The sequence below is a fragment of the Planococcus liqunii genome (assembly GCF_030413595.1).
In the GTDB taxonomy this organism is placed as follows: domain Bacteria; phylum Bacillota; class Bacilli; order Bacillales_A; family Planococcaceae; genus Planococcus; species Planococcus liqunii.
Genome location: NZ_CP129238.1, coordinates 1,843,781 through 2,074,466, shown reverse-complemented (window position 1 = coordinate 2,074,466; position 230,686 = coordinate 1,843,781). Strand labels below are relative to the sequence as shown.

Genomic DNA, 230,686 nt, shown 5'->3' with positions numbered 1-230,686 from the left:
TGCTGGTGAATATTCATGTATTCGCTGCAAGCGGCAAAGAAGCGCTATACAATGAATTAGCAGCCCAGGGAACCGCTGGCGTCATCGTTTCTTCCATGTCGATCGAGGAAGGGCTTGCTAAAAAATTGAAACAGTCCGGTATTCCATTCGTTCTGCTGAATGAAGGCTATTCGGAAAACGGCTTTTCGGTTTCTTTGGATTATTCAGAAGCCGGATATTTGGCAGCTAGTCATTTCATTGACAGCGGACATCAAGAGCTTGCTTGGATCGGCGGGCCGCTCGATTCCGAAATGAATAAGGACGGCCTCCTTGGTTTTGTCCATGCCTTGCAGGCGAATAACCATAAAATCCGAAAAAAGCGCTTAGTGGTTACGAAACAGGACAAAGTATCGCTTTATGCGGCTTTTGAAAGTTTGATGGTGCTTAAGAAAAAGCCGACTGCGATTGTAGCAGCATCCGACAGTCTTGCCATTCAATTGGTGGAGTTTTTGCAGATTGCCGGTCTGGATGTACCAAAGGACATCAGCATTATCGGAATCGGAAATTCCGCAGAAGCGAGCCATCTAGATAACAAACTAACTTCCATTGGCACTTCCGCTACTAATAAAGAACTCGGGAAAGATGCGATTTCACTGCTCCTTCAAAGCATAAACGGCAAGAATTCTGAGCTTCGGAATGTGAAGAAAAAAGTAGAGTTAATCGAACGGCAAACAACAAAACCTTTCTTTGTTAAGAAGTAATATAAAAAAGCTGCACCGGTTTTTACACCGCTGCAGCTTTTTTGGCGTCCATTATTTGTAGCAATTGACTAAAGCATCTGCTAAATCATAATCCAGTTGCTTCGTAAGTTGACCCCATAAAGCTTCAGGAAGAGTGATTTCTGCAGCCGAACAGCATTGAACAAACTTGTCTTTCACGGCATTTGGATCGGTATCCGGGCTCAGGCTATAGACGGAATGAAATTCTTCCGATTTTGTGAATATGCGGATATCGCCCGGCGGCAAACCTGGAAGGTTATCTTGGGCCGGTTTTATTTCAATTAAGCTTGCAAGCTGTAAAACGTTGGAATCGTCCAATGCTTTTTCGGTTAAATTGTTTAAATCCACTCGGCCGTGGACGAGTGCACATGCCACCATAAAGGGAATGCTGAATTTTGCATCCTGTAAGGTGCGGGGGCGGCAACGCTCTGCCAAAGGACGGCAAAGCATCGCGGCAGTTTCGTTGGCGCCGATGACAATTCTGCTGATTTCTTGTGCTTCTGTTTTGCCGCGAAGCAGCAGTGCTGCTTGGATAAAAGGATGCGAATAACGGCAGCTGGGAAAAAGTTTGATGGAAGTGTCAGCAAACGCCCATGTTTCTGTATGCAACAGGATGCTTTGCTGGGACTCTGCAAGATTTTGCCCGAAATAGATCCGGAAAAATCCAGTCGGTCCATCCATGCTGCTCGAAGGAGCCGTGACGCCTTGACTTGCCAATAATGCCGCCTGAACACCGCCCATCGAAGCGAACGCCGGATAGATGGAACGCGCCTGCGACCCTGTTCCAACGCCTGCTTCTTTCCCGCCGGCGGCTTGCATATAGGCAAGCCCGATGGCATGTCGAAGTTCCTCGTCAGTCAATCCAAGCACCAGTCCGGCAGTAATCGCTGCCCCAAAATAACCAAACAGCTGGCTCAAGAACCAATTCGCATCCGCTCCGACGCCCTTGGGTTCAATCGCTTTGCCCATCCGGCAAAGAAGTTCATTTCCAAGCGCTACGGCTGTCACCAAATCGATGGCTGGTGGTTTGCCTGCATCGGCGGCAGCTAAAGCCGCCGCTAAAGAAATGGGTGTCGGATGAATTCTGGCCAAATCATTGATGTCGTCAAAATCCAAGGCATGCGCCAGAGCGGTATTGCAAAAAGCCGCATGGCCTGGCGGCAACCGCATAGGGCTGCCGATGACTTTTCCGGTGCCGCTTGCGCCCATCGCCATCGCCAACATGGATTGATGAGCGGTGGGTGCACGTTTTTGAGCAGCTAAAGAAATGGCAACGGTATCTTTTATATGCAGTTTTGTCTTCTCGGCAATCTTTTCAGGCAGCCCTTGCTTTTGGCGAATGCGGATTGCCTGGATCCATTCCGTGCTTAACGTCAATTCCACCACTTCCTTTTCCAAATAATAGTTCCATACTATCCTTCCAAAAAATTTCTCACAATCATTTTTTTCATAAGAAAATCAAAATTGATTCAAATCAGCAAAGAAAACAGCAGCCTTTTTAGATTGCCGAGTTCCGAATTGAGGGCATTGACAAAAGAAACAATTGCCCCTTATAGTTCGACTACAATATCTGAAAATTTTATTTTTTACCGAGACTAAAATATTAGCTTTGAAAATGGAGGAATCGAAATGAAAGAAGAACAGGCGTATAAAACCATCAAAAATATGATTGTCCAAGGGAAGTTCTCGATGCAGGAATCGATCAGCATCAACGGGCTGGCAGAAGAAATGAATATGAGCCGGACGCCGGTCCACAAGGCATTGGCGCAATTAGAAAGAGAAGGCTATATCACAATTACGCCGCAAGTCGGCGTTTTTGTCCGCCGCCCGGAGCCGAAAGAAATCCAGGATCGGCTGCAGCTCTGTGTCGCGATTGACGTTTTCCTGGCCGAGCAGGCATCCCGGTCCATCACCGAATTGCAGTTGGAGGAATTGAAGAAAGTGCTCGAAGCGATGGAGTTTCCGGGGGTAGCCGCTGACGACTACGAAGCGCTGAACGTACAATTCCATACGATCATCTGCAAAGCAGCCAATAACGATTTTGCGTTCCGGACCAATAAAATCAATTGGGATTACTTGAATTACGTCAATATCTCCGATGAATTGTTTCAAGGCGGCAACCGGGAGCAATCGCAAGCGGAACACCGGATGATTTACTACGCTTTAAAAGACCGCGATACCAAACTGACCGAGCTGCTGGTGCGGAAGCATTTGATGCGAGTTGCGCAATTTATTACCGAAAAATACACGCATGTGAATGCATAAATACGAAAAAGACATCCGTTTTCCGTAAGTTTTATACAGAAAACGAAAAGGAATGTAATAACTATTTATTGAGTTTTCAAAATAGATTGAAAACTACAGATCTTGCGCATAGAATCAAAATCAAGAACCAAAGCAAGCTGAAAGGAAAAGCAGGAAGGAGGACCAGAATCTTAAACAGAAAATCTTCATTTTCGAAATGTAAGCGTTTTAATTCTGGAAGCTGAAACGAAATGTTCGGCTGACACCACCAGCTGAATGGCAAAGAATAGCTCAACTAAAATATTAGAATTTTAATTTGGTCATAAAGATAGCGAATTCTATTTTTCAAGCTTATTTCTTCGATATTTGCATTACCTAAAATTTTAGCTAGAAGGAGCAGATGTACATGCCAATCAAGACATATAAAGTCCAGACAGGAACTTACGAAACCCTTATACACGAAGGAGGAGCCGGCAACAGCGAAACGATCATCTTCCTGCACGGCAGCGGCCCAGGAGCCAGTGCAAGTTCAAACTGGCAAGAAGTACTCGCGCAATACGCCAATGACTATCATGTCGTAGCACCGGATCTTGTCGGGTTTGGCGAGACCGACCATCCGACGGAATATCCGTCCAATGGCGTGCAATGGATGAATTTGAGAATCGAACAAATTTTGAATTTGATGGATCGCTTGAATGTCGAGAAAGCGCATTTGGTCGGCAACTCACTCGGTGGGGTCATATCTTTATTCCTGGCAATGGATACACCAGAGCGCTTTGACCGCATCGTATTGATGGGGGCTGGCGGCGGTTTGACTGAACCGACACCTGAACTCAGCAAGCTGGCAAATTTCCATAAAGATCCGACCGCCAAATCATTGCGCAATTTGTTGAGCTGGTTCCTTTACGACACGACGGGCATGGGAGAGAAACTTGATGCCATTGTGGAACAGCGCATGGAATTGTTTAACCGTCCGGAAGTGCTTCGTTCTTACGAAGCGAATTTCAAGAACACCCACTTATCGGATATGCTGGTTCCGCCATCCGCTTTAAAGCGCATGAAGCATGAATTTCTTTTGATCCACGGCCACCAGGACCGCTTTGTTCCATTGGCAAGCAGTCTATATGTCATGGATTATCTGGAAAACGCAGAACTGCATGTTTTCAAACGCTGCGGCCACTGGGCTCAAATCGAACAAAAAGAGCAATTTATAAAATTGACGCATGATTTCTTTGACCGCAATAAAGTGCTCAATCAAGTTTAACCACTGCTAACCAACTGGGATGGTTATTCAAATGAATAAAAAATAAGGGGCGTGGCTATATTGACTCAAATGGCGACTGATATTAAACAAACACTGGTCGAAAACGGTACAGCGTTGATTCCGAAATTGCGTGAACTAAGTTTTGAAATTGACCGCAACAGCGCAATACCGGATGAAGTGGTCCAAGATCTTCAAAGCAATGGCTTATTGAAAGTGCTGCGTCCGGAGATTTTCGGCGGACATCAGACGAATATGCGGACTTATACGGAAGTGGTGACGGAGATTTCCCGCGGCAACGGTTCGGCCGGCTGGTTCGTGTCGCTAAGCAACATCCGCGACTACATGATTTCTTATGCATTCGGCCAGCAAGCGCTCGATGAAATTTTCGGCCCTGGAGAAGACGTCATTTTGGCCGGAAATTTCAAACCAATCAAATGCGAAATCGAAAAAGCGGAAGGCGGCTATTTCATTAAAGAAGCCCAGTGGCCATTCGTTTCAGGCAGCCCGCATGCAGACTGGTTCTACTTCGGATTCCCGGTAGCTGACGAAAACGGCGGCATGGAAATGGCGATCATGGTATTGCCAAGGCACGAAGTGACGGTTCTCGACGACTGGAATGTCATGGGCTTGAAAGGGTCAGGGAGCAACAGCGTCCGCGTTGAAAATGTCTTTCTTCCGGAGCACCGTGTATCGCTCGACCGTTTGGCAAGACAAGGCGAATACATGATTGAACCATTAAAACATGTGCCGCTTTACCAGACGCCTTTTGTCCCTTCGTTGACTTTGTCCATCGTTGCACCGGCATTAGGTTTGGCGCAGGCAGCGCTTGACCTTCATATGGAGCGCGTCGGAAAAGCGGGGATCGGAAATACCTTCTACAACAAAATGAGCGAAGCACCGATTACCCACCTGCAAGTGGCGCAAGCCCAACTGAAAATCGATTCCGCTGAACTTCACCTGTACCGGGCGGTTGATATGCTCGATGACTATTCGGTGAGAGGCAAGCAGCTGACAATGGAAGAAGGCATTCGCATGAAGGCGGATTTCGGCTACGTCAACCAGCTCTGCAAAGAAGCGATCGACTTGATGACCGAAGGCGCCGGGTCCGTCTTCTCCTACAATAACAACTTGTTCCAGCTGGTCTACCGTGATTTCCTGTCGATGCACCTGCACGGATTCATCACACCGAACAGCTTGATCGAAACCTACGGACGCGTCATGTGCGGCCAGGAACCGAATACTTATTTCGTTTAAATAAAGATATTCCGCAAAACAGCTGCGAAGCTAATGGCTGTAGCTTGCAAGGCCATTAGCTTTGCGACGAAGCAGCGCAGCGATGCAGGAGCATGTGTTTTTAGCCGCAGGCGTCTCCGCTGTTTTGCTCCATATCTTAGTTAATGAGGATCAAGAGACTATCTAAATGATTCACTTTTTTATAGAATGCTTATCCAGCGCCGGCGCGCCCAAGGGCTAGGCAAGGAAATGATCCAAAAGCATTTTGGAGCATTTCCTTTGCGACGAAGCTAGCGCAGCGATGCAGGAGCAGAAGGTTTTTAGCTATGAGACGAGTGGTTTTCTCGGCTCATGGCGGGAGCCATGCCCAAAGCGACCGAAACGGAATATCAAAGTTAATTTTTTTAGTACACCTTACTTAATCATATTTATATTATCAACCAACCATAAGGGGGAAACGCAAATGGCAATTCCAGAAATCGCAAAATTAGGGCATTTTGGTTTGGTATCAACAGATCTTGAGAAATCACTTTGGTTTTTTAAAGAAGTTTTAGGCCTTGAAGAAACAGAAGAACGGGACGGCGTCCATTACTTGCGTGCTTGGGGTGATTTTGAACACCACACCTTGACCATTCGCCAAGGAGACGAAGCGAAGCTGGACCATATTGCATGGCGCACGAAGAAGCCGGAAGACGTGGAAGGTTTTGCAAAAATTCTGGAAGAATCGGGCACTCCCATCACTTGGAACGAAGAAGGCATTGAAGCCGGGCAAGGCAAAGCGTTCCGTTTCCAAATGCCAAGCGGGCATACATTGGAAATCTATTACGAAATGGAAAAGACATTGGCGGATCCGAAGAGCCGTTCGGTGCTGAAAAACCAGACGCATAAATCATGGGCACGCGGCATTTCTCCTCGCCGGATCGATCATGTCAACTTGTTGTCATCCTTGCCGGCAAACGAACTGGCAGATTTCCTGATGGACAAATTAGGCTTCCAGATGCGCGAATGCGTACAGGCCCCAGACGGCAGTCTGGTCGGTGCTTGGTTGAGTGTCACCGCATTGGTGCATGATATCGCCATCAGCCACGATCCGAATGCTGCTTCAACAAATGAAGTGCACCACATTTCCTACTGGCTGGACAATGCGCAGGACCTGCTGCGGGCAGCGGATATTCTGAAAGAGAACGGCATTCACTTCAAAGGCCCCGGAAAGCACGGGATTTCACAAGCCATGTATATTTATGCCATCGACCCGGGCAGCGGTGTCCGTGTTGAAATCTTCACGAACGGCTACTTGATTTTTGAACCGGACTGGGAACCGATTGTCTGGACTTTGGATGAAATGGACATTGGCTTCACTTACTGGGGTGACCAGACGGATACCAAAACAGAAAATAATCCAACCATCAAAGCTTAAGGTATAAACCGAAAATAGAGGAGGAGTTATCATGGATGATCGTTTATTCCGAGATGCAATGGGCAAATTCACCACAGGAGTCACGGTACTGACTACAGAGTTTGAAAACGAGCCGGCGGGAATGACAGCCAACGCGTTCATGTCGGTTTCATTGACGCCGAAACTGGTCGTCGTATCCATTGGGCACAAAGCGCGCTTTTTGGAAAAGGTGAAAGTTTCTCAGAAATTCGCAGTCAATATTTTGGCCGCCGATCAGGAAAACTACTCCCGTATGTTCGCCGGCCAATTAAAAGACGACTCGAAAATTGAGTTTGCAGAACTGGCCGGCCTTCCGGTCGTCCCGAACGCTTTGGCGCAAGTCAGCTGCAAAGTGGTTGCGGAACATATTGAAGGTGACCATACCTTATTGATCGGCGAAGTATTGGACATCCGCCTGGAAGAAGGCAATCCATTGATTTTCTTCAGCGGCCAATACCACGCCTTGGCAGAAAAGACAGCGGTTCTATAAAAAAGGAGGAAAAGGATGGATATTCAAAAAGCGGCAAGCCGATTGGCGCAAGCTGAACAGGAAAAGACACCGATCCCTCCTTTGACATCCGGAGCAGAAGCCATTTCTGTTGAGGATGCTTACGGGATCCAGTTGCTGCAGATCCAGAAAAAGCTGCAGCAGGGCGCCCAAGTCAAAGGATTGAAAATCGGATTGACGAGCAAAGTGATGCAGGACATGTTTAATGTCCGGACGCCGGATTATGGCCATGTGTTGGATTCGATGGTTTACACCGAAGACAAAGCGGTCAATATGGATGCGTTTATCCAGCCGAAAGTGGAATTTGAAATTGCTTTTATTTTAAAAGAAGACCTGCAAGGTCCTGGCGTGACGGTGGAAGATGTATTGGCTGCCACCGATTACGTCGTGCCGGCAATCGAAATTATCGACAGCCGCATTGAAAACTGGCAGTTCAAATTCGAAGACACCGTAGCCGATAATGGATCATCTGCAGGTGCGATACTCGGAACGAAAAGAACTTCCCCAGACGCGGTGGATTTGGCAGAGGTTGAAATGACCGTTTACAAGAACGGCGAAGTGTTTGATTCGGCCAAAGGCGAAGCGGTGATGGGCCACCCTGCTAAAGCGGTGGCTTGGCTGGCCAACGCAGTAGCGGAATACGGCATCACCCTTAAAGCCGGTTATTTCGTCCTGGCAGGCGCTTTGTCGAAAGCGGTTCCGTTTGAAGCGGATGATGTGTTTACAGCCGATTTCAGCGAACTGGACGAAGTCGCCATTTCGTTTGCAAGGGAAGGTGAAAAAGTATGAGGAAATTAAAGGTCGGCATCATCGGTTCGGGAAACATCGGGACGGATTTAATGTATAAAATCGAACGCAGTGACGCACTCGAAATGAGCGTCATGGTCGGCATCGATCCGGAATCGGAAGGGCTGAAGCGCGCCAAAGACCGGGGCTATGAAGTGGTCACTGATGGCATCGATGGATTGATGGAGTGTTTGGAGTTAGTGGATATCGTCTTTGATGCCACTTCTGCCAAAGCGCACAAACACCATAGCGAATTACTGGTCGCAGCAGGCAAAAAAGTCATCGACTTGACGCCGGCCGCCATCGGGCCGTTTACGGTTCCAACCGTGAATTTGAACGAGCATTTTGCAGAACCGAACTTGAATATGGTGACGTGCGGCGGCCAGGCGACCATTCCCATTATCAATGCCATCAACCGTGTCGTTCCGGTGGAATATGCCGAAATCGTGGCAACCATTTCAAGCAAAAGTGCGGGACCGGGAACCCGTGCTAACATCGACGAGTTCACGCGGACTACGTCCAAGGCAATCGAGCAAGTGGGCGGGGCCAAAAAAGGCAAAGCAATCATCATATTGAATCCTGCTGAACCGCCGATCCTTATGCGCGATACGGTGCACGCACTGATTGCGGAAGAAGCGAAAGAAGAAGACATTATCGCTTCGATTCATGACATGGTGAAGGACGTGCAAAGCTACGTGCCGGGTTACCGTCTGCGCGGAACACCGCAATTTGACGGACGGAAAGTATCGGTGTTTTTAGAAGTGGAAGGGGCAGGCGATTTCTTCCCGCCTTACTCAGGAAATCTGGATATTATGACAGCCGCCGCGGCCAAAGTAGCAAACGAACTTGCGAAACAGCTGGCAGCCGCTGAAGTGTAGGAGGGGAATACAGATGCCACAGCGATCATTTGAAATTTTAGATGTCACGTTGCGCGATGGAAGCCATGCGATGAAGCATGCGTTTACCGAACAGCAAGTGATCGATACAGCAAGAGGGCTTGACCGGGCCGGCGTGAATTATTTTGAAGTTTCGCACGGAGACGGCCTAGGCGGTTCATCCTTGCAATACGGTTTATCAAAAGTGGATGAACTCAAATTGATTGAAGCGGCTGCCGGCGTCTGCAAGAACTCGAAGGTGTCCGTACTGCTGATTCCGGGCATCGGCATCAAGGAGGATCTGCAGGACGCGGTGAAAGCGGGTGCCAAAATGGTCCGCGTGGCGACGCATGTCACGGAAGCGGACGTGGCAGCCCAGCATATTGCCCTTGGCCGTGAACTTGGCTTAAAAACGGTCGGCTTTTTGATGATGGCGCATATGGCTGACGTCCGGAAAATCGTTGAACAAGCCAAGCTGTTTGAAAGCTACGGCGCCGAAGTGATTTACGTGACGGATTCAGCGGGGTATCTCTTGCCGCATGAAGTCACCGAGCGCATCAGCGCTTTGAAGCAATCGGTGTCCTGCGAAATCGGCTTCCATGGCCACAATAATTTGTCAATGGCCATGGCGAACACAGTTGCAGCAGTCGAAGCAGGAGCTACATATATTGACGGCAGCTTGCGCGCACTCGGCGCAGGCAGCGGCAATACGCAGACCGAAGTCATGGTTGCGGTGCTTGAGCGCCTCGGCTACCAGACCGGCATTGATCTGTATTCAATCATGGACGTGGCGAACGATGTCGTGGCGCCTTTTATGCAGCGCCCGCAGGAAATCACGGGATCGGGATTGATCATGGGCTATTCCGGTGTCTATTCGAGCTTCTTGCTGCACACACAGACGGCGGCCAAGAAATTCGGTGTCGATGAACGCGATATCCTGGTGGAACTCGGCCGCATGAAAGCGGTCGGCGGACAGGAAGATCTGATCTATGATGTCGCTCAAAGTTTTGCGGTTAAGAAAGCTCTTTAAGCAATATTAATGCCAGTAAAATTCCATAGATAAGCAAAAGCGCTGAAAAGAGAAATCTTTTCAGTGTTTTTATTTTCATGAGTCGCATGACTCAAAAATTAAAAACTAACAAAAACTAACGGAAAATCACGTTGTAATCGAATAATTTCTACTCTAGTATGTAAGTTTTTGTTTGTGTAATATTTCAGTATATTCAACAAATTCTTTAAATTAATTGTAAACGCATACAAAAGGCGGGGATGAAATGGGCAATCCGGAAATTGCGAAATTAGGCTATGTGGCATTGGTTACACCAGATTTAGAAAAATCACTGCATTTCTTTAAAGAAGTGATCGGCCTCGAAGAAACAACAGAAATCGACGGCGTCCATTATTTGCGGGCATGGGGTGATTTCCAGCACCATACCTTATCGATCGAAAAAGGCGGCAGCGGCCATGTGAAATACATCGGCTGGCGGACAAAAAACCGGGAAGATGTAGCAGGTTTCAAGGAGCTGTTAGAGCAGGACGGAATTCCAGTTGATTCCTTGGCAGCCGGGACAACCCCAGGCATTGGCGAAGCGATCCGTTTCAAACTGCCGAGCGGCCACACGTTCGAGTTGTATTACGATGTCGAGCGCCCGGCAGTCGAAGAAAGCCGGAAGTCGATTTTGAAAAACCAGACGTATAAATCCTGGTCAAAAGGCGTGTCCCCTCGAAGACTCGACCATGTCAACATCCATACATCCACAGACGCGGGCATCACTTACGAGTTTTTAAAGCAACTGGGCTTTAATATGCGGGAGTATTTGCGGGATGACAATGGCGATGTGATCGCTGGCTGGATGAGCGTTACCCAACTTGTCCACGATATTGCACTGGCACAAAAGCCAGCCTTGCCGACGCCGGCGCGCATTCACCATATCTCGTATTGGTCGGATGATTCCCAGGATATCTTGAGGGCTGCCGATATTCTTCGTGAACACGATATCGATTTTATCGGTCCAGGCAAACACGGCATTTCGCAGGCGCTTTACTTGTATGTCATGGATCCGGGCAGCGGCTTCCGCGTTGAATTGTTCACAGGCGGCTACTTGATATTCGAACCGGACTGGGAACCGGTGGAATGGACGATGAAAGAACGGGCATTCGGCAATACGTATTGGGGAGACACCGTCCAGGACAAGGAATTGAACAATATCACGATCGAAGCAAAATAAGGAAAAGAGGCGAAATCCTATGAAAACAATCGAAATCAATCACGCCAATCTGCAGCATTGCCAAGAGACGCTTCCGCCGCATGTCATCGCTTTGGGATTTTTTGACGGACTCCATAAAGGCCATCGGACCGTTATTGAAACGGCCCGCCGAAAAGCGGATGAACTGGGGCTGCCTTTAGCGGTCATGAGCTTCTTCCCGCATCCGAAAAGCGTGTTGTCAAAAGGGCAAAAACAGGTCGAGTATTTGATGCCTCTGGAGAAAAAGCAGCAGCGGCTTCAGCAACTGGGCGTCGATTGGTTCTTCATTGTAGAATTCAGCCTGGATTTCGCTTCTCTTTCCCCGCAGCAATTCGCAGGCCAGTATTTGGTCGGACTTAATGCGAAACACGTGGTTTGCGGCTATGACTATACGTACGGGTCCAAAGGCGCCGGCAATGTCAATACGCTTTATGCAGACGGCAGCGGCAATTACGGCGTGACCGAAGTGGCAAAAGTGGAACTGTGCGGCGACAAAATCAGTTCAACCCGCATCCGCGAAAGCCTGGCAGTCGGCGATATTGAATTTATCCAAAATTTGCTTGGAGAGCCTTACACGATTGAATGGTGTCCGGAAAACGGCTTGTTGCCGCAATACACCTTGCCGGCACGGGGGGAATACGTGGCCACAGTGAAATGCCATGACCGGGAAATTGTCGGCATTCTGCAAGTGACCGCTGACCAGCAGATCAATTTCAACCGCGTCGGGTTTATCTCGGACCGAATGATGACGATCAAATGGCATAAAGAAGTGGAAGAAACCGCGTTCAGTTTGATGACTTAAAGAGAAAAGGAATGGTTGGATGTCAAAAAACAAACAATTCAAAGCGCTGCTTCAGCAGCCAAATGCATTTATTCTGCCGGGTGCGTATGACGGCATGACGGCGCGTTTAATAGAAGAAACCGGATTTCCCGCGATCTATGCGACGGGTGCGGGAATATCCAATGCCCAGCTCGGATGGGCGGATGTTGGGCTAACGGCTGTCACGGAAATTGCGGATGTGGTCAGCCGGATGTCGGACGTGACGAATGTGCCGATCGTCGTTGACGGGGATACCGGATTCGGCAACGCCATCAATTTGATGCGCACAGTGAAACAGCTGGAACGTGCCGGTGCATCTGCGATCCAGTTTGAAGACCAAGTAGCGCCGAAAAAATGCGGCCATTTTGGCGGCAAGCAGGTCATTTCAAAAGAAGAGATGGTCTACAAAATCAAAGCGGCGGTGGATACGCGGAAAGAAGACGACCTGTCCATCATTGCCCGGACCGACGCACTGGCCGTCTACGGCATGGGCGAAGCGCTGGAACGGGCCAACGCCTATAAAGAAGCGGGGGCGGATGTGATTTTTGTGGAAGCGCCGACAACAATCGCACAGCTGCTTGAAATTACCGCAAACGTGCCGGACATTCCGCATATTATCAATATGGTGGAAGGCGGCAGTACACCGCTCGTCTCGCTGGAAGAAGCGGAAGAGATGGGCTTCCAGATCATGCTTTGCGCCAATACGGTGCTGCGTTCCGCCATCAAAGGGATACAGGAAAGCCTGCGTGTTCTGAAGCAGGAACATTCGCAGCAGAACATCCACGATTTGATCTGTACATGGGAAGAAAGGCAAGAACTTTTCAAACTGAAGCAAATCAAACAATGGGAAAAAGAGTACCTTGAATTTGATAGAGCAGAGGAGGCGCCGAAACGATGACAAGAGAAGTGGATTACGATATCGCCATCATTGGCTGCGGAGCAGCAGGAACAGCAGCGGCTTTGTCAGCGGCGGAAAAAGCGAAAGAACAAAACAAAGATATCCGGATTGCCATTATTGAACGGGCCGATTTTGATAACCGCGGCGGCAATTCACGCTGGACGGCTGCTTATATGCGCATGGAAAACATCGACCAGCCAGCTGCAAACTTTAAAGAAGACATGCTGGCCTTTTCGGATAATTTTTCCGACCGAGCTTACATCGAGACTTTATACGATGAAGCCGGTCCGACATTGCGCTGGGTGGAATCGAAAGGCGTCGAATTCGGCTATTTGCCGACGATGTTCTTGACCGCTTCCAAACCCCGGTTGCTGCCGGTAGGCGGCGGACGGGCATTGATCGATACCTTGTCGCTTCGTGCACGCGCACTGAATGTTGAAATCATTTACGAAGCGACAGCTTGGGATTTGAAACTGGGTGAAGAAGGCGCCGTGGAAAGCTTGAAAATCCGCATCAAAGGCGGGGACTCCATCAATTTACAAGTGAATTCCGTGGTTCTGGCAGCTGGCGGTTTCCAAGGGAGCCAGGAAATGATGGCCCAGTATATCGGCCGCGACGCGCACAAGATTCCGCCGGTTGCGGAAGGCGGCTATTACAACAAAGGTGAAGGCATCCGCATGGCGCAGCAATTAGGCGCGAAAGCGACCGGGCAATGGGACTCATTCCATGCCGAACCGGTGGATCCGCGCAGCAAACGCGAAGAAGCCGGCGTCATGACCTATCCCTACGCCATTCTGGTCAATCAGCACGGAGAACGCTTTACCGATGAAGGGGAAGCGACGATCGATGAGCAGTATGAAGCCGTGGCGCGGAAAATCTTCTACGACCAGCCGGGGCATATCGCGTACATGGTTACGGACCAGAAAATGTACGATATCCCGAATTACGAAGAAGCGCTGCAAACGGAACAACCGCCGATTGTTTCCGACACGATTGAAGGTTTGGCTGAGCAGTTAAACATCAATCCGGAAAACTTGAAAAAGACGGTCGACGACTTTAATGCAGCCGTGCAGCCGGGGCAATTTCTCTGGAATGTAAAAGACGGCAAGCAGGCAGTCGGCATTGAGCCGCCAAAATCCAATTGGGCGATTCCGATTGACCAAGGTCCGTTTATCGCTTATCCGATTGTCTGCTGCAACGTCTTCACGAACGGCGGCATCGCGACGGACATCCATGGCCGCGTCGTCTCCAACGACAATGAGCCGATTCCGGGATTGTACGCAGCCGGCGAAATGACCGGTTTGTACTACGGCAAATACCCGGGCGGTACATCGGTATTGCGCAGCCTCGTATTCGGAAAACGGGCCGGGGAACATGCCGTCGAGTATATCGCTTCAACGGTGAAAACTTATTCATAAATCAAGGAGGTGCAGCCGATGTTAACAGGAAAAGTGGCGTTCGTCACAGGCGGCGGCCGGGGAATTGGGCGGGAAACTTGCCTGCTTTTGGCATCATACGGAGCGAATGTAGCCGTATGCGCCAGAAGCGAAGAAGAATGCAACGAAGTCGTCCAGGCAATTGACCATCAATATGGTTTAGAAGCCATCGCCGTCATTTGCGATGTCGGCGATGAAGCGGCTGTGGACCAGGCAATTGCACAAGTGAAGCAGCGCTTCGGAAAAATTGACATTCTGATCAACAATGCCGGCGTCATGAGCATGAAGCCGATCACCGAATTGTCCGTGGAAGAATGGAAATGGGTCCATGACATCAATGTCCACGCGCCGTTTTATTTGAGCAAAGCGGTCGTGCCGGAAATGATCGAAAGGCGGGACGGCGTCATCATCAATATTTCGTCCATCTGGGGCACAAAAGGCGGCCCGAACCGCTCCGCTTATATTTCATCCAAACATGCCATCATCGGTTTTTCAAAAGCGCTCGGCGAAGAATTGAAGCCGTACGGCGTCCGGGTCAACGCCGTTTGCCCGGGGCCCGTCGATACGCAGATGATGGCGGTGCTTGGCGCAGGCGTCAACAAATCCAGCTGGCTGCAGCCGGTTGATATTGCACACGTCATCGTAGATCTTTGTTTACCGAAAATGAAAGCCGTCACCGCTTCTTCGATTGAAGCGTTCGGATATGGCCAGCCGGTCGCAGTTACACCACAAACAAACTAAAAGGGGTAGATTATCATTAGCGAATTCATCACAGCAATCGAGTCGAAAAACATCAGCCTGGCATTAGCCACTAAATTACTGGAAGCAGCGGCGGAAAAAGGCAAAGAAATGGGCATTCCCTTCAGCATCGCCATCGTCGACCGTGTCGGAAACTTGAAAGCTTTTTCGGCAATGGACAATGCGCCGGTATTAAGCCTGGAAATTGCGCAGAACAAAGCATTTTCTGCAGCAACGTACAACCGTGCCACCCACGAATGGTATGACCGCTTGAAAGACGATCCGCCGTTGTTGCACGGCTTGGTCCATACAGAGCGATTAGTAATCTTTGGCGGCGGCTATCCAATCAAAATCAATGATGAATTGATTGGCGGCATCGGTGTCAGCGGCGGCCATTATTCCCACGATATGCAAGTCTGTGAAGCGGCTTTAGAGGTGTTGAACGAATTAACTTCAAAGGCAGTGTAAAGCCTATGGGAGAAACGTATAATTTGATCATTGTCGGGGCGGGAATGGCGGGCTTGTGTGCGGCGGCGGAAGCGGCTGCACAGGGAGCAGCTGTCCTCGTGCTTGAAAAAGAAGCGGATTTCGGCGGCAGTTCACTGCTCAGCGGGCGCTATATGGCGTTCGCCGGAACCGATCTCCAGCACCAAGAAGGCATCAACGATGAATCTCGTTTCCTGGTTGACGACATGCTCGCAGTCGGTGAAGGCAAGAATGAAACCGAATTGGTGGAAGCATACGGCAAGCGCCAGTTGGAAACATATGAATGGCTTGTTTCTAAGGGAGTGGAGTTTCATAAAGTCCAGGCAGTGAGCGGACATAGCGTTCCGCGGGGCCACACCATCACTCCGCAGCAGGCCATTACGGCTTTGTACCGAGCGGCTGCCGAATCCGGCACTGTGTCATTTAAAACCGGGGCGTCCGTCAAGCGGCTGCGTAAAGATGAAGATGGACGTGTTTCACAAGTGATTTTTGAACATGCCGGCAAAACGGAAACCGCGACGGCTGAGAACGGTGTGCTGCTCACGTCAGGCGGCTTCTCAAGAAGCGAAGACTTGCTCCAAAACTTCGCACCGCATTTATCCGGTGCCATCCGCATCGGCGGCAAGGGAAATGTCGGAGACGGCATCAAGCTGGCCAGTGAACAAGGGGCCTGGCTGCGTGATTTCCCGTATTTAAAAGGGACATATGGCTTTCATCCGAGTGCAGACGGACCAAGGAAATCACAAGCTTTGGCATTTTACAAAGGCGCCATCATCATCAATAAATTCGCGGAGCGTTTTGTCAACGAATCGATTTCTTACAAGCTGATCGGTTCGGAAGCCTTGCTTCAGCCGGAAGGCATCACGTACCAGGTCTGGGACCAGTCCATTATGGATCAGGGCGTTCCAGGCGACGCCCTTTACGACTTTGACAAGCTGCTGGCGCTCGGCTTAATCGAAAAGGCGGATACGCTTGAAGGGCTGGCGGAAATTATGGGAGTTCCCGCTGGATCGTTGAAATCTACTATAAATGAGTATAATCGCGATATCCAAAATGGCGGCGACCAAAAATTCGGCCGCAGCACATTGACGCACCATTTCGGAACGCCGGCGCCGATCGGCAACTCTCCGTTTTACACAATGCGGACAACCGTGGCGATGCTGGCCACCTATGCCGGTGTCAGTGTCGATCCATCCGCGCAAGTGTTGAATGCGTTCAATGAACCGATTGAAGGACTGTATGCGGCCGGCGAAATCGCAGGAGGATTCCACGGCGCAGGATACATGACAGGGAGTTCTCTCGGCAAAGCCGCTATTTTTGGCAGGATAGCCGTTCAAGCCGCATTACAAAAACAAACTGTACTTTAGGGGGATGGATGTGTTGAAAATATGGCATCAAAGTTTGACATCGATCGAACATGTGCCGGCTTACCGGGATGCGGTCATCGGCCATATCCAGAAAGTCGCGCGCCCGGATGTAGAAGTTGTGCTGCACGGCATGGCCAGTGAAACTTATCCGAGCGATTATCCCGGCCATTTTATCACGTATTCCTATTTGCAGAACCTGCACAAAGAACAGTTTATCCGCAACGCCTTGATTGCCGAAAGCGCCGGCTACGATTGCATGTTCATCGGCACGATTCCGGACGTCGGTTTGCTGGAGGCGCGGGCATTGGTTGACATCCCGGTGATTGGCTACGGGCAGGCTTCTTTCCATATTGCGTCGATGCTCGGAGACCGCATCGGCATCGTCAATTTCCTGGAACCGCTGGCGGACCAATTGCGCAGCAACGCCGAACGCTACGGACTTGGCGGGAAACTCGGACCGATTGTCCAGACGTCGATCGGGTTCTACGATGTGCTGGCCGGTTTTGAAAATCCACAGCCGGTCATTGACAGCTTTATTGCCAGTGCGGAGGAAGCCATCGCTCTTGGGGCTGATGTCATTGTACCGGGTGAAGGTCCGCTGAATGTCTTTTTGGCTGCACACGGCATTTCCCGGATCGGCGATGTGCCGGTAGTCGATTCTTTTGCGGCCGGTATCAAAATGTGTGAAAGCTTAACCGATTTAAAAGTGAATTCAGGCGTCACGATGACCCGTAAAGGTTTCTTTAATGCCAAGCCGCCGGAAGAGGCAGTGAAAAAACTGCGCGCGTTCTACAATCAGGAAAGCGAGATCCATGCTGGCTTGGATTACGGTTTATCTGTTAAAGCAGGCATTAATATCTGACTTGGCAGAAACACTTCCGGCTTTGGGCTGGAGGTGTTTTCTCTGTGGAGCTACCATTTGAAAATAAATGAGAAATATTTCTGTTTATTTTGTATAATCCATATAAGCATAAAATTATTATGTTTTACAAAAGAGAATGGGATAAAAGTTATGGAGTATGTATTCTCAGAGACCATAATAGCCACAAGGGGGATTTTCATGAGAAAACTGGAAACGTTCGATCAAATGGAAGATAAAAAAATCTCGACGACTTCTGCCACTTTCGGGTTATTAAGAAAAGAACTGATTGAAAACCTGGGAGTTCAGCGGGCCAAGTCGTTTTTGCTCAAATATGGATGGAATCTCGGGAAAGCCCATGCAATCGATGTTCTGAAAGTTGGAGGCACGACCGAAGAAATGCTGGAAAAAGCCGGAGCGCTGCATTACGAAACCGGGCAAATCTCCGGTCTGATATCCAATCGGGAAGTGATTGTGGATGAGAACGGGGAAGTGACAAGAATTTCAGCAAAAGGAGAATGGCTGGATTCCTTTGAAGTGGCTGAACATGTGAAAAACCACGGCATTTCAAATTGTCCGGTATGCCATACTTTGACCGGATTTGGAAGCGGTTTCACTTCGACGATTACTGGGCGCCGCGTTTTCCTTCGGGAAATCGAATGCAGAGGAAAAGGAGACGCTTCCTGTACATTTGAAATGAGGCCCGAGGAAGATTGGGACGATGCCGACATGCAAAAAGAAATCCAGCTGTATCAGGAAAGCCGCTTTATCGATGAGCTCAATTTTACGTATGAGCAGCTGCTGGAACAGAAAGATTTCATTGAGAAAGCTTCCACCTTCCATAACACACTGACAACAAGGCTGTCGGATGGTGATTCGATAGAGGAAATGATCAGCACCATCTATGACACCTTGAACATTCCAGTTTCCATTGAAGATTTGAATTTCCATCCGCGCGTTTACCGGGGGATTGACGAAATCCAGTACAAGACTTTTAGTGAAGACTTCTATAACTCCATCAATAAAACCAAAAGCGGGAAAATCCTTTATTCGTCCTATGACAAAACTTTTGTCATTCAAGGAAAAGCCCATAAACGCCTCGTGTCACCGATTATTGTCCAGAAAAAGCCGATTGGCTATATCACCTTTTTTTATCTGGACAAAGAGGCAGATGCTGAAAATGAAACCATGTTTATCCAACGTGCCGCGACGTCGGCAGCGCTTTACTTTTTGAATGAGAAAACCAGTTTGGAAGCGGTCGAAAACATCAAGGCGTATTTCTTTGAACAATTGCTGCAAAAGCAATATACTTCAATTCCGAGCATTGTTTACCGGGGCTATTATATGGGCATCGATTTGAAGGAACCTTTTTTCATCGCCAGCTTGAAATGCACTTCCGAACACCTGGATGTCTCCAAAGTGGAGCTGCTGGACCAGATCATCCAATCGATCACACGCTATTTAGAAATGCAAAGCTATAAAATCCTCATCACCGAATACGAAGGATCGATTGTCATGCTGCTGCCGAAAGTGGACCGGCTCAACTATATGCTGGAGAATATCCTTAAGCATTTAAGCCATGAACATCGGCATATCGCGTTCCAAGTCGGCATGAGCAGCCAGCACGGGTCCATCGAGACGATTGATGAAGGGCTGGAAGAATCCAGAGTCGCACTGCGCTTGAATACGGCTGAAAAAATCGCTTCTTTCGAAGAAGTCAGCATCATCGGTTCGCTGATCAATTCCAAAAATATGCTAACCATCCGGCGCATTGCCAGAAAAGAATTGGAACCGATCTTTGAACTGAAAGATCACAAACGGGATGAACTCCTGAAAACTTTGTATGTTTTCCTGATGAACGGCGGCAATCTGCAGCAGTCAATCAGCGATTTGTCGCTGTCGATGAGCGGGTTGATGTACCGCATCACCCGCATCGAGAAATTGCTGAACAAAGAACTGCGCAATCCGGCGGCAGCATATGAGCTCCTGCTGATGCTTGACGCATTGAAGATTCTGGGCGATATTGATGTCTAGAACTTTTTAAATGGCAACTCTATTTAAGGCTAACCCAAAAGTCGAAAAAGACTTTTGGGTTAGCCTTTTTTCAATTTTTATTGGGAACAACGAATGACAGTAAGGGACTTGTGGAATGAGCCATGCCTAGAAGAGGGAAGCAATTTTTCATTGATTTCATTAGGGAACGGCATTTAACAAAAAGAATTAACGGAAAAGAAATGAAAAAGACGATTCTTTCGATAAAAACTAACATTTTTTATTGGAAAAAGGCAGGAAATCGAATGGTTTTTCATCTTTAAATGATTCTGAAATTTCTTTAAATTAAGGGTAGCAAGAAAAAGAATCAGAGGAGTGGACCCAATATGAATCCTGTTATCCAAAAGGAAAGCAAAGTAGACGTCGTAGCAGCAGCAAAATCACTGATACCTTCATTAAGAGAACGCGCAACGGAAACAGACGCGCTTGGCCGTATTCCTGAAGCGACGATGAATGAATTGAAAGAGCTGGGCTTGTTCAAAATGCTGCGCCCTAAGCAGTACGGCGGCCAGGAACAAAATATGCGCACTTACAGCGAAGCGATTGTTGAAATTTCAAAAGGCTGCGGATCAACGGGCTGGATTGTGGCTTTGTGTGCCATCCGTGAATTGATGGTAGCTGAATCCTTCAGCGAGCAGACCCATGAAGAAATCTTCGGGGAAAATGAAGACAATGTGCTGTTTGCCGGAGTTTACGAGCCACGTAAATGCATCGCCAAAAAAGTGGAAGGGGGCTATTTGATCGAAGAAGGATTTTGGATGTTCTGTTCGGGATCCCAGCACGCCACTTGGGGATATTTCGGCATGCCGATCATCAACGAAGAAGGCAAAATGGTCGACCAGGTACTAATGACACTTCCGTTCAGCGAAATGGAAATCATGGACGACTGGAACGTCATGGGACTAAAAGGCACCGGCAGCAATAGCGTGAAAATGCATAATGTCTTTATTCCGGACCACCGCTGTACATCGTTCGTCAAAGCGCTTGACGGCGATTTTGAATCCTCGCATTTAAGAAACATTCCGCTGTACCATACGGCGCTTTTCCCGGCATTGATTCTTTCGCTTGGATTGCCTGGAGTGGGCATGCTTCGGTCAGCAATGGAGTTTTTCAAGCAAGGTTTGCCAAACCGACGCGCGGCGCATATGGGCGTTGAATTTGTCAAAGATGCGGCAAGCACGCATGCCATTATTGCGGAAGCGGAATTGAAAATTGAAACGGCTGAGATTTTCTTCTATAAAGTGGCCGACGCTTTGGATGCCAGTGCCCAAGCAAAAGAATATATGGGGCGCCATGAACGCGTAAAAACTTTAGCGGATATCGGCTATGCCAACCAATTGCTGAAAGAAGCGATGGATTTGCTGATGTCAGCAAGCGGCTCCGGCTTTGCCTATAACGGCCATCCGATGCAGCGCATTCTGCTCGACTTTCTCGTTTTGCATTCCCACCGCTCCCTATCGCCGATCATTACCATTGAAAACTATGGGCGGGTATTGTCGGGGCTCGAATCAAACGCCGTACGCTATTAACGTAAATGTACGCGCTTACAAATTGGGAAGTCAGAAGGAGGTTTTTCAGTGAAACCGGAAATTGCAAAACTGGGCTATATTTCGTTGGTATCAGCAGATTTAGAAAAATCGCTCGTATTTTTTAAAGACGTCATCGGCCTGGAAGAGACCGAAAAAAAAGACGGCGTCCATTATTTGCGGGCCTGGGGAGATTTCCAGCATCATACTTTGTCGATTGAACAAGGCGACCGCGGATATGTAAAGCATATCGGCTGGCGGACCAAGAAGGAAGAAGACGTCCAAGGATTTAAAGAACTTCTCGAAGCTAACGGCGTTCCAGCTAACAATGTAGAAGCCTGGGCGACTCCAGGCATCGGATCTTCCGTTGCATTCCAAGTGCCAAGCGGACATACTTTCCATCTTTACTACGATGTGGAGCGGCCCCCGGTGGATGAACACCGCAGGTCTGTGCTGAAAAACCAGACCTATAAATCCTGGGCAAAAGGCGTATCGCCCCGCCGGTTGGATCATGTCAATCTCCATACTTCGGCGGACTCGTCTGACACCTATACCTTTATGGAGAACATACTCGGATTTAAAATGCGCGAGTTCTTAGCGAACGATGCTGGAGATATACTGGCCGGCTGGATGAGCGTAACGCAATTGGTCCATGACGTGGCACTGGTGTCGCGTCCCGAGACGCCGACAAAAGCGCGGCTGCATCATATCTCGTATTGGCTGGACGACTCACAGGATATTCTGCGCGCAGCGGACATCTTGCGGGAAAACAATTTTGATTTTGTCGGTCCGGGCAAGCATTCCATTTCCCAAGCCCTGTATTTATACGTGACGGATCCAGGCAGCGGCTGCCGCGTGGAATTGTTTACAGGCAGCTATCTGATCTTCGAACCGGACTGGGAGCCGATTCATTGGCATGAAAGTGAACGCGCTTTCGGCAATACGTACTGGGGAGACAGCATTACCAACAAAGAGCTGGTCAAAGAGACGATTGAAGCCTTGTGAAGAAATAGGATGAGCATAGTGATGGTTCAATGTTTGAAATTTACAAAATGATATTAGATGAACTACAAATTTATAACAGTGGAATTACCACAAAATTGTTGGTTTTCTCCACTGTTTTGTGTCATATCAATAGTAGCGGTTATCAAAAAAATTATACAAATGATTCTCTCTTTTTAAGAGAGCTTCTCCAGCTCCGTCTCGCTCAAAGCGTCCGAAGCGGAATATAAAAGAATAATTCTATAGTTTCATTAATCTCGATGATAGAAAGGGGCAAAAATAATGGCTTTATTAACAAATGCAGTAACTCAGGAAATTGTCCAGACAGAAAATTTTGCTACATACTTAAACCGCTCCGGCGAACAGAACGAACAAACGATTCTGTTCCTGCACGGCTCCGGTCCAGGAGTGACCGCTTTCGCCAACTGGCAGCCGGCACTCGAAGAAGTGGGAGAACAGTTTCAATGCCTGGCACCGGATCTGTACGGCTTCGGAAAAAGCAGCCATCCAGACGAGCCGCTGAAAAACCGCCAGGAATGGATGGATCAATGGATCAGCCAGACGATCGAACTGCTGGACCACTTGAAGCTTGAAAAAGTGCATGTGGTCGGCAATTCACTGGGCTGTTCGATTGCGCTGGAATTGCTGCTTGAGTATCCGGAACGTTTTGATCAAATCGTGCTGATGGGGCCTGGAGGCACGCCGAATACGAAACTCAGTTTTGAACTTGCCCGGGCAAAAGGGTTTTATGACAATCCTTCCAAAAAGAAACTAAAGCAGATCATGGGCTGGTTTGTCTACGATGAGAAAGCGATGCAGCCGGTCATCGACAGCATTCTGGATGTCCGCTATCAAACAGCGATGCAGCCCGAAGTCCACCGTTCGAACGATTCGATCTTCTCTACAGCGGCAGTTCCTGTACCGGTTGTGGCGCTGAACCGCATCGAAAACGAAGTGCTGCTTGTCCACGGCCTGAACGATAAAGTATGTTCGGTCGATTCGAGTTATTATTTGGCTCAGCATTTGAAAAAAGCCCAGCTGCATGTCTTTGGCCAGTGCGGACACTGGGCGCAGCTTGAGAAGAAAGACAGTTTCCATGAACTGATCCAAGCCTTCTTTAACAAGAAAATATAAGCAATGGGAAGTGGCGATATGGAGTCAAAAACGGAATACCAATACGAAGCGGATGTTGTGATTGTAGGAGCCGGCAACGCGGCGATGTGTGCAGCTCTTGCGGCACAGGAGCAAGGCGCGCGTGTCATCGTCCTTGAAAAGTCGCCTGAAAAAGAAAGAGGCGGAAATACGACGTATACGCATGGTTCCATTCGTTTCGCGTATAACGGAACCCCGGACATCCAGGCAATCATCCCGGATTTGGCAGAAGAAGACCTCAAGGTGACGGATTTCGGAAGCTATAGCGAAGAACAGTATTACGAAGACCTTTGCCGCATGACCAATTACAAGACCGATCCGGAACTGGCTTCCATTTTAACAGGAGAAAGCTTTGAAACGATGAAATGGCTGACGAAGCACCATATACAATTCATTCCTATTTATGGTCGGCAAGCATTTAAAATCAATGGCATTTTCAAGTTTTGGGGCGGCATGATCCTGGAATCGGTCGGCGGCGGCCACGGGTTAGTCGAAGCGCTGCATAACGAAGCGTCCAGCCAAGGTGTCCGGATTTTATACGGCACGATGGCTATTGAATTGCTGCACGGTGACGAGGGAATCCAAGGCGTCCGGGTGAAAGAGAAAGGCCTCAGCAAGACTATCCGGGCGAAAGCCGTTGTTATGGCTTCAGGCGGGTTTCATGCCAATGTTGAAATGCGTACAAAATACCTCGGGCCGAAATGGGATGTGGTCCATACGCGCGGCAGCCGCTACAACACCGGCGAAGGCATCCAAATGGCATTGGATATCGGCGCGTTGTCTGCCGGCAACTGGTCGATGGCCCATGCGGTGACCGGTGACCGTTACCTCCCGGACTTTCAGGAAGGATTCCAGCGGCTCAGCTATCCGTTCGGCATTTTGGTCAATTCTGACGGACAGCGCTTTCTGGACGAAGGCGCCGATTTCCGCAATTATACGTATGCTAAATACGGCCGTTTGATTCTGGAGCAAAAAGATAATTTTGCTTGGCAAGTTTTTGATGGGAAAGTCTCACACTTGCTGCGCGAAGAGTATAAAGGCAAGCAAGTGACGAAAGTAAAAGCGAACTCTTTGGAGGAACTGGCGGATAAAATGGAAGGCGTCGATAAAGAAAAATTCCTTGAAGAAATGGTTCGTTATAATGAAGCGATTGATGATGTTGTGCCATTCAATCCAAATGAAAAAGATGGACGAGGCACAAAAGGAATTGATGTCCCCAAAACAAATTGGGCGAACCGCATCGATACTGCTCCTTTTGAAGCTTATGCTGTAACTTGCGGCATCACCTTCACGTTTGGCGGATTGAAGATCAACGAACGGGCAGAAGTCCAAAACACGATGTACCAAAAGATCAATGGCCTGTATGCGGCCGGGGAAGCGGCTGGTGGACTGTTCTATGACAACTATCCGGGCGGTGCCGGCTTGATGGCAGGTGCCGTATTTGGAAAAATTGCCGGAGAACAGGCAGCACACTATGTGAAGGCGGAGCTGACCGCAAAAGTTTGAGTTTCTTCTATAATATGTATGTAGGAGTACAAACGTTTTCCGGAATTCACATCTGTGAGATTCCGGAAAACGTTTTGTCTTTTGTGGGAAGGGTATCAGATATACTAACTCCTTTTCAGGCGAGACAGAACTATGGCCTCAAACGACTTATCTCGAAGCCGAGGCATATAAATTGATATCGCTTCACTATGCGCGTAGACTTTTAATCAGTAAGCAGCAAGATCCAATGCTTACAGAGCAAGGTGGAGCCAGCTGGAGAATTCAAAGAAGAAGGTGCATACCTATGATGAATGATCACAAAACGATTTTAAAAAACAGTGACTGGGTGAAAGGCATATCCCGCCACGGTGAACTGATTATCGGGTTCATCGATTCGATGAATATTTTTCAAGAAGCGGTATACGTGGTAGTAGCCGAGAGCGATAACGAGGAATTGATCGGCAAGACCATCCCGATGTCACTTACACAAGTTGAAAGCATACCGGACAACGAAACGAAAGATGCCGGCCAATTGGAGTTTCTGATCGATTTAGCCCTATCAACCGGGGACAAAGAATGGTTTAAAGAGCTTTCAGCAGAATTGAATGGAAAGAAACAATCGGTCAATTAAATAAATAGCAGCATCCATTTTGAAAAAGCAGCGGACTCTAATTGAGCCGCTGCTTTTTTCTTTTGAGCCGATTGGATTTATACGCATTCGAATTCAGGCAAGCAAACAAAAAAGAAGCCGGTTCATTGGCTGAAAAAATGTTCGATTGCTAAAAAAATACTGAAATTTATGCCGCCAATTTTGTATTTCACGAAAACTTAAAAACTCTGCCGAAGGCATCTTAAAGCAATTGGCTAAAAAAAGAAAATGCATAGAGCTTAAAAAATGATCACCTAAATAACATCCTTATCAAACTGTTATTAACTTAAAATAGCAAAAGAATTTTTCCATTAAAAGTATTACAAATTAAGCATTTTACCTTAAACAATTGTTTGAAGCGCAGGCCGGATAAATACCTTACGCTCATCAGATTGAATTTTTTATAGACAACAATGCATATTTATAAAAAATAAATATAAACATTATTTAATGAATCGCCATTCATAGGACTTTTATATGAGTTAAAGTTATACAAGAAAAGCGATTAAAGTATCAGAATTAAAAGAATATTATAAAGCTCTTTACATATTTTGTGGGGTAATATAGTCTTAAGGTATCGAAAAACCTTATTCGATTATTAAATAACAGTTAATTTTAAGCAATAAGTTTATGAATTTAGGTTAAATGTCAAAAAATATTGATTATTTTTTCGAAATTATCATTTATTTATTGAATCATTTAGCCTGTGGTTAATTATACATTCATTCATGCATCTATTTAAAAGCGGAAGCAAAATAAATTGTAGAATTAAGAATGGAAGGGTTGATCTGGATGTTAAAAATGAATTCTTTGGTCGAAATTGCCGAGAAAGTCGGAGAATTGCTCGAGGCAGAAGCAGAACTTCGCCCTGAGGGGTTAATTTTTAAAAAGAAGCGGATTGTGAAGGAACAGAAAAGTTCTAACGTGCATGTCTGCTGGTCGTTGGATTTAAGTGTCAATGTCCAATCAACAGGATGTGAAGAAGCAACCAATAAAGCGGAAGTGTTTCTTCTTCCGGAAGAATTGCCATTATTTACAGCGTCGCTCATCGGAAATCCGATTTTAATGCCGACTAACTTTTCGCAGAAAATCTCATTGGAACGCGGCATGTATTGTGTGCGCTTAATGTCTCAGGAAGCCCCGGAAATCTTTGCTGCACGGCTTTCAGAGACCCTGCGTACCTTAGCCGATAAGGAATAGTAATTTTCAGTGTACACGAATGGATTGTGGCAAGGAGGAAAAACTAAATGGAACAGATGAAGCGAAGGCCTCATAAGTCGGTTAACTATTTTTTTCTTAGATCCAAAGATGTGCATATTGAAAACGATTCAGCCGTCATTACTTTTTTTGCCCGCCTGACGAGGGAAGTTTTACTTAACAAAGAAGAAGAGCCAAAAGTTGAGACGGTCTGGGTGAAGATCGACGAAGTTCCGCTGGATCGCGCATCCCCAAAAGCAAAAGCCATGCCAAACTGCGTGCGGCGGTATGAACTGCCGCAAAACGTCTTTTATCATCTCTATCAAATGTCGAAAAGCTGTCCTAAAGAACTTTTTTATGTGACCCCTTACTCGCGGCATTTCACTCGGGAAGATTTCATTACTTAAGTTCTGGAAGCAGATTTTCCAGAACAGCATTTTGCAGCGGCAGCCGGTTTTTCATTTAAGGCTCAAGCACTTATCATTTTTTTCCGGTACTAAGGTTACTCATTATATTGAACAAACCCAAGGAGGATGAATCAGATGAATACAATGCTAAAAGAAGCAACAAGAATGGAAAACACGAAAAAGACGTACTTGGAAATGTACAAGGAGTTTATCAACGGCTACCTGCAATATAAATTGGGAAAAGCCGATGGGCAGACACCTACCCACCCGGCTGAAAGTCATGAAAAATGACCTTTACATAAAAGGCATTAAAAAAGAACCAACCTGCTTTTCTGCCGCAGCGCAGCAAGCACTCATGGCTGAGGTTGAAGAGGAGACAGGCGCTCAAGAAAAATCGGGTAGCAGTGCAGGAAATCCGGTTTGGTATGATGACTTGATCGATATTGAAAAATTTGTAGAAAGCAAGAAGCTTTAATTTTCAATCCGGATTTACAACTAGCTAAGCATTAAGGAGAGGCTGCTCGAACTTTGAGCGCCTCTTCTTATTATATTTGTTGAAAAAGCGGCCTTCGGTCATTTTGCTTGAATGCTTGGCTTTTGACAGTTCGCCTTATAAAGCAGCTGGGAAGTATTTGCTGGACGACGTAATCGATCTAAATGATGCCCGGAAGTTTATGTGCCGCCCATTAGAACTTCCCTGTGCATCGAACGAGGGAAAGCTAGCGCCGCTTGGCACCCTGGCCTACCGGTTTTCCAATGGAGAACTGCAACTAATAATAGGACCTTCACGGAAAATAATAATTTTTTATGAAGGATTTTTTGGTAGGTAAAATCGATTGGAATCAGCTTTTCATGGCCTGCGGAAAATATTATTCCGAGTATAATAAAAACAAAGTGTACAAATTAGTACCTAATGCTAATAGTTGATGTTAAAATGAAGCGAGTACCAGCAAAGGGGCGAACTTCATGAATTTATCAAAAGCAAGAATTACAGCCATCGGTTCCTATGTGCCAGAAAAGCGGCTGACGAATCACGACCTGGAAGAACTAGTGGAAACAAACGACGAATGGATTGTCCAACGGACTGGCATAAAAGAACGCCGCATTGCAGCGGATACGGAATTCACAAGCGATATCAGCATTAAAGCTGTAGAAAACCTGCAGGAGCGCTACGGAAAATCTGTAGATGATGTCGACATGATCATCGTCTGCACCATGACGCCGGATTTTAAAACGCCAAGTGTCTCTGCACTTGTGCAAGCCAAGCTTGGCATCAAAAACACGGGAGCGATCGATTTGAATGCTGCCTGCTCAGGATTCGCATACGGGCTGCATATGGCGAATGGATTGATCACTTCCGGCTTGAACCGCAAGATTCTGGTGATCGGCGCGGAAACTTTTTCGAAGATACTGGATTACAGCGATCGTTCCACATGCATCCTGTTCGGAGATGGCGGCGGAGCCGTGCTGGTTGAATATGACGAGGAAAAACCAAGTTTTATCGAGTCCCATATGGGAACTGACGGGGCGCTGGCCAATAATTTGTATTGCACAGATTTGTCAGGCCGGATGTTCGGCAACGAACTGGCGGTTAATGGATTTGTGACACAAAACGGCCGTGAAGTTTATAAATGGGCGGTTAACACCGTTCCAAAAGGCATGAAGGCATTGATGGAAAAAGCGGGATACGACAATGATCAAGTGGATTGGTTCGTGCCGCATAGCGCCAATCTTCGCATTATCGAGTCGATCTGCAGCCGAAACGGGCTGCCGCTCGAGCGTACCATTTACAGCTTGGAGTATTACGGCAATACATCAGCTGCCTCAATTCCATTGTCGCTCTCACAAGGCGTTCAGGAAGGCAAAATTAAAGCAGGAGACAGGCTGCTTCTATACGGATTCGGCGGCGGATTGACCCATGCCGGCATGTTGGTGGATTGGTCAATTTAATGCGGTTTCTGTACATTTCCATAGTTTGGGCAAAAAGTTTTCTTCATATACTGAAGAAAACTTTTTTTAATTGGCAGCCGATTGAAATTTCATTCAACCTTCATCATCGCCGTATACGATAAGGAAATCGAAAAGCAATTTAAGCAGGGAAGAGGCGGTTCTGATGAAAAAAGTATTGATACTCGGTTGATATACGAATTTGATTGATAAGGTGCAAACGACAAACGAATGGGCTTGTATACAATTGTTGCTGCAGGCTTGGAACCGGATTCGCCAGCGAAATGGCATGCAGACAAATCCTGTACCATCAGCACCGACGATACAGGGCGTTTAGCCGAAATGGCAAAAGAAGAAGGGGTTTCCGGCGTTCTCAACGCCTTCGATAATTTCAATACATGGCAAGCGCAGGCGCTATGTGAACAGCTCGGCTAGCGGTATTATGTGACTTCAATTATTGAAGAGTATCGCACCGGAAACTTTCAGAGAAGTGCGTCCAACGGTCTTCAGTATCCAGTTAACGGCAAGCTGGTGGACAGTTATGCGAGCCAGGCGATTGCCGTCAGCCACAGCGCGGAACAATTGGGGAAAGCCTATGCCACAACAGTTGGATAGCCCAAAAGCGGCACTGCCTCATCGAACGCTTTATCGACAATTTGCAAAGTGTGGAAATGTATTATACGGTCGCGGATGGAATTGTTATGTTAACGGCAATGGCCGACCGCTACGTGCAAAAACAGTCTGAAGAACATCGGCCGCTGCCGACAGCCGCCGTTTTTCCTTCCGGCCACTTGGACCGGATTTAAACGAGCTGAACTGGCCACAGCTTCTTTTAAATTTCAGAAAAACTTGCACCAACAGAATATTTTAATCTCTTTTTAACCTTTCTATGAAATACTGAGTCTAAAGGCAAGGCGCTGCTGGAGAGGGTGTTCATTGTGAAGATATTGTTGGCAGAAGATGATGAGATGCTTGGCGAATTGGTAGTGCATTTATTGAAGAAAAAAGGGGCGAAAACCGTCGATTGGGTGACCGAAGGAGAAGATGCCTATGACTATGCGGCCGCGTCATTTTATGATGTCGTCATTTTGGACTGGATGATGCCAGGTGGAGATGGCATTTTCGTCTGCAAAAAACTCAGAGACAGCGGCTACGGCGGTGCGGTATTGATGCTTACGGCGAAAGATGCGCTGATGGACCGGGTGGAAGGGCTTGATGCGGGGGCGGATGATTATTTGGCAAAGCCGTTCGAAATTGAAGAACTGTGGGCGCGGCTCCGGGCGCTGGCACGTCGCACGTATTCCCCGATTCAAGAAGAAGTCATGGAAGTCAATGGCTTGAATATTAACCGCACTGCACATTCTGTAAGCCGCGGAGACCGAAAAATCAATTTGACGCCGCGCGAGTTTCAACTGCTGGACATGCTGATCCAAAACCGGGGGACGGTGCTGACACGCGAGCTGATTTTTGACCGTATTTGGGGGTTTGATACAGATGTTTCAATGAAAACGATAGATGCGACGGTGAAACTGCTGCGCAAGAAAATTGACCACGACGAAAGCAGCAGCATGATCGAGACTGTCAGAGGAGTGGGGTATAAAGTTGAAAAGGGCTGACTTTTTCAAAAAACACGAAAATGATGTTTTCGCGCAAACCCGGAATCGCCTGACGCTTTTTTACAGCACTATTCTCACTTTATTCCTGGCTGTCTTTGTCGCATTGGCGTTGTTGATTTTTTACATTGTCGTCAACAATGACCAGGAACAGACGCTCCGCCTGCTTTCCGATAGAGAAGTCGGCATGGCGGAACGGGCGCTTGACGGCAGCGGCGGAGCCTGGAGAGAACAAGAACGCCGCGATTTATCCGGCAACCAAGTATTTTATTACGTAACCGGCAATGAGGACGAGTTGATCATCAACAATGACAATTACGAAGAGTTGCGGGAACTGTATATGGATGTCGTCGAAGAATGGGAAACGGATGGAATTGAAGTCAAGAAAGTTGAAATCGACATTCCGGAAAATGATCCGTTATTCGAAGATTTTAAGGAATTGGAATTGAATTTGATGGTGTTGGCCCGGCCGGTCATGCACGAAGGAGACCGGATTGCCATGCTGTACTTGGCTGTCGATAACACCTTTTATACCAGTGTCATCAAATGGACCGTTGTTATCTTTGCCGGAATGACGATCTTGTTCTCAGCGATCGGGCTGCTGGTAAGCCGCTGGATGTCCAAACGGGCGCTCGAACCAGTTGAAATCGCTTATAATTTGCAAAGGGAATTTGTTTCCAATGCGTCTCATGAACTCCGGACACCGCTCAGCGTCATTTTGTCTGCTGCGGAAGCGCTTGGAATGGAAAACGACAAATCCAATCCATTCCGGGAAAAAATGCTCGGCACCCTCAAACACGAAGTGAAACGGATGTCGGGGCTGATTACGGAACTGCTGGCGCTCGCGAAATCCGATTCTGAACAAAAGTCTTTGAAGCTTCGCAAAGAGCAGTTTGATATCCGCCCAGCTGCTGAACAGATGGTCGAATCCTTCACAAACGCCATACGGACAAAAGGGCTCAGCTTGAAACTGGATGCCCCTGTTCCGATTGAAGTAGTCGGCGACCGGGACAAGCTGATCCAGCTGATGTATATATTGACGGACAACGCCATCAAATATACATCAGCAGGCGGGCACGTAGAAATCAAGTTGAAAAAACAGAACCACAAGAAACACGACGATTTCATTTTCTCAGTGTCCGACACCGGCATCGGCATTTCACTTGAAGATCAGAAAAAGGTTTTTGAACGTTTTTACCGAGCCGATAAAACGCGTTCTCGCAAAGAAGGTGGCTACGGGCTGGGCTTGTCGATTGCGCAATCAATTGCCGAAGCGCATGGCGGAGTGATCGAAGTGGAAAGTGTTCCTGACCGCGGATCGGTATTCAGCGTAAAAATTTCTTTCGAGCCTGAAGCGGTACAGCAGGCAAGGACCACGGAGGCTTCGGTGAAGCAGACATTGATTTAATAATTTGATGTGCTAATCGGAGAACGAAAGCCAGCTTGCAGAAGCTGGCTTTTTTGTGGGAATTAATAGAAAAGCAGAGACTATTTTAGCTGCAAAATCGTATTTATTTAACTACTGGTCGTATTCTCACCGTAATGGATCGTATTTTTTCATTTACGGGTCGTAATTTCGCAACTTCTGGTCGTATTTGAATCCATTGTTTAGCAAAAAGCAATCAGGGAACATCTAAAAGTGACGGATAAATTTCTGTAGAAAGGAAATGAGGACATGCAGCCATTAAAAGCAGTGTTTTTAAATTGTTCGCTGAAAAGCTCTGATGAAATTTCTAATACGGAAGGCATGATGAAAGACGTACAGACCCACTACAATCAATTAGGTGTTGAATCAGAGATTATTCGTTTGGCGGATTACCGGGTAGCTTTAGGCGTCCAGGAAGATATGGGCGGCGGCGACCAATGGCCGGAAATACTGGAGAAAGTGAAAGCCGCGGATATCCTGATTATCGGAACACCGCTCTGGCTGGGAGAGAAAAGTTCACTTGCCACGCTCGCCATTGAACGGCTGTATGGCAGCAGCAGTGTAACCAATGATAAAGGACAAGCTATTTTTTATAATAAAGTCGGAGGAGCGCTGGTGACCGGCAACGAAGATGGCGCTAAGCACGCATCGGCCTCTCTCCTTTACGGGTTGTCCCATATCGGTTTTTTGATCCCGCCGAATGTGGATGCGTATTGGGTAGGGGAAGCGGGGCCGGGACCATCTTATAACGAAGCGGGCCGGGACAACGATTTTACCAAAACGGCGATTGAACGCTTGGCCTACAACACCTACCATTTGGCAGGGCTTCTCAAAAACAATCCCATTCCCGCCGAAGGCAATACACTCGATTCATAATCGCCAAATGATTAAACAATCGCAAAAGAAGCCCACTTCAATAAAGGGGGCTTCTTTTGCAAGTTGAAGTTTACATTTTAATTTTCATTTGAGGAGGGACTTCAATCGGCACTGGCACCGGAATCATGTATTTAAAGTATGCCGCTTTTTGGACCGTTTGCTGTTTTAAGGTGAAATGCTTGATGGCATTCCCAATTTCCTGGGCGTGACTGCGCATTCTGGCATCATCCAGCGTAATGGAATCGATGGAGATAAAAGAATCGGTGATTTCAATTACCCGCACCGCTTGTTCATCGAGCACGGCTGCGAGCTGCAAAAAGTTCCATTGTCCTCGGCCGGCAAGGGAGTTGGAATGGTTGTGGCCGTTGATATACAGCCCGATGCCTTGTTTTTGCTTCAAGACATTCCAAATCGGCACATCGGGATGGATGCAGCGTTTTTCTTTCTCCGAATCTTTTGTGGTCGAGAAAACCGGATGGTGTGCAAACAGGATGAGCGGCCGTTCTTCGGACTCTTCAATGACGGATTCCAGCCAGTACTGTTGAACCGCATCCATCGTTCCGCCCCAATCTTCGTAATCCTGCTCCCGGGCTGTATCGAGGAATCCGAGAACGGCCTCGTCCGTAGACAATCGATGGAACCGTTCCTGGCCGGTAACCGATAATACCGCTTCGCGGGGCATGGCATAAAGGTCGTGGTTCCCGAGTACATGCTTGAACGGTTTGTTGTGTTTCCGGATCAACGCATAAACCTCTTCCAATTCATCCATTCGCCCGAAATTCGTCAAATCGCCTATGGATACATACAAATCAGCTGGGACTGAGAAAAACCGTTCCAAAAACGTTTCATAAAACGCCTGGCGGTCCTCTTCGATATACGCGCAACCATCTTTTAAACTTGGATAATGCAAATCACCGATTACTGCGATTTTCATCAACTGTCCAACTCCCCTCAGTTATCTGACAATTCAAGTATCCCACACGATTGTTTAGCTGGCTTAAAGGGATTGTAAAATTGTGTAAAGCTTTAAATCGGCATTCGTTACACAAATGCATCCCAGTTTATTTATCTGCCGCAAGCTTAATACTTTTATGTTTTCTGCAGGAAAGCAGTATAATTATAGCTATAAACCATGTAGGCAATGAGAGGAAAGCGGCAGCCAAATTGCCGTGCGTTTCGGGATAAAGGAGGCGTTCTAGTTGGAACATGACCATGGACATTCCCATACTCACGGGGGGAATAAAAAAACCTTATTTATAGCCTTTTTAATAACGACGTCTTATATGGTAGCAGAAGCGATCGGTGGACTTCTTACCAATAGTTTGGCACTTATTGCAGACGCCGGGCATATGCTGAGCGATTCCATTTCTTTACTTGTGGGATTTCTGGCATTCACGGTGGGCGAAAAAGCGGCAAGCCGTGCGAAGACCTACGGCTACAAGCGTTTTGAAATACTGGCAGCTGTTTTTAATGGCGTTTCGCTGGTCGCCATTGCCGCTTATATTTTTTACGAAGCTTACCACCGTTTTGCTGATCCGCCAGAAGTCGCGTCCGGCGGCATGTTGGCCATTGCGGTAGTTGGCCTTTTAGTGAATGTGCTGGTCGCCTGGATTCTGATGCGAGGCGGAGACACAAAAGAAAACTTGAACTTGCGGGCAGCTTTCCTTCATGTACTGGGCGACTTGCTTGGTTCTGTCGGCGCCATTGCGGCAGCATTACTCATTTTGTTTTTCGGCTGGGCATGGGCCGATCCGCTCGCAAGCGTCATCGTTGCGGTACTTGTCCTATTCAGCGGCTGGCGAGTAACGAAAGAGGGAATCCATGTTTTAATGGAAGGAACTCCTCGAAATGTGGATATCGATGAAGTGGCTGCAGCCATCAATAATGTACCGGGAATCTGCAACATCCATGATTTGCATGTCTGGAGCATCACCAGCGGGCGAAACGCATTGTCTGGCCACGTTGTCGTTGAAGACAACGTTTCGTTTGAAGAAACGCAGAAACTGCTAAGAAAAATTGAACACCTATTAAAGGATATGAAAATTGGCCACGTAACCATTCAAATTGAAAACAAAGAACATCCGCACGGCGAATCGGTTCTGTGCCAAGAGGTTCAACATGAACTTGAACACGAGCATCATCACCAGCATTAGATGAATAAATAAATCAAATCCTGGCCAACCGTAAATCACGGTTGTTCAGGATTTTTTAAATTGACAGTCTTTCTATCCATTTAAAGGAGATAAAAATCTATTTCTATTTCCGAATGAATTCCCAAATTAAGAGTTTTCCCTGTTCGTTTTCTAAAAAGAGATGTAAAATAATAGGTAAAAGCTTACAGGAATGAAAATAGTATGGAAACTACAAAAATTAACTGGAATGGAAATTGAAGTTCCATGTCCTTGATTGGAGAACAACCGGATGTTAAAGGAGCAGACTCGCTATTCCCGCCTGGCCAATTTGACAAAAGTCATCAATACGAAGCTGGAGCTTAAAGAAGTGTTGGAGCATGTTACAACAGCGATTTCTGAGGAAATTGTCCAATGCAATTCCGTGGGGATTTTCTTGCCCTACGAGGATGGCAGCTTCCGTGCATTCGCCGGAAAACCGGAATTTATTAACGGCAATGCATTTGAAACTCAGATTCTTGATTTGGAAAGGGATTTGCTGGCACAGGAAGTAATTGATACAAGGAAGACCATTTACATCCCGGACACTTCCAAAGACCACCGGCCAGATCCAAGATCGGTTGCCGCCTTCGATATCAAATCACTGTTGGCTTTGCCAATTTCATATGAACAGGAATTGTTCGGCTTAGTGTTTTTGTTTGACTACGGAACGCCGATGAATTTGACGGAATCAGAAATTCAAAGTGTGGAGGCTTATGTGAATATGGCAGCTGTCGCAATACAGAATGCAAAAAACTTAGCCCAAAAAGAAAACCTGATTTCTGAAAATCAATTGCTGCTCACTATCACGCGCGAACTGTCAATGTGCTCATCCATCCATGAAAGCATCGATAAATGCTTTTTTTACTTAGAAAAAGTTTTAGGCAGCAAAGTGATGGCTGCCCACCTTTTGGATCCGAATAGCAATAAAACCGTATCGTTGACTAAATATAGCAACGAGTACGATGCTGAAGAAGTTGGGTGCAATGAAAACTTTCGCGATGTACAGACGGATTTAAACTACAGGCAAATCATTCGGCAAGTGATTGAAGCTAAAACGGCCAGAACCGTGTCGTTTCCGGCATTCCGGAATTTATTGATCATTCCGCTCATATCCATGAACGAAGTGCTTGGGGTGATTTCCGTGTTGAAATGCGATAACGAAAACAGCCATTTTGATGATTTGCAGATTCAAATGGCCCAGTCAATCGTCGATACAACCGCGCCGACTTTTTCACATATGCTTTATATGGATCAATTGGAACATATGGTGGAAAAGCGAACAAGTGAGCTTGCAGCGGCGAATGAAAAAGTGACCAGCGTTATTGAAAGCATCACCGATGGGTTTTTCGCGTTGAACAAAGAATGGGAATTCATCTATATTAATAAACATCAGCAATTGCCGGAAAACAAAAAGGCGAAAGATGTGATGGGCAAGAATATTTGGGACGTAATCCATCCGGATTCGGCGTCCGTCATGTACAAGGAACTCCACCGCGCTATGTTTGAACGCATCCCCGTGCAATTTGAAATGCCGTCGCTTACGGAAGAATCCTGGTACGAAGTGGTCGCATATCCATTTGATGACGGCATTTGTTGCTTGTTTAAAGATGTGGCCGAGAAAAAGAAATACGAAAAAGAATTGAGAAGGCTGTCTAAGTTGGATTTGATCGGCCAAATGGCAGCCGGAATCAGCCATGAAATCCGAAACCCGATGACGACGGTCCGAGGATTCCTGCAGTTGTTGAAACAAGAAGAAGAACTGAACCAGCATTTCGGCTATTTTGATTTGATGATTGAAGAACTCGACCGAGCCAACTCCATCATCACGGAATTTTTGTCCATGGGAAATACAAGGACATCAGATTTGCAGATGATGGATTTGAATGCATTGATTTGCGAAATTGCCCCACTCATCAAAATCGATACGTTCAATCAAAACAAACTGATTGAGTTCAATACGCAGGAAATTCCGGAATTGCTGCTGAACCGGAATGAAATCCGGCAGCTGGTTATCAATTTATGCCGGAACGGCTTGGAGGCGATGAGTGAAGGGGAAGTGCTGACCATCAGCACTTATCAAAACCTGGATGGCTGTGTCGTTTTGGCGATTCAAGATGAAGGCGAAGGCATATTGCCGGAAGTGCTGGAGAAAGTAGGGACCCCGTTCTATACCACCAAAGACAATGGAACGGGCCTTGGCCTTGGCATCAGCTATGCCATTGCAGCCCGGCACAACGCGACAATTGATATTGAAACGGGACCTGAAGGCACAACGTTCTTTACGACGTTCTGCTATAAAGACAAAGAAAAAGAATTGAATAAGTAAATGCAAAAAAGGAGAAATTTTGGTTAGCCAAAACTTCTCCTTTTTCTATGGGTTTATTTGAAAAACGGAACTTTTTTAAGTGCAATCACTGCCGGAATCGCGACAAGCAAGCCGACAACGTTTTGCACAATATTGCCTGGAATCGAAGCGGCAGGCACGATGAAGCTGCTGAAAATGATGGCTTCACCGACATAATAGATGGCAATCATGACCGGAATCGAGACAATGGCAGCCAGAATATTGAAGCCTTTACTGTTTCCTGAACGACCGGCTGACCAGGCGATTTTACCAACAAGGTAACCTTGCAATCCACGGGCGATGATGGAAATGGGTGCCCAGAGTGTCCAACCTGAAACCAGATCGAACAGTCCCATTCCGACAGCGCCGGCAATGGCGCCTTTTTTCGGTCCGAATAACATCGAAATGATAAAGAGCATCGCTGTGCCAAGATGAACCAAACCGCCATTGGCGGTAATCGGCAATTTGATATTGAGCAAAAGCGTCGCAACAAACACAAGGGCGATGGCCATCGCCGTCAGTATTAAATCGAATGTTTTGGCACGGGAGTATGATGGAGCAGCAGTTGTTTTTTGCATAATCGTAACCATCCTTATCGTCAGTATTTTTTGATAAGGTTAACATTAGCAAATCTGTGGCCTACTTGAAAGTATCAATATGCGAAAAAACTTAGGGGTCAGTTTTGGGAAGAGCAATAGTGCTTAAGCAAAAAAGACGGCTTCCTTTTGGACGGCGCAGCTTTCGGGTGAAAGTGTGTAGAAATCAATGTCATTGTCGGTGCCCAAGTGAAAAACTGGACGATTTTTCTTCTGCGGAAATAATCGGATGCAGCGTTTCGCGCGATTTTTAGCAGCTAAGTGGAGATAGCTGCTTGCTGATTGAAAGTATATAAATTCTTATGAACCCGATAAAAAGGTTCCTGCGTGAAATCTTCCGCGTTTTCTTTGTTGCGTAAGGGCAAATAGATAGAGCGGTAAACACGGTCGCTGTGTCCCTTACAAAACCGCTTCAATTCTTCCATATTCTTCAACCTCCCCCTATCAATCATAGACAAAGCATCTTCCGAAAAGTATCGTTTCAATAGAAAGTTATATCGAAAAAAGAAGCCATGTATCTCGGCTTCTTTAAAAGGAATTTATCGTGTACGGCTTGAGCGAAAGTGAAACACTTTGTTATCGAATTAAACGAGTGAGCAAAATTCTCTCGAAAAAGACGCCTGCAGCAATGCCTGCTGCATAACGGAATAAATCAACCCAAAAAAAACCATGGCCCAAAACTAAAGAGCCGAGCACTGTGCTGCGAAGTGCATTGAGCCAATCCGCTTGATACAACTGGCTAAGTTCTATGCCGAAGCTGAAAAGTACAGCGCATCCAATAGCGGGATAAAACGGCTTTTCAACGAGCAAAAAACGGAAGCCGAAATAAATCATCATCGCCCATAAAGCATCCCCGGCATGCAGTGACACAAACAAAGGAAGGCTTTCAGCAAAGCGTCTGGAAGCCAAGCCAAAAGCGATGCACAGAACAAAAGCAACAATAAAAGATATTCGTAAATAGAAATATTTTGTACGCAGCAGATCCAAAAAGCGCCTGTTTTTTCTATTCATAGGCATTCTCCATTCTTAATTAATTTAACGGCGTGAAACAAAGAAAGTTCCAGGCAGAGCTCACAGAAAAAGCCAGAAAACCAGGAATCGACATTTTCAAAAAGACCCGCACAAAAAGCGGATTAAGCCGGAACGAAATTCCAAGCTCCGGGCGATAACCATGTCGCTTATAATACCACCAAAGGGGATGTCCATTTGCTTGTTAATTGATCTATCGTGTGCAAGAATTCTTTTATATACAAGCATCCAACTGCCGGATCCCTGGGTCCGGCAGTTTTTCTTTGGTTTTTCTGCAAATACTGGCAATTCATATGAGCTATTGGTAATTTGATAGTAAGGAGTGTGAAAAAGATGCCACTTGAAATTGTACGCAACGACATCACGAAAATGCAGACAGGGGCAATCGTCAATGCCGCAAATTCATCGCTGCAAATGGGCGGCGGGGTATGCGGAGCAATTTTCCGTGCAGCGGGAGCCAAAGAATTGCAGACGGCCTGTGACCGGATTGGCCATTGCCCGACTGGAGGAGCCGTCGAGACGCCTGCATTTCGTTTGCAGGCCGATTACATCATCCATGCGGTCGGTCCGGTTTGGCGGGGCGGGAAAGAAAGGGAAGAAGAATTGCTGAGGTCCTGCTATCAACAATCCTTGAAGCTCGCCGCTTCCCTCGGGTGCGAAACGATTGCGTTTCCGCTGATTTCTGCCGGCATTTACGGGTACCCGAAAGAACAGGCGCTGCAGGTCGCCATTTCGGAAATCCATCATTTTTTGCTGGACCATGAAATGCTCGTGTATCTTGTCGTATTTGACAAGCAAGCGTTTGGCATCAGTGAAAAACTGTATCGATCGGTTAAGCAGTTTGTCGATGAAAATTACATCGATGAACAGGAAATCCGCTATTCCCGGAACCGCAAGATGATGGAGCAGGACATTATGGCGGATGCGGCATTTGGGCAATTAGAACAGTCCATCTCACAGAGCGGGCTGGAAGAAGCGTTAAAGCGGATGGATGAACCGTTTTCCGTGCGTTTGCTGCGGTTTATCGACGAAAAAAACATGAGCGATGTAGACACTTATAAAAAAGCGAATATCGACCGCAAACTGTTTTCGAAAATCCGCAATTCCAAGAATTACACGCCGATGAAAAAAACAGTCATTGCCTTTGCGGTCGCCTTGCAGCTCGATTTGGGTGAGACCGAAGAATTATTGGAATCGGCAGGTTATACCCTGACACGCAGCAATAAATTTGATGTGATCATCGAATATTTTATCAAACAGGAAAACTACCGTATCCATGAAATCAATGAAGCCCTGTTCGCTTTTGACCAGCCGCTCCTCGGAGCTTAAAGTGTCGCTTTTCAAGCGACCTTTCGGACGAGAAAAAAGCATATTCTTTAGTTGTAGCACACAACTAAAGGAGGAATTTCAAATGAACAACAGCACAGAATTGGTATTTATTCTCGACAAGAGCGGTTCAATGGGTGGATTGGAAAGCGACACGATCGGCGGATTCAATGCACTGCTCAACAAACAGAAAAAAGAACCGGGTGAAGTGAAAGTCACCACGGTGCTGTTTAACCACAACTACGAACTTCTTCACGACCGGTTGCCAATCCATGGGATTTCACCGTTGACGGATAGGGACTATGAAGTCGGCGGCACCACGGCGCTGCTTGACGCTATTGGTTCAACGATCAATAAAATCGGCAATGTGCAAAAACGGATAAGCGAAGACCAGCGTGCGGGGAAAGTGCTTTTTGTCGTCACGACGGACGGTTTGGAAAATGCCAGCTGTGAATATACCCATAAAAAAATCCAGTCGATGATTAACCGGCAAAAAGAAACCTACGGTTGGGAATTCATTTTTATCGGGGCGAATATTGACGCAGTCAAAACCGCAAAAGAATTTGGCATCGCGGAAGAGTTTGCGGTCAATTATCATGCCGATGAAGAAGGGACAGAACTGAACTACCGAGTGATGAGCGAAACCATCAGTTCGTACCGCCAAGGAAAGAAATTGGACCGTTCCTGGAAAAAAGACATTGAAGCGGATTTTGAATCCCGCAAATGACCCGCTGCTTTGAAAAGAGGCAATTTTGTTTAAGTTAAACTAAGAAGGCCATCAACAATCATTCTGTTGATGGTTTTTTATTTGCAATAAAGCCCATTAAAAAGGTTCATTCTAGAAATATTCCGATTCCAATTGGAGCTTTTCCTGTCAATAGCGGGTATGTCTTTATATAGAAGAAATGAAAAGAGGCGATAGGAGTGAAAAAGCAAATCTTGTTCGTTCACAGTGCCGGTCCGCAAAACGAAACGCAAGGAAGCAGTGGCCTGATTCGATATCTGGAAAAGGAGCTGGGCGGAGAAGTTGAGTTGCGCCATCCCGCTATGCCTGACCCGGAAAATCCGGTGTATGCAGACTGGGAACGGCAAATAATAGAGGGTTTTACCGATTTAAGAGAGGACGCTATTTTGATTGGCCATTCATTGGGAGGGTCGGCGCTGCTGAAACTTCTGTCGGAAGAAAAAATGGAACCTCGTATTTCTGCTCTCCTATTAATTGCTTCACCGGTATGGGGGATGAACACCGATTGGGACAAAGAAGATTTTCTGCTTGCTCCCGGCTTTTCATCAAAACTGCCGGAAAACTTGGATATTTTTCTTTTTTATAGTGCCCACGACAATGTAGTGGCATTTAAACATGGTGCCAAGTATGCCGAACTGCTGCCATCAGCTCGCCTTAAACAAATCCCCGGCAATAGCCATTTGTTTGAAAACGGCTTGCCGGAACTAGTAGAAGAAATCAAGCGCATCAAGCTGAAATGAAATACAGATTTGCAAAAAATGAAAAAAGGGTATAGGAGCGTATAAATTTTCCGGTTTTCTTGCCACGGACAATGTACTGGCAGTTGGATGATTCAGGTTCAATCGAAGTTCACTACAATACCTAACAGAAAGAGTGGGATAAGTATGGAAAAAAGAAAACTTGGCAAACAAGGGCTGGAAGTTTCGGCAATCGGCTTAGGATGCATGGGAATGTCGGAATTCTACAGCGGCCGGGATGATCAGGAGTCCTTCAAAACCATCCATCACGCCATAGAAAAAGGCATTACGCTGTTGGACACCGCAGATATGTATGGGGTGGGGGCCAATGAAGAATTGGTAGGGCGTGCAATTAGAGGAAAGCGGGAGCAAGTGATTGTTGCGACCAAATTCGGCAATGTCCGAGGAGAAGACGGCTCTTTCCAAGGCATCAACGGGCATCCGGACTATGTGAAAAAAGCGTGTGATGCCAGCCTCATCCGCTTAGGGCTTGATACAATCGATTTGTATTACCAGCACCGGGTTGACCCGAACGTGCCCATCGAAGAAACGGTCGGCGCAATGAGTGATTTGGTCCAACAAGGAAAAGTCCGTTATCTCGGGATGTCGGAAGCGGCTCCTGCAACGATTCGGAAAGCGGCCGCGGTGCATCCGATCAGCGCGCTGCAAACCGAATACTCGCTGTGGAGCCGGGATGTGGAAGATGAAATTTTGCCGCTCTGCAGGGAATTCGGCATCGGTTTTGTGCCTTACAGCCCGCTTGGCAGAGGATTTTTAACAGGCCAGATCAAAACTTTCGAAGATTTGGCGGAAGACGATTACCGCCGATTTTCACCCCGTTTTCAAGGAGCGAACTTTCAGAAAAACTTGGATCTTGTTACTAAAATTGAAGAAATGGCCCGTGAAAAAGGATGCCGTCCGGCTCAGCTTGCCCTTGCCTGGCTGCTTGCCCAAGGCGAGGATATCGTCCCGATTCCGGGGACCAAACGCATCAAATACCTGGATGAAAATATCGGTGCGCTGAACGTGGAATTAACAGAACAGGATTTGGCGCACATCGACGAATTGGCGCCAAAAGGTGCAGCAGCCGGCGATCGGTATCCCGATATGAGAAGCGTAAATTTGTGATAAAACTTTCGTGAAAACACTAAAAGCCTCTTTCCTTCAAGGGAAGAGGCTTTTGATTTTTATAAGTAAAGCATTTATTTTCCGGGGTGCGGGAGCACGTCTATTTCCTCTGTAAATTCCATGACGGCATCGATATAGAGCTTGGGTTTAAAAGCATGGATTACGTGGTTGGCATGGATTTTCCGGTATTTCATACCGGGCACCAACTCTTTTATCCGGGCGGCATCCCGGTCATCCATCGCTCCAATCAGGCCATGTTCGGGGTAGCGCTGCCAATCCGCATGAAGCACCAGAAGCGGACACTGCACCTTTTTTAGCGCCTCAGCGTGGTCGATGCCTTCGTAAAAACGCCCATCCACAAATGCCCGTGCAAAATCCGGATCGAACATTGACAGCGATTTTAACAGAAGGCGCAGTGTGGACGGGAACCCCGTTTCAATGGGCTGGCCGGGATGTGCTTGTTCGAACTTGCGGATTTTTTTGGACAAGTAGCGGACAAATTGCGGGGGCATCCGTTTTGTCCGTGTTTCCGACACCGGCATCTCCATTTCGTTAAAATAATTGGCCAAGTCCCGGTTCGCGGGATCTCCGATATTTTCGACCAGTTTTTTTAGCCCGTTATAGACAAAGCGGTCTTCTTCTTTGAAGCGAGGCATTTCGACGGAAAATACCGGTGCATCTTCAAGGACGACGGCTAAAACCAGATGCGGCAGATTGGCCGCACACCACAAAGCGATGATGCCGCCGGAAGAATTGCCGGCAAGAATCGCTGGGCGTTTGACTATTATCTCTAAAAAGGATTGCATATCGCCTCCGATAATGCGCCAGGAATAATGCCCCGGCGTCCAGCTCGATTTGCCATGGCCCCTTATATCCAGCGCGAAAACTTGGAAATCATGTGACAACGGAACCAATACTTTCTGGTAGCTTTCCCACATGCCCATCTGTGCCGGAATCAGCACCAAAGGCGGCCCGTTGTCCGGTCCAACCACGTAATTGAGCTTGATGCCACCGGTGTCGAATTGGAATTCCTGAAATCCAGCTTTTTTCAACTTGGAAGAATGGATGGAACCCGACAAATGCTCAAAAGGATTGGAGTACATAAAGCCCCTTCTTTCTTGGTTTCCGTTGTAACCATTATACTCAAATGGCAGATAACTTAGGACGGATTTTAAAAAAGTCCTTACGAAATAGAAAGACCAAAAGGGGAAGGCGTTTTTTAAGAACCTTTTCGGGTAAGCAGTAATTAGGGACAAAATTGGAAATGAAAAATAGAAAGAGGCGAAGCAAGTGGCTCAACAACAAATGAAAGCATTCGGATTTTATAAAAAAGGAGATGTAGCAAAAGCGCCCCTATTTGAAATGGTTCATCTGGACAGGCCTGTACCGAAAGGACGAAACTTGCTGGTCGAAGTGCGCGCCATTTCGGTCAACCCGACGGATTTGCGGACGCGCGATGCCAAAAAAGAAGATGATGAATCGTTGACGATTGTCGGGCGGGACGCTGCGGGTGTGGTAGTGGAAACCGGAGATGATTGTTCATTATTTAAACCCGGTGATGAAGTGTTTTATGCCGGTACAAGTGTTGCGCCCGGCGGCCAAAGCGAATTCCATTTGGTCGATGAACGCCTTGTCGGCAGAAAACCGAAAAGCGTTGATTTTGCCCAAGCGGCTGCCTTGCCCTTGACGAGTGTGACCGTGTTTGAAGCGCTATTTGATCGTTTGAACATTTCCCGAAACGCCGCAGACAATGCAGGGAAGTCGATTCTAATTATTGGCGCTGCAGGTGGCGTCGGTTCTGTTGCAATCCAGATCGCTAAATTAGTGGGGCTGACGGTCGTTGGAACAGCATCACGGCCGGAAACGATTGACTGGGCGCAAGCGCACGGCGCTGACCATGTTCTCAATCACCGCGAATCGCTGCCAGATCAAGTAAAAGGACTTGGACTGGAAGGAGTCCACTATATTTTCTGTCTGACTCATATTGATGACCATATGGAGGCGATGGGGGGAATCATATTGCCGCAAGGAAAAATATGCTCGATTTTGCCCGCCCAAAAACCGATCAACATGGCCTTTTTCTCAAAAAGCGTGACGTTTGCCTATGAACTGATGTATACCCGTTCTGTTTTCCAAACGGAAGATATGATTCAGCAGCACCATTATCTCAATGACTTGGCCGATTGGGTGGACGAGGGTAAAATCCAATCCACGCTGAACGAAAAGTATCAGCCCATTTCCATTGAAAACCTGAAGAAAGCGTATGAGCAGTTGCTGACAGGCCGGACCATCGGGAAAATTGTGCTTGAAGGGCCTTTCGAATAAGCAAATTAAGGCAGAAGGAAACCACCGTTAATTCATATGAGAAATGAGGGGAAGCAATGTTTGAAAATACAGCAGGGAGTTATGTAATCGAAGGACTGAAAGAATGGGGCGTTGACCATATTTACGGGATGCCCGGCGATTCCATCAACGAATTTATGGAAGAATTGAGAAAAGAAGATGCCATTCGTTATATTCAAGTGCGGCATGAAGAAACCGGTGCCCTGGCGGCTGCCGCCTATTCGAAACTGACCGGCCAAATCGGTGTCTGCATGTCGATTGCCGGGCCAGGCGCAGTCCACCTTCAAAACGGCTTATACGACGCCCAAAAAGACAAAACGCCGGTGCTGGCGATCGTCGGCCAAGTGAGCAGTTCAACGCTCGGAACGGATACATTTCAGGAATTGAAACTGGAATCGATGTTTGAAGACGTGGCGGTCTACAATCGGCAAGTGCATGCAGCGGAACAATTGCCGGATATGCTGAATCAGGCCATTCGAACTGCGTATGCCGAAAAAGGGCCGGCTGTGTTGATCGTTTCGGATGATTTGTTTGCCGAAAAGATTAAACGCGACAAGCCGTTTACGTCTGCCGCTTACTCGGTTCCGAAAATATGCGCAGCTGAAGAAGATCTTCAGTCAGCCTTAGAGTTGATTCAGTCGGCGAAAAAACCGGTCATATTAGCTGGAAAAGGCGCCAAAGGAACGGCCGTGGTACTCACAGCTTTTGCTGAGAAAATCAAAGCGCCGATCATTCTTTCGCTTCCTGCAAAAGGGGTCGTACCGGACACCCATCCATATAATTTGGGCCAGCTTGGGCAACTAGGCACTAAGCCATCCGAAGATGCGATGAAGGAATCCGACCTTGTCATTTTGGCAGGCACTGCATTCCCGTACCGTTCGTATTTGCCCGACAAAGCGCCGGCCATTCAAATCGATATCGAACCGAAAGTGATCGGCAAATACTATCCGGCAACAGTGGGCATAGTGGGCGATCTTGCCCCGGCCTTGTCCTGGTTCACCGAAAGAGCGGATGAAAAAGAAGGGGATTTCTTAACGAAGTATACCCAAAAGCGGGAAGCGTGGCAGGCGGATCTGCAAAAAGACAAGGACAAAGAAACAAATAAGCTGCAGCCGCAGCATGTGCTGGCTGAAGTCCAGCAAATAATGGACGGCAATGCTGTTATTTCGCTCGATGTGGGAAGTGTCACCATCTGGACGGCCAAGTACTTGCAGCTTTCCGGCCAATCGCTCGTCGTATCAGCATGGCTTGCAACAATGGGCTGTGCACTGCCTGGTGCCATTGCGGCGAAACTGGCATACCCCGACCGCCAAGTGATCGGACTGATCGGCGACGGCGGTTTTTCGATCGGCATGCAGGATTTTGTTACAGCCGTTAAATACAATCTGCCGATGACGCTGGTCGTATTCAATAACCAAAAAATCCAGCTCATTGAAGATGAACAAGAACAAAAAGGCAACCCGGCCGATAATGTAGACCTTGCCAACATCGATTTTGCGGCTTTTGCCAAAGCCTGCGGCGGAATCGGCTATACAGCGAAGAACCGTGCAGAACTAAAAGAAGCATTGGCTAACGCTAAAGCGAGCGGCAAACCGGCTGTCATTGATGCCTATGTAGAAGATATCTCGGCGATATAAGAAATGTCGGAACCCCTAAGGCTGCCTCGCCTTAGGGGTTCTTTTTGCGTTCAATGAAGTAAGGGCCGAGATTCTTCTCGTGAGTATTCATAAACGTCCACTGGCCACTCCAGTCCATGACGTATACATCTTCGCCTGAAGCCAGAAGCAAATCTGCCGCTTGCAGGTTAACCGCGTTTTCGATCAGATACGCATCATCGTGAAGTTCGAAGAAAATGGTGCATTTTTCTTTCGGCTGCTTTTCAAAAGCAGCCACTGCAGCCTCTCCAGAAAGAAATGCCGTTTCTTCATAGCTGCAAAGATGCCAAAGGTAACTTTGCAAATAGATTTCTTTTTTCTTCTTGGGCGATAAATGGGCCGCAAATTGCTCTTCCCATTGACCGCGTAAATACTTGCCCCATTTCGGGAGCTCTATGTACTTCAGTTCCGCTTGAAAGCGCAAAATTTGTTCCTCTTTTCTTCGTAAATTTTAAACTGCAGCTTCTTTTATTATACGGCTTCCTTTGCATAGAAGTCTTTAGCGATCATTCGTGCTTCCGGTCCAGTAGGCTAATTTTGAAACCAAAGCAGCTTTTTTTCGTAAAATAGGTGAAGAGGGGAGGGGACTTTATGGAAAAGCAGCCTAAACTTGATTTGCCGAAACCGCGCCTGGCCGTTTTTCTCGATGCTGTTGCGCTGCTGGTTTTTGCAGCAATGCTCATTTACTTGTTTAGCCAGTTTGCATCTTTGCCGGATAAAGTGCCTGGACATTATAATGGCGCCGGAGAAGTGGACCGCTCGGGCAGCAAAATGGAATTGTTCATCTTGCCGATCATCGGAGCAGCCATGTGGGTTTTCATGTCGATCACAGAAAAGTACCCGCATACATTCAATTACTTAAATTTTTCCTACGAGAAAGCTGAAGGCCATTATAAAAATGGAGTATTGATGATGAATGTCTTAAAAAATGAAATCGTCCTGTTGTTCAGTTTCCTGACGTACCAAAACATTCAGGTAGCCATCGGAAAAGCAGAAGGATTAGGGGCAGGGTTCATGCCAATCTTCTTGGCGGTCATCTTTGGTACCATTCTATTTTTTATGGTCCGGATGGTCCGGATATAAGAGGCAAGCACATTACCGTGCTTGCCCTTTTTTTTTTGAAAATCCAACGGTAGGGGAGGGGAGCCAGCAAGCATTATTTCGCTATTTCTTCAAGATGCCCATATCCAATTGGTATTTCAAAGGCATGCTAAGACCCGTGCTGAAAAAAGAGAAAACTATCACTGGATTAAAAAAGAGGCTCAGCAAAAAGCAAAAAAACAGAGTTATCAACGCAGTTTTCCACTGAAAAACCGGGGAACGGGGAGTAATTCACAGCTTCCAACAGTTATCCCCAGCCCTGAAAAGTTATTAACTATTTGATGATACAACTGTATTAGAAAGATGGATTCAAGCTATTTTATTTGATACAACTGTATTATTTTATTGAATATTAATAGTATTCTGATAAAATAGGAGTATGCCAAAACTTACAAACCATGAAGAAGTTAAACAGTCGATCGCTGAAGCCGCGTGGAAAGTCATATTAGAACTAGGGATGGAAGGAGCTTCTGTACGGACAATTGCGAAAGAAGCGGACTTGTCGCTTGGTGCGCTTCGCTATTATTTTAAGACCCAGGATGAATTGGTGGCGTATTCCCGAGAACTCGTGTACAAAAGAACGGCAGAAAGGATGGGGAGGGTATTTAAGCTGGACATGCCGCCAAAAGACAAAATTGTCCAAGTGCTGCTGAACTTACTGCCGTCTTCTGAAGAAAAAAGGCTGGAAGTGGAAGCACGCCTTGTGTTCAAAGTGTACACGCGCCATAAGGGAGAGAAGTTCGATGCCCAGCAGGACAGCGTATATTTGGCCATTAAAGAGGTGATGTCTTATCTTGTCCTGCTGAATCTATTGAAGAAAGATGCTGATTTGCATTTGGAGACAGAGAGGCTGTACTGCTTGATGGACGGGCTGGCTCTTGATGCCATGATCCGTCCGGAATTATTAGAAGCGAACCGCATGAAAAGGATCATCATTTATCACCTGAATTCAAGCTGCAATGAAGAGTTCGGAAATGTCGGGTGGTAGGAAGTTATAGCAAAAACAAACATTTTGCATAAAGATACAGTATTTAATAATTCATGTATTATTATTATGTAAACTATATTGACGGTTATTACATTTAATTTTATGAACTAAAAGCAACTTCTTTTAAGCTAGCCTTTAATAAGGCTGGCTTTTTATCACGCTTTGGTGTCGGGGAACAAAAGATCTGTAGTTTTCGTACGTTAATTATTTAACGGTGACGAAGAAGAAGTGAAATATGGTTTTTCCTTTCCACCAACTGAGAAACGATGACCTGCTTCTATATAAGCTTGATTCATTCAGGTTTGTAATTCCGTCCGCGACGACAGAATAATTAAAATTATTTGCATGCGATATATTGTATTTTTAAGAATTGTGTGATAAATTAATCAAAACATAAATGAAGCTTAAACTTCATAATTTTAAAAAAAGACGCCTTAACTTCAAAAGGAAGATGCCTATGAATTTAATGGAATTGATTCGCGAACAATACAACGATTTGTCCAAGAGCCAAAAGAAAGTAGCAGCATATGTCTTGGACCATCCAAGAAAAATAGCCTTAGAACCTGCGCAGGATGTAGGCGAATCCATTGGTGTCAGTGAAACGACAGTGATCCGGTTTTGCTACAGCCTCGAATTATCGGGATACGCTGAACTGCAAAAAGCGATTCGTGAACAACTGTTTTCCCGGGAAAGCAGTTTGAATGCCTACCAGCAATCCAAAATGGAACTCGAAGAGCAGCCGCATTTTTTAGAAGAAGTGATGGAGCGCGATAGAATGGCCATCGCAGAGACGATGGAACAGATTGACGAAACGCATTATGAAACGGCTGTAAAAAAACTGTCGGAAGCAGACACTGTATACGTTTTGGGTCTCCGTTCTTCATTTGCTTCAGCAAATTGGCTGTCTTTTACGCTTAATCTTGTCCGCGGAAACGTGCACCAAATACGGCCGGAATCGCAGGACGTGCTGCAGATATTGAATGATATGAATGCTAATTCCGTGTTGATCGTCGTATCGTTTCACCGCTATTTAAAAGAACCGATTCGGCTGGCTGAGCTCGCGAAGCGGCAAGGGACTTTTGTTATCGGCATTTCTGATGCACCGCTCGCTCCGATTCATGCGCACAGTGATGTGCTTTTTCCAATCTGCTCGCCGAACAAATCGACGCTGGATGCGACAGCACCGCTATTCTCATTCTTGAATGCGCTCGTAGCCGGCGTAGTGGTAAAGAACAAAGAAAAGTTCCATAAAAGGCAGGAACGCTATCAAGCTTTGGACAGTGATTTCTTATTTACAGAAGGAGACGATTTCCATTGAAAACTATTTTGGATGAAATAAAACCGATAGCTGAAGAAGTGTTTCAGCACCTGCATGCTAATCCGGAAATCAGCTGGCAGGAAGTGGAGACGACCCGCTATTTAAAAAACCTGCTGGAGGGCGAAGGCTTCAGCGTAGAAACCTTTGATGATTCGACCGGGCTTGTCGTAACAGTCGGAAGCGGCGAACCGTGCGTCGGACTTCGCTCAGACATCGATGCCTTGTGGCAGGAAGTGGACGGCACTTATCAGGCCAATCATTCCTGTGGACATGATGCGCATATGACGCTTGCAGTGGGAGCGCTGTTGACACTAAAAAAACTTGGCATACCCGAGAAGGGCCGCTTAAAAGTGATTTTCCAGCCGGCGGAAGAAAAAGGGACGGGTGCCTTGTCATTCGTTGAAAAAGGAATTGTCGACGACATCGATTTTTTGTACGGCGTCCATCTTCGGCCGGTACAGGAAATTGGCCATGGCTATGCTTCTGCTGCCATCATGCACGGCTCAGCCAAAATGCTGAAAGGAGCCATCCGTGGCACTGATGCCCATGGCGCCCGGCCGCATGAAGGACAAAATGCCATTGAAGTGATGGCGCTCCTGGTACAAGCGATCTGTTCGATCCATATCAACCCGATGGTGCCGCATTCAGCGAAAGTGACGATGTTCCAGGCTGGCGGCGAATCTGCAAACATCATTCCGGGAAATGCGGTATTCAGCATTGATATGCGTGCGCAGACGAACAGCGCGATGGAAGAATTATACGCGCAAGTCGATAAAGCGATCCTTTCTGTTGCAGAACTGGCGGGTGTGAAGATTTCTTATGAGACCATCGCAGAAATTGCGGCTGCGGAAGTGGATGAAACGGCAGTCCGCTTAATGGGCGAAGCCATCGCTCAAACGCTTGGCCAAGAATTCCTGGTGCCGCCCATTGTGACGCCGGGAGGGGAAGATTTTCATTTCTATACGTTAAAACGGCCCTCCGTAAAAGCTTCTATGCTCGGTCTTGGCTGCGATTTATCCCCAGGGCTGCATCATCCGGCCATGACGTTTAACCAGGACAGTTTAATCGTCGGCATCGAAATTCTTGCCCGGACCGTCCAGCAGACTTTTGAACATCTGGAACAAGGGAAGTGACGGGAATGGCAAAAGACATCACCCTCCGCAAACTGGAAAGCAATGCGGACATGCGCTTGATCCAGCAACTGGAACGGGATGTGTGGGACATGTCGCCGGTGCCGACACACCAGACGTTCACCGCCTCCAAAAACGGTGGAATCCTGGTCGGTGCATTTGACGGCGAAGCGCTGGTCGGTTATTGCTACGGCTTTGCCGGATTTAAAGACGGCAAGACGTATCTTTGCTCCCATATGATGGGCATTTTGCCCGCTTATCAATCGATGGGCATCGGCAAAAGGCTGAAACTGGAACAGCGCAGCATTGCCAAGCAAATGGGCTACGATTTGATCACGTGGACATTCGATCCGCTTGAAAGCCGCAATGCGCATTTGAATACGAGCAAATTATTCGGCATCAGCCGGACGTACATCGAAGATTGCTACGGGGAAATGGATGACGGCTTGAACCGGGGGTTGCCGACCGACCGCCTGCAAATCGAATGGTGGATCTCAAGCGGCCGGGTTGAAGGCAGTTGGACGCCGGAAGTCGATGAATACCGAAATCCATTTGACATTAGCCGTTCTTCATTAGGCTTTCCGGTACTCCAACTTCCGGAAAATGACTTGCCCCAAGGCGCAGAAGGCTATGAAGTGCCGGTGCCGCAGGATTTTCAAACCATCAAGAAACAGGAACCCGGATTGGCGCTGGATTGGCGCATGAAAATCCGTTCGGTGTTCCAATATTTGTTTGAAGCCGGCTTTGCCGTGACGGGTGTCCGAAAAGCCGAAGCAGGCGTGCATTATTATCAATTCGTTCCAACCGATACGATTCCGCTACAACCAATAGAAAGAGGCGATCAGCATTGAAAATTACAGAAATCCGCATCCGAAAAATGAAAATGATGATGAAAAAACCGTTTACCACAAGTTTTGGCACCTTCCAGGAAAAAGATTTTCTTTTGCTGGAAGCGAAAGATGAACTCGGAAACTCGGGCTGGGGGGAATCGGTTGCTTTCCATTCGCCTTGGTACAGTGAAGAAACGCTCGAAACCAATTTGCACATCATTAAAGATTTTCTGGTGCCGATTGTCCTTGGAAACGAAATCAGCCATCCCGATCGGGTCAGCGAATTGTTTGGCCATCTCCGCAAGAACAATATGGCGAAGTCGACGCTTGAAGGAGCCATCTGGGACCTTTACGCAAAGCGCAACAAAATGACGCTTGCCGAAGCATTAGGAGGCACCCGCAAAAAGATCGAAGTCGGAATCAGCATCGGCATCCATGAAAATGTCGAGGAACTGATTCAAACCGTAGCCGGATTTGTGGAAGAAGGCTATAAGCGCATCAAAGTAAAAATCAAACCGGGCTATGATGTAGACGTCATGCGGAAATTGCGTGCGGCATTTCCTGATGTGCCGATGATGGCGGATGCGAATTCCGCTTATCGGCTAGAAGATACCGATTTGCTCAAGCAGCTGGACGGCCTGAATTTAACGATGATCGAACAGCCGCTGGCATCGGATGACATCATTGACCATGCCGCTTTGCAGGTGAACCTTCAGACACCGATTTGCCTCGATGAAAGCATTCATTCACTCGAAGATACACGAAAAGCAGTAGAGCTTGGCAGCACTAAAATCATCAACATCAAAATCGGGCGCGTCGGCGGTCTGACGGAAGCGAAAAAGATCCATGATTATTGCGCTGAAAAAGGCATTCCGGTCTGGTGCGGGGGAATGCTTGAATCCGGCATCGGCCGCGCGCACAATATTGCGTTGACGACTTTGCCGAATTTCACGTTGCCGGGTGATACAGCGGGTTCGTCGCGTTACTGGGAAGAAGACGTCATTTCGCCGGAAGTCACAGTAGAGGAAGGCTATATCACCGTTCCCGATGCCTACGGAATTGGCTATGCCATAAACGAACAAGCCATGGATCGCTTCACCGTCGAAGAACTGGTTTTTCAAGCACAGCCATTCACAGCTGCCACTGGCCAATAAAAACTTAAAAAGCAACGGGGGGGGGAATCGTATGAGACAAAGCTTTCAAATTGGCGGTGCATTTATCGGTGTTATTGTAGGTGCAGGATTTGCATCGGGACAGGAAGTTCTGCAATTCTTTACGAGTTTCGGGGTGTACGGCATTATTGGTTCATTTCTGGCAATGGCGCTGTTCGCTTTTCTCGGCATGAACTTGACGCAGCTCGGCAGCGAGCTCCAGACCAAATCCCATCAACACGCCATCCGCCATATATGCGGCAAGTATTTAGGGCCGGTGGTTGATGTGGCCATCACCTTCTTCTTGTTCGGCGTCACGGTTGTCATGTTTTCCGGTTCCGGTGCCATTTTTGAGCAGCAATTCGGCATTCTCGGATCGGTGGGGAATGTACTGATGGCTGTCTTGACGATTGCGACCGTCATGTTGAGTGTGAACAAAGTGATTTCGCTGATCAGTGCCTTTACACCGGTCCTGCTTTTGGTCGTCATCATTATCACGGTGTATTCATTGTTTAATTTTGATATGACTTCAGCAGAACTGGCTGCTGCCACCGCTTCTGCTGCAAACAGCCAAGCAGCGCCTCACTGGCTATTGGGCGCGGCGCTTTATGTATCTTATAACCTGGCTGCAGGGGCGGCCATGATGACGGTGATGGGCGGCACGGTGAAAGATGCAAAAATCGCAGCCCGCGGCGGCATCATCGGCGGCGTCGGGCTGGGAATTTTGATCTTGCTGATCAATGTTTCCATGTTGACGCAACTAAAAGAAATTGCGGCTGTTCCAATGCCGATGCTGGTACTGGCGAATAACATCAGTCCGTTAATCGGCGGCTTAATGTCCATTATTCTCCTAGGTATGATTTACAATACCGCTGTCGGCATGCTATATGCGTTCACGGCACGTATTGTTAAGCCGGACAGCAAAAAATTCAAAGTATCGGTCGGAGCTTTCGGCGCCGTCGCATTTGCTTCCAGCTTTGTCGGCTTTGTGACGTTGGTCGGAACCGTGTATCCGGTGATGGGCTATTTAGGGTTTACGTTAATTGCAGCAATTGTCATTGCCTGGGTGCGCAAAAGGAAAGTCCAGACCACCCGCAATGCAATCAGTACCCCTTAAAAGATAAATTGTATGCTTTAAAAACTTCCTGTTAGTTTCTGCAGGAAGTTTTTTGATTTCTTTTAAAGCGCTGGATGGTCCTTCCCAAAAGCTCGCCTTTACTGAATCAGAATGGTTATGGAAAGTTCCGGAAAAGTTTGAAAATCAGATTTACTAGCTCTTTTGGCAGATAAATCGTTCCGTGCTAGAAGTTTTTTGTTTTTAATTTGAAAATTCAGAAATAATATTTCCTGCTTTGGTAGGAATATGCTACCATCTAAATAAATCGATGCTAATGAATGTTAAGTTGTCTTCCTTAAAGAAAGAAGGTGATGCACTTGCAGTCAGTTTAATCTGCTTTTTCGATGTCTTGTCCCTATCTATTCCGGTTTAAGGGCTGAAAACAATAGGGAAGGGTTTTGACGGTTTGAGTTTTGCGATGCCAGTTTGCTTTGGACTTATTATCGCTGCATTAACTTAAAGAAGAGAGGGATTAGGATGGCTGATGCAAGTGTCCGTGCGCGAATCCAGCGCTTCGGGAGTTATTTGAGCGGCATGATCATGCCGAACATCGGTGCCTTTATTGCCTGGGGTCTTATAACCGCATTGTTCATACCCGATGGCTGGTTTCCGAACGAAACTTTAGGTTCGCTCGTCGGTCCAATGATTACGTATCTCTTGCCATTATTGATCGGTTTCACGGGCGGACGGCTTGTCTATGATTTCCGGGGCGGTGTCCTCGGGGCAATCGCCACAATGGGGGTTATTGTCGGCGCTGAAATTCCGATGTTTCTCGGTGCCATGATCATGGGGCCGTTGGCCGGATTTGCCATGAAAGTGATCGACGGGTGGTTCCAGCACCGCATCCGCGTCGGTTTTGAAATGCTGTACAACAACTTTTCTGCCGGGATATTGGGTGCATTTCTGGCAGGGATCGCCGTATTCTTCGTTGGTCCAATTGTTAATGCACTGACCAATACATTGGCAGACGGAGTAGAAGTGATTGTCAATCTGGGGTTGTTGCCGCTCGCGAGCATCATCATTGAACCGGCAAAAATCCTATTTTTAAACAATGCCATCAACCACGGAATTTTAAGCCCATTAGGAGTGGAACAGGCGGCGGATGCCGGGAAATCGATCTTGTTCCTGCTTGAGACCAATCCAGGCCCTGGCCTTGGCGTGCTGCTTGCGTTTTCGGTATTTGGCAAAGGCGTCTCCAAAGCGTCTGCCCCGGGAGCGGCTATCATCCAGTTTCTCGGCGGGATCCACGAAATTTATTTTCCATATGTGCTGATGAAACCGGTTCTGCTGTTAGCGGTTATCGCCGGCGGGATGAGCGGCGTCTTCACGTTTACTTTGTTTAATGCAGGACTTCCTGCAACGCCGTCTCCCGGCAGTATATTCGCCTTGCTGGCATTGACGCCGCAGGGAAATTATCTCGGCGTAATTTCGGGTGTGGTAGTGGCTGCCGCCGTGTCGTTTTTGGTGGCTTCTGTTGTTTTGAAGACCAGCAAAGTTGAAGAAGAAGATTTAGCCGCAGCTGCCGGCAAAATGGAACAAATGAAAGGCAAGAAAAGCGACGCGACCGGCTATTTGACACCGAAGCCAGCAAAAGAAGTGGTCGGTGCAACTTCCGGTGACCGGATTGAAAGAGACAATACCCAGCCGGTCCATGCTGCGCCTGTAAAAAATGCTACTGACATCCATAAAGTGGTGTTTGCCTGCGATGCAGGAATGGGGTCCAGTGCAATGGGCGCTTCACTGCTTCGCAATAAATTCAAGAAAGAAAACATCGATATACCGGTTTCCAATACCGCAATCAACCAGCTTCCGGAAGATGCAGACATTGTGGTCACTCACAAAGACTTAACGGACCGGGCAAAGGCGAAATTGCCGAATGCCGAACATATTTCTGTTGAAAATTTCATGAACAGCCCGGAATACGACAAGCTGGCGAGAAGGTTGAAAAACGAATGATACTCAACTAAAAAATTACAATGGGAGTGATATGAATGGCAAAAGACGTATTAAGCAAAGACAATATCAAGTTGAATGTTCCCTTAACCGGCAAAGAAGAAGCGATACGCTTTACCGGTGAAATTTTGGTGAACGGCGGCTATGTGGATGCCGGGTATATCGATAAAATGTTTGAACGGGAAGAAATGGCCTCTACCTATATGGGGAATTTCCTGGCAATTCCGCACGGCACGGAAGATGCGAAGAAAAACGTCTTTGAAACAGGGATATCGGTTGTGACAGTACCGGAAGGCATTGATTTTGGAGGCGGAAACCTGGCAAAGATTTTTATTGGCATTGCCGGCAAAGGAAATGAGCATTTGGAGATTTTGTCCAATATCGCAATTGTCTGTTCCGAAGAAGAAAATATCGAAAAAATCCTGAATGCCCGGTCGGAAGAGGAGATTTTAGACCTTTTTAGCGAGGTGGGGTAAATGCAAGCCGTCCATTTTGGGGCAGGAAATATCGGCCGCGGGTTTATCGGATTGCTGCTTAGCCAGTCCGGATACCATACACTTTTTCTGGATGTCAACGAGTCTGTCATTAATGCCTTGAATGCACAAAAAGAATACGAAGTGACTTTGACAGGTGAAAAAAGGGAAGTGCTGCAGGTCGGCAATGTCAGCGGCATCAACAGCATGACAAATGCGGAAGAAGCAGCAGAGTTCTTGAGCCGGGCCGATTTGGTGACGGCCGCTGTTGGGCCGAAGGTGTTGCCGGCCATATCGGCTTTGCTGGCGGAAGGACTAAGGAGGCGGTTCCAAAACCGGCCCGAGCCGTTGAACGTCATTGCCTGCGAGAACATGATCGGCGCCAGCTCGCTTTTGAAAGAACAAGTCTACCAGCATTTATCAGCAGAAGAAAAGCGGCAGGCTGATGAACTGATCGGCTTTCCGAACGCGGCGGTAGACCGCATCGTTCCGGACCAGCGCAGCGGCGATCTTTTAGGCGTAGCCGTCGAACCATATTTTGAATGGGTAGTGGAGCGTCCGGCAATCAAGGGAGATCTACCGCCTGTTAACGGCATTACGTATGTGGACGAGTTGGAACCTTATATTGAACGGAAGCTGTTCACGGTCAATACGGGACATACGGTCCCTGCTTATTTAGGCCGGTACAAAGGGTATCAGACGATCAATGAAGCGATGGACGATGAAGAAATTGAACGCATTCTCCAGGGAACACTTGAAGAAACCGGCGAAGTCCTGGTGCAGATGCATAGATTTGACCCTTCCCGGCATAAGGAATACACGCAAAAAATCATTGAACGTTTCCGGAACCCTTACGTTTCTGATTTTGTCACCCGGGTGGGCAGAGGGCCGATCCGCAAATTGGGCAGCAATGACCGTCTGGTCCGCCCAGCCAGCCTTTATATGCAATTGACTGGAAAAGAACCGCTCAATTTAGCGACGGTCATCGCTGCGGTTTTGCTTTATGAAAACGATGAAGACGATGAGGCGCGGGAACTGCAAAAACAGATCAATGAGCAGGGATACGAAAGTGCTTTCCGCCAAATTTCCGGATTGCCAGACGGCGATCCGCTTATTGGAGCGGTCATGAAGCAATTGGATGCAATGAAAAAGTAAGGAGTTAGTTAAGGGGCAGCTTAGGTTGCCTTTTTTTCTGCCTGGCATTCCGCTTCTTTAAAAAGCGGGAGTGAACGAATTGACAAGACCATGTGCGATGCTAAAATAAAAATATCATACTGGAGATGTACCCAAGAGGCTGAAGGGGGCTGACTCGAAATCAGTTAGGGCGTGCATGCGCCGCGGGGGTTCGAATCCTCTCATCTCCGTCATCGTCTGTAGAAAAAACGACTGATTTTAATCAGCCGTTTTTTTGTGGTCTAAAGACCCAGCGAAATATCTTTTTTGATTGAAGATTCATAAAATATTGACATATTTGTTTAGGAAGAATGACAGAGGGAATAGGAAAGATGCAATTATAAATACCTAACTGAATGGAGGAGAAGCACATGAACCAATTTACCGGAGCATTCCGGGACATGGGAACGACAATCGTCAATTTTATTCCCAATGTCATCGGCGCCATCCTGTTGCTGCTTGTTGCCTGGCTGGTCGCAACGATTGTCCGCGCCATCTTTACGAAAGGGCTTAAAAAAGCCGGGGCCCCAAGAGCCATGGTCAAAGGCCATATGGCAAAAACCCAGGAAGACGCTGACAGCAAACTGGACTCAATCGGAAAAATTTTCTATTACCTTGTCTTTATCCTGTTTCTTCCGAGTGTCTTTGACCAACTGAATATGAGAGCTGTAGCTGCTCCGATTTCGAATATGATGGATAAACTGCTGGCATTTTTGCCGAACTTATTAATGGCAGCCATTATCCTCATTCTTGGCTATTTTGTTGCCAAGTTCGTCAAGAATCTGGTTGCAACGATCTTAACAACGATCAACATCGACAAATGGTTCAACAAACTGACGAATAAAACCGGCACGCCTGAAAAGATGTCGCCGAGCAACAAAAACACTTTGGCTAATGTTCTCGCTAATGTTGTATTCGTCCTTGTATTGATTCCCATAGTCACAGTGGCACTGGAAACCTTGAATATCGATTCGATTTCGCGTCCAATTACAGCGATGCTCAATCAAGTCCTGAACATGATTCCAAATATCTTTGTGGCAATCATTCTGATTTTAGTCGGTGTTGCCATCGGGAAATTTGTCGGTGATTTGCTGAGCAGCCTGCTGAAAGGCACGGGGCTTGACAACATTTCCCGTTCATTGAATTCAGGTTCACGGCCGAATATGCCGACTTTTGATATCGCTGCAATCATCGGCAAGGTCGTGCAAATCTTGATCATCGTGTTCTTTACGGTTGAAGCATTGAATGTGCTTCAACTGGATGTATTGAACAATATCGGTACTTCCATTATCAGCTACTTGCCGCTGGTCTTGAGTGCCTTGATCATTCTAGGGCTTGGCATTGTCGGCGCCAACTTGCTTGGAAATTACGTCCAGCGTGCTTCCGGAAACCGTATGTATGGTGCGATTGTCAAATATGCCATCATCATCATGGCGGTTTTCATGACGCTTGACCAATTGAACTTTGCTACTAACATCGTCAACTTGGCGTTCCTGTTCATCATCGCAGGACTAGCCGTAGCCTTCGCCATCGCTTTTGGCATCGGCGGCCGCGACTTCGCGAAGCGCCAATTGGATAAATTTGAAGCAAAAGCCCAAGAGGAAGACAAAAAACCGACAGACGGCAATCTATAAGAACAGCAAAAAGATATAGAAAAAATTTTGCTTAGAATATCTCCGGAATTCCGCAACCCAGCTGCGCTTGCCGCGGGCGCCAAGCCCTATCATTTCTTGCGTTGCGGGGTCTCGGCTGTCTCGTCGCTTACGCTGCCCCGCAGGCAAGACATTAGCCGAAGCCTGCGAGGTTAAGTCTTTGCGACGAGCTTGCGCAGGAGCAGTACGTTTTTCTCCGCTGGTTTGCTCCATATCGACAGTGAACTGTGAATAAATAGCATGCCTACTCATCCACTCTTTCTGATAAAAAGAGAACTTTAGCGTCCACTTGGAGCGAAATGGCTTAGAGAATGGAATGTTTCTCGACACCCTGAAAAAGAGAATGCCCTTGGTGGGCATTCTCTTTTTTGATTTCATTCGCTTGCTTTAGAATTCGTCATCCAGCAAATTTTGAAGCGCCTGCTTTTCCAAATTGATTTCATCCACTGTCCGAATGCCAAGCTTTCTGATCAATGGCAGCGGCGGGCACCAGCCCTGTATGGCATGCTGCAGCATAAAGACACTGACAGCTCCACTCACATACATCCACTTTTTGTTTACAGCCAGCCCAAGCATTGAAGAGACCAAGGCGATTGAGGCCATATTCAATTCCAGCACCCGCTCTGTGTCCCATTCCTCTTCCAAATGAAGGATGCGCCGCTCAATCGTTTCTTTGTCCTGGCGCTTAAAGTAGTTGACGTTTGCTTCTATTTGCCGTTCAATTTCTCCGTTAATCGACTCTGGCGTGTTCATCGTAATCCTCGATTTTGTTGAAGGCAATTGTTCGATATCCATGGCCATTCATATCCCTGCTTTCATTTAGTTTCTTCTGTTGTAGTATTCCGCTAATCGCGGAACTTAAACATTGTTTATGAAATGGAATGCTGGGATGATGGCTATTAATAGTAGTTGGTTAAATCAATCGAAAAGGGAACGTGATATTGTTTAGTTTTTCTTTTCCTGGTCATTCCCGGATCCAATGTTCGGAAAATATAAGCTAGGAGGAAGAATAATGCCAAACTTCAGTTTGGGAGAATCCATGCCTGGATTTACGCTGCCAGCCGTATCTGGAGAACCGTTTTCTTTTGATCCACAGAAAAAAATAGAAAGACAATGGCATCTCCTTGTATTTTTTAGGGGTTCCTGGTGTTCTGCCTGCATCAAAGCACTGGAAGATTTAGAGTTGAACAAAAAGGCGTTTGAAGATGGCGATATCCGTTTGGTTACCGTTTCCACGGACAAGTTAGCAGACTTAAAAAATATGTCACAAGAGTTGAAGTTAACTTTTCCGGTGTTGGCGGATGAAAACTTCAAAGTACTAAATCAATTCGATGTTTATATACACGTAGAAAATGCACCCTATGAAGATACAGGCATCCACGGTGAACCGGCGTATTTTTTAATGGATGAAGAAGGTAAATTGCTTTATCAACAGAGACAGACCAGCCCTTACGGCCGGCCAACAGCCGACGGTCTTCAGCAAGTCATTAAATTTATCAAGAAAAAAATGTCTACCGTATAATCGATTGCCCCAAGGGTCCGGAACATCGGATCCTTTTTTATTCGTCTATTTTAGCAAAAGAAGATGTGAATTATTTGAATATTAACTTATAATGGACTCACTGATTATGAAACGAAATCGAAATGAGGGATGGTTTTGCAAAAGTTCATTTGTGAAACGTGCGGCGTACAATACGAAAATTCTGTAGTGCCCCCAAATAGTTGCCGGATTTGCAGTGAAGAACGGCAATATGTCTACCATACCGGACAAAAATGGACGACGCTTGAACACATGGTCAATACAGAGCCGTACAAAAATTTTTTCAAAAAAGAAGAAGAAAGCTTGTTTAGCGTGAAAACCAAACCGGATTTTGCGATTGGCCAGTCCGCTTATATTGTTCAGGAAAGCGGCTTTCATCTTATGTGGGATTGTATTACCTATGTCGATGCGAATTCTATTGAGGCCATTAAGAAAATGGATGGAGTTGATGCCATTGCGTTGTCCCATCCGCATTATTATGGCAGCCAAGTTGAATGGGCAGATGCGCTGGATGCCAAAATCTATATCCACGAAGATGACAGGAAGTGGGTCACTCGGCCAAGCGAAAAAATGGTTTTCTGGTCTGGGGAATCGCTTGTGCTGCACGCAGGATTGGTTCTTCACCGGCTGGGTGGACATTTCAAAGGAGGGGCCGTGCTCGAGTGGCAAAATGGCTTTGACCGAAAAGGAGTGCTGCTTCCGGGCGATATTGTCCGGGTGATGCCAGGGCGAGACTGGGCAAGTTTTATGTACAGCTACCCGAACTTCATTCCCTTGCCGCCAGGCATTGTCGAAAGAATGGCAAAGAAGCTCAGCACTATCGAATTTAAACGGGTATACGACGCGTTTCAGCGCATCATTCCGGACCAAGCGGATGAACGGATCCAGCAGTCTGCAATGCGCTATATCGATGCAATCAACGGAAAATTATTTGAAACTTAAGCCCAAAGGAGCGAATTGCCGCCATGAACCGAGAACAGCTCAAAACACGGATTTTCACAGCCCATAAACAACAAGCGGCCGACCTAGTAATCCGAAATGCAAAAATCGTCAACGTCTTTACGAAAGAGCTGACAAAGGGGGATATCGCTATCCAAGATGGCGTCATTGTCGGCATCGGCGAATACCGGGGCAACCGGGAAATTGATGCAGAAGGCCGCTATATATGCCCAGGCCTTATAGACGCCCATGTCCATATTGAATCATCCATGGTCACGCCGCATCAATTTTCGCGAGTGGTTTTGCCTCATGGCGTAACAACCGTCATCACCGATCCGCATGAAATCGCCAATGTATGCGGTTCAGAAGGAATCGAATTTATGCTCAACGATTCTGAAGATGCCCAGCTTGAAGTGTTGGTCATGCTGCCATCCTGTGTGCCGGCAACAGCTTTTGAAAATTCAGGAGCTTCACTGAGTTCGGAAGACCTCCATCAATTTATAAGCCACAAACGGGTCATGGGAATCGCGGAAGTGATGGATTTCCCATCGGTTGCCCAAGGAGCGGACGGAATGATGGACAAGTTGCTGCTTAGCCCACAAATCGATGGCCATGCTTCCGGGCTGCAAGAAAACGATATCAATGTCTATCTGGCTGCGGGCATTACGACAGACCATGAATGCGTTACTAAAGAAGAAGCGGTTATGCGGCTGGAGCGCGGTATGTACGTCATGCTGCGGGAAGGGTCAGTTGCCAAGAATTTAACTTCGCTGCTTGAAGCGGTCAACGAGAAAAATGCCCACCGCTGTTTGTTTTGTACAGATGACAAGCATCTGGATGATTTGATCGAAGAAGGAAGCATCGATTACAACGTCCGAATTGCCATTCGCTATGGGTTAGACCCGATTACAGCGATTTCAATGGCAAGTTTCAACGCAGCCCAGTGTTACGGCTTGCATAGAAAAGGCGCTATTGCCCCTGGCTATGATGCCGATTTCATCCTATTGGATAACTTAGAAGAATTTAAGATCCACCAAGTATACAAAAACGGAAAGCTTGCAGCGGAAAATGGGCGCTATGCCGGACCATGGACTCAAGGCACAGCAGCAAATCACGTTCGGAACACGGTGAATATTCTCGATTTCACCAAACAAGATCTACAAATCCCTTTACCGGAAAATGCAAAAGCGCATATTATTGGTATAAATCCGTACAGCTTGGTCACAGACCATTTGGTGGAAGTAGTCGATACCGAAAGAGGGTGCTTTGTCCCGAATCCTGAAAGAGATTTGCTGAAAATCGTTGTGGTCGAAAGGCATCAGGCGCTTGGAAATGTTGGAGTCGGCATTGTGAAAGGCCTGGGGCTAAAAAGAGGGGCGATTGCCACGACCGTTGCGCACGATTCGCACAATATCATTTCGGCAGGCACCAATGATGCAGATATTGTTGCCGCAGTCGAAGCTTTAAAACAAATGGAAGGCGGCTTGGTGGTTGTCAATGAAGGGGAAGTGTTGGCGGCTCTTGCCTTGCCGGCTGCCGGGCTAATGGCTGAATCAGGCTTTGAAGAAGTCTACGATGAACTTAAAGGGATTGATGCGGGATTGGCGAAACTGGAGGCTCCGGAGAATTTTAATGCTTTCTTAACTTTGTCATTTTTATCACTTCCTGTTATTCCACATTTGAAAATTACGGACTGTGGATTGTTCGACATGGATCAATTTCAGCATATTTCTGTCTTGGTTGAAGAGGAAGAGAAAAGGTTCAACTGAAATAAAACCGATGCCAATGGGCCGCCTCTGCTTATAGAGCCGGCCTTTTTGCATGCTTCGAAGCACCTTTGCCAACTTTTGAAAGACGGCGGAACGTAAATCGAACGGTTGTCTGCGTTCCATTTATTTGAAATTGATGGGCGAAACAGGTTTATAAAACCTATGAATAAGGAATTAGTGCAGAAGATAGATATTTAGCTAATGGGGTTAATATGTACAAAAATCGTATAAAGTTATTGAAAAGGTCTTTTTTTACTGAAATTATAGTATTTTCAGTAAATTTTGATGTAAGCGCTATCAAATTTAAAAGGGGGTCAAGTCATTGAAAAAGCTGGCATTTTTTCTAGTAATTTTGGCTGTACTATTTTTATCGGCTTGTGGCGGTGGATCAGGAAGCGGGGAAACAGCAGATGGAAAGATTGAGTTGACGTACATTAACGGCTTCACCGGCGGTGATGGTGATTTTATGAAAAAGATCACCAACGGATTTAACGAGTCGCAAGATAAGTATGTGATCAAAGAATCCCAGGAAAAAGACCATTACACCAAATTTAAAACGGGAAACTATGATTTAGTGATCATTCATACGGATCTGCTTGAGACCTACAAGCAGGACGGAATGATCCAGGACATCAGCAGCGTCATGGAAACTGCCGGCATCAGCCCGGATGATTTCCACGATAAAGCTAAAGAACAAGTGACCTTTGATGACGGCGTCTTTGCAGTGCCTCTTGATATCCATCCGATGACAATGTTCTATAACAAAAAATTGGCACCTGAAGCCCCTCAAAACTATGAGGATTTTGTGAGTTTGACGCAATCGCTCCAGCAGCAGGATCCGAACCTTTTTGCAACCGGCGTCCCGAGTGCCGGCCTTGGCGAATGGTTTATCATGACGGTCGCTGCCCAAAATGGCATTGATCTGGTTGAAGATAATTACATGAATTTTGCGCAGGAAGAATTAGCAGACGCTTTGATGATTTACAACAATATGATTTTTAAAGACAAGATTTCTCCTGAAGGCTTGGGGCTTGATGGTGAATTCCAGGCATTCATGAAACAAGTAGATGAAGGCGGAAGCGCTGTGCAGACGGCGACTGCTTTAACCGGTCCTTGGTATTACCAGGCGGTCAAAGAAGCGTATGGCGATGATTTGGGAATTGCCTCTGTGCCGGTCATTGGAGAACAGCCGGGGGTATATGGAGCTGGCCATACACTGGCTTTGCCTTCATCGGTAACAGATGAAGAGCGGATTGCCGGAATTGCCGAGTTTCTAAAATATATGTATACGCCGGAAAACTTAATCAACTGGGCTGACAGCGGACAGGCGCCGACTCATATGCCGACAATGGAATTGGTGGAATCTGATGCGGCGAAATATCCGCTGTCAGCACAGAACATCAAACAGTTCGATTCGTTCGAAGGGGCACCGAAGCTGTATCAATACCGTGAACAAGTCCGCTATGTCGTAGAAAATGTCTACCCGAAAGTAGTTGGGGAAGCAAATATATCAAAAGAAACTTTGATGAGCGAATTGGAGAAGGCAACCGAACAGGCAAAACAAGTGGCAGAAACAGCGCCTCAATAAAGTAAACGATAGTCAACGATAGAGCTGAACGGCATTTCATCCTGGAAATCAGTGAAATGCCGTTCTATTTAAATCATGGAGGTGGCGCCTGTATGCGGATATCAAAAACCTGGTCGTTTATCTTATTTTTGCCGTTTCTGATTTGCTTTGTTTTGTTTTTGGTTGTTCCATTTGCGTACGGCCTATATATCAGTTTTCATCAATGGTCTATTTTCGGCGGAAATGGCGGTTTTGTCGGCTTCGATAATTATGTTTCCATTTTGACGCCTGGAAATGTTTACAGCAATGCCTTTTATAACGGGTTGAAAAACACACTGATTTTTGTGGCCATCAGTGTCATCCCATTGGTTGTGATCAGCTTGGCACTGGCTTTGGTGATTGACAGTATTCCCGATAAATTGAAAGTTTTTTACCGGACCATTTTCTTTATCTCCTATGCCGTCTCCGTCACAGCTGTCTCTGCTATTTTCAAATGGCTGTTTACCGGCAACGGCGGCTATGTAAACAATGTCATGAATACCTTCGGCCTCGGGGCATTGAACTGGCTGAACGACCAGCCGCTCGCCTGGATTGCTATCCTGATTGCGACTGTCTGGTGGACGATCGGCTTTAATATGATCCTGTTCATCAATGCGCTGGACGAAGTGGACCGGAATCTATACGAAGCGGCTAGTCTCGACGGAGCCAATTGGTGGCAGCGTTTCAGCAATATCACGTTTCCTTCCATTAAAGGGGTATTCGTATTTTTAACCATTATCACCGTCATCGCATCTTTTAACTTGTATGGCCAAACCTTGCTGATCACTGCAGGCGGGCCATCGCAGAGCACAACTTCCTTGATCATGGTGATTCAGCAGATGGTGTTTAATCAGAACAATCTCGGAATGGCCTCGGCGATGTCCATGCTGATGGGGCTGGTCATGGTCTTGATCGTAGCTGCCCAGTATTTCTATACGCTGCGCAAAGATTGAGGAGGTGTAGACATGAAGAAATCATTGAAAAAAAATGTTTTCATTTTGGTTATCGCGACAGTATTGGCCATCATCTTTTTGCTGCCATTGATATTCATGCTCTTCACTTCATTTAAGGCATTAAGCGAAGCGATGTCTTCATCTGCTTTGCTGCCTAAACAATGGACGCTGGAGAACTACAGCAGCAACTTTGGCATTGCAGCCGATGTGCCGGTCATCCGCTGGCTAATGAATACCGGTATTGTGACGATAGCAGGTACGGCATTGGTTGTTTTTGTCGATGTGCTGGCCGCATATGCTTTGGCCAGATTGAATTTGCCCGGGAAAAAAATCTTCTTCACCATGGTCGTAGCGGCATTAACGATTCCTGGAATCGTTACGCTGTTCCCAATGTTCTACATATTCCGGGAGTTAAATTTGATCAATACGTTTGCGCCGCTCATCTTAATTTATTCCGCAAATACGATGGGCGTATTTCTGGTTTACAGTTTCTTAAAAGGATTCCCGAAAGACCTGGAGGAAGCGGCCGTCATTGACGGTGCCTCACTTTGGCAGATTCTTCGGTTTGTCATTTTCCCGGCAATCCGCCCAGTGGTGGCCACGCTTGCGGTTTTGACTTTCCTGACGATTTACAACGACTTTTTGTGGCCTTCTGTCGTGACAAGCGCCGACGAAATGAAAACCGTGACAGTGGGTGTTGCCAATCTGGTCCAAGGAGCCAACTTTGTTAACCCGGGCCGTATGATGGCAGCGACTGTAGTGGCGACTTTGCCGGCATTGATCATTTTTGTAGCGGCCAACCGCTACTTCGTTCGCAGCGTCATCAGTTCAGGAATAAAATAATGCTTTGGAATGCGGGCACCTTCTATATGGTGTCCGCATTTTTTTGTGTATCCGGCATTCCTCAAGGTAAACTTCTAAACGCGGAGCCGGGAATTGGGTTATGATTAAGATAAGGAACAATCAGGATGAAAGAAAGAGCCGTTTAGGAGGAAATACAGTTGAACAGTTTTATTGTCATGCAAGGAGAAACCTATCAGGAAGAAAAGAGAATGGGGCTCTTATGGACGCCCCAACACGACAAATCGGGAATGGTGCCGCATTCTTACCGGCGAATGGAAGAAATTAAAAAAGGGGACCGGATTTTCCATTATGTGAAGGGCTTTATCGTCGCCATCAGTGTCGCAAAGGAACATTGCCGGACAGGCAGCAAGTCCAGTTTGTTGAACACCGCAGCAGACGAAGACGAAAAAATCTTTGCTGTGTCCGCGGAATACCATGAGTTGGAAAATCCCTTGAATATGGGTACATACATAACCGAGCTGAACAGCATGCTGCCGGTAAAATATTCGGCGTTCCAGGAAGACGGGACCGGCAATCCGGGGTACTTATATCCGTGCAACGAAGAACTCGCGATTAAGCTGTTGGAAGGCATCAGCATGCTGAATGTGTATGCACCGGAGGCAGAGCAGCTGGAACTTGCGATGGAAGTGGTCCGGACAACAGAACACAACCCGCTTGTGTCGCTCATTGCCGAAACCATTTTGGAAGCAAAAACGAAAATGCGGCGCGGCGAACAGCAATTCGAGAAGCGTTTGTCACGTCTTTGGAATAAATCATGCCCGTTATGCGGCATGGATCTGGAGCCGGTTTTAAAAGCGACGTATGCCAAGCCATGGAAAGACAGTTCCGATCCGGAACGGCTGGATCCTTATAACGGTGTACTGTTATGCAGCAACCACAATGCGATGTATGTGGCCGGCTTGATTTCGTTTAATGCCAATGGCAAATTGCAGATTGCGAAAAAAATCCCTGCAGAAAAATACTCCGATTACGGATTGAACGAGAAAGCGAAGATTCCGGTTTATCCGGAAAACGGCGTTTATTTTAAATGGCACAGAAAAAATCTGTTCGCCGATAAAAGAACCCGGTCCATTTCGTTGAAAAAAGAGCTGGTTGCTGCTGAAAACAAAACGAACGAAAAGCAGCAGGGAGAATAAAAGTCAAAATTAATCGTCCATGCGGTGAAACTGTTATCTTTGGGGTATATAAGAATTACACAAAACCCTTAGAGAACGGAGAGCCTGCATGGACATTTTAATGACGATTTTGCTGCTGATTACGGCCTTGCTGATTTCAAATATTGTTGGCCATTATACCCCTTTCATTCCAACAGCCTTAATTCAAGTGGCGTTAGGCGTCCTCATCGTTTTCCTATTCGAAGACATTTCATTTGATATTGAAACCGAATGGTTTTTGCTTTTATTCATCGCGCCTCTTTTATACAACGATGGCCGCCATTTTCCGAGGGAAGAATTATGGCGGATGAGAGGGCCAATCCTGGGCAATGCGGTTTTGCTGGTGCTGATTACTACAGTCGCCGGCGGCTTTTTTATCCACTGGATGATCGATGAAATCCCGCTTGCAGCTGCATTCGCCTTGGCGGCGATTTTATCTCCGACAGATCCGGTAGCGGTCAATGGGATCGCGCAGCGCATTCATATTCCTCAAAAAGTACTGAACTTGGTTAGAGGAGAATCCCTGATAAACGACGCATCGGGACTGGTTGCGTTTAACTACGCGGTAACAGCAGTGGTCACCGGCTACTTCTCGTTATCTGAAGCGGCGCTCGACTTTTCCTATAAATTTGCCGCGGGCGCAGTCCTAGGCTTGGTATTGGGATTCTTAGTCATCTGGATCCGTTATGTCATCCGCCAGCAAGGCATCAACGATGTGACTTTTCTGTCGCTACTTCACATCATGACGCCTTTTCTGGTGTTTATCATCACAGAGGATCTGTTGCATGCGTCCGGCGTAATCGCGGTTGTAGTAGCGGGCATTGTCCATTCACTGGTGCGGGAACGGACAGAAACATTGGTGGCAGAAGAGCAGATGTTGGCTGAAAACATTTGGACCATCATTTTGTTTGTGTTGAATGGCATTGTTTTTCTCCTGTTAGGCTTAAACATTCCATCTTCGATGAGCGGAGTGCTGGAAAATCCCAATATCAACGAATGGGCACTGCTCGGCTACGTTTTTGCGATCGGGTTTGTCATTCTTGGCATCCGATTTATCTGGGGCTATTTGTTCTCTGTTTACGAATACCGTTACGGCAAAATGGAAAACGTGTCCAAGCCGAGTTTAAAGACAACCTTATTCGTCAGCTTAACGGGCGTGCGGGGAACCGTTACAATGGTCGGGGTATTGTCTATTCCTTTCTTGACGGAAAGCGGCGAAGATTTTCCAAACCGGCCGCTCATTATCTTCTTAGCCGCAGGTACGATCTTGTTCACGCTCATTGCCGCTACCATCCTGCTGCCACTGCTCAGCAGAGGAAGCATGGAAGAAGGCGAGCAATCCGATTACCTGGATACAGAAGAAGCAAGACGAAGAATTTTGCTGGCTTCCATCAAGCAAATCAAATCAGAAATGACCGAAGAAAATGAAGTGGCTGCCTATGAATTGATGGATGAGTACAAGATTCGGCTGCAGCAGACATTCAATGAAGATTCTATGATGGACAGCACGAAAAGATATCGGCGCAAGCTGAAAGAACTGCGGCTATTAGCATTGGAGGAAGAAAGAAAATACATTGAAAAAGTCCGTTCAAATGGCATGGATTCCGAAGTGTACGAAGCCTTTCAAAAATCGTTAAACCGGCGGGAAGAGGCCATCAAGCATAATCTGCGGTCACTGAGCGTACACCTCCGCGGAAAGTTGATCCGTGCCTGGAGGCGATTCAGGGGACAGTATTTAAAAGACGAAGAAACCCGCTTGGTCCAGCTTCAAATCGGCAAAGAAATTCAATTGAAAGCACTGCTGGCTGCCCGTGAATTTTTAGAGGAAATTGAAAAAAAGGTTGACCATAAAGAACTCACAGATGCAGTCATCTCTGATTACAATCAAATGATCAGTGGGCTGCAGCGCCCGGAATCGCAATTTAATGAACAATTTGAACTTCAAAAAGAAGAACTGCGCATTATCGTCATGGATACGGGGCGGGCAGAAATTGCCCGGCTGTATTCTGAAGGGGATATCACCCGAGAACAGGCCAGGGAGCTCAGAAGATTTGTCAATTACATTGAAAGCATTACGCTAATGGAGCGCGGAGATTAATACTGTTTATGCCAAAAGGCTAAGTTGCTTCGTCAAGAAGCGGCTTAGCCTTTTTAGGTTAAAAAACTTCTTGTCATTTATTTGGAATAATCAGATAATAATAATGGAAAATAAAATACAGTTTGGATGCGAGGAGGAGCCATGGAAAAGCAAACAAACATCATTCGGTTGGCAAATGGCTATCATGTATGGACCCGAAAAGTTGGAGAAAGTCCGATTAAAGTTCTTTTGCTGCATGGTGGGCCGGGATTGACACATGAGTATTTGGAGAATTTTCAGGATTACTTGCTGCCGGAAGGGATTGAGATTTATTTTTATGACCAGTTGGGTTCCTACTTTTCAGATCAGCCGGATGAACCCGAATTGTGGACAATTGAACGGTTTTGCGATGAAGTGGAGGAAGTAAGAATAGGTTTGGGTTTAGATGATTTTTATCTTTACGGCCATTCCTGGGGAGGCATGCTGGCGATTGAATATGCGTTGAAGTATGGAGAATCGCTGAAAGGCTTAATTATTTCAAATACAACTGCCAGCATGAAGTCGTGGGATAAGCATTTGCTTGAACTCCGTAATTCGTTGCCTGCAGAAGTAATCGAACGGATGGAAGTTTTAGAACAGCTTGGAAAAACGGATGCAGAAGAATATCTTGAGCTGTACTGGAATTTCTTCGGTAAAAAATACGTTTGCAGGATGGAAAGCATGTCGGAAGCAGTGGTGCGTTCAGAAGCACGGATAAATGAACAAATCACTGAAATTCTACTGGGAACTGCAGCTTTTAAAGTGGAGGGGTTATTAGAAGATTGGGACCGTTGGGATGCGCTTCAGAAGATTTATATTCCTTCTTTAGTGATAACAGGGCGATTTGACATGATGAGGGCAGCAGAGATGGAAGAAATGGCGAGGCTGCTTCCCATGTCGAGATCAGCGATTTGTGAAAACGGCAGCCATTTAACAATGTGGGATGAACCGGAAAGCTACTTCCAGCACCTTATCACTTTTTTGAAAGACGTAGAAGGTGGAAGCTTTGATTCAGAATAATTAAAAAGGCCGGAGTCAAAGATGCTGTGAAGCGCTTTTGACTCCGGCTTAACCTATAGTAAATTCAATTTTTTAACGCGATGCCGAATTCCTGTTCCAGCACTTTCATTTTTTCTTCCGGCGATAAATCCGTCCGTTCTTTTTTGCCGTTTTGGGTCCGGGTCAGTTGATGATCGGATAAAGTGACACGGCCCTCCGACGTGGCTTTTGTCACTAGGTCGTCGTGCGTAAACGGTGAATCTTTGGAAACTTGGTTGAAAACACAACCTTCATGGAAATCAGCCAATTGCTTCTCCTCCAGGCTAAAACGGTAAAGCGTTCGTTCTTGGCCGTCATTTTCCCGGACCAAATCGTAAAACTTCTCATCTACTTGATTGATGCTGTAAGTTCCGCTATGGTCCGTATGCCGTTCTCCGCCAAGCGGAATCGGGCTGACGGTTGAATCGCCAAATCCGGCATCCACTAAGTAAGGCACATCCAGGTTGACCAAAATGGCGGCGTGCGTATCCGCCTTTGACCAAGTGCCGTCCGGTTTCTGGACAGTCGCGGAAATCATCTTGGCGTCAAATCCCAGTTCCTGGAGCAGCCAGTGAAACAGCCCGTTGATTTCATAGCAGTAGCCGCCGCGTTTCTGGTTGACGATTTTCTCGTATATGTTTTCAAGGTTCAAATAGATGGGAACCTCGCGAATGACATCCAAATTTTCAAAAGGGACGTTCTGCATGTGAAGCGACTGCAGACGCGCCAAATCCTGCAAATAACATTCTTCGACCGGATAAGCGTTGAATCTTTTCAAATATGCGATTGTATCCATACTCCATACCCATTCCTTTCTATCTCTGTCTTCCTTAATAGTAGCATGGCCCGAACCGTTGAACACGGAATTTGAATCTGCCTGCACCACAATATTTAACTGCTTCTTGCCGATAAAAACCGCCCGCTTCTGTTGATAAGCGGGCGGTTTAAAGTAAATGAATAGAAGAAGACTAAAAAGCGCCAGATCCTCCGCCGGCATCGCCAACACCACCATCAGCAAAAGTGGAGCCGTCCGCTTCTGCAATCGTATTGGAGCTGGCTGCCATAAAAATCCCTGTGAGGAGCAAGGTATTCAAGTAAAAGCCGTCTTGGTCCAGCTGATTTGCCCGGTTGTCAGAAAGTGCCAGAACCGCAGAAGGTCTGTTAATAGGAGTGGTTTCGCATCCAAGATTAAACGCATAAACCCGCATCCACTCATTCTGTGATAATTGCTCCCAGTGTTCAGCCGGCATTTTCTTCAGAGCTTTGCCGAGGCGTTTCCATTGTGCTTTGATTCGCCGGCCTCTTGCTGCTAGCGGCATATAAAATACAGCAAAAAGAAGCGCGGCCAGAGCGGAAAAACCGAAAAATGCCATCTCCATGTACAGGTCGTATCTGGCGGTGTAGAAGGCTAACGCAGCGAATGCGGTGCATAACCCGACAGAAAGCCAACGAATTCCGGAATGATTTTCGTAAAGGTTTTTTTGTCTTACTTCTTGGGCAACTTGTTCATTCCAGTCACTAAGAGAATCATTATATGGTATATGGTTTGTTTTATTTTTTGTATAGGTTTCTATATCGCTTAACTGAAACTGTGTTCCATCGCCTATTTGCTCAAACAGCAGTTTGATTAAAGTCAATTCGTGTAGCAGCTCGGTTTTTCGGCTTACCAATTCATACTGGTCCTCGCTATGCTGTTGAACAAGCCCTTTGCGGACCAGTTCCACCAAGGCAGCGGCAAGTGCATTGGGGCCAAGGAACGGGGACTTTGTAAAATAGATAGCTGCCGGAATGCTCAGTTCGTCGTCCGGCACAAACGCTCCAGTATCCTGGGCGTTGAAGTCTTGCAGGGCGCGTCTTCTTTTCCGAAATGCTAAGCCGAAAAGAAAAGCAATCATGAAAGCGGCAACTGGAAGGGCCGCCAAACCCACAATGTTTGCTGTCTGCTGATTTTTTTCGAATGCAGCTTGCTGGATAGCGAGGCGGTTCCGGTCGTTTATCAAATCATTTTTTACTGCGCCGGGCTTTAAATCGGCGGCAGGGAAGAGTTCAGGAGCGTAGATCACCCGGATATCGCCGTTTGCACCTGCTGGTACATCGCCAAGAGTGAAAGTGACACTGCCATCTTTAGATAGTAAAGCTGTGCCATAAGCTTCCTCGTAGCCAAGATACTCGACTTCTTGGGCAGCAGCGGGCGGGGAGACGGTGATGTCTAGGTCTTGGTAGGTTTTTACGTTGCGGTCATCGAAAAACGGCCAGAAAAATTGCGCACCGTCTTCAAATTTTTCAACCGCATTCGATATGGTGTACGACAGTTGGATGGTGATTGTCTCATCGCCGCCCGTGCGATGAATTTTATAAAGATCGCCGTACTGCTCCACTTCTAACTTTTTTGCACCTTCGGAAGCGCTGAATCCAGTGACGGCGGTTCCGGCTTTCGGTTTGATTTGACGGGTGATGCCATTAAAATCACCATCAAATTCATAGGTGTAGCGCTCGGTAACGAAAGCATTGCCCTCCCTGTCCAGCTCGGCTTGAATGTCTGCGTTGTTAATGCCGAAGTCGACTGCAAAAACTTCGGCGGGCACCAGCAGCAAGAAGAATGAAAAAAACGCCAGCATTTTTCTTTCCATCTCAATCACCTCTTTGTCCGGAATGCGAAGCAAAAGAAAAAATTGAAGAAATTAAAGCTATACGCCTTTCTTTAAAGCCGCTTAAAAAAAGATATTTTTTGATAAATAACGGAATACACTTTACAAAATTTACAAATTTTCACTTTTGTAAAATAACGTAGGTATTTCATCCCTTTAATATTGACGGAATTTTTAGTAATATATAGGATGTCAACTAAATTATAATCCTTTTAGTGCGTTTTATGTTGATTTAATTTACTGAAAATTAGGTTTGTTCGATAAATTTTACTAGTAATAAAACCGGCCATATTTTTCTTGATTTCTGAAGCATACACTTGGACACATTGTGCAGGGAAAGTATAAAGCAGATCGGATTTGTGGAAAAGAGGGGTTCAGGAATGTTAATCAGATATAAAAAATCTTGCGAAAAGATTGCCATGGGTTTGCTTTCATTCATGCCTTTGGAAAGAAACATTAAAAAATTGAGACAGACCATGCAAGATTACGAAGAGAACCCGGCCTGCCAGTTATTCATGTGGAAGAAAGGAGAAGACTTTATTGGCATGATTGGAATACAAACAAACGGCCCGGTCTTCACCGTGCGCCATATATCGGTTATGCCTTCTTATCGAGGAGAAGGGGTTGGGCAAACCATGCTGGAAAAGATCCAGGAACAGATGGAACCTTTGGAAATGCATGCCTTAGAAGAAACCAGGCCTTTCATTGACGTTTATAAAGAAAAGAGAAAAGCTTTCGATCGATGAAAGCTTTAAAAGAAGGGATGAACCATATGCAGTTAGCTGAAACAGCAATGGAAAGGGTAAGCGCCTTATTGGATGCAGAAGTAGAATCGATTGGCGGAACACATGCCGTAAAAAAGAGCCGCACGCTTTATATTTGCAATGAGAAACTTTGCTTTGCCTGCACATTGGAATTGGATATTTCCATCAAACAATTGCGGCCCGACGGAAAGGCCCTCAATTTTGCAGAGATTCTCTTGCTCCCGGAAGAAGTTGAAGCGTTTACTTCGGCTTTAGTGGAAAATAAGATTCCATTGCCGACTTCGTTCCGCCAATGGACAGTGGTAAATCCCCATATTGTTGCAGTGAATTTGGAAACGCTGGAACCGCCTGAACATTTTGCCGGCCGCTTGGCTGCAGCTTTAGAGCTGGTGGAGCCAAAGGAAGGACTTTTGGATTTTAAAACTTCTTAATGCTCCTATAAAAAGGCCGGAATTTTTATCCGGCCTTTTTGCATGTTGTTTTTCGCTAGAGTTCAATTAATTCAAGCAGTAGTTGTAGTGCGGCTTTTTCTGTCGCGGAATACCCGGCTATCCAAATATTGATGGAAAAACCATTCGCCGCCACCGATAAACAAGCCGGAGATAATTGCAGGAGTAATGACATCAGTGCCGCTGCCGACCAGGGCTTCCCCTATAAGCCAAATGACCAGGATGGCTACAGCCACATCGGCGATGGTAGCAATGGAGTTGCGGGTCGCCTGTTCAGAACGCTTTCCGCTGCTGCGGAAAATCAGCAGATCGCCCATGGCATAAGCGATGAAGGTCAAAGCCAAACTGATTAATAATGTATCCGCAAATGAAACCTCGAAAAATCCAGTTAATATGATCAACAGTACAGCGGCAATCATGACGAACTTAATGGCTAAGGCGATGAGATGCTTCATTTAACTCTCCTCCTTTTTTTGTATTCATTGACCGTTTACCCCATAAGGATAATAAATAAAGATGTTTTTAATAATTTTTTTTGATATTTTTGCTATAGAAAAAGGATAGGCCCTTTTTCATCTTTTTGGCATAAATAAAGGGAAGTTAGGGTAATAAAAAGAAATAGAACTTAAAATGAAAAGCAGGCTTTTGATTGAGATGCAGAGTGGAGGACGATGGATATGGAAATCAAGCAAATGAACAGAGGTATTGCAACCTCATTGTCAGCAATTGGAATAGCACAGGCTTTAAAAATATTCACCCATAAAAAAGTAACCGGGAAATGGGATTTGAAACAGGCATTTACAACAGGTGGCATGCCAAGTTCCCACTCAGCCGGCGTTTCTGCCCTTGCTTCATACGTAGCGGCGAACAAAGGAACTGGCCATACTGAAACCGCATTGGCTGTCGTGTTTGGAACAATCGTCATGTATGATGCTCAAGGAATCCGCCGCCACACCGGTGAAATTGCACATCTTGTAAATGATTTGGAAGACAGTTTTGTTTCCTTGTCCGGCGATTTTCCAAGTCTTGAATTTGAAAAACGTGAAAAAGAACTGAAAGAGATTCTTGGGCATCAGCCGATCGAAGTGCTTGGAGGGGCTGTTTTCGGCGTCTTATTCGGACTGATTTCCGCGCAGATTGAAAATGACGAGCGGCGCCGAAATCGGCGTATTAACCGCAAAAATGCTTCTAAAGTTCAATTCAACTCGAACGAAGTTTACATCCCAGCCAAAAGACGGGATATTAAGAATAGAAGATAAGATAAAAAGCGTGCCTGTCACTCAGGCACGCTTTTTTGAATTGCCGACAGTTGAAGCCAGCCGGACTTTATTCATCTTCCCGACAATCACATAAACTCCGATCAGAACGGCGAAAAAGAATACGGTCATATACCAGGGGAGCTCGGTAATGGCTTCGCCGAAAGCCGTATAAATGACAGCGGGCAAGATCAGCCCTAGCATGGAGTAATACATGTATTCTTTGCGGCTTTGGGTCATTTCCATTAAATACAGGGAAAGCAAATGGAAATGTACAAAAGGCATGATGCGCAAAATCATCACTTGGCCAACTGAGATTTTGCGGTTGGCGAACATTTTGTTTTTTAGTTCAGTCATCTTCTTTTTGAACTTTGGAAACTTATTGACGAGAATATACGAAACGAGGCTCATTAGCGTAAGGCCAATAAAAGACAGGAGGGCCCCTTTAAAAAATCCGAAAAGCACGCCGCCAATGACACAAACCAAGACGACCGGCAAAAAAAGAAGCGGCCGCAATAAATGCAAAAGCACAAAAAGAAGAGGGGCAAACCATCCAAATCCGGCAATGAAATTCTCCAATGTATATTCGAATTGTTCCATTTTCTCTCTCCGCTCTTTAACTCTTCTTAATTCTGTAGAATAAGCCAGCGGCTAAAAAAAAGCAAGAATAGGGCTTGGCAATGGGAAGGAAACCATATAAGGCAGCTGAAATTTGCTATAGCGCCCGTTTAGCCGACTTTTTTTACCCAAACCATATGCGGCTTTCCGGGGCCCCAGTAGTTCTCCAGAAGCCGGCTCGGTTCGCCTAATTTGGATAGCCAGTATTGTTGGGAACTCGTAAAACCGGCGTCTAAATAAAACTTCTGTTTGCCAATCGCTTTCAGTTCCCGGCAGGCTTGTTGAAACAAAAAGTCACCGATTCCGGACCGCTGGTGTTCAGGATGCACATACACGCAAGCAACTTCCAGTTCTCCGGGTTGCACATCAACCATCGAGTTCAACATTTTGCCTGGTGTCTGAAGGGCGATGGTTCCCAGCAATTTTTTCTCTTTTTCGGCAACAAAGAACCGGTTTACCGGGTCCACTATACTTTTTTGCGCGGCTTGGTTCAGCCTGTCAACTTCTTCTGTCCATAAAACCCCATCGTCGTTAAATCTTTCGCGCTTCAGCAAATCCTTCAAGCATTCCTGAAACAATGCATCCACTTTTTCTAAGTCACTATCCAAAAGGGTTCTGAACTTCATGTAACGCCTCTTTTCTTTTTAAATTGTCCAGCTGGATCCACTGGTTTGTTTACCCTTTCTCTAACTGGGAAAGGCAATTGAAAACACCATATTTGTGAGGATCCTGCAAGCATGAGAAGCGAACAAAAACCTATTTTATGGTAAAATTAAATGGTAACTAAGCAAGAAAGGGACGTGTTGCCATTTGGAAAAAAGTGCACAAAAGGGCGCACCTCTAACAGAAGCGCCACTTGCAAATTTGCAGCAACAGAAAAATCTATTTCATATAAATCATATTGTCATTTTAGGTGATTCGGTCGCATATGGCTATGGCACAAAGGGCGGTATTTCCAAATATTTAAAAGAAAGCTTCCTGCACAGCAAAATTACCAATCTCGGCATCAATGGTTTAACGAGCAACGGTATGGTCGAGCGGCTGCGCTCCGGTGTTTGGGACAAAGTGATCGCAACAGCGGATCTGGTGTTGATTAATATCGGCGGCAATGACTTGCTTCATGGATTTAGGGGGCAGGGAGCTAAAGGCCTGGTCCGCCAATTCACAGTAATTAAACGGACGTTCCGCCAAAACTTGCTCGAAACGTACCGCCATCTGCGTGGACTGAATGAAAACATAATTATCGTGCAGAACAATTTGTATAACTCCATGAAAAAAGAAGTGCAGTATTTTGGATTTACGGACTTGCTTTTGCGGTTATGGAACTCGGCTATTGGAGAAAAAGGCGTTATCGTGTCAAAAACCGATTTAATGGGCAAAAACCCTGAGATTTGGCTGGACTCCATTCATCCGAATGACGAAGGCTATAAACTGATGCACGAATTATTGATGAAGACTTTATCATCGACAGGGTTTATTTATCATCCAACGGAAAACAACCAACATTCTTAACGGCTTCTCAGCTTGTTCAACCTGATGGAAATTGTCCGTTTTATTCTTAATTATTATGGAAGAGATACCCGGCTGCAAATAACGCAGCCGGGTTTTTCTTTTTGGAAATTGGATGAAACTCTTCAATAGATTGACTATTTAAAATCTTGCTTATACAATTAAAAAAGGCTTTTTTGACAAAAGCTGAAAAAGTGAAAGGAGTTAAAACAAACGAAAGTACAGGAAGCAATTAAAAAATCTGGAAAAGGGGTGCGCATTCGCAATGATAACTTTTTTTGTTTCGATTATCATATTGGTTATAGCTTATTTTACATACGGAAAATTTATTGAAAAAATGTTCGATCCGGCTGAAACAAGAAAAACACCAGCATACGCCAATCAGGACGGCGTCGATTTCGTCCCAATGAACAAGCACAAGAACGCATTGATCCAATTACTGAATATTGCAGGAACCGGCCCGATTTTCGGGCCAATTATGGGCGCATTGTACGGCCCGGTCGCATTTCTGTGGATTGTCATTGGATCTATTTTTGCCGGGGCTGTCCATGACTATTTGACAGGCATGATTTCCATCCGCAACAAAGGCGCCCATATTCCGGAACTTGCCGGCAAATTTTTAGGGGCGGTATCAAGACACATTGTAAACGTATTTGCCTTGCTGCTTCTGCTGTTGGTGGGTACTGTATTTGTCACTACACCGGCATCTTTATTAGCCATTTTGCTGGACGGAAAAGTAGCATTGGGCATCATCATCGCAGTCATTTTTGCTTATTATTTCTTATCGACCATTTTGCCGATCGACAAAATCATTGGCAGAATGTATCCGTATTTTGGAGCGATTCTGCTGGTTGGAACTCTTGGAGTGGGGATTGCACTCGTATTCTCGGACTATACGATTCCAGAATTGAATTTGACGAACATGCACCCGGCTGATTTGCCGATCTTCCCGATGCTGTTCTTTACAATCACATGCGGGGCTTTATCGGGCTTCCATGCGACCCAGTCGCCGATCATTTCCAGAACGGTGCAAAAAGAATCGCAAGGACGTTATATTTTCTATGGCATGATGATTGCTGAAGCGATTATCGCGATGATTTGGGCAGCGGCTTCGATGAGTATTTTCGATGGCCAGACGCTGAGCGGCATCATCAATTCGGGTACACCGTCTGCAGTGGTCAACGAAGTGTCGATGACCTTATTGGGTGCAGTGGGCGGCACCATTGCGGTTCTCGGTGCCATTGTCTTGCCGATCACTTCAGGAGATACGGCATTCCGCGCAGCGCGTTCGATTATAGCGGACTATATCAAACTTGATCAGCAAAAAATCATGAAACGCTTGGTCATTGCGGTTCCGTTGTTTGCCATTTCGGTCCTCTTGACGCAAATTGATTTCAACTTGCTGTGGCGATATTTCTCTTGGGCAAACCAGGCGACTGCTGCAATCGCTTTATGGATCGGTACGATGTACTTGTACATCCAAGGAAAAAACTACTTGGTTTCCATGGCACCGGCCATCTTCATTACGTACATGGTGTTCGTCTACATTTTGAACCAGAAAATCGGTTTCAATCTTGACTTGAACATTTCGTTCATCATCGGTTTTGTTTTGACAATCATTATTGTCGCGATGTTCTATGCGAAAGCCAGAAAGAACCGGGAAGAAGATGTGGAAACTGCCGTAGCAGTCGATTAAAGAAACAGGTAATAGTTTACGTAAGTGAAAGCGGGCTCATTGAGTCCGCTTTTTATATTGACTTTTTAGATTGGGATAAGCTCTATTTAAATCTTAAAAGTGAAAAATGTTATTTTAATATCAAATTCCATTGAACTATTCAGACAATTATGTATAATTAACTCTATTGGTTGCACTGAAAAGACGAATTATTTTAAATTTTAGTTCTTTTAAGTGCTGCAAAACGTTATACATTAAGGAGCGATTAATCATGACTGAACAGACCATCACCATCGTCATCGAAGCTTTAAAAGCGGCGTTGACTGAAGAACAGGTTACGATCAATGAAACCGTGAGAGAACTGCATGGCAGAGACGAATCTTATCACGGCCTGCAATTGCCGGACATCGTCGTTTTTCCTGAAACAGCCGAACAAGTCAGCGCTATTATGAAAATCTCGAACCAATTTCACATTCCGGTGATACCGTTTGGATTGGGATCCAGTCTCGAAGGGCATGTCATCCCGACCGAAGGCGGAATCACCATCGATTTTTCCTTGATGAATAAAGTGCTTGAAATCATGGGGAATGATTTTCTCGTGAAGGTGCAGCCTGGCGTAACACGCTTGCAGCTAAACAAGGAATTGAAAAAATACGGATTGTTCTTCAGTGTAGACCCAGGAGCAGATGCCACAATCGGCGGGATGGTCGCCACAAATGCGAGCGGCACAACATCGGTCAAATACGGCGTTATGCGTGACCAGATCCGTGACTTGGAAGTCGTTCTGGCAGACGGAATGGTGATCCATACCGGAAACTTGGCAGCCAAGTCGTCGTCCGGCCTTCATTTGAACGGCCTTTTTACCGGTTCCGAAGGGACACTCGGCTGCTTTACCGAAATTACACTGCGCGTCTACGGTATCCCGGAGCACGTTTCAGCAGCACGGGCTTGCTTCCCATCGGTCAATGATGCAGTGGAAGCGGTGGTGTCCATTTTGCAGGCTGGCATTCCGGTAGCGCGTGTCGAACTTGTTGATGAACCGTCGATTCGCCAAGCAAATCTTTACAGTGAAACCGACTATCAAGAAAAACCGACGCTGTTTTTGGAATTCCACGGCAACGAAGCGGGACTGAAGCAAGATGTGGAATTCATGAAAGACATTGTGGAAGGCCATGGCTGCTCGGAAATTCAGTTTGAAACCGATACTGCGAGCCGCAATAAACTGTGGGAAGCGCGCCATAATCTGGCATACGCATTCATTCACGGCTATCCCGGCAAGAAAATGATGGTGACGGATGTCTGCCTGCCGATTTCAGAACTGGCAGGGGCAGTGGCTCATGCACGAGAACACCTCGAAAGCTTAGGCCTGATCGGCGGAATTGTCGGCCATGTCGGCGACGGCAATTTCCATGTGCTGCTGATGATGGATTTGGATAATCCGGAAGAAACGGCGAAAGCGGCTGATTTCAACGAACGCATCGTGTTATATGCGCTAGAGCGCGGCGGTACCTGCACAGGTGAACACGGAGTGGGCATCGGCAAACAGAAATACCAGCAGCAGGAACACGGGGATGCACTGCTGGTAATGGAAAAAATCAAGCAGGCGCTGGATCCTCACAATCTCCTGAATCCGAATAAAAACGTCAAAGCAGCTGAGAAGGGAGTTCATCTATGAAATTTCTTGAATCGTTAAGTACATTTGCCGGCAAATATTTTGCCGTTTGGGTCATCGCCATTGCGGTCATTGCCTTTTTGATTCCCGAACCGTTTCTCGGGTTCGGCAGCTATATCACCATCTTGCTCGGCATTGTCATGTTCGGCATGGGGCTGACCTTGAAGCCCGTCGATTTCAAAATCGTCTTGATGCGACCAATGCCGGTCATTATCGGAGTAGCAGCCCAGTTTATCATCATGCCACTGGTCGCTTTTACGATTGCTTATCTCCTGAAATTGCCGCCTGAACTGGCAGCCGGCCTGGTCCTGTTGGGCTGTGTTCCCGGGGGGACAGCTTCAAATGTAATGGTCTACTTAGCAAAAGGGAATCTGGCGCTGTCCGTTGCAATGACCTCGCTTTCGACTTTGCTGGCACCAGTCATGACGCCGCTCCTTTTATTGCTTCTGGCCGGACAATGGCTGCCGGTGGATCCGGTCTCGATGTTCATGTCGATTGTCCAAGTAATCATCATTCCGATCGCTTTGGGCCTGATTGTCCAAAAAGTTCTGCCAAAAGCCGTCGAAAAAAGTGTTACCGTTGTTCCGTTGATTTCCGTACTGGCGATTTTGATCATTGTGTCTGCAGTAACGGCAGCCAATGCGGCCAATGTCGTCAGTGCCGGTTTTATCGTTTTCGTAGCAGTCTTCCTGCATAATGGTTTTGGTTTGTTGTTGGGGTACCTGACAGCTAAAGCGATGGGCTTGAACGAAAATGACAGAAGAGCGATATCAATTGAAGTCGGAATGCAAAATTCAGGCCTCGGCGTAGCGCTTGCCACTGCACACTTCAGTCCGCTTGCGGCGCTGCCAAGTGTGTGGGGAGCGATTTGGCACAATATTTCCGGTCCGATTTTGGCTACCATTTGGTCGAAAAAACCGGCGGATCAAGAACAGACGGATGCTTTGCCGGCCGCAGAAAAAGTACCGGCGAAAGCGAAGCTTCAAAAATACTAAAGATTTTTAAAAGCCTGTCGGCCCGAAAAACGGGCGACAGGCTTTTTTTACTTTTTCATGATGGTTTCGATTTGTTCTTTGCCGCCAACTTTCTTTGTCGAAAATGAAATCACATCTCCTTTCTGGAGCACTTTGAAATCACCGTTAGCGTCTTCCGCTAATTCATACCTTTTATCTTTGCCGTCTATTTCAATTGTAAGAGCATTTTGTGAGCCATTGGCGAACCCTTTAAAAATCCCGTCACTTTGAGTCGTCAAATCGATGCCGGAGGCAGGGTCTACACGTTCGGTTTCCTGCACCATTTCATTTTCGGGCCGTTCGATACAAGCGGCAAGGCCGAATACCAAAATAGATACACTGCCTAACTTCAGCCATTTCTTCATCGCTTTACCGCCTCCTTAGTGGAATAGAAAAGCATTTAAATTCTGCCTGTTTAACAAGTAATAATCATTCTCTTTCCGCGCTTTTCCATACTTCCGGAAGAAGTCCGCTGATTTCATGGGCAAGCAGCGTATGGATTGAACGGGTTTCTGTCCATTTATCGGCACAGGCGCCGTGCAAAAACACCGCATTTAAAACCGCATGCTTCCAATCCTCATGGCAGCAAAGCATGCCAAGCAGCATCCCAGTCAACGTATCGCCGGTTCCGCCTTTGGCAAGTGCGGCATTGCCGGTAGGATTGGTCCAAGTTTCCCCGTCAGGAAAAGCGATGACCGTTTTGTCTCCTTTTAAAACAATGGCAACGCCCAGCTTTTTTGCGAACTTGGCTGCATAGAAGCTTCGTTTCGGCAGAAGCTCCTGCAGATCCACTCCCGTTATTCGGCTGAATTCTCCGGGATGAGGAGTTAATATGACAGGTGCAGGACGTTCCATATAATTTCGCTGCGATAATGCGCCGGCATCCAAAACTAAGGGGGAATGGCTATCAAGGATGTTTTCGATGGCTTGTTCTGTCAGCCGGTCAGGCAGAATGCCGGGGCCCATCGCAACAGCACGGTAAGGAGATAAATCCACTAGGCCGTCTGCGATTTTTTGCAGCCCGCTGCGGACATAGGTCGCTTCCGGCAAGGTAGACACCATCAGCGAAATCACTTCTGGTTCAGTGGCGATTTCAAGCTTGCCGATGCCTGACCGCATCGCGCCGAGCCCGGATAAAATGGCCGCTCCAGGCATGTCGCGGCTGCCGGCCACCAGCAAGCCGGTTCCGAACGTGCCTTTATGGCTGGCTTGATCTCTTTTTGGAAGGGTTTCTTTTACGTGCTTGATCGTCCACATGGATTCTGTTTGATGGGTATGCGCCATTCTTCTCAACTCCAGCCAAAATTATTTAGGAAAAAGCCAAAAAAGCGTTTCGCTATTTGCATACCCGCTTCCTTCCAGAATCTAACGGTTTGGCCGATTCATCTGCCTGCAGGGTTAACTTCTCGGATGACAGGGAATTATCTTAGCAATTGCGAAAAAGAAAGGATGATGGAAATGGCACAAGCGCTGTTATGGGGAGCAGTGGCAGGAGGAGCAAATTTGCTCGGCGCATTGATCGTGATGGCGTTTAATTTGCCTCAAAAACTGATTGGCTACATTATGGCGCTTGGTACAGGAGCGTTGATCGGGGCCGTGGCTTTTGAGCTGCTCGATGAAGCGATGGAAATCAGCGGATTGACCCAGATTGCACTAGGCTTTCTCGGGGGAGCTCTTGTTTTCACGATATTGGATATTCTCGTAACCCGGAAAGGCGGAATGCACCGGAAGCGGTCCGGCCACGGAAGTGATGCCCCGAGCAATTCAGAAGCAGGAGCCGGAATGGCAATTTTTATCGGAACCATCATGGATGCGATTCCAGAGACGGCGATGATCGGCCTTGGAATCGCGCAAGGCGGGGGCGTCGGCTATGCGTTGGTCGCAGCTGTCTTCATCAGCAATCTGCCTGAAGGCATTTCCAGTACGACCGGTTTGCAAAAAGGCGGCTACCATAAAAAGAAAGTGCTGTGGATGTGGGTGTTTGTGCTGGTTGCTTCCGCGCTTAGTTCACTCGCTGGCTATACGTTCCTGGAGAATGCCACGGAAGATCTCCAGGCGATACTCAGTGCGTTTGCCGCAGGCGGCATCATCGCCATGGTCGCTTCGACCATGATGCCGGAAGCCCATGAAAAAGGTGGTCCGATCGCCGGCTTTATTACAGCGGCCGGCATCTTTATCACGCTGCTGTTGCAGCAGATTTAAGGTAAAGCCTTTAAGAAGAGATTCTTAAAGGCTTTCACCATTTTGCCCATTCCTGATTGGGTATCTAAATCCAGGATTAAATGTTAGAATATTCAATATTATGATTAAGAAAAAAATAAGGGGGATGCACATGTACAAACAGCTGAACGAACGGATTTTCATTATCGACGGAATGGATCTGGGGTTAGAGGAACGCACCGGCACCTACGTGATTGCCGAAGAAGAACTGACGTTGATTGACACAAGTGCCAGCCCATCAGTGCCGTATATTAAGAAGGGGCTCGAAGAACTCGGATATCAACTCGACCAGGTCAAATACATAATTGTCACCCACATTCACCTGGACCATGCTGGAGGAGCCGGGCTTTTGCTGAAGGACTGCCCAAACGCCAAAATTGTGGTCCATCCGAAAGGGGCACGCCATCTGGCAAAACCGGAGCGCCTGATTGCCGGAGCGAAGCAAGTATACGGCGATAAATTTGATAAGTTATTTGAGCCGATTGTGCCGATTCCGGAAGAGCGGCTGCTCATAAAAGGCGAAGGCGGCCAATTGAAAATCGGTCCGTCCTGTACACTGGAATTTTGGGATACCCCGGGGCATGCCAACCATCATTTCGGAATTGTGGATCCCAGAAGCAATGGCATTTTTGCCGGCGATACGGTCGGCATCCGGTACGAACAGCTGGCAAAAGACGGAATTGATTTCTTTTTGCCGTCCACTTCACCCAACCAGTTTGATCCGCAAGCGATGAAACACGCCATTTCACGGATGCAGTCCCAGCATTTCAGCGCCATTTACTACGGCCATTTTGGCATGACGGAAAAAACGGATTTGGCGCTCCGCCAAGTATCGGAGTGGCTGGATATTTTCATGGCGGAAGCCGAAAAAACTTTTGCAAAAGGGCTTGGTCCGGATGAACTTGCAGGGCGCCTGCAAGAGCGCATCCAGAAGCACCTCCAGGGGCTGGGCGTGGGGGATGATCATGAAGTGTACAAAATCATTGAACTTGATTTGGAAGTCAGCGCCATGGGAATGGCTGACTATTTTTTAAAGCTGCAAAAGGCGGCAGCGCCCAGTGAAAAGCAGTGAATATGCAGGGTTCAAGTTCTTGTTTTCGGGTATTGATATAGAAAAATGATTTTCCGGGGAGGAAAAATACAGATGGCCAATGTCAACAGCGAAAAGTTTTTCAAGGAAATGAACGTAGCGTTTGTAATCGGGGATTTGGATTTTATCGAAAAACATATCGCAGACGATGTGGTATGGAAAATGGAAGGCGAAGAAACGATCGAAGGGAAACAGCAGTTTCTTGACTATGTCGGCAGCATGGACAGCGACCACGATGTGAAAGTCACCATCGACCATGTCCGGGCAGACGGGCTGCAGGCAACCGTTACCGGAAAAATGACCATTGATGACAAAAAAGGCTTAGTGAAATCTTACTCGTACCAAGACATTTACGAAATGGACCGGGAAGAAGCAGGGAAAATCGTCAGCTTGACTTCGACTACCAAGGAAGACAGTTGAAGGGACAAGAAAGAAGACTTCGGTCTTCTTTTTTTGTTTGGAGAAAAAACCAATAAATCGTCTGCTTATTGTGTTTGCGTGCAGGAATCCAACCGAAAAGAATCGAAATACCTTAAGACCTTTGAAGCTGGGATTTCAAGGGTTATGCAGAAAGGAATGGGGGAATTTGATGGCGATACCTGTAATGATCGACTGCGATCCGGGAATTGATGACGTGATGGCGCTGACATTGGCTTTCGCGCGTCCCGAATTGGATGTCAAACTGATCACGACAGAAGCGGGAAATCAAACGCAAGCAAAAACAGTGGCCAATGCTTTGGCGTTTGCCAGCTATTTAGGCCAGGACGTGGAAATCGCCCAAGGTTTGGACCGGCCGATGTTTAAAGCGCTGGAAATTGCGGCCGAGGTACACGGCGACAGCGGACTTGGGGATGTGGAGTTTCCAGAACCCGTGCTCAAATTAAGCAGCCGGACGGCCATTGAAGCGATGAAACAAGTATTGATGGCAAGCCCTGAACCGGTTGTCCTGATTGCCACGGGCCCGTTGACCAATGTCGGCGCATTGCTGTTTGCGCATCCGGAAGTGAAACCGAAGATAAAATTCATTTCGTATATGGGAGGCGCAGCAGTGGGCGGCAATATGACGCCGACGGCGGAATTTAATGTTTACGTGGATCCGCATGCCGCTGATTTGGTGTTTCGTTCTGGCGTTCCAATCGTGATGAGCGGCTTGGACGTAACACATAAAGCGTATGTGACGCTCGAAGAAGTGAAAGAGCTGGAAAGAACGGGTTCGGATTTTGCTTTAAAAGTGGCGGCAATGATGCGTTTTTATGTAAAACAGGCCAAACAGACCGCTTTCCATCCAAGGGATTTCGAAAAATGTATCCGCTTACATGATTTGTGCGCGGTCTCTTATGTCGTGACGCCGGAATTATTCGAAGGAGACGATTGCTGCGTTCAAATCGAGACGCAAGGGCGTTTGACTGCCGGGACGACGATAGTCGATTATGCACAGCGCTCCGGGAAAGCAGCGAACGCGAAAGTTCTGCATACGGTTGACCGCGAAAAATTCGTTGCCCAGTTTTTTGACGCCGTAGAAAAGATGGGCATGATTGCAATGACTCATTCGGAGAGGGGGAAAAAATCATGAAACGCAGTTTTAAGGACGACTTCAGTTTAATGGCAATGCTCTTGATTCCAATCGGGGTCGCCATCAATATCGTCGGTTTTCAATTGACGAATGTGCTGCGGCTGCCGATTTTTCTGGATACGATCGGCACGATTTTAGTAGGCGTCATTGCAGGGCCATGGGTGGCTTTATTAGCTGGACTTATCACCAATTTAATCAACGCCATTTTCAATCCGGTATATTTGCCGTATGCCTTAACCTCGATGGCAATTGGTGTTGGCGCTGGCCTTCTTTCCAAATTCGGATTTTTTAAAAACGTGCCCAAAACCATCATCTCGGGCATCGTCATCACTTTGATAGCGGTCGTCGTTTCCGCACCGATTACTGTTTTGGTATTTGGCGGCGCTACAGGGAATACCTCTTCGTTGATCACGGCTACTTTCCTGGCATCTGGGCAACAACTGTGGACGGCGGTATTTTCATCGAGCTTCATCGTTGAAATAGCCGATAAAGTGGTTTCTGTGCTGATCGTCTTTTTCATTGTCAAAGGCATGTCTGACCGCTATTTGTCAAAACTGAAATACGGCCATTTGTATATGAAACGCCGAAACCGCTCGTGATTCGATGCGTTCAACATCTATCGATTTTTCCTGAAGAAAGGGAGGGGCAAGAGCCATGAAACCGAATGCATTGCTTCAGCTTCACCCGATGACCAAATTTTATTTTTCGCTGTTTATTTTGGCGGTTGTCCTGATTGTTCCTGGCTATTGGTTTGCCTTTTCCGTATTTCTGGGATTAGTGGCCATCTCGTTGTTGGCCGGTGTTTTCAAGGAATTCATGGGCATTGTTGTGAAAGCATTGGTCAGCGTTCTCGTGATTGTCTTTCTGATGCAGATCTTTTTCTTCCCGGGCGAGCAAGTGTTGTGGCGATGGTGGATTTTTGAAATCAAACAAGAAGGCGTTTATTACGGACTCATCTTGACTTCCCGCATCTTGGCGATTGGTTCTGCATTTGTGCTGTTTTTCCGGATGACGGAAGTGCGCGATTTCGTGAAGTCGCTCGAAGACAAAGGGATGCCGCCAATGGGGGCGTATGTCGTATTGTCGACCCTTCAAATCATTCCGGAAATGCGCAGGCAAGCCAATACCATCATGGAAGCACAGAAAACAAGAGGGGTTGAAACGGAAGGGTCGCTCTTTGTGCGGGCGAAAGCATTTATTCCGACACTCACTCCGCTTATTTTGTCTTCCATTGCCGGAACGGAAGAACGCGCACTGACGCTCGAATCGCGCGCATTTTCAGCGCCGGTGAAGAAAACCAGTCTGCACAAATTGGCCAAAAGCCGCGCCGACCGGATATTGCCGATTTTATTTATTTTAATCATACTGGGCTTGCTTGTTTGGAGGGTAGTCTTATGGCAGACATCGTAATCGAGTTGCAAAACGTTTCGTACCGCTATCCGGTCAGCGATGATTATGTCCTGAAGGATGTTTCGTTCACCATTGAAAAAGGGAAATTCACCGCCATTATCGGCAACAACGCTTCCGGGAAAACAACGCTATGCAATGCCATCCGCGGGTTTATTCCCCATTTCTACAAAGGAGACCTGGAAGGGACTGTACGGGTGGGCGGAAAAGATACGCAGGATACGCAGCTTGGCCAAATGGCGGAGCAGGTTGGGTATGTGTTCCAAAATCCGTTTATCCAAGTGTCCGGCGTCAAAGACAATGTGTTTGAAGAAGTGGCCTACGGCTTAGAGAATCTCGGCGTGCCGGTTGACGAAATCCGGCTGCGGGTAGAGGAAATCCTGAAACTCGTGAACATTGCCCATCTCCGTGAGAAAAATCCGTTTGAATTGTCCGGCGGGCAACGGCAACGAGTCGCGCTTGCTTCCATTATCGTCATGGACCCGGATATCCTGGTCATTGATGAGCCGACTTCGCAGCTGGACCCCGTCGGCACTGAGCAGATATTCGATATTATCCGCTTGATGAAAGAGCGCGGCAAGACGATTGTACTGGTTGAACACAAAATGGATTTGATCGCAGAGTATGCAGACGACCTGCTGGTAATGAGCGAAGGGAAACTCGTCATGCAAGGGCCGGTGAAGGAGGTATTCGGAAATCCGGAATATGAACGCTACAACATTCAGTATCCGCATGTGACCGAAGTGGCGCTGCAGCTGCAAAAATCCGGCATGCCGCTTGCGTTTCTGCCGGTAAAAGACAGTGAATTGGCTCAAGCGCTGAATTTGAAAGGAGTGGGTGCCCGTGACTGATCTGATTCTGCAGAATGTCAGTTTTTCTTATCCGGACGGCACGAAAGCGCTCGAGGATTTTACACTGACGGTTAAGGCAGGAGAACGGGTGGCCATCGTCGGACAAAACGGCGCCGGCAAGACGACGGCCGTCAAATTAATGAATGGGCTATTAAAACCGGCAAGCGGAACGGTGCAAGTCGGGGATTGGGATACCACGAAATATACAACTGCCCAGGTCTCTCGAAAAGCCGGATACGTTTTCCAAAATCCAGATGACCAGATTTTTCATAACGATGTGGAGTCAGAAGTCCGGTTCGGCCCGAAAAACATGAAATTTGATAGCGAACGGGTTGATGAATTGACCCGGTGGGCAATGGATTTATGCGGCATCAGCGGTTTTGCGGAAGAAAATCCGTACAACCTGCCTTACTCCGAACGCAAATTTGTCACGATTGCATCGGTGCTTGCCATGGATTCCGACATTATCATTTTGGATGAGCCGACAGCCGGCCAGGACAAAGTCGGGTTGCTGACCCTCGGCCACCTGCTCGATGTGTTGGAACACAAGGGCAAGACGGTCATTACCATCACTCACGACATGGAATTTGTCACCGACTATTTCTCCCGGATTGTGGTGATGGCGAACCGCAAGTTAATTGCAGACGGTAAGGCGGAGGCTATTTTTTATAATAAAGAAGTGCTGGAAACCAGCATGCTGAAACCGCCGGCTGTTGCGCAAATGGCCAGTATGTTCCATTTTCCGCCTGGCATTCTTTCCAGACAGCAATTGGTGGCTGCCATTTTAAAACAAACAGCCACATAACAAAAGCCAAAGGAGCAATTGAGCTCCTTTGGCTTTTTGGCTTTAAATAAAGTCCAACCCGAATGAATAACAATGGTAAATTCAACCATTCTGACCAATCGGCATTTATAGTCTTGGCTTCGGTCTCCTGGAATTACTTAAACACAAGTCTTCGTAACCCATGAATTGAATATTCAACCAAGACGGTGGTCTAAAAGAATGCACTTTTTTATATTTGATACATTTATTCATTATCCATTCAATTTTCATTTGTTAACCATTCTCTATTCATTCATTCATTATTCAAATGAAATTATGTTTTGCAAACTTAAAGCCAAAGGAGCACTGGGGCTCCTTTGGCTTTTGTTTTACATATTCGCTTTTACATAGTCCGCCACTTCGGCTGACGTATCCATCGCTAAAATGCGGTCGATATGCGTTTCCATATCGGCTTTTGACAATTTGCTGATCTGTGAGCGGGCTTTCAGGATGGACGAAGCGCTCATCGAGAACTCATCCAGCCCTAAGCCGAGGAGAATCGGAATCGCAATTTCGTCTCCTGCCATTTCGCCGCACATGCCGGTCCATTTGCCTTCGCGGTGGGAGGCATCGATGACCATTTTCACCAGGCGCAAAATCGCCGGATTGAAAGGCTGGTACAAATACGATACGTTTTCGTTCATGCGGTCGGCGGCCATCGTGTACTGGATCAGATCGTTCGTGCCAATCGAGAAAAAGTCCACTTCTTTGGCGAATGTATCTGCCATGACCGCCGTTGAAGGAATTTCGACCATGATGCCGATTTCAATCGAATCGCTGACTTCGATGCCTTCTGCCTGCAGCTTCGCTTTTTCGTCTTCGACCAGCGCTTTTGCCTGGCGGAATTCATCCAGCGTCGCAATCATCGGGAACATGATCTTCAAATTGCCGTGGACGCTGGCGCGAAGCAATGCACGCAGCTGCGTCCGGAACATATCCGGCATTTCCAGGCATAAACGGATGGCCCGCAAGCCCAGGAAGGGATTTAATTCTTTCGGCAATTGCAGATAAGACAATTCTTTATCGCCGCCGATGTCCAATGTGCGGACGACGGTCGGTTTGCCTTCCATTGCTTTTAGCACCGACGAGTACGCTTCGTACTGCTCGTCTTCGGTAGGGAACTGGTCACGTCCCATGTACAGGAACTCTGTCCGGTACAAGCCGATCGCTTCGCCGCCGTTTTCAAGAACACCAGCCGTGTCTTTCGGCGTTCCGATGTTGGCGCCAAGTTCCACGGCGTGGCCGTCTGTTGTCACTGTCGGTTCATTTTTCAGTTTTGCCCATTCCGCTTTTTGGCGGTCATACTGAGCCTTTTTCTCTTCATATTCGGCAACCGTTTCGCTGTCCGGATCGAGGATGATGTGGCCATCCAAACCGTCAACGATGACAAGCGTGCCGTTTTCAATTGAAGCCATCGCTTCTTTAGCGCCGACTACCGCCGGGATTTCGAGCGTGCGGGCTAGGATCGCCGAATGCGAAGTGCGTCCGCCGATGTCGGTAATGAACGCTTTGACAAAAGTTGGGTCCAACTGGACCGTATCGGAAGGCGTCAAATCTTCCGCAATGATGATGACTTCTTCGGAAATCATGCTTGGGCTCTGTATCGTTACGCCCAACAGGTGGGACAAGACCCGTTTGGTCACATCGCGGATATCCGCGGCGCGTTCTTTCATGTAATCGTTGTCCATCGCTTCAAACATCTGAATAAACATATTTGCGGTTTCCTGCAACGCGTATTCAGCATTTGCTTGTTCGTTTTCAATTTTTTCCTTGATGGGCCCGATCAATTCCGGGTCGCTTAACACGAGAAGGTGAGCGCCGAAAATTGCGGCTTCCTTATCGCTGATTTGCTTGGCGGTGCGTTCTTTGATGACTTCAAGTTCAGATGTGGATTGGTTTAATGCGGCTTCAAAACGGGACACTTCCTGCGCTGCATCCGTTACTGTTGTTTTTTCAACATTCAGTTCCGGATTTTCAAGGCGAAAAGCTTTTGCGATGGCAATCCCATTCGAAGCTGCAATTCCGGATAATGTTTTTTTCATTAGTTTGAAAGCCCCTCAGACGCCATGACCTGGCTGACTTGAGCCAATGCTTCTTCCTCGTCTTCGCCGTTTGCTGCCACCGTAACTGTTGATCCAGAAGCCACTCCAAGAGACATCACACCTAAAATCGATTTCAAGTTTACTTTTTTGCCTTTGTGCTCAAGTGTAATATCGGATTTGAATTTCGATAAAGAACCTACCAATGCGGATGCTGGACGTGCGTGGATACCTGCTTCATCTGTGATTGTGAATTGTTTTTCTACCATGTAAAATTCCTCCTAATATGAATGATTGTCTTTGATCGTTTTCAATCTCTATTATGAACGATTTTGATTGAAAATAAAATCAAATGACTGTTTTTGATTGCTTATGAATGATTATGATTGATTTTGGAAGCGATTTCAAGTATTATCTATTTAACGAACTAGCAAAGAAGGTGAATAGATGTTAACGAACGAACGCCATGACTTTATTTTAAAGCTGCTAGAAGAAAAACAGACGATCAAAATTCAGGACATCGTCGAATTGACGGCCGCTTCCGAGTCGACAATCCGGCGGGACTTGACCGAACTTGAAAACCGGCAAAAATTGGAGCGCGTTTTTGGCGGCGCTGTCCTGCCGGGCCGCAACTTGGCGGAACCGAGTGTCGCCGACAAATCGGCGCAGAACCTCCAGGAAAAAATCAACCTTGCCAAATTTGCATCCGGTTTTGTCCAGCAAGGCGACAGCGTATTTTTGGATGCCGGCACCACGACTTTTCAAATGATCCCTTTTCTGATGGAAAAAGATTTGGTTGTCGTCACGAATGGGTTGACGCTTGTCGAAGCTTTAAATGAACAAGGCATCACCACTTATTTGACCGGCGGGATGATTAAGCCGAGAACCGGTGCACTGGTCGGGGCTCAAACAATCCAATCCCTAAAAAATTACCGCTTTGACATCTGTTTCTTGGGCGTCAACGGGTTTCATCCTGATTATGGATACACAACGCCGGATCCGGAAGAAGCCGCCGTCAAAAAAATGGCCAGTTCCTTGGCCCGTAAAACTTATGTGCTGGCCGACCATTCAAAATCCAATAAAGTAAGCTTTGCAAAAATCATGGATTTGGAAGAGGCGACATTGGTCGTGGATGAATTGTCCGCTGATACATTCGAAATACTTGAAAAAAAGACAACCGTAAAGGTGGGAAAAGCATGATCTATACGTGCACCATTACACCATCTATAGACTACACCACCTATTTACCCAAATTCAAGACGGGGAAACTGAACCGGACGGCCGATGTGCATTATTATCCGGGAGGAAAAGGCATTAATGTTTCCCGCGTTTTGAACCGTTTAGGGACTGCAAGCAAAGCGCTGGGCTTTGCCGGCGGGTTTACAGGTAATTATATAGAAGAATTCCTCAACAATGAAGGCGTCTCGACAGATTTTATTGAAACTTCCGACATTACCCGGATCAATGTGAAAATCAAGTCCGAAGAAGAAACCGAATTGAACGGCCCAGGTCCGGTGCTGCAGGAAGCGCAATTGGACAAGCTGGCCAAAAAAGTGCGCTCGTTGGAAACAGGCGACTGGTTTGTGCTGGCCGGCAGCTTGCCGGCTTCCGTTCCGCAAGCTTATTTCCTGGAACTTGCAGCGATTTGCCAAAGCAAAGGTGTCCGTTTTGTCTTGGATACTTCAGGCCCTGCCTTAAAAGAATTGGTTGGAGCGAAGCCTTTCTTGATCAAGCCGAACGAGCATGAGCTGGGGGAATTGTTCGGTGTTGAAATCACCGGCAAGCAGCAGGCCGTTTTCTACGCTTCCAAATTGGTCCGAAACGGCATTGAAAATGTCATCGTTTCCATGGGAGGAGAAGGGGCGTTATTGGTCACGGCAAATGAGACCGTTGCCGCAGAAGCACCGAAAGGCCAAGTCGTCAATACGGTGGGATCCGGTGATTCGCTCGTTTCTGGTTTTATCGCTTCCTACGCCGCACAGGCGGACGCCGTGAAAGCGTTCCAATACGGAGTGGCATGCGGAAGCGCCACCGCGTTCCGATCGGATTTATGCGAAAAACAAGATGCAGAAGCGCTGCTCAGCCAAGTTGTTTTACACCCCATTACTGAAGAGGATGTGACCACATGAAAATCACGCAATTATTGACTGAATCAACCATTATCCTGGATGTTTCGGCTTCCTCTAAACCGGAAGTCATCGCTGAACTTGTCGCGCAGCTGGACCGTGCCGGGAAACTGAACGATCCCGCCCAGTTTACAAAAGACATTTTAGCGCGCGAAGAACAAAGCACCACAGGCATTGGAGAAGGCATCGCGATTCCGCATGCCAAATCCCGCGCTGTCAAAGAACCGGCCATTGCCTTCGGGCGCTCAAACAGCGGACTGGATTATGAATCGATGGACGGCCAGCCGGCCAACCTCTTTTTCATGATTGCCGCAACGGAAGGCGCAAATGACGCCCATCTTGAAGCCCTATCGCGTTTGGCTACGTTCCTGATGGATGGGAATTTCCGCTCGCGCATTCTGGCTGCTACAACGAAACAAGAGGTCCTGCAGGCCGTGACGGATAAAGAAATGGAAGAAGACGGACCGGTTGCACCGGAAGACGAACACACGGCGCCGGCCGGTACAGGCAAGCGCATCCTCGCTGTTACGGCTTGTCCGACGGGCATTGCCCATACGTATATGGCGGCTGAAAAGCTCAATGAACGGGCTAAAGAACGCGGCATTGACATCAAAGTGGAAACGAACGGCTCAAGCGGCGTGAAAAACCGGTTGACGGATGCCGATATCGCTGCAGCGGACGCCATCATTGTCGCCGCAGACACGAAAGTGGAAATGGCGCGGTTTGCCGGCAAGCCGGTCATCCAGACAAAAGTCGGCAAAGCCATTTACGAGACCGACAATTTATTGGACCGCGCGATGACAGGCGATGCACCGGTTTATCAGCACGACAAATCGAAAGACGATGCAGCGGGCACGGAATCCAAAGGGCTTTTCTACAAGCATTTGATGAACGGGGTTTCCAATATGCTGCCGTTTGTGGTCGGCGGCGGGATCTTGATCGCCATTTCGTTTTTCTGGGGCATCAATGCTTCGAACCCGGACAGTCCCGAATACAATGAATTTGCAGCCATGCTCAACACAATTGGCGGCGGCAATGCGTTCTTCCTGATGGTTCCGGTACTTGCCGGCTTTATCGCGATGAGCATCGCGGAACGGCCCGGATTTGCACCGGGTATGATCGGCGGGTTAATTGCCATCACGGTAACAGGTGTTGAAGGGGCAAGCGGCGGTTCCGGTTTCCTCGGCGGTTTGATTGCTGGTTTCCTGGCCGGTTACGTCACGCTTCTCGTAAAACGTGTTTTCTCCGTCTTGCCGAATTCGCTTGAAGGTTTGAAACCGGTGCTGTTCTTCCCGGTATTCAGCATTGCCATCACCGGCATCATTATGATGCTCGTGAATCCGCAGCTGACAAAAGTCTATACTGCCATTTCAGCGTTTCTTGAAAGCCTTGGCGGCACGAACCTGGTGCTGGTCGGCCTGCTGCTCGGCGGCATGATGGCAATTGATATGGGCGGCCCAATCAACAAAGCGGCCTACACATTCGGCATTGCGATGCTTGATGCGCAAAACTTCAATTTCATGGCCACTGTGATGGCGGCCGGCATGGTACCGCCGCTTGGCATGGCCATTGCGACAACGATGTTCAAAAACAAATTCACGAAACCGGAACGCGAAGCCGGCAAGACCGCTTACGTTCTAGGTGCCTGCTTTATTACGGAAGGCGTCATTCCGTTTGCCGCAGCTGATCCGGCACGCGTTATTCCGGCATCTGTTGCAGGTGCAGCCTTTACCGGTGCACTGGTTATGCTGTTTGACATCAGCCTTCGCGCTCCGCACGGCGGCGTGTTCGTCATGGGCTTGGTGGACGGCGGCGTAATGAAAGTCCTTCTCTACGCTGCAGCTATCATTGCTGGTGCGATTGTCACAGCTATTGTGGCAGGACTTCTGAAAAAGAAAGTCGTTGCAGCTGCATAACCACCAAAGCCGTTCCCGGAAACCGGGGACGGTTTTTTTTTGCGTGGAGATTTCGCATCAGCAGCGTTTTATAACAGTAAAAAAAATCCAGAAATTATTATGGATTAGGCTTAGCTTCCCATTAAAAGTGGTAAAATATTAATTAATAGGCAAACTGACAGCTGCCGGGCATTGATGCACCAAGGAGGTTACAAAATGAAAAGAAACAGCAAAGGATATTACGGCATAGCAACAGGCAATGCCCTGCCGGCAGTTCCCGAAGAAGTCCGGCTGCTGACTGAATTATTCGGGAGCTTAGTCGAAGATGCTAGCGTCTGCATGTATATTTTAAACGGCGATGCCTTCACTTATTTTAATCAGGCATTCTGCATGTTTACAGGCTATTCAAAAGAGGAAATCATCGGCCATGAAAAAGCGCTGGAATTGATCATTCATCCAGAGGACTTGCAGGTCGTAAAACGGCATATTTATGAGCGCCTCCATGAAGGGGCTTTAGAGTCCCGCTACCGTGTGCGGGTGATCCGAAAAGACGGTTCGCTTGTCCATAGCGAAATCCATTCCAGGAAATCAAGCATCAACGGCGAAATTGTGATGGCAGGAGCTGTGATCGATGTTACCGAAGAAGTGACCGCTGCCCTGCGGCTAAAGGAAAACAACGAGCGCTTCCATTCGCTTTTTTACAGCAATCCGGATGCGATTTTTGCTTTCGATTCTACTGGCACATTCACAGATGCCAATCCGAGCTGTGAGGCGTTGACCGGGTTTACGATTCCGGAACTGCTTCAAATGCCGTTTGCGCCGCTCGTCCTGCCCGATCATTTGCCGAAAACCCTCACTTATTTCCAAGAGGCGCTTCAAGGCCGCACCAATCATTATGAAATCGTCATCTATCATAAAAACGGCACCCACTTGAACTTGGAAATCACCAATTTTCCGAAAAAGCAGGACGGTGCAATTGTCGGAGCGTACGGCATTGCCAAAGATATAACCGATAAAGTGCGCTACAAGCAGCAAATGGAAAACCTGGCGTTTTACGATCCTTTGACCAAATTGCCAAACCGGCGTTTGTTTGAAGACCGGGTCCAGCAAGCGATTGAGTTCTCGAAAATCAGCGATGCCAATCCGGCTGTGCTGTTTCTGGATTTGGACCGGTTCAAGTTCATCAACGATTCGCTGGGGCATCATTTCGGCGATGAATTTTTAAAAACGTTCTCTTTGCGGCTGCAGGAAAATCTCCGGAAAGGCGATACCGTAGCGCGGATTGCCGGGGATGAATTTGCCGTCTTGCTGCCGACAGTGGAGATGAACGAAGCAGAGCGCATCGCTGCGCGGCTGGTGGCTATTTTGCGCGAACCGTTCGAAGTCGACGGCCATTCGGCCACCATTTCAGCGAGCATCGGCATCGCGTTTGCCGGTGAGCCGGGAGAACGGGCAGCGGGATTGATCCACAAAGCGGATACGGCAATGTATTTTACGAAAAAACACGGTTCCAATGATTATACGGTTTATTCCAAAGAACTCGATTTTAAAACCATCTACAAAGTAGCTATTGAAAAAGATTTGAAAAACGCCATTGAGAAAAAGGAACTTTGCCTCCATTACCAGCCGATCGTCAATTTGAAAACGGGCAAACTGGCTGCCATGGAAGCGTTGATCCGCTGGGACAATCCGACACTCGGTTTCGTGCCGCCGGATAATTTCATTCCGATTTCAGAAGAAAGCGGCGAAATCGTGCACATCGGCAAATGGGTGCTCGAAACCGCTTGCCGGCAACTCAAAGACTGGCAAGATGCCGGGCACCCACCGTTTAAAGTATGTGTCAACATCTCGACCATCCAGTTAAAACACCCGGATTTTGTGGCGACTGTGCAGCAGATATTGAAGGCCACGGGACTTTCTCCCAGATGGCTGGAACTGGAAGTCACAGAAAGCATCTTGATGGAAAACACAGAGATCGTAAAAGAAAGCCTGCAGCGATTGAAAGAGCTCGGCGTCTCCATGTCGATCGATGATTTTGGCACAGGCTATACATCGCTCAGCTACCTTCGCCAATTCGCTTTTGACCGGGTAAAAATCGACCGCAGTTTTATCGGGGATATCGAAGAGGATCTAAACGGCAAAGCCATCACGTCGTCCATCATCGCGCTTGCACATAAGCTGAATATCGGCGTCATCGCCGAAGGCATAGAAAATCAGGTCCAGCTTGGCTTTTTGGAAGAAGAGCTATGCGATGAAGGCCAAGGCTATTATTTCAGCCGCCCGAGGCCGGCTGCCCAAATCGATTTCCAGACATGGCCAAAGACCAACTGATTTTCAAAATCAGGTGTAAAATTAATAAAAAGGGGAAATTTATAAGTACGATTGGATGGGATTTACCAACCGATCTACCCGAACCGTTGCTTGAAGCAGCCTGTGTGCACTCTGAATAGATTGCGGAAGGGCTGCTTTTTTACTGTGAGGTTTTTCGTCTCTCTGCCGGTGAAGAAAGGAGGACGGCCGAAATGGAACCGGAAAAAGAGAAATTGAATTTGCGGGCAGCGGCGACTTGGTTCGGGAGATGGGTGCTGGACAATAAACTGGTGGCGATGTTGTTGATCAGCTTGCTCGTGCTGCTAAACTTCTATCTGCTGTCAAAAATCACATTTATTTTTTGGCCCATCCAGGGATTTTTCAGCGTCATGGGTTTGCCGCTGATCATGTCCGCCATTTTGTATTATTTGCTTAACCCGCTGATTGATTGGATGGAGGCAAAAAAGATTCCGCGCGTGAGCGGCATCCTCCTGGTATTCGCCCTTCTTCTTGGACTCATCATTTGGGGCGTGGCGATCCTGATCCCGATATTGCGGGAACAAGCCGAAAGTTTGCTGAACAATTTTCCGGATTACATCGACCGGCTGGTCATCCGGATCGATTCGCTCCTGCAAAGCGACGTCTTCTCACAGCTGCAGCGCCGCTTGACCGGAGATACAGAAGGCATCACAACTTCAATCACCGACCAGACCGATGATGTCGTCGATACTACGGTAACGGGCATCGGCAGTGTCGTCGGTGTGGTGTCGAATGTCGTACTGGCTTTCATTACGACACCGATCATCCTTTTTTTCCTATTGAAGGACGGCCATCACTTGCCGTATCACATCATGAATCTTGTGCCGTCCGCAATGCGCGAAAAAACTTACGTGCTGTTGAAAGAAATGAATAACCAAATCAGCCAATATATCCGCGGGCAGTTGCTGGTGGCATTTTTCGTCGGGCTTATGTTCTGGATCGGATTTTCGCTTATTGGGCTTGAATATGGGCTAATCCTGGCGATCCTGGCCGGTGTTCTCAATTTAATTCCTTTTTTGGGCTCTTTTATCGCCTTTGTTCCGATCGTGATTGTGGCGATAGTCGCCCATCCGCCGCTGATGCTCGCAAAAGTGCTAGCCGTGTTTTTTGTCGAACAGACACTCGAAGGCCGGATCATTCAGCCCTTGATTCTCGGCAACAACTTGAATATTCACCCTGTGACGATTATTGCGGTCCTGCTGACGGCGGGGCAATTATTCGGGCTTGCCGGTGTGGTTCTCGGGATTCCAATCTATGCCGTCTGCAAAGTGATTTTTGTCCATGCATTCATTTGGTACCAAAGCTATACCGGTCTGTACGAAGATGCCTATAACCCGGCGCCGCAGCCGCTCGTTTCCGAGAAAAAGCGCAAGAAGCAGATTATTCGGCGCAAAAAACAAAAGTAAGGCATGTGCTATGGAGTTAAGGGGGAAAGCTTCCCTTTTGTTGAATCAAGAGAGGAGGCAGGCCATTTTCAGCAGAAAAAAGGCACGAAAAAAACGAAACCATCAAAATGATTTCGTTTCTTTCGTCAGTCATTCAATGAATCGGCTGATTTTTTCGGTTTTCCCTGCCTTTTGGTATAGAAAGCAAAAGCAAAAAAGAAAATCGCTGTATTGAAGAAAAAGACGATGTCGTCAAACATTCCTTTAAACAGCAATATGTTGATCAAGGTCAGGATATGCATAAAGCCGAGTATGATCAGTAATATGGTCGAAGTTTTCATGAAGCGGTCCTCCATCTTTTGTTGTAGCTTAAGTGTACCGTAAATACGGCAAAAATCAAAAGAGCGAAAGGAGCAAACATCATGTCGGTTGTAACCAATCAGCAGTTTTTCACCAAAGTGAACCAGGCCTTTATCGACGGAGACATTGAATTTTTGGCTGACCATGTGACGGATGATGTGGCGTGGTCGATGTATGGCAATAAAATGATCGGACGCGAGGCCTTTTTAGACTGCGTCAAAGAAATGGGCATGGGCAATGAAACCAACGTGGCATTGACGATTGAAAATCTGATTGCAAGCGGAAACGAAGTGGCTTTAAAAGGGAAAATGCATGCAAATACGGACACGGGACAAGAAAAAGTGTATACCTACTGTGATATCTACGTCATGGACGGAGCCGGGAAAATAAAGGAACTGACGTCGTTCTATCTTGATATGAAAGAATGATTTTACAGAAGGAATTCTGCTGAATTAGAAGGGGGAAAGAAGGAATACTTAAGTCGATAGCTGTACGAATTACGAAGGCAATTACTAGGCGCATGGCCGCTGTTCGATGTTATCCCATTACAATGGACGTTTCATATGAGTCGGTCGCCTAATGGTCCGGCTCATATTTAATTTGCCGTCTTGGATTCCATCGTGTCTGAAGTGTAGAACTGCAGAAAGAGGGAATCAAGAAATTATGCAGGAGTAAGAAAACGAAAGGCGGAATGCATGATGGCGCAATCATTAAAAGGAAAAATCGCATTTATTACAGGAGCAGGTAAAGGCATTGGCCGTTCAACGGCTCTCGCCTTAGCGAATGAAGGCGTGCATGTCGGTCTAATCGCCCGCACGGAAAACGATTTGAAGGGAGTAGCGGAAGAAGCGGAAGCACTCGGCGTAAAAGCAGCCTATGCGACAGCGGACGTCTCTTCACTGGAACAAGTGGAACATGCCGTGTCCCAGTTGACGGAAGCCCTTGGCCAGGCGGACATCCTCATCAATAATGCCGGGATGGGCAGTTTCGGGCCGTTCCAGGAAATTGACCCGGCCGACTGGAAAAAGACGCTTGATGTTAATTTGCTTGGCATGTACTACGTGACGCGTACGGTACTTCCGCAATTGATTGAAAAAAACGGCGGCGACATCATCAATATCTCGTCGATGTCGGGACTTAAAGGGACAGCCGGGTCAAGTGCATACAGCGCTTCGAAGTTCGGGGTGCTCGGCATGACAGAAGCGTTGTCGCAGGAAGTGCGCAAACATAATATCCGGGTGTTTGCGTTGACGCCAAGCCGGGTCATCACCGATTTCGGCGGCGGAGAAGCGCCGGAAAACAGCAAAGAGAAATTCATGCAGCCGGAAGATATCGCGGAATACATCGTGGCGCAGCTGAAACTGCATCCGCGGATTTTCATCCCGACTTCCAGCCAGTGGGCGACCAATCCGTTTTGAAGAATACCGATCTCCGGCGGCTTCCCGCTTCCGGAGATTTTTTTGCGTCATTTATGATACGCTAGTGCCATGGAACGGATTAGCATCAGTGAGGAGAGAGTCGAATGGTAAAATGGAAAGAAGAGCGGGTGATTCCTGAAAACATCGAAACGGTGTGGCGTTTGTTCTCCGACAACAACGTCAAACGGCTTTTACCGAAAGTGGAAGAACACATCTTGCTTGAAAACAACGACGACGAAGCGGGAGCCAAACACGGGCAGAGCTATTACGAAGGTTCGCAATTGCAATATTACGTGGTGGAGACTCTTGCTTTTGAAGACCTTCCGGAGCGGAAATACCGTCACACGCGTTTTGTTTTGAGCCAATTGTTCCAAGTGGATTACCGCTATACGCTTGAAAAGGTATCAGACACGGAAACCCGCTTTGTTTACGAAGGTTCCCAAAAAGGGCTGACGATGACTGCTAAAGCAATGCTGCTTTCCGGAAGCAAAGCGAAGCGCCTGGAAACGGTTCATGTGTTCATGGACCGTGTGGAATCGGAAGCAGGCAAAGCTGAATAACGCTCCGGCAACTGCGAAAAACGCAGCTGCCGGCTTTTTTATGGAGAAAATGAAATGCAGCACCTATGAAAGAGGAGCGTTCGCTATAATTGAAAGAAAACAACAGAAGGCTGGAACAATACATGAGAATGTACATCATCGGTTCGGTGGGAAGCGGCAAGACGACACTGGCCAAAAAAGCAGCATTGGCATACCGCATTCCCCGTTTTGAAACGGATAATTTTGTCTGGGAGCGGAAGCCGGGCGGGGACGCGCGCAACAGCGAAGAAAAACGCAATAAGCTGTTTCAGGAAGCAGTGGAATTGCCCGAGTGGGTGATTGAAGGGGTGCACATCGGGTGGACCGATAAGGGACTGGAAAAAGCGGACAGGATTGTTTTTCTGGATTTCCCTCCCAGAACGCGGACGTGGCGCATCATCAAACGCTATATAAAACAGACGCTAATGCTGGAAAAGGCGAATTACCGGCAGACGCTTCGCATTTTTTTCAAGATGTTCGGTTGGAACCGTTATTTTGAGGAAACCATGAAGCCGGAATTCCTGGAAAAGTTGCAGCACTACCAAGCTAAAACAACAATTGTCAAAACACAGGCAGAGCTTCAAGCACTGAAGGTAGAAAATAAGTGAAAGGCGGATGGACAATCAGCAGAAGTATACGAAAGAAAAGGAAAAAAAGGAAATCCTAGAAATGCAATACGCTAATGAACAGAAAGTGGTCGGGAAAATCCTTCTTTAGAAACAGTCCTGCAACAAGAATTATTAATAAAATCGGGTTTTCGCTAATATATGTAGAAAACTACATAAGGGTAACATCAAAAAAAACAAAAACGCAATAAAAAAGGAGAACACAATGGAATTGAAAGAGATGCTTCAAGTTATTCAAACCTCAATGCCATACCTCAACATTCAGCAACTACAACGGTTCAGCGGATAGAGAAAGCATCTGGCAGCGAGTAGAGAAATTTTACGGGCTGCAGCCGGATTTCCACAAAATGATCCATGCAGTGAAGAAGAATGAAACAGTTCAATGGGACCATGTTTTGGATCATTTCAAGAAACTAAAATCTTCGAAATCAACGTGATTTCGAAACTTTCTTGCTGTTGGTCCGTATTACTAGAAAGAAAGAGGGGATTCAAATGGTGCAATTTAAAGAAAAAGGAAGTTATGGAGAAGTGAATCCGTTTACAGGCATCTGGCTGAAAACGAGAGAAACGGTCCGCTATGTGATTGAAGAAAAATCGATGGGGTTTGTCATCCTCTTAATGATTTTATCCGGCATCAGCAGTGCCCTTGTCGGAGCATTCGATTCGGAAATGAACCAAATGATGCCGGTATGGGGAATCATTTTAGGCTCCATTATTGCCGGGCCGATATTTATCCTGTTGGTTTATGCGATTATGGCTGGCGTTTATTTTATAACCGGCAAGCTTTTTAAAGGGACCGGGACTTATACAGAACTTTTTAAAGCGATAGGCGTTGCGGCCATCCCGCAAATCTGGCTGCTGCCGGTGTATTTGATTTGGGTATTGGCAGCTCCGGCAACCTATTTTGCAGAACCGCTTGGAACTTCAGGCGGCGCTGGCGAACTGGTCATCACCTTGGTCGGTTCCGTTCTGATAACCGTTGTGACGATCTGGAGCATTTTCATTAACGCCAAAGCGATTGGGGAAGCGCACCGGATTTCCAGCTGGAAAGGTTTTTTCACCATTATGATTCCGTCAATCGTTATCGGAATTATCATCGTTGCAATTGTGGTACTGATCGCTATTTTGTTTATAGGATTCTCCGTCTAAAAAGAAGACTCTGGTCTTCTTTTTTAATTTAGGAGCAACCTGAAGCAAGTGGGGGATGTTTCAAAACAATTGTTCTTCCTCCAAAAACATTGCATAATTGCAATCCTTTTCGGGAATGGTATAATGAATGAAGATCAGAACATAAAAAAAGACCAATGGGTGCTCGAACACCCATCGGCCAATAACAACGAGCATCGCTTCAAAGGCGATCGCATGTCAGTACCAAAGTAAACCGTACCTTATGCTGGGGAGCACAGGCGGTTTACTTTTTTTTCGAAAAAGTATATGACAACACTATGATTGAAACGATTAAGCCAGAAAAGCTAATCATCAATGTCAGTGCTTGAAAAACTGTCATTTGCATCACCTCCTTTCCCGTTCAGCAAAAACTGATTGGAAAGTGAGACATGCAACCGCCTATGAACGTCCACTAATTGCTACCTCTCTAATTATACCATACACACGTTCCCGTATTGAGGGATTTCTAAAAACAATAGACAATGATTTTGAAGAAAAAAGCCGGCAAGATTGAGTGTAGATCTCAATTTTGCTGGCTTTTTTTTGATGTAATCACGAAAGGGGGAAAGGAAAGTAAAAGAGAAAATGAAAAGCAGACGCACAAAGAAAAAAGGGCACTTGAAGCTAAGGAATGCCACACCATCGTTCATGTTTGAAGGAAGGGGCAGCAGCAGAGGATCGCACAAATTTGTTACATGGCTAAACGATTCGAAAAAGGAGAGAAAAGAGTAATAAATGTAGATATCTACATAAGGAATTATAAAAAAATTCAAAACCGCTCTTAAGAACGGAAAAACCAGCAAAAAATGAAGGACTACCCGTGCTTTGAGAAGAACCTTTTAAAGAGGGAAACGCGTTCAAGCTTTTGAAAAAGAAAGAAGGGGAATCAATGATCGAGATTTACCAGAAAGAAAATGTGGTTTGTGTGGAAGGCACGATTGAAAGTTTTGGCCGGAAAGTTTATGTCTATTTGGTTGATGGCATGTTGGTGGACACAGGGCCGGAAAAACTTCAGAAGGAACTGATACGCTTTTACAAAGAATATCCAATAGAACTGGTAGCACTTACACATAGCCATGAAGACCATACCGGAACAGCCGCCTGGATTCAGAAACATGTCAACATCCCGATTTATTTGCATCCTCAAAGCATTCGTCTTTGCGAGCAGCCGGGAGAGTATCCGGAATACCGCCAGCAAACCTGGGGCGGCCGAAAAGCATTCCATGCCTTGCCACTTCCTGAAACGATCCGCTCCCGCAGCCAGGAATGGACTGTCATCGAGACGCCTGGCCATGCAGATGACCATGTATCTTTTCTAGACGAAAAAACGGGACAGCTGTTTTCGGGGGATTTGTTTGTTGCCCCTAAAACTAAAGTCATCATGGACAGTGAATCGATTCCGCTCATTATGGATTCACTCCGCAAACTGCTGCAGTATGATTTTGACTCATTATTTTGCAGCCATTCCGGCTATTTTGAAAACGGACGGGAGATGATTGAGAAAAAGCTGCAAAATCTTGAAAACCTGACGTTGAAAATCCAATCCTTGAGCAAGGATGGCCTGTCGGTCGACGAAATCAAGCAGAAGATTTTCCCGCTCGACTATCCCATCATCGGCTTTTCAGAAAACCAATGGGATTCTCGGCATGTAGTCCGTTCTATTCTAGAAGGCCAACAATCCAAATAGAAAGTGGTTAGTTTTTGGAACTACCGATTGGAGCGGATTTTTTTGATTCGACTAATTGAAAGCGACCGCTTGCTGCTTCGGGTCTTTACTATACAAGATGCAAGCGCTGCAGAACGCTTCTGGGGCGATTCCGAAGTAATGGCCGCAATCAGGCGGGCCAACGCCGTTAGAAGTACTTCCACGCATCTTAGAGAGCTATAGCCAATGCCACGTTAAAAACGGAATTTCCGTATATGCCGTCATCGAAAAGGCATCCGGAAAGCTGATCGGTGCAGCCGGCTTTAATGTCCATGATTCACTTGAACAAGTGGAATTAATTTACCATTTTGCAAAAGACAGCTGGGGAAAAGGCTATGCGACCGAAGCCGCTTTGCTGTGCGTGCAACTGGCTAAAGAGCATTCTACTGTTCGCACGATTACGGCTTCTGCTGCGCCGGGGCACGAAAGCTCCATTCACGTGCTTCGGAAAGCCGGCCTGCGGTACATAGAGCTGCGCTGGTTTGACGACACCCAGCAAGAAGAACCGTATTTCGAACTGGCGGTAAATGATTGATCATTAAAATACCTATCGCCCCGTTTAAAATGATACGGGGCATATCGCATTGAGGACTACCTGGACCTTCCATAGGTCTTTTTTTATGGGAAGACTGAATTGTAAAAATTAATCATTCTACAGGACACAGCGAAACGAATCGGATAATGTTTGTTATACTAGGTAAATGAACTTTTCTTTTTTATTATTGCGACTATTTCCTTCCTGAAAGGAGACTGCGAATGGTTTATGCAATTCTGCTCTTAGAAGTGCTGCTCATTACCGTTTTCATTTATTTTGTCAGCGGACGTTTGATGGGGGCACAAGTCAATTTCACGAAACGGGTGCTGTCGGTCGTGCTCGGCGTGTCGCTGACGACGTTTGTTTATTGGTACTCCTATTTGCGTTATACCGATTATTTATCCGAAAGTGTCCTGAATACCGCGACAGACGTCAGCACGATTGTTTGGGTCGGCAGCATTCTCCTGATCTCGATGCTCCTGTACTTGCTCTTTGAATTGTTCGATCCGATCGAACTCGGAGCCAAGGGAGAGCGCATCACCGGCCGGAAGTTCATTTTTAAACGCCTGCAGCACCAATGGCGCCGGCAAAAACGGCTGCGCGAAGTGGTGGAAATCGCCCTCCGCAACGGAATTTCCAGAGCGTTGAAATACGCCAGGCACCGGGAAAACGACCGGGAACTGGCAATCGCGTTCCGGGATACGCTGGAACAAAGCGGCGGCATCTTCATCAAATTCGGCCAAGTGCTCTCTACGCGCACCGAACTGTTTCCTCCTGCGTTTGTCGAAGAACTGGGCACTTTGCAGCAACGGGTAAAGCCGCTGCCGAATAGCCAGGTCCAGGACATTTTGGAAAAATCCTTAGGCGGACGCTTTGAAGAAGTGTTTTCTTCCTTTGATATGGAGCCGCTTGCTGCCGCGTCCATCGGGCAAGTGCATAAAGCCGTCTTGAAAAAGGACAACCGCCACGTCGTGGTAAAATTGCTGCGGCCGGAAATCAAACGCATCATGCGCGACGATCTGAACATTCTGGTGGAATTTGCAGAATGGGTGTCGAACCGCTCCGCGTGGGCTGAAAACCTCGGGTTCCGTGAACTGGCGATCGGTTTTGCGGCAGGGCTGCGGGAAGAAATCAATTTCAACATCGAAATCCGCAACACGATCCAAATTACGAATGCCATGAAGAACAGTCCGTATCGAGTGCGCATTCCGCATGTCTATACCGAATACAGCAGCGACAAGCTGATTGTGATGGAATACGTGGAAGGCAAAAGCATCGCCCAAGGCAGCCGTGTCTTTCACCAGTTCGGCGGCAATGAAAAAGATTTCGCCCGGACGGTGCTATTTTCATTCTTTGAACAAATGCTGGATTCGGGCATTTTTCATGCAGATCCGCATCCGGGCAATATCTTTATCGATGAACAGGACGGCAAACCGATTCTGCTCGATTTCGGGGCAGTGGGGAGACTTGCTTCTCCGCAGCAGGAAGGGCTCAGTTTGTTCATCATCGGGGTGCAGCAAGGCGATGCGAGCGTCATTTACGACTCGATCATGCTGCTAGTGGAAGACAATCAGCAAATCGACCGGCACCGGTTCGAGCAAGCGATTGGGCAAATCCTGTTAAAGATTTCCTATGTCCACCGGATTCCCACAACGGAGCTGATTCATTCCTTATTTGACTTGGTGCGCGATTTCGGGCTGTCGTTCTATCCGTCTGTCGGAACGGCGCTCCGCTCACTCATTACACTCGACGGCACGCTGCATACCATCGATCCGACATTTGACATGTTTACAGAAGCTAAAACGTTTGCCCAAAAATACAAGTCGGATTTCCTGAAAAAGCCGTTCAAAGAACCGAAAGCTGTGAAAGAACGGTTGGAGAGCGAACTGGCTTTGGTAATTCCGGAACTGGTTCGGCTGCCTAAGCGATTGGACCGGCTGGTGGAACGGGTTGAAAGCGGCAAAATCATTCTGCATCACGATGTGTTCTCCGACCGGCACAATGCCAACTTCATCACGCAGATGTTTTCGCGCTTGGTGCTGTTGCTGACGGGTATTACATTCGGATTGATTTCCTCTGCCTTGCTGGCGATCGCCCAATTCATCAATACCGCCTACGCGGTGTACTTGAATACCGCGGCCTATACGGGCTTGTTCCTGTGCGTCATCCTGCTTGTCCGTCTATCGGTGCAGGCCATACGAGATATGAAGCGCAGCAACGACATTTAATACGGATGCCATCCAGCCTTAAGAGCTGGATGGTTTTTATTTGGGGAAAATAAGTTGACTAAGTCAACTATTAACGTTATTCTATGCGTAATTAAAAATTCTGAAAACTAAAGGGGTGATGAGTGTGGCAGACTTGGCAAAAATTGAAGAGATCCGCCGGTTCAACCGGCATTATGCCAACATTCTCGGCAAAATTGACCAGGAAATCTATCATAAGCCATATCCGTTAAGCGAAGCCCGCGTCCTTGCTGAGCTTTACGGGAAAACCGGCATCACTGCAACGGAAATCCGCGAGAAACTGGGCATTGACCGGGGCTATATGAGCCGCATCACCCAGAAATTCGAAGACGACAAGCTCATTTCCAAAAAACAAGCACCATCCGACAAACGACAGCATTTGCTTCACTTGACCAACTACGGGGAGAAAGTTCATTTGGCATTGGTGGACGAAGCCAATAAAGAAGTCGCAAAGATGATTGAATTGCTGACTTCGAAGCAACTGGAGCAATTGACAGCTGCCATGCATACTGTGGAAAAGTTGCTGAATCATGAAGAGCCGCACGCACCGCGCGTCCGCATCCGGCCGTTTCAGCCCGGGGAACTGGGGTATGTTTCTTATCTGCACGGCCGTCTTTACAAAAAGACCTATGGCTTCAGTGAGCTCTTTGAATACTACGTCATGAAGGGCTTATCGGATTTTCTGGTGGACCGACAAGGCGGCGAAATGTGGATTGCGGAAGTGGACGGGGAAATCGCGGGTTCGATTGCCATTACGCGCGTAGAGGGCAATACCGCTCAATTGAGATGGTTTGTGCTCGATGAACGGTTCCAGGGCCTAGGCATTGGCAAAAGCCTGATAGACACAGCCCTGGCGTTTTGCCGGTCCCAGAACTACCGCCATGTTTTCTTATGGACCGTCAACATCCTTGAAGCCGCACGGCATCTGTATGGCAAATACGGGTTTGAACGCACCGAGCAAAAACCGAATGCCGAATGGACGGATCAGGAATTGATTGAAGAACGTTGGGATCTGGAGATGGATCTTCATTAAAGATGCACCCGGTTATCAACCAAGCGCCGAAAAGGAATTTTTTCTCTTATCGTTTGGTATTTCGTAAAATTAATCTTACCGGAATGAGTATCGTATAAAGAATTTTTTGGATGATCCACGGTGGCTTAGTCACTCGGATGTCATCTTGATGCTGGAGCCCGAGGTGTGATGTAATCAAAAGAGGCGGCATCCCGTTGCTGTCCAGTTTTCCCGCATTGGCCAAAGCGAAATAAGATTTAAAGAACTGTTCGATTGTTAAAGCCGGCGTAAACCGTTGGATCGTGTGCGCTTCCATGGGGCTTGCATTCCAGAAATAGTGGGGGACCCCTGGTGGAATGACGATTTTTTCTCCCGCTTTAACAATTTGGACACGGCCGTTGATTGAAAAGCGCACTTCGCCAGACAGCACTTCAGCCGAGCTTTCTTGTTTCGGATGAATATGCTCCGGCTCTTTTTCAGTAGACGGGGGATTAAACGTTTCTATTTCCAGTAATTGTCCGTTTGTGTCCTTTGCCGTTTGACGGAAAATCATGCGTTGACCTGAGCGCAGATTGGTAATGGTTTGTTGTGGTGCCATTTTGCTAACCTCCTTAATTAACTAATTTGGCTATACAAAGATCAAATACAATAGGAAAAGACAGGAGCTGGGATTTTATGGATTCCTCAAAAGATGTTCGGATTACAGTAGAACCGCCAGCAAGATATGAAGAAGTTTTTCGGTTGTACCAAGAGTTAAATTGGGATTCGCTTGGCCTGACAGTTGCGGAGCTGCAGAACATGTGCCAGCAAAGCTGGTACGTGGCTGTATGCGCACAGGCAATAAGTTGGTTGGAATGGGACGGATTGTCTCAGATGGCGTGATTACCGGACTGATCTGCGGAGTTGGTGTTTTGCCAAGCTATCAAGGTGTTGGCATTGGACGCATGTTGATGAATGGTCTGATTGAGCAATGCGACCATCACCGGATTATTCCACAGCTGATGTGCACTGAAGATTTGGAATCGTATTATGAGGCGATGGGGTTTAAGAAGTTCGCCATTGGCATGACTCGAGAACGGAAAAAAGAATCCTAATGAATCTTAAGCATATTTGAGAAGAGAGAGGTGCAAATCGACACACTGCTCCAGGGCGTAGAGAGCAGCAACTGGCTGAAATTGCCGGGAGTGGACAATGCCTCTGAGACAGACCATTTGCTGAACAAAGTGCACGAATGGATCTCGCGCTTAGAAGAGGTGGACATATTATTTATATAGGTATACCAAAAAGGAGGAGGGACTTCGCAGTAAAGAGAAAAACCCCTCTATTGAGGAGTCTTTTTCAAAGTCCGTCTCTTCTCCATCAATCTCTTGATGTCGAATGGCAGCCAGACAAGCAACGGAATGAAGCCGATTAGAATGATCGTCGCGTTGGAAGCCGGCAGAAGAAAGTAGACGAGTAGCATCAATGCAATGGCAATGAGATACTTGGTAAAGAAACTTTTCACTTTGTTCTTCATGATTCATCGCCGCCCCATGCTATCCAGATTTTTTCATCCGCTGTCTTGTATTCCCGAAGCTGAGTGTAGTTGCTCTTCTTCCAAATTTTCAGGTGCTGCTTTTCTAACATGTAGCTTCCTGCGAACCGGAAGTCTTTCTTGGCTGAAAAGTAGCCGGTCTTCAGCTTCCATGTAATGACCAGGGCCGCTACCGGTGCTGCAAGCTTCCCGACATACGGAATCAGCCCCAGGATGGCCGTAGTGATGATGGCTACAGTCGCTTTTTCCTCTATGGTAATTTTGTAGTTTTTCCATTTGCCATAGTTCCATTTCGTCGGCTTCGTGGCAGCGACTTCGTTCACACGCACCGCTTTCAATATCCTGAACTGTTCCTGCTCTTCGTTCTCTGAAAGGAAGTCCGCTGTTAAGGAAGTGAATGTCCCTGTCCGCCTGTCAAACGTCACCAGCATTTTGCCTTCTTCGCTATTGATGAAGGTTGTCACGATACTGCCGACCACCAGTTGGCTGAACACCGATCCACTGGGCATCTGTTCTTTTTCTGCATTGGCCGACTGCGAAGGCATCAGAAAAAAGAACAGCAAGACGAAAGAGATTCCAAGCCTGGACACCTTGCTTCCTCCTTAACAGAATATTTAGATTTTATTAACAATATAGCATGAATGCCAAATAAAAGAAACGGCAGATGACAAAATAACCCTGCAAATCCATTAAAACAAATGCCGGACACACAGAAGGAAACACTTCAAGTCGACAAAATGCTGACACTTGGAGCGCTTTCGAAGTTATTTAAAGATGAAAGCGAATTGCGAGGAATGTGGTCAAATCCATTAATCAGGAGAGTGTTTTTAGAAGACTTAACAAATTTTGTTTTTGGCAAAGATGAGTTGTTGCATTACAAAATTTAATTAATGCCGAGAGTAGCGATATAGTTGAGGTTCTTGAATATGTTTCTTATGCGATACAAGCCGTTTTGAGAAAAGAAAGAGTAGCGCAGGCTAAAAACGATACTTTCAAAAAGTTAAGTGACAATGAAAAGGAATTTTTAGAGTTTGTCTTATCGAAGTATATTGAAACTGGGTTTGAAGAGTCAGACCAAGAGAAACTTCCTCATTAATTGACATTAAAATATAATATTATGTCAGATGCAGTGACAAAGCCTGGTGGTGTAACTAATAGTCAATCTACATTTTCAGATTTTCAAAAGCATGTATATCAACATAAAATAATTTCTTTAATGTAAAAGGGAAGAATACATAAAGCTTATGTCATTAAAGTAAAGATTCTATTGTCGCTCGACAAGAGGGCGGGAAATCAAGGCCTCAACTTCTTAAAAAATAATTAAGTTGACATAATATAAATTATCGGAAGTATCGTTTCATTTAAAAAGTATACTTAAGACAGTGAGACGAAACCGATTTTTAGGTTCATTTTGAGCTATTTTTGACGTTTTCGTTTTTTTGCTGTTTTGGTGCATTTTACTCGAATTTACGTATTCAACTCGATCGGCACATTGATTTTTGTTTGAGTTGTCTTACGGAAAAAATAAATCGATTTCGTCTCATTGAAATCATTTGGTTGCTGTGAGATTTCTTTCTGTTAAAGTTTCTGTGCCATTGAACCATCTTTAACTAGTTGTTGAACTGATCTCGTACAAGTTCAGTTCTTCATACTTATTATTGCTTGCTGTCTTTACATCACCAGCAAATTCCACCGGTGTCCATCCAAATCGCAAAATCCCGCTCCGTACATGCCATTTGTTTCGCCAGGCTCGCTGAAGATCTTGCCGCCTGCCTGAATCACTTTTTCGCACATCTCCTGGACTTCTTCACGCGAATCTGCTGAAATCGACAGCAATACTTCTGTGCTTACGGCTGTATCCGTCATCGGATTTCGTGCAAATCCTTCCAAAGTAGCTTCAGGAAATAACATAATCATGGAATTGTGTTCACCCACCACAATACCCGCCATCTGCTCACTGTCCGAAAACCGCTCGTTTACCGTAAAATTCAAGCTCTGGAAAAACTCCTTTGATCTGTTCAAATCTTTTACCGGCAAATTGATCCAAAAATCCGTCGCCATTCCGCTCATCCTTTCTGTCATTTAAATTTTTCGTTTGTGGCCGCTGGGTGTATCGCCATTATAGTGCTGATTTATATGTTTTACTACCGTAACCGTTCAATTTATTTAAATTTTCAGATATCTATACTTCTGCTGCTGAAAGTGATTCAGTTATAAGTTAGTTTCTATTAATTCTTGCTGCTGGACGGAACAAAACTTCTCTTTTCTCCGCTTTTTACAATATTTTATATTAATTCTTGCTATAATGGACGTATTATCCTTTTAGAAACGAGTGCCTGCCATGGACCCAAACCAATTTCCTTTTATTTTTCATTCTGCCGACCTCATTCACTGCTCGAACGATACACGGCACATTAAACCGCTCCATGTCCATCCGGAATCGTGCGAGATCATCCTTGTTTTGGAGGGCCAAAGCCGCTTTTCCATTAACCAAAAAACCTATAACGCAGCCCCCGGTTCCTTGGTGCTTTGCAATGCCGGAGACTGGCACGCAGAAGCATCCATTAAAGGCCAAGCGTACAGCTGCCTGTCTCTCAGCTGCTCCGGCCAATTGATGGATGAGCTTGAGCTTCACCAACTGCGGCCGCCTCACCTGCCTCCGGTACACCGACCAGCCGAGTTTGAACGCCTGAAGTCGTTTGGTCTGCAATTGATGGCAGAAAACAGCAGCTCCTACGCAAATAAGCATGAAATCGCTGGCCATTTGCTCGGGGTTTTTCTCGGCATCTTGAAACGTTCCTTGGCTGAGCCGAACCGACCAGCAACCGATCACCAACAGCATATCCGTATGGCCAAACGCTTTATCGAAGAAAATGCGCACCGGACACTGACGTTGGAACTGCTTTCCGCAGAAATCGGCTTGAGCAAATACTACCTTGCCCGGGTCTTTAAAGAACAGACCAACATGAGTCCAATTCAGTATGCCATTCAATGCCGCATTGGATTGGCACAGTATTTGCTGCAGCACACCGATGCCTCTATCCAGCAAATTGCCCAACGCACCGGCTACAAAAGCGAAACGCATTTCCAACAGGCCTTCAAAAAAGCCGCCGGACAGACGCCTGGCAAGTACCGTACCTACATGAAAGAACAGCAAAATCATACATAACAATCATGAAAACAAGCTGCGTTCATTTTTATGAAGGCAGCTTGTTTTCATTTATTCTATTCGTTCATTAAATAAATTGTAGAGTTCTTTTTCCTGATACGTTTTGAAGAGTAATTCTTTGGTGTCAAAAACGAGAATGACGGGAAGCTTCTCAATACCCAGTTCTTTCTTGTAATCCACTTCAACAGGTAAAGTTTCTTCTGTAGGCGGCAGCACTTTTACTTTTTGCCCAGGCTTGAAATCCTTCAATTCTGCCGGGTCGCCGTTTTCAAGTTCCATCCTGGTCTCTTCTGTGATGAATGCCTGAAAACCATAACCAATATCCGGCACGGCATGTTCCAAAGGCACATGCCGATTGATCCATTCTGTATGATCCACGTACAAGGATTGTGCTGAAGGATTCGTTTCGCCAATTTTGCCGATCAATTCTTCGTCGTTAAATTGTCGGCTTTCTGGCGATCCCTTATCTTCCGCTTTTAGTTTGTCTTCTTCTATTTGCCCGCATGCAGCAAGCAAACTTATAAATAAACAACAAAGCATACATATCATTTTCCTCAATTCCACTATCGTTCCTCCCTTTTGCACATCCGCCAGTTTTTCTTTTCTCATTTTTAATTGGTCTGTTACAAACTAAGTCGTTATTAGATTGTTTAAAGTTTCATATTATCCAGCAGTTGAAAATATACAAACGTTTTTTTGTCTCAATAAAAAACCAAATGCCCTGTGAGACAGCATCCTTTCGATAGAATCTTGTAATTGACCCCCAAAAAAAGAGGCAAAAGCTTATTCGCTTTTGCCTCTTACAGGTTACTTGTTGCTGCGCTTACTGAATTTATAGACTACAAACACCATGATGAGCGGGACGCCGACCATTAAGGCAAAAATCGCAACAGCGGCGATCATTTGAAAACTAGATGTGTCGTTCACGAGTGCATTCTCCTTTATCTGTAGACGGCTTGTCTCTTTTCTTCGATTCTACACCATTTCCAGCGGTTAGCGGGGGCTTTTCCGTTTCTTTGGCCATTTCCTTTTAAAAGCAGGTTCACCAGCAGACAAAATTAAAACCGGAAGCCTGGCACTTCCGGTTTTTCGATCTAAATCAAAATTTGCGTCCAGAATTCGGCTCACTTCACCCGGATGACGATTTTGCCTTTCGCGTGGTGCGTCTCGCTGAGTGCATGTGCATCTTGCAGCCCTTGCTCGCTCAAGTCGAACACTTTGCCGATGACGGGCTTTAATTGTCCTTTTTCGTAAAGGCCTGCCAACTCCTGCAATTGATCGCCTTGCGGCTCAAGCCAATAAGAGCTCGCGTGAACGCCGTATTTGGCTGCGTCTTGTTCGGACGGCATCCCGGCGATCGATACCAAGCGTCCGCCTTTTTTCAGGACCTGAAAGCTTTTGTCGAGCACGTCCCCGCCCAGCGCATCAAGTACAATGTCGTAATCGCTCAAGACGTCTTCAAACTGTTCGGTTTTGTAGTCAATGACAAGATTTGCGCCAAGGGATTTGACAAAGTCCTCGTTTTCCTTGCTGGCAGTCGTTGCAACGTAGGCGCCGAAGCTTTTGGCGATCTGGATGGCAAAGTTTCCGACACCGCCGGCACCGGCATGGACCAGAACCTTATCGCCTTCTTTGATTTTTGCCACATCGACCAGGGTTTGCCAGGCCGTCAACCCGGCGAGCGGAATCGCAGCCGCTTCTTCAAACGTCATGTTCTCCGGCATGCGGGCGAGCAAATTCTCTTTCACCGGCACGAATTCTGCATAGGTGCCTTGGCGAGTCGTCGCAGGACGGGCGAATACCCGGTCACCGACCTTGAAGTCGTGTACCGCTTCACCGACTTCAGCAATGACGCCGGCTGCATCCCAGCCGAGAATAATCGGAAATTCGAACGGCAGCCGCTCTTTCAAATAGCCTTCACGCAGTTTCCAGTCAATCTGGTTGATGGACGTTGCGTGTATCTCCAACAACACCTGATTTTCAGAAATCTGCGGACGCTCCAGCTCTTTTTCCTTTAATTGCTCTTTGCCGCCGTATTGTTCAATTACAATTGCCTTCATGAATAACTTGCCCCTTCCTTGAATTCAGTTTTTCTGCATACATTCTCTTTGTTTCCCGTTACTCGAGAAAAATGAAACATGTCGACTTTCTCCACCAAAAACACTCTTCGAACCCGATGCCGGATCCGAAGAGTGTTGGTATTTTTAGTTCACTTTTTTCGAGTTGTTCCAGTACATTTCACGCAAGCGGAACTTCTGCAGTTTACCGGTAGCGGTTTTTGGCAAGGCTTCCACAAAATCAATCGATTTCGGTGCTTTGAAATGAGCCATGTTGTCACGGGTGTAGGAAATGATATCCTGTTCCGTGACCTGTGCACCCGGCTGAAGGACAATGATCGCTTTTGGCACTTCGCCCCATTTCTCGTCCGGCACCGCAATGACGGCCACTTCCATGACGTCCGGATGCTTATAGAGCACGCCTTCGATTTCGGTGGAGGAAATGTTTTCACCGCCGGAGATGATCATGTCTTTGATGCGGTCCTGGATTTCGATATAGCCGTCTGGATAAGTTACAGCCAGGTCGCCCGTGTAGAACCAGCCATCCCGGATCGCTTCCGCCGTTTTTTCCGGGTCTTTGTAATAGCCGCTCATGACGACATTGCCGCGGGTCACGATTTCGCCGAGTTCTTTGCCATCCCAGGCGACTTCACGCCCGTCTTCCTGGTTGACGACTTTTGTCTCGCCGTTAAAAGCAAGTTCGATGCCTTGGCGCGCTTTGATTGTCGCTTGCTCTTCCGGTGTTCTTGATTCGAATTCCTTTTTCCATTCGTTATACAAGATAAATGGAGACGTCTCGGTTAAACCGTAGACGTGAATCATATTCAACCCAAGAATATCCTGCGCTTTGGCGATAAGTGCAGCAGCAGGCGGTGCTCCGGCTGTCGCCATGCGCGGATTGGTCGTAATCTTGATGTCTTTCGCTTTCGGTTCGTTGACGAGCATGTTGACGACTGTCGGTGCTCCGCACAGATGGAAATCTTGTGCTGATCAAACAACTCCAAAATCAGCGGCGGATCGACTTTCCGCAGGCAGACATGCGTCGCACCCGCTGCCGTAATCGCCCAGATGCCGCCCCAGCCGTTCGCGTGGAACATCGGCAAGGTGTGCAAGTAAACGTCGTCATGCACGACATTTAAGTGATGCAGGAAGTTCGCGGCATTGAGGTAATTGCTGCGGTGCGTCAGCATGACGCCTTTTGGATTGGACGTGGTGCCGCTGGTGTAATTCAAAGTCAGCATTTGGTTTTCGTCAATGTCCACTTGCGGTAGCTGAACGTCTTCCGTTACATCGCTGATAAATTCTTCATAAGCCACACCGTTAATGGCCGACTCGCATCCTGCGACTTCCACGATGATGAATTTTTCGATCGGCAGCTGATCCTGGATGTCTTCAATAAGTTTCCCGAACTCGGCATCAACAATGAGCATTTTTGCATCGCTGTGGTTGATGATGTATTCCAGGTCTTTCGCCGTCAGGCGGTAGTTGAGCGGCACCATGACCGCACCCAGCTGGCAAATGCCGTAAAAGCATTCCAGCATGTAATGGGTATTGGGCAGCATCACCGCGACGTGATCGCCCGCTTGAATCCCTGCGTTATGTAAAGCAATGGACAACTGATCTGTGCGCTTGCCGAACTCTTTGTATGTAAAGCGTTTGTGTTCGTCAATCACCGCAATTTTCTCCGGGTAGTATTTAATGGCGCGGCGTTTCCAATCGAGTGGCGTTAAAGCAGCAAACATGGCAATTCCCCTTCCAAATCTGTATTTAACTAACATGTGTTATAACACAGTATAAGTATAGAGCAAAACTGTGTCAAATGAGTTTTTGGAATTGCATGAATTCTTACGACAGAAATAAAGGCGGGCGTTTTTCCTGCCAGAGTGGTTTAATGGAATCTTCATATAAGAGTTTGATGTGTTGAACGCGTGCTGGAAGCACTACATAATTGCCGGTGTGCTTCTGAGATATGCGTCACTACCAAATCAATCGTTTTTAGAATTTCCGAATTTACCTAGCCAATTTATTTTCAGCAATACACACATTCCAACACGAATATGCGTTACAACTTACTAGGTGTTTTTATTTTACCTGTATCTAAAGTTTGCAATTAAATCCTGCCGCATGAAACTTTCGGAAATAATCGATGTTTCCTGAAACTTTTCACCCAAAAGAAACGTATGTATAGAAGATGACAATATACAGAATTGTAAAATGATGTATTTCAAAAAGAAAGGAGGAATATCATGAAGCTGTCTTATCAGGAATACGGAAATTTGCGGGCGCCGCTGGTCGTCTTTGTGCATGGCGGCGGGGTTGGCGGTTGGATGTGGGACAGGCAAATCCGCCATTTTAGAAACTACCACGTGGTGGTGCCGGAACTGAACTGTGCAGAAAACGCCTCTGCTTTTTCAATTGCCGGAAGTGCGGAGCGCCTGATTGCGTTGATTGAAGAAAAGCGGCAAAACAAGCCGGTCATTGCCATCGGATTTTCGCTCGGTGCGCAAGTGGTGTTGGCCGCGATTGGCCAGAAGCTGGACCTGGTGGATTACGCCATGCTCAACAGTGCGCTTGTAAAGCCGGTGCCGTTTAAAAACACCCTCGCCCGATCTTCTGCCTTGTTCCAGCCGCTGGCTAAAAACAAAGCGTTCTCGAAGCTCCAGGCGAAATCGCTTTACATAGGAGACAGTTATTTTGAAGCTTATTACCGCGACAGTCGCCGCATGAAAAAGCGTGAATTGGCCCGCATGCTGAAAGAAAACATGTCGTTTGCGCTGCCGGAGAACTTCAAATATGCCCAGGCGGACATCCTGGTAACAGTTGGCGAGAAAGAACGCGGCGTCATGAAAGCATCGATGACGGAAATTCTAAAAAGCAATCCGAATTGCCGGGGAATCGTTTTTCCAGATATCGGCCACGGCATTTCTTTTGCAAAACCCGAGCTGTTCAACCGCGTCATTGAACGGTGGCTCGCGGACCGCGTGTTTCCCGAGCAAGTCATTGTCTTAAACGACTGAAGCAAACCTCAGGAGGGTTTATTCTCCTTGTTCGCCCGTGCGGCGGATATCCACCGATCTAGCAAGTCGGAACCAAAAGCTGCCCCCATGCCGGTCCATAGAATGGCGAATTTCGAAACGAGTTCGCGTTCATACAGGACACCATATGCCAAGTCTGCGATTAGCAGCAGCACCATGGCATAAAATCCGGTAATGGCCGCTTTGTTCCAGCTTGCTATTTCTTTTTGATTCATTTTTTAAAAAAAGATTGTCATGCGCTCTCCACTTTATTCATTTATTCTTCCTCTCCCTTAACGATTTCAACAACTCGCCGGATGGCGTTTGCCGTTTCATCGGTCTGAATAATGGTAATCAAGACATCTGCTTCACTTTCCGAAAGGGCAATGGCCTCTGTCTGTTGCCCGTCCAGCACTTCTTTAAAAGAAGCGGCGGTCCGCAGGATATTTGTAGAGCGGGTGCTTGCTGCCACTCGTTCCCTAAGGACAGAATCCGGGATATTCAAATGAACGAGTATGCTCGTGAAGCCTTTGCTGTGAAATTCCTCAAGTAGCGCTCTGCGGCTGTTCATCTTGAGGTTTGAATTGCTCAAAATGAGGTGGCAATCCGTTTCGTTCACTGCATAATCAACAACGGCCCGGGTCAAGGCGTATTTCAGAAGATTTGGACCGTCACTAGGCACTAAACGCGGATATTGCAACTGGAGAAACTCTGCGTGACTGTCCTGATCAATGACTACGGCATTCACCAATTTCTTTTCCAATTCGTTTGCGAATGTTGTTTTTCCGCTATGGGTTTTCCCGACCGTCATGATGATGTATCTGTTCATTTTTCGAAACTCCCATCTTAGTAAAGTTCAGGAAATCCAATGGGTTCAGCCATTAGAGATTGTTTGGGAGAGCGCCTGTTTTACAAACTCCTGGATTTTGCTGCCACATTATTCGCTCCTACTACCTGAGCATTTTCATTCCCAAACTTCATTTAACTTATCCGAATAAAACCGAATGGCATTTTTGTATTTAAATATCTCTTCATCACGAGTCGTTTCAATTAAGCATTCAAGCAGCAACTGCATTGCAGTTCCATGTTCTTCAAGATTGAATAAAGTCATGGCGTAAAATGTTTGAATCGCTTTATTCTCCGGGAAAAGCGCAATACCTTTCAAGAAGACCTCTTTTGATTTTTGATATGCACCAAGTGTCCGGTAAGTGCTTCCGAGACCAAGCAATGCACCTTCTAATTCGTTGCCGGCTAATCCAAGACCGATTGCTCGTTCATAATAAGCAACAGCTCTGGATTCCTCGCCTAATAGATCTAAACTCCACGCACATTGATATTGAATATAGGGAAAATCAGGATGCGCCTTTGCCAATCCGAGCAAAATCTCTTTGGACTCTTCGAACTTTCCAGCCTCCCGTAATCGAATCGCTTTATCTAATGCTGCGTCCATTTTCCCACTCCTCATTTATCGATTAGTTTTTTCTTAGACAGAAGTTCTTACGCCAGGAAACCCCTCATTCGAATTACTTTTCCGCCAAGCTCTAAACCGATTTCTTCCATTCCAGCATTCCGATAAAACGAAAGAGCCGGCAAATTTGAAGGAGAAACACGAAGATGGTATTCCTTAACCCCGTTTTCTATAAAAAAGTTCAAAGCATATTCATGTAAAGTTTTCCCTAAACCGAGACCTCTTTTATCTGGAATCAAATAATACAAGTTTACATATCCAATACTTCGCTCTTCATATACGGTAAGTGTTAGTTCAAGTTGGCCGATTGGTCGTTCATCTTCCATAACTACCATAAATCCGTCCGGAAATTGAAGGGATTTTGCAGCCACCCACTTGAGGTAATCTTCTTCATCTCCAAATTCTTGAGTGGAACCAAAACTAACGGCAAAAGAATCTTTTCGAAATTGTATTAAAATTTCCCGCTGTGTTTCTAAATCAATTCGTTTGATGATCATTGATTTCATTCACCTCTAAAGAAGCAGCGAATGGATTAATCACTCGGTAACCCCGACCTTCAAAAAGCTTTTTCAAACTCCATAGATGATCACGGCCGATTAAAAGCAAAACTCGTTCCTTAGGAGAGTCAATCACATCAACCACATGTTTAAAAATCATGAGTTCCCGCCAATTCCATTTTCGGAGAAATTCAGCGCCGATATATTCTTCGTTCTCTGCGACCGAGATAAATGAAAGATAAATCCTTTCCAATACGGATAGCTGCGACGGATTATTCAAACTCTCAAAAATGGCATAAAGCGAGACAGCCTCATCCATTTGAGCATCTTTTTCCGAAAAATCAGCAAGTTCTTTCTGAATGGCCGGATAACGCGAAGAAATTGCACCATACAACTTTTCCATGTCTTCAGGTGTCAAGTTACCTTCATAATCGATGGCTTGTACGTTTTTCAACTTCAGTTTTTTTGCTATGCGAAATCCTATTTGTTCAATTTCATTTTGACCGTAGCTTTTCTCAGTTTCTAAAAAGCGCTTCGTTAAATCCTTTTGTAAAGGTTGTTGCCATTCAACAGCAATTTTAGATGGTTTAAATTCAGATAGATATCCAGCTAGTTTTTCAATTTCAAATTCACGCTCTTTTATAAGTTCTACTTGTTGTTCAAAATGAAATGTTCCGACTAAAATAATTTCAGGTTTCAAAGACACTGCGGTTTTTCCTCCATTTCTTTGTACTGGCATTGTAATTTGGTTATTTTAAATTCTCTTTTTTTGTTGCTTGCTGTTTTTTGATTTTAATAACACTTATGTAATGATGTATTTAAGGAAGAAAAAAAGACAAAACTGCTTAAAAGCCGACAATTCAAAAGCCTTCTCCACTTCCCTCTTTATCGTACTGAAATCTCCGCTTTATTAATAGCCAAATTTTCCATTTATTAGATTTTCAGTTAGTGTTAGGATATAACCATGGCAAGTGCTTAAATATATGCTATCCCTAGGAGGAATTCTTGTGATTCAATTCATGGATGATATTGTAGGTGCAATTGTAGATAATATTAAATTAATCGGCTATTTCCTTGCCGGGGTTTTGGGCGTTAGTGCTGCCTTTTATGCAATCGCCGGTGCATTCGATATCATTGCGGCGCTGTTTTATTGAACCACGAATTCTCTTCTGCTTAATACCCGGTCATAGCCAGAACCTTCTAATACAGTGCAATCAAGTAAATTTAGGCCGCCTAATCGGATAATCCAACACCTTATAAGGAAATTAAAAGTCCCGCCTCCTAAGACAACTGTCTTGGAGGTGGGACTTTCCTGTCGCGGTATTATTTTTGAATCCAGTTCCGGTGCAAAATTCGAAAGCTTGTTTGGCCAAAACATCGCTTGCCCCTTTCCACCAGACAGAGCTCTCTTAGAAGCTTCGTTTTAGTTACTGTCCTCTTCACTGTGTTTCGCTGTATAAATTTTCATTACCTTACCACGGCAGATTCCCTAATCAAGAAAATTTAAAAATTTATTGCATCGGCACCATGAGCCGCACCGTTGTGCCGCTTCCAGATTCACTAGTTACTTTGATCGAGCCGCCGTGCAGCCCAACCAATTGCTTCGTGATTGCCATGCCAAGGCCGGAGCCGTTTCCGGAATCCACGGTGTTCGATCCGCGGTAATAGCGCTCGAACAGCTTGTTGAGCATCTTTGGGTCCATGCCGGTACCGTCGTCTTCAATTCGGACGATGAATAAATGCTGCTCGATCGTTGACAAAGAAACGGTGATCATCGTTCCCGGCGGATTGTACTTTACGGCATTGGCAATCAAATTGTCGACGATGCGCTGGAACCATTTCGGATCGATTTCAGCCACAATGGACCGTGCAGCCGGCTGGAAATCAAATTCAAAAGCAGCGTTCGCCGGTTCATTAATGAATTGTATGATGGTGCGGCGCATGAATTCGTTCAGTTCCACCGGCTCTTTCGAAAGCGGCAAGGCGTTGTTTTTCAAGCGGAACGTTAAGGTCAAGTCTTCCAGCAGTTCCATCATATACCCCGATTTTTCATGGATGATGCCGGCAAACTCTTTTACTTCGGTAGTGGACCATTCGTAATTTTCAGCTTCCAGCAATTGAGCATAGCCTGAAATGGAAGACAGCGGCGTCTTGAGATCATGCGACAGTCCGCTGATCCAGTCTTCGCGCGTCTGATTGAGTTCGCGGCGCTGCACTTTGTGCTGCTTTAAGGTATCGGTCAATTGCTCTAACGTCTCAATCAAATCCTTGTACAGCCGGTATTTCCGCTTCAGCTTGCCTTTTTTGGTGTAGAGGGCCGGCTGGCCGCTTGCATCCTGCGGCGCTTCGTATTGGCGGCTGCCGAGGTTTTGGATCCACTGCATCATGACCAAAAGCGGCATGCCGAACTTCCGGGCATACCAAAACGTGCCGATGACTAAAGGCAAAAGCAGCAGAAGAAAAACGTAAATGAGCTTGCGGTCGGCAAAACTGTCCTCCAATAAAGAGGAAGGCGTTTCGGCAACTCCGACATATAAAGCGGTCTGGGTCACTTCATCCACCGTTACGGACGCCATCGGCCATTCCGCGGCCAGCCGGTCCAGTCCGTCCATCGATTCAGAAAGCTCGGGCGCCTCTTCCCCGAAGCGGTCCACCACTTCTCCATTTGCATCAACAAGCTGGACCCAAGCGTTTTCCGCCTGCAGCTTCTTTTCCATGTCCGCGGTCAAACCGAGTTGCTTTTGGCCCCAATCCACACCGGGTTCCAAAGCGGCCGTTAAGCCCGCTGCTTTGTTTTCTTTTTCGAACAATAAATACAGCGGATCCTCATCAAAGTATTCCAGTTTCCAATAAGCGCGTTCTTTGCCTGCCGAATCCGTCCCGAGAAGCCATGCCGCCAATTCGTTTGCCTTCATCCGGGAAGGCGTTTGTTCCGGCGCCTGGAAAGAATCAAGGACATATCCTTCTGCATCCACCACGAGGAGCTGGCCATTTTGTCGCTTGGCCAGTTCTTTTAACTCCGGATCGATGGATACGTTTTTTCCGTCAACCGATATTTTGCCGGTAAAGTAGGAACTTTCGGCTTTGGCAAGATCTTGGCGGGCATCCTGTTCTGTCAGCGAAAATCCGATAATGGCCCAAATGGCCAGGATGGTCACCAGGAAAACCGCTGACAACAAAAGAAGCTGAGTGAAAAATTGCAGCAGAAAGCGCTTGTGCAGATTCATAGGCTACCTGCCGGCACAAATTTATAACCCAGACCCCGCACCGTCACAATCAGTTTCGGACTGCTGGGGTCCTGTTCAATTTTCTCGCGCAGCTTTCGGATATGGACCATCACCGTATTGTCCTCGCCCAGAAATTCTTCACCCCAGACGTTTTCGTACAATTGGCTTTTGCTGAACAGCTGATTGGGGTGGCGGCAGAAAAACAGCAACAGCTGGTACACTTGTGCAGGCAGGTCCACCGGCTTGCCAACGAGCTTCACTTCCGCAGACTGTGTGTTGATGTACAACGGGCCGGCGCTGTAAATCGTCTGTTGGGTTTGGGCCGGGTTTTTGCCGCTTCGGCGCCTTAGATGGGCTTTCACGCGCGCCGCCACTTCCAGGGGATTGAAGGGCTTGGTGATGTAATCGTCCGCCCCAACCGCAAAGCCCGACAGTTTGTCCAAATCCGACGACCGGGCAGTCAAGAAAAAGATGGAAGCATCCGTCGTTTCCCGGATCAACGGACAGATGTCAAAACCGCTGCGCTCGGGTAGCGTGACATCGAGCAGGATCAAATCGTATGCCGTTTGCTTAGAGAGCGCCAGCGCTTCTTCGGCAGATCCCGCCGTATCAATTGAACGAAAGCCTTCTTTTGTTAAAATCGTTGTCAGCATATGTAAAATGGCGGGTTCATCATCTACAATTAATAAGTGAGGTTCATGCATCGTAAAAATCCTTTCTTTACCGTTTTCATGTAAATTATCATATCATTCCAAAAAGGGAAAAAGCGGAATTAAGGAAAAATTAAGGAACAGGTTTCATTCACTTAAGCTAAGGCATTTATACTAAAGTCAGCTTCAGAAATACATGCACGTTATGAAACGGAGGAAAGTCGATGTTCGCCATTGGCAAAAAAGAGTTTTCAAGTTTGTTCAAAAGCATCATGTCGCTGCTCATAATTGCCCTTTTGCTCGTCACGTCCTATTATTCCGCAAAGTTTTCCGATCTGCTGACGGTTGGTGCCGGGCTGACGGCGAGTGAAGCGGAAGATGTCCATACGGCGGGACTGCTCTTTTTATTGGTCGGCTTCGGCCAATTGTTCGTGATGGGCTTGTCGCATGACACCATCAACCGGGAGCTTCATGAACGCACGATGCGGTTTTTGGTTACCCGGACTTCCAGAATTTCGATTGTGCTTGGAAAATATTTAGGCATCTGGTTGTTTTGGTTCGTGTGCATTTTGATTTCATTTCTCATCATCAGTTTGTTTTCTTTAAAAATCGACCTGTTCATCTTTTCGCAAACCATCACGCTCGTGACGTTCCAAATTGCTTTGGCCGTCCTCTTGTCGGTCCTGATTCCTAAGCCGTCTTATACGATGTTTCTCGGTGTCTTACTCGGAATCGCCTTGCCGATTCTTGGCGTATGGGTCGCCTTCACTAATAACTTATGGGTTTCCTGGTTAAAGTTTGTCAGCCCTTATTATTATTTGATCAACGATGATTATTCATTTTTAGTCATTTTCGGGTTGGCGGGACTGGTACTTGCGGCCGCACTCGCATTGTTCAATAGGAGGGAATGTTAATGAACGTCATTGAAACGAAAAACCTGAAAAAATCATACGGGTCGACACCGGTTATCCATGGCATCGATCTAGTGGTCGAACGAGGAGAAATCTTTGGATTCCTTGGCCGCAACGGCGCGGGGAAATCGACGTTCATCAATATGCTGACGGGCATCATCCGTCCGACAAGCGGCTGCTTTTCTTTGCTTGGTGTGGAAGGGCCGAATCAGCGGCTGAAGAAACACATCGGCGTCATGCCGGATTACTCGAGCTTTTACAATTCGATGAACGCCATCAAGCATTTGAAATTCCTGTCTGCGCTTTCCGGCATGCCGGTTTCCACCGCGCAGTGCAAAGCGGTGCTGAAAATGGTCGGCCTGGAACAGGACCTATCCAAAAAAGTCGGCAAATTCTCGTTTGGCATGAAGAAAAAACTGGGGATTGCACAAGCCATCATCCATGAGCCGGAACTCATCTTTCTGGACGAGCCGACTTCCGGCATGGATGCGGAATCCGCGCTGCAGATCCATCAGCTTATACGGGACTTGCAGGCAAGCGGCAAAACCGTATTCATGACTTCCCACAATTTATTTGAAGTCGAAAAGCTTTGCTCGACCATTGCCATCTTGAAAGATGGCGCGATTGTCAAAAAAGGCAGCATGGAAGAATTGCGCTCATATTACCGCTCCACCCTGGAAGTAAAATTCAAACATTCCGTCATTCCGGAAAGCGAAGCCGAAAACTTGTATGACTGGCTCGAAACAGCAGGCAGCGATTTAAAAACGACAGCTTCCTCCAGCAGTTTGACCGTCGGCAATGAACGGAAAATCGCTGAAATCATCCGGGCGTTTACAAAATGCCAAGTGGATGTCTTCCGTGTGGAAGTCAACGAACCGTCACTGGAAGAAATGTTCCTCGAAGAATAACGAATAACCCCTGAAATGCATTTTGAATAAGCGTTTCAGGGGTTATTCGTTATTCATTAAATCCAGTTTATGAATAATTGCTATTCACCTGCCCGGAATAATGACTAGATATTATTCCGGAGCGTATTCATTAAATGACCAGAACCATTTTCTTTGTTTGCAACGCATAACCGAATAAGTCATCTTCGTATTCATCGACCAAGACAAAGCCTTTTGCCGCGTAAAACGTTTCGCCGCTGTTATTTCCTTTTTCCACTTCTACGTACAGTTCCTTCACTCCGTCCAATGCTTCAAGAACACCTTCCAGCAGCTGTGTTCCAATTCCATTGCCTTTTGCTTCCGGCAGTAAATAGATGGCACTGAGATCAGCTTGGCCGTCTTTTTGAAAAGCGGCGGCGTAGCCGATGACATTTGAATCGCTCTCAGCTACGAGAAAAAGGCTGTGGTCGATTCGTTTCACCATCGTTTCATCGGAGTAGGCCTGCTTCAGGAATTGGTCTTGGATCGCTGCAGGGATCAATTCCTTATAAGTCTCATGCCAGCTTTCTTTTGCCACTTGCTGGATCGCCTGGATATCTTTCTTTTGCGCTTTTCTAATGATGGCTTTCAAATGCTCCACTCCTCTTTTACAACATTCACGCTCTTGCGCAGTTCAATCATTAATTTTCATCTGCCCATCATACCCATTTCTTTTCTTTTGGCAGCAGTCTTCTTTTTACAAGGCTTTTCAACGAATAATAGCGGTACAAGGCACCGACCGCTTGCCGCTTGATCAAGGTTCCAATCAACCTCTTCTCGAAATTGCCTGACTGAAAATAACTGTCCCGTTTATGGAGCCATTCATTATGGATGATTTCGCCCATCTGTTTTTTTGCCAGATCCGGCGTCAGCGTACTGCTTGGATGAAACAAATTCCAGAAACAAGTCATGACGCGGGATGTATAAAAGTTTTCAAACAGGACTTTGTTCTTGCCGGCATACGCATTGTTTTTTTGCAGAAACGCCTTTACCGCTCCTTGCATCAATTGCATATTGGTATAGAGATCCGCGCGGAACTGGCTCGTGATGGACGCGGCATTGGAATCGATGTAGTAATAGAACGCATCGGGAAGGAGACTGATGTTTTGGCATTTATCGATATACCGCAGATTAAACAGCAGATCCTCTCCCCAATTCACATCGAGGTCAAATGCCAGTCCTGAATCTTTTAAAAGCTGTGCATCGTACAGCTTGTTCCAATTAAAGTGGATGTAGTAGTACTGGTACAATTCCCCGAAATGCACTAAAAATTGTTCTTTTGTAAAATTGCCCTTTTGCGGAATGCGGTAGATTTCTGATTTGATGATATGGTCTCCGCGCATCAGGATTTTTTGGTACCCGCATATGGCCAGCTCACTGCCGCCCTCCATCGCCTGCACCAGACGGCGCGTCATATGTTGATCGATAAAATCATCCGAGTCCGCAAACTGGATATATGTGCCGCTTGCTTCTGCGATTCCGCGGTTTCGCGCTGCCGACGGGCCGGCATTTGGCTGATGGATTACGTTTACCCGGTTATCCTGTTTTGCGTACTGCTCACAAATCTTTCCGCTGCTGTCCGTAGACCCGTCGTTTACAAGAATGAGTTCGATATGGGGATGGGTTTGGTGGAGGATGCTGTTGATGCTTTTCTCTAAATACCTTTCAGCATTGTAGACAGGAACGATAAAGCTGACTTTTTTAGTGGTGTCCATTGGAATCCTCCTGACTTTTTTAAAATGCTATTAATTAGGAATCCTAAGATATTTTCATTTTAACAGAATTGGCTGAAAAACAGGGTGAAAATCCACTCGAAAATACCTTTTTCGCTTCCTTTTCCATGCGTCGCCAAAGAGATAGAAGTTGGCATCATTTGGGTTACAGATTATACTTAACAGCAACGAATCTTTTAACTTTTATTGGAAAGAGGTTGGCCTATGACAACAATCATTTTTGATTTTGACGGCACGTTAGCTGATTCCATGCCGCTTTTTATGCAGGCGTGGAATACGTACGCCGGACAGTTCAATTACCTTCCGGTCAGCGAGAAAGACTTGGCGGCTTCCCGCAACTTAACGATTCAGCAGCGCGCTAAAAAGTACGGCTTTCCGATGCACAAAATTCCCGTCATCTTGCCGAAAGTTTACCAGTATTTCAAAACCCATATGAACGAAGTGGCGCTGTTTGACGGCATCAAGGAAATGCTCGATGCATTGGCCCATAACGGCTACCGCATCGTCATCATTTCATCCAATGCCAAAGAAAACATTGAATTGTTTTTAAAGCAGGAAGGCATCGAGACGGTGTCGCAAGTGCTGACGTCGAGCCGCATTTTCGGCAAGGACACAGTCATCCGGAAATACATGAAGCAGCAGAACGTTACCCCCGCCCAATTGCTGTATGTCGGCGACGAAGTGCGGGACATTGTGGCCTGCAACAAAGTAGCTGTGCCGTTCGCCTGGGTCAGCTGGGGGCTGGACGGTTTTGAATTGATTGAAAAGGAACGCCCGAAATTTATCGTGCACACCCCGCAGGAACTGCTCGATGCGCTGATTGTGGAATAAGCTTTCAAAACATCAAAAAGAGCAATCGCTAAAAAGGCGATTGCTCTTTTGTCTATTACCGATGCATTTCTTCCTTTTGTTTAGGCAAAGAATAAAATGCGATTAAGCCGATCAGTGAAGTGGCGAATAAAATCGCTCCCATTGGCACAGCCGTGCTTTCGTCGATGCCGACCAACGGCGAAACTGCGGCTCCGACCAACAGCGGCAGCATGCCGATGACCGCACTGGCACTGCCCGCCCGGTGGCCTTGTTCGCGCATCGCGAGCGTAAACGAACTTGTCAAAATCATGCCGATGGTGATCATATAGATGAAGATTGGAATGACAATCGTCGCGAGCGGCCCTTGCACAATGGTCGCAAGCAGCAGCACAAAAGTTGCCGCGCCGGCCACAGTAACCGCAATTTGCAGCATGCGCTTTTCCGGCACGATGCCGCCAAACCGCCCAATCAAGTAGCTGCCCAATATGATGGCAATGCCGTTTATGCCAAAGAGAACACTGAACACTTGCGGCGACACGCCGTAAATTCCCTGGTACACAAACGGCGTTCCCGCCACATAGGCAAAACTGCCGCCGTGGACAAATCCGGCGATGAGCGTATAGCCCGTGTAGGAACGGTCTTTTAACAGGCTAAGCATCGTCCGGATGGACTCGCCGATGGAACTCGGAATCCGTTTATCAACGGGCAAGGTCTCAGGCAATTTTAACCCAATGGTTGCGACAATCAAAACGCCAAGAAACGCCAGGAAATAAAAGATGGTCTGCCAGTTGGCAAACGGCAGCGCAAGGATGGCGCCGCCGGCAAGCGGGGCCGCGAGCGGCGCAACCGAATTGATGACCATCAGCAGCGAATAGAATTTCGTCAGCTCTTTGCCGCTAAAGACATCCCGCACTACAGCACGAGACAAAACGACGCCGGCCGAAGCGGTGAAGCCTTGAAGAAAGCGGGCCACGATAAGCATCTCGATCGACGGAGCGAGTGCACACAGAATCGACGACAGCACAAACAAAGAAATGGCAATTAAAAGCGGCTTTCTTCTGCCCTGTGCATCGCTGATCGGCCCGACGACGATTTGGCCTACTGCGAGGCCAATCAGGCAAGTCGTCAAGCTCAACTGCACGAGTGAAGCCGACGCGTTTAAATCGCCGGCGATGCCAGGGAAACTCGGCAAGTACATGTCAATATTCAGGGGAGCCAAAATGCCAAGCATGGCGAGGAGAAAAGCCAGGCCGAGGCGGGCTTTTCCGGTAGGGTTATGCAACATGGAGATCAAAACCTTTCAACACAAATTCTCTTTTAAGTATCCTTGTTCAGCGTAACACGCTTTGTAACGGAAAAACTGCCGAATTTTCATGTAAGCGCTTTAGAAACGAAAAAAATAAGAATGCGTATTAAGGAAAAGAAAACCGCAAAGCTGCTCAAGTTTTATTGAGCGGCTTTGCGGCTTTATTCCAAATCGATTTCTTTGTATGTTAATTAAGCATATTCCGCAGACAAGGCTTCAAGTTGTTCCAACACGTCTTCAAACGCCGGCTCTTCAGCAGCGACAAAGAGGTAATGCCTGCCTTCTTCCCGTTTCAAAAGCTGCGAAAAATGCGTGACAGCGGCTTGTTTTTGGCCCAGCAGCATTTCGCTGCGCGCCAGTTCGTAGTAAGCCGGCAAATAATCGTCCTCGTCTTCGATCAATGACAGCAGGATTTCCTGAGCGAGCGCTGCTTCCTCCACATCTATATACGCCATGCCGAGGTTTAACCGGATCCACTCATGGTCTTTCAGTTGTTCCGGCAAGCGGTCTTTAAACGCCGGCACTTCGCCCGGGCGCCGTTCAGCCAGCAAATGCAGCAGGCGGATATAGCCTTCTGCATAGAAAGGCTCCAACCGAATCACTTCTTCAAACTGTTCCCGTGCTTTTTTGGTTTCATCGATCACCGCCAAGGCTTCGCCGCGCAAAAGCAGGACGCGGGTATCGGATGGCTGTTGCTCGTGAAGCTTCCGTGCTGCAACTGCAGCCGATCTCGCCAGCTTATACGACTCTTTTTCATCCGCCAGCTGAAGCGTCGCTTGAATCAATAAAAGCGACGCCTCGTAGTTTCCGGTGCGTTCCACAAATGGCTTCAGCTCATCAACCGCTTCTTTGGCCATATCGCGTGACAGGTAGAGCGAGGCCAACTGCAGGACCGGCATTTCGTTGTCCGGCAAGCGCTTGATGGCTTCTTCGTACAAGGAAATAATCTGCGTAATGGTGCGCAGCGACCGTGCATTGTGCCGCAATTTGTTCAGCATCCCTTTCGGCTCTTCCTGTTCGGCTTCTTCGAACCACTGCGCCAAAAATTGCGCACTGTGCACTTTCGCCATCGCCAGGTCTTCTCCGGAAAGCAGCCGTTTCAGACGTTTTTCGATTTCTGCTGTTTTGCCGATTCGGCTGAGCATCAAAACGTATTTTTCGTACAGCCCGACAATCTCCGGATGTTCGGCGATCATTTCTTCCAGCAGCATCGCTGCGCGTTTAAAGTCGCCTTGGCGCTCACAGAACTCAACGTGGTCAAAATAAGAAGCATGTGCGCCGTTTGTCGCTTTCGCCTCCAGAAACAAGGCGTCCGCTTCTTTCAATCGGCCTTCTTTTTCGGCAACATGTGCTTTTGCTGAAAGCAGCCATTCTTCCGGCACTTTTTCGGATATTTTCATTAAAGTTCCGGCAATCGTTTGAACCGCTTGTTCGGAATCCGCCAACGCAAACAACTCTTCAAAATCAGCTTCCTGCGGATCATGCTCCAATACATGCAGCGCTTCGGTGAAAGCCTGTTCCGTCTTGCCGCTCGCCGTATATGCCCGCATCATCGCTGTATGGGCGGCGCTAAAGCTCGGATCCACCTCGATGCAGCGGCGGTAGTTCAAGATGGCCTGTTCATTTTTCTCCCGCTTTTCTTCCAAGAGGCCGAGACGGTAATATGCCGGTGCATAGTCGGCAAAGTCAAGCGCCTGCTTGTAAAGCTTGCGTGCATAGCGGTGGTTTTCAGCTTCTTCGTGCAGTTCGCCTTCCAGGCACAAAAGAATTTCATCGGGGTGCGCTTCGCGCAAGGCTTGAATGTGTTCCAGTACCCGCGTCCGGTGCAACGGCGCTTCCTCCCCGAATTCGGCATATTTGATGGCCAAATCATGAAAGCCGTCCCGTTCTCTGTCGGAAAGCCCTTCTTCAAGCAGGCTGAGCGCCTTTGCTTTGCCGGAATGATCTGCCCATTCTTCCCACAACAGGGAAGCGGTTCGGATATAAAAGCCGGCATCGCCCTCTTTGGCATAACCCTCAATCCAGTTGTGCGCTTCCAAATAACGTTCCTGTTTGATCAAGACATGGGCGATGTGCGATACCGCAAACAAATCTTTAGGATCCAGTTCCAGCGCTTTCCGGTATTCCGCTTCCGCTTTTGAATACTCTTTTTGTTCCATGGCGACGTGCCCGAGGTACATATGCAGAACGTCATGCGTAGCAGTACTTGCGATGCCTTCGTCGAGCGCCTTTTTCGCTTCCGCCCAATTTCCCGCTTCCATATGGATTTCCGCCATCCGCAAATACGGGAACGGTTCACCGGACTCCAATCTGATCGACCGCTTGAACGCATCAAGCGCCTCGGCGTCCCGGCCTAACTGCTGCAGGCAACAGCCCACCTGGTAAATGAAGAATTCGTCTTCCGGCTCGCTTTCGGCCAGTTTGCGGAAGCGTTCCAATGCTTTTTCATGCGCACCGGATTCGGATTGGATCAAGGCGTGGTTGATTTGGACGGACACGCTGCTTGGCAGCTGGTCAAGTGCGATGCTGGACCACTTAAACGCCTGATAGACCTTGCCCATTTCCGTATAACAGCGGGCAAGCCGGCTATAGGCATCGGGCTGGACGGGATCCATTTCAATGGAGCGTTTCAATAAAGGAACGGCTTTGTCAAAAGCGTCCTGTTTCATCAAAATGGCGCCTTTCAAGTACTGCGCGTACGGACTGGTTTTTGTCTCCACGTGTTCCAAGCATCGCAAGGCTTCCGGCAGTTGGTCGCTGACAAAGTGCATATGGGCAGCCAACAAAGCCACCTCTGCATCTTCATTGCCAAATTCTGAATACAGCCGCTCCAGCCACTGGGGATGCAGGGCTTTGGCACGGTCGGTAAATAGCGAAGACAAGCCGATGACGGCTGCATAGCGCTCCTCGAGATGAGCAGTCAAAAACGCCAGGAACGCATCGCTTTCTTCCACTTCGCCTTCTTCATCCTCCAGAAATTCATACAGCTCCGTGAAAAAGCGGTGTTCATTTTCATCCAGTGAGTTTAGGAGGTGTTTCTGTTCTTCTTCCATAAACACCATGCTAAGCGCATCGGACATCCGGTAGGTTTTCTGTACGTCGGCATAAGGCAATAAATACGGTGCCAGATCGTTCGGGTCCTGAATGATGAGCCCTTGCAGCCGGTCATCATAGCCGACGACCACTTGGACATGGGCACTGTTCTCAATCATCATGCTGAGGAGGATCGGCACACCCGCATCGATAAACTGCTTGTAAAGCGCAACGTTGCCTTTAAAATACCGGGCATGGAGTCCAAGCGATTCCATGTATTTCATCGTCGTCCGGAGTTTGGTGCCGGTCACATCAAAAACATGGGAAGCGATTTCGTCCTGTCCGATGTCCTTGCCGTACACTTCCAGCATGAGCGATAACGAAGCCGGCACACAATAATTCATCTTCTGGACTTTCGGCGTAGTTTTCAGCAGAACCTGTTTTTCGTCCCGGCGAATCTCGGCTTTGCCATAGATGCTGTCTTTCAACAGTTCGCGGTGCTCGCCAACCCACGACTCCAGATCGTCCCATTGCTCAAGCCGATATAAACACACCGCTTTCAAATAGGAAAAATGATCCCGGTGGACGTGGAAAGGATTTTTTTCATTAAAGTTGTCCATTATACGCAGTACATCCACATAGCGTTCCAGGTGGAACAGCCGGCTCACTTGTTCCGTCTCATAGGCCCAGCTGTCCTCCTCCAAGGCATCGCCTTCTTCAAGCACAGCCAACGATTCGGCTTGCCGGCCGACCATTGACAAGACGTCTGCATAAAACAGGCGGGCGAAGCTGTCCCGGTCCGTTGATTCCTCGATCATCGCCTTTTTTAGCACCTGTTCGGCTTTGTCCCATTCCCCGCTGTGCATATAGTAGTAGCCGGTCAAATCCGGCCATACGGACCCCCGCACTTGTTCGATTTTGGCCAATTGTTCTTTCGCTTCCGGCAGCCGGTTTAACTGGCAAAAAACACGCACCAGCAATTGATGGGCGGAAGCGAGTTCCTCCACTTTGTAAGTGGAAGCAGCTGCCCCTTGCAGGCGGCCTAGCATCTTTTCCTCCGCTTCCAGGCTTCTTCCGTTTTCAAGCAGCCGGCCGCAATGCCAGGCAAACGGACGCAAAGTTCCGAAACGCTTGTAAGCATGGGTCGCCAACAGATTGCTGTAATTGTATAAATCCGCTTCATCGGCAAGCCGCATCAGCCGGTAGTATTCTTCTTCCGTTTCAATGTCCCCAAGCCACTCGCGAAGCCGTTTGATGGAACGCCCGTCCCATAGCCCGCGAATGGCTCGAATCATTTGTTCGGCAGTTTGGATTTCTTGTGCTTGCAAGTCAATGGCCATTCTTTTTCTCTCCCTTATCCCCCTGCTTTTTTTGCAGTTTCTTAATTATATGTTGGAAAATTATAGGGTGCAACAGATTTTTCTGAATTATTGAAAGGTGGATTATTCCCTGCTTTCTTTCTTAGTTCCAAACGGATTTTCCAACGCATAAAAACAAAAAGTTCCTGGCGGAAACCGCCGGGAACTAATTATGGTTGGTTCATAAAAGAATGCAAAATCTTCCGGGTGTGCCGATGAAGAAAGAAGTTTTCAATGGGCTATCTGAATGTCGCCGTTTTCCCTGATTTGAACGGGCTGGTAGCTGTCCATAAATGCCAAGCCCACATGGCCATTCGCATTCAATTCCGTAATGCCTTTAATATAAGCTTCTTCGTCTGTAATTAAGCGATAGAAGAGACAATTTCCTTGTTCTGTCTCGATCGACTCTTCAAAGACAAATTTCTCCCCGTATGTTTTCTCAAAATAACCAATCGCTTCTTCCTGGTTTTGGAATTTTGGCAATCCGGCTTGGTCCTCTTCGCTGATCCGCTTAATGTCCGGCATATTCCCACTCCTTATCGTTTTTGTTTGAATAAAGTTTTCCAGCTCGTCTCTTAAAGAATTTATCATATTTCACAAATAACTTCTCGAGAATATGAAGACAATACAAAACGCCTAACCGGAAAAGGGTTAGGCGTTTGTTTTTTACTGATTTACTTGTCCTGGTTCGCTTCTTCCGTATCCCGGACGTTTTTTTGTACAGTGACCACGGCGAACAAGCTCAAGACGAACGAGATGCCGTAAAACCCTTTTTCGCTTAAAATGATGCTGCCTGCGTTAAACAGTCCGATGGCCATAAGCGCAATTGCCGCAATCAAGGCAAACCAGCTGATGCCGTAATACAGGTTCGTGACCCGGATTCCTTCGTCGCGGTCTCTGACTGCTTTTTGGAGCGAAACGGCGGAATAGAGCCCGAGGATCAATAATGCAATATAATAGCCTTTTTCATTCAATTCCATCGCCGCATTGTACAACCCGATTAAATAACTCGCTGTCCCAATCAGCAAGGCTCCCCAAGCTGCTCCTTTAAACGCAGCGGTCGGTTCGCCAAGCCTGCGTTTCTCTCTCGGTTTTTCCGAAAACAAATCTTCGTTCTTGTCACCCAACATATAACTAGCCCCTCTCATCTGTAACACGTATTGATCTATATGCAGGGCGATTCGGCAAAACTCCTACGCCCGTTAAATATAAACTATTTGCTTTCTTCTGATTAATCCGTATGTATCAGAATATAACCACACTTTTTCCATTATTAAATACATTTTATCATACTCTGCTTATCCTCTTCACTATTGTTTTAAGGAAGCTTTAAAAGAACACAGCCTTCTTTCCAAACAAGGGATTCACACTTTTTCAGTCGACCCTTGGACATGGCGGATGTTTCCTTGCTACAAGCATTTCAGTACAGCGTTTCCCGGTAACTTTTCTCCAAGATTTTACCCACGGCTTCTTCGTCGATTTTAGGCAACTTCGCATGGGCTGCCAGGATTTTCGCGCCTTTTGGAAGTTCCTCTTTATCTGCCCAGCTCTCAGGATGCCAAAGTCCCGAACGCCGGAATGCCTTGGCGCAATGAATAAAGCATTCCTCTACGTCCACGCCGATTCCAAGAAGGGGCCTTTTGCCATGCACCGCCATTTTCTCCAGCAATTCTTCGTCCTGGATGACGCTGGCTTTTCCGTTCACCCGCAAAGTCTCACCAAGCCCCGGGATCAGGAACAGCAACCCGATATTCGGATTCGCTAAAATGTTCCGCATCGAATCCATTCGTTTGTTTCCAGGACGTTCAGGGATGATCAATTGTTTTTCATTCAGCACATAGACAAACCCGGCATCGTCTCCACGCGGGGAGACGTCGCACCTGCCGGAGGCATCCGCTGTAGAAATCGTGAGAAAAGGAGATTTGGCGATAAAACCTATACAATGCTCATCCAAATAGGAAATGACTTTATTGTTCACCAATTCGCTCGGCTGGCCGGTGATTTCCCGCAGTTCTTCTACGGTCTTTAGGGTGTTTGGGAATGTTGGAGCGATTTTCATTATTGTTCATCCTCTCATATTTAGTTATGCAATCCCTTCTCTTATCTTCAGGCAGCCGAACTTTACCGGCATTTCTTTCATGAACATTCGGGAAAGGTTATAAGGCATACAAAGAAATTCAAAAGATTTTTTCAGGTCATGTTATGATAGATTATTTCTTATTGGTTACCGAGTTGTTCCGCCAAACCGATTAAAAGCCCTTCGGGTCCACGAATGTAGCAAAGCCGGTAAGAATCCTCATACTGAACGATTTCACCAACGAGCTGCGCACCGTGCTTGATGAGCCGTGCTACCAGTTCGTCAATGTCTTCAACGGTGAACATGACGCGCAAATAGCCGAGGGCATTGACAGGAGAGCTCCGGTGGTCTGAGATCGTCGGCGGGGTGAGAAATCGCGACAGTTCAAGCCGGCTGTGGCCATCCGGAGTAACCATCATCGCAATTTCGACACGCTGTGAATTCAATCCGGTTACGCGGCCTGCCCATTCCCCTTCAATAATGGATCGCCCTTCAAGCTTCAAGCCAATCTCCTCAAAGAATGAGATGGCGTCATTCAGCGATTCTACCACGATGCCGACATTATCCATTCGGAGCAATTTGTTATTCTCCATAGTCTTACCTCCTTGTACATATATAATTTCTGTCTGATTGTCTTCCTAAAGCATTCTAGTTAAAAGTTGCAAAGTCCTTCCTTTTACAAAAAACCGGGTGCAGTTAGGGGACTATCTCTAAAAGTATTCCTCTGCGGACTAAAAAAAGGAACTTTGTGTAAAGTTCCTTTTCTGCGATAAGCTATAATTTATGAACTCATCTCTCCTTTAAGTTCCGGCCATTCATGAGGGCATTTAAAAATGGATTTTTATTCGAGCGAGGTTAGATTTGCTCAATATTTAAATTTAATCTTTTCCTAACCACTTTCATTTAAACTCTTCCGGACTCCAAATAGCGATTTCATTTCCAGGGACAGCTACAATCAACCAGTCACCATCCCCATACCCAAACTGATCTCCGACCTGCCAGCATTCGTAATCATCATCTTGCTCATTTATAAACAAGACTCTCCCGGACTCAAAAGAAAGATACAAATGCGGGGAATCTTCTCCTAGCCAAACATCGTTCACTCTTTCTCTCCGATGTCTCAGCAGCAATGGCAACAGATCTTCCTCACTCAGCTCTGACAACTGTTCTGTGGAGATTGACTTCAATCGATCTTGACTAGCAATAATCGCTATTTTTCTTACCTCAATGTTCAACCACAGCGTATCTGGTTCTTTCTCAGAATAATGGGCAAAGCAGATACGTACTGTCCCGTAGCCAGCGCCAAATTGCAAGCCATCCAATTGGCTTCCAATAAGGCGTTTTTTCAAAGCTCTTTCTGCAAAGTTTTTATTAATCTTCTTCATGGATTCAACACTTTTTTCCGAGAAAGAATTTCGCACAATCGTCCGCATATTTTGCTTCCCAGGAGATTTTGAAAGAAATCTTCATTTACAACTCGCCGATTGGATCAAGTAAATTATTTTCCAATAGCTGATTGAATTCATCCCAGAATTCTTGATAGGTTTCACGGTCATAATCGTCAGTAATCCGTTTTTCTTTTGACGCATCAAAGAAGTTCTTCACTTGTACAGCGAATTGGACAATTTGCTTTTTATACTCATTTTTATTCAGAGCTGCATGTAGCCCCGGGTAATAAACACTTCCTGTTTCAGGATCGGTTGTTATGATTTTCACAAAATCCGATAAAAGGACTTGATCCCCTGAATGCTCCACTGTCCAATGGATGGAAATCGGACAGCCCATCATCAAAATCGCTCCGCATCCATGGAGGATTAACCCTTCCTTATCATTGGGATGGCACACATAATCGTTATCAATGGTACGCAATAAAGCCAAAGCGGATTCACTGATTCCCCATTCTTCTTTTATTCCGGATTGGGTAATGATAGTTCTGTTAACACTTAAGTGGATTTCTCCGTGGGAACATAAATCTTCTTCCTCATTGTCATAAAGCCATTCCTGGTTTTCGATATTAATTATAAATTTTTGGGTTGATTCCATATTAAATTCACCGTTTTCGTTTTGGTTTGGCACTTGATTTTACCCTATCGCTTAAGATCGGTTAACTTGAAAATCATCTTCTGCAATGAACCTAATCACAATTGAATTCCATTCACAACAGGAAGTTCTTCTCCTTCTTAGGAATCAATACGAATTTGGAAACAGCCATTAACGAAAGAAATAACATAGCAATCAGACTGGCTGCGTTGCCCGCGCCTTCCGTTCGGGGAAGAATTCCCCAAAACACTAAAGCATTTACCAAAACAAAAACCATGAAACCGGCAAACGAAAAACTGTATAAATCATTTCCGCGAAGCAATCTTTTGTCAAATTCATTGTTTGGCAAAACCGTTCGTTTTAGCCAAGCAGAATAGCGGAGTTGTCCAATCAACCCAAATGCAAATGAGCTGATAAAAATCAACAGCACACCAGAACTAAACCAGGTCATCAAATCATTCCCTTCTTCACTCTAATAGATAGCTGTAATGGTTTGCAGCTTTTCTTGTACATCAGAAGCAATCCGTCTTCATTTAATGACACTCAAATGACTGTCTGGCTTTCTTTTGGAACATCAGTATTCCAGATGGTCTTGAAGAATTAATTTGAAATTCGGCTTAAATTGAATCTCTAAGGTTTGAAAGGTTTCATCACTAGCCAAGGTCAGCAAAATACTAGATAGATTTTTAAAATCCGCTTTAATTTCAAGCGTATCCACCCTTTTCAAATCAAGGCGGGAAATCAGCCTGTTTGTCGATTTCTGGTTCACTTGCATTTTAACTTCTCCATATGCGGGCTCGAGAATTACCAGAAAGGCTTCTTCGTCATTTGAAAACCGATACGCAGCCTGGTTATAGTAAAAAGGCAGGTTTTTTGTTTGGGTATCACGCAAGACCGGTTCGCATTCGAACAAGGCCACTAATTCATATTCAGCAGGTAAACTTTTCACGACCTTTTATTTCCTCCCAGTCTATATTCAGTTCCGCACTAACATAGATTTGCAAACACCAGGATAGTAAATGGAATTTCTTTGCAGCTTTATTAATTTCCTTTGGTTGCAGTTTCAAATAGATGTTGGTGTCTAACCAATTTCATTTTATACAATGGAGTATTAATAAATTAGGATAAGCGTTGGAATGTATGATTTTTTGGCAACTTTAAAATCATTTATGAAGTCTGCGCTGCAGGTATTGTGGATATAACTTACTTCACAATAAGGCACATTCACTTCTCTTAAAAATTAAGTTTTTAGGAACCAGTAATTATGCTAATGGGAGTTGATTTACCGTTTATGAGTATGTCTATCATTTCTGTATCCTTATCTACTTTCAACTTGAATACCTGTTTTTTAATTTCGTCGCCATCTTTAGGTACAGATTTTAATTTCACGTTCAATTTGTCTCCATGTTTTTCAAGAGAAGCAGTTACTTCATCTGTTGTCTGGTAAATAATATAGGTCATTTCTCCATCCTCATTTACAGATTGGAGAGGAGCAGCTGGATCCAATAGTTCTTGAACATTTTCCGGCGCTTTTTCTAACTTTTCAATGCTTGGTGAAGCATTAAATAAATTACACGCGGACAGCAACCAAGAAATTAGGACGATTGCGAGTAATTTTTTCAATATCCTTCCCCTCTTCGTTTTGGCACTTTTTTCTAACAATTCATTTTACCTCACTTTAAGAAAAGGCAGTATATTAAAAAATGAATGTAACTTAACTTTACTTAAGTTACATTCAAATCCCCGTCTTTAAGCCAACACTTCCACTTGGATTTTGCCAGGGCTTTTTTCAATTCGTCCAAGGCGGTTTGCAGCTGCTGAACGCTAGCCAAAAGCGGTTATTTTCGTTCAGGGCTTTTTTTCCTCTAACCTTAAAGCTTTTTTTAAACAGAAATTTTCCCAGCAAGCCATCCCTCTATAAACTCTTTCAAAGAGGAAGCAATCCAAGTTCGACTGTCATCTTCATGTTTCCAGACATAGATGTCTTCATGATGGATATGTCCATTCAAAATAGCATAACCAAATAAATCCCCGTTTCCAGCATCTGAAAAAAATAGGAGATGATCAAACGGCATATAGATGTCTTTAAAATCTTCCCAACCTCTATAATAGAGGTTTTCTTCGATAATTTTATGGATTGGCCAGATGAAATGGCAATCGAATTGATCGTACACTCCATTTGTTTCACGCAGTAAGTCTTCTAACTCTTTCGGTAAGTTTACATTCAGTTTTTCCTTGATTACACGCATATCCTTAAAAGTCGCGGGATGAGTAAAGTGATAATCGCTTGATACATTTTTGATAAAGCTTTTCCATTTCATTATCCAATCCCTCTTCCAAATTTATTAAGATTACCGGATTTAGCTGAATTGTATACCCCTTACATAAAAATCCACGTCGTTGTTTCAAAACTTCGCTTCAAATTTTGTAGTGGTTTTTCATTTTTCAAATCACGGAATAGGATTCTTATATTCAATATACTCAGAACTCAAATCAATAGCTAGATAATTTTGGAAATTTAACCATTCGGAAAAATACACTTCAATGAACAAAAAAGGAGGTGCCCCAAAAGTAATATGGACGCCTCCTTTGCGACGAAGCTAGCGCAGGGATACAGAAACATGAGCAATCGTATTACCACACCCTTTAATAGAAGCAAGGTGCTGTCCAATAAGTCGAATAATAGACTAATTGGACAGTACCTTGCTATAAGGCCTCATATATAACTCAAAAAAACCCTTTAAAAATTCTAATAAATCAGTTTTTTTAATTGCTTTTTTCATTGATTCATCATATAGTTTCACAAAGGAAACATTCTATCTTAAAGGAAACTTATTGATGGTCATCAGACTGAAAAGGAGGAGTGAATCATGTTAGAGGTGAAAGCCAAACCGGTGGAGTCCGAATACAAATCGTTCGAGGAAATCACCGCTTATCGGAAACAGCATCACAAAGTACTGGTTTTTCTTGGACCTGCTTTCATTGCCGGCGTTGCTTACATCGATCCGGGAAATTTTGCAACGAACATCACGGCGGGTTCGAAATACGGCTACCTCTTGCTGTGGGTCGTGCTGGTATCCAATTTAATGGCCATTCTTATCCAATCTTTATCAGCTAAACTTGGCATTGCTACAGGGTTGAATCTTCCGGAAGTGTCGCGGGAAAATCTGCTCAAACCGGTATCTTTCGGTCTATGGATTCAAGGCGAACTGGTCGTCATGGCAACTGATCTGGCCGAATTTATCGGAGCGGCTTTGGGGTTATATCTCTTGTTTGGCATTCCGTTGTTTCCGGCAGCATTGATCGCTGCTGTCGGTTCTTTTGCCATTCTGGAGTTGCAGCGAAGAGGGGTGCGCCAGCTGGAAGCCGGAATTGCGGGAATGGTACTAATTGTGGTCCTCGCTTTTGGGCTGCAGATGGTTTTTGCGCAGCCGGAACCGTCTTCGATTTTCAAGGGGCTGTTCACACCTCAATTCCAAGGCGTGGATAGTGTCATGTTGGCCGCCGGTATCCTCGGGGCCACTGTTATGCCGCATGCTATCTACCTGCATTCCGCTCTAACGCAAAAACGCGTCATCGGGAAAACGGAAATCGAACGGAAACAGATTTTCCGCTATGAATTTTTTGATGTGTTGATAGCCATGATCATTGCAGGCGCAGTTAACGCCAGTATGCTGATTGTTGCGGCATCTCTTTTCTTCGGCAATGGCCTGCCCGTCGAAGACTTGGATGTAGCTTTCACTCAATTTGGCGAGATCATCGGCCCGTTTTCCGCCATCTTGTTTGGGGTTGCCTTGCTGGCGTCCGGATTGGCAAGTTCTTCTGTTGGGACAAAAACTGGCGACATCATCATGCAGGGGTATATCAAACGCCGAATCCCGCTTTATGTGAGAAGAGCCATTACGATGATTCCGCCGCTGGCCATTATCGCGTTGGGCGTCAATCCGACAGCTGCGTTGGTATTAAGCCAAGTCATCCTGTCTTTCGGCATCCCCTTTGCCTTGGTTCCCCTGATCATTTTCACCAGTAACCGAAAAATTATGGGTAGCTTAGTGAACCATTGGCTGACTAAGTTCCTTGCTTGGTCCGTAGCTGTAGTAATTATTGTGCTGAATTTGTTCCTATTGTTTCAAACGCTCCAAATACTATTTTAAAAGCGACTTGCTTTCAATAAAAATCCGGATTATTTATTTGCAAGAGAGAAAAAACTGTTTAACACTTAGACACAAAATGGATGGTTATTAAATAAAATGATACTGTTATTAGATTTGCCAAGATACGCTGCAGTTCACACCGCTTTTACTAATGTCATTTCTGAGATAAGTGACATTATGAAGGCGCTGTTTATCCAACAAGAACAGTAGCTGAAATGGGATGATAGGACTGAAGTTAAACTTAAAAAACGCTTCACACATTAATGTGTGAGGCGTTTTGCAGTCTCCGTCAGTTTTCTAATTACTCATTTGAGTAGAAAAGTTATCTGCGGAAGTTTTAAATTCCTAATCATAAAATCATTCCCTATAGTGGTACATGGAAAACACAAAACAACTGAAGCATTATTCACAGCCTGATTCTGAATTAGAATATGAATTCCGAAAAATAGTTAAATTGTTTAAAACCGGCCAACACCCCCTTGCCAATTCCACTGCAGAAATTAGTCAGTTAATGTATCCCTCTATTACTTACTGCAGGAATAGATTTAGCAAGAATCATCTCTTCCCCTCTCACTAAGTAAGATTAACCCCCGGATGAAAAGGGGGTTCAGCGATTGAAGGTCCCCCGTTCAAATTGATTCAGCGATTAAAAGGTAGGTTTTTATATTTTGGACAAATCTAAATTACGCCTATTCTTGAAGGATGTCGATCTTTTTTAGTGCAGGTAAAAAGTGGCTAAAATTCGTGTCGTTTTATGAATCACTAAACTCAATGTCGGTTGATGCCGCCTTTCCTTAAACCATTTTCCGGCCTTTCTTTCCTCATCGATTTTCCACTTGCTTTTTAAGGAAATCGGACTATGCTTGATTTATCAAAAGCCGTACTTTAGGGATGGTGGAGTCCATGTTCAATTTTCTTAAACAGCTACTAATTGGCCGTCCATTAAAATCGGATCAGCTGGGAGAACAGAAGCTCAACAAAAAGAAGGCGTTGGCGATTCTTTCTTCAGACGCCCTTTCTTCCGTCGCCTATGGTCCGGAACAAATCCTCCTTGTATTGATTACCGTGAGTGCCACCGCGTTTTGGTATTCGATTCCCATTGCCGCTGCGGTGTTGTTCCTGCTGACGGCGCTCATCTTGTCTTATCGTCAAATCATCTATGCCTATCCGCACGGCGGAGGCGCTTACATCGTGTCCAAGGAAAATCTCGGCATCAATCCCGGATTGCTGGCCGGGGGCTCGTTGCTGGTGGATTACATTCTGACGGTGGCCGTCAGTGTGTCGGCTGGTACCGATGCCATCACCTCTGCGTTTCCGGCCTTGCATGACCACAATGTGGCCATCGCGGTGACATTCGTTATCCTTCTGACGATATTGAATCTGCGGGGGGTAACCGAATCTGCTTCGATTTTGGCCTATCCTGTTTACCTGTTTGTACTAGCTTTGTTTCTCTTAATCGGGGTTGGCCTATTCAATATCCTGACCGGCACCGTTTCTTCGGATCTGCATACGCCGGTTGGCACGCCGATCGCCGGAATCAGCTTGTTTCTGCTGCTGCGGGCCTTTGCCTCCGGTAGTTCAGCCCTTACCGGCGTTGAAGCGATTTCCAATGCCATCCCGAACTTCAAGGAACCGGCTTCCTCCAACGCCGCGAAAACGCTGACAGCCATGGGCATTCTGTTAGCCACCATGTTTTCAGGCATCGTCTTTCTGGCTTATTATTACGGCATCGTGCCCCAAGCAGAAGCGACGGTCGTGTCACTCATCGCCGAAGAAACGTTCGGCCGGAACGTCCTGTACTACTTCGTGCAGGGGACCACCGCATTGATTTTGATCCTGGCAGCCAATACCGGCTATTCTGCCTTCCCGCTGCTGGCTGTCAACTTGGCGAAAGACAAATTCATCCCGCGGATGTTTACAGTTCGGGGTGACCGATTGGGCTATTCCAATGGCATCGTCATTTTGGGATTCGCCTCTATTTTGTTGATTGTGGCATTCAACGGCCATACCGAACAATTGATTCCGTTGTATGCCGTAGGTGTTTTCATACCCTTTACCCTGTCACAGAGCGGCATGATTGTGAAATGGCTCCGGGAAAAGCCGAAAGGCTGGCAAGCGAAGCTATTCATTAACGCAACGGGGGCCTTGATCAGCTTGACGGTGACCGTGGTATTCTTTTTAACGAAATTCACCCAAGTCTGGCCCGTGCTGGTTTTTCTGCCCGCCATCATTTTTCTGTTCTACCGCATTAAGAAGCATTACGACGCCGTCGCGGACCAATTGCGGGTTCAAGACAAAGCGGCTGCAGTACCCATCGAAGGCAATGTCTTCATCATCCCGATTGCCGGCATCACACAGGTCGTCGAACACTCCATCAACTATGCCCGTTCGCTTTCAGCCGACCAAATCATCGCCGTCTACATTCCCTTTGAGCGGGAGGATGAGAAAAAAATTGAGGAAAAATGGGCAAAATGGCATCCGGATGTCCGATTGGTTACGCTTTTCTCGCCCTACCGAAGTATCTCCATCCCCTTGAATCGGTTTGTGGATTCAGTGGAACGGAAAGCCAAAGAAGCCAATTACCAGGTGACCGTCCTCATTCCGCAATTCATCCCGCAAAAAGGCTGGCACAACTTTCTGCATAACCAATCCGGCTTGCTGATTCGCACCACTCTGCTGTACCGGAAAAATGTCATTGTCACCACCGTTCCCTTTCACTTGAAAAAATAAAGAAGGAAAAACTGAACTTATAGAGAAAACCTTTAACATATTCACACTCACCAGAATAGGAGGAGGTAATTGATGACACTTAAATACAAGCAAATTCTCATAGCGGTTGATGGCTCAGATGGAGCCCACTATGCATTCAGGAAGTCGGTTGAAATAGCCAAACGAAATAATGCTGTATTGAATCTGATTTATGTGGTGGATACCCGCTCCTCAATGGTTATGACAAAACGTATCCCCGACCCCACTAATGCATTCACTGAGTATGGGAAAGAGCTGCTTGAGGATTATAAAAAAGAAGCTCTAGAAACCGGTGTTCTTGAAGTAAAGACGTTTGTCGCTCCAGGTTCCCCTAAAACGGTTATTTCACATGAGTATGCAAAACGGGTGAACGCTGACTTGATTGTTTGCGGAGCGCAAGGCTTGAATGCCTTGGAACATTTTTTTATGGGGAGTGTGTCTGAGCATATTGTACGCAGCAGTTCTTGTGATGTTTTAGTCGTTCGAAAGGGTGATTCAGAAAAAGCAGAAGGACAAATAAAGACTGAACTTTAACAAGAACTCTGATTTGCATCTCCAGATTTTAAAACAAAGCCTGATTTACTTAGCTTTCAAGTTGATCGGGCTTTTCTCTATCATTAATAATCAATCTTCTCTGTCTTTGTCCTGTTGTTCGAATAAAAAACAATTGCAGCTTTCTATTTTTAAATGGCATACAGGCATAGGGGTTGGATAGAAGCCGGTGAGCATCTCCTTTAAATTGTGCCTTCCTCTGATCAAGCAGCTGAAGTCCTCTATGAAAAAATCCCTCCCTGAAAAGAAGAGCTCTAAAGATATCCAGACAAGGTCGTTCGTAGTCACTTGTAAATACGAGCCAAAGAAAAAAGAAACTCCTGCAAGAGTTTCTTCCAATCACCTAATGTCATGTAATTCAAAGTCTTTAAATGCCATCCTCATTGAAACCTAAGTATATTTCGATTTCGTTAGAACCATAAGAGAAATAGGTATATGTTTAAAATCCAGAAAAAACAATGGGTTCGTAACTAACCTTTGCCCTTTCATTTTTATGCAAAAGAGAAATTAGTGTTCCTTTATACCGGCGATATCCAGTCAATCAATGGATAGTTCTGCATCTGCAGGAACATATTTGGCAAGAATCATCTCTTCCCCTTTGGTGGAAAGGACGTGCAGGGAATCGTTTATTTCCCTGATCGTCTTATCAAATTGTTCTGGACTGTCTGCTGCAATGTTAAACCGGCCAAGCATCTGTGCATACGTGCCAGTAATCTCGACCTCGTCTCCTTCACCATTGACGGGGATATAGGAAAGGACGGCGGGCATTGCTTTAATCTTTTCAAGCCCGATGATTTCTTTTATGGTGCCTTTGTCCAGCAGAATGGAAAGGTTGCAGGCAGGAAACGCCGTATAGCCATTGTCGTATTTTTCGGTAGCGTATTGATCCAGGTTTCCACCGGTTGAATAATCCAGCATCATTTCCAATAAATTGATGCCTGTCTGCTTTTCAACGATGGTGTAATACTGGGTGCCGCTAAGCCGGAAGCCCATTTCATAGAAATAAAATTCGCCGTCTTCAAAGAGAGATTGGATAAAAAGGACGCCATTTTCGATTTTCATCTCTCTGAGCATGGTTCGGACTTTTTGATCCAGTACCTCAAGATAAAGATCTAAATGTTGTGAAGGGAAAATCGTTGCTGTCGGCAAAGGCGGATGCTCCTGATATTGTTTATGTACGTAGCGGTCCGTCATTGCACTTAAGACGACGCTGCCGTTACGGACCGTATAAAACATCATGACGCCATACGGGTTATCAATAAATCGTTCCACAATGACTTTCTCCGACTTTGAATAATCGGCTGCCTTCTTATAGCCTTCCTTTAGTTCCTCGGCTGAATAGCAGACCGTGATCCCCTGGCTAGCGTAACTGTCCACCGGTTTGACGATGACAGGAAACGTTAATTTCGACAAATCTTCGTCCTTTAAGTTTTCATCCACGTTGTATTCTTCGATGACCGGTATGCCGTAGTCGCGGCAATATTCCTTGAACCGATCTTTGTTCGAGCAGATTTCCAGCTGTTCTTCTGTCGCATAAAATGGCAAGCTTAGCCGTTTGCTTAAGGCAAGAGCATGCCAAGTGTTGATGTCATCAAATCCATTGAAAACGCCATCAATCGCTTCCGCTTCCGCAATTTCCGCCAACCTGTCAATATCCGAAGTGCTCACGTCATAGGATTGGTCGGCATAGGCTTTCGCCGGAGAACCGACATCCCGGTCTGCCACAATCGTATACATCCCTAGTCGTTTAGCTGTTTTTACCACATCAATCATATGTGTATATCCACCAAGTATTAAGATTTTTTTCATGAACCTTCGCCTCTTCTCTCTTAAAAAAGTTTTTGATATAAATGTTTTTAGACATCGCTTTCAAGTCGTCTACATCTTTGCGCTTACAAGCAAGTTCTATATATTTCTATAATATAGGAACTTAATGAAAATTAAGTGAAAATTTTTACTTTGAAACAAATAAATTAATATAAAAAAATTGAAAGGTATTAATATAATAAAAAACGATTGGAGATTTCAAACATGACCTCCTAGAAGAGAGAATCCTCAAATAAAAGTGGAAATCCTATTGAGCAAAACCGTTTAAAAATTTTAAGTTTTAAAACAACTAACATTCACTTAATTTATAAAAAATAAAAGCCCTTGTAATGGAAACTTTTCAGAAGGAGGATCAGGACGCTACTGGCGTGTATGTCTTTAACCGGGAAAAGTTGCCGGGGTTATGCTGACACAAAAAATACGAGTCATTGAATAGAGAAATAGAAGAACTTTACGATCAACTGGGTGATTGGATGGCTGGAAAGAGGCTACTGACGGAAAATACTTCTACCTTTTCAGACGTGGAAGTTCGCGGTGCAATCGCATCTGCCCTCTATCATTAATGAAGAAAACGAGTGGGAATAATCGTTGTATCAGCTTAAATAGACACAGTATTCAATGGAAGACTATAAACAGCTTGATGGCAGCCAAAAGATCTTTGTCAATAAAGCGCTGGATCGGATCAGGTTAAGAGGTATGGAAGCCGAACAATCCCTTCATGGGAATTCGGCGCAATACAACAAATTGAAAAACAAGAAGATGGGACTGCGAATCATTTTCAAAGAAGCTGAGGAAACTATCTAAGTAATCCAGATTGTAGCCATTAAGAAACGCGAAAAAAATGATTTATAAAATGGCTGAAGAACGATTAAACTAATTGAATGGAAGAACAGATTCCTCTTACTAAAAGAGCCTGGCATACCGACACTTTTAAAGTGCTCGCTTTGCCAGACTCTTTTTTATTAAACAGTTCATTCTCTTATTTGATGGTCACATCTTCCGGTAATTCCTTATATGTAAACTGATTTATCAGCATTTTAAATTTTCTTTACTTATTGTCACTTAGAATTTCCGTGCTAATTTTCTTATTCTCCATAACCCATCCTACGGGTACAAAGATAAACATGCTAACAAACCACATACTCGCTGCTACTCCCCACATCAAAGGAAAGTCGATGGCTACCCTGCCAGAATCAATCAATGAAACAATAAGAGAGAACACCAACCCGCAAAACGTTCCGAAAACAAGTCCGAGCAAAAGATAGAATGAGATTTGCGTGACAATTATTTTCACGATTCCCATTGGTCTGACTCCGATTGTCCGGAGTACAGCAAACTCTTTTCGTTTAGCCAGTATATTGTTCAAAAGGGTATTCAAGACACCTGCCATGAGTATGATCAGCACAAAAATGAAGATGGCCCATCGCTGCACGAACATGTCTGAAGCTTCTTCAATTGACGCAGCATGCGTATTGACTGTGAGTTCAGGATACATACTGGTTAGGCTTTCAAGAGAACTCTTGGTTACTGATTCATCAATTGCATTTACATACGCTTTATTAAAGTTAGTAGAAGAAGTATTTAACGCCTTCGCCTGCCAATCAAAAAGCACTTCTCCATTGCCAACTGCGTCAGAAACAGCACTTACCTCCATAGTCGCCACATATTCAGCCTGTTGCTTTTCATCCGAGTAGATGCCAATTTCTAAGGTGTCGCCGACTTTTAACTTGTGCTTTGTAGAAAGTACACTTAACTGAACAACATTAGGGAATAAAGGTAAATATAACGTATCTTTAATTTGTTTTTCTTTTTAATTCAACAAGTTATTTTACTCTCTCCATTCAAAGTTTAATAAAAAAATTGCAACATATAAATTTTCTTTCTAAACGTCTGGTATTGTTAAGAACTGTTATAATTTAACTTTTTCTCTTGCTAATAATTCTAACGATGAATAATATAATCATTTTATGAGAAAGTGAATAGGAATTAATTAAAAATCTAATTTACATGAAAATTAGTAATTTAGAGAAAAATGATTTAAAATGTAATAAGTACTAATTATATCTAATATTAGATATTTTTTCCTAAGAATTGATGAGTTTTTCTTTACAGTATTTTTTTACCAATTAGCAAAACATTTTTCGAACTTGTAGATGTAAACGTTGCATCAAATAAAATTTGAAAGGAACGATTCTTTGAAAAAATTTACGATGATACCAGCAGCAGCACTTGCACTTACTATACTTAGTTCACCTGCACAAGCGGCGACAGATTTGCCGAAAAACCACGGTTTTTATGAAGAAATGACTTACTTGGTAAATAAGGGAGTTATTTCCGGATATGATGATGGCACTGTCAAACCTGACAAAATCGTAACGCGCGCAGAAGCAGCCATCATGATTGGTAAGTTGAAAAATTTTAATGGAACACAAACCGGAACAAATTTTAAAGATGTTACCAAATCCCAAAGAGCGAGCGGATATATTGCTGAAACAGCAAAAGCTGGTTACATCAGCGGTTACCCAGATGGCACATTCAAGCCCTCCGCACCGATTACCCGTGGAGATATGTCCATCATATTGGATCGTGTCTTCAATATCATTGATGTCGGCGGAACACCATTTTCCGATGTATCAACGAACATGAAAGCTCACGATGCAATCGGCGTCATGGTAACAGGTAATATTACAGCGGGATATCCGGACAATACTTTCCGTCCCACACAGTCTATTACTAGAGGCCAGCTTTCTGCTTTCTTGTCGCGTGCTTTAGAACCAAAATTCCAAAACGATACACACATGGCAAATTCATACTTGAAAGACAAAACCAAATCGTATGTTTATAAAGTAACAAAAGGAACAATCACTTCCAGCTATGAATATATCCCACCGCGCAATGGAAACGAATACGGCTTTATGTGGATAGACAGAAGTAGTTTTGGGACTGACACCTTGTTGTACCTGGAACTTGAAACAAAAGAAGAATTAACTATTGGGTATCCATATTCAGAATCTGATATCAATCTTACGTATCCTGTTAAAGTTGGCAATAAGATTGAAAATGGTCTAGGTGAAATCTACATTTCTACGATTACAGGTATCAATAAAACTGTTGAAACACCATACAAAACCTTCACTAACGCTGTTGAAGTGACGACTGAAAAAGGCCATAAATATTACATGGTCGAAGGTTACGGAAACGTCAAGAGTGTGAGCACTAAAGGGGAAACAGTGAGCGCACTCTCCAGCGTAAAATAAAGAATTGAGATATAAACCTTCTCTTGTAGAGGAGGTTTTTTTGACGTTACTATTTAATTGTTTTTAGTTTAGTTGTTTTCCAGTACAACTCCCTTATATATACTTCAATATAAATGGTAAGAATATCAGTATTTATAATAGTCTTTCACTTTAAAAAAGTTGACTTTTTCACTTCTGACAATGACATGATTAAGTAATTCAATATCATAAATTTGTTCCTCATTCACCAATGTATTTGTAAGTTTCAATAACCTCCATACTTGGTGCAGAGTCAAATAAAGGATGTTTATAAGTTACAATGATACATTTTAAGTATTTAAAATGCTTTTCATCTTAGAAAAGCATTTGCAAAAGTACACATGAACGAACGGTTTATAAATAGCAAAATAGGGACAGAAATAGCGTTTGTAACTGTCTTAAAACCTTATTTGAACGTACACCAATTTCCGTATACTTTTCCGAACACTTCACTTACAAGTTTAAATAAAAAAACGAGGATTGACTCTTGCGATATCTCACCTCGTTTCTAATCATTTATTTAATTATCATACTTTAAAGTATAAAAATAGTTCTGATTTAATCCTTACCCACCGATATACGACATGCCTATTTTCTTACGCGATTTCGCTGTCTGTTCCGTCCGCTCATCCGAATACCGGTCACTCCGGCGTTCCCATACACGGCTTATGGCCTCGAGCAGTTCCACATCATCCAAACCGCTTCGCAGCAATTTACGGATATCGAATCCTTCCGTGGCAAACAGGCAAGTATAGAATTTGCCGTCTGATGACAGGCGGGCGCGTGTGCACGATGAACAGAAAGATTCGGAAACAGAAGTGATAAAGCCGACTTGCGAGTCGCTGCCTTTATAGCGGTAGCGTTTAGCCACTTCGCCGAAATAATCTTGATCGACCGGCTCCAGTTCATAGGCGGACCGGAGCTTTTCCAGAATTTCTTTCTTGGTGACGACTTTTTCAAAGCTCCAGCCGTTGTCGTTGCCGACGTCCATGAATTCGATATAGCGCAGCGTGATGCCTTTTTCTTTAAAGTAAGCAGCCATTGGGAGAATTTCCGCTTCATTGACGCCTTTTTGGACCACCATATTGACTTTGATTTCAAAGCCCAGTTCTTTGGCGAAATCAATGTTTTGGAGAATCGGTGAAGAGCCGACGCCGCGGCCGTTCAGCTTGCCGAACAGATCCGGTTCGAGCGCATCCAAGCTGATATTCAGCCGGCGGAGACCCGCCTCAAATAGCGCCGGTCCGTGCTGTTTCAGCAATAAGCCGTTCGTCGTCAACCCGACATCTTCCACACCTTCGACGGAGAATATTTTCTTCACCAGCTCCGGGAGCCCGCGGCGCAGCAATGGTTCCCCTCCGGTCAGCCGGATTTTCTTGACGCCCATCGACACGAAAATTTGGGTCAGCTGGTGGATTTCTTCAAAGGACAGCAATTCCTGTTTCGGCAAAAATGCATAATCATCGCCGAACACTTCTTTTGGCATACAGTATGAACAGCGGAAATTGCAGCGGTCGGTGACAGAAATCCGCAAATCCCGTATCGGACGTCCCAATTGGTCTTTCAGTGGCTGCCTTTCCATGCTAACGCCCTCCCTTTCTAGTTGATGCGGGTATTTATGTTTTGGAATACGGCAGGATCTTCATGGATCAGCGAAGACGCTACCCATTCCGTATCGATTGTTTCTAAAAAAGCGAATACGCTCAAATTGCCGAGTTCAATGAACTTTTTTAATCCCTGGCTCCAGTTGCCGTTCCATAGACTGAACAGGGGAATTTTTTCAGCTGCTGTCTGAACCGCCGTGACATCAGCCTGTGAAGACAGCTGCACCAACGCCTGCGTTTCCTTCGGCCCGACAAAAGGCATATCGCACGGAAGCACCAGATACCGTTCAGCCGGCCACTTTTCCATTGCCGAACAGATGCCGGCAAGCGGGCCTTTTCCAGCCACTTCCGGCAAATCGGCTATGACGTCCAGTCCGGCCGGAAAACAACCGATCAATTCTGGGCGCGCCACGATGACAACCTGATCGCAAGCTGCCGCGAGCGCTTCGTAAACCTGTTCATAAAAGAGGCGGCCGTCCATTTCAGCAAACGCTTTTGGCGACCCGAAGCGCCTGGACAGTCCGCCGGCAAGCAAAATCCCGACCGTTCGAATCATCCGCCGCTAACCGGCGGGATAAGCGCGACGACATCGCCTTCTGACAAAACGTCATCCGGCAAAGCGTATTCTTCATTCACCGCCACTTGGACAGAGTTTTCGTCCATACCGGGATATTTGCCGGCAAGCTCTTTTCGCAGCTGATCCACTGTCTGGCCTGCAAATTGCAACGTCTCTTGCGCCGTCCCGGTCAGGTCTTTGATTCCTGCAAAATAATGTATGGTGATCATATCGTTTCTCCTTCCGGCTTTTTCTTCTGGTCACCGATCCATTCCTCGCCATCATTCCAGATTTCCTTTTTCCAGATCGGCACGATTTCCTTGATGCGTTCAATGGCGTATTCATTCGCTTCATAAGCCGCTTTCCGGTGCGGCGAGGATACCGCAATTACGACCGCAATGTCGCTGATTTGAAGTTCGCCGATGCGGTGCGCAATCGCCACTCGGGTCCCTTCCCATCTCTCTTCGATTTCCTGGCCGATTTGCGCCAATTTTTTCTCTGCCATCGGCACATAGGCTTCGTACGCCAAATACAAGGTTTTTATGCCTTGGGTCCATTCCCGGACGTGTCCGGTGAAAAGCGTTACGGCGCCGGCTTCCGGACGCAGTACGTAATCGGCGTAAAGTTGCGGGTCGATCGGTTCGGTCACTACACTAAATGCTTTCATCCACTTCACCTTCCATCCATTCTGTAAAAAAACGGGCGATTGCTTCTATATTACCGGCATCCACCGTTGCGGTATTTTCCAACTTCACGCCATCATGCACGATGACCAGTTGGATATTCGAAAGAACTCCAAGTTCCCGCCAATCTTCCTGGCTTCGGACCAAGACAATCTTCGGATAAGGAGCTGCCTTAAAACCTTCAATCAAAATCAAATCCGGATTGGCTAATAGTGAGAACCGGATGAATGTTTCCAAATCCGCTCCGGGTTCCTCAAGATGCATTTGGACCAAGCCATCGCCGTAAACAAGCGAACTGGCAGCGCCGCTTGCGAGAAACTGCGTACTGTCGGTTTCCTGCGGCGGCAGTTCGGGTTTGCCACCGTGTCCGTGATGTTTGATGGCTGAGACTTTCCTGCTGGAAGTTTGCGCCCTCTCGATCAACTGGTTCATGAGCGTCGTCTTGCCGCTGTTTTTAAAGCCGACAATTTGCAGAATCTTTACAGCTTCCATGCAGCGCTGCCTTCCTCGACGCCAAGCAGCAGGACGTCCACTGTATCGCCTCTTTTAAAGCCTCTCGTACCGCCCGGCAACACAATCAGCGCGTTGCCTTTGGCAATCGATGCAACAGCGTTCGATTTGTTGAAGCCGGCGGGTTTGATGTTGCGGCCATCATATACTGCCCGGATAAAACGTGTAAACGGATTCGCTTGCGGAACGTCTTCCGTTAGAACGGCTGTTGTGTGCGGCAAATACAATTTTTCCGCTCCCATCATTTTTAATAGGGCCGGCCGAACGAACAATTCGAAACCGGTAAAGCAGGCGGAAGGGTTGCCGGATAAACCGAAAAGGTATTTCCCATCGGCTACCGCGACGGTCGTGACGCTGCCGGGACGCATGGCGACTTTATTGAACAAGACGTTCGCGCCGAGGCGCCCGTAAATGGCTGGAAGAAAGTCAAAGTCGCCGACCGATACGCCGCCGGTGGTAATCAGGCAATCCGTTTCTTCAGCGGCTCTTTTTACAATGTCAAAACTCTCGTCCAAATTGTCCACCGACAAGCCGTAGGTTTTGCAGGGAACTCCCATGCGGGCCAGTTGCGCTGTAATCATCGGGCCGTTGCTGTTGCGGATTTTTCCGGGAACGAGCGGCTCGGACACGTCTAGCAATTCGGTTCCAGTAGAAAGTATGCCGACAATTGGGTGCTTAGCAACAAGGACCGTTGCGTAGCCGAATGTTGCCAGCAAGGCGACGGTTCCGGGATGGATTAAATTTCCGCCTTCGATGACCGTTTCTCCCTGTTTGACGTCTTCGCCTTTGAGCGATACATTTTCCAGCGGTTCAAACGGCTTGCGGATGGTAAAAGATCCGCCCGATTCCACCGTCTGCTCAAACATGACGACCGCATCTGCATTTTCAGGAAGCGGCGCTCCGGTCATGATCCGGACCGCTTGATTGCCAGACAGCGTCTTTTCCGAAACCGCCCCCGCGCCGATATGGTCGACGATGTCGAAACGGATGCGGTTGTCGCCGGAAGCACCGGCTGAACTTTTCGAAATGATGGCAAACCCGTCATACGGCGAGCGGTCAAAAGGCGGTACCGGGTGTCCTGCGACGATTGATTCTGCGAGTATACGGTTGTAGCTTTGTCCAAGCGGCACTGTTTCACTCTCTAACAGGCGCGCTTGGTTAATCACTTTTTGTACAGCTTCTGAAACCGGAATCGGCTTTCGGTGTTCCACCATCTATATCTACTCCTCGGTTATTCCTGATATACTATTTTTAACTAGACAGAAAGGGTGTTTAACATGTCTGAACTGACACACTTTAACGAACAGGGGCGGGCCAAAATGGTCGACGTCTCGGAGAAAACCGACACCGTCCGGACGGCACGCGCTAAAACGGCTGTCCTTCTGAACAAAGCCATTTACCAGCAAATCAAAGACGGCACCAATAAAAAAGGCGACGTGTTTGCAGTGGCACAGATTGCCGGCATCATGGCGGCCAAAAACACCGCACAAATCATCCCGATGTGCCACCCGCTCGCACTGAGCGGTGTCGACATTCAATTTGAATGGAATGTCGATGAGGCAGTAGACCATTATGAAGTGCTTCTAGTTGCAACGGTTAAAACGAAAGGCCCGACCGGCGTTGAAATGGAAGCGTTGACTGCCGCCTCTGCCGCTGCCCTCACCATTTACGATATGTGCAAAGCAGCCGGCAAGGAAATGGTCATCGGACCGACGATGCTGCTTGAGAAAACCGGCGGCAAGTCGGGCGATTACGAACGCGCTTGACGGTGTTTGCCCAGTTCAAATGTGATATGGGCGAGTTCCGGCAACACCAGCCGCTCCATCGCCAGCTTCACCGCACCGAGCGAACCCGGCAGGACAAAAATGGCTGTATCTGAAGCCACGCCTGCCGAAGCGCGGCTTAAGAGGGCTCTAGTGCCGATGTCTTCCGAGAAACTTAAAAAACGGAACAATTCGCCGAAACCAGGGATTTGTTTTTCGAATAGCGGTTCGATCGCTTCAATCGATACATCACGTTTGGCGATGCCCGTGCCGCCTGTTGAAATAATGGCATTCAGTTCTGCTTTTTCCAGCCACTCCGCCACAGCTCGTTTAATTTCCGCTGCATCATCTTTTACAATCCGGTAGCCGGCCACTTCGATGCCGTTTGCGTCAGCCATCGTTTTGACCAACGCCCCACCGGTATCGGTTTCAGCTGTGCGGGTATCGCTGACCGTCAAGACAGCAATGCGGATTTTCTGATTCAGCTCAAATAATTCCGACATTCCCATTCTCCTTTTCTCCTTCACCCAAACAACTGATGATAAAATTTGCGTCCTTCGGCAACATTCCGGATGCCGTGGATCAGCAAGCGGCCGTCTTTAAACAGGACGGCCCTTTTGCCGTGCACGTTCAATTCCACAAAAAACGGTGTACTTTTTACAGTGCCATCTGCTTGCTGGCCGATTTTTTCAGCATCAGCCAATGAAATCAGCCGGCTTGGATCCGGCAATACCTGCACGGCGTCCCTGCCGCATAAAACCGCGTAAGACCCTTGGCTTCTTGCTTCAAGTGCCGGAAAGACCGGCTCTTTTCCGCAAGTTGCACATTCGGGATTTTTTATGCGTGAAATGCCGATATCGTGTTGATTAGAGTCCCACAAATCAAAGTGATGGACTTTTTTTCGCAGCGCATCCGGGTTTCCACTCAGCCATTTCAAAGCTTCTGTACATTGGAGGGCGGCTGTTACTTGGACTGCCGGCGGGATGATGCCGACCGTATCACAAGTTTGGTTGACGGCCGGCAATACCGGAAGCAAGCAGCGAAAACAAGGGGTCTCGCCAGGCACAAACGGAAAAACAACGCCGGTGCTTCCGACACATGCCCCGTAAATCCAGGGAATCCGGTATTTGGCCGAAGCATCGTTGATGATGAGCCGTGTTTCGAAATTATCGGTTGCGTCCATGATCAATGTACAAACCTTGGCCAATTTTTCCATTAACCGTCCATCCAAATGTTCCATATATGTCATCAGGCGAACGTCGCTCCGAATCGCTTTTAGCCTTTTTTCAGCAGCGACCACTTTTGGCGTCATCTGCTTGGCGTCTTCTTCAGTGAAAAGCTGCTGCCGCTGCAAATTGGACAGTTCTACATAATCACGATCCACCAAATGGATTTCGCCAACGCCTGCTCTTGTTAAGGTTTCTGCAATGGCCGATCCAAGTGCCCCGCAGCCGATGACTGCAACCCTTGCTTTACTGAGATTTTTCTGTCCCGTCGTTCCGATCGGTTTAAATAATCGTTGCCGGGAATAGCGGTCTTCCACTTGCAGCCACCTCTTTTCTGAACTCGTCGTAGTTTAACATTTCATTTTTTTGAAAAAGCGATTGCTGCTCACGTCTTATTTCCATCTTAATAAAAAGCGGCAGTAAAAGAAAGGAAAGCAGCAAATCAAATCATAATATTCAATCAGTTAACAAGTCTTCCTAAATATAAAAAACAAGCATCCTTCTTAAAGAAAGGATGCTTGTTTCGATTCTTGTTCACTCATCACGCCTTTTTCGATCCGGACGATGCGATGGGCGAGTTCTTCTGCATCAGCAATACGGTGTGTCACCAGGATTACTGGAATCTTCCAAAGTTCGTGGATTCGCAGAAGTTCGTCGTGGCAACGGCTTCGCGTCGCGTCATCCAGAGCAGAAAATGGCTCATCCAAAAGCAGGATGTCCGGTTTAGTGGCAAGCGCACGCGCCAATGCCACTCGCTGTTTTTCGCCGCCGGATATTTGATGCGGATATTTTAGCAGCAATTTCTGGATTCCTAATATTCGGGTCAATTCATTTACATGGGACAAATCAGCGTTTCTGTCCAAACTGAAAAGGATGTTTTTCTCTACCGTAAAATGCGGAAACAAGGCATAATCCTGGAACAAATATCCAACTTTCCGCTTTTGGATCTTTAGCGGCTTTTGCCCTTTTCGGTAAAAGGCTTGTCCATTCAAAGAAATTTCTCCCTGATCCGGCTGGACAATGCCGGCAATGCAGTTCAGCAAAGTGGTTTTTCCAGAGCCTGAAGAACCGATCAACGCCAATATTTCTTGATTCAGTTCAAAATCCGCATTCAGTTCGAACTGTTCCAATTGCTTGCGGACATTCACTTTCAGCATGACTGCTACTCCCTCCCTAGCCGGACTTCATTCTTTTTTCGCCAGTAATTCAACCAGGACATAACGGCCATTCCCAATGCTGAAATCGTCAGCACCCAGAAAGCGGCTTTTTCCATTTGCCCTGCCTCATAAGCAAAATAGATGGCGAGCGGCACCGTTTCGGTCTGCCCGGGAATATAACCGGCAATCATCAATGTCGCCCCAAACTCGCCGATTCCTCTTGCAAAAGACAGAATCAGCCCGGCAAAAATGCCTGGCCAGGCAAGCGGGAACGTGATGGTCCGAAAAATGCGCCATTCGGATATGCCCATTGTCCGTGCGACATTTTCCCAGCGAGGATCCACTTTTTCAAAAGCGGCGAGTGTACTTTGATACATCAACGGCAAGGACACGACAAAGGACGCAATGACCGCGCCTACCCAAGTGAACACAATGCGAATGCCGAACCATTCTTCCAAAAGGCTGCCAAGCGGACCGTTCATACCGAATAAGTAAATCAAGCCAAAGCCGATGACCGTTGGAGGCAAAACAAGCGGCAAAAGAATGAAGGCTTCAACAAAACTTCTGCCAAAGAAGTTTTTTCTTGCCATAAAGCGGGCAAGCAAAAGGCTGACGATAAATACAAAAAAAGTGGAAATGGAAGCTACTTTTAACGATAGCCAAAAAGGCGATAAATCATCAGGCATCCGGCTGCGCTCCTTCAACTGGCACAAAACCGTATTCCTCCAGCAGTTCTTGCCCTTCTTCACTCATCAAGAATTCCACAAAAGCTTTCGCGGCTTCTTTGTTGTTTGTTCCTTCCATGATGGCAGCAGGGTAAACGATTTCGAGTCCATCCAGCGGCAGTTCGATGGCTGTTTGGAGGTTTGGTGAACGTGCAGCGTCGGATGAATAGATAACACCCATTTCCGCATTGCCGCTTTCAATATAACTCAGTACCTGGCGTGCATCTTTTGCAAAAATCAACTTGCCCGCCAAAGCATTCCATATGCCCATCCTGCTAAGCACTTCTTTGGTATAAAAACCAACAGGTACGCTTTCCGGTTCTCCAACCGCCACCACTCCGCTTGAATGCTTCAGCATCTGTACAGGGTCGGTTTCTTCTATTTGGTCAACTGACGCCAATACCAGCCGGTTTTCAGCGAAATTTTGGATAGTCTGTTCCTGAACCAGTCCGTCCTTCTTCAGCATTTCCACATCTTGAGCACTCGCTGATAAAAAAAGATCCACCGGCGCGCCTTGCTCAATCTGGTTCCGAAGCTTGCTGGAGGATCCAAAATTAAAGGCCACTTCCACATCAGGATGCGTTTGGTTAAACGCTTTTTCAGCGGAAAGCATTACATCGGTCAAACTGGATGCAGAAGATATGAGCAGTTCTTTGCTGCTGTCGGCTGTAGTTTCTCCGCAGGCTGAAAGAAGCAATGCAGCCGACAGCATTAGCATTATTTTACTCATTTAAACTGCCACCCCCCTTCTTTCAAAAACTGCTTCCTATTTCACAATTGCTGACAATGAAAACAGATCCTTTTTTTCAATGCATATTATTCCTTTACTGATTGAAAATAAGGATACCGCTTCTCTCGGACTTCCGTCAATAACAGCCCTTCGCAATCCATTCTTTCACTTAAGCAACTAGATGGCTATGCGATGCTGGCTAAAAAATTATTGGATTCCTTATCAAAACAAACCAGGGCTGATCAAATTAAAAATCAGCCCTGGTTTGTTTTAAAGAATCTGGTGGTAATGGGGTGAATCTGCTGGCTTTCGCTGCCTTACCAATATCCCTTTACTTTCCCTCCCTAACCATATTATCGCTGCCGAAGAAATTCCTGAACATCTGAACGGTTTGTCGCGGTTCATAGCTGCAATGGATGTCTTCAACGGAATGGCTTTTGGACAGGATTCCACGCAGTTTTGCGCCATCCCGCATTGTTGGATGCCGCCTGGACCCATCAGCAAATTCAACCGCTCATCTTTGTTCATGGCCCCTGTCGGGTGGGCATTCATCAGGCGCACCTGAGAAATCGGAGCCGCTCCGATAAATTCAGATTTGTCATTCACATTCGGGCATACTTCCAAACAAACGCCGCATGTCATGCACTTTGAAAGTTCGTCAGCCCATTGATGCTTTCGTTCAGGCATACGCGGCCCTTCGCCCAGATCGTAGATGCCGTCGATCGGGATCCAGGCCTTCAATCTCTTCAGCGTATCGAACATGGTGCTCCGGTCGACGACCAAATAAAGCCGAAATGACATTCATGTTCAGGCGGTACGGCAATTCAAATTCTTCCCAACATGATTTTTCGTTCATGATGTTTATGCGTTCAATTTCAAACAGGACGCTTTTTGCCGCTTCCCCCATTCTCATTTGACTCCTTTAGGATTTTGATTTTGGAAATCACTAAACAATAAATAAGATGAATAAAGCATCAAATGAATATATTCTCAAACAAATGGATAAGATTTGCTTTATTCAAACCTTAACACAACAAACGAATAACCCTCTTGAATATTCAATTACATTCAATCGAACGAAAACGAAAGCTCAATCGTTTTATTCATCAAAAGAAATGCTTAAAGCAGCGTTAACTCCAACTGAATAAGTTAACACTCGCCTATTCATTGTTTGTTTATTCACTCATTCACTCATTCATGGTCTATCCCCACTATCAGCTTTCCTGAATAATGGTCTGCAAGAGCTTCATGGGCTGCTTGGATTTCTTCCAGTTGAAACTCTTTCGCAATGTGTACCGTTAATGCTTTTGATTCAATATAGTGATTTAAACGGGCGATGATTTCTCCTTCCGGCTCGCCGTTATAGGAGCTAACTTTTAAATTTGCAGCAGTATTGACGTCCAGTTGGACACCATTCGGATAGGCTACACACCCTTCATTCCTTACAAGTTCCAGAAGATCCTGTGCCAGTTTCCCTCCCGCAGTAAATAAGGCATTATCGATTCCATTCGGTACAAGTGCTTTTATTTGCTCCAAAGCATTTGCACTGCGGCCATTTACTACTTTTTCAATTCCCAATTGCTGAACCAAGTTTACGCCATCATCGCTCGAAGCAACCGCAATTACCTCTGCTCCCATCATTTTTGCAAGCTGCACCGCCATGTGGCCGACTCCACCGCTGGCACCCAGGATCAAAATTGTTCCGCCCTTTTGAAGGTTCAGGACATCTTCTAAACCTCTAAGCGCTGTTAAGCCAACCCCTAAAATCGCACTTGCTTCCCTCATCCCAAGCGATTTTGGGATGAGGGAAACATACTGCGCACCCACTGCCGCATATTCAGCGTAGGTCCCTCCGTTCGCATTCAGAAAAGAAGCCGTATAGACTGAATCACCTTTCTTGAATCCATCAACATCTTTTCCTATAGCCTCCACTGTTCCAGCACCTTCCGAACCGAGGATATACGGAAATGATGGTTCCAGCCCAAGCATTTCTGCATAGCCACCTTCTCGTTCAAACACATCCCAACTGCTGACCGCTGAATACTGGAGTTTAATTAGCACCTCGTTTGCTGCGATTTCAGGCAGGGGAACCTGTTCCATCCGGAATTCTTCAGGTCCGCCAAAACGGTGCAAAACTGCGGCATTCATCTGTTTTTCCATGAATACAACCTCTTTTCAGTAAGATTTACTTACTGTTAAGGTAGCAGTTGTTGGAAATTAATACAATCTGAATTTTCTTAAAATGAAAAGAAAGGAGACTGCTGTGATTCCAGCGGCCTCCTCATATCCATATATTTAATAGTAGAGATCTTCTATCTTAATGAAAACTCACCGAAAGACAATTTAACATTTTTAGATCCATCTCATCGATTATGCCAAGTTCCTCTTCTAAATCCCACAGTTTTATTTCTGTTGTTTCGTTATTTTGGATGAACGGCTGCAGCTCTTTAATCTCTGCATAATAAACCGGATTGGTTTTTATAGAGCCGGTCTTGCTATTCCTCAGTTTCAATACTCCTTTAAACTCCAGCTGATCGACTTCTTGGCCCGTTTCTTCATAAAGTTCCCTGATGGCACATTCCCGCGGCGTCTCATTTCCTTCCCGGATGCCGGCTGGCAATTCCCATTGCTTGCGCCACTTGTTGAAGCACATCAAGTATTTCCCATTGCATTTTATAACTGCAAACGAACCGGCAAGCGGCTGGTACTCGCCAAGGTCCTGTTCATGGGCAACTACAAAGCCAAGGAATTCGAAACCATGATTTTGAGTACTGTTCAATGAAATTCACCGCCTGGTTTTTACTCGTCGAGCTCTTCGTCATAAGGATTTGCATATAAATCAATGTCAAAGTCCGCTTGGATACGGCTGGCGAATTCGATCACGGGAAGTCATCTGCAGTTAAAGAGAAGTAAACCATTACTTGTGTTTTTTCCAATGATCCCACACCTTTTCCTCATTCTCTTACTTCTGGCCGTTTAGTTCCGGCATTTATTTTTTTACAGGTAAACAATATGCCCCAGCAGACGAAAGCGACGCTTAGAAACGTAACGATGTTAAACCAGGGGGATTGGGTTGAGCCAAATGCCACTTCCCTTTGAAGGGTGTCGGCGTTTTGCCATGCGTCCACCATATTCGGCCGATAAAGAGCAGTTTTCACATAGCCGACCGCCATTGTGGTTAGAAAATAAATGGCATGGAGGGTTGTCGAGGCAAGGAAAGCTTGAAATATGATCTTCATTTTTTCACCTCTTTTTATCATTCTATCAGTTACCAATATTTTCACATTAACCTAAAATTTAGTATATCAATCTTTTCACTGATAAGCATAGGGATTTTCATTTTTTCTATTTCTTTTTCAAGGAAACTAAACTAAAAAAGGCCAAGCATATTTACACGTGCTTGGCCTGGCCGCTAATTTTATTCGCCGCTATTTTTTTCGACATCCGGCTCAGGATTGGCTTCATTATGCCCTGGACCAAAATAACTTAAAATGACCACTCCGACCAGGATGAGAAGAATGCCGGAGACACTGGCAAAGTTGATTTTTTCTTTCCAGATTAAAACGGATATTACTGTAGTCGCAACCATACCAAGTCCAGACCAAATGGCATAGGCGGCATTGAGGGGGATTGTTTTTAACGCCAAAGATAGGAAGAAAAATGAAAAAACGAATGCAAATAGCATGCTGATTGTCGGCACGAGCTTTGTAAATCCTTCAGAAGCTTTTAACAGCGATGAGCCGAATAACTCGCCGATGATGGCAAGCAATAGATACATATAGGACATAAACATCAACCTCCGGATTTTTAAAAAACAGCTGTATCGACTGGACCATTAGATGTCCTTTACCCGTTGACCGGAGTTTGTAATTAATGTTTGCAAAAATAACATGAAAAATAAAAAGATCGAAGCTCAACAAATGAGCTTCGATCTTATAAATTATGCCGGCTTATAAATATTCTTTTTCAAACGTGCGGGTGCTGCGTACCGTATCAATCGGGCGAACCATGCTTTCGATTTGCTCGCGTTTCGGCTCCAAAAAAGGCGGCAGCGATAATTTTTCGCCGACTGTTTCGTAAGGTTCGTCTCCCATGAAACCAGGGCCGTCTGTCGCCCATTCAAATAAGACGCCATTTGCTACACGCGCATAAAGCGATTCAAAGAAGAAGCGGTCCACGTAGCCGGAAGTACCAAAACCGAACCCTTCCATGCGGTCGATCCATTCTTTCAAGACAGCTGTATCCGCTACTCGGAACGCTGCATGGTGAACAGTGCCAAAACCTTGGCGGCCGGCTGGCAGGATGACGTTATGCTCGACGATCACTTGAGCACCGTTTCCGCCTTCGCCCACTTCGAATAGATGAAGCGAACCTTCTTTTGCCGTTTCACGCATCAGCATCGCTTTTTCCAGCACTTCTTTAAAGTAGTCGAATTCTGCAATCCGGACATGGATCGGGCCAAGTCCAGTAATGGCAAATTCCAATGGCACCGGGCCGTTTTGCCACGGAGTGCCGGATGCGACGCCTTCGTTTAGTTCATCAGAAACGAGCATGTATTGCTGATCGTCAAAATCGACAAACGATAATGTTTTCTTGCCAAACAATTTCTGAATGCCTTTATGTTTCACTTCGTATTTATCAAAGCGTTTAACCCAATATGCCAAGGCTTCGTCCGTCGGCACGCGGAAAGCTATTTTGTAGATTTCGTTCGTGCCGTGCACGCCTTTTGGAATGCCCGGGAAATCAAAGAACGTCATGTCTGTTCCAGCGGATCCTTTGTCATCTGCAAAAAATAAATGGTAGGTCTGAATATCATCCTGGTTAACCGTTTTTTTCACTAATCGCATGCCCAAAATATAAGTGAAAAATTCGTAGTTCTTTTCTGCGCTGCTAGTAATGGCCGTTACGTGATGAATCCCTTTAATTTCGTTCATGTTATTCTCTCCCTTTAATCAAGTTCATTATCTCGAATTCGAGATATATAGTTAAAAAAATAATGGCGCATGTAAATGCTGTAATTTATCTTTAATTCGAGATAATCATACCATGTCCTTTTTCCAGCGTCAACTATTTCTGTTTCTTTCTCTAATCGATTGGATAATCGTTTTGATGATGCTACTACCCTCACACAACAAAGAATATTCGGTAGGATCCAGGCTAGTTGCAATCCTTGTTTTTCATACTATACTTCTACATGCCATTATAATGAGAGCCGGAATCTTGTTTAACTTGTCTATCTTACAGTTCTTTCTCATTTTTCAGCCTTTCGACTTCGGATTCAAGAAAACCTAACCGCTTGTGGATCCGGTAAAAAATCGGCAAATAAGCCAATACGATAATAATCATCCACCCCATCTAACCACTCCTTCCAATCCATCGGTATTAAATCCGTTCTGTTCCTCAATTCAACAACGAGATAATTTCCTTCGCATTCTTATCGTAAAGATAAATCTCCAGAAGGTCCGTTTCTTTAAGGTTCGCCGGCAACTTTTTGTAAATGATAAACTGTTTGCCTTCCGGAACCACTGAAGAAAAATCGAAATCCTGTTTGCTTAATTTTGCAGTCATCTGCTTTATCTCGGCCTTTGGATTTTTCCCAATGAAGACGCCGTACATTCCTTTATCCGTTTTGACGTCATGATAGGACACCATATTTGTTCCCCATCCGGAAACGTTGATTTTATATTTGCCGTTCCAGCCTTTTATTAAATGGGCATAGCCGATATTTTCATCTGGTGTTTCGAATAAAACAATTTTAGAGTTTGTGTTTTCCAGCTGTTCAGTGCTTATGAGCTTTAGTTGGAATTCAGTGCTGTTCCCTTTAGATTGCCATCCTATTAAAGCTGACTCAATGTCAGCTCCGGTATCTTCTATTGTATATTGATTGAAATGATTTGCTGCAAATCCAACAGGAATCAAAAGAAGCAACAACAATAACAAAGACCATTTTTTGCTCATCCAATGTCACGCTCCTTTTATTCAAAAGTTTCCTATTTCTGCTGTTCATTCGATCCCAATGTCTTACTCTTATTATACTGGTAAATGTGGAATAAATTTCAAAATATTTGGCATCTTACATATCATTATTTAGATAAAGATTTTCATTTTACTGCTTCAAACTAAAAAAGCCGGCTGATCATTGAAATCAGCCGGCTTTTTTAGTTGCGATTTTTAATTTGTCTACACATGTTACATCTTATGATTCTGTATCCGCTCGATCAATTCTTCTAACCATTGTTCGGTTTGTTTCGCTTTGCTTAAGGAATAGTCGGAGATAAAGTCAACTAATCCTTGTTTTGAGTCAACGACTTTAAGCTGGTTGGCAGACTCTCTGATGAGTTCCCATTTCTCATTATGTTTTTGCAGCTTCTCTTCCAAAGTGTCAACGATCCGGTCACGGTCCACATGTTTCAAGTTAACAAGGCCGACCATCATTTCGTTGATCTCCGTTGTGTTTTCGAACAGCTTGTATATTTTTTCAGGCAATTCTTTTCGGCCTTTTTCCGTGATGGCAAATACTTGTTTGTCGGGCCGATGATCTTCTTTGACGATTTCCACGACCTCGATTAATCCTTTTTTCGCCAGCGAATCAAAATGATAGTATAGCTTGCTTTCGGTGAGCCCTGTAAATACATCAAATGGAATGGGTTCCGAAAGCTGTCGTTTCAATTCATACGGATAATTATTGCCTTCAATCAATTTGCTCAAAATATATATTTGGATGGACATAAGGTTTGCTCCTTCAGCGGGACTTAAGCCCATTGTAGCAGTTTTAGGCAGTGATTTCAGCCGAAGCTGGAACAGTCTCTGCCTGCGCTTCCGTCTCTACAATCGAAACAGGCTTATGGAACAAAGCCACAATCAGGATGTTGATGATTAAAGCTGCTGCGCCGATTGTTGCCATCATCACTTGGAACGGCTCAGCGCTCACACTGCCGTATAAGTTGGCCATATAAGCCTGTACCGAATAATACATTGGGGAGATGTAGCTCATCCATTCATACGGCAAATACATCATTTCGCGAGGCATGGTCGCTCCATTCGCCAGTGTTTGGATCAAGAGAATCGGCAAGTTCAAAACCATGCCGCCTTCACCTAATAAGAAAATCGTGATTGCTGTGAAGTTGAAGCAGACCATATAATTCAAAACTTGCTGCGCGGCGAGGCCTGCGAACATTTCTGCTCCGTGGCTGCTCACCAGATAGGCGACACTAACACCTATTACAGAAGACACCACAGCAATTAACAAGGCCGTTAATTGAACATACAGGAATAGGCGCGTCTTGCTTGCTTTGCCCCGGCTTTCTCGGAAAGCCGCAACCAATTGCATCGCACCGATCATCGCACCGGTGTAGCCAGCCATCGTCAAGAACATCGGCAGCATATTATTGTGCATGCCTGCCGGAACTTCGTTGATGGTCACCATATTGCCGGCATAAGCCGTTTCAATCATTTCCGCCATCTCTGTTGCCTGCGCTTCCGGGATGTTCAAGTTCATCAAGACCCCTTGTGCGGTTTGAGTCGATAATTGGTTGCTTAATTGTGTGTTGATCTGATTGACAATTGACGTCATTGTAGACGAAACGACTGTGGAGCTAGCCCCGTTCGTTGTAAAATCAATGCTGGAAGAAGTCTCCCCGTTTTGCATATCAGCTGAAAAAGTTTCAGGGATATGGATGACCAATGCCAGCATATTTTTTTCCAATTGTTCCGTTGCCTGTTTATTGGTCAACCCGGTTTCGATTTCTTCAAATGGCAGTTTTTCCGTCAGCTGTTCCGAAATTATTGTGCCGTATTCGCCGGCATCGTCGTTGACCATGGCAATCGGCAATTGATCGATATTATTCGGAATAGCCGAATATCCGGGGATGAAAATGCCAAGCATGGCAACTGCGTAAAAGATTCCCATGAAGATGGACGCAATGGCTCCTTTTGTTTTTAAAAACTGTGTAAACTTCATTCTTGTTTTCCTTCTTTCGGATAAGAGTTTTAATTTTAATAAAAGTACTTTAATTAAAGTACTTTCAGTTAACTACTTTTGGAATTTTACGCTTATCCCTTCATAAAATCAATCCTATATTAAGGATCAAACCTTAATTATTTTAATATGTGGCGAAAATAAAAAAGCTCAGACATAATCTCATGCCTGAGCTTTTGCTCCTTAAATAACTTACATATACTTGCTTTAATCCGGATAGCCGCCTGCTTTCTTATTCTTTATTCCGATACAGATACATCGTAAACGGCGCAAAGATGGCAGTCAGAATCACCGAAACAACCAATACCCAAATGATTTGTTCGGCCGTCACCGTACCGTGCATAAATCCACGGACCGCCGTGGCGAGGATGGATATCGGATTGATGCTCACAAAACCTTGCAGCCAGGACGGCAAAGTGGAGGGGTCTACAAAGACATTGCTGATAAAGGTCAATGGCATCATGACCAGAAAACTGAGCATCATCAATGATTTTTCGGAGCGCACTATCAATCCGAAAGCTGTCCAAATCCAGGAAAAACTGAATGAGAAAATGAGAATCAATGCAAGAGCCCCAAGCACCCCGATAAATCCGCCTTCCGGCCGGAACCCAAGCAGCAGGCCGAGGCCAATCATGATAATAGAAGCGATGGAATAGCGGATGACATCAACCAGCAAGGCCCCGATTAATGCAGCAGGCAGCCAGATCGGCAAGGTGCGGAAGCGGTCAAAAATGCCTTTACGGATATCGTTGTTCAAATCAATGCCGGTGTACATCGTAATCTGCGACACGGTCATGACAAGAATCCCCGGCAGCAGGAATTGAAGGTATTCAGCAGTTGAACCGGCAATGGCGCCGCCGAACAAATACGTGAACATTAGCAGAAAGATAACCGGAAATAACGTAACATCAAACATCTGCTCCGGCACATGTTTGATGCGCAGCAATGCACGAGTGGCGAAAGCTCCAATGGTCGCTAATACGGTAGGGCGAGCAGGACGTTTGCTCGAAGCAATGGTTTCAGACAAGGGAAACTCAACTGTTCTTGACGCATCTTGTTCGATGTAATCGGTCATGATGTCTCCTCCTCAGCATCCGCTTCTCCCTCAGCACTATGCCCAGTCAAGGAAAGAAAGACTTCATCCAGACTGGGTCTGCCGAAAGAAAAGTCACTGATGGCTATTCCTTCTTTTGCCAGTTCACTTATGGCTTCCGCAACAAGGGCTGGATCGTTGATCTGGGCAGTCACCGACGCGGAATCCCCGGAATGATGTACAGGTGCTAAGATCTTTTGTTGGAGCAGATTCGCTGCTCGTACACGGTCTTCCGGATGGGCTAGCTGTATATTTAATGTGCCGCTTCCTACGGCGGCTTTCAATTCACTGCTTGTCCCTTCCGCGATGATCTTCCCTTTATTGATAACGGCAATCCGGTCCGCCAGCTGATCCGCTTCTTCTAAATATTGAGTTGTCAGCAGAACCGTTGTTCCTGACCCGACAAGCATACGGACAATATCCCACACCTGGTTGCGGCTTCTCGGATCCAAGCCGCTGGTCGGTTCATCGAGAAACAGCAAATCGGGCGTTACGACGATACTGGCGGCAATATCAATGCGGCGGCGCATTCCTCCTGAATACTTTTTCACTTGGCGTTTAGCCGCGTCTTCCAAGCCAAAAGCTTTCAATAATTCACTTGCCCGCGCCTTTGCTTCCCGGCGGCTGTAGCCCATCAGTTTTGCCATCATGGTGAGGTTTTCCATCCCCGTTAAATCTTCATCGATTGAAGCGTATTGTCCGGTCAAGCTGATGCGGCTTCTGATTTCATCGTTGTCCTTGCCGAGGTCATGGCCAAGAACATGGGCAACTCCAGCGTCCGGCTTTAACAAAGTGGCCAGCATGCGGATGGTCGTTGTTTTTCCCGCACCATTCGGCCCTAAAAATCCGTAGACCATTCCTTTAGGGATGGCTAAATCCACTCCATCAACGGCACGCTGCTTTCCGTAAATTTTCACAAGACCTTTTGCTTCAATGGCCAGGAAGTCTGATCTGGGCAACTGCTTTGCAGATTCCAACATTCTCACCTTCTCCATTCGATTGGTCTATTGGCGCAGCAATATGTATATTGAAAATCTCTCAGAAGAACATATGTTCTTAATATTCTGAATTCCCTTATTTTTTTATTATAAACCTCGAAAAAGGAGGATTTCCATCTTTTTTTGAAGGAAATCCTCTTCTTGAATCGTTGCATCCAGCTTGTAAAAAATCATTAATTGATGATCAACTAAACTCAGGCTGCTCGTGCTCCATGTGTAAGCTTTTTGATCCAGCTAAAGCCGCCACTAGCTGAATGAATTCTTCGACAGCCATTGCTCTTGATTCCATATTTCCATGTGAGCGGACGTTTACTTGCCCACTTCCTTTTTCGTTGTCCCCAATAACCAGGATGAAAGGAATTTTTTTCATTTGGGCCTCTCTCATTTTATATCCTAATTTTTCATTGCGTCCATCCAGGTTCACCCGGATACCGGCCTTCTTTAATGCCATCCGGACTTCTTCTGCATACTCCAGATGGTGCTCGTTGGAAACCGCAATGATCTGCGCTTGGACAGGTGCGAGCCAGACAGGGAATGCGCCGCCGAAATGCTCGATGAGAATGCCAAGGAACCGGTCAACCGATCCAAAAACAGCCCGGTGAATGACAATCGGCCGCATTTTTTGGTTGTGGGCATCCATATAAGATAAATCAAACTTCTCCGGCATCTGGTAGTCCAATTGGACTGTCGCACATTGATGGCTCCGGTTCAGCGCATCTTTAATGTGGATATCGATCTTCGGCCCATAAAAAGCACCGTCTCCTTCATTGATGCGGTAGTCATAGCCCTGTTTGTTTAAGACGTTTGTCAAAGCCCCTTCCGCTTCATCCCAAAGTTTTTCATCTCCCATGTACTTTTCCGGCCGAGTGGACAATTCGATGGCATACTCGAAACCGAAAGCAGAATAAACTTCATCGATCAGTTTTAGAGCTTCAGTAATTTCGGATTCAATCTGGTCCGGCCTTACAAAAATATGGGCATCGTCCTGGCAGAATGCGCTTACGCGAAGCATGCCGTTCAAAGCTCCGCTGAACTCATGGCGGTGGACTTGGCCGAACTCCGATAGCCGAATGGGCAGGTCGCGGTAGGAACGGAGCTTGTCCTTGAATATCAGCATATGGCCAGGGCAGTTCATCGGCTTCAGCGCAAACGCCTGGTCATCTACTTCGGAAAAATACATGTTTTCTTTGTAGTGGTCCCAGTGCCCTGAATTTTCCCAAAGCCGGCGATTCATCATGATGGGAGTCCGGACTTCCTGGTAATCGTAAAATTGCTGGAGCCCCCGCAAAAATTGCTCCAGCTCATTGCGGATCACATGGCCATTCGGCAAATAGAACGGCATGCCCGGCGCTTCTTCTGAAAACATGAACAGCTCCAATTCGCTTCCGAGTCTGCGGTGATTCCGTTTCTGAGCTTCCTCCAGTCCAAGGAAGTACGCGTCCATTTCGCTCTGTTCAGCAAAAGCCACTCCATATACCCGCTGCAGCATCTTGTTGCTGCTGTCTCCGCGCCAGTATGCACCGGAAACCTGAGTCAATTTAAAAGCTTTCAAAAAGTGTGTGGACGGCAAATGCGGTCCTCGGCATAAATCAACAAACTCTCCTTGCCGGTACACAGTTATGGCTTCTTCTTGCGGAATATCAGCCAGCAATTCCAATTTCAATGGATCTTCTCTGAATATCTCTTCTGCTTCCTCCCGTGGCACTTCTTGCCGTTCAATCTTCACATTTTCCGAAACAATCCTTTTCATCTCTTTTTCGATTTTTTCCAAGTCCAGATCCGACAGCGATTGCGGCAAGTCAAAATCGCAGTAAAAGCCGTTGTCAATCACCGGCCCCACACCAAAACTCACTTCTCCGTAAAGCCTTTTGACAGCGTGGGCCATAATATGGGACGCCGAATGCCGCATAATTGCAACGCCTTCTGGTGAATGCAGGTCAATAAAGTTGATTTCTGCGTCACTTTCAACCGTTCTTTGAAGATCCATAGCTGAACCGTTTACGATGGCTGCGACCGATTTCTTTTTCATGCTGGAACTGATAGATTCCGCAACTTCCTTCAGCGATATCCCTTGTTCGAAACTCTTTTGTCCACCATTTGGAAACTTAACCTTCACTTCTTTTCTGCTCATCCTGAACACCCCTTTTTTAGAATAAAAAAACACACGCATCCCTAAATAGGGACGAGTGTGTTTTAAACCCGCGGTTCCACCCAGCTTCCCGCCAACTTCATTAACGGAAGGTGGCGGCTCTGTTTCAGCTTTATCGCAGCTTCTGCGGTATCCGCTACTGGTGGTTCACGGGTACTGCTCAAAGGGGGTGACTTTCTCTGCAGCGTTAGGAAGCTTTCAGCTCTGCTTTCCTTCTCTGTAAACCGTTAAGAGAAATCCGTGTCCTTGTCATGGCATTCTTTATTCAATGGCATAAAAAAACACACGCATCCCAATAAAGGGACGAGTGTGTTTTGGACCCGTGGTTCCACCCAGCTTCCCATCAGCGTTTGCAGGCAAATGCTGATGGCTCTGTTTCGGCTTTATCGCAGCTTCTGCGGCACAGGCTACTGTTCAGTACACCTGTACGGCTCAGAGGCGGTAAAGTGATCCGTTCAAGTTAGGAAGCTTTCAGCATTGCTTCCCTCTCTGTCAACCGTCCGGAAAATTCATGTCCTCGTCATCGCACTTAAAATATCTTTTTCTTAATATAATCGGCGCTCCATTTTTTGTCAAATGAAATTTTATCAACTGTATCTAAGTAGAACACTAAATGGATTTAGCTGGATCAGCTAAATAGATAATACGGCTTTTTATATCCGACACAAATTTTCCAGCACATTATTGATTCGGCACTTATTATTAAAAAAAGTAGCTACGGTAATAAACGAAAATAAAGATAACTGCATATAACGTATAAGCAGCAGACGCATAGATAGGTGCTTTGCCGAATTTCGCATGCCGTTCCTGTTCAACTTCCATATACGGCTGGCTATTAAAAAAATCAGTTAAAAAATTGTTAGGCGCAGTTGCAAGAATGCCAAGAACGCCGACCGGCAATGCTAAATCGATAAAGCTAAATTGAAAATAATAAGATGAGATAAAGTTAATAAGCGCTAAAATGGTAATTGTTGTTATAAAATAAAGTAATTTGACCAATGTCTTTCCTCCTACTTATGATAAAAAATATTACCAGTTTATAGAAAGGAAAACAATAGCTGCTTGAAAATATATACCAAACCTCCTGTGCTTCAAAACTCGATATAGAATGGCTGTTCATTTTCATCTAAACAATGTTCAATTCTTTGGCTGAAATTTTTCCAGGTAACTATCTTTAATGCGGTTTCAATTGGGAAAAATCCTACTTCTAAACTTTCCGCTGACAGGGTTGGTGTTCCTGCAATCGGTTTAGCCAAAAACAGCGTATTGCATATAGAATCGCTGACATTCTGAAAAACACCGCAAAATTTCAGCACTTCTATGTCAATGCCGGACTCTTCTTTTGTTTCGCGGATTACGGCCTGTTTTAATGATTCGCCCTCTTCCACTTGCCCTCCCGGTATTTCCCAGCCTCTTCGCGGACCTTTGATCAGCAATATTTCGCCTTGTTCATTCAATACAATTGCTGCGGCAGATACGATGTGTTTAGGGAGCGCCATCATATCGGCTGCGCTTATGCCCTGACTTGCCACTGGCTTCTCACTTCCTTTTGTTTAATGCACCGCTTCCTGCTGGCCCTTTAAGCGCAAACATGCGAACCGGATTGCTTGCCAACTCAGTCGAGCACCTGGATTTCAATCACTTTTTTCGTATAGGGCAGATATTTGGCTTCACATGAAAAACTGCCTTCTTCTATTTTTGGAAAATCATTTGTTCCTGTTTGGAGAGCAAGCCCGCCGACAGTGAACTCTACCCATGAATTTTTCCCGCCATCATAATGTGTCCAGATGCATTCGCCTTTTGCTGTTTCAGCATTTCCGGACAACAGATGAATAAAGTCCAAAGAACTTAGCACAAAAAAATACAAACTGATCATCAAAACCAAAGCTGAACCGGCTAGAACAGATTTCGTTTTCGGCTGGCTTTTTTTGTTCTTCCAGAAGTAAACAAACACCGACAAACTGCCGAGAACCAGCACTGATTGAAATAAAAAGCCAAGGCTAAAAACAATCATCACTTCACTCCGTCCCATCACTCAAATCGACTGAGATTTTTTCAGAGAATCGGTGCTACCAACTGAGCCACCTGCAGCCTGAAACGCTTGAAAAGCGAAAGCTGCTCAAAATATTCAGAAGTGAGTTCTTTGGAAAGTTTGCTGTCATTTAAAAATAGGCGGACCATATCCTCTGCCGTTTCAGCATCGTAAACGAAGACATTCGCTTCGTAATTCAACGTAAAACTGCGGACGTCCATATTGGCTGAACCAACAGAAGCTACTTTTCCATCAACCACTACTGTTTTTGCATGGAGAAATCCGTTACTATAGGCATAAATTTTCACTCCCGCCATCGCTAGTTCTCTGGCAAATGACAAACTTGCGCTGTACACAAATATATGGTCAGGTTTATCCGGAATCATGATCCGGACGTCAATGCCGCTGAGTGCGGCCGTTAACAGGGCATCTAGAACCCCTAAATCCGGAACTAAATAAGGCGTCTGGATATACACCGATTTGCGTGCCTGGGATATCATCCGCAAATAGCCGTTTTTGATTTGATCAATTTCTTCATCCGGACCGCTGACCACCACTTGCATTCCCGCGCCTTTCTCATTGTTTATCAGTGGGAAATAATGTTTTTCTTGTTTAAGCGGATATTTCTTGGAAGTTTCATTCCAGTCTTTTATAAACCAGTGCTGGAGGGAATGTACCGCATCCCCTTCAATGCGGAGATGTGAATCGCGCCAGTACCCAAACTTTTCAACTTTCCCCAAATACTCGTCGCCGACATTAAACCCGCCGTTATACCCTACTTTCCCATCGATGACAGCTATCTTTCTATGGTTCCGGTAATTGACGCGCGGGTTTCCAAAAGGCAATTTGGAGGGAAGTGAAGCTGCTGTTCTGCCGCCAGCCTTTTCAAATGCATCGAAAAAATTTCTGGGCAGCGACTTTGAACCAATGTCATCATACAGCACCAACACTTGAACGCCTTCCTCCGCTTTTTTCGTCAGAAGTTGAAGCAGGCGTTTTCCGATATCATCATTGTTGATGATATAGTATTCCAGATGGACATGGATTTTTGCGGCTTCAATGTCCTTGAATAAAGCTTCAAACTTCCGCTTGCCATCGCTGAAAATCTGAAGGCGGTTGTTTTGTGAAAATGGAGTGGTTTCGCTTCTTAAATTCATTCGGATCAGGTGCTGCCAGTCTTCGGCAACATCGGAAGAATAGTTAAAAGAACCTTCATCAACTTCTGCCAGCTGCCGTTCCGTAAGTGCTTGCAGATCTGAAATTGAAGCATCTGACGCATGCCGCTTTTTGTTTTTTCTATAGGGCTGCCCGAACAATAAATACAGCAGCATTCCCAAAAAGGGAAGGAACAGCAAAACCATAACCCAAGCCCACTTGGAAGACGGTTTTTTGCGTTCAATAAAAAGAACAAAAAACGCCAGCACAATATTAGCAATTAAAAACAAAGTGCTGATTGTATACCACCAATCAATAGAATTCCACCATTCGGAAGCAATAATAATTACCTCCTTTCTTTAAGCATTCCTTTTCTTTACCCTAAAAAGCTGCCACTAGTCACGTCTTAATATGACACCTGAGAAACTCCCTTTCAGCACTTCTTTTCCATGCTGGTTGGTGCAGGAAAAAGGGGCAGTAATGCGGGCACGTTTTTCCTGTTGTTCAAAATGGCTGATGGTTACTTCACAGCGAATTGTGTCTCCGGTATATACAGGCCGCAAAAACTCAAAATTCATATGGCGGGCGAGCACATTGTGGTCCCCGCCTATTTTTGTCGGTAAGGTCGCTGTCAGCAGTCCCTGTACAACCAGCCTCCCTTGTTCATCCTGCTCAAGGTGATGAATCCCTTCGTCTCCGGAAATCTGTGAAAACAATTCGATATCTTTTTTCGAAAAATTGCGTTCAAATATGATGGTTTCTCCTACAGCAATAACCAATTATTTCCCTCCTTCATTTTCACCAGATGGGCTTAGTGCACACCATGGCCTCTCCTTTCTCTTTGAAGTTACCCCCGTACTGTTCACAAAACGGAATTTCCTTTTACAACCGTATGTTGCTATTCCTCCTCTGCAGCATCGTTAAAAGGCTTGAATCCGAAGTGTACGTGTTGTGCACCGAGTAAGACTTTTTCAAAAATGCACATCACTTTTCACCGGGTGGTTTTGTTCAGCGAAATAATGGTCCACTGCGTAATTAAAGGATTCGATGAAAAAGGCAGTGGCCTTTTTGCTCAGTTCTGCGTTCGGATTGATGATATCAAATCCGTGGTAGCCGCCTTTAAACAGTTGGAACCTGACTGGCACGCCGGCTTGCTCTAAATTTTTTACATATTCAATAGTTTCATCCTTGAACGGTTCAATGTCTCCTACGAATGTGGCCGTAGGCGGCAGCTTGCTGTAATCTGTCGCCCGTGAAGCAGCCGCATAAACCGGCACTTCTTTGCCGTATAATTCTCCCAGATACAGCTTCCATGCCCACCGGTTTGTGTCAGAATTCCAAATGGGTGCATTATTGTCTTTTGCTGACTCTGTCGCCATGCGGTCATCGAGCATGGGGTAGAGCGGCATTTGAAACGCGATGTTCACTTCCCCGCGGTCTCTCGCAAGGAGAGTCAAAGCGGCAGTCAATCCCGCTCCTGCACTTTCCCCGCCCACAATCAGCTGATTGCTACGAAGTCCCAATTCTTCTGCATGGTCTTTCATCCACAGAAGCGCGGCATAACAATCATCCAGTGCCGCAGGGTACGGCGCTTCAATCGACAACCGGTAATCCGGTGCAATGACGACGCAGTCGCGGGCTTGGATCAGCCTTTTGTAAGTTGCCGAAAAAAGTTCCGGAATCCCCTGGGAATATCCGCCGCCATGCAGCCAAAGGACCCCAGGAGCATTTTGAGCTGGATCGAGCGGTTTATAAATGCAGATGCGGAGCTTTGATCCGTCTTTGCGCGTAATCCATTGTTCCGAGAAATGCAGGCCATCGACTTTTTGCCCTTTGCGGTTTTCCGTCTGCTTTTTGATGGTATGCATAAATTTAATGTATTTTTCTTCACTGGATTTCTTTAATAAGAGATTGTACAAAAATCCCCGTAGCCTTAATTGCTTGTCAATCATTTTGTACGTGACTTTCACTGCTTCTCCACCTTATTCTTTAGAATATTCCTTCGTACTTAACTGGTTTAGACGCGTATTTAGTTGAAAACCTCCAGTTTTGTCGTTAACCTTTAAAATCCCTTTGTACAGCTTTGACGATTTCATCGGACATCAGTTCCAGGAACCACTCGCCCCACTCCGCTTCCGCTTGCCGTGGGTCGCCGATAATGCCCACGTCGGAAAGCCCGACAATGCCGTGTTCAAATAATTTTGCTAAGACTTCTTCGGTCATTTTCCCAATAAAACCAGGTGTCGCTTTTTCCATGTCAACCTGATCTGGAGCGATGTGCAGCATGACTGATGTTTCCATCGCGCCGCCATGCCCGCAGCTGCCTTCTGCTAAGTTATACTTTTTCTCAAATTCCGCCATGAGTCCCATCAGTTCCATCAAGGTCAATGCACTACTGAATTGCATATCCGGATGCCGCTTTTTCAGGCTTTGCACAATCTTTTCGTTTTCATTAAAATTTCCGCCATGGGATGAAAAAATCACGACCTTCTTGAACCCATGGTTCTGGTAACTGGTGACATAGTCTTCAAGAAGACCCCGGTAAACTTCAGGGCGCAGCGTCAGACTGCCGGCCATCGGGATGTGGTGTTCAGATAGGCCAGGCCGGATCACCGGAGCCATTAAAGCGTTTCCTAATTTTTCAGCAACTAAAAGTCCGGTTGCTTCGCCAATCAGCGTATCCGTCAGTTCGGACAAATGATAGCCGTGCTGTTCAACCGAAGCTGTACAGATGATGACGGTGTCCATTCCCGCACCTATTTTTTCTTTTATGGCTGGCCAGTTCATACACTCAAGCAAAAAATCATTTAAGGGCAAAGCGATCCCTCCAATAGTCAATTTAGTCTTTTTTAAGTTTTCGCTATGCACAGCTAAAATCCCTTTCTTGTAATGTCTTTGCCTAAGTTTGCAACCCGTGGCATTTGCTTAGCAAAAGAAAGGATTCTGCCTGAAAATGCCGAATATCCTATTGAAGAAGTGAATTGGAGGGAAGCAGAATGGACCATACTGCGCTGCTCGTTATAGACGCTCAAAACGAGATGTTTGCTGAAGACAATCCGGTATACAACAAAGATGCCTTGCTTGAAAACCTGAAGAATTTAATTGAAGGGGCACGTTCCGCAAATGTCCCTGTCATTTTTGTCCAGCACAATGACAGGGCTTTAGTTGCCGGCAACCACGATTGGCAAATCCATATGTCTGTTCAGCCGCTCAACGGAGAAGCCGTCATACAAAAAACAACGCCGGACTCGTTTCACAAGACGGGGCTTCAAGATGCCTTAAACGCGAAAAACATTCAGCATCTCGTTCTCGCCGGCAACCAGACCGAGTATTGCATTGACACAACTTGCCGACGAGCTTACAGCCTTGGCTACAAAGTAACTTTGGCTAAGGATGGGCACGGCACATGGGACTCGGAGCTCTTAACTGCCAAACAGATTATTGACCATCACAACGATGTGTTAAGTTCTTTCGCAGAACTTAAAGAGGCAAAAGAGATCCAGTTTTCCTGAGGAAGTGTTCAGCTGGCTGAGTGAACACTGCGATTCGATCTTCATGGCCAGCTTCTCGATAGGCGGTACTTTGGCGCTTCATATGATGGCTTTCTTCAGGAAAGACGAATAATTTTTAGAGGACAAACCAAAACGGAACGGCGGTCTTTCAATCCCGCCGTTCCGTTTTGGTCTGTCAAATTATTTTAAGGCTCTTGAAATCCATAGATAGCGACCAATGTGACGAAGATATAAAAGGCAAAAATTAGCGAGTTCAATAAAACCAGATAAAATCTCACATTGCCTTTAACACCCAGCCGCCCCAGTACGATTCCGGCTGCTCCCAGCATCATGGGGAAATAAAAGTTTACCGAGAGAAGCAAATCAAACCAGTCGGCTCCACCTGAAGAATACGGAAGGGCGAGCGGCAAAATCATGAGCAGAAAACAAAACCCAGACCCGATCGAATACACTTTTTTCAGCAAAATATTCCTTCTCCCTTCCGCCATTCATAAATCCATCTATACTTATAGGCGTCTCTCAAGCAAATGAAGTTCCCCCCTTTGAAGCTTTTTCCGATCCAGTTTGCCGACCGAGGTATAAGGAAGTTCCTTCACAAAGACGATTTCCCGGGGCACTTGAAAATCGGCCAGTTGCGTACGAAGCCACCCAATCAGTTCTTTTTCGTCCAGTGTACATCCTGGAGAGCACTGGACAAAAGCTTTTAGCCGTTGTCCCCGGTATTTGTCTTCAATTCCAATTACCGCAATATCATCTATAAGCGGATGGACAGTGGCCGCTGTTTCGACTTCCAGTGGATGAATATTATTCCCGGCACAAACAATCACGTCATCGGTTCTTCCGCAGAAAAAATAATAGCCCCGATGGTCCCGGTATCCGCAGTCCCCCGTATCAATCCAGCGAGTTTCCTTGTTTTTCATCGACCAGTTGTTTCGGAGGAAAAACTTTCCCGCCACTTCATTTCCCGTTTCTTTTCCGTCCACCATCACCCGCAGCTTTCCGCCGCGGATCAGCCGGCCAAGCGTATCCGGATTATAGGCGAGATCATCCGGTGTTGCAATCATGTTAAGCCCTGTTTCTGACGTCCCGTATAAATTGTACAAGACATTTCCCAGCCGTTGTTTTACTTCCTCAACCAAAACCGGATTCAGTTTCGAGCCGCCGGAGGCGATGCACTTGAGAGAGCGCAAATCTTCTGTATTGTGCTCCAGCATTCGATGGACCATCAACGGAACGACTGTGGCAACTTCAACCTGGTGTTCCTGGATCAGTTTGCAGGCTGCAGCAGCTTCAAAATGATCCTGGATCGCCACTTTCTTTCCAAGTGCAAAAAGAGCCAGTAAAATGGCGATGCCATAGCCGTGGTAAAGCGGGGTGGCGATAAAGGCCGTTTGATAGTGTGCAAGCTGCAAGCGGTCGAGCAGTGCACAAAACGGCTGAAGAAATGTGAAAATTGAAGGCTGGTGGACCACTTGTTTCGGCTTTCCGGTCGTACCACCGGTCAATAAAACGATCTGGCTGCCGGACACCGGGTTTAAAGCCTCTCTTTCATTCCGCTTCTCCTGCACGAGTAAACTGACTGCCGGCTTGCTTTCGTGATAGCTTAACAGCTTCTCCTTGCAGTAGCTTGAGGCCTCAACCAGGCCAGTAAATTCTTCGTCATAAATGAGGAAGTCGAATTGCTGTTCTTCCAGCATCCGGTTGAATTGGCTTTTGGACATCGAACTGTTCAGCAGATAAAGCCTCGCACCCAAACGGGACGCGGCAAACAAAGCTTGCACCAACGATGCGTGGCTGTGGCAGAAAAAAGCGACTTTCTGGCCGGCTTCGATTCGGTAACGCGCTTTCAATTGACCCGCGAGATTTTCACATCGCTCTTGGAGTTGCGAGTATGTGAGCATTTCCCGGCTGTCGGAGAGTGCTATTTTGACGCGATCCTCTTTTCCAATAAGTGAAAATAAAAGCATCAGATTGATGCCGTTTCGCCGAGCGGCCCGTGCGAAAAAGAACAGCTTCGCAGGCGACAGCAGCTGAAGATGGAACAACAGTTTCAATAAGCTATTCGCCAACGGTTCCTGCCTCCTTTTTCTTTACCGAGCGTGAAACAAGCATGTCTAGAGGCCACTTGAATACCAATGAGGCCAATTCCCCTGGACCCAGCCACCACGGCTTGTAGACTTTTCGGTTATGGCAGATGGCGCGTCCGATGATTTCTGCTACATGCACCGGCGACATCGCCGGCTTCCCAAGATATGCTGCAGTTGGCGCAATCATCGGTGTTTTCACTAACGGCAAATAAATGCTGGAAGTGGAAATGCCCCGGACTTTTAATTCCGGTGCAGCAGAACGGAGCCATATATTAAATGCGCCTTTGGAAGCCTGATAAGCAGCCCAGTACGGGACAGGATAGAGCAACGTGTTGATGGTGGAAACATTGACAATATGACCCTTCTTTTTTGCCAACAAGGGAATGGTCGACAGCAGCAATTGCACCGGTGCAAAATAATTGATTGCCATGGTGCGGGTAAAATCATGGTACCGGTCGAGTGATTTTGAAATGGGCCGGTTGATCGAGAGGCCGGCATTGTTGATGACGATATCCAAGCCGTTTGGCAAGGCATGAAGAAATGCGAGCAAACTTTCCATCTCTTCTTCATTCCGCAAGTCCGCTGGAAAAATGCTGACGGCAGCTGGCCCTTTTTCGATTTTCGCTTTGATGTGCTGCAGTTCTTCCTGCCTTCTCGCTACTAAAATCAGGTGCATCCGAGCTTTTCCGAATAAAAAAGCCAGCTCTCTGCCAATTCCGGAACTAGCTCCTGTGATTAAAACGGTTTTCCCTTCCAGTTCCTTTATTAAATCTGAAAGGTCAAAGCGGCGCGGCATAAACAGGAATCTTTCCAGCAGCGTGTAATTGTACATGTGTAGCCCACCTTCCTTTCCAACAGCAGCGCTGCAGTTTCCTGCGCTTCCGAAACTTTATCTGCGATTCTCGTTATTTATCTGCGATCCCAGAGATTTATCTGCGTTCGCTCCTCAAACCTTACTTTCCGGCTTTTATTCACCCAGAATCTGTTTATAAAAAAACAGGAGCCACTCATAGAGCACCTCCTGTTTGTCTGTTTCAAATCCTTTTATAAAAAGCGATCAGTAGTTTTCGGATTTCACCATTTCGAAAAATTCCGCTTCTGATGCGGCCCCTACTAACTCCATTGGGGCCATTCCATCCGGACCGATAAGCGTCGGGTCAGCCCCTTTTTCCACCAGTAATTTTGCTGTGTCGTATTCACTGTACATAACCGCATTGCCGAGCGCCGATGAATATATGTCGGCAGAGTTTGGATCGGCTCCTGCTTCAAGCAAGGAAGATGCGATGGCCGCATCTCCCGCATAAACGGCATACATCAGCGCATCTGCCCCGTCCGAATCTTTCTCTTGAATGTCAGCACCTTCAGCAATCAGCCTTTCGACTTCAGCCTGGTCGCCCAAGGAAGCAGCTGTCATTAATGGCGTTTCTCCTTCTGCCGCAAAAGGATCTGCAAATAGCGGATCTTCCAGCGCGTCCGGCATCAGCTGGGAATAAGCCACTGCCCCGCCAGTTAATAGTGCGATAGTTAACATGTATACGCCGAGCAAGCCGCCGAAAATCAAAGCTGCTCCTAAAGCGATTTTGCCATGGCTTTGCGTATAAACAGGCACGCCGCTTTTATCAAATTGTTCAAGCGCCTGAATGCGCTTAGGCAATCGCGGATGCGACGACAGCACTTCACTGAGCCAAACAAAACTATTCGATTCAGTCGCAATCTGCTCTCTATAGGCTTCTTCATTTACTTCAGTGTACATTTGCTTGCCGACACCGAGCAAAGTCAGAGCACGTTTGGATGCCGCAACGTTTTGAATGGCATAAGCCGCATGGCGGTCGCACGTATATTCACAAGAGCGGCTATACGCCTGGCTTAAAAACGGAATAAAGCCGGCCGGCAAAATCAAAATATTTTTCCATACATGGCGGCGCTTCACATGCGCCAGCTCATGGGCGATGATGAAATTCAACTCGTCCATGCCTTGTTCGCGTGCCAACTCAAACACTTCCGAATACAGCACGACCATATTCCGACCGAAAAAGCGTGTGGCAAATGCATTCAAAGCGCCTTCCGACTGAATAACAAAAACATCCGGCACGTTTTTAATTCCCATTTCCTTGGACAAGGCCTGTACATTTTCGTACACGTCCGGGAATTGGCGCTCGTGGATCCGGATACCGTTTCCGCGAATCGAACCGAGCATCAAGGCATTCGAAAACAGTATAAGTGCCAATACGCTTAAAGCAATTGCGATGCCGATGATCGATACGATAGCCAATACATAAATCAAAATACTGAAAATCAAGCTGATAATAAAATAAACGGTTTCTCTATCCGATTGGATATTTGAATTGGCCATTATTTCCTCCCGTTAAATATGAAATATCTTACATATATTAGCATATAATACCCAACAAAAGAATGTTTATTTTTGATATTTCATTTTAATATTTACACACGCAAAAAGGCATTTCCGAATTTGTTCGGAAATGCCTTTTGTATAAATGTTATTAAAAAAAGATCAGCAGCAAAGTCCCTGCTAAAAAGCAGTAATACGTGAAATAAATCAATTTCCCGTGCTTCATGATGCCCATGAACCAGCGCATCGCAAAATAGGACATGAACAGCGTTGCGATAAAGGCTGCTGCATAAGGAACCGCTAAAGCCGCTTTATCCGGTTCATCCAGAAAATCCGTAAAGCCAAGCACCACGCCGCCTAAGCTGACCGGGATGTAAAGCATAAACGAAAAGCGCAAAGCCGTTTCCTGCTTTAAGCCGACTGCAATCGCCGTGATGATGGTTGCACCGGACCGGCTGATTCCAGGTGTCAAAGCGACTGCCTGTCCCAACCCGACAAGAATCGCATCTTTAGCCGTCATGGTTGACTCGTCTTTCTTCCCTTTCATATTGCGTATCAGGAATAACGCAATTCCTGTCACAAACAACATAAGAGCGATGGTGGTCATACTGACGCTTTCGGCAATAAAATCGCTCAATAGAACACCCAGGACACCCGCTGGAATTGTGCCAATGACAATATAGCAGACAAAAAGGAAATCGCTTTTGTAGGTTTGTTCTCTTGTTCTTATGTATTGGATTGAATTGACTGCGAGACGCGCAATATCTTTCCGGTAAATGAACATGATCGCCAATAGCGATGCCGTGTTTGTCAATATCGCGAAAGTGAAGCCCTGTTCGCCGAGCCCGAGTATTTCGCTCGCAATCATAACGTGCCCGCTTGATGACACCGGAATTGGTTCCGTAAACCCTTGGACGATTCCGATCATCACCATTTTAAGTATTAAGATTAAATCTAATTCTCCCATAAGCCCTCCTTAATTTATCCATTGTTAATATCAACGTTCTTTGCCGCCAGATGTTTCACCTTTTATCGAACACACAATGTTCTAACTTATTTTCAAGCAAAAAATGGCGGAACTATGGCAATTTTCCTAAAGAAACTTTTAAAAAAGGCAAAAAGCATAACGTATCACTGTATGGTTTTTGATGCCTTGTGATAAAATTTTTTTAACTTGAAGAAGGAGGCGTGTGCATTGGGAAGGATTTAATGAAAATCGGTGAACTTGCGAAGTTGAGCGGCGTATCGACGCGAACAATTGATTACTATACGAATTGCGGCCTCCTTGCTGCAGAACGTACGAAAACCAATTACCGGATGTACCCGGAGTCTGCCTTGCAGACAATTGAACGAATTCAGTTATTGAAAAAGCAGCGGATGTCGATTTCAGAAATCAAAGACGTTCTTGAAACAAACGAAAATCCCCAAACCGAATTGCTGGTGGAAGAAGTTTATGAAGAATTTGAATGCCTGCAGCGAAACATTACGCGCTTGGAAGAACAGCTGAAAGATGCGCCAAGCCATGTGAAGTTCCAAATCAGCAAAGCACTGGAAAGCAAGATGGTTGCCATCGCTTCCCTCCTTGCGCTGCTGTAACTATTATCGGAGGTGAATCCCTCGAACCGAGGGAAAATTAGTGGACATAATTACATTGTTGAATTTAGGGTTATTGGTTATTTTAATTGCGTTAACCGCTTTTTTCGTAGGATCGGAATTTGCGGTCGTAAAAATCCGGATGTCCCGGCTTGATCAATTGATCGCAGAAGGCAATAAAAAAGCGATAACGGCCAAGAAAGTGGCAGGCGATCTGGACTATTACCTGTCCGCCTGCCAGCTCGGAATCACCGTAACGGCACTTGGACTCGGGGCACTCGGAAAACCGACAGTCGAGCGTTTGATGTATCCGATTTTTGAGTATTTTGCGGTTTCCGATGCTGTCGCATCTGCAGCTTCCTATGCCATCGCGTTCATGCTCGTCACGTATTTGCACGTGGTCCTTGGCGAGATGGCACCCAAGACACTGGCCATCGAGTATGCAGAAAAAATGTCTCTTTTGCTTGCACCTCCCCTTTATTGGTTCGGTAAAATCATGAAACCTTTTATCTGGGCACTCAACGGAGCGGCGCGTGTATTGCTTAGAACATTTGGCGTCCAGCCGGCAGGACATGACCAAGCCTATTCAGAAGACGAACTGAAAATCGTCATGGCACAAAGCTTTGAGGGCGGCGAACTCAACGAAACCGAATTGTCTTATATGGAGAACGTCTTCACATTCGACGAACGGTCCGCTAAAGACATCATGGTTCCCCGTACCGAATTGGTGACACTTGATAAAGATATGCCGCTTGAAGAAATTGTGGAGACACTGGATGAAAATAACTATACGCGCTATCCGGTAACGGAAGAAGGCGACAAGGACCGCATTATCGGTTTTGTCAGCGCTAAAAAGATGCTTCCCCACATCGTCGCCGGACGCCCTTGGCAGCTTCAGGAATTTGTGCGTGAATTGCCGACAGTTTTTGAACAAACCGGTCTGCAGGATGCTTTGCTGAAAATGCAGCAAGCACGTGTCCATATTGCGATTGTTGCAGATGAATACGGCGGTACAGCCGGCATGATTACGCTTGAAGACATACTGGAAGAAATCGTCGGAGAAATCCGCGATGAATTTGATGCCGATGAACAGCCCGAAATTAGCCAAGTCAGCGACCATCAATATTTGATCAATGGCCGCATGCTTTTAAGAGATCTCGAAGAACGCTTTGGCGTGGAGTTTGAGGAAAGCGATGATATTGATACCATCGGGGGCTGGATTCATTACAAAACCGCTGGAGAAGTGCAGACAGGCGAAACACTGACTGAAGAAAGCGGTTTATGGACAGTCACTGAAATGGACAATCAGCAAATCAAACAAGTCATGTTTCATCAAAACCGCAAATAAATCGAAGCCACTAATCTTTCGCTTAACTACTTAATGGAGGTGAATCCCCCGTTTCGGGGGAACCGTATTGGACGGACAAATAACAATTAACTTAATACTGGTCGCTTTAATGATCTTAGCGACCGCATTCTTCGTCGGTGCCGAATTCGCAATTTTGAAGGTGCGCATGTCGCGGATCGACCAACTTATTTCAGAAGGCAATAAAAAAGCCATACGCGCGAAAGAAGTGGCAAATAAGCTGGATTACTACCTTTCTGCCTGTCAGTTGGGGATAACAGTGACAGCACTTATCCTTGGGGCTTTAGGGGAACCGACCGTCGAAAAAATGCTGCACCCCGTTTTTGAATATTTCGCAGTACCGGAAGCATTAGCTACCGCCCTTTCTTATGCAATCGCCCTTGGAATCGTCACTTTCCTTCACGTTGTTATCGGAGAATTGGCGCCTAAGACTTTGGCAATTCAATATGCGGAGCGAATGACTTTGCTGCTTGCTCCGCCGCTTTACTGGTTCGGTAAAATTATGAACCCTTTTATATGGGTGATGAACGGTTCTGCCCGTCTATTCTTGAAACTTTTTGGAGTAGAACCCGCTGGACATGAAGAAGCCCATTCAGAAGAAGAGCTGAAGTTGATCATGGCGGAAAGCTACAAGAGCGGCGAAATCAATCAAACCGAATTGACGTACTTGAAGAACATTTTTGATTTTGATGAGCGGATTGTCAAACACATCATGGTTCCCAAAAACCAGATGATAACAGTTGATAAAAGCTTGGATCAATCAGAATTCTTTTCTGTCATTGATGCCCATGAATTTACCCGCTATCCCGTAACAGAAGGAAACGACATTAACAATGTAGCAGGTTTCATCAATACAAAAGAGCTGTTGACCAGCATGGCAGCCGGCAGGGCCCAAAAAGCGGAGTCCTTCCTGCATGCAATGCCGCGATTCACTGAAAACACGCCGATCCAAAAAGTGCTGACTTATATGCAGCAAAACCGGATTCACATGGCTGTTGTGACGGATCAAGCCGGCAAAACCGCAGGGCTCGTAACAATGGAAGATATTTTAGAAGAAATCGTCGGTGAAATCAGCGATGAATCTTTTGAAGCTGGCACTGTTTAATCTGCAATTCGCTTGAACATCATATAAGGTAATCCAAACAATCCCTTCCTTTTTATTTGGAAGGGATTGTTTTCATTCGCTAAGCTTTTCATTCGATTAAAAAGATTATTGACAACAAGGAATTTTTTCTATATTATCAATAATTGATAATGATTATCATTGTCAAAAAGGAGATGTCATGATGAAGAAATTTTTATTGCCATTCCTGCTTTTATTGGTCCTAATCTTAGGTGCCTGCAGTGAAAAAGAAAACAAAAGCTCATCAGCCGAGGCTGAAAAAGACACAGAAACCATTACATATGAGTCTGAAACCGGACCTGTAGAAGTTCCGAAAGATCCTAAGCGAATCATCGCTTTGACAAATGGCCCGAACGTGCTTGCACTGGAAGGTAACATTGTAGGAATCGATGAGTGGACGAATGCCAATCCCCTATTTGCAGACAAACTGAAAGATGCAGAGATCGTCACAGAAGACAACCTCGAAAAAGTCCTTGAATTGGAGCCTGATTTGATTATTGCCGGTTCCCACATGAAAAATATCGACAAATTAAGCGAAATTGCACCGACTGTCGTTTACACTTGGGGCAAACTGGATTACTTGGAACAGCAAGTTGAAATCGGCAAATTGCTGAACAAAGAAAAAGAAGCGACGGACTGGGTATCAGACTTCCAGGAACGTACAGCCGCAGCGGGTGAGAAAATCCGTGCGAAAATCGGTGAAGATGCAACAGTTTCGGTCATCGAAAGCGGAAACAAAGAATTTTACGTGTTCGGCGACAACTACGCACGCGGCACAGAAATCCTTTACCAGGGTATGGGCTTGAAAATGCCTGCTAAAGTAGAGGAACTGGCACTTGAATCGGGCGTTTATACGTTCTCTTCTGAAGTGCTTCCTGACTTTGCTGGAGACTATGTCATCTTCAGCAAAAACCCGGATGTAGACAACTCGTTTACGGAAACCGAACTTTGGAAAAACATCCCTGCCGTGAAAAACAGCCAAGTGTTTGAAATCAATACGAAAGCTTCTACTTACAGTGATCCTATTACTTTGGAGACGCTTTTAACGTACTATGAAGATTCTTTTCTCAATAACTAACAAAAAATAAAAAGCCGAATTGGTGTCACTTTTAATGTGCACCAATTCGGCTTTATTTTTTTCAGCGACTATATTAGATGTCAATATTTTTGTAACTGGTCCGCCTGTCAACACAAAGATTGAAATTTGCAAAGATGCCTAAATCAATATAAAAAGCAGCATGCCCATTTTCATTGCCGCAGAACAATTATTCATATCGAATAGCTTTTCCGTATAACCTGTTTTAATGGATGGTTTTTGACTCTTCCTCGTTTAATACATAATGATACTGTATGCCGGCATTCAACGAATTGACAACGGTACAATACGTATCCCGTGACAACTTAATGGCCCGGACCACTTTGTCTTCCGGGAGCTCGCCGTCAATATGATAAGTAATGGCGATTTCAGTAAAGCGTCTCGGATGATTTTCAGCACGCGTGCCGTCGATTTCAATATGGAACCCGTCAATGGTGAATCGCATTTTCTCAAGAATCATGACAATGTCCATTCCGGTGCAGACAGCAGCCGCATTCAAAAGAACTTCTGTCGGACGCGGGCCTTTATTGGCTCCGCCATTTTCTTCGCCGGCATCCAATAGCACGTGATGCCCCGATTCCGTTTCTCCGCTAAACGCCATTCCGCCGTTCCAATTCAATTTTGCTTTCATCAACATCGCTCCCTTTCCAGTTTTATTGCTATTAATCACCTTGGTGATAAGGTGCCTTCTATTTCTCTATACCCAATTCCTTAATTATTACATTAAAAAAATGATAATGGAATAAAAAAAGCACGAAAGGAAAGGTCCTTTTCGTGCTTTATATTATAGAGCAGCATTTACCGTTTTGCGGTAATAGCCGATTGTCAAAAATGCAAACGCCGTATAGATCAGTGTATATACCCCCATTGCCAGAGTTGCCGGCATCAGGATATCCGACTGGAAGAAGAAAGATGCAGCTTTCATCGCAAAGATGGAGTGCAGCAGACCGATGGCAAGCGGCAAGCCAAAGACAAACACTTGCTTGCGGATAATGCCCTTCATGATTTCTTTTCCTGTAAACCCAAGCTGGCGCAGGGTTGCATAGCTTTTCTTTTCCTGTTCGGCTTCAGTCATTTGCTTGAAATACAAGATGCTTCCTGTTGAAATCAGGAACACCAGCCCCAGGAAACCGGCTATAAAAATCATCAACCCATTGTCCTGAACCGATTCTTCATAAGAAGAATAATAATCCACATGCGGTCCACTTGAAGTGTATTTCGGCTGCTGGAAAATGGCCGATGCGGTTTTTTGGTCTTTCTCCTCTAAAATGTGAAAGCCGTCGATGTATTCTATCTTTGCGCCTTCCATTCCAGACAATTTGTTTTTCAGTGACTGATAAGTCTCGTCACTGACCACGAGCTGGCCATAAAAGATGGACCAATTGACGACATTGCGTTCGCCCATCTTTGTTATCTCGACGGTCGTGCGGTCTTCATCTTGGATTTCTATTTTAATTGGCAAATCGACAGAATCTGCGAACATGGAAAGTGAAGATGCATCATGATAGCTGGCTGATCCGTCTTTCGGAGCCGCGATATCGATACCCGCTGCTTGCAGCTGCTTATCACTGATAATTGCCGTCGGCCGTTCAAAACTTTCCCCTGGGAAAACACCTTGTTCGAACATGGTCGGCACCACCAGCATGTCCACCTTGCCGTGCTGGTAGCCGATCCCTTTTTGGTTCATCTCGCCCATAATTTCATTTGCTTGTGCCTCATTGTTGTCAAACATAAAATCAAACGGCATCCGGATATCGGTTTCCCGTTCGGTTTCATAATACATCGCATATGAAAAAGCGACCATCGTCAACGTCATCGCAGACAGAATCGTAATGACCGTCAGTGAATTGGCGTTCCCTTTTAACCGGTGCATGAGCGGCGCCAACGACAGACTGTTCAATAAACCGAGGTGGCCTTCTTTGCGGCTCCGGATTTTAAACAATAGCCAGCTGATGGTGACGCGGAACAGCAAATATGTTCCTGCAATGACCGCAGCCAAGACAATCAGGATGTTAAAGAAAAACAGTTCGTTCAACATGCGTCCCGACAGCCAGTAGCCAAAACCGACTAGTAGCAGTCCGAATACCCCAAAGAAGGCAGACACGCCCGTTTTCGGTTTTTTCGGATGTTCGCCTGCTTTGTCCGAGTTGAACAAAGAAAGCAAGGTGTTGCGAAAAACCATCACAATCATTTGAATCGTTGTTAATGCAAAAATGCCGATAAACACGAGGATTGTCTGCACCACCGCTGCCATGGAAAAACTCACTTCGATAAACGATTCGTAGCCGATCAGCTTCATCAACAGCAGCAGGAACACCCGGGAAACGAGTAGGCCTACAGCAATTCCAATGATTAAAGCCCCGACGCCGAGAAGAATGTTTTCGACAATCAGCAGCCTGGCTACTACCCGTTTCGTTAAGCCGATTAACTGATAAAGCCCGATTTCACGGCTTCTTCTTTTCAGGAAAATCGAATTGGCGTAAACCACGAAAATTCCGGCGATAAACAACAGCAGAATCCCGGCTGCCTGAAAAGCGGTGCCCATACTCGTTCCGCTTAGCTCCAGAATGGCTGAATCGTATTGCAAGGTGGCAAACACAAAATACAAGACCACACTTAAAATAAGCGCAAAAAAGTACAGGTAATAATGTTTGATGTTTTTCCGCATGCTGCGGATGACCAGATCAAAGAGTGTCAACGCTGTCACCCCCGAGCACAGCCTGGACATTCATGATTTCCTGGAAGAAGGCTTGCCTCGACTTGCTTCCTTTATAAAGTTCGGAATAAATATTTCCATCTTTTAAAAAGACAACCCGACTGCAGTAGCTGGAGGCGAGCGGGTCATGGGTGACCATCATAATCGTGACTTCGCGTTTTTGGTTAACGTCGGCCAATGTACCGAGCAGCGAAGAAGCCGACTTGGAGTCGAGGGCACCAGTTGGCTCATCAGCAAACACCATTGACGGTTTATTGATCAATGCGCGCGCAGCTGAAGTCCGCTGTTTTTGGCCGCCGGAAATTTCGTGCGGGTATTTTTCTGCCAATTCCGTAATTCCTAAAATGGATGAAATCGACTGGAACTCCGCTTCCGCTTCTTTTTTCTTCATTTTGCCGAGCGATATCGGCAGCAAAATGTTCTCTTTTACGGTCAATGTATCGAGCAGATTATAATCCTGGAAGATGAATCCAAGCTGATCGCGCCGGAACGCGGACAATTTTGCGTCTTTCATGCGCGAGATGTCTGCCCCGCTAATTAAGATCGTGCCTTCTGTAGCCCGGTCAATGGTAGCCAGCACATTCAATAGCGTGGTTTTGCCTGCCCCTGATGGCCCCATGATTCCGACAAATTCGCCTTCTTCCACATGCAAATCGATGCCTTTCAGAACTTGCTGGACATTGCCCCGTGAGCCGAAAGACTTCCGGACATTCTGTGCATGCAGCACGGTTTGTTTCGCTTTTTGAGTCTTACCGGTTTTAGTGGTTTTTAACATTGTCATACAATTGCCTCCCTGTTTACTTATATCCCTATCTTACTGCCTTATAATTTGCAGGTCGTTTGATTTACATGACAAACAGGAAGCCGCAAGTGACAATGTTGTCACTTGCGGATGCGTTCAAATTCATTTTCCAGCGGGAAGGCCATTTCGACTTTTGTTCCTTGATTTTCTTCAGAGAACGCCGATAAAGCGATGCCCATTTTTTCAGCCACTGTTTTTGCCAAATACAGCCCCAGCCCTGTGGCCGCGTTTTGAATACGGCCGGCGCCTCCAGTAAAACCTTTATCAAAAATGCGCGGCATTTCATGATCCGGTATGCCTGGCCCTTCGTCCTTCACCGACAAAATGGTTTGGCCGGTATTTGCCATATGCGCTTCCACGGTGATGGTCCTATCCATCGGACTGTACTTCACTGCATTCGTCAATAATTGCCGAAAAACAAAACGGCTCCATTTCAGGTCTGTTACGACGATCCTATCCAATCCATCCAGTTCCAAAGCAATGTTCTTTTCCCTGCACCAGGACATCAATTCCCGGACTTCTGCCGTTACCATACTTTTTAACGGCACTGATTCGAGCACATAATCCTGTTCCAGCGTCGGCAATCGCGATATGTATAATTGCTGGTCAACCAATAAGAACACGCGCAGCCATTCTGCATCGATTCGGCGCATCACCGAAATGTCCTGGTTGGCATCAATCAACAGCTTCATCGCTGTAAGGGGCGCCTTCACTTCATGGACCCAGGCAGCCGTATATTCCCCCTGCACGACAGTACTGCTACGGACGTCACTCAATCGTTTTGAAAAAGCAACCCCTGCATCTTTTAAAAGTTCATTTATCATTTCGTCCCGTGCAAACTCACTTTCAGGCAAAGCTTCATGCCAATCGGAATCGGTCTCGTCTACCAGTTTTTCCAATTGCCGCATAAAAACCGTTTCTTTTTGGAAACGCCAAAATACAAAGATGGAAAAAGCAATCAAGATCAATGCATTGAGATACACCAAGGATGAAATTTTTACCACAATTCCCGGATCCAAGAAAAGCAGAAGGTCGGCTGCCAGAAGCGCCAACAGAAAAAAGAAGAGCCAGCTTTTCATATCCTTTAAATACGTGAAAAACAAAAAACCCCTCCGTTCTACAATGTGACTGCCAAATAGCCAAGCCCTTTTTTCGTCATGATGGCATTTTCCAGGCCCAGTTCAGCCAATTTTTGCCGAAGCCGGGTTACATTGACCGTCAATGTATTGTCGTTGACGAATCGTTCATCATCCCACAGTTTGCGTATCAGCTCATCACGAGAAACGATTTTATCTTTTGACTCAACCAATACGGCCAAAATGAAAAACTCGTTTTTCGTCAATTCCGCTTCGCTGTCTCCCATCCGGATTATGCCGCGTTTCAAATCAATCACTGCGCCGTTCCATTCGATTACATCCGTCGACACTTCTTCCCCGTAGGAATATACGCGGCGCAAAGTCGCCTGGATTTTCGCCATCAAAACATCTGAATTAAATGGCTTCTGGACATAATCATCTGCGCCCATCTGCATCGCCATCACCATATCCATCGGGTGATCGCGGGAAGACAGGAAAATAATCGGCACTTTGGAGACAGCCCGGACCTCCCGGCACCAGTAAAACCCGTCATAAACCGGCAACTGGATATCCATAATTACAAGTTGCGGCTGTTCTTTCAGGAAAGTGCTGAGCACTTCCTGGAAATTAGCGGGGCCGACGACTTGCATACCCCACTTTTCCAAACCTTCTTTCAATGACTGGAATATGGCTGCATCGTCTTCCACGATGAATATCTTCATTTCCATAATCGGGCACTTCCTTTCTTCTTCCCATTCTACTGGAAGTGTAAATGAACAAGCAATTGACAAGAAAACGAACGGTTCCAAACCCTTTCCTAAATGAATCATGATATGGTTATTATTTAAGGAAATTGGATCTTTCCTTTCCTTTTAACGACTTACTGGCAGAGCAAGGAGGAAAAATGTTGAAAAAGAATACATTTCACTTCGGACACTGGGAATGGGTACACATCGATCCTGAATCAACACAAGATATGGAGGCCCTTGATGGGATGCCCAATGTGAACAAGAACTGGATAAAGTCGCTTCAGGAAAAACACAATAGCAATCTGGAAATGGAAACGACCGACCAAGACGAAGAAGTCATGTGGGGCTCCGTTATTTACCACCAGGATGTCGAAGACCAGAGTGAACAGACTGTCCTTCAATATTCACTTTCTCATAAAAGGCTGATCACAAACGATATTGACTTTTCCCTTTTATACAACTTGACAGACACAATTCTGTTTAAGAAAATGCAAAAAGCGGAAAATGCCATTGAAGGATTTATGATTTTTCTTGGTGAAATCGTCGCTTCCTTTCTTCAAGGCATTGATGCGCTTGAAAATGATATGCACGATTTGCTATGGCGTGTAAAATCCAAAAATAATGACCAGGTGCTGGATCAACTGATGGACAGGCGCCATGAAGTGCTCATATGGAGAAACCTTATTATTCCGATTGCTGAAATTCGCGATGCCATAAGCGAAGCTTTCGGAGAAGAGATTGCTTCCAGCCGGCATTGCCTGCGCACGAGCCAGCGAATCGACCGGTGCAGGACGCTGATCAATGAATATGCCGAGGAAGTGCGCGAGATGGTGGAACTGGAAACGGTTATTTCCTCGCATCGGGGAAACGAAATTGTCAAAACCCTAACGATTATCACCGTATTATTTTCCCCAATCGCTGCGTGGGGAGCTCTTTGGGCCATGAGATTCGAGGTTATGCCCGAGATCACATGGAAATATGGCTACCCATTTTCGATTCTTGTCATTCTTCTGTCTACATGGGCTCTCTACTACTATTTAAAGAAGAAAGACTGGATTGGCAGTGTGCTGAAAAATCCAAAAGGCAAGAAGTTTTAGGGAAACGAAGATTAATCGACAATCCCTTGCCATTATTGCCGCCGATTAACAGGTGTACATTTAATTTTGGTGAGAATGGCTGATTTTCAACAAACGTCCATATACTTCACCTGTTCCAGCAATTTATTAAACACCAAAGAATTAAAAAGAGCGTTTATTTGCTATAATAAGGAATTGTAAAGATGAAGTCTAGAAATGCTTCTGTCAGGTTTTACGATTAAATTATGCAGGGAGAAAAGAAATGATTATGGAAAACACAATGGAAATCAGTCCCGCCAAACTGATGTGGAAAATGACGCGCCCGCATACGTTGACGGCGACATTTGCACCCGTCATTTTGGGAACAGTAGCAGCCCTTTATGTAACGGAAATTGATTGGCTCCTATTTATGGCAATGATGGTTGCATGTTTGGCATTGCAGATTGCAACGAATTTGTTCAACGAATACTATGATTTTAAACGCGGCTTGGATACAGCGGATTCGGTCGGCATTGGCGGCGGAATTGTCCGCCACGGGCTGAAACCGAAAAATGTTTTAAGCGTAGCCGTCTCTTTGTATGTTTTTGCTGCATTTATCGGATTGTACATTTGCATGAACAGCAGCTGGTGGCTCGTGGTTATCGGGTTTGCCGGCATGGCCATCGGATTTTTGTATACAGGCGGCCCTTTGCCGATCGCCTACACACCATTTGGCGAATTGTTTTCAGGCCTGGCGATGGGAACCGGTTTTATCTTGATCGCGTTCTTCATCCAAACCGGCTTTATCACCCTTGAAAGTTTATTGATCTCCATCCCTGTTGGCATCTTGGTCGGCGCCATCAACATGTCGAACAATATTCGGGATATCGTGGAAGATACAAAAGGCGGCAGAAAAACGCTGCCAATCCTACTGGGCAGAGACAAAGCCGTTACTGGATTGGCAATCGCCTTTGCTGTAGCTTACCTTTGGATTGCAGCCATTGTGTTGTTGGGCTATATCAGCCCATGGGCTTTGGTCGTGTTTCTGAGCTTGAAAAAACCGATGTCGGCCATCCAAGGTTTCCGGAAAGGTGCAGCCGAACCGCAGTTTATGAAATTGGCCATGAAATCGACTGCGATGACCAACACGATTTTTGGTTTCCTGTTGTCTGCCGGCTTGTTGATCAGTTATCTACTTTAATCGAATCAGAACCCCGAACCGCCGAAGAAATCCTTCAGCTGTTCGGGGTCCTATTTTTACCGGGAAATCAGTGCATTATCTACATACCTTCAAGTGCAGCTGCATTAAATCCAACTAAACGGGCGCTCGCGGTATAAGGCGCCTAAAAGGAATTCTTGGCAATGCTGCTTCTAGTTTTACTAATAAAAGTAAATCTTATTGAAAATAATGCAGTAAGAAGTGCACAAATGCTGATTTTCCTTTATCATAAATACATGAAGCCAAGCAACTCTAGCTAAATAAGGAGCAAGACATCATGCCGAACGAACAACTGACATTAAAAAATGACAAACTTCACGACTTTTTATGTGAAAGAAATAAAGCAATGACGGAAGAATGGTATCAAACCCTTGATAAAAAAGCCGGAGGCATCTACTCCTCAAACAATCCGGAAACAATCGAAAAAATGAAGCAGCAAAATTATGAGTTTCATGAACTTTTTTGCGCAATGTTTACAAAAGATACAGTTGATTGCATAGAACAGTTTGAAGAATGGATACAGCAGGTCGCAAAAGACGAGGGCCATTTAGCCACGCCGCTTGAGTCCGTTTTGAAAGAATTTTTCAGAACCCAGGAGCAATATTTGCAGTATATTGAAGAATTTGCAGCGACACAGAAAGAAAACATTTCCTCTGCACAAGTTAATGAGTGGAACAAAGCAGTCGTCAATACGATCAATAAAATCATTTTGGAGTTTACGATTCAAAACACTAAAGCAGCAGAAAACCGGTTAAATGCGCAACAGGAAATGATTCTTGAAATGAGCGCTCCGGTCATCCTACTGACCAAAAACATCGGTTTGCTTCCATTGGTCGGCGAAATCAATACGTACCGCGCGCAAATCATGTTTGAAAAAGTGTTGCAGCAATGCCATAACAATTCCACCGAGCGTTTATTCATTGATTTGTCCGGTGTTCCGATCATCGATACCATGGTAGCCCATCAAATTTTCCAGCTGATCGAAGGCTTGAAAATCATTGGCGTCAAAACGGCAATTGCCGGCATCAGCCCTGTCATTGCCCAAACGGCCATCCAGTTAGGCATCAATTTCGGCGAAATCGAAGTATACAGCAAAATAGCTCATGCGATGAAATTCCACAACCTGCAAGTTTTAGAAAAATAAATGCAGGCAATTTAAAAGCGGAAGCCCCAAGATAGATTTTCTATCATTGCGGCTTCCGCTTTTTTTGTTTTTGGAGGGTTGTTATTTCATGTAGCGGTATTCCCGCAGGCTGTTTAAAATAGAAATTTCCTGGATTAATTGTTCGCCGATATTGGTTTCCCGGACTTTCTTTCTTTCTAGTTCTTCATCAACCAAACGCTTGACGGACAATACATCGGTTTCATTGCTCAACACTTCATCTTTGGAATTGAACAGCTGGTGGGCTACAAGCTGCATGCCGTAGGAATTGTACAACAGCGTATAGCCGGCAATGCCCGTAGTCGATTGGTAGGCTTTGGAGAAGCCGCCATCGATGACGATCATCTTGCCATTCGCTTTGATGGGGTTTTCACCATCAATTTCTTTCACCGGCGTATGGCCATTGATGATGCGGCCCTGATCTGGGTTCAAGTCGAATTCCTCGAGCATTTTTCGGCATACTTCTTCATCTTCACGCAAATAGTAGTAAGGATTTTTCCGCTCTTTATGCGTTTCTTTTTCTTTGATAAAGTAGCGTTCGAACGTGGTCATTTCCCGTTTGCCGAACAGCGATGAATACTCTCCGGTCCACAAATACCACACCATATCGGTCGCGAAGTCATCGGTTTCTTCCGGATGCGCGAACGCATAGCGCAAGTAATGCTCAAAAATATCGAGCAGTTCCCGCCCTGCATAATTTTTCCCTTCAATCTCCATGCCTTCCATATTGCCGTTCTCATCGAGCGGAATACAGCCGTGGATCAGCAGATTGCCGTTGTATTTTAAGTAAAGGCTGCCTTTTTTCATGATGAAATTCATATGGCGCGCCAGTTTTTCAGAGTGCTGGACCGCCACCAATAATTTGTCCATCACTTGCTGTTCTTCTTCCAGCAATTCATCTGGCTTATCCGGATTGACCGTACTAAAACAGGTATTTTCCAGATTATAAGTTATGCCGTGCAATGTGGCAGTTCGGGCTTCATAATCGACTTTCTCGAGCAGCAAACGGTCTTCCATCGCAAAACAAGGACGCCGTTTGATAATCGGGCTTTCCAGTTTGAATTGGATGATCGAAATAGCTTGATGAATTTTGGTGATTTGCAGCTGTTCCTGCTCGGTCAATTGTTCACCGGAAATTCGCTTCGGGCGAAAAGCAGGATTGTCGTCGTAGTATTTCTCCGCCAGGTTTAAAAGCGGACGCAGATTGATGCCGTAGACGTCTTCGATGATGTCCAAATTATTGTAGCGCGCACAGATCCGGATGATATTCGCCAGGCAGACCTTCGAGCCGGCAAACGCTCCCAGCCAAAGCACGTCGTGGTTTCCCCATTGGATATCGACCGAATGATAATCGATCAGCGTATCCACGATTTTATGCGGATCCGGTCCCCGGTCGTAAATATCGCCCACCACATGCAGATGGTCCACGACCAATCGCTGCGTCGTGTAGGCTAGCCCGATGATCAGCTTATCCGCTTGGCCCAAGGAAATGATCTGTTCCAGCATTTTTCCGTAATAGTCTTTCTTATTCGTGAACTCATCTGTTTTATACAGCAGTTCTTCAATGATAAAGACAAACTGCTTCGGCAAGGCTTTTCGTATTTTGGAACGGGTATATTTTGAAGACGCGTAGGAAATCAGCTTCAGCATCCGTTCCATAACTTCTATGTACCACTCTTGCAATTCCTTTTTGGTGCTGAAATGGCTTTTGATCATTTGCAATTTTTCTTCAGGGTAATAAACCAAGGTCGCAAATTCGTTCAATTCCTTTTCCTGCATTTCATCTTTAAAAAGGTCGCGGATTTTCACCTTCACATTTCCGGAGCCGTTGCGCAGCACGTGCTGGAATGCCTGGTACTCGCCGTGCAAATCGCTGACAAAATGCTCTGTGCCTTTAGGGAGGTCCAGAATGGCTTCAAGATTGATGATTTCAGTGGCTACTTTCTCTTCACTGTCATATTTTTGCGCCAGTAAATCCAAATATTTAATATTTTTCATGTTGAACTCCCTCCATTCTTAAAAGTTAATTGCCAACTTCATAATGTTTATATTTCTATTATAGAAGAAAACGCCGGAAGTTATCACATTATCTGAAAAGCTTTCGTTAATATGGCAGCGTGCTTGGCATAATTTCGCCTGTCATCGTATTCACCAGCAAGGTGATTTCTTCAGATCCGGACTTTCCGGTAAACAAATGTGCCGAACTTGCCGCAAAAGGATTCCAGGAATCGTTTTCAAGCGGCACGAGAATCGATTCCAGCTCTTCAAGATCGTGACTGTTAAGTATCTTCTGTTGGGCTTCGTGATACGTTAATGCAGGAAGCGAAAAGCAGACGACCGGAACCAGAAGGATAATTAAAAAGAGATAAGGAAGAATCCGTTTCTCCGTCAGTAAATGCTTGAAGAAAATCACATGGAACGCCAATAACATAATGATTACATTTAGCGGCATGACATTCCGGTAAACTGTCTGGCCTACATACATCAATACAAAAAAGAGCAGCAGCGAGATGATGGCGCCTGCCAGATAGTCCTTCATTTGTTTTCCCTCCCTTTTAACCGCCTATTTTGGTGTCGTAAAGATACTCAGCAAAACCCCCAGCCCGATGAATGGAAAACCGAAAAAAGCTGAAAGCCGAAAAAAAGCGTGATGGGAATACCCTAAAACATAGGTTAATCCTAAACAGCAGAGACAAATCCCGGAAAAGAAAATGGCATCGCTCATTCTTTTAGTTATCTCCACTGTTTCGTCCCTCCCAATGTTTTCTAAGTATTAAAGAATCCAAAAAGCATATCCAATAATGGAGGAAATCAGGACGCCAGACTGTCCCCAAATAGCCCTGTTGCTCATCCCTGCCTTACGTTCCAAATAATAAACATAATTGACAATAGCAATAATCCCAATCAAGATTATCATGATCCGTGTGGAACTATCTTCCACTTGAATCATACTAAATCCTGCAAGTGCTACTACGATCATGCCGAGCGTGCCGAAAATCATGTAAATGATAGAAACACCAGAATCCTTTTCTGTCATCGTTTTATCCCCCTTTAAATTCTTCATCATCACATGCTGCTCTTTTCTTGCCTGCCATTAATGCCGATTCATTACCGGCTTAAACTTTCCATTAAACTTTCGTCCTTACTATATTGGAAACGTCCAATTTTCCCTTCTTCTTTTGTCGAGAAGAAAATGGTGCCTTCTACTTTTGCCGTTTCCTCTTTGCCTCCAGATTTCTGAAACCCGATCTGTGCGATGAACTCGTAGCGGTTTCCGGCCTCTTCAGTTTGTTCTATAGAAACATCTTTCAATTCCAGTTTATAGTCATTTGAATGCGCTGTACTTGGATACTGAGTGCCAAATGCTCTCATGAAGGGTTCTAGTTCGCTTACAGTAAAATACTCCCCATATACCTCACGAACGTACCGGTCAAAGACCTCGTTTTCTTCTGTGCCATTAACAATATTTTTGTTTTCGAGATTCCACATAGCATCCATGAATTCTTTATCCGGTCCCGAGAACTGGAGCTCGAGTACTTTATGGATCACTTGTTCATTGGTATTTTTCGTTCCAGTTTGAGAACAGCCAACCAACATTCCTATTGCAAATAACAGGTTCAATAAAATGAAAAGCAGTTTTCTATGAATTTGCCTTAGCCGCATATTTCCACGCCCCTTTTTTCTAGTATACGCAGAATCTGCCAGAGAGTTTCATTATTACAAAAATTTAGGGGATAAGATCGACTAAATATTATTGCTGAAAGTGCTGCTTAATCTTTTGACCTTCAGCTCCTATTGTGCGATAGTAGACTAACGACCGTTAGGAAGGTGAACGTATGAAAAAAGAAATTTTGCAAACGGCGCTTGTCCAGTTTGCCAACGAAGGATACGAAGGCGCGTCTCTTGGCAAAATTGCAGAAGCTGTAGGCATCAAAAAACCTTCGATCTATGCCCATTACGCCGGCAAAGATGAGTTGTTTTTATCCGCATTGACCTATGCCTTGGAAAGGGAAAGAAACCATTTGGCCGGCTACTTTAAGCAAATGAAAGAAGAGCCGCTCGAAAATTTGCTGCGCGGTTATTTTAAATGGTTTATCCAGGACTTAGAAGGCAATGACCATATGAAGTTTATCCTCCGGACGATGTACTTTCCTCCTGCCCGCCTCGAGAAAGAAATCGGCGAGTTGATCAATCCCCTGTTCGACAGCATGCACCGGCACTTTACCCGCGTCATGAGAGAACGCGAACGCCGTGAAGGTATCCTTTACTCCGACGATTTCTCCAGCTGTGCTTTGGCATTTATCACCGTCATTGAAGGGACCATCACAGAACTGGTGTACAGCGGCGAAGCTGCATACCTGAAGCGGTATGAAGCGGTATGGCCGATTTTTTGGCGCGGCCTGGTCCGCGCATAAAGCTTTATTTTAGTAATTGAAAAAATGTAAAAGAGGTTTATTTATGAAGAATTACAAATTGGTTTTATCTATTTTGCTGTTGAATTTATTTATCGCATTTTTAGGAATCGGATTGGTCATCCCGGTGACTCCAACCATCATGAACGAATTGAATATTTCAGGTACGGTTGTCGGCTATATGGTATCCGCTTTTGCGCTGGCGCAGCTGGTCGTTTCGCCGCTTGCCGGACGAGCCGTTGACAAGTACGGCCGTAAACCTTTGATTGTACTGGGATTATTTGTATTCAGTTTGTCCGAATTGTTATTCGGCCTCGGGCAATCGGTTGAAGTGCTGTTTGTGTCGCGCCTGCTTGGCGGCGTCAGTGCTGCCTTCATCATGCCGGCAGTTACCGCTTATATCGCAGACATCACGACACTCAAAACACGGCCGAAAGCGCTCGGCTATATGTCAGCAGCCATTTCAACGGGTTTTATCATCGGGCCGGGCATCGGCGGGTTTCTGGCAGAAATCGGCACACGCCTTCCCTTTTTCTTTGCGGCAGGCTTCGGGCTGTTTGCGATGTTCCTATCGTTTGTGCTGCTGAAAGAACCGGAACGCCAAAAACAGGAAGAGAATTTATACGGTGAACAGAAAACGGGATTCGGCCGCATTTTCTCACCCATGTATTTTATCGCCTTTATGGTCATCCTGATTTCCTCATTCGGACTCGCATCTTTCGAGTCGCTGTTTGCTTTGTTTGTGGACCACAAATTCAGCTTCACACCGCAGGATATCGCCATCGTCATTTCACTTGGTGCAATCGTCGGAGTCATCGTGCAAGTCGGCTTTTTCGACCGCTTTACGCGCTGGTGGGGAGAAATCCGCTTGATCCGCTACAGTTTGATCGTCTCTACCGCTCTTGTCCTGATCTTGACTTATGTGACCAGCTACTGGGCAATTTTGCTCGTGACGATGGTGGTGTTTGTCGGTTTCGATTTGATGCGGCCGGCGGTTACGACTTATCTGTCCCGGATCGCCGGAAATGAACAAGGTTTTGTCGGCGGCATGAACTCGATGTTCACAAGCATCGGGAACATTATTGGCCCAATTATCGGGGGGATCCTTTTCGATATCGATTTGAACTATCCATTCTATTTTGCGACAGTCACGCTTGCCATCGGCATTGCTTTGACGTTTGCCTGGAAAACACCAAAGCAAATCCCTCAAGAAGCAGCGAATTAATTCGCTGCTTTTTTGTGTGAAATGAATCGTCGCAATAGTAAAGAAAGTAAAGTGAACGCCTTCTTTAGAAATTGTCGATATGTTTTAACCAACTTTAACTGTTATTTCATGTATACTTAGTTGTTGGATACAGAAAGCAAGAGTATGAACGACGTCTTACTGAACTGCGTGAAATTGATTGTACACATATGAGATTTAAAGAATCCGAACAATCATCTGAGTTACAGTGGCCTTCGTGGATATGAAAGAGGCTAGAGATTAAATGACAAAACAATCAAAGAAAACATTATGGGCCCAAGTCGTCAAAACAGGAATCATCAAGTCGAATCTGATACCGATGATCGCTGGATTGATGCTCGCATTGTACACCTATCAATATAGCTTTACCGATAACATTGGGAACATCTTGCTGGCATTTGCAGGAACTGCAGCAATCATTGCAGCATCCGGTGCCTTCAACAACCTCTACGACCGCGACATTGATGCCTTGATGGCCCGCACGAAAGTACGCCCAACGGTGACCGGGACCATTTCAATTAAACGGGTGGCTATAGTGGCGGTCTTGTTATTGCTGGCCGGTTTGGGCTTATTGTATTTCGCCTCTCCCTTGGCGGCGTTCCTTGGATTTCTAGGGGTCTTTTTCTATGTGATTCCCTACACGATGTGGACCAAGCGCCATACCATCTGGAATACCGAAGTGGGCAGCATTTCAGGGGCCATCCCGCCTTTAATCGGCTGGGCTGCCGTAGCTCCTGACATCTGGCATCCGGCATGCTGGGCATTATTTTTGATCATGGTAATCTGGCAAATGCCCCATTTTTACGCCATTGCGATCCGCAAAAAAGAAGATTACGCAGCAGCAAGCATTCCGATGCTTCCCGTTGTCAAAAGCGCAAAACGCACGTATCTTCAAAGCAATATCTACTTGGTGCTGCTGGTGCTCTCCAGCTTTTTGTTCCTCCCTTTAAGCCTTGGCTTGACTTTGATGTCACTGATTCTTGGCTTGATTTGGCTGGGACTGAGCTTGTTTGGCTCCCGCAGCATGACAATTGAAGTCTGGGCAAATAAAATGTTCCTGTTTTCCCTGGTTCACATGATGATGATTTTCTCTACGGTCATTATTTATTCTTCAATTGGACTGATTCTGAACGCTTTATAAATAAACGCTAAGAAAACCCCTCACAAAATAAATTGTGAGGGGTTTTCTCACGTTGATTGCCGCTTCGCTAATGGGGTTTTTGTGTTGGAATAAAGACGGCACTTACTGCAGCTCCACATGATCATCCATCAAATCAACGAGACGTATCAAAATCAACCATGAACGCGTGGGAATAGATACAAACAAAATGAGAGGAAAAGCTGAATACCAAGCTTTTCCACCTTCTTTTTCGCAAGTGAATTTAGCTGTCAACCGAGGCTGGAATCCGCATGTATTGTTTGCCTGTGTGAGCCGGCAATAAATGGTCTCCTTTTTCAAACAAGGCATCCCTCAAAGAACTGCCCTGGTATTCTTTTTGGACAAGGCCGCGTTCCTGCAGGATTGGCACGACCAGTTCGATAAAGTCGGAAAATGTCCCCGGCGTAACCGCATAGGCGATGTTAAAGCCGTCGACGCCGGATTCCTCTACCCATTGTTCCAATGTGTCCGCCACTTGTTCCGGAGAACCGACCGTAAATGGCCCCAGTCCGCCGATGCCGACATATTCCTTAATGTCATTGACGGTCGGTTTTCTGCCAGGGAGGATTTTTGTGAAATTCTCTAAAGCGGATTGGATCGCATCGTTTTCGATGTATTCAAGCGGCTGCTCCGGTGCGTAGCCGGACAAATCGACGCCCGTCCATCCACCAAATAAAGCCAGTGCCCCTTCATGGCTGATATGGCTCTTATAATCTTCATATTTGGCATGCGCTTCTTCTTCTGTCTTGCCGACAATCGGTGTAATTAAGGACAGAATCTTCACATCTTCTTGATTTCGGCCGGCATTTGCCACTTCCGCCCGGATTTTATCGACGGTCTGTCTGGCAATATCGATATTCGGCGGACCGATAAAGACGCATTCGGCATGCTTCCCGGCAAACGCTACGCCTTTCTTGGATGCCCCCGCCTGGTAAAGCACCGGCGTCCGCTGTTTCGACGGTTCCGTTAAATGTGCACCCGGCACTTTATAATATTTCCCTTCGTGGTTTATGTCATGCACTTTACCGGGATCGGCGTAGATGCCGCTCGCTTTGTCTACCACAACTGCATCATCTTCCCAGCTCGACTCCCATAATTTATAGCAAACTTCCAAATACTCTTCGGCAATGTCGTAGCGTTCATCGTGCTTGATCTGATCTTCTTTCCCAATATTCAGCGCAGCGCTCTTCAAATAAGAAGTCACGATATTCCAGCCGACCCGGCCTTTTGTCAAATGGTCAAGTGTTGAAATCCGGCGCGCAAAGGTATAGGGATGCTCATGCGTAACAGAAGCCGTGACACCGAAGCCTAAATGTTTGGTTACGGCAGACATGAGCGGCACGACGAGCAAAGGATCATTGACCGGCGACTGGGCTCCTTGCCGGACGGTAGCGTCTCTTGAACCGTTGTAGACATCATATGTACCGAGGACATCGGCAAGGAAAATAGCATCAAACTTGCCTTTCTCCAAAAGTTTCGCCAGCTCAATCCAATATTCACTGTCTTTGTACCGATGGGACTGGTCTTCCGGATGTGTCCAGAGCCCCGGCGACTGGTGGCCGGCGCAGTTCATGTCAAAAGCGTTCAAATAAATCCGTTTGCGTGTCATACTTTCCCACTCCTTTAGTTGCGTTATTTTGGCAAAAAGAAATAACCTTCTTTTCCCGGAAAGAGAAAAGAAGGTTATGTATCGCTACCGCCCCGCTCTTATCTCCCAAGAATAAAATCCTGGCTGGAATTAGCACCTTTCTGACAAATGTCAGAGGTTGCTGAAGCGTCAACGGGCCAGTCCCTCGGCTTCTCTGGATAAGATTTATGAAGTTGAAAGTAATCATAATATTAAAACTACTGGAAGTCAACGTTTAATTTTATCATTCTTATTCGTTTACTTGGATATTTTTTTTCATCGATTTCAAGCTTTTTTCACCTTAAAATACGCCTTATGTTTAAGAACAGGGTGAAAGAGGGAAAAAGACTGTCATGACTCTAATAGAAAGCAGGTAGATAATATGCCAAGAATCGCAGTAGAACATCCATTTACCGACATTCAGAAAGCTTTGCAGAAAAAAGGATACCAGGCCGATATGGTCAATCAGAAAACGGATGCTATCCGCTATGACGTAATCGTTGCCCGCAACTCAGACAGCTATGATTACCTTAGCTTTGAAGGCTCGCTTGTAGAAGTAAGCGGCAGTTCCGTCAAAGAAATTGTGGCTGAAGTGGAAGAACGCCTTCAGCGAGCAGGCAAGATCAGCGGCCAGCCAAACGCGGCAAAAGGCAAATCCGGCGGCGGATTCTTCGCAGGTCTTTTAAGCGGAGCAGCAATCGGATCAACCCTTGCCCTTTTAATGGCACCAAAAAGCGGGAAAGAATTGCAAGTAACCGTAAAAGATAAATTAGCCAGCAGCAATTCTTCAAGCGACGGCAGCGGAAAAATCGCCCAAGTAAAAGAGAAAGCGACTGAACTGGCAACACAGGCAAAAGAAAAAGCGACAGACGCAACAAATCAAGTGAAAGATAAAGTATCAAGCTCTAAAGAAGGCGATAACAGCAAAACGTCTACAAGCACAACCGACTCAACCGATTCTTCTATGCTTAATTAAGCAGATTCGGCTTTGAAAAGAATAGCAACTCGGAAACACCGAAGCCGCCGTTCCGGCAGCTTCGGTGTTTTTTGTTGTCATAATTCATTACACTCTCTACCTCTATCCTGCATAAAAGATAGGAAGTTAGTATTGAAGTAAACAAAATAATAAGTGGTGTGCGTCATAATTGATAATTTTCCATGAGTTTCATTCCTTCTGCAAAAATTTCTTCAGCACAGTTAGGTCTTCTTTATTTTTAGCAATGATCACCACTTCATCACTGTTCACCTCAAGCATGTAGCGGTCATTATAGAAGGCGATCAAAGAGGGCTGCTTCCCTTTTATTATTCCTTTTACATATTGAAAAACTTCTTCTGAAGAAACTGACTTTACCGTGGCGTAATGCAAGATTGCTTCGGATTCTTGCCTGTCTATATATTCCTCTTTCCAATTTCGGATAACAAATGCCTGGTGCAACGCCTGCTTCTCAAAGAAGCGGGGCTTCTTAAAACCGTACGGCATATAGGATTTTAGAAAGGTCATATCAATTCGTGAATCCTCTTCAAACAAGAAAGTAGTGGTTCTCTGCACAAAACCCGCTCTTTCTTTTAATTCTTGATGCTGGATAACCATTCGATGCTCTTCTTCCGCTTGAAAATAAGGGCTTTGCTCCGCGGAAAACAAGATGCCAAATTGTTCTTCTATTCTTTTCAATGCATTCTTCCTTTCCACTTATCAAGAAACACTATTTTTTTAGATTCTAAAAAAATACGAAATGATAAAACCTGCAATTATTCCCATAGCGAAAATCAAAAATACTTTCGGCTTGTTTCTTCTTTAACTCACACTTTCTATTCAAGAGATTTAGGCCCTACTCCGATTTCTTACTCAGCCTTTATTCTTCCTTTGGCTCATAAAAACCCAGGCATAGTAGACGACTAACGTGCCCATTAAGAGCAGTGTCGGAACTATTTGCATCTCAGCAGGAAGAAAAATATATAAAAGAATTGCCAATACAGTTATTGGCAAAATCACCGAAAACCAGATCCGCACCCGCTTGTTCTTAAAACTCATCTCGAACCTTTCCATTTCAGTGTCCCTCCTTCAAAGTCCAAATTGCATCTCCATTCGATGCGCCTCCCTTACTTGCTTGCAGAAGTTTTTTGGATATATTTATAGATGTTCATGATTCCGATAACGAATAAAGCGGACATTCCGATTCCGAAAAATACAGACTGTACCGTTTGGCTTATAAAGCCCATACTGGAAATCGATACAGAACCTAGTACAAAAAAATAAATGATTGAAAGTTCTAGGCGTTGCTTCATAAGTTCCTCCTTTTGCATTAAAAACAAAAAATTAAGCTCCCTTCGTTAATTGTGTTGGATTCCATAAAGTATCCACTGCTTATCTTTGGAAATTCTCGCTATTCTAGATTACCAATAATTCCTTTTATTTCCTACCCCAAGTTAACGCAAAAACCGCCAAAGAGAAACATACATCGTTTCTCTTCGGCGGCTTATTTTGGCTATGTCTTTTTTTCGCAGCGCTACATCCTTCAATTTGCGTTCTACTTCATTGACCACATTACTTAATGGTTTTGGATCAGCCCATCTTGACTATACAAAAACTTCCCCGTTTAAAAGCGTCCGGTTTCGTGGATGTTCAGGAAGTATAGAAGACACCAATTTCTTCACCACAGGCTGCTGTGAAGAAAAGATTTCATCCTTGTCTTGAACCATTTCGACCACTCTTCCCTTATCCATTACTGCAAGCGCATCAGAAACCGAGTATGCTGCTCTGATGTCGTGTGTAATAAACAAATATGAAAGGCCATACTCAGCTTTTAACTCGTTCAATAAAGTTAAGATATTTGTCTGGGTGACCATATCGAGACTGCTGACGGGTTCATCTAAAATGATCATTTTCGGCTTTAGGGCAATTGCTCTCGCAATGTTGATCCGCTGAAGCTGTCCGCCGCTGAATTGCATCGGATATTTTTTCATGTCATCCGCATGCAATCCGACAACTTCCAATAATTGCGCCACACTCCTTTTCAGTTCCGATGGAGAAAGTCTCTCATAGTTTTCCAGTGGCTCACTGATAATCTTTTCAGCCGTCATTCTCGGATTCACCGATGAAAAACTGTCCTGGAAAACGACTTGCAGGTCTCTGCGAAAATGCTTTCGGGCGGCAGCCTCCATTGTGTAGAGATCTTGGCCTTGGAATAGAACCGTTCCTTTTGTCGGTTTTTCGACACCCAAGATCACTTTCCCTAATGTACTTTTGCCGGCTCCGCTTGTTCCGAGAAGCCCCAGGCACATGCCTTCTCCGATAGAAAAGGATATATCGGAAAGGGCAGGCGCCGCTTTTTCTTTGCGGCGAAAAGGACGGAAAGAGCCATATGTATGCGTCACGCCTGCCACTTCAAGTAAATTCATCGTGTCCCTCACCTCACTTTATTGGCCAATTAGTTTATATGACCAGCTTTTCACGTTCGTATTCCATCGGCAACATAGGTCTGGCCAGCAGCAATTTTTTCGTGTAGGGATGCTGCGGCTCATCGAACAATTGGAAGACATCCGCTTTTTCCACAATCCGCCCTTTTTGCATCACTGCCACATCGTCAGCAAGAGCTGAAATAACGCCCAAATCATGTGATATCAGCAAGATCGAAGTGCCGCACTCTTTTCGAAGCCGGTCCAGTTCTGAAAGAACCTGCATTTGGCTTGTTACGTCAAGTGCAGTTGTCGGTTCATCAGCAATCAGCACAGATGGACGCAGGCACATCGAAATCGCGATCATGACCCGCTGCAGCATTCCGCCGCTCAGCTGAAAAGGGTACATCCGCATCAATTTATCGGGTTCCTGCAAATCCATTGCAGCCATAGACGAAACCGCCAATTCAATCGCCTGTTTTTTTGTAAGAGGTGTATGCGCGCGGATTGTTTCTACAAATTGGTTGCCGATTGTATAAACGGGAGTAAAAGCATTCATGGGATTTTGCATAATGTAGCCGATTTCTTTCCCGAGAACGTTGCGCATTTCTTTAGGCTTCAGCCCATTCAGTTCACGGCCATTGAGCTGGATGCTTCCGCTTATTTGTGTGGTTTTTGGATTTAACAGCTGAAGCAGCGCCATACACGTAATGGTCTTCCCGCTCCCGCTTTCTCCTACAAGTCCCAGCACTTTTCCGGGCTTCAAGTCCAAATTCAGCTCATGAACGAGTGGTAGCCTTCCCTGAGCTGAGTTTACTGAGATATTTACATCCTTCGCCTGCAACACATAATGCTGTTTGTCCATCTGATCATCCCTTCCCACTACCGTTTTTTAATGCCGTACTTCTCCGATAAAGCTTCACCTAATACATTAAAAGAAATTACAACGAGCAGTATCATGATCCCCGGGTAGAGCATCAATTCAGGCTGGCTGCGGATGAAGTTTTTGCCTTCCAGAATCATGGCCCCCCATTCGGGAGTCGGAGGTTGGACGCCGAGCCCGAGAAATGACAGTGCCGACAGATCCATGATAGCCCATCCCATTTCAAGTGTGCCCATCACCAGAACTGGCGGAAGCACATTTGGAATCATGTGGCGCCTAATTATTTTCCCTGTAGAGGATCCGCTGATGCGGGCTGCCAGTATGAAATTCTGTTCTTTCAAACCGACAATCATATTGCGGATCATTCTTGCGTAATATACCCATTGAACCATCATCAGCGCCATCACCACCTGCCAAAGCCCGGGGCCGAGCAGTCCGACGATGCCAAGAACAAGCACAAGATTCGGAAACGCCATAACGCCTTCGCAAAATCTCATCAATACAGCATCAATTACGCCGCCTTTATATCCGGCAATTGTGCCAATCACCAAGCCGAAACCTAAAGCAGCCACAAAAATCAAAGAAGCGAAACCTAACGAGACGCGCGCGCCGTATAAAAGCCGAGACAGGTTGCATCGCCCCAAATGATCCGTTCCCAAAGGGTAGTCCAAAGAAGGAGGCGACAATTTAAATGCCAGGTTCACCTGGATGGGATCATTCGGCGCAATCCAAGGAGCTAAAATAGCGATCAGGAAGAATACGGCCAGTGTGGCAGAGCCAATGAGGATGGCTAGTTGGCTCTTTCTTGCGATTCGTATGCTAGAAATCAAAACTGAGCCCTTCCCTTCAATGAAATGCGTGGATCCATGTACATTTGCACAATATCCACAATCAAGTTGCATATGACAAATAAGCAAACGGCCAACATCACGTAACATTGAATAACAGGTATGTCCCGGTTAAATATGGCTTCTACAAAATATCGGCCGAATCCCGGCCATGAAAAAACTTGTTCAATGATAATCGTACCGGTCAAAAGTTTTCCAAGGTTCATGCCAAGCCCCGTCATCATAGGAGCAATCGCGATTTTTAAGACGTGCTTGCCCATAATGGCTTTTTCTTTGATGCCCCGCGTCCGCGCATATAAGACATACTGCTGCTCCAGCTCTTCCAGTACACTGGCCCGGAGCAAGCGGGTGTAGACAGCAACCAATGCTAGGGACAAAGTCAGACTGGGCAATACAAAATGCTGCCAGGTCCCTTTCCCTTCCACCGGAAACAAATCCAGTTTGACGGAAAAGAGAAAGATCAATAAGTATCCCAGCCAAAACTGGGGGATGGAAGCGCCTAAAAAAGAAAGCAGCCTGCTAAAATGATCGATTGCCCCGTTTTTGTATACCGCTGACAAAAAGCCGAGCGGGATGCTGATGGCAATGGCCAACAGTATACTGCTGAGGGCGAGCTGGATGGTTGCTGGCATTCTTGCTGCAATCTCCTGCCAAACAGGAGTATTCGTTACAAACGAATTGCCAAAATCCAGTAGGACAATTCCTTTGACCGTTTGGACATACTGCATCCACAACGGCTGATCCAAACCGAATTCATGTCTTTTTTCTGCCAGAATTTCATCCGTTGGATGAATATGGGCTGCGGAAAGATACGCTTCTGCAGGATCAACCGGCGAAAGGCGGATGAGTAAGAACATCAGAAAAATGGCAAAGAGAACGATGGGGATGACAGCAAGGAGCCGTTTTGAAATATAGGTTGCCATGACTTGTCCTCCCCGCTGTTACTTGCTGATTTTCATTTCGTTGAAAGGGTGTTCATCCCGGTTTGCCGGGAAGATAAATTCTTCTACACCGTTTTGGTAAATGACCGACTTTTTAATATAAGAAATAGGCACAAAAACAGATTGTTCCTGTAAGGTTCCAAGAATCGAACCGTATAATTGCTGGCGCTTCGCCTCATCCGTAGACCCCAGTGTTTCTTTTATTTGCTGGTCCAAATCCGATTTCATCGGCAAGTTCGAATGGGCTTCTGCAACGCCCCATCCTTTTTCTGCTACAACATTGATGAACGAATGCGGATCGTAAGGTGCACCGTAGTTGTACCAGAAATCGACATCAAAATCTCCGGCTTTCCGGCGTTCAATTTGAGTGGTCAATTCAAGCCCGCTAATATTCAGCTTAATGCCGAGTGCTGACCATTCGGCCTGCAATGTTTCGGCCATCGCTTTTTGAATGGGATCGGTCTTGTCGTAGATTAATTCCAATTCGAGAGGCTGGCCGTCCTTTTCGCGAACTGCTTTTCCGGCAGGCAGCTTCCAGCCTGCTTCTTCCAGGTATTCCGCAGCTTTTTCCACATCGTAGTCAAACGGTTCTACTTCAATATCGGTATATGGGAAGTTTGTCGATAGAATATTATCTGCTTTTTCTTCTAAGCCTAATGTGACCCCTTCAACCATCGCCTGTTTGTTGAAGCCATGCTGAAGTGCTTTGCGTACCCGCAAATCTGCCAATTTTTCATTTGTTGTATTTAACAGCAAGCTTCTTGTTCCGACTGGTTTGGAAAGAGCGGTTTGGTATTCACCGGATTCTTTCAACTGATTAAAGGAATCCATGCTGATGACACCTTCGCCATAAATCAAATCCAAATCGCCTTTTTCAAATGCCAGAACCCGGGTTTCAGCATCGGGGATGATTTTGATTTTCACTTCTTCAAGCTCCGGGCTTTCTCCCCAGTACTCGGGATTGCGGGTGAACACCGCATATTCGTCTTTCTTATAGTCTTTCAGCATCCATGGACCTGTACCGACAGGCTCGGTGATGCCTTTAGACGTGTCGCCGTCTTCTGGAAATCCTGCTTCGCCCAAGAATCGCACCGGCCGAACAACTGCCAGGTCCTGAAGTGCCGGATAATACGGCTCTTTTAGCACCATTTTAAAAGTCTGATCGTCAACTGCTTCAGTCTTTTCCAAAACATTGATTACGCCAAGCCAACTGTGGGAACTTGAATTTTTCATGACCGCATCGAAGTTCTTTTTGACTACAGCCGCTGTAAGCGCCGAGCCATCAGTAAACTTAACGTTTTCACGAATTTTAAATATGTATTCTAATCCGTCCTCGGAAACCGTCCAGGACTCTGCCAAATGCGGTTGAATTTCGCCGCCTTCTTTATAGCTGACCAGCGGTTCATAAATCATCGATTGGGCCAATAGCTGCGATGGATTATAAACGTGCGGATTCATAGGGCCGATATCTCTTGGCCAGGAGATTGTGATGGCGTTGTCCGCTGAAGCCCCACTGGCCGATTCGGCTTTATCGTCCGAACATCCTCCCAGTATGATCGCTATCGCCAAGCTAATGGCCACTGCTAAAAATTTTCTATGCTTATTCATGATTATGTAATTCCTCTCTTTTCTCATTGATAATGATTATCAATTTCACTATTGTAACTATAGTTATCTGAGCTTTCATTGTCAATATAATTCATGAATGAATGGTTCGAAAAATATTAAAAGCATATATCTAACCAGTACTAGCAAGGTTATTTGGCCTATTTTAATTTTAATCTACATGCATTCAAAGTTTAAGTAAATGACTGTGACTTTTAATTACTATTCTTAATATAACAATATCAATGAAAGCCCTTTCTTAGTTGACTCATAGAGCTTAGGACCAATATATTTTTTAGGAACCCTACTACGCCATCCATATAAATGGTACGATCATAGTTAATAAGTCGGGTGTTTAATGGGTTCGTAGCGTTTCTTTTTTTCAAGGAGAAATGGAGGAGATGGCTTGAAAAGATTGTTTAGATGGGCATTTATTTTGTTTATATTGGCTGCTCTTTATCCGATTATATATAAAGGTTCTGCAGTAGTTTCCAACGGCCAATTAAAAAAAGATCAGATAATTTGTGATGAAAACGATTTAACTACATATGAGACTGTAACAAATTCGGAAGGAACCCAATTTGTGATTAGACAGACGACAATTTTAGAGATCGATGAACCCGATGTGCCGGTTCCACAAACAGAAGAAGAGTTGATCCAATTAGCCCGTGACATGTATAAACAAGCGGGTGAGGGCGACGAAATCATCTATGTAGGCGAATCAACGGCAGACTATGAAAAATTAGGCCAAGTGGTTTATCCTTCTGGATTTGCCGAAGAAAAAACACACTGCAAACCGTAATCTAATATAAAAAAGGAGACAGCCACGTGCTGTCTCCTTTTCACTATGCCTCTGTCCGATTACAAAATATCCGCCCAAATTTTAATCGCTGTCCCAAGAATCAAGAGTGCTAATATCCATTGCAAATACTTTGTGTTCATTTTCTGTCCGATTTTTGCGCCAAGCGGTGCAGCCAAAATGCTCGCTACAATCATGACCGCTGCAGGTCCATATAAAATCTGGTCGGTAACAATTTTCCCCACGGTCGAACCAATGGACGAGATAAACGTAATGGCGAGTGAAGTTGCAATGGTCATGCGGGTTGGAATCTTCAGGACCACGAGCATAATGGGCACCAGGATAAAGGCGCCCGCCGCTCCAACGACTCCCGCTGCAATCCCCACGATAAAGGCCAATGCGGCTGCCAGCCATTTATTGAACGTGACCTGATCGAGCGGGATATCGTCGACTCCTTTTTTCGGAAGGAACATCATGATGACCGCTATCGTGGCCAAAACGGCGTATACGACATTGATGGCCTGCTCAGACATTAGCGTCGAACCGTAGCCTCCGATGAAACTCCCGAGTAAAATGGCTCCGCCCATATAGGCAATTAGCGTTTTGTTCAAATACCCGCTGCCGCGGTATGCCCAAACCCCGGCAATTGTCGCAAAAAACACTTGGATGGCACTAATGCTGGAGACTTCATGGGCACTGAATGCGGTATATCCCAACATCACTGGTATGTAGAGAAGCATCGGGTACTTGATGATCGAGCCGCCGATGCCGACCATACCGGAGATGAAAGAACCGATAAAGCCGATCAGGAATATGACGATAATAAAATCAAAACTCATTCTTTGTCACCCTTTCCAAAAGAGAAAAGGGTATCACAGCGATACCCTTCCTACTGCTTTCAGCCTTTCTTGATCCAGAATTTTAGGACGCCGCCTTCTTCTTGAATGTCCAGCAATTCGTGGCCTCCCGATTTTGCCCAAGCCGTCATGTCCGCTTTTGCGCCTTTATCGGTTGCCAGGATTTCCAACACTTGGCCAGACTCCATGTCTTTCATTTCTTTTCTTGTTTTGACGATCGGCATTGGGCAAGCCAAGCCTTTTGCGTCTAATACTTTATCTGCGTTCATCGTATTCTCTCCTTTGAGTTTCTGCTTTTTTAGTTGAATTTTTGATTTAGAATTAACGGACTGCACAGCGGTTCGGTCCGATTTCCATTTCGCGCTGCACTTCATCGTCCGGTGTGATTTTCCCCATGTTCGTCTGGCGGATATCCTGGTATGCGTTCGGCTGCGGCGGCAGGTTTTTCGTGACCATATCGCGGAACTCTTGCTCGTCTTCGATATTCAATCCGTGGTTTTCTTTGAACAGACTGCCCAATGTTTTCGCGACGCTGCCGTCCTCGTTCAGCTCTTCCATGATCATGAAGTGAGCCGGCAATACGATCAGCTCGTCAGCCAATTCTGCGTAGCGGCTGTAAAGCGATTCACGCAAGTCGCCTACCCAGTCTTCTGCAAGGCCTGCAAGGTCAGGACGGCCGATGGAATCGATGAACAGAATGTCACCTGTCATCAAGTATTGATCGTCCACGATGAACGATGTCGACCCGATGGTATGCCCGGGTGAGTACAAGGCTTCGATTTCTATTTTTGCATCGCCAATCGAGACTTCCAGTCCACCCACCAATTCCGCATAGTCGAATACCACTTCTTCTGCGTCCGCCGGCGGCAAGTAATAGATTGCGCCCGTCGCTTCTGCGATTTGGCGTCCTCCGGAAATGTGGTCTGCGTGCAAGTGCGTGTCGAATACGTGCTTGATCGTCGCTCCTTTTTCCTGCGCGAAATCCAGGAAGATATCGGTCATGCGGGTGGCATCGATAATCGCAACTTCGCCGCCGGAGATGGCCATATACGACAGGCAGCCTTTTCCGATGCGGACGAACTGGTACAATTCGCCGCCGTTTTTCAAATCGCCGACTCTCACTGGTTCCAGTTGTTCACTCCACGCTTTCATGCCGCCTTCTAGATACGCTGCCTCCACGCCTTCTTCATCCAGCATTTCCGCCACCATGACAGAAGATCCTTCTTTCGCACAAACCACTAAGATGTCTTTGTTTGTCGGAAGTTCTGAAACCACTTCTTCGACACCGTCCAATAAATCGAAATAAGGGATGTTCAAATACTGAATGTTGCCGCCTTCGATTTTCCAGTCGGCGAATGCGTCGCCGTTGCGCACGTCCAGGATGAACAATGGTTCGTGATCGATTACTTTTCTTGCTACTTGTTTGGCTGTCATTGCTTTTACTGTCATACAAATACCCCCTAGTGTATTTTATTACGTAAATTTTTTTGGATTAAAACGTTAAGGTGGCGTCTGCGTCTTTTGCAAAGTCCAGGAACGTGACAGCTCCGCCGACGTCAATACCGTCGATGAAAGCGTCTTTTTCAAGGCCCATGACATCCATCGTCATTTGGCAGCCGATGAATTTTACATCCAGTTCCTATACCAGTTCGACCAATTCCGGAATGGCGGGTACATTCGCCTTTTTGAAACCTTCTGCCAATTGCTCCTTGCCTTTCGGCAAAGCCAATTGTCCGTATGCTTCTTTGTGGATCAAGTTCAATCCTTCGAATGTGAAGAAAATCGCCACTTCGTGATCACTTGCTGCTGCGGCTGTTGCGATATTATAAACTTTGTACGCATCGAATAATGAACCGTTTGATGCGATGATTGCTGTTTTTCCTGCCATTTGGTATTCCTCCAGTTAAGTTAAATTGTAAGATTGCTTAGCTACTGCTTTGTTTCGTTTCGCCGGCCCATTGGCTCATGCCCTCTACGGCATTCTTCACGCGGCCAAAGCCTTTTTCAGCCAATTGCTTCGCTGCAAAATCACTGCGGTTGCCTGTGAGGCAGATGACGAAAACTTCTTTTTCTGAATCCAATTCGCCTGCCCGCTGATCCAGTTCTCCAAGAGGGATCGATACCGCGCCTTTTACGTGTCCGAATGCAAATTCTGCCGGCTCCCGGACGTCCAAAATGATTATGCCGCCGCGTCCAAGCTGCTCCTGCAATTCGCTATTTGTCACCGTATGTGGGAAATTAATCTCGTCCTTTTCTTCTGACGAATCTGCTTTCCGCAAGTAATGCTTCAGCACATCGCCTTCTTCAGAAGAACCGAGATACTGGTTGCCGCTGCTTTTCGCCCAAGCTTTCATATCGGCAAGCGAACCCTTGTCGGTCGCCTGCACTTCAATCACTTGTCCGGGTTCCAAGTCTTTCATCGCTTTTTTCGTGCGTACGATCGGCATTGGGCATGCAAGCCCTTTTGCATCAAGAATTTGGTCAGTTTTAATCATGTAATGATCCTCCTAGTACCCAGTGGGGTATATTTTCAGTTAAAAAAAATTTTACTTACTCAGTCGGTCCGTCCCAGTCCAGCATGCCGCCATCCATATTGATAACGTTGTAGCCGCGGCTTTCAAGGATATTTGTTGCCATGCCGCTGCGGTTGCCGGATCGGCAAACTAGGATGTGTTCTTTAGATTTGTCGATATCCTGCAGACGGAACTCGATAAGCCCTAAAGGGGTATTAACTGCGCCGGGAATCTTTCCTGCCTTTACTTCTTCTGTTTCGCGCACATCGATAATTGACGCATCTTTATTGTTTTTAATATGTTCTTGTACTTCTTGTGTGGCCATTCGGTTCATTGTTTTTCCTCCTTCAATTTATGGACGGTAATTGTTCATGCCGCCTCTTACATTAACGACTTGCTCAAAACCATTTTTCTTTAATATGTCTGCTGCTCTGCTGCTTCGCATACCGCTCTGGCAGATCAGGTAAATGTCTTGCTCTGCGTTCAGTTCATTCAGGCGATTTGGCAATTCATTGAGCGGAATATTCTTGAATTCCTTGATGTGCCCTGCTTTGAACTCTGCTGGTGTTCTTACATCAATGAATTGTTTGCCGATTTTCTTAAGTTCTGGCTTCAGTTCATCCGTCGAAATGGATTTTCCGCCTTTTGCTGGTGCGATCGCGCGGTAACCGATAAAAACAATAACAGCACCGATTAAAATCATTAACCAAGTATCCATATTTCCCCTCTTTTCGTTAAATGAATAAATTCACGTTGCCGTCTTCTGCATCTGCCAAATAAGCAGCCACGCCCGCATAGGTTACGCCGTCAAGCAATTCTTCCTGCTGCAGTCCGAGAAGATCCATCGTCATTGTACATGCCACCAGATGGATGTCCTGTTCCTGTGCCATCTCGATCAATTGCGGCATCGTCATCGAATTGTGCTTGCCGATCACTTGTTTGATCATTTTGGGTCCCATGCCGCCCATATTCATATTGGACAAGCCCATCTTGTCTGCGCCCCGCGGCATCATTCTGGCAAATTGCCGTTCAAGAAAACCTTTCTTTACGGCAGGCGGTTTGTCTTTCCGCAATACATTTAATCCCCAGAATGTGTGGAAAATCGTTACTTCATGATCAAAGGCTGCTGCGCCGTTCGCGATGATGTAAGCGGCCATCGCTTTGTCGTAATCTCCGCTGAATAAAATAATGTTTGTTGATTTTGTTTGTTCCACTGCCTTGTTTCCTCCACTCTATTTACCCTTGGGGGTATATGAAATTTTAAATAAAAAATAAAACATCCACACTTCATTCACATACCCCATAGGGTATATTATCATCCGAGAGAAAATTCGTCAACACTTGATTGACGAATTTTCTCAGCGGCTTTTGACCAGAAGGCTCACTGCATCTTTTACAAGCTGATCGGTGCTTTCCCCTTTTTCAAGGCTTTCACGGACACACTGTTCCAGGTTTTCGCTGACAATGACGCCGATTGCGCGATCCACTGCACTTCGAACTGCAGACAGCTGGGTAACTACATCGCGGCAATCGTCGTTTTCTTCGACCATCCGCAGGACGCCTTTCAGCTGGCCTTCAATCCGTTTCAGCCGGTTTTGGACTTGTTTATCGTATTCCATAGGTTCTAACCCTCCTATAAACGAAGTAAATGTTAATGATGATCAATTTTATACCCCTTTGGGTATTATTTCAAGCGTTTTGTTTCATCTTAAAAAGGACAGTCCGCTTTTCTTCCTTAAGCGAAATCAATCTATTAGAACTGCCCCGTTTTCTATAATTGCAGTTATTCTATCTTCAGCTTTTATTCTCATACAGATTTGTCAATACAGCCAATCAATCTTTCTTCAATATCCAAAGCAATTTGCTTAATCGATTCATTATGCACCATTTCGATTAAAGCGCTTGGTTTTGGCATGCCGATTTTCGTCGTTCCCTCTTCTTCATACACGACAATTTTGCATGGCAGGAAGTATCCTACCATCAAATCTTCTGACAGCACCCGGTTTGCTTCCTGAGGGTTGCAAACTTCGAGGATGGTGAACGGAGTATCAAAATCTGTGCCTTTTTCCTGAAGTTTTGCTGTCAGATCAAAATTCCACAGGATTCCAAACTTTTCTGCCTGCAGATTTTCTGCGAGCGCTTGAACCGCTTCGTCTCTGCCTTTTTCCGTTTCTACTGTGTAGTTGAACATATTGAAAACTCCTCTCTTTTTATATGTCTATTCCTAAGTATTGTTCCCTCTTATCAGCCAAAGAATCATTTGGCCATTTGTATTAACTTTTATTTGGTGAGGACTATAAAAACAAAAAACGCAATTCCTGCCAGGAATGCTAAGCGCTGTGCTGGTCAAAGCAAATTCCAAAATGTCTTCATGAAAATCTCCTTCGCCAAATTAAACCCCCAGGGGTATGTCTTGTGACTAGAATAACTTGAATATATTAAAAGAGCAACTGATGTGCTTAGGCAGCAACCGGCAGATGTAAATACTAATACCCGTTGTAAAAGTCGGTTGGAAATTCCAGCGTGTTTTTATAAACGCGCAGAATCATATCATTCGTTTTCCGTTTTACTTCCCATACTTTTTATCGTGCATCTATTTTCTTCATCATCTGTTCGATATTAAAATAAGAGGAAAGAGATGTCTTTCTTCCTCCTTCGTGCCATTTACGATAATCCTCCAAAATCAGACGAACATCGTTTTGATAACGCTCTTCTACTAAAAACTTAATGGTTAAAAAGCTTCTCCAGTAATCAAACATGATGCTGGATAAACTCCCCTTATACGAAGCGCTTCCGAATTCATCGAGCGATCTTAACCCGTATTCTTCGGTAAATACTTCAACCAGTTCTGTCTCTACTGCAGTTATGCCATTAAATTCGCTCTCACTTAATAATAATTTTTTGGGCAAGTATTCGCACATTCCTTCTTCAAACCAGATACTGTCATGCCATTCCTCATCAAACTCATCTACAAACAAATCGGAGTGGTGTGTTAGTTCATGTGCCAATATAGTAAATAAAAGATTCTCAGAAAAGTTTTCGTAAAAACGCTGAATATGCGGCAAATCTTTTCCATCCAATTGTTCGATCATTAGTTCTCTCCATGCTGTTAAATCCGGAGATATGTAGATTGTGTCTTTATTCGTAAATGCAGGAATCGGTATTTCAGAGAAAACGGAAGTTGCGAGTTCAGCGGAGGTCCATACAATCGCCTTCGGTGCTTCTGTTAAGGCAAAATTTTCTTCGAGTATTTCTTGGTATCCATTTAATCGATCGCTGAAACGCTGGATAAGACTTTCATGCTTCTTATATTCTTCTATCGATTCAAAAGCAAAGATATGTTTCATCACAATAAAACCCTTTCTAAAAAAGCTGTTTTTCTTAGAGAATTTAATTTATCTTTTGACCATCGTCATAAATTCAGCATAATTGTTCCGAAACTGCTTGTCAGGAACAAACCCAAGTTTTTTATATAAGTGAACTGCCCTTTTATTAAATAGAGCGACGGTCAGGCGGATAGGGACGCTTTCATAGTTCTCTTCAATACAATTAATGATGAACGAAGTAAAGGCTGACCCATTCCCTTTCCCGGTTAACTTCGGTTTCATCCCAAGCCCGATATCGGTAAGAACTTCCTTATACACACCTTGAAGCTGGCCGGCCGGAACTTGTGCACTTTTTCCGGTGCAGAAGAACCCTACGAGCTCTCCTGAACCTTCCTGCAAGGCAAAACAAGCTCCATTGAGACGTTCAGACATTTCTTCTTCAGTTGTTTCTGTGTTGTAAAAATCGTACGGCGGATCATATTGCCAACTTAAAATTTCTTCAGCCACCTTACGGTCCATTGGTTTTAACAGTAACTCCATAAGAAAATCTCCTTTGCAAATACATACACGCAAGCCGTTATCGAACCGCTTTTCTATTTAACTATATCCAATTTCTTCTTTCACTGCCATTTATTTTCCGAATATTTAGCGTATAATGGAGCTAGCCAAAATTTAGGACACCTCCCTTTCCCCCGGAGCCGTCCGCCAGCCGAAAGGAATATTCGACATGACCCGTAGTCCAATTTAAATAACCCCATTCATTCAAAACAATTACGAATTGAATTCATGGGGGAATACAATGATGAAACTGAATCGAAATTTCAACTTGCTGTTGACCGGGCAGTCGCTTGCCAATATTGGCGACGTCTTGTACATTGTCAGCGTGATTTATCTGATTTTTGAATTGACCGGATCGGCTACGGCAGCCGCTTTCGTGCCATTTACCATTACCGCATCAATGTTTCTGTCAAACACATTGACGCCGTTGCTGATGCAGCGCTTCAATTTGAAATGGCTGCTAACTGGCTCGCAGATGGGCAAAACCGCCTTGCTGATTTTGCTAGCATCTTTATTGCCGCAACTCTCTCTTTCCAACTACTATGTGCTATTTCCAGTCATCAGTATAGTTGCCTTGCTGGACGGCTGTGCCAACCCTGTGACTCAAACACTCTTCCCGCATTACGTGAAGAGTGAACAGCTGTTAAAAGCGAATGGTATCACTGAAACTATTACCCAGTCGATCCAAACCGCCATGTGGTTTGTTGGCAGCTCACTGTTGATTTGGCTCTCAGCAAACGATTTGGTTTGGCTGACTGCGGCTTTGTTTTTCTTGTCGAGCCTTCTTTTATGCGGGTTGGAGTCCGTTAACATTACGCCTTCCAAGGAGCAAAGCAAGCGGCAGCAAATCACCCAAGGCTGGCAGACCGTTTCCGCTTCACCCGTGCTAAAACGGATTGCCTGGATGGACGTGCTGGAAACCGTTGCCGGCACCGTTTGGATCGCCGCAATTCTTTATGTTTTTGTCAGCGATGCTTTATCGGCCGACGAACAATGGTGGGGCTTCATCAACGGTTCTTTCTTTCTCGGATTGATCGCAGGCAGCCTGTTCTGTCTGCACTTTTCGGACCGGATCGAACAAAAGCTTAGCCAGTTCATTTTCCTGGGTGCTATTTCTGGCAGTTTTGCCACCATTCTTTTCGGGCTAAACAGCCTGCCGCTGCTGGCATTGCTATTGTCCTTTTTAGTTGGGCTGTTCGGCCAAATCAAAAACATTCCGCAGCAAACAGTGGTCCAGACAAGTGTACCGAAAGGACAATTGCCGATGGTGTTCACAACGCTCGGTGCAATTGGAACGGGAACGTTCGGTATCGCTTCTCTCATAATGGGTGTTTTGGCAGATTCATTTGGCATCCGCGGAGTCTTCGTCTTGTCAGGTATCTTGCTAGCAGCAGTCAGCTTGGTTGCTTATAAAGGAAGAGTTCTTTTATGGCGGACGGTGCAGGAATAATAGAGGTATACAAAAAGGAGACTGCCGTTTTTCAATCGGCTGTCTCCTTTGATTCTTATAAACAGGAATGGCTTCCTGTCACGAAAACTCCCCTTTTCCAAAGCCCTTAGCTTCACTGTATCCACCGGATTTAACAGCAATCATCCTAAATACGGATAATGCCCCTGCCAACCCGAATAGCAAGGCAAACAGCTGAAAGCCAATGGTCGGCGAATCAAATAAGGCATAGCAAGCCAGGAAAGAGAAGCTTGCTACGAGCAATAAAATCGCATTTCGTACGGTTCTTCTACCTCTAAATAACCAAAAAGTCAGCTGGAACAAAACGAAGTAGAACGATATCGCCATCACTAACGGAAAAAGCGGTTCAAACTTTGCGGCATAAACAAAATGATCAAGTATCCACAGATTGTCCTCGTTTGTGAAGCCTTCATTTGCCCAGTTAGAGAATACGGCAGTATACCGCCATTCCCACGGTTCGTCGCGCAATTGCCCACCTTCATACCAGCTGATGAGCGCCGCCAGTATAAACACAACAATCGCCCCACTCATCAGGACAATTTTTTTAAATGGCATACGTCTTTCTCCTTTCCTATTACTTTAATTATCCTTACGAAATGAAAGATAATAAGTTCCATCTATAGGGTGAATTTACATTTCTTCAAAAACTAGTCCACTTCGATGACAAACGTGTAGGACACTTCCCCTTCTTCCCAAGTTGCGAGCGCTTCATAAATATAGCGGCCTCCGCTTACGGGAACCGAGAATTGATGATCAGTCAATTCTATCTGCTTCTCTCTCTTATTCCCATTCCATTGGTAGACGGAAATTTTCAGCTCTCCCTCTATCTTAAATCCAATTATGGCGTTTTGGCTTGCTTGAATTGCAACCACTTCTTCTGCCAGTTGGGACGGTGAAGCAGCATCCGTCATCGCAACTTCCGTTCCGGTGCCGCTTTTTCTTTCCCACCGGCTGTTGCCTTCTTTCAGGTCGTGCAGGCTGCCGTCAATGCGGACCATTCCTTCCATTGACGGCGGAAATTCTGACTGTGTTTCTTCTGTAGTTCCGTTTGTTTCTATTATCCTAGCCGAACAGCCTGATAAAAGAATAAGGAGTGACGCAGCTGCCAGTATATTTTTCATTTTCATGAACCCTGCTCCTTTCGTTTTAAGGATGAAGTGATTACTTATTGGAGCTGGTGTATAGATTCCTTATTCTCCCATAAAACGCGTTTCACCGTTTAGCATTCCAAAGATTTTTAGAACCTAAAAAGCCCCGAGAGAACAAATCATTCTCCCAAGGCTCTAACTTCGTTTAGGCATAAGAATGCAAGCCGGCGATGACCAAATTCACGAAAATTTGATTAAAAATGATTGTCCCGAAACCGATGATGGCGAGCCATGCCGTTTTCTCGCCTGTCCATTCTTTGCCGAGCCGCAAATGAAGGAATGCGGCATAGAATAAGAACGTGATTAGTGCCCATACTTCTTTTGGGTCCCAGCCCCAGAAGCGGCTCCAGGCGATCTGTGCCCAAATCATCGCAAAGAACAGGCCACCGAGTGCAAACAGCGGAAAGCCGATGACTACGGAACGGTACGAAATTTCATCCATCAACGTGGAGCTGACTCTATTGGTAAACGGCTGCAGCAACTGTGCGATTTTTTTGCGTGCAATCAAGCGAATCAATAAATAGATGACGGAACCTGCCAGGAAAGACCACAGAACCGAATTGGATTTTGCTGCTTCAATGCTGTTGGGAATTTCAAGCAGACCGCCATAATGCTCAGCCGGCTCATAACTTCCAGCCACTTCTTTAACGGGCACAGAGCCAGTGGGCACCACGATGGCAGGCATGGCGTAATCGTGCACCTGGATTTCCCCTTGCTGGTTCTCAAACTGGTAGCTCGCTTTGTAATCGGTGATCTGAAACGCTGAAGTCACCAGGATAAACCCGACAACAACAACCAGGAAGTACAAAACAAGTTCCAAAAAGAACGACCGCTTTCCTTTTTGGGCAGTGTCTACATTTTTCAGCAAGTAAATCAGCCCGGTCACAAATGACACCGACAGTACTGCACTGGCAGTGGCTACCGTAATGACGTGAATCGTGAGCCAGTGGCTTTGCAATGCAGGTATTAATGGTGCAACTTCATTGGCAAACATACTGGCGTAAGCGATGATCAAAATAGAGACCGGCAGCAAAAACAGCCCAACCACTGGCTGGCGGTACAGGTAGTAAAACACCAAAAAGCTGCCGATCAGCATGATGCCGAAAAACGTCAAAAACTCATTGAGATTGCTAACCGGTGCATGTCCGGAAGCCACCCACCGCAAAATGAAATAAGTCAATTGAGCCAAAAAGCCGATAACTGTCAACGCCAAAGCGATTTTAATAGCCGCTTGCTTCCGGGATTTCACTGCGATGCCAAACGGGACAATCGCGATCAAGAAAAGAATAAATGAAAAGAACAACGACGAACTGCTTAACGAAATCATGGATTCTGTGGACATAACGACACTCCTTCTACATACAATAAATGGATAAATTCATTCTTTTTCATCATAGCATTACTGATGACATTTAATGTAAGTCGATTATGTGACGGAATTTCACGAACGATTTTAAGATCGTGCCTTAAAGCCTTTAAATTTCAGCCTAAAAATGTCCACGCAGGTTTGTTTCATTAGAAGTTTGACACTTTGTATACATTTGTATACAATCAAAACAGTTAGGCAAATGGAAGTGTTAGGAGGTAAAAGCAATGAAAGAACCCGAAGACACAAAACCAACCAGATCTGATGACCTAAGCCGGGAGGAATTCCGTCGCGGCAGAGGCGGACACCGGCGCAAAGAACGCGGCGGCGCCAAAACGTTTAGGCGCGGCAGAGCCCTTGAATTTCTAGCCCGTATGAACACCCGCCGGGATACGTTAAAGCAGCAGTTGGAAACGCCGGAATTGCAGACGATCCATCCGGTTCTGGTCGGTGAACTGAAAGCGGTTGAAATGGTGATTGCTGAATTTACGCAGCTGTTTGAAATCCATGAAGACGAAATCCATGAAAGTTCTTCCGCATCCGAAGACAAACCCGGCGAAACTGTCCATGGCGAGTAAGTTTAAAGAAATCGCAGAGAATGTATGGAAAGCAAGTTCAAAATTATAAAATGAATGGAGATTTAAATATGTTTATCCAATCCCGTAAAATGACCATCACTGAAGGAAATTCCCACTTGGTGCTTGAGCGCTTCAGCAAACCCGGAATTCTTGAAAAGCAAGAAGGCTTTGTTGATATGAAGGTTTTACAGAAAAAAGTGAGACGCGGCGAAGAAGAAGTGCTGATCCTCGTGACATGGGAATCCGAAGCGCATTGGAAGCAATGGGAGAAAAGCGATGTCCATATCGCCGGCCATAAAGCGAACCTGAACAAACCCAAACCGGCGCATATTCTTAATGTGGAAGTGGCCAAATACGAAGTGAAGGCAGTTAAAACGGCAGTTCAAGAAAACTAAGCTCTTTATACCTTAACCTGGCGCAAACTTTAACAGCATCTTTAAAATCAGGAGGTCTTTTAATGAAAGAGCAAATGTGGAACGACGTAGACGATTATTTTACAGATAAGCTTCACAACACAGATCCGGTCATGAAAGCCGTGCAGCAAAACAACGCCGATGCCGGATTGCCGGAAATCGATGTTTCAGCGAATCATGGCAAGTTCCTGAGCCTGATGGTAAAAATGGCGAACGCCAAAAACGTCCTGGAAATCGGCACACTGGGCGGCTACAGCAGCATATGGATGGGCCGCGGCTTGCCGGAAGATGGGCACATCGTGACACTTGAATACAAAAATGCCCATGCCAAGGTGGCCCGCGAAAACATTGAACGCGCGGGTTTGTCCGATAAGATCGAAGTCATCGAAGGAGCGGCTATTGATACCTTGCCGACCTTAAAATCCAAAGGATGGTCCTCATTCGATTTGATTTTCATCGATGCAGACAAACCAAGCTACCCTGAATATTTTAAATGGGCGTTGAAACTCTCCCGTCCCGGCACTGTCATCATTGCCGATAACGTGGTCCGAGGCGGGCGCGTTCTCGATCCGGAAGATTCGACCGGAAAAGCCATACGGGATTTCATGGATATGATGGCAGATGAAAATTTGATCGACGGCACTGCCCTGCAAACAGTCGGCAGCAAAGGCTATGACGGCTTTGCCATCGGAATTGTGAAATAAGGAATCTATATAATGCAACAAGACATTCTGGAAGTGTTCCATCCACTTTCCAAGAATGTCTTTTTCCTTGTAACTTAAACAACTTTAGACGCACTTTTGCTCCGATTCGCCCAAAGTATGATGGGAATTAAAATCAGCGACAGCACTCCCCCGGCCAACGACAAAACCGCGTAGCTTGACCCGGCCACCACTATGCCCGACAATACTCCTCCAGAAGCACCCGATAAAGCGATCAAGACATCCACGTTTCCTTGGATTCTGGCTCGGTTATCTGAAATCGTAGAATCGACCACTTTCGTCGTTCCGCTAATCAATCCGATGTTCCAGCCAAAGCCAAGCAAAGCCAGCGCCAAAATAATCGAGATCAAAGATTCTCCCGGCGCTAATGCCGCTAAAGCACTGGCTGTTGTGAGTGTGGCGCCTGCTATCACCGACATGGCAGTGGCGCCGAATTTATCGACCAGGATGCCTGTAAATAAAGAAGGCAAATACATGGCACCGATATGGATGCCAATCACCAGACCGATGTCCCCGAGGTCGTGGCCAAAATGCCCCATATGTACAGGGGTCATTGTCATAATTGCAATCATGATCAACTGAGTCAACACCATAATAGCCGCCCCAGCCGCCACCCCATTTTTGCTGTAGGTTTGAGGTGCATCTTCGAAAACGTCTTCTTGTTTGTGCTCTTCTCTGTAAGCCTCTATTGCTTTGGCAATTAAAAACGGATCCGGGCGAAGCCACAGGAAAATCACCAGCCCTGCCAATAGAAACGCTGTCCCTGATAACAGAAACGGTCCCGAAAGTGCCGGAATTCCGATTGATAAAGCAAACTCGCCCATTACGCCGACCAGATTCGGGCCGGCAAACGCCCCGAAAGCAGCGGAGACCATGATGATGCTCACCGCTTTCGCCCGCTGATTCTTAGCTGCCAAATCTGTTCCAGCATAGCGGGTTTGCAGGTTGGTCGCCGTT

233 protein-coding genes, 1 tRNA gene, 6 pseudogenes and 1 riboswitch (2 of these 241 cut by a window edge) are annotated in these 230,686 nt (G+C 46.0%); of the genes and pseudogenes, 122 read left to right on the top strand and 118 right to left on the bottom strand.

All coding sequences use genetic code 11. The features are described 5' to 3' along the window. Positions 1–740: the 3' portion of a LacI family DNA-binding transcriptional regulator gene (locus QWY22_RS10510; protein WP_300980835.1), read on the top strand. Its footprint begins 268 nt before the window's first position; the window shows 740 of its 1,008 coding nt (coding positions 269–1,008); the start codon falls outside the window, past its left edge; its stop codon occupies positions 738–740. A 51-nt stretch (positions 741–791) separates the two neighbouring features. On the opposite strand, the gene QWY22_RS10505 is transcribed toward QWY22_RS10510, so the two are convergent. Beyond that, positions 792–2,135 (bottom strand): MmgE/PrpD family protein, encoded by a 1,344-nt coding sequence (locus QWY22_RS10505; RefSeq protein ID WP_300980834.1) that lies wholly within the window; start codon positions 2,133–2,135, stop codon positions 792–794. Between the two features lie 252 nt (positions 2,136–2,387). On the opposite strand from QWY22_RS10505, the gene QWY22_RS10500 reads away from it, so the two are divergent. The 31 genes from QWY22_RS10500 to QWY22_RS10350 all read left to right on the top strand — a co-directional run bounded on the left by QWY22_RS10500 (position 2,388) and on the right by QWY22_RS10350 (position 33,285). Continuing rightward, positions 2,388–3,023, top strand: coding sequence for a GntR family transcriptional regulator (locus tag QWY22_RS10500; RefSeq protein ID WP_300980833.1), 636 nt, complete (start codon positions 2,388–2,390; stop codon positions 3,021–3,023). Positions 3,024–3,408: 385 nt separating this feature from the next. Further along, positions 3,409–4,266 carry an alpha/beta fold hydrolase gene (locus QWY22_RS10495; protein WP_300980832.1) on the top strand — a complete coding sequence of 286 codons (858 nt, stop codon included), beginning with the start codon at positions 3,409–3,411 and terminating at the stop codon, positions 4,264–4,266. Positions 4,267–4,335: 69 nt separating this feature from the next. Next, complete coding sequence (locus QWY22_RS10490) at positions 4,336–5,520, top strand: acyl-CoA dehydrogenase family protein (RefSeq protein ID WP_074510330.1); 1,185 nt, start codon at positions 4,336–4,338, stop codon at positions 5,518–5,520. A gap of 442 nt (positions 5,521–5,962) precedes the next feature. Next, the gene (locus tag QWY22_RS10485) at positions 5,963–6,916 is read left to right on the top strand and encodes a VOC family protein (protein WP_300980831.1); all 954 of its coding nucleotides are present in this window, start codon (positions 5,963–5,965) and stop codon (positions 6,914–6,916) included. 31 nt (positions 6,917–6,947) lie between these two features. Further along, positions 6,948–7,424 (top strand): flavin reductase family protein, encoded by a 477-nt coding sequence (locus tag QWY22_RS10480; protein WP_300980830.1) that lies wholly within the window; start codon positions 6,948–6,950, stop codon positions 7,422–7,424. Positions 7,425–7,439: 15 nt separating this feature from the next. Next, entirely contained in the window at positions 7,440–8,231 is a 792-nt protein-coding gene (locus QWY22_RS10475; RefSeq protein ID WP_300980829.1) for a 2-keto-4-pentenoate hydratase, read from the top strand. Further along, positions 8,228–9,106: an acetaldehyde dehydrogenase (acetylating) gene (locus QWY22_RS10470; protein ID WP_300980828.1), complete on the top strand. Its 879-nt coding sequence runs from the start codon at positions 8,228–8,230 to the stop codon at positions 9,104–9,106. The genes QWY22_RS10475 and QWY22_RS10470 overlap by 4 nt, the downstream gene beginning before the upstream one ends. A gap of 13 nt (positions 9,107–9,119) precedes the next feature. After that, a complete protein-coding gene (gene dmpG / locus QWY22_RS10465) occupies positions 9,120–10,133 on the top strand; it encodes a 4-hydroxy-2-oxovalerate aldolase (RefSeq protein ID WP_300980827.1) in 1,014 nt (337 codons plus the stop codon). A gap of 244 nt (positions 10,134–10,377) precedes the next feature. After that, entirely contained in the window at positions 10,378–11,331 is a 954-nt protein-coding gene (locus QWY22_RS10460; protein WP_300980826.1) for a VOC family protein, read from the top strand. Positions 11,332–11,350: 19 nt separating this feature from the next. Then, positions 11,351–12,151 carry an FAD synthetase family protein gene (locus QWY22_RS10455; RefSeq protein ID WP_300980825.1) on the top strand — a complete coding sequence of 267 codons (801 nt, stop codon included), beginning with the start codon at positions 11,351–11,353 and terminating at the stop codon, positions 12,149–12,151. Between the two features lie 19 nt (positions 12,152–12,170). Next, positions 12,171–13,067: an isocitrate lyase/PEP mutase family protein gene (locus QWY22_RS10450; protein ID WP_300980824.1), complete on the top strand. Its 897-nt coding sequence runs from the start codon at positions 12,171–12,173 to the stop codon at positions 13,065–13,067. Continuing rightward, positions 13,064–14,485, top strand: coding sequence for an FAD-binding protein (locus QWY22_RS10445; protein ID WP_300980823.1), 1,422 nt, complete (start codon positions 13,064–13,066; stop codon positions 14,483–14,485). Before QWY22_RS10450 ends, QWY22_RS10445 begins: the two co-directional genes overlap by 4 nt. An 18-nt stretch (positions 14,486–14,503) precedes the next feature. Continuing rightward, positions 14,504–15,244 carry an SDR family NAD(P)-dependent oxidoreductase gene (locus QWY22_RS10440; protein ID WP_300980822.1) on the top strand — a complete coding sequence of 247 codons (741 nt, stop codon included), beginning with the start codon at positions 14,504–14,506 and terminating at the stop codon, positions 15,242–15,244. 15 nt (positions 15,245–15,259) lie between these two features. Beyond that, positions 15,260–15,709 carry a GlcG/HbpS family heme-binding protein gene (locus QWY22_RS10435; protein WP_300984377.1) on the top strand — a complete coding sequence of 150 codons (450 nt, stop codon included), beginning with the start codon at positions 15,260–15,262 and terminating at the stop codon, positions 15,707–15,709. 5 nt (positions 15,710–15,714) lie between these two features. Then, positions 15,715–17,094, top strand: a complete 1,380-nt coding sequence (locus QWY22_RS10430; RefSeq protein WP_300980821.1) for an FAD-dependent oxidoreductase — start codon at positions 15,715–15,717, stop codon at positions 17,092–17,094. A 10-nt stretch (positions 17,095–17,104) separates the two neighbouring features. Then, the gene (locus QWY22_RS10425) at positions 17,105–17,956 is read left to right on the top strand and encodes an aspartate/glutamate racemase family protein (protein ID WP_300980820.1); all 852 of its coding nucleotides are present in this window, start codon (positions 17,105–17,107) and stop codon (positions 17,954–17,956) included. Between the two features lie 198 nt (positions 17,957–18,154). Continuing rightward, a complete protein-coding gene (locus tag QWY22_RS10420; protein WP_300980819.1) occupies positions 18,155–19,987 on the top strand; it encodes a V4R domain-containing protein in 1,833 nt (610 codons plus the stop codon). Positions 19,988–20,331: 344 nt separating this feature from the next. After that, positions 20,332–21,534 carry an acyl-CoA dehydrogenase family protein gene (locus QWY22_RS10415; RefSeq protein WP_300980818.1) on the top strand — a complete coding sequence of 401 codons (1,203 nt, stop codon included), beginning with the start codon at positions 20,332–20,334 and terminating at the stop codon, positions 21,532–21,534. 48 nt (positions 21,535–21,582) lie between these two features. Next, the gene (locus QWY22_RS10410; RefSeq protein ID WP_300980817.1) at positions 21,583–22,536 is read left to right on the top strand and encodes a VOC family protein; all 954 of its coding nucleotides are present in this window, start codon (positions 21,583–21,585) and stop codon (positions 22,534–22,536) included. A gap of 279 nt (positions 22,537–22,815) precedes the next feature. Next, on the top strand, positions 22,816–23,667 hold the full coding sequence (locus QWY22_RS10405) for an alpha/beta fold hydrolase (protein ID WP_300980816.1): 852 nt from the start codon (positions 22,816–22,818) through the stop codon (positions 23,665–23,667). 18 nt (positions 23,668–23,685) lie between these two features. Then, complete coding sequence (gene tcuA, locus QWY22_RS10400; RefSeq protein WP_300980815.1) at positions 23,686–25,191, top strand: FAD-dependent tricarballylate dehydrogenase TcuA; 1,506 nt, start codon at positions 23,686–23,688, stop codon at positions 25,189–25,191. Between the two features lie 283 nt (positions 25,192–25,474). Then, positions 25,475–25,801, top strand: a complete 327-nt coding sequence (locus QWY22_RS10395) for an IDEAL domain-containing protein (protein ID WP_300980814.1) — start codon at positions 25,475–25,477, stop codon at positions 25,799–25,801. An 810-nt stretch (positions 25,802–26,611) separates the two neighbouring features. Beyond that, positions 26,612–27,019, top strand: a complete 408-nt coding sequence (locus QWY22_RS10390; protein WP_300980813.1) for a hypothetical protein — start codon at positions 26,612–26,614, stop codon at positions 27,017–27,019. Between the two features lie 47 nt (positions 27,020–27,066). Beyond that, positions 27,067–27,423 (top strand): hypothetical protein, encoded by a 357-nt coding sequence (locus tag QWY22_RS10385; RefSeq protein WP_300980812.1) that lies wholly within the window; start codon positions 27,067–27,069, stop codon positions 27,421–27,423. Between the two features lie 135 nt (positions 27,424–27,558). Further along, a complete protein-coding gene (locus tag QWY22_RS10380; protein ID WP_300980811.1) occupies positions 27,559–27,714 on the top strand; it encodes a hypothetical protein in 156 nt (51 codons plus the stop codon). Then, positions 27,704–27,898, top strand: a complete 195-nt coding sequence (locus QWY22_RS10375; RefSeq protein ID WP_300980810.1) for a hypothetical protein — start codon at positions 27,704–27,706, stop codon at positions 27,896–27,898. The genes QWY22_RS10380 and QWY22_RS10375 overlap by 11 nt, the downstream gene beginning before the upstream one ends. Positions 27,899–28,389: 491 nt before the next feature. Then, positions 28,390–29,373 carry a ketoacyl-ACP synthase III gene (locus tag QWY22_RS10370; RefSeq protein WP_300980809.1) on the top strand — a complete coding sequence of 328 codons (984 nt, stop codon included), beginning with the start codon at positions 28,390–28,392 and terminating at the stop codon, positions 29,371–29,373. Positions 29,374–29,601: 228 nt separating this feature from the next. Continuing rightward, positions 29,602–29,805, top strand: a complete 204-nt coding sequence (locus QWY22_RS10365; protein WP_300980808.1) for a hypothetical protein — start codon at positions 29,602–29,604, stop codon at positions 29,803–29,805. Positions 29,806–30,308: 503 nt separating this feature from the next. Then, complete coding sequence (locus QWY22_RS10360; RefSeq protein WP_300980807.1) at positions 30,309–30,986, top strand: response regulator transcription factor; 678 nt, start codon at positions 30,309–30,311, stop codon at positions 30,984–30,986. Beyond that, the gene (locus QWY22_RS10355) at positions 30,973–32,391 is read left to right on the top strand and encodes a sensor histidine kinase (RefSeq protein ID WP_300980806.1); all 1,419 of its coding nucleotides are present in this window, start codon (positions 30,973–30,975) and stop codon (positions 32,389–32,391) included. The genes QWY22_RS10360 and QWY22_RS10355 overlap by 14 nt, the downstream gene beginning before the upstream one ends. A 267-nt stretch (positions 32,392–32,658) precedes the next feature. Beyond that, the gene (locus QWY22_RS10350) at positions 32,659–33,285 is read left to right on the top strand and encodes a flavodoxin family protein (RefSeq protein WP_300980805.1); all 627 of its coding nucleotides are present in this window, start codon (positions 32,659–32,661) and stop codon (positions 33,283–33,285) included. Positions 33,286–33,355: 70 nt separating this feature from the next. Here QWY22_RS10350 and QWY22_RS10345 read toward each other — a convergent pair whose 3' ends face one another. Then, positions 33,356–34,219, bottom strand: a complete 864-nt coding sequence (locus QWY22_RS10345) for a metallophosphoesterase family protein (RefSeq protein ID WP_300984376.1) — start codon at positions 34,217–34,219, stop codon at positions 33,356–33,358. Between the two features lie 265 nt (positions 34,220–34,484). Here QWY22_RS10345 and QWY22_RS10340 point away from each other — a divergent pair, with 265 nt between their 5' ends. The 3 genes and pseudogenes from QWY22_RS10340 to QWY22_RS19635 form a co-directional block, all read left to right on the top strand. Next, the gene (locus QWY22_RS10340; RefSeq protein WP_300980804.1) at positions 34,485–35,438 is read left to right on the top strand and encodes a cation diffusion facilitator family transporter; all 954 of its coding nucleotides are present in this window, start codon (positions 34,485–34,487) and stop codon (positions 35,436–35,438) included. A 268-nt stretch (positions 35,439–35,706) separates the two neighbouring features. Continuing rightward, positions 35,707–36,412 (top strand): annotated as a pseudogene (locus tag QWY22_RS19640) (GAF domain-containing protein); the annotation flags it as partial. 134 nt (positions 36,413–36,546) lie between these two features. Continuing rightward, positions 36,547–37,782, top strand: a pseudogene (locus QWY22_RS19635) (two-component system sensor histidine kinase NtrB); the annotation flags it as partial. Between the two features lie 53 nt (positions 37,783–37,835). Here the strand turns inward: QWY22_RS19635 and QWY22_RS10330 are convergent. The 3 genes from QWY22_RS10330 to QWY22_RS10320 form a co-directional block, all read right to left on the bottom strand. Beyond that, positions 37,836–38,378 (bottom strand): ECF transporter S component, encoded by a 543-nt coding sequence (locus QWY22_RS10330; RefSeq protein ID WP_300980802.1) that lies wholly within the window; start codon positions 38,376–38,378, stop codon positions 37,836–37,838. A 275-nt stretch (positions 38,379–38,653) separates the two neighbouring features. Further along, entirely contained in the window at positions 38,654–38,821 is a 168-nt protein-coding gene (locus QWY22_RS10325) for a hypothetical protein (RefSeq protein WP_300980801.1), read from the bottom strand. Between the two features lie 151 nt (positions 38,822–38,972). After that, on the bottom strand, positions 38,973–39,407 hold the full coding sequence (locus QWY22_RS10320; protein ID WP_300980800.1) for a ribosomal maturation YjgA family protein: 435 nt from the start codon (positions 39,405–39,407) through the stop codon (positions 38,973–38,975). Positions 39,408–39,758: 351 nt separating this feature from the next. Here QWY22_RS10320 and QWY22_RS10315 point away from each other — a divergent pair, with 351 nt between their 5' ends. From QWY22_RS10315 to QWY22_RS10300, 4 genes are all read left to right on the top strand, one after another. Next, entirely contained in the window at positions 39,759–40,754 is a 996-nt protein-coding gene (locus tag QWY22_RS10315; RefSeq protein WP_300980799.1) for a macro domain-containing protein, read from the top strand. 82 nt (positions 40,755–40,836) lie between these two features. Then, on the top strand, positions 40,837–41,478 hold the full coding sequence (locus QWY22_RS10310; protein ID WP_300980798.1) for a vWA domain-containing protein: 642 nt from the start codon (positions 40,837–40,839) through the stop codon (positions 41,476–41,478). Positions 41,479–41,675: 197 nt separating this feature from the next. Then, entirely contained in the window at positions 41,676–42,236 is a 561-nt protein-coding gene (locus QWY22_RS10305; protein WP_300980797.1) for an alpha/beta hydrolase, read from the top strand. Positions 42,237–42,380: 144 nt separating this feature from the next. Continuing rightward, on the top strand, positions 42,381–43,361 hold the full coding sequence (locus QWY22_RS10300; RefSeq protein ID WP_300980796.1) for an aldo/keto reductase: 981 nt from the start codon (positions 42,381–42,383) through the stop codon (positions 43,359–43,361). Between the two features lie 74 nt (positions 43,362–43,435). Here QWY22_RS10300 and QWY22_RS10295 read toward each other — a convergent pair whose 3' ends face one another. Then, positions 43,436–44,464, bottom strand: a complete 1,029-nt coding sequence (locus QWY22_RS10295) for an alpha/beta fold hydrolase (RefSeq protein WP_300980795.1) — start codon at positions 44,462–44,464, stop codon at positions 43,436–43,438. Between the two features lie 202 nt (positions 44,465–44,666). On the opposite strand from QWY22_RS10295, the gene QWY22_RS10290 reads away from it, so the two are divergent. Together QWY22_RS10290 and QWY22_RS10285 are read left to right on the top strand one after the other, a co-directional pair. Beyond that, positions 44,667–45,686 carry a zinc-binding alcohol dehydrogenase family protein gene (locus QWY22_RS10290; protein WP_436836787.1) on the top strand — a complete coding sequence of 340 codons (1,020 nt, stop codon included), beginning with the start codon at positions 44,667–44,669 and terminating at the stop codon, positions 45,684–45,686. A 56-nt stretch (positions 45,687–45,742) separates the two neighbouring features. Next, the gene (locus QWY22_RS10285; RefSeq protein ID WP_300980792.1) at positions 45,743–47,341 is read left to right on the top strand and encodes a pyruvate oxidase; all 1,599 of its coding nucleotides are present in this window, start codon (positions 45,743–45,745) and stop codon (positions 47,339–47,341) included. 31 nt (positions 47,342–47,372) lie between these two features. Here QWY22_RS10285 and QWY22_RS10280 read toward each other — a convergent pair whose 3' ends face one another. Then, positions 47,373–47,783 carry a DUF4275 family protein gene (locus QWY22_RS10280; protein ID WP_300980791.1) on the bottom strand — a complete coding sequence of 137 codons (411 nt, stop codon included), beginning with the start codon at positions 47,781–47,783 and terminating at the stop codon, positions 47,373–47,375. A gap of 167 nt (positions 47,784–47,950) precedes the next feature. Between QWY22_RS10280 and QWY22_RS10275 the strand changes: the two genes are divergently transcribed. From QWY22_RS10275 to QWY22_RS10220, 12 genes are all read left to right on the top strand, one after another. After that, positions 47,951–48,442 carry a DUF1648 domain-containing protein gene (locus QWY22_RS10275; protein WP_300980789.1) on the top strand — a complete coding sequence of 164 codons (492 nt, stop codon included), beginning with the start codon at positions 47,951–47,953 and terminating at the stop codon, positions 48,440–48,442. A 397-nt stretch (positions 48,443–48,839) separates the two neighbouring features. Continuing rightward, on the top strand, positions 48,840–49,448 hold the full coding sequence (locus QWY22_RS10270; RefSeq protein WP_300980788.1) for a TetR/AcrR family transcriptional regulator: 609 nt from the start codon (positions 48,840–48,842) through the stop codon (positions 49,446–49,448). 457 nt (positions 49,449–49,905) lie between these two features. Next, positions 49,906–50,766 (top strand): MurR/RpiR family transcriptional regulator, encoded by an 861-nt coding sequence (locus QWY22_RS10265; RefSeq protein ID WP_300980787.1) that lies wholly within the window; start codon positions 49,906–49,908, stop codon positions 50,764–50,766. Beyond that, on the top strand, positions 50,763–51,899 hold the full coding sequence (locus QWY22_RS10260) for a M20 peptidase aminoacylase family protein (protein ID WP_300980786.1): 1,137 nt from the start codon (positions 50,763–50,765) through the stop codon (positions 51,897–51,899). The genes QWY22_RS10265 and QWY22_RS10260 overlap by 4 nt, the downstream gene beginning before the upstream one ends. 5 nt (positions 51,900–51,904) lie before the next feature. After that, complete coding sequence (locus tag QWY22_RS10255) at positions 51,905–52,747, top strand: GNAT family N-acetyltransferase (RefSeq protein WP_300980785.1); 843 nt, start codon at positions 51,905–51,907, stop codon at positions 52,745–52,747. Beyond that, positions 52,744–53,880: an o-succinylbenzoate synthase gene (gene menC, locus QWY22_RS10250; protein ID WP_300980784.1), complete on the top strand. Its 1,137-nt coding sequence runs from the start codon at positions 52,744–52,746 to the stop codon at positions 53,878–53,880. Before QWY22_RS10255 ends, menC begins: the two co-directional genes overlap by 4 nt. 31 nt (positions 53,881–53,911) lie before the next feature. Next, positions 53,912–54,994 (top strand): YkvI family membrane protein, encoded by a 1,083-nt coding sequence (locus QWY22_RS10245; protein WP_300980783.1) that lies wholly within the window; start codon positions 53,912–53,914, stop codon positions 54,992–54,994. A 477-nt stretch (positions 54,995–55,471) separates the two neighbouring features. Further along, on the top strand, positions 55,472–56,950 hold the full coding sequence (locus QWY22_RS10240; RefSeq protein ID WP_300980782.1) for a PTS mannitol transporter subunit IIBC: 1,479 nt from the start codon (positions 55,472–55,474) through the stop codon (positions 56,948–56,950). 35 nt (positions 56,951–56,985) lie between these two features. Then, entirely contained in the window at positions 56,986–57,423 is a 438-nt protein-coding gene (locus QWY22_RS10235; RefSeq protein WP_036803644.1) for a PTS mannitol transporter subunit IIA, read from the top strand. Further along, positions 57,424–58,575 carry a mannitol-1-phosphate 5-dehydrogenase gene (locus QWY22_RS10230; protein ID WP_300980780.1) on the top strand — a complete coding sequence of 384 codons (1,152 nt, stop codon included), beginning with the start codon at positions 57,424–57,426 and terminating at the stop codon, positions 58,573–58,575. A gap of 121 nt (positions 58,576–58,696) precedes the next feature. Beyond that, positions 58,697–58,784, top strand: a tRNA-Ser gene (locus QWY22_RS10225). Positions 58,785–58,964: 180 nt separating this feature from the next. Further along, on the top strand, positions 58,965–60,227 hold the full coding sequence (locus QWY22_RS10220) for a mechanosensitive ion channel (protein ID WP_300980779.1): 1,263 nt from the start codon (positions 58,965–58,967) through the stop codon (positions 60,225–60,227). Positions 60,228–60,632: 405 nt separating this feature from the next. Here the strand turns inward: QWY22_RS10220 and QWY22_RS10215 are convergent, their stop codons facing one another. Next, on the bottom strand, positions 60,633–61,046 hold the full coding sequence (locus QWY22_RS10215) for a YgaP-like transmembrane domain (RefSeq protein WP_300980778.1): 414 nt from the start codon (positions 61,044–61,046) through the stop codon (positions 60,633–60,635). Between the two features lie 211 nt (positions 61,047–61,257). Here QWY22_RS10215 and QWY22_RS10210 point away from each other — a divergent pair, with 211 nt between their 5' ends. The 9 genes from QWY22_RS10210 (at position 61,258) to QWY22_RS10170 (ending at position 72,206) form a co-directional block, all read left to right on the top strand. Next, positions 61,258–61,767 (top strand): peroxiredoxin family protein, encoded by a 510-nt coding sequence (locus QWY22_RS10210; RefSeq protein ID WP_300980777.1) that lies wholly within the window; start codon positions 61,258–61,260, stop codon positions 61,765–61,767. A 135-nt stretch (positions 61,768–61,902) separates the two neighbouring features. After that, a complete protein-coding gene (locus tag QWY22_RS10205; protein WP_300980776.1) occupies positions 61,903–62,727 on the top strand; it encodes a hypothetical protein in 825 nt (274 codons plus the stop codon). 23 nt (positions 62,728–62,750) lie between these two features. Then, a complete protein-coding gene (gene ade / locus QWY22_RS10200; RefSeq protein ID WP_300980775.1) occupies positions 62,751–64,493 on the top strand; it encodes an adenine deaminase in 1,743 nt (580 codons plus the stop codon). A 322-nt stretch (positions 64,494–64,815) separates the two neighbouring features. Beyond that, complete coding sequence (locus QWY22_RS10195) at positions 64,816–66,081, top strand: ABC transporter substrate-binding protein (RefSeq protein ID WP_300980774.1); 1,266 nt, start codon at positions 64,816–64,818, stop codon at positions 66,079–66,081. A gap of 92 nt (positions 66,082–66,173) precedes the next feature. Further along, on the top strand, positions 66,174–67,052 hold the full coding sequence (locus QWY22_RS10190; RefSeq protein WP_300980773.1) for a carbohydrate ABC transporter permease: 879 nt from the start codon (positions 66,174–66,176) through the stop codon (positions 67,050–67,052). 12 nt (positions 67,053–67,064) lie between these two features. Then, positions 67,065–67,895, top strand: coding sequence for a carbohydrate ABC transporter permease (locus tag QWY22_RS10185; protein WP_300980772.1), 831 nt, complete (start codon positions 67,065–67,067; stop codon positions 67,893–67,895). Positions 67,896–68,053: 158 nt separating this feature from the next. Further along, entirely contained in the window at positions 68,054–69,052 is a 999-nt protein-coding gene (locus QWY22_RS10180; protein ID WP_300980771.1) for an HNH endonuclease, read from the top strand. Between the two features lie 88 nt (positions 69,053–69,140). Further along, complete coding sequence (locus QWY22_RS10175; protein ID WP_300980770.1) at positions 69,141–71,168, top strand: Na+/H+ antiporter; 2,028 nt, start codon at positions 69,141–69,143, stop codon at positions 71,166–71,168. A 141-nt stretch (positions 71,169–71,309) separates the two neighbouring features. Continuing rightward, positions 71,310–72,206 carry a proline iminopeptidase-family hydrolase gene (locus tag QWY22_RS10170; RefSeq protein WP_300980769.1) on the top strand — a complete coding sequence of 299 codons (897 nt, stop codon included), beginning with the start codon at positions 71,310–71,312 and terminating at the stop codon, positions 72,204–72,206. 64 nt (positions 72,207–72,270) lie between these two features. On the opposite strand, the gene QWY22_RS10165 is transcribed toward QWY22_RS10170, so the two are convergent. Then, a complete protein-coding gene (locus tag QWY22_RS10165; RefSeq protein ID WP_300980768.1) occupies positions 72,271–73,221 on the bottom strand; it encodes an arylamine N-acetyltransferase family protein in 951 nt (316 codons plus the stop codon). Continuing rightward, positions 73,193–74,854: a DUF2207 domain-containing protein gene (locus QWY22_RS10160; protein WP_300984375.1), complete on the bottom strand. Its 1,662-nt coding sequence runs from the start codon at positions 74,852–74,854 to the stop codon at positions 73,193–73,195. Before QWY22_RS10160 ends, QWY22_RS10165 begins: the two co-directional genes overlap by 29 nt. Before the next feature lie 398 nt (positions 74,855–75,252). Between QWY22_RS10160 and QWY22_RS10155 the strand changes: the two genes are divergently transcribed. Together QWY22_RS10155 and QWY22_RS10150 are read left to right on the top strand one after the other, a co-directional pair. Then, positions 75,253–75,618, top strand: a complete 366-nt coding sequence (locus tag QWY22_RS10155) for a GNAT family N-acetyltransferase (protein WP_300980767.1) — start codon at positions 75,253–75,255, stop codon at positions 75,616–75,618. Continuing rightward, a complete protein-coding gene (locus QWY22_RS10150; protein ID WP_300980766.1) occupies positions 75,615–76,067 on the top strand; it encodes a DUF1259 domain-containing protein in 453 nt (150 codons plus the stop codon). The genes QWY22_RS10155 and QWY22_RS10150 overlap by 4 nt, the downstream gene beginning before the upstream one ends. 71 nt (positions 76,068–76,138) lie before the next feature. Here QWY22_RS10150 and QWY22_RS10145 read toward each other — a convergent pair whose 3' ends face one another. Then, entirely contained in the window at positions 76,139–76,540 is a 402-nt protein-coding gene (locus QWY22_RS10145; RefSeq protein WP_300980765.1) for a DUF2512 family protein, read from the bottom strand. Between the two features lie 228 nt (positions 76,541–76,768). Here QWY22_RS10145 and QWY22_RS10140 point away from each other — a divergent pair, with 228 nt between their 5' ends. Then, complete coding sequence (locus QWY22_RS10140) at positions 76,769–77,344, top strand: divergent PAP2 family protein (RefSeq protein ID WP_300984374.1); 576 nt, start codon at positions 76,769–76,771, stop codon at positions 77,342–77,344. Positions 77,345–77,365: 21 nt separating this feature from the next. Here QWY22_RS10140 and QWY22_RS10135 read toward each other — a convergent pair whose 3' ends face one another. Further along, the gene (locus QWY22_RS10135) at positions 77,366–77,941 is read right to left on the bottom strand and encodes a TVP38/TMEM64 family protein (RefSeq protein ID WP_300980764.1); all 576 of its coding nucleotides are present in this window, start codon (positions 77,939–77,941) and stop codon (positions 77,366–77,368) included. Positions 77,942–78,069: 128 nt separating this feature from the next. Next, positions 78,070–78,585, bottom strand: coding sequence for a GNAT family N-acetyltransferase (locus QWY22_RS10130; protein ID WP_300980762.1), 516 nt, complete (start codon positions 78,583–78,585; stop codon positions 78,070–78,072). A 184-nt stretch (positions 78,586–78,769) separates the two neighbouring features. Between QWY22_RS10130 and QWY22_RS10125 the strand changes: the two genes are divergently transcribed. The 4 genes from QWY22_RS10125 (at position 78,770) to QWY22_RS10110 (ending at position 83,810) form a co-directional block, all read left to right on the top strand. Beyond that, positions 78,770–79,471 carry a GDSL-type esterase/lipase family protein gene (locus QWY22_RS10125; protein WP_300980761.1) on the top strand — a complete coding sequence of 234 codons (702 nt, stop codon included), beginning with the start codon at positions 78,770–78,772 and terminating at the stop codon, positions 79,469–79,471. A gap of 262 nt (positions 79,472–79,733) precedes the next feature. Further along, positions 79,734–81,164: a carbon starvation CstA family protein gene (locus tag QWY22_RS10120; RefSeq protein ID WP_300980760.1), complete on the top strand. Its 1,431-nt coding sequence runs from the start codon at positions 79,734–79,736 to the stop codon at positions 81,162–81,164. 250 nt (positions 81,165–81,414) lie between these two features. Then, entirely contained in the window at positions 81,415–82,818 is a 1,404-nt protein-coding gene (locus tag QWY22_RS10115; protein ID WP_300980759.1) for an FAD-binding oxidoreductase, read from the top strand. Continuing rightward, positions 82,815–83,810 carry a bile acid:sodium symporter family protein gene (locus tag QWY22_RS10110; protein ID WP_300980758.1) on the top strand — a complete coding sequence of 332 codons (996 nt, stop codon included), beginning with the start codon at positions 82,815–82,817 and terminating at the stop codon, positions 83,808–83,810. The genes QWY22_RS10115 and QWY22_RS10110 overlap by 4 nt, the downstream gene beginning before the upstream one ends. Positions 83,811–83,857: 47 nt before the next feature. Here QWY22_RS10110 and QWY22_RS10105 read toward each other — a convergent pair whose 3' ends face one another. Together QWY22_RS10105 and QWY22_RS10100 are read right to left on the bottom strand one after the other, a co-directional pair. Continuing rightward, entirely contained in the window at positions 83,858–84,193 is a 336-nt protein-coding gene (locus QWY22_RS10105) for a hypothetical protein (RefSeq protein WP_300980757.1), read from the bottom strand. Between the two features lie 64 nt (positions 84,194–84,257). Beyond that, positions 84,258–85,112 (bottom strand): NAD(P)H-hydrate dehydratase, encoded by an 855-nt coding sequence (locus tag QWY22_RS10100; RefSeq protein ID WP_300980756.1) that lies wholly within the window; start codon positions 85,110–85,112, stop codon positions 84,258–84,260. Positions 85,113–85,286: 174 nt separating this feature from the next. Between QWY22_RS10100 and QWY22_RS10095 the strand changes: the two genes are divergently transcribed. The 8 genes from QWY22_RS10095 to QWY22_RS10060 all read left to right on the top strand — a co-directional run bounded on the left by QWY22_RS10095 (position 85,287) and on the right by QWY22_RS10060 (position 91,774). Further along, positions 85,287–86,030, top strand: a complete 744-nt coding sequence (locus QWY22_RS10095) for a ZIP family metal transporter (RefSeq protein ID WP_300980755.1) — start codon at positions 85,287–85,289, stop codon at positions 86,028–86,030. A 130-nt stretch (positions 86,031–86,160) separates the two neighbouring features. Continuing rightward, positions 86,161–87,120 carry an MBL fold metallo-hydrolase gene (locus tag QWY22_RS10090; protein ID WP_300980754.1) on the top strand — a complete coding sequence of 320 codons (960 nt, stop codon included), beginning with the start codon at positions 86,161–86,163 and terminating at the stop codon, positions 87,118–87,120. A gap of 72 nt (positions 87,121–87,192) precedes the next feature. After that, complete coding sequence (locus QWY22_RS10085) at positions 87,193–87,558, top strand: nuclear transport factor 2 family protein (RefSeq protein ID WP_300980752.1); 366 nt, start codon at positions 87,193–87,195, stop codon at positions 87,556–87,558. Positions 87,559–87,727: 169 nt separating this feature from the next. After that, positions 87,728–88,711 (top strand): nucleoside hydrolase, encoded by a 984-nt coding sequence (locus QWY22_RS10080; RefSeq protein ID WP_300980751.1) that lies wholly within the window; start codon positions 87,728–87,730, stop codon positions 88,709–88,711. Further along, positions 88,708–89,310 (top strand): ECF transporter S component, encoded by a 603-nt coding sequence (locus QWY22_RS10075; RefSeq protein WP_036804689.1) that lies wholly within the window; start codon positions 88,708–88,710, stop codon positions 89,308–89,310. Before QWY22_RS10080 ends, QWY22_RS10075 begins: the two co-directional genes overlap by 4 nt. A 55-nt stretch (positions 89,311–89,365) precedes the next feature. Further along, a complete protein-coding gene (locus QWY22_RS10070; protein WP_300980750.1) occupies positions 89,366–90,121 on the top strand; it encodes an energy-coupling factor transporter transmembrane component T in 756 nt (251 codons plus the stop codon). Beyond that, complete coding sequence (locus tag QWY22_RS10065; protein WP_300980749.1) at positions 90,106–90,969, top strand: energy-coupling factor ABC transporter ATP-binding protein; 864 nt, start codon at positions 90,106–90,108, stop codon at positions 90,967–90,969. Before QWY22_RS10070 ends, QWY22_RS10065 begins: the two co-directional genes overlap by 16 nt. Continuing rightward, the gene (locus tag QWY22_RS10060) at positions 90,962–91,774 is read left to right on the top strand and encodes an energy-coupling factor ABC transporter ATP-binding protein (RefSeq protein WP_300980748.1); all 813 of its coding nucleotides are present in this window, start codon (positions 90,962–90,964) and stop codon (positions 91,772–91,774) included. Before QWY22_RS10065 ends, QWY22_RS10060 begins: the two co-directional genes overlap by 8 nt. A gap of 347 nt (positions 91,775–92,121) precedes the next feature. On the opposite strand, the gene ptsP is transcribed toward QWY22_RS10060, so the two are convergent. Both ptsP and QWY22_RS10050 read right to left on the bottom strand, forming a co-directional pair. Further along, positions 92,122–93,834 (bottom strand): phosphoenolpyruvate--protein phosphotransferase, encoded by a 1,713-nt coding sequence (gene ptsP / locus QWY22_RS10055; protein ID WP_300980747.1) that lies wholly within the window; start codon positions 93,832–93,834, stop codon positions 92,122–92,124. Continuing rightward, positions 93,834–94,100 (bottom strand): phosphocarrier protein HPr, encoded by a 267-nt coding sequence (locus tag QWY22_RS10050; RefSeq protein WP_036804699.1) that lies wholly within the window; start codon positions 94,098–94,100, stop codon positions 93,834–93,836. The genes ptsP and QWY22_RS10050 overlap by 1 nt, the downstream gene beginning before the upstream one ends. A gap of 178 nt (positions 94,101–94,278) precedes the next feature. Between QWY22_RS10050 and QWY22_RS10045 the strand changes: the two genes are divergently transcribed. The 5 genes from QWY22_RS10045 to QWY22_RS10025 all read left to right on the top strand — a co-directional run bounded on the left by QWY22_RS10045 (position 94,279) and on the right by QWY22_RS10025 (position 101,607). Further along, a complete protein-coding gene (locus tag QWY22_RS10045; protein WP_300980746.1) occupies positions 94,279–95,031 on the top strand; it encodes a DeoR/GlpR family DNA-binding transcription regulator in 753 nt (250 codons plus the stop codon). Beyond that, complete coding sequence (gene pfkB / locus QWY22_RS10040) at positions 95,028–95,960, top strand: 1-phosphofructokinase (protein ID WP_300980745.1); 933 nt, start codon at positions 95,028–95,030, stop codon at positions 95,958–95,960. Before QWY22_RS10045 ends, pfkB begins: the two co-directional genes overlap by 4 nt. Beyond that, the gene (locus tag QWY22_RS10035) at positions 95,957–97,873 is read left to right on the top strand and encodes a PTS fructose transporter subunit IIABC (protein WP_300984295.1); all 1,917 of its coding nucleotides are present in this window, start codon (positions 95,957–95,959) and stop codon (positions 97,871–97,873) included. Before pfkB ends, QWY22_RS10035 begins: the two co-directional genes overlap by 4 nt. A 195-nt stretch (positions 97,874–98,068) precedes the next feature. Continuing rightward, entirely contained in the window at positions 98,069–100,183 is a 2,115-nt protein-coding gene (locus QWY22_RS10030; RefSeq protein ID WP_300984294.1) for a sensor domain-containing protein, read from the top strand. 191 nt (positions 100,184–100,374) lie between these two features. Then, positions 100,375–101,607 (top strand): AI-2E family transporter, encoded by a 1,233-nt coding sequence (locus QWY22_RS10025; protein WP_300984293.1) that lies wholly within the window; start codon positions 100,375–100,377, stop codon positions 101,605–101,607. Between the two features lie 125 nt (positions 101,608–101,732). On the opposite strand, the gene QWY22_RS10020 is transcribed toward QWY22_RS10025, so the two are convergent. Continuing rightward, a complete protein-coding gene (locus QWY22_RS10020; protein WP_300984292.1) occupies positions 101,733–101,927 on the bottom strand; it encodes a hypothetical protein in 195 nt (64 codons plus the stop codon). Positions 101,928–102,008: 81 nt separating this feature from the next. On the opposite strand from QWY22_RS10020, the gene QWY22_RS10015 reads away from it, so the two are divergent. From QWY22_RS10015 to QWY22_RS09995, 5 genes are all read left to right on the top strand, one after another. Further along, entirely contained in the window at positions 102,009–102,374 is a 366-nt protein-coding gene (locus QWY22_RS10015) for a nuclear transport factor 2 family protein (RefSeq protein WP_300984291.1), read from the top strand. Positions 102,375–102,644: 270 nt separating this feature from the next. Beyond that, positions 102,645–103,364: a 3-ketoacyl-ACP reductase gene (locus QWY22_RS10010; RefSeq protein WP_300984290.1), complete on the top strand. Its 720-nt coding sequence runs from the start codon at positions 102,645–102,647 to the stop codon at positions 103,362–103,364. A 104-nt stretch (positions 103,365–103,468) separates the two neighbouring features. Continuing rightward, positions 103,469–103,924 (top strand): SRPBCC family protein, encoded by a 456-nt coding sequence (locus QWY22_RS10005; RefSeq protein ID WP_300984289.1) that lies wholly within the window; start codon positions 103,469–103,471, stop codon positions 103,922–103,924. Positions 103,925–104,013: 89 nt separating this feature from the next. Beyond that, a complete protein-coding gene (locus QWY22_RS10000; protein WP_300984288.1) occupies positions 104,014–104,550 on the top strand; it encodes a P-loop NTPase family protein in 537 nt (178 codons plus the stop codon). A 510-nt stretch (positions 104,551–105,060) separates the two neighbouring features. After that, complete coding sequence (locus QWY22_RS09995; RefSeq protein ID WP_300984287.1) at positions 105,061–105,717, top strand: Yip1 family protein; 657 nt, start codon at positions 105,061–105,063, stop codon at positions 105,715–105,717. Between the two features lie 262 nt (positions 105,718–105,979). Here QWY22_RS09995 and QWY22_RS19595 read toward each other — a convergent pair whose 3' ends face one another. Then, on the bottom strand, positions 105,980–106,075 hold the full coding sequence (locus QWY22_RS19595) for a putative holin-like toxin (RefSeq protein ID WP_220629479.1): 96 nt from the start codon (positions 106,073–106,075) through the stop codon (positions 105,980–105,982). 549 nt (positions 106,076–106,624) lie between these two features. Here QWY22_RS19595 and QWY22_RS09990 point away from each other — a divergent pair. The 4 genes from QWY22_RS09990 to QWY22_RS09975 all read left to right on the top strand — a co-directional run bounded on the left by QWY22_RS09990 (position 106,625) and on the right by QWY22_RS09975 (position 111,254). Continuing rightward, the gene (locus QWY22_RS09990) at positions 106,625–107,422 is read left to right on the top strand and encodes an MBL fold metallo-hydrolase (RefSeq protein ID WP_300984286.1); all 798 of its coding nucleotides are present in this window, start codon (positions 106,625–106,627) and stop codon (positions 107,420–107,422) included. A 184-nt stretch (positions 107,423–107,606) separates the two neighbouring features. Next, complete coding sequence (locus QWY22_RS09985) at positions 107,607–107,975, top strand: GNAT family N-acetyltransferase (RefSeq protein ID WP_367281310.1); 369 nt, start codon at positions 107,607–107,609, stop codon at positions 107,973–107,975. A gap of 221 nt (positions 107,976–108,196) precedes the next feature. Further along, the gene (locus QWY22_RS09980; protein ID WP_300984285.1) at positions 108,197–110,203 is read left to right on the top strand and encodes an ABC1 kinase family protein; all 2,007 of its coding nucleotides are present in this window, start codon (positions 108,197–108,199) and stop codon (positions 110,201–110,203) included. 124 nt (positions 110,204–110,327) lie between these two features. Then, positions 110,328–111,254 carry a bifunctional helix-turn-helix transcriptional regulator/GNAT family N-acetyltransferase gene (locus tag QWY22_RS09975; protein WP_300984284.1) on the top strand — a complete coding sequence of 309 codons (927 nt, stop codon included), beginning with the start codon at positions 110,328–110,330 and terminating at the stop codon, positions 111,252–111,254. 46 nt (positions 111,255–111,300) lie between these two features. Here QWY22_RS09975 and QWY22_RS09970 read toward each other — a convergent pair whose 3' ends face one another. After that, positions 111,301–111,831 carry a cupin domain-containing protein gene (locus QWY22_RS09970; protein WP_300984283.1) on the bottom strand — a complete coding sequence of 177 codons (531 nt, stop codon included), beginning with the start codon at positions 111,829–111,831 and terminating at the stop codon, positions 111,301–111,303. A gap of 77 nt (positions 111,832–111,908) precedes the next feature. On the opposite strand from QWY22_RS09970, the pseudogene QWY22_RS09965 reads away from it, so the two are divergent. Further along, positions 111,909–112,327: pseudogene (locus QWY22_RS09965) on the top strand (GNAT family N-acetyltransferase). Between the two features lie 30 nt (positions 112,328–112,357). After that, a complete protein-coding gene (locus QWY22_RS09960; RefSeq protein WP_300984282.1) occupies positions 112,358–112,507 on the top strand; it encodes a hypothetical protein in 150 nt (49 codons plus the stop codon). A gap of 47 nt (positions 112,508–112,554) precedes the next feature. Here the strand turns inward: QWY22_RS09960 and QWY22_RS09955 are convergent, their stop codons facing one another. Further along, positions 112,555–112,749: a hypothetical protein gene (locus tag QWY22_RS09955; protein WP_300984281.1), complete on the bottom strand. Its 195-nt coding sequence runs from the start codon at positions 112,747–112,749 to the stop codon at positions 112,555–112,557. Further along, on the bottom strand, positions 112,746–113,357 hold the full coding sequence (locus QWY22_RS09950) for a hypothetical protein (protein WP_300984280.1): 612 nt from the start codon (positions 113,355–113,357) through the stop codon (positions 112,746–112,748). The genes QWY22_RS09955 and QWY22_RS09950 overlap by 4 nt, the downstream gene beginning before the upstream one ends. 296 nt (positions 113,358–113,653) lie before the next feature. On the opposite strand from QWY22_RS09950, the gene QWY22_RS19590 reads away from it, so the two are divergent. Further along, complete coding sequence (locus tag QWY22_RS19590) at positions 113,654–113,863, top strand: type I restriction-modification enzyme R subunit C-terminal domain-containing protein (RefSeq protein ID WP_367281309.1); 210 nt, start codon at positions 113,654–113,656, stop codon at positions 113,861–113,863. A gap of 575 nt (positions 113,864–114,438) precedes the next feature. On the opposite strand, the gene QWY22_RS09945 is transcribed toward QWY22_RS19590, so the two are convergent. Beyond that, the gene (locus tag QWY22_RS09945) at positions 114,439–114,828 is read right to left on the bottom strand and encodes a VOC family protein (RefSeq protein ID WP_300984279.1); all 390 of its coding nucleotides are present in this window, start codon (positions 114,826–114,828) and stop codon (positions 114,439–114,441) included. Positions 114,829–115,108: 280 nt separating this feature from the next. Between QWY22_RS09945 and QWY22_RS09940 the strand changes: the two genes are divergently transcribed. Beyond that, positions 115,109–115,936, top strand: a complete 828-nt coding sequence (locus QWY22_RS09940) for an AraC family transcriptional regulator (protein ID WP_300984278.1) — start codon at positions 115,109–115,111, stop codon at positions 115,934–115,936. A 51-nt stretch (positions 115,937–115,987) separates the two neighbouring features. Here the strand turns inward: QWY22_RS09940 and QWY22_RS09935 are convergent, their stop codons facing one another. The 3 genes and pseudogenes from QWY22_RS09935 to QWY22_RS09925 form a co-directional block, all read right to left on the bottom strand. Beyond that, entirely contained in the window at positions 115,988–116,545 is a 558-nt protein-coding gene (locus tag QWY22_RS09935) for a hypothetical protein (protein ID WP_300984277.1), read from the bottom strand. A gap of 515 nt (positions 116,546–117,060) precedes the next feature. Then, the gene (locus QWY22_RS09930) at positions 117,061–117,996 is read right to left on the bottom strand and encodes an NADP-dependent oxidoreductase (protein ID WP_300984276.1); all 936 of its coding nucleotides are present in this window, start codon (positions 117,994–117,996) and stop codon (positions 117,061–117,063) included. A gap of 144 nt (positions 117,997–118,140) precedes the next feature. After that, a pseudogene (locus QWY22_RS09925) lies at positions 118,141–119,735 on the bottom strand (long-chain-fatty-acid--CoA ligase). Positions 119,736–120,239: 504 nt separating this feature from the next. Here QWY22_RS09925 and QWY22_RS09920 point away from each other — a divergent pair. Continuing rightward, positions 120,240–121,010, top strand: a complete 771-nt coding sequence (locus tag QWY22_RS09920; protein ID WP_300984275.1) for an alpha/beta fold hydrolase — start codon at positions 120,240–120,242, stop codon at positions 121,008–121,010. 8 nt (positions 121,011–121,018) lie between these two features. On the opposite strand, the gene QWY22_RS09915 is transcribed toward QWY22_RS09920, so the two are convergent. The 5 genes from QWY22_RS09915 to QWY22_RS09895 form a co-directional block, all read right to left on the bottom strand. Continuing rightward, positions 121,019–121,243, bottom strand: coding sequence for a hypothetical protein (locus QWY22_RS09915; protein ID WP_300984274.1), 225 nt, complete (start codon positions 121,241–121,243; stop codon positions 121,019–121,021). A gap of 41 nt (positions 121,244–121,284) precedes the next feature. Beyond that, complete coding sequence (locus QWY22_RS09910; RefSeq protein ID WP_300984273.1) at positions 121,285–121,836, bottom strand: P-loop nucleotide/nucleoside kinase family protein; 552 nt, start codon at positions 121,834–121,836, stop codon at positions 121,285–121,287. A 135-nt stretch (positions 121,837–121,971) separates the two neighbouring features. Then, positions 121,972–122,457 carry a tetratricopeptide repeat protein gene (locus QWY22_RS09905; protein ID WP_300984272.1) on the bottom strand — a complete coding sequence of 162 codons (486 nt, stop codon included), beginning with the start codon at positions 122,455–122,457 and terminating at the stop codon, positions 121,972–121,974. A gap of 47 nt (positions 122,458–122,504) precedes the next feature. After that, the gene (locus tag QWY22_RS09900; RefSeq protein WP_300984271.1) at positions 122,505–122,972 is read right to left on the bottom strand and encodes a GNAT family N-acetyltransferase; all 468 of its coding nucleotides are present in this window, start codon (positions 122,970–122,972) and stop codon (positions 122,505–122,507) included. Further along, positions 122,953–123,678 carry a DUF5694 domain-containing protein gene (locus QWY22_RS09895; protein ID WP_300984270.1) on the bottom strand — a complete coding sequence of 242 codons (726 nt, stop codon included), beginning with the start codon at positions 123,676–123,678 and terminating at the stop codon, positions 122,953–122,955. Before QWY22_RS09895 ends, QWY22_RS09900 begins: the two co-directional genes overlap by 20 nt. Before the next feature lie 301 nt (positions 123,679–123,979). Here QWY22_RS09895 and QWY22_RS09890 point away from each other — a divergent pair, with 301 nt between their 5' ends. After that, entirely contained in the window at positions 123,980–124,126 is a 147-nt protein-coding gene (locus QWY22_RS09890) for a hypothetical protein (protein ID WP_300984269.1), read from the top strand. Positions 124,127–124,483: 357 nt separating this feature from the next. Here the strand turns inward: QWY22_RS09890 and QWY22_RS09885 are convergent, their stop codons facing one another. Next, positions 124,484–126,199 (bottom strand): sensor histidine kinase, encoded by a 1,716-nt coding sequence (locus tag QWY22_RS09885; protein ID WP_300984268.1) that lies wholly within the window; start codon positions 126,197–126,199, stop codon positions 124,484–124,486. Continuing rightward, positions 126,196–126,903 carry a response regulator transcription factor gene (locus tag QWY22_RS09880; protein WP_300984267.1) on the bottom strand — a complete coding sequence of 236 codons (708 nt, stop codon included), beginning with the start codon at positions 126,901–126,903 and terminating at the stop codon, positions 126,196–126,198. The genes QWY22_RS09885 and QWY22_RS09880 overlap by 4 nt, the downstream gene beginning before the upstream one ends. A gap of 170 nt (positions 126,904–127,073) precedes the next feature. On the opposite strand from QWY22_RS09880, the gene QWY22_RS09875 reads away from it, so the two are divergent. Both QWY22_RS09875 and QWY22_RS09870 read left to right on the top strand, forming a co-directional pair. Next, entirely contained in the window at positions 127,074–127,763 is a 690-nt protein-coding gene (locus tag QWY22_RS09875) for an ABC transporter permease (RefSeq protein ID WP_300984266.1), read from the top strand. Continuing rightward, complete coding sequence (locus QWY22_RS09870; protein ID WP_300984265.1) at positions 127,763–128,668, top strand: ABC transporter ATP-binding protein; 906 nt, start codon at positions 127,763–127,765, stop codon at positions 128,666–128,668. The genes QWY22_RS09875 and QWY22_RS09870 overlap by 1 nt, the downstream gene beginning before the upstream one ends. 130 nt (positions 128,669–128,798) lie before the next feature. Here QWY22_RS09870 and QWY22_RS09865 read toward each other — a convergent pair whose 3' ends face one another. Continuing rightward, entirely contained in the window at positions 128,799–129,278 is a 480-nt protein-coding gene (locus tag QWY22_RS09865; protein WP_436836778.1) for a GNAT family N-acetyltransferase, read from the bottom strand. A gap of 67 nt (positions 129,279–129,345) precedes the next feature. After that, positions 129,346–130,401: a glycosyltransferase gene (locus QWY22_RS09860; RefSeq protein ID WP_300984263.1), complete on the bottom strand. Its 1,056-nt coding sequence runs from the start codon at positions 130,399–130,401 to the stop codon at positions 129,346–129,348. Positions 130,402–130,623: 222 nt separating this feature from the next. Between QWY22_RS09860 and QWY22_RS09855 the strand changes: the two genes are divergently transcribed. Next, positions 130,624–131,250, top strand: a complete 627-nt coding sequence (locus QWY22_RS09855) for an HAD-IA family hydrolase (protein ID WP_300984262.1) — start codon at positions 130,624–130,626, stop codon at positions 131,248–131,250. A gap of 55 nt (positions 131,251–131,305) precedes the next feature. On the opposite strand, the gene QWY22_RS09850 is transcribed toward QWY22_RS09855, so the two are convergent. From QWY22_RS09850 to QWY22_RS09795, 12 genes are all read right to left on the bottom strand, one after another. After that, on the bottom strand, positions 131,306–132,514 hold the full coding sequence (locus QWY22_RS09850) for a Bcr/CflA family efflux MFS transporter (RefSeq protein WP_300984261.1): 1,209 nt from the start codon (positions 132,512–132,514) through the stop codon (positions 131,306–131,308). Positions 132,515–132,726: 212 nt separating this feature from the next. Continuing rightward, positions 132,727–136,908 carry a tetratricopeptide repeat protein gene (locus QWY22_RS09845; RefSeq protein WP_300984260.1) on the bottom strand — a complete coding sequence of 1,394 codons (4,182 nt, stop codon included), beginning with the start codon at positions 136,906–136,908 and terminating at the stop codon, positions 132,727–132,729. Positions 136,909–137,157: 249 nt separating this feature from the next. Continuing rightward, positions 137,158–137,451, bottom strand: a complete 294-nt coding sequence (locus tag QWY22_RS09840; protein WP_300984259.1) for a hypothetical protein — start codon at positions 137,449–137,451, stop codon at positions 137,158–137,160. A gap of 149 nt (positions 137,452–137,600) precedes the next feature. After that, positions 137,601–138,056 (bottom strand): inner membrane protein YiaA, encoded by a 456-nt coding sequence (gene yiaA, locus QWY22_RS09835; RefSeq protein ID WP_300984258.1) that lies wholly within the window; start codon positions 138,054–138,056, stop codon positions 137,601–137,603. 290 nt (positions 138,057–138,346) lie between these two features. Next, positions 138,347–138,985 (bottom strand): pyridoxamine 5'-phosphate oxidase family protein, encoded by a 639-nt coding sequence (locus QWY22_RS09830; protein ID WP_300984257.1) that lies wholly within the window; start codon positions 138,983–138,985, stop codon positions 138,347–138,349. A gap of 158 nt (positions 138,986–139,143) precedes the next feature. Next, positions 139,144–139,596 carry a VOC family protein gene (locus QWY22_RS09825; RefSeq protein ID WP_300984256.1) on the bottom strand — a complete coding sequence of 151 codons (453 nt, stop codon included), beginning with the start codon at positions 139,594–139,596 and terminating at the stop codon, positions 139,144–139,146. A 306-nt stretch (positions 139,597–139,902) separates the two neighbouring features. Then, positions 139,903–140,436: a hypothetical protein gene (locus QWY22_RS09820; RefSeq protein ID WP_300984255.1), complete on the bottom strand. Its 534-nt coding sequence runs from the start codon at positions 140,434–140,436 to the stop codon at positions 139,903–139,905. A gap of 37 nt (positions 140,437–140,473) precedes the next feature. Further along, on the bottom strand, positions 140,474–141,046 hold the full coding sequence (locus QWY22_RS09815) for a hypothetical protein (RefSeq protein ID WP_300984372.1): 573 nt from the start codon (positions 141,044–141,046) through the stop codon (positions 140,474–140,476). Between the two features lie 112 nt (positions 141,047–141,158). Continuing rightward, a complete protein-coding gene (locus QWY22_RS09810; protein ID WP_300984254.1) occupies positions 141,159–141,497 on the bottom strand; it encodes a hypothetical protein in 339 nt (112 codons plus the stop codon). 120 nt (positions 141,498–141,617) lie between these two features. Further along, a complete protein-coding gene (locus QWY22_RS09805) occupies positions 141,618–141,992 on the bottom strand; it encodes a hypothetical protein (protein ID WP_300984253.1) in 375 nt (124 codons plus the stop codon). 299 nt (positions 141,993–142,291) lie between these two features. Beyond that, a complete protein-coding gene (locus QWY22_RS09800; protein ID WP_300984252.1) occupies positions 142,292–142,666 on the bottom strand; it encodes a hypothetical protein in 375 nt (124 codons plus the stop codon). 260 nt (positions 142,667–142,926) lie between these two features. After that, positions 142,927–143,364: an SMI1/KNR4 family protein gene (locus tag QWY22_RS09795; RefSeq protein ID WP_300984251.1), complete on the bottom strand. Its 438-nt coding sequence runs from the start codon at positions 143,362–143,364 to the stop codon at positions 142,927–142,929. Between the two features lie 549 nt (positions 143,365–143,913). Between QWY22_RS09795 and QWY22_RS09790 the strand changes: the two genes are divergently transcribed. From QWY22_RS09790 to QWY22_RS09780, 3 genes are all read left to right on the top strand, one after another. Next, positions 143,914–145,197, top strand: a complete 1,284-nt coding sequence (locus QWY22_RS09790) for an Nramp family divalent metal transporter (RefSeq protein ID WP_300984250.1) — start codon at positions 143,914–143,916, stop codon at positions 145,195–145,197. A 903-nt stretch (positions 145,198–146,100) separates the two neighbouring features. Continuing rightward, positions 146,101–147,927, top strand: coding sequence for an APC family permease (locus QWY22_RS09785; RefSeq protein ID WP_300984249.1), 1,827 nt, complete (start codon positions 146,101–146,103; stop codon positions 147,925–147,927). A gap of 72 nt (positions 147,928–147,999) precedes the next feature. Next, complete coding sequence (locus QWY22_RS09780; protein ID WP_300984247.1) at positions 148,000–148,479, top strand: universal stress protein; 480 nt, start codon at positions 148,000–148,002, stop codon at positions 148,477–148,479. Between the two features lie 555 nt (positions 148,480–149,034). Here the strand turns inward: QWY22_RS09780 and QWY22_RS09775 are convergent. Continuing rightward, the gene (locus QWY22_RS09775; RefSeq protein ID WP_300984246.1) at positions 149,035–150,306 is read right to left on the bottom strand and encodes an ATP-binding protein; all 1,272 of its coding nucleotides are present in this window, start codon (positions 150,304–150,306) and stop codon (positions 149,035–149,037) included. Positions 150,307–151,372: 1,066 nt separating this feature from the next. Next, entirely contained in the window at positions 151,373–151,978 is a 606-nt protein-coding gene (locus tag QWY22_RS09770) for an FtsX-like permease family protein (RefSeq protein WP_367281308.1), read from the bottom strand. A gap of 541 nt (positions 151,979–152,519) precedes the next feature. Between QWY22_RS09770 and QWY22_RS09765 the strand changes: the two genes are divergently transcribed. Continuing rightward, the gene (locus QWY22_RS09765; protein WP_300984243.1) at positions 152,520–153,581 is read left to right on the top strand and encodes an S-layer homology domain-containing protein; all 1,062 of its coding nucleotides are present in this window, start codon (positions 152,520–152,522) and stop codon (positions 153,579–153,581) included. 583 nt (positions 153,582–154,164) lie between these two features. Here the strand turns inward: QWY22_RS09765 and moaA are convergent. Genes moaA through QWY22_RS09735 form a run of 6 tightly spaced genes read right to left on the bottom strand, consistent with a single transcriptional unit; the run spans position 154,165 to position 158,166 of the window. Beyond that, positions 154,165–155,181 (bottom strand): GTP 3',8-cyclase MoaA, encoded by a 1,017-nt coding sequence (gene moaA, locus QWY22_RS09760; RefSeq protein ID WP_300984241.1) that lies wholly within the window; start codon positions 155,179–155,181, stop codon positions 154,165–154,167. Between the two features lie 17 nt (positions 155,182–155,198). Then, on the bottom strand, positions 155,199–155,759 hold the full coding sequence (gene mobA / locus QWY22_RS09755) for a molybdenum cofactor guanylyltransferase (protein WP_300984239.1): 561 nt from the start codon (positions 155,757–155,759) through the stop codon (positions 155,199–155,201). Beyond that, the gene (gene moaD, locus QWY22_RS09750) at positions 155,756–155,989 is read right to left on the bottom strand and encodes a molybdopterin converting factor subunit 1 (RefSeq protein WP_053167868.1); all 234 of its coding nucleotides are present in this window, start codon (positions 155,987–155,989) and stop codon (positions 155,756–155,758) included. Before moaD ends, mobA begins: the two co-directional genes overlap by 4 nt. Then, entirely contained in the window at positions 155,986–156,426 is a 441-nt protein-coding gene (locus tag QWY22_RS09745) for a molybdenum cofactor biosynthesis protein MoaE (RefSeq protein ID WP_300984238.1), read from the bottom strand. The genes moaD and QWY22_RS09745 overlap by 4 nt, the downstream gene beginning before the upstream one ends. Then, positions 156,413–156,934: a molybdopterin-guanine dinucleotide biosynthesis protein B gene (gene mobB, locus QWY22_RS09740; protein WP_300984236.1), complete on the bottom strand. Its 522-nt coding sequence runs from the start codon at positions 156,932–156,934 to the stop codon at positions 156,413–156,415. Before mobB ends, QWY22_RS09745 begins: the two co-directional genes overlap by 14 nt. Continuing rightward, positions 156,922–158,166 carry a molybdopterin molybdotransferase MoeA gene (locus tag QWY22_RS09735; RefSeq protein WP_300984235.1) on the bottom strand — a complete coding sequence of 415 codons (1,245 nt, stop codon included), beginning with the start codon at positions 158,164–158,166 and terminating at the stop codon, positions 156,922–156,924. Before QWY22_RS09735 ends, mobB begins: the two co-directional genes overlap by 13 nt. Positions 158,167–158,229: 63 nt before the next feature. On the opposite strand from QWY22_RS09735, the gene moaC reads away from it, so the two are divergent. Continuing rightward, positions 158,230–158,718 (top strand): cyclic pyranopterin monophosphate synthase MoaC, encoded by a 489-nt coding sequence (moaC, locus tag QWY22_RS09730; RefSeq protein WP_300984233.1) that lies wholly within the window; start codon positions 158,230–158,232, stop codon positions 158,716–158,718. On the opposite strand, the gene QWY22_RS09725 is transcribed toward moaC, so the two are convergent. The 24 genes and pseudogenes from QWY22_RS09725 to QWY22_RS09610 all read right to left on the bottom strand — a co-directional run bounded on the left by QWY22_RS09725 (position 158,703) and on the right by QWY22_RS09610 (position 180,775). Continuing rightward, entirely contained in the window at positions 158,703–159,218 is a 516-nt protein-coding gene (locus tag QWY22_RS09725; protein ID WP_300984231.1) for a MogA/MoaB family molybdenum cofactor biosynthesis protein, read from the bottom strand. The two genes, moaC and QWY22_RS09725, sit on opposite strands and share 16 nt — an antisense overlap. A gap of 20 nt (positions 159,219–159,238) precedes the next feature. Beyond that, the gene (locus QWY22_RS09720; protein ID WP_300984230.1) at positions 159,239–160,258 is read right to left on the bottom strand and encodes a ThiF family adenylyltransferase; all 1,020 of its coding nucleotides are present in this window, start codon (positions 160,256–160,258) and stop codon (positions 159,239–159,241) included. Between the two features lie 186 nt (positions 160,259–160,444). Then, positions 160,445–161,098: an ATP-binding cassette domain-containing protein gene (locus QWY22_RS09715; protein WP_300984229.1), complete on the bottom strand. Its 654-nt coding sequence runs from the start codon at positions 161,096–161,098 to the stop codon at positions 160,445–160,447. Between the two features lie 5 nt (positions 161,099–161,103). Beyond that, positions 161,104–161,784, bottom strand: coding sequence for a molybdate ABC transporter permease subunit (gene modB, locus QWY22_RS09710; RefSeq protein WP_300984228.1), 681 nt, complete (start codon positions 161,782–161,784; stop codon positions 161,104–161,106). Then, a complete protein-coding gene (gene modA, locus QWY22_RS09705; protein ID WP_300984226.1) occupies positions 161,777–162,553 on the bottom strand; it encodes a molybdate ABC transporter substrate-binding protein in 777 nt (258 codons plus the stop codon). Before modA ends, modB begins: the two co-directional genes overlap by 8 nt. 331 nt (positions 162,554–162,884) lie before the next feature. Beyond that, positions 162,885–163,336, bottom strand: a pseudogene (sdhB, locus tag QWY22_RS09700) (succinate dehydrogenase iron-sulfur subunit); the annotation flags it as partial. Between the two features lie 408 nt (positions 163,337–163,744). After that, positions 163,745–164,713, bottom strand: a complete 969-nt coding sequence (locus QWY22_RS09695; protein ID WP_300984225.1) for a quinone oxidoreductase family protein — start codon at positions 164,711–164,713, stop codon at positions 163,745–163,747. Between the two features lie 157 nt (positions 164,714–164,870). After that, the gene (locus QWY22_RS09690) at positions 164,871–165,332 is read right to left on the bottom strand and encodes an NUDIX domain-containing protein (RefSeq protein ID WP_300984223.1); all 462 of its coding nucleotides are present in this window, start codon (positions 165,330–165,332) and stop codon (positions 164,871–164,873) included. Positions 165,333–165,507: 175 nt separating this feature from the next. Next, positions 165,508–165,792 carry a hypothetical protein gene (locus tag QWY22_RS09685; protein WP_300984222.1) on the bottom strand — a complete coding sequence of 95 codons (285 nt, stop codon included), beginning with the start codon at positions 165,790–165,792 and terminating at the stop codon, positions 165,508–165,510. A 179-nt stretch (positions 165,793–165,971) separates the two neighbouring features. Beyond that, positions 165,972–166,340, bottom strand: a complete 369-nt coding sequence (locus QWY22_RS09680) for a DMT family transporter (RefSeq protein WP_300984220.1) — start codon at positions 166,338–166,340, stop codon at positions 165,972–165,974. Positions 166,341–166,503: 163 nt separating this feature from the next. After that, positions 166,504–167,487 (bottom strand): ring-cleaving dioxygenase, encoded by a 984-nt coding sequence (locus QWY22_RS09675; protein ID WP_300984218.1) that lies wholly within the window; start codon positions 167,485–167,487, stop codon positions 166,504–166,506. A 466-nt stretch (positions 167,488–167,953) separates the two neighbouring features. Continuing rightward, positions 167,954–168,511, bottom strand: a complete 558-nt coding sequence (locus tag QWY22_RS09670) for a hypothetical protein (RefSeq protein ID WP_300984217.1) — start codon at positions 168,509–168,511, stop codon at positions 167,954–167,956. Positions 168,512–168,742: 231 nt separating this feature from the next. Continuing rightward, positions 168,743–169,282, bottom strand: coding sequence for a PadR family transcriptional regulator (locus tag QWY22_RS09665; protein WP_300984216.1), 540 nt, complete (start codon positions 169,280–169,282; stop codon positions 168,743–168,745). A 43-nt stretch (positions 169,283–169,325) separates the two neighbouring features. Further along, on the bottom strand, positions 169,326–170,513 hold the full coding sequence (locus QWY22_RS09660) for a YhgE/Pip domain-containing protein (protein ID WP_300984215.1): 1,188 nt from the start codon (positions 170,511–170,513) through the stop codon (positions 169,326–169,328). 250 nt (positions 170,514–170,763) lie between these two features. Further along, entirely contained in the window at positions 170,764–171,606 is an 843-nt protein-coding gene (locus tag QWY22_RS09655) for an ABC transporter permease (protein WP_300984214.1), read from the bottom strand. After that, the gene (locus QWY22_RS09650; protein ID WP_300984213.1) at positions 171,603–172,604 is read right to left on the bottom strand and encodes an ATP-binding cassette domain-containing protein; all 1,002 of its coding nucleotides are present in this window, start codon (positions 172,602–172,604) and stop codon (positions 171,603–171,605) included. Before QWY22_RS09650 ends, QWY22_RS09655 begins: the two co-directional genes overlap by 4 nt. A gap of 202 nt (positions 172,605–172,806) precedes the next feature. Beyond that, a complete protein-coding gene (gene thrS / locus QWY22_RS09645; protein WP_300984211.1) occupies positions 172,807–174,753 on the bottom strand; it encodes a threonine--tRNA ligase in 1,947 nt (648 codons plus the stop codon). Positions 174,754–175,473: 720 nt separating this feature from the next. Beyond that, positions 175,474–175,770: a hypothetical protein gene (locus QWY22_RS09640; protein ID WP_300984209.1), complete on the bottom strand. Its 297-nt coding sequence runs from the start codon at positions 175,768–175,770 to the stop codon at positions 175,474–175,476. Between the two features lie 92 nt (positions 175,771–175,862). Beyond that, entirely contained in the window at positions 175,863–176,270 is a 408-nt protein-coding gene (locus QWY22_RS09635) for an NUDIX hydrolase (protein ID WP_300984371.1), read from the bottom strand. A 116-nt stretch (positions 176,271–176,386) separates the two neighbouring features. Beyond that, positions 176,387–176,785 carry a hypothetical protein gene (locus tag QWY22_RS09630; protein WP_300984208.1) on the bottom strand — a complete coding sequence of 133 codons (399 nt, stop codon included), beginning with the start codon at positions 176,783–176,785 and terminating at the stop codon, positions 176,387–176,389. A gap of 41 nt (positions 176,786–176,826) precedes the next feature. Next, positions 176,827–178,248 (bottom strand): cardiolipin synthase, encoded by a 1,422-nt coding sequence (cls, locus tag QWY22_RS09625; protein WP_367281301.1) that lies wholly within the window; start codon positions 178,246–178,248, stop codon positions 176,827–176,829. 105 nt (positions 178,249–178,353) lie between these two features. Then, positions 178,354–178,737 carry a hotdog domain-containing protein gene (locus QWY22_RS09620; RefSeq protein ID WP_300984207.1) on the bottom strand — a complete coding sequence of 128 codons (384 nt, stop codon included), beginning with the start codon at positions 178,735–178,737 and terminating at the stop codon, positions 178,354–178,356. A 192-nt stretch (positions 178,738–178,929) separates the two neighbouring features. Further along, complete coding sequence (locus QWY22_RS09615; protein WP_300984206.1) at positions 178,930–179,928, bottom strand: alpha/beta hydrolase; 999 nt, start codon at positions 179,926–179,928, stop codon at positions 178,930–178,932. Positions 179,929–180,013: 85 nt separating this feature from the next. Then, a complete protein-coding gene (locus QWY22_RS09610) occupies positions 180,014–180,775 on the bottom strand; it encodes a creatininase family protein (RefSeq protein ID WP_300984205.1) in 762 nt (253 codons plus the stop codon). Positions 180,776–180,954: 179 nt separating this feature from the next. Between QWY22_RS09610 and QWY22_RS09605 the strand changes: the two genes are divergently transcribed. Continuing rightward, positions 180,955–181,470: a cysteine hydrolase family protein gene (locus tag QWY22_RS09605; protein ID WP_300984204.1), complete on the top strand. Its 516-nt coding sequence runs from the start codon at positions 180,955–180,957 to the stop codon at positions 181,468–181,470. Between the two features lie 185 nt (positions 181,471–181,655). Here QWY22_RS09605 and QWY22_RS09600 read toward each other — a convergent pair whose 3' ends face one another. The 5 genes from QWY22_RS09600 to QWY22_RS09580 form a co-directional block, all read right to left on the bottom strand. Further along, complete coding sequence (locus QWY22_RS09600) at positions 181,656–181,934, bottom strand: hypothetical protein (RefSeq protein WP_300984203.1); 279 nt, start codon at positions 181,932–181,934, stop codon at positions 181,656–181,658. Positions 181,935–181,976: 42 nt separating this feature from the next. After that, positions 181,977–183,539, bottom strand: a complete 1,563-nt coding sequence (locus QWY22_RS09595; protein WP_300984201.1) for an AMP-binding protein — start codon at positions 183,537–183,539, stop codon at positions 181,977–181,979. Then, complete coding sequence (locus tag QWY22_RS09590; protein ID WP_300984200.1) at positions 183,529–184,389, bottom strand: SDR family NAD(P)-dependent oxidoreductase; 861 nt, start codon at positions 184,387–184,389, stop codon at positions 183,529–183,531. The genes QWY22_RS09595 and QWY22_RS09590 overlap by 11 nt, the downstream gene beginning before the upstream one ends. 225 nt (positions 184,390–184,614) lie before the next feature. Then, positions 184,615–185,910, bottom strand: coding sequence for a M48 family metallopeptidase (locus tag QWY22_RS09585; RefSeq protein ID WP_300984199.1), 1,296 nt, complete (start codon positions 185,908–185,910; stop codon positions 184,615–184,617). 151 nt (positions 185,911–186,061) lie between these two features. After that, on the bottom strand, positions 186,062–186,877 hold the full coding sequence (locus QWY22_RS09580) for an undecaprenyl-diphosphate phosphatase (protein ID WP_300984198.1): 816 nt from the start codon (positions 186,875–186,877) through the stop codon (positions 186,062–186,064). A 242-nt stretch (positions 186,878–187,119) separates the two neighbouring features. Between QWY22_RS09580 and QWY22_RS09575 the strand changes: the two genes are divergently transcribed. From QWY22_RS09575 to QWY22_RS09560, 4 genes are all read left to right on the top strand, one after another. Continuing rightward, positions 187,120–187,506 (top strand): MerR family transcriptional regulator, encoded by a 387-nt coding sequence (locus QWY22_RS09575; RefSeq protein WP_300984197.1) that lies wholly within the window; start codon positions 187,120–187,122, stop codon positions 187,504–187,506. 40 nt (positions 187,507–187,546) lie between these two features. Next, positions 187,547–188,851, top strand: coding sequence for a hemolysin family protein (locus QWY22_RS09570; protein WP_300984195.1), 1,305 nt, complete (start codon positions 187,547–187,549; stop codon positions 188,849–188,851). Between the two features lie 67 nt (positions 188,852–188,918). Continuing rightward, positions 188,919–189,974 (top strand): hemolysin family protein, encoded by a 1,056-nt coding sequence (locus tag QWY22_RS09565; protein ID WP_300984194.1) that lies wholly within the window; start codon positions 188,919–188,921, stop codon positions 189,972–189,974. A gap of 181 nt (positions 189,975–190,155) precedes the next feature. Further along, positions 190,156–191,070: an iron-hydroxamate ABC transporter substrate-binding protein gene (locus QWY22_RS09560; RefSeq protein ID WP_300984192.1), complete on the top strand. Its 915-nt coding sequence runs from the start codon at positions 190,156–190,158 to the stop codon at positions 191,068–191,070. Positions 191,071–191,293: 223 nt separating this feature from the next. On the opposite strand, the gene QWY22_RS09555 is transcribed toward QWY22_RS09560, so the two are convergent. The 5 genes from QWY22_RS09555 to QWY22_RS09535 all read right to left on the bottom strand — a co-directional run bounded on the left by QWY22_RS09555 (position 191,294) and on the right by QWY22_RS09535 (position 196,404). Next, the gene (locus QWY22_RS09555; RefSeq protein WP_300984191.1) at positions 191,294–191,719 is read right to left on the bottom strand and encodes an OsmC family protein; all 426 of its coding nucleotides are present in this window, start codon (positions 191,717–191,719) and stop codon (positions 191,294–191,296) included. 153 nt (positions 191,720–191,872) lie between these two features. Further along, positions 191,873–193,786 carry an FtsX-like permease family protein gene (locus QWY22_RS09550; protein ID WP_300984190.1) on the bottom strand — a complete coding sequence of 638 codons (1,914 nt, stop codon included), beginning with the start codon at positions 193,784–193,786 and terminating at the stop codon, positions 191,873–191,875. Next, positions 193,773–194,579, bottom strand: coding sequence for an ABC transporter ATP-binding protein (locus QWY22_RS09545; protein WP_300984369.1), 807 nt, complete (start codon positions 194,577–194,579; stop codon positions 193,773–193,775). Before QWY22_RS09545 ends, QWY22_RS09550 begins: the two co-directional genes overlap by 14 nt. A 107-nt stretch (positions 194,580–194,686) precedes the next feature. Then, positions 194,687–195,709 (bottom strand): sensor histidine kinase, encoded by a 1,023-nt coding sequence (locus tag QWY22_RS09540; RefSeq protein ID WP_300984189.1) that lies wholly within the window; start codon positions 195,707–195,709, stop codon positions 194,687–194,689. A 14-nt stretch (positions 195,710–195,723) separates the two neighbouring features. Next, complete coding sequence (locus QWY22_RS09535; RefSeq protein ID WP_300984368.1) at positions 195,724–196,404, bottom strand: response regulator transcription factor; 681 nt, start codon at positions 196,402–196,404, stop codon at positions 195,724–195,726. A gap of 185 nt (positions 196,405–196,589) precedes the next feature. Here QWY22_RS09535 and QWY22_RS09530 point away from each other — a divergent pair, with 185 nt between their 5' ends. The 3 genes from QWY22_RS09530 to QWY22_RS09520 all read left to right on the top strand — a co-directional run bounded on the left by QWY22_RS09530 (position 196,590) and on the right by QWY22_RS09520 (position 199,849). After that, on the top strand, positions 196,590–197,528 hold the full coding sequence (locus QWY22_RS09530; RefSeq protein ID WP_300984188.1) for a magnesium transporter CorA family protein: 939 nt from the start codon (positions 196,590–196,592) through the stop codon (positions 197,526–197,528). 247 nt (positions 197,529–197,775) lie between these two features. Beyond that, positions 197,776–198,687, top strand: coding sequence for a 1,4-dihydroxy-2-naphthoate polyprenyltransferase (locus tag QWY22_RS09525; protein ID WP_300984367.1), 912 nt, complete (start codon positions 197,776–197,778; stop codon positions 198,685–198,687). 295 nt (positions 198,688–198,982) lie between these two features. Then, positions 198,983–199,849, top strand: a complete 867-nt coding sequence (locus QWY22_RS09520) for an STAS domain-containing protein (protein ID WP_300984187.1) — start codon at positions 198,983–198,985, stop codon at positions 199,847–199,849. A gap of 81 nt (positions 199,850–199,930) precedes the next feature. On the opposite strand, the gene QWY22_RS09515 is transcribed toward QWY22_RS09520, so the two are convergent. The 4 genes from QWY22_RS09515 to QWY22_RS09500 form a co-directional block, all read right to left on the bottom strand. Beyond that, positions 199,931–201,865: a fructose-1,6-bisphosphatase gene (locus QWY22_RS09515; protein WP_300984186.1), complete on the bottom strand. Its 1,935-nt coding sequence runs from the start codon at positions 201,863–201,865 to the stop codon at positions 199,931–199,933. A 106-nt stretch (positions 201,866–201,971) separates the two neighbouring features. Then, positions 201,972–202,406, bottom strand: coding sequence for a hypothetical protein (locus QWY22_RS09510; protein ID WP_300984185.1), 435 nt, complete (start codon positions 202,404–202,406; stop codon positions 201,972–201,974). A gap of 234 nt (positions 202,407–202,640) precedes the next feature. Further along, the gene (locus QWY22_RS09505; RefSeq protein ID WP_300984184.1) at positions 202,641–202,904 is read right to left on the bottom strand and encodes a hypothetical protein; all 264 of its coding nucleotides are present in this window, start codon (positions 202,902–202,904) and stop codon (positions 202,641–202,643) included. Positions 202,905–202,975: 71 nt separating this feature from the next. Further along, positions 202,976–203,365: a hypothetical protein gene (locus tag QWY22_RS09500; RefSeq protein WP_131544285.1), complete on the bottom strand. Its 390-nt coding sequence runs from the start codon at positions 203,363–203,365 to the stop codon at positions 202,976–202,978. A gap of 338 nt (positions 203,366–203,703) precedes the next feature. Between QWY22_RS09500 and QWY22_RS09495 the strand changes: the two genes are divergently transcribed. The 3 genes from QWY22_RS09495 to cyoE all read left to right on the top strand — a co-directional run bounded on the left by QWY22_RS09495 (position 203,704) and on the right by cyoE (position 206,663). Continuing rightward, on the top strand, positions 203,704–204,282 hold the full coding sequence (locus QWY22_RS09495) for a TetR/AcrR family transcriptional regulator (protein WP_300984182.1): 579 nt from the start codon (positions 203,704–203,706) through the stop codon (positions 204,280–204,282). A gap of 43 nt (positions 204,283–204,325) precedes the next feature. Then, positions 204,326–205,504 (top strand): MFS transporter, encoded by a 1,179-nt coding sequence (locus QWY22_RS09490; protein ID WP_300984181.1) that lies wholly within the window; start codon positions 204,326–204,328, stop codon positions 205,502–205,504. Positions 205,505–205,766: 262 nt separating this feature from the next. Beyond that, positions 205,767–206,663 carry a heme o synthase gene (gene cyoE / locus QWY22_RS09485; RefSeq protein WP_300984180.1) on the top strand — a complete coding sequence of 299 codons (897 nt, stop codon included), beginning with the start codon at positions 205,767–205,769 and terminating at the stop codon, positions 206,661–206,663. Positions 206,664–206,904: 241 nt separating this feature from the next. On the opposite strand, the gene QWY22_RS09480 is transcribed toward cyoE, so the two are convergent. Beyond that, positions 206,905–208,290 (bottom strand): LLM class flavin-dependent oxidoreductase, encoded by a 1,386-nt coding sequence (locus QWY22_RS09480; protein ID WP_300984178.1) that lies wholly within the window; start codon positions 208,288–208,290, stop codon positions 206,905–206,907. A gap of 95 nt (positions 208,291–208,385) precedes the next feature. Next, positions 208,386–208,494, bottom strand: a riboswitch (SAM riboswitch). Positions 208,495–208,690: 196 nt separating this feature from the next. On the opposite strand from QWY22_RS09480, the gene QWY22_RS09475 reads away from it, so the two are divergent. Continuing rightward, positions 208,691–209,284: a YkuS family protein gene (locus QWY22_RS09475; protein ID WP_300984176.1), complete on the top strand. Its 594-nt coding sequence runs from the start codon at positions 208,691–208,693 to the stop codon at positions 209,282–209,284. A gap of 189 nt (positions 209,285–209,473) precedes the next feature. Here the strand turns inward: QWY22_RS09475 and QWY22_RS09470 are convergent, their stop codons facing one another. The 8 genes from QWY22_RS09470 to nikA form a co-directional block, all read right to left on the bottom strand. Beyond that, positions 209,474–209,980, bottom strand: coding sequence for a hypothetical protein (locus QWY22_RS09470; RefSeq protein WP_300984175.1), 507 nt, complete (start codon positions 209,978–209,980; stop codon positions 209,474–209,476). A 174-nt stretch (positions 209,981–210,154) separates the two neighbouring features. Beyond that, a complete protein-coding gene (locus QWY22_RS09465) occupies positions 210,155–210,355 on the bottom strand; it encodes a hypothetical protein (protein WP_300984173.1) in 201 nt (66 codons plus the stop codon). 53 nt (positions 210,356–210,408) lie between these two features. After that, entirely contained in the window at positions 210,409–210,594 is a 186-nt protein-coding gene (locus QWY22_RS09460; RefSeq protein WP_300984172.1) for a hypothetical protein, read from the bottom strand. Positions 210,595–210,885: 291 nt separating this feature from the next. Further along, a complete protein-coding gene (nikE, locus tag QWY22_RS09455) occupies positions 210,886–211,707 on the bottom strand; it encodes a nickel import ATP-binding protein NikE (protein ID WP_300984169.1) in 822 nt (273 codons plus the stop codon). A gap of 34 nt (positions 211,708–211,741) precedes the next feature. Beyond that, positions 211,742–212,569, bottom strand: coding sequence for a nickel import ATP-binding protein NikD (gene nikD / locus QWY22_RS09450; protein ID WP_300984168.1), 828 nt, complete (start codon positions 212,567–212,569; stop codon positions 211,742–211,744). Positions 212,570–212,586: 17 nt separating this feature from the next. Further along, entirely contained in the window at positions 212,587–213,417 is an 831-nt protein-coding gene (nikC, locus tag QWY22_RS09445) for a nickel ABC transporter permease subunit NikC (protein ID WP_300984167.1), read from the bottom strand. Then, on the bottom strand, positions 213,414–214,358 hold the full coding sequence (gene nikB, locus QWY22_RS09440) for a nickel ABC transporter permease subunit NikB (protein WP_300984165.1): 945 nt from the start codon (positions 214,356–214,358) through the stop codon (positions 213,414–213,416). Before nikB ends, nikC begins: the two co-directional genes overlap by 4 nt. A gap of 18 nt (positions 214,359–214,376) precedes the next feature. Further along, positions 214,377–215,984, bottom strand: coding sequence for a nickel ABC transporter substrate-binding protein (gene nikA / locus QWY22_RS09435; RefSeq protein WP_436836777.1), 1,608 nt, complete (start codon positions 215,982–215,984; stop codon positions 214,377–214,379). A 403-nt stretch (positions 215,985–216,387) separates the two neighbouring features. Between nikA and QWY22_RS09430 the strand changes: the two genes are divergently transcribed. Next, positions 216,388–216,783: a hypothetical protein gene (locus tag QWY22_RS09430; RefSeq protein WP_300984164.1), complete on the top strand. Its 396-nt coding sequence runs from the start codon at positions 216,388–216,390 to the stop codon at positions 216,781–216,783. A gap of 59 nt (positions 216,784–216,842) precedes the next feature. On the opposite strand, the gene QWY22_RS09425 is transcribed toward QWY22_RS09430, so the two are convergent. The 12 genes and pseudogenes from QWY22_RS09425 to QWY22_RS09370 form a co-directional block, all read right to left on the bottom strand. Continuing rightward, positions 216,843–217,619, bottom strand: a complete 777-nt coding sequence (locus QWY22_RS09425; protein ID WP_300984163.1) for a sulfite exporter TauE/SafE family protein — start codon at positions 217,617–217,619, stop codon at positions 216,843–216,845. A 59-nt stretch (positions 217,620–217,678) separates the two neighbouring features. Then, positions 217,679–217,906, bottom strand: coding sequence for a sulfurtransferase TusA family protein (locus tag QWY22_RS09420; protein ID WP_036808871.1), 228 nt, complete (start codon positions 217,904–217,906; stop codon positions 217,679–217,681). Positions 217,907–217,958: 52 nt separating this feature from the next. Beyond that, positions 217,959–219,086 carry an MBL fold metallo-hydrolase gene (locus QWY22_RS09415; RefSeq protein ID WP_300984162.1) on the bottom strand — a complete coding sequence of 376 codons (1,128 nt, stop codon included), beginning with the start codon at positions 219,084–219,086 and terminating at the stop codon, positions 217,959–217,961. A gap of 43 nt (positions 219,087–219,129) precedes the next feature. Then, positions 219,130–219,525: pseudogene (locus tag QWY22_RS09410) on the bottom strand (DsrE/DsrF/DrsH-like family protein). 37 nt (positions 219,526–219,562) lie between these two features. Continuing rightward, on the bottom strand, positions 219,563–220,132 hold the full coding sequence (locus QWY22_RS09405; RefSeq protein WP_300984161.1) for a sulfurtransferase TusA family protein: 570 nt from the start codon (positions 220,130–220,132) through the stop codon (positions 219,563–219,565). 55 nt (positions 220,133–220,187) lie between these two features. Then, positions 220,188–220,484: a rhodanese-like domain-containing protein gene (locus QWY22_RS09400; RefSeq protein WP_300984160.1), complete on the bottom strand. Its 297-nt coding sequence runs from the start codon at positions 220,482–220,484 to the stop codon at positions 220,188–220,190. Between the two features lie 18 nt (positions 220,485–220,502). Beyond that, entirely contained in the window at positions 220,503–220,868 is a 366-nt protein-coding gene (locus tag QWY22_RS09395) for a rhodanese-like domain-containing protein (protein WP_300984159.1), read from the bottom strand. A gap of 16 nt (positions 220,869–220,884) precedes the next feature. Next, complete coding sequence (locus tag QWY22_RS09390) at positions 220,885–221,364, bottom strand: DsrE/DsrF/DrsH-like family protein (protein ID WP_300984158.1); 480 nt, start codon at positions 221,362–221,364, stop codon at positions 220,885–220,887. 144 nt (positions 221,365–221,508) lie between these two features. After that, positions 221,509–221,769, bottom strand: a complete 261-nt coding sequence (locus tag QWY22_RS09385) for a metal-sensitive transcriptional regulator (RefSeq protein WP_036808901.1) — start codon at positions 221,767–221,769, stop codon at positions 221,509–221,511. Between the two features lie 188 nt (positions 221,770–221,957). Next, positions 221,958–222,341, bottom strand: coding sequence for a DUF302 domain-containing protein (locus tag QWY22_RS09380; protein ID WP_300984157.1), 384 nt, complete (start codon positions 222,339–222,341; stop codon positions 221,958–221,960). A 391-nt stretch (positions 222,342–222,732) separates the two neighbouring features. Next, entirely contained in the window at positions 222,733–223,497 is a 765-nt protein-coding gene (locus QWY22_RS09375) for a hypothetical protein (RefSeq protein ID WP_300984156.1), read from the bottom strand. Positions 223,498–223,545: 48 nt separating this feature from the next. Continuing rightward, entirely contained in the window at positions 223,546–224,016 is a 471-nt protein-coding gene (locus QWY22_RS09370) for a GNAT family N-acetyltransferase (RefSeq protein ID WP_300984155.1), read from the bottom strand. Positions 224,017–224,278: 262 nt separating this feature from the next. Here QWY22_RS09370 and QWY22_RS09365 point away from each other — a divergent pair, with 262 nt between their 5' ends. Then, entirely contained in the window at positions 224,279–225,484 is a 1,206-nt protein-coding gene (locus QWY22_RS09365; RefSeq protein ID WP_300984154.1) for an MFS transporter, read from the top strand. A gap of 78 nt (positions 225,485–225,562) precedes the next feature. Here QWY22_RS09365 and QWY22_RS09360 read toward each other — a convergent pair whose 3' ends face one another. From QWY22_RS09360 to ccsB, 3 genes are all read right to left on the bottom strand, one after another. Beyond that, the gene (locus QWY22_RS09360) at positions 225,563–226,057 is read right to left on the bottom strand and encodes a DUF4306 domain-containing protein (RefSeq protein WP_300984153.1); all 495 of its coding nucleotides are present in this window, start codon (positions 226,055–226,057) and stop codon (positions 225,563–225,565) included. A gap of 92 nt (positions 226,058–226,149) precedes the next feature. Continuing rightward, positions 226,150–226,629 carry a hypothetical protein gene (locus QWY22_RS09355; RefSeq protein WP_300984151.1) on the bottom strand — a complete coding sequence of 160 codons (480 nt, stop codon included), beginning with the start codon at positions 226,627–226,629 and terminating at the stop codon, positions 226,150–226,152. 166 nt (positions 226,630–226,795) lie between these two features. Then, positions 226,796–227,992 carry a c-type cytochrome biogenesis protein CcsB gene (gene ccsB, locus QWY22_RS09350; RefSeq protein WP_300984149.1) on the bottom strand — a complete coding sequence of 399 codons (1,197 nt, stop codon included), beginning with the start codon at positions 227,990–227,992 and terminating at the stop codon, positions 226,796–226,798. A gap of 251 nt (positions 227,993–228,243) precedes the next feature. Between ccsB and QWY22_RS09345 the strand changes: the two genes are divergently transcribed. The 3 genes from QWY22_RS09345 (at position 228,244) to QWY22_RS09335 (ending at position 229,711) form a co-directional block, all read left to right on the top strand. After that, positions 228,244–228,594 (top strand): hypothetical protein, encoded by a 351-nt coding sequence (locus QWY22_RS09345; RefSeq protein WP_300984148.1) that lies wholly within the window; start codon positions 228,244–228,246, stop codon positions 228,592–228,594. 68 nt (positions 228,595–228,662) lie between these two features. Beyond that, complete coding sequence (locus QWY22_RS09340; protein ID WP_074510720.1) at positions 228,663–228,989, top strand: antibiotic biosynthesis monooxygenase family protein; 327 nt, start codon at positions 228,663–228,665, stop codon at positions 228,987–228,989. A 62-nt stretch (positions 228,990–229,051) separates the two neighbouring features. Continuing rightward, a complete protein-coding gene (locus QWY22_RS09335; protein ID WP_300984147.1) occupies positions 229,052–229,711 on the top strand; it encodes an O-methyltransferase in 660 nt (219 codons plus the stop codon). Positions 229,712–229,785: 74 nt separating this feature from the next. On the opposite strand, the gene QWY22_RS09330 is transcribed toward QWY22_RS09335, so the two are convergent. Then, positions 229,786–230,686, bottom strand: the 3' portion of a protein-coding gene (locus QWY22_RS09330; protein WP_300984365.1) for an MFS transporter. It continues 386 nt past the right edge of the window; only the last 901 of its 1,287 coding nucleotides appear in the window; its start codon lies off the right edge, out of view — the gene reads right to left on this strand; its stop codon occupies positions 229,786–229,788.

Excerpts from the sequence above, each read along its gene's own strand:
- QWY22_RS10385 (WP_300980812.1), top strand. The coding sequence starts at position 27,067 with ATGGAACAGATGAAGCGAAGGCCTCATAAGTCGGTTAACTATTTTTTT.
- QWY22_RS10020 (WP_300984292.1), bottom strand. The coding sequence starts at position 101,927 with ATGAAAACTTCGACCATATTACTGATCATACTCGGCTTTATGCATATC.
- QWY22_RS09580 (WP_300984198.1), bottom strand. The coding sequence starts at position 186,877 with ATGGGAGAATTAGATTTAATCTTAATACTTAAAATGGTGATGATCGGA.
- QWY22_RS10330 (WP_300980802.1), bottom strand. The coding sequence starts at position 38,378 with ATGCAAAAAACAACTGCTGCTCCATCATACTCCCGTGCCAAAACATTC.
- moaA (WP_300984241.1), bottom strand. The coding sequence starts at position 155,181 with ATGGAAAGGCAGCCACTGAAAGACCAATTGGGACGTCCGATACGGGAT.
- QWY22_RS10135 (WP_300980764.1), bottom strand. The coding sequence starts at position 77,941 with ATGGAACAATTCGAATATACATTGGAGAATTTCATTGCCGGATTTGGA.
- QWY22_RS09665 (WP_300984216.1), bottom strand. The coding sequence starts at position 169,282 with ATGTCCATCCAAATATATATTTTGAGCAAATTGATTGAAGGCAATAAT.
- QWY22_RS09605 (WP_300984204.1), top strand. The coding sequence starts at position 180,955 with ATGGACCATACTGCGCTGCTCGTTATAGACGCTCAAAACGAGATGTTT.
- QWY22_RS09745 (WP_300984238.1), bottom strand. The coding sequence starts at position 156,426 with ATGAAAGCATTTAGTGTAGTGACCGAACCGATCGACCCGCAACTTTAC.
- nikA (WP_436836777.1), bottom strand. The coding sequence starts at position 215,984 with ATGAATAAGCATAGAAAATTTTTAGCAGTGGCCATTAGCTTGGCGATA.
- nikD (WP_300984168.1), bottom strand. The coding sequence starts at position 212,569 with ATGGACAAACAGCATTATGTGTTGCAGGCGAAGGATGTAAATATCTCA.
- cyoE (WP_300984180.1), top strand. The coding sequence starts at position 205,767 with ATGACAAAACAATCAAAGAAAACATTATGGGCCCAAGTCGTCAAAACA.
- QWY22_RS09935 (WP_300984277.1), bottom strand. The coding sequence starts at position 116,545 with ATGAGAAAAGAAAAACTGGCGGATGTGCAAAAGGGAGGAACGATAGTG.
- QWY22_RS10010 (WP_300984290.1), top strand. The coding sequence starts at position 102,645 with ATGGCGCAATCATTAAAAGGAAAAATCGCATTTATTACAGGAGCAGGT.
- QWY22_RS09655 (WP_300984214.1), bottom strand. The coding sequence starts at position 171,606 with ATGACCGATTACATCGAACAAGATGCGTCAAGAACAGTTGAGTTTCCC.
- QWY22_RS09980 (WP_300984285.1), top strand. The coding sequence starts at position 108,197 with ATGGTTTATGCAATTCTGCTCTTAGAAGTGCTGCTCATTACCGTTTTC.
- QWY22_RS10310 (WP_300980798.1), top strand. The coding sequence starts at position 40,837 with ATGAACAACAGCACAGAATTGGTATTTATTCTCGACAAGAGCGGTTCA.
- QWY22_RS10085 (WP_300980752.1), top strand. The coding sequence starts at position 87,193 with ATGGCCAATGTCAACAGCGAAAAGTTTTTCAAGGAAATGAACGTAGCG.
- QWY22_RS10485 (WP_300980831.1), top strand. The coding sequence starts at position 5,963 with ATGGCAATTCCAGAAATCGCAAAATTAGGGCATTTTGGTTTGGTATCA.
- QWY22_RS10450 (WP_300980824.1), top strand. The coding sequence starts at position 12,171 with ATGTCAAAAAACAAACAATTCAAAGCGCTGCTTCAGCAGCCAAATGCA.
- QWY22_RS10370 (WP_300980809.1), top strand. The coding sequence starts at position 28,390 with ATGAATTTATCAAAAGCAAGAATTACAGCCATCGGTTCCTATGTGCCA.
- QWY22_RS09990 (WP_300984286.1), top strand. The coding sequence starts at position 106,625 with ATGATCGAGATTTACCAGAAAGAAAATGTGGTTTGTGTGGAAGGCACG.
- mobB (WP_300984236.1), bottom strand. The coding sequence starts at position 156,934 with ATGGAAGCTGTAAAGATTCTGCAAATTGTCGGCTTTAAAAACAGCGGC.
- QWY22_RS09370 (WP_300984155.1), bottom strand. The coding sequence starts at position 224,016 with ATGGAGTTACTGTTAAAACCAATGGACCGTAAGGTGGCTGAAGAAATT.
- QWY22_RS09375 (WP_300984156.1), bottom strand. The coding sequence starts at position 223,497 with ATGAAACATATCTTTGCTTTTGAATCGATAGAAGAATATAAGAAGCAT.
- QWY22_RS10395 (WP_300980814.1), top strand. The coding sequence starts at position 25,475 with ATGATGAATGATCACAAAACGATTTTAAAAAACAGTGACTGGGTGAAA.
- QWY22_RS09590 (WP_300984200.1), bottom strand. The coding sequence starts at position 184,389 with ATGTACAATTACACGCTGCTGGAAAGATTCCTGTTTATGCCGCGCCGC.
- QWY22_RS09630 (WP_300984208.1), bottom strand. The coding sequence starts at position 176,785 with ATGATTGTTTTTAGCCTTGGCTTTTTATTTCAATCAGTGCTGGTTCTC.
- QWY22_RS09670 (WP_300984217.1), bottom strand. The coding sequence starts at position 168,511 with ATGAGCAAAAAATGGTCTTTGTTATTGTTGTTGCTTCTTTTGATTCCT.
- QWY22_RS10150 (WP_300980766.1), top strand. The coding sequence starts at position 75,615 with ATGAAAGCTTTAAAAGAAGGGATGAACCATATGCAGTTAGCTGAAACA.
- QWY22_RS09725 (WP_300984231.1), bottom strand. The coding sequence starts at position 159,218 with ATGTCGGAATTATTTGAGCTGAATCAGAAAATCCGCATTGCTGTCTTG.
- QWY22_RS10445 (WP_300980823.1), top strand. The coding sequence starts at position 13,064 with ATGACAAGAGAAGTGGATTACGATATCGCCATCATTGGCTGCGGAGCA.
- nikB (WP_300984165.1), bottom strand. The coding sequence starts at position 214,358 with ATGGCAACCTATATTTCAAAACGGCTCCTTGCTGTCATCCCCATCGTT.
- QWY22_RS10075 (WP_036804689.1), top strand. The coding sequence starts at position 88,708 with ATGAAACGCAGTTTTAAGGACGACTTCAGTTTAATGGCAATGCTCTTG.
- QWY22_RS09920 (WP_300984275.1), top strand. The coding sequence starts at position 120,240 with ATGAAGCTGTCTTATCAGGAATACGGAAATTTGCGGGCGCCGCTGGTC.
- ccsB (WP_300984149.1), bottom strand. The coding sequence starts at position 227,992 with ATGTCCACAGAATCCATGATTTCGTTAAGCAGTTCGTCGTTGTTCTTT.
- QWY22_RS10480 (WP_300980830.1), top strand. The coding sequence starts at position 6,948 with ATGGATGATCGTTTATTCCGAGATGCAATGGGCAAATTCACCACAGGA.
- QWY22_RS10325 (WP_300980801.1), bottom strand. The coding sequence starts at position 38,821 with ATGGAAGAATTGAAGCGGTTTTGTAAGGGACACAGCGACCGTGTTTAC.
- QWY22_RS10375 (WP_300980810.1), top strand. The coding sequence starts at position 27,704 with ATGAAAAATGACCTTTACATAAAAGGCATTAAAAAAGAACCAACCTGC.
- QWY22_RS10025 (WP_300984293.1), top strand. The coding sequence starts at position 100,375 with ATGGAACCGGAAAAAGAGAAATTGAATTTGCGGGCAGCGGCGACTTGG.
- QWY22_RS09715 (WP_300984229.1), bottom strand. The coding sequence starts at position 161,098 with ATGCTGAAAGTGAATGTCCGCAAGCAATTGGAACAGTTCGAACTGAAT.
- QWY22_RS10170 (WP_300980769.1), top strand. The coding sequence starts at position 71,310 with ATGGAAAAGCAAACAAACATCATTCGGTTGGCAAATGGCTATCATGTA.
- QWY22_RS09845 (WP_300984260.1), bottom strand. The coding sequence starts at position 136,908 with ATGGCCATTGACTTGCAAGCACAAGAAATCCAAACTGCCGAACAAATG.
- QWY22_RS09650 (WP_300984213.1), bottom strand. The coding sequence starts at position 172,604 with ATGTTGGAATCTGCAAAGCAGTTGCCCAGATCAGACTTCCTGGCCATT.
- moaD (WP_053167868.1), bottom strand. The coding sequence starts at position 155,989 with ATGATCACCATACATTATTTTGCAGGAATCAAAGACCTGACCGGGACG.
- QWY22_RS09930 (WP_300984276.1), bottom strand. The coding sequence starts at position 117,996 with ATGAAGGCAATTGTAATTGAACAATACGGCGGCAAAGAGCAATTAAAG.
- QWY22_RS10300 (WP_300980796.1), top strand. The coding sequence starts at position 42,381 with ATGGAAAAAAGAAAACTTGGCAAACAAGGGCTGGAAGTTTCGGCAATC.
- QWY22_RS09945 (WP_300984279.1), bottom strand. The coding sequence starts at position 114,828 with ATGGCGACGGATTTTTGGATCAATTTGCCGGTAAAAGATTTGAACAGA.
- ade (WP_300980775.1), top strand. The coding sequence starts at position 62,751 with ATGAACCGAGAACAGCTCAAAACACGGATTTTCACAGCCCATAAACAA.
- nikE (WP_300984169.1), bottom strand. The coding sequence starts at position 211,707 with ATGAATTTACTTGAAGTGGCAGGCGTGACGCATACATATGGCTCTTTC.
- QWY22_RS10430 (WP_300980821.1), top strand. The coding sequence starts at position 15,715 with ATGGGAGAAACGTATAATTTGATCATTGTCGGGGCGGGAATGGCGGGC.
- ptsP (WP_300980747.1), bottom strand. The coding sequence starts at position 93,834 with ATGAAAAAAACATTATCCGGAATTGCAGCTTCGAATGGGATTGCCATC.
- QWY22_RS09995 (WP_300984287.1), top strand. The coding sequence starts at position 105,061 with ATGGTGCAATTTAAAGAAAAAGGAAGTTATGGAGAAGTGAATCCGTTT.
- QWY22_RS10290 (WP_436836787.1), top strand. The coding sequence starts at position 44,667 with ATGAAAGCATTCGGATTTTATAAAAAAGGAGATGTAGCAAAAGCGCCC.
- QWY22_RS10460 (WP_300980826.1), top strand. The coding sequence starts at position 10,378 with ATGGGCAATCCGGAAATTGCGAAATTAGGCTATGTGGCATTGGTTACA.
- QWY22_RS10100 (WP_300980756.1), bottom strand. The coding sequence starts at position 85,112 with ATGGCGCATACCCATCAAACAGAATCCATGTGGACGATCAAGCACGTA.
- QWY22_RS09365 (WP_300984154.1), top strand. The coding sequence starts at position 224,279 with ATGAAACTGAATCGAAATTTCAACTTGCTGTTGACCGGGCAGTCGCTT.
- QWY22_RS09480 (WP_300984178.1), bottom strand. The coding sequence starts at position 208,290 with ATGACACGCAAACGGATTTATTTGAACGCTTTTGACATGAACTGCGCC.
- QWY22_RS09585 (WP_300984199.1), bottom strand. The coding sequence starts at position 185,910 with ATGGCCAATTCAAATATCCAATCGGATAGAGAAACCGTTTATTTTATT.
- QWY22_RS09675 (WP_300984218.1), bottom strand. The coding sequence starts at position 167,487 with ATGAACGAAATTAAAGGGATTCATCACGTAACGGCCATTACTAGCAGC.
- QWY22_RS09495 (WP_300984182.1), top strand. The coding sequence starts at position 203,704 with ATGAAAAAAGAAATTTTGCAAACGGCGCTTGTCCAGTTTGCCAACGAA.
- QWY22_RS09775 (WP_300984246.1), bottom strand. The coding sequence starts at position 150,306 with ATGAAAAAAATCTTAATACTTGGTGGATATACACATATGATTGATGTG.
- QWY22_RS10270 (WP_300980788.1), top strand. The coding sequence starts at position 48,840 with ATGCCAAAACTTACAAACCATGAAGAAGTTAAACAGTCGATCGCTGAA.
- QWY22_RS10315 (WP_300980799.1), top strand. The coding sequence starts at position 39,759 with ATGCCACTTGAAATTGTACGCAACGACATCACGAAAATGCAGACAGGG.
- QWY22_RS09885 (WP_300984268.1), bottom strand. The coding sequence starts at position 126,199 with ATGAATCTGCACAAGCGCTTTCTGCTGCAATTTTTCACTCAGCTTCTT.
- QWY22_RS09545 (WP_300984369.1), bottom strand. The coding sequence starts at position 194,579 with ATGTTAAAAACCACTAAAACCGGTAAGACTCAAAAAGCGAAACAAACC.
- QWY22_RS10165 (WP_300980768.1), bottom strand. The coding sequence starts at position 73,221 with ATGCCGGCGGAGGATCTGGCGCTTTTTAGTCTTCTTCTATTCATTTAC.
- QWY22_RS10235 (WP_036803644.1), top strand. The coding sequence starts at position 56,986 with ATGGCAAAAGACGTATTAAGCAAAGACAATATCAAGTTGAATGTTCCC.
- QWY22_RS10185 (WP_300980772.1), top strand. The coding sequence starts at position 67,065 with ATGAAGAAATCATTGAAAAAAAATGTTTTCATTTTGGTTATCGCGACA.
- QWY22_RS10050 (WP_036804699.1), bottom strand. The coding sequence starts at position 94,100 with ATGGTAGAAAAACAATTCACAATCACAGATGAAGCAGGTATCCACGCA.
- QWY22_RS09955 (WP_300984281.1), bottom strand. The coding sequence starts at position 112,749 with ATGAAGAACAAAGTGAAAAGTTTCTTTACCAAGTATCTCATTGCCATT.
- dmpG (WP_300980827.1), top strand. The coding sequence starts at position 9,120 with ATGCCACAGCGATCATTTGAAATTTTAGATGTCACGTTGCGCGATGGA.
- QWY22_RS09840 (WP_300984259.1), bottom strand. The coding sequence starts at position 137,451 with ATGCCGGACATTAAGCGGATCAGCGAAGAGGACCAAGCCGGATTGCCA.
- QWY22_RS09855 (WP_300984262.1), top strand. The coding sequence starts at position 130,624 with ATGACAACAATCATTTTTGATTTTGACGGCACGTTAGCTGATTCCATG.
- QWY22_RS10175 (WP_300980770.1), top strand. The coding sequence starts at position 69,141 with ATGGACATTTTAATGACGATTTTGCTGCTGATTACGGCCTTGCTGATT.
- QWY22_RS10095 (WP_300980755.1), top strand. The coding sequence starts at position 85,287 with ATGGCACAAGCGCTGTTATGGGGAGCAGTGGCAGGAGGAGCAAATTTG.
- QWY22_RS09380 (WP_300984157.1), bottom strand. The coding sequence starts at position 222,341 with ATGTTCAACTACACAGTAGAAACGGAAAAAGGCAGAGACGAAGCGGTT.
- QWY22_RS10500 (WP_300980833.1), top strand. The coding sequence starts at position 2,388 with ATGAAAGAAGAACAGGCGTATAAAACCATCAAAAATATGATTGTCCAA.
- QWY22_RS10295 (WP_300980795.1), bottom strand. The coding sequence starts at position 44,464 with ATGTACTCCAATCCTTTTGAGCATTTGTCGGGTTCCATCCATTCTTCC.
- QWY22_RS09355 (WP_300984151.1), bottom strand. The coding sequence starts at position 226,629 with ATGAAAATGAAAAATATACTGGCAGCTGCGTCACTCCTTATTCTTTTA.
- QWY22_RS09525 (WP_300984367.1), top strand. The coding sequence starts at position 197,776 with ATGGAAAACACAATGGAAATCAGTCCCGCCAAACTGATGTGGAAAATG.
- QWY22_RS10145 (WP_300980765.1), bottom strand. The coding sequence starts at position 76,540 with ATGAAGCATCTCATCGCCTTAGCCATTAAGTTCGTCATGATTGCCGCT.
- QWY22_RS09535 (WP_300984368.1), bottom strand. The coding sequence starts at position 196,404 with ATGAAGATATTCATCGTGGAAGACGATGCAGCCATATTCCAGTCATTG.
- QWY22_RS10215 (WP_300980778.1), bottom strand. The coding sequence starts at position 61,046 with ATGGCCATGGATATCGAACAATTGCCTTCAACAAAATCGAGGATTACG.
- QWY22_RS09790 (WP_300984250.1), top strand. The coding sequence starts at position 143,914 with ATGTTAGAGGTGAAAGCCAAACCGGTGGAGTCCGAATACAAATCGTTC.
- QWY22_RS10090 (WP_300980754.1), top strand. The coding sequence starts at position 86,161 with ATGTACAAACAGCTGAACGAACGGATTTTCATTATCGACGGAATGGAT.
- mobA (WP_300984239.1), bottom strand. The coding sequence starts at position 155,759 with ATGATTCGAACGGTCGGGATTTTGCTTGCCGGCGGACTGTCCAGGCGC.
- QWY22_RS09490 (WP_300984181.1), top strand. The coding sequence starts at position 204,326 with ATGAAGAATTACAAATTGGTTTTATCTATTTTGCTGTTGAATTTATTT.
- pfkB (WP_300980745.1), top strand. The coding sequence starts at position 95,028 with ATGATCTATACGTGCACCATTACACCATCTATAGACTACACCACCTAT.
- QWY22_RS09575 (WP_300984197.1), top strand. The coding sequence starts at position 187,120 with ATGAAAATCGGTGAACTTGCGAAGTTGAGCGGCGTATCGACGCGAACA.
- QWY22_RS09770 (WP_367281308.1), bottom strand. The coding sequence starts at position 151,978 with ATGGAGGTAAGTGCTGTTTCTGACGCAGTTGGCAATGGAGAAGTGCTT.
- QWY22_RS09870 (WP_300984265.1), top strand. The coding sequence starts at position 127,763 with ATGAACGTCATTGAAACGAAAAACCTGAAAAAATCATACGGGTCGACA.
- QWY22_RS10455 (WP_300980825.1), top strand. The coding sequence starts at position 11,351 with ATGAAAACAATCGAAATCAATCACGCCAATCTGCAGCATTGCCAAGAG.
- QWY22_RS09780 (WP_300984247.1), top strand. The coding sequence starts at position 148,000 with ATGACACTTAAATACAAGCAAATTCTCATAGCGGTTGATGGCTCAGAT.
- QWY22_RS10070 (WP_300980750.1), top strand. The coding sequence starts at position 89,366 with ATGAAACCGAATGCATTGCTTCAGCTTCACCCGATGACCAAATTTTAT.
- QWY22_RS09515 (WP_300984186.1), bottom strand. The coding sequence starts at position 201,865 with ATGAAAAATATTAAATATTTGGATTTACTGGCGCAAAAATATGACAGT.
- QWY22_RS09900 (WP_300984271.1), bottom strand. The coding sequence starts at position 122,972 with ATGATCATCAAACGAATTGATTTAGAAACACAGCGGGAAATTTTAATA.
- QWY22_RS10320 (WP_300980800.1), bottom strand. The coding sequence starts at position 39,407 with ATGAATAGAAAAAACAGGCGCTTTTTGGATCTGCTGCGTACAAAATAT.
- QWY22_RS10130 (WP_300980762.1), bottom strand. The coding sequence starts at position 78,585 with ATGAAGTTCAGAACCCTTTTGGATAGTGACTTAGAAAAAGTGGATGCA.
- QWY22_RS09820 (WP_300984255.1), bottom strand. The coding sequence starts at position 140,436 with ATGCGGACGATTGTGCGAAATTCTTTCTCGGAAAAAAGTGTTGAATCC.
- QWY22_RS09680 (WP_300984220.1), bottom strand. The coding sequence starts at position 166,340 with ATGTCCTATATGTATCTATTGCTTGCCATCATCGGCGAGTTATTCGGC.
- QWY22_RS09905 (WP_300984272.1), bottom strand. The coding sequence starts at position 122,457 with ATGGACGCAGCATTAGATAAAGCGATTCGATTACGGGAGGCTGGAAAG.
- QWY22_RS09555 (WP_300984191.1), bottom strand. The coding sequence starts at position 191,719 with ATGAAAGCAAAATTGAATTGGAACGGCGGAATGGCGTTTAGCGGAGAA.
- QWY22_RS09795 (WP_300984251.1), bottom strand. The coding sequence starts at position 143,364 with ATGAAATGGAAAAGCTTTATCAAAAATGTATCAAGCGATTATCACTTT.
- moaC (WP_300984233.1), top strand. The coding sequence starts at position 158,230 with ATGTCTGAACTGACACACTTTAACGAACAGGGGCGGGCCAAAATGGTC.
- QWY22_RS09860 (WP_300984263.1), bottom strand. The coding sequence starts at position 130,401 with ATGGACACCACTAAAAAAGTCAGCTTTATCGTTCCTGTCTACAATGCT.
- QWY22_RS09785 (WP_300984249.1), top strand. The coding sequence starts at position 146,101 with ATGTTCAATTTTCTTAAACAGCTACTAATTGGCCGTCCATTAAAATCG.
- QWY22_RS10415 (WP_300980818.1), top strand. The coding sequence starts at position 20,332 with ATGAATCCTGTTATCCAAAAGGAAAGCAAAGTAGACGTCGTAGCAGCA.
- QWY22_RS10245 (WP_300980783.1), top strand. The coding sequence starts at position 53,912 with ATGAGACAAAGCTTTCAAATTGGCGGTGCATTTATCGGTGTTATTGTA.
- QWY22_RS09475 (WP_300984176.1), top strand. The coding sequence starts at position 208,691 with ATGCCAAGAATCGCAGTAGAACATCCATTTACCGACATTCAGAAAGCT.
- QWY22_RS09510 (WP_300984185.1), bottom strand. The coding sequence starts at position 202,406 with ATGAAGGACTATCTGGCAGGCGCCATCATCTCGCTGCTGCTCTTTTTT.
- QWY22_RS09415 (WP_300984162.1), bottom strand. The coding sequence starts at position 219,086 with ATGACAGTAAAAGCAATGACAGCCAAACAAGTAGCAAGAAAAGTAATC.
- QWY22_RS09400 (WP_300984160.1), bottom strand. The coding sequence starts at position 220,484 with ATGAACCGAATGGCCACACAAGAAGTACAAGAACATATTAAAAACAAT.
- QWY22_RS09560 (WP_300984192.1), top strand. The coding sequence starts at position 190,156 with ATGAAGAAATTTTTATTGCCATTCCTGCTTTTATTGGTCCTAATCTTA.
- QWY22_RS10255 (WP_300980785.1), top strand. The coding sequence starts at position 51,905 with ATGGCAAAAGACATCACCCTCCGCAAACTGGAAAGCAATGCGGACATG.
- QWY22_RS10440 (WP_300980822.1), top strand. The coding sequence starts at position 14,504 with ATGTTAACAGGAAAAGTGGCGTTCGTCACAGGCGGCGGCCGGGGAATT.
- QWY22_RS10350 (WP_300980805.1), top strand. The coding sequence starts at position 32,659 with ATGCAGCCATTAAAAGCAGTGTTTTTAAATTGTTCGCTGAAAAGCTCT.
- QWY22_RS09335 (WP_300984147.1), top strand. The coding sequence starts at position 229,052 with ATGAAAGAGCAAATGTGGAACGACGTAGACGATTATTTTACAGATAAG.
- QWY22_RS10105 (WP_300980757.1), bottom strand. The coding sequence starts at position 84,193 with ATGAAGAAATGGCTGAAGTTAGGCAGTGTATCTATTTTGGTATTCGGC.
- QWY22_RS09660 (WP_300984215.1), bottom strand. The coding sequence starts at position 170,513 with ATGAAGTTTACACAGTTTTTAAAAACAAAAGGAGCCATTGCGTCCATC.
- QWY22_RS10490 (WP_074510330.1), top strand. The coding sequence starts at position 4,336 with ATGGCGACTGATATTAAACAAACACTGGTCGAAAACGGTACAGCGTTG.
- QWY22_RS10110 (WP_300980758.1), top strand. The coding sequence starts at position 82,815 with ATGAAATTTCTTGAATCGTTAAGTACATTTGCCGGCAAATATTTTGCC.
- thrS (WP_300984211.1), bottom strand. The coding sequence starts at position 174,753 with ATGAGCAGAAAAGAAGTGAAGGTTAAGTTTCCAAATGGTGGACAAAAG.
- QWY22_RS09695 (WP_300984225.1), bottom strand. The coding sequence starts at position 164,713 with ATGGAAAAACAGATGAATGCCGCAGTTTTGCACCGTTTTGGCGGACCT.
- tcuA (WP_300980815.1), top strand. The coding sequence starts at position 23,686 with ATGGAGTCAAAAACGGAATACCAATACGAAGCGGATGTTGTGATTGTA.
- QWY22_RS10405 (WP_300980816.1), top strand. The coding sequence starts at position 22,816 with ATGGCTTTATTAACAAATGCAGTAACTCAGGAAATTGTCCAGACAGAA.
- QWY22_RS09465 (WP_300984173.1), bottom strand. The coding sequence starts at position 210,355 with ATGGAAAGGTTCGAGATGAGTTTTAAGAACAAGCGGGTGCGGATCTGG.
- QWY22_RS09825 (WP_300984256.1), bottom strand. The coding sequence starts at position 139,596 with ATGGAGAATAACAAATTGCTCCGAATGGATAATGTCGGCATCGTGGTA.
- QWY22_RS10390 (WP_300980813.1), top strand. The coding sequence starts at position 26,612 with ATGTTAAAAATGAATTCTTTGGTCGAAATTGCCGAGAAAGTCGGAGAA.
- QWY22_RS10220 (WP_300980779.1), top strand. The coding sequence starts at position 58,965 with ATGAACCAATTTACCGGAGCATTCCGGGACATGGGAACGACAATCGTC.
- QWY22_RS10365 (WP_300980808.1), top strand. The coding sequence starts at position 29,602 with ATGGGCTTGTATACAATTGTTGCTGCAGGCTTGGAACCGGATTCGCCA.
- QWY22_RS09830 (WP_300984257.1), bottom strand. The coding sequence starts at position 138,985 with ATGAAAATCGCTCCAACATTCCCAAACACCCTAAAGACCGTAGAAGAA.
- QWY22_RS10495 (WP_300980832.1), top strand. The coding sequence starts at position 3,409 with ATGCCAATCAAGACATATAAAGTCCAGACAGGAACTTACGAAACCCTT.
- QWY22_RS10210 (WP_300980777.1), top strand. The coding sequence starts at position 61,258 with ATGCCAAACTTCAGTTTGGGAGAATCCATGCCTGGATTTACGCTGCCA.
- QWY22_RS09420 (WP_036808871.1), bottom strand. The coding sequence starts at position 217,906 with ATGAACGCAGATAAAGTATTAGACGCAAAAGGCTTGGCTTGCCCAATG.
- QWY22_RS10155 (WP_300980767.1), top strand. The coding sequence starts at position 75,253 with ATGTTAATCAGATATAAAAAATCTTGCGAAAAGATTGCCATGGGTTTG.
- QWY22_RS09425 (WP_300984163.1), bottom strand. The coding sequence starts at position 217,619 with ATGAGTTTTGATTTTATTATCGTCATATTCCTGATCGGCTTTATCGGT.
- modB (WP_300984228.1), bottom strand. The coding sequence starts at position 161,784 with ATGCCTGATGATTTATCGCCTTTTTGGCTATCGTTAAAAGTAGCTTCC.
- QWY22_RS10120 (WP_300980760.1), top strand. The coding sequence starts at position 79,734 with ATGATAACTTTTTTTGTTTCGATTATCATATTGGTTATAGCTTATTTT.
- QWY22_RS10035 (WP_300984295.1), top strand. The coding sequence starts at position 95,957 with ATGAAAATCACGCAATTATTGACTGAATCAACCATTATCCTGGATGTT.
- QWY22_RS09635 (WP_300984371.1), bottom strand. The coding sequence starts at position 176,270 with ATGGCGCTCCCTAAACACATCGTATCTGCCGCAGCAATTGTATTGAAT.
- QWY22_RS09505 (WP_300984184.1), bottom strand. The coding sequence starts at position 202,904 with ATGACAGAAAAGGATTCTGGTGTTTCTATCATTTACATGATTTTCGGC.
- QWY22_RS10045 (WP_300980746.1), top strand. The coding sequence starts at position 94,279 with ATGTTAACGAACGAACGCCATGACTTTATTTTAAAGCTGCTAGAAGAA.
- QWY22_RS09500 (WP_131544285.1), bottom strand. The coding sequence starts at position 203,365 with ATGGATGCTATGTGGAATCTCGAAAACAAAAATATTGTTAATGGCACA.
- QWY22_RS19595 (WP_220629479.1), bottom strand. The coding sequence starts at position 106,075 with ATGACAGTTTTTCAAGCACTGACATTGATGATTAGCTTTTCTGGCTTA.
- QWY22_RS10030 (WP_300984294.1), top strand. The coding sequence starts at position 98,069 with ATGAAAAGAAACAGCAAAGGATATTACGGCATAGCAACAGGCAATGCC.
- QWY22_RS10160 (WP_300984375.1), bottom strand. The coding sequence starts at position 74,854 with ATGGAAAGAAAAATGCTGGCGTTTTTTTCATTCTTCTTGCTGCTGGTG.
- QWY22_RS10230 (WP_300980780.1), top strand. The coding sequence starts at position 57,424 with ATGCAAGCCGTCCATTTTGGGGCAGGAAATATCGGCCGCGGGTTTATC.
- QWY22_RS09685 (WP_300984222.1), bottom strand. The coding sequence starts at position 165,792 with ATGAAGATCATATTTCAAGCTTTCCTTGCCTCGACAACCCTCCATGCC.
- QWY22_RS10015 (WP_300984291.1), top strand. The coding sequence starts at position 102,009 with ATGTCGGTTGTAACCAATCAGCAGTTTTTCACCAAAGTGAACCAGGCC.
- QWY22_RS10420 (WP_300980819.1), top strand. The coding sequence starts at position 18,155 with ATGAGAAAACTGGAAACGTTCGATCAAATGGAAGATAAAAAAATCTCG.
- QWY22_RS09520 (WP_300984187.1), top strand. The coding sequence starts at position 198,983 with ATGCCGAACGAACAACTGACATTAAAAAATGACAAACTTCACGACTTT.
- QWY22_RS10285 (WP_300980792.1), top strand. The coding sequence starts at position 45,743 with ATGTTTGAAAATACAGCAGGGAGTTATGTAATCGAAGGACTGAAAGAA.
- QWY22_RS10265 (WP_300980787.1), top strand. The coding sequence starts at position 49,906 with ATGAATTTAATGGAATTGATTCGCGAACAATACAACGATTTGTCCAAG.
- QWY22_RS09345 (WP_300984148.1), top strand. The coding sequence starts at position 228,244 with ATGAAAGAACCCGAAGACACAAAACCAACCAGATCTGATGACCTAAGC.
- QWY22_RS10345 (WP_300984376.1), bottom strand. The coding sequence starts at position 34,219 with ATGAAAATCGCAGTAATCGGTGATTTGCATTATCCAAGTTTAAAAGAT.
- modA (WP_300984226.1), bottom strand. The coding sequence starts at position 162,553 with ATGAGTAAAATAATGCTAATGCTGTCGGCTGCATTGCTTCTTTCAGCC.
- QWY22_RS10065 (WP_300980749.1), top strand. The coding sequence starts at position 90,106 with ATGGCAGACATCGTAATCGAGTTGCAAAACGTTTCGTACCGCTATCCG.
- QWY22_RS09735 (WP_300984235.1), bottom strand. The coding sequence starts at position 158,166 with ATGGTGGAACACCGAAAGCCGATTCCGGTTTCAGAAGCTGTACAAAAA.
- QWY22_RS09875 (WP_300984266.1), top strand. The coding sequence starts at position 127,074 with ATGTTCGCCATTGGCAAAAAAGAGTTTTCAAGTTTGTTCAAAAGCATC.
- QWY22_RS09385 (WP_036808901.1), bottom strand. The coding sequence starts at position 221,769 with ATGGAATACGATAAACAAGTCCAAAACCGGCTGAAACGGATTGAAGGC.
- QWY22_RS09910 (WP_300984273.1), bottom strand. The coding sequence starts at position 121,836 with ATGAACAGATACATCATCATGACGGTCGGGAAAACCCATAGCGGAAAA.
- QWY22_RS10475 (WP_300980829.1), top strand. The coding sequence starts at position 7,440 with ATGGATATTCAAAAAGCGGCAAGCCGATTGGCGCAAGCTGAACAGGAA.
- QWY22_RS09815 (WP_300984372.1), bottom strand. The coding sequence starts at position 141,046 with ATGGAATCAACCCAAAAATTTATAATTAATATCGAAAACCAGGAATGG.
- QWY22_RS09940 (WP_300984278.1), top strand. The coding sequence starts at position 115,109 with ATGGACCCAAACCAATTTCCTTTTATTTTTCATTCTGCCGACCTCATT.
- QWY22_RS10190 (WP_300980773.1), top strand. The coding sequence starts at position 66,174 with ATGCGGATATCAAAAACCTGGTCGTTTATCTTATTTTTGCCGTTTCTG.
- QWY22_RS09405 (WP_300984161.1), bottom strand. The coding sequence starts at position 220,132 with ATGATTAAAACTGACCAAATTCTTGATGCAAAAGGGCTTGCATGCCCA.
- QWY22_RS10240 (WP_300980782.1), top strand. The coding sequence starts at position 55,472 with ATGGCTGATGCAAGTGTCCGTGCGCGAATCCAGCGCTTCGGGAGTTAT.
- QWY22_RS10115 (WP_300980759.1), top strand. The coding sequence starts at position 81,415 with ATGACTGAACAGACCATCACCATCGTCATCGAAGCTTTAAAAGCGGCG.
- QWY22_RS10005 (WP_300984289.1), top strand. The coding sequence starts at position 103,469 with ATGGTAAAATGGAAAGAAGAGCGGGTGATTCCTGAAAACATCGAAACG.
- QWY22_RS10275 (WP_300980789.1), top strand. The coding sequence starts at position 47,951 with ATGGAAAAGCAGCCTAAACTTGATTTGCCGAAACCGCGCCTGGCCGTT.
- QWY22_RS10380 (WP_300980811.1), top strand. The coding sequence starts at position 27,559 with ATGAATACAATGCTAAAAGAAGCAACAAGAATGGAAAACACGAAAAAG.
- QWY22_RS10080 (WP_300980751.1), top strand. The coding sequence starts at position 87,728 with ATGGCGATACCTGTAATGATCGACTGCGATCCGGGAATTGATGACGTG.
- yiaA (WP_300984258.1), bottom strand. The coding sequence starts at position 138,056 with ATGTTGGGTGACAAGAACGAAGATTTGTTTTCGGAAAAACCGAGAGAG.
- QWY22_RS09360 (WP_300984153.1), bottom strand. The coding sequence starts at position 226,057 with ATGCCATTTAAAAAAATTGTCCTGATGAGTGGGGCGATTGTTGTGTTT.
- QWY22_RS09340 (WP_074510720.1), top strand. The coding sequence starts at position 228,663 with ATGTTTATCCAATCCCGTAAAATGACCATCACTGAAGGAAATTCCCAC.
- QWY22_RS10470 (WP_300980828.1), top strand. The coding sequence starts at position 8,228 with ATGAGGAAATTAAAGGTCGGCATCATCGGTTCGGGAAACATCGGGACG.
- QWY22_RS09395 (WP_300984159.1), bottom strand. The coding sequence starts at position 220,868 with ATGGATACTTGGTTAATGATTTTAATCGGTGCTGTTATTGTTTTTATC.
- QWY22_RS09915 (WP_300984274.1), bottom strand. The coding sequence starts at position 121,243 with ATGAATCAAAAAGAAATAGCAAGCTGGAACAAAGCGGCCATTACCGGA.
- QWY22_RS09850 (WP_300984261.1), bottom strand. The coding sequence starts at position 132,514 with ATGTTGCATAACCCTACCGGAAAAGCCCGCCTCGGCCTGGCTTTTCTC.
- QWY22_RS09970 (WP_300984283.1), bottom strand. The coding sequence starts at position 111,831 with ATGGCACCACAACAAACCATTACCAATCTGCGCTCAGGTCAACGCATG.
- QWY22_RS09460 (WP_300984172.1), bottom strand. The coding sequence starts at position 210,594 with ATGAAGCAACGCCTAGAACTTTCAATCATTTATTTTTTTGTACTAGGT.
- QWY22_RS09880 (WP_300984267.1), bottom strand. The coding sequence starts at position 126,903 with ATGCATGAACCTCACTTATTAATTGTAGATGATGAACCCGCCATTTTA.